This is a genomic window from Pseudomonas sp. PA1(2017) (assembly GCF_001945375.1).
Classification (GTDB): Bacteria; Pseudomonadota; Gammaproteobacteria; order Pseudomonadales; family Pseudomonadaceae; genus Aquipseudomonas.
Map to the genome: position 1 here is coordinate 1 of NZ_MSXU01000001.1, position 229,315 is coordinate 229,315.

At 64.1% G+C, this 229,315-nt stretch carries 201 protein-coding genes, 1 tRNA gene, 2 rRNA genes, 2 pseudogenes and 1 riboswitch (1 of these 207 cut by a window edge); of the genes and pseudogenes, 94 read left to right on the plus strand and 112 right to left on the minus strand.

From position 1 onward, the window contains the following. Positions 1–1,400 (plus strand): 23S ribosomal RNA (locus BVH01_RS00005); the annotation flags it as partial. Positions 1,401–1,537: 137 nt separating this feature from the next. Next, positions 1,538–1,653: ribosomal RNA gene (rrf, locus tag BVH01_RS00010) — 5S ribosomal RNA — on the plus strand. Positions 1,654–2,097: 444 nt separating this feature from the next. Here rrf and BVH01_RS00015 read toward each other — a convergent pair. The 9 genes from BVH01_RS00015 to BVH01_RS00055 all read right to left on the minus strand — a co-directional run bounded on the left by BVH01_RS00015 (position 2,098) and on the right by BVH01_RS00055 (position 11,272). Next, positions 2,098–2,883, minus strand: coding sequence for an HpcH/HpaI aldolase/citrate lyase family protein (locus BVH01_RS00015; protein ID WP_075928382.1), 786 nt, complete (start codon positions 2,881–2,883; stop codon positions 2,098–2,100). A 10-nt stretch (positions 2,884–2,893) separates the two neighbouring features. Next, positions 2,894–3,697, minus strand: a complete 804-nt coding sequence (locus BVH01_RS00020; protein ID WP_075928383.1) for a carbon-nitrogen hydrolase family protein — start codon at positions 3,695–3,697, stop codon at positions 2,894–2,896. 299 nt (positions 3,698–3,996) lie between these two features. Continuing rightward, positions 3,997–4,995: a TRAP transporter substrate-binding protein gene (locus tag BVH01_RS00025; protein WP_075928384.1), complete on the minus strand. Its 999-nt coding sequence runs from the start codon at positions 4,993–4,995 to the stop codon at positions 3,997–3,999. A gap of 25 nt (positions 4,996–5,020) precedes the next feature. Continuing rightward, positions 5,021–6,304 carry a TRAP transporter large permease subunit gene (locus tag BVH01_RS00030; protein ID WP_075928385.1) on the minus strand — a complete coding sequence of 428 codons (1,284 nt, stop codon included), beginning with the start codon at positions 6,302–6,304 and terminating at the stop codon, positions 5,021–5,023. After that, entirely contained in the window at positions 6,304–6,843 is a 540-nt protein-coding gene (locus BVH01_RS00035; protein ID WP_075928386.1) for a TRAP transporter small permease, read from the minus strand. Before BVH01_RS00035 ends, BVH01_RS00030 begins: the two co-directional genes overlap by 1 nt. A 472-nt stretch (positions 6,844–7,315) precedes the next feature. Next, positions 7,316–8,596: a TRAP transporter large permease gene (locus tag BVH01_RS00040; RefSeq protein WP_075928387.1), complete on the minus strand. Its 1,281-nt coding sequence runs from the start codon at positions 8,594–8,596 to the stop codon at positions 7,316–7,318. Between the two features lies 1 nt (position 8,597). Next, positions 8,598–9,203 (minus strand): TRAP transporter small permease subunit, encoded by a 606-nt coding sequence (locus BVH01_RS00045; protein WP_075928388.1) that lies wholly within the window; start codon positions 9,201–9,203, stop codon positions 8,598–8,600. Between the two features lie 229 nt (positions 9,204–9,432). After that, the gene (locus BVH01_RS00050) at positions 9,433–10,488 is read right to left on the minus strand and encodes a TRAP transporter substrate-binding protein (RefSeq protein WP_075928389.1); all 1,056 of its coding nucleotides are present in this window, start codon (positions 10,486–10,488) and stop codon (positions 9,433–9,435) included. A 112-nt stretch (positions 10,489–10,600) separates the two neighbouring features. After that, positions 10,601–11,272: an RraA family protein gene (locus tag BVH01_RS00055; protein WP_075928390.1), complete on the minus strand. Its 672-nt coding sequence runs from the start codon at positions 11,270–11,272 to the stop codon at positions 10,601–10,603. Between the two features lie 107 nt (positions 11,273–11,379). Between BVH01_RS00055 and BVH01_RS00060 the strand changes: the two genes are divergently transcribed. Then, positions 11,380–12,300, plus strand: a complete 921-nt coding sequence (locus BVH01_RS00060) for a LysR family transcriptional regulator (protein ID WP_075928391.1) — start codon at positions 11,380–11,382, stop codon at positions 12,298–12,300. Between the two features lie 20 nt (positions 12,301–12,320). On the opposite strand, the gene BVH01_RS00065 is transcribed toward BVH01_RS00060, so the two are convergent. Together BVH01_RS00065 and BVH01_RS00070 are read right to left on the minus strand one after the other, a co-directional pair. After that, the gene (locus BVH01_RS00065) at positions 12,321–13,151 is read right to left on the minus strand and encodes a DUF1206 domain-containing protein (protein ID WP_075928392.1); all 831 of its coding nucleotides are present in this window, start codon (positions 13,149–13,151) and stop codon (positions 12,321–12,323) included. Positions 13,152–13,357: 206 nt separating this feature from the next. Next, positions 13,358–13,434 (minus strand) — tRNA-Arg (locus BVH01_RS00070). A 348-nt stretch (positions 13,435–13,782) separates the two neighbouring features. Between BVH01_RS00070 and gabD the strand changes: the two genes are divergently transcribed. The 7 genes from gabD to BVH01_RS00105 all read left to right on the plus strand — a co-directional run bounded on the left by gabD (position 13,783) and on the right by BVH01_RS00105 (position 24,242). Further along, entirely contained in the window at positions 13,783–15,231 is a 1,449-nt protein-coding gene (gene gabD / locus BVH01_RS00075; RefSeq protein ID WP_027909036.1) for an NADP-dependent succinate-semialdehyde dehydrogenase, read from the plus strand. Between the two features lie 151 nt (positions 15,232–15,382). After that, the gene (gabT, locus tag BVH01_RS00080) at positions 15,383–16,663 is read left to right on the plus strand and encodes a 4-aminobutyrate--2-oxoglutarate transaminase (protein ID WP_075928393.1); all 1,281 of its coding nucleotides are present in this window, start codon (positions 15,383–15,385) and stop codon (positions 16,661–16,663) included. Positions 16,664–16,830: 167 nt separating this feature from the next. Next, positions 16,831–18,048, plus strand: a complete 1,218-nt coding sequence (locus BVH01_RS00085) for an HDOD domain-containing protein (RefSeq protein WP_075929096.1) — start codon at positions 16,831–16,833, stop codon at positions 18,046–18,048. Positions 18,049–18,250: 202 nt separating this feature from the next. Next, positions 18,251–19,327: an FAD-dependent oxidoreductase gene (locus tag BVH01_RS00090; RefSeq protein WP_075928394.1), complete on the plus strand. Its 1,077-nt coding sequence runs from the start codon at positions 18,251–18,253 to the stop codon at positions 19,325–19,327. Positions 19,328–19,523: 196 nt separating this feature from the next. After that, complete coding sequence (locus BVH01_RS00095) at positions 19,524–21,077, plus strand: methyl-accepting chemotaxis protein (RefSeq protein ID WP_075928395.1); 1,554 nt, start codon at positions 19,524–19,526, stop codon at positions 21,075–21,077. A gap of 363 nt (positions 21,078–21,440) precedes the next feature. Continuing rightward, the gene (locus BVH01_RS00100) at positions 21,441–22,808 is read left to right on the plus strand and encodes a glutamine synthetase family protein (RefSeq protein ID WP_075928396.1); all 1,368 of its coding nucleotides are present in this window, start codon (positions 21,441–21,443) and stop codon (positions 22,806–22,808) included. A gap of 120 nt (positions 22,809–22,928) precedes the next feature. Further along, a complete protein-coding gene (locus BVH01_RS00105; protein ID WP_075928397.1) occupies positions 22,929–24,242 on the plus strand; it encodes an FAD-binding oxidoreductase in 1,314 nt (437 codons plus the stop codon). A gap of 51 nt (positions 24,243–24,293) precedes the next feature. Here BVH01_RS00105 and BVH01_RS00110 read toward each other — a convergent pair whose 3' ends face one another. Next, on the minus strand, positions 24,294–25,670 hold the full coding sequence (locus BVH01_RS00110) for a uracil-xanthine permease family protein (protein ID WP_075928398.1): 1,377 nt from the start codon (positions 25,668–25,670) through the stop codon (positions 24,294–24,296). A 283-nt stretch (positions 25,671–25,953) separates the two neighbouring features. Between BVH01_RS00110 and tauA the strand changes: the two genes are divergently transcribed. The 3 genes from tauA (at position 25,954) to tauC (ending at position 28,597) form a co-directional block, all read left to right on the plus strand. Next, on the plus strand, positions 25,954–26,937 hold the full coding sequence (tauA, locus tag BVH01_RS00115; protein ID WP_075928399.1) for a taurine ABC transporter substrate-binding protein: 984 nt from the start codon (positions 25,954–25,956) through the stop codon (positions 26,935–26,937). 66 nt (positions 26,938–27,003) lie between these two features. Then, positions 27,004–27,792: a taurine ABC transporter ATP-binding protein gene (locus BVH01_RS00120; RefSeq protein WP_075928400.1), complete on the plus strand. Its 789-nt coding sequence runs from the start codon at positions 27,004–27,006 to the stop codon at positions 27,790–27,792. Continuing rightward, positions 27,782–28,597, plus strand: a complete 816-nt coding sequence (gene tauC / locus BVH01_RS00125; protein ID WP_075928401.1) for a taurine ABC transporter permease TauC — start codon at positions 27,782–27,784, stop codon at positions 28,595–28,597. Before BVH01_RS00120 ends, tauC begins: the two co-directional genes overlap by 11 nt. A 319-nt stretch (positions 28,598–28,916) precedes the next feature. Here the strand turns inward: tauC and BVH01_RS00130 are convergent, their stop codons facing one another. From BVH01_RS00130 to BVH01_RS00140, 3 genes are all read right to left on the minus strand, one after another. Next, entirely contained in the window at positions 28,917–31,322 is a 2,406-nt protein-coding gene (locus tag BVH01_RS00130; protein WP_075928402.1) for a TonB-dependent siderophore receptor, read from the minus strand. Positions 31,323–31,420: 98 nt separating this feature from the next. Then, on the minus strand, positions 31,421–32,371 hold the full coding sequence (locus BVH01_RS00135; protein ID WP_075928403.1) for a FecR domain-containing protein: 951 nt from the start codon (positions 32,369–32,371) through the stop codon (positions 31,421–31,423). Beyond that, complete coding sequence (locus tag BVH01_RS00140; RefSeq protein ID WP_075928404.1) at positions 32,368–32,871, minus strand: sigma-70 family RNA polymerase sigma factor; 504 nt, start codon at positions 32,869–32,871, stop codon at positions 32,368–32,370. The genes BVH01_RS00135 and BVH01_RS00140 overlap by 4 nt, the downstream gene beginning before the upstream one ends. 173 nt (positions 32,872–33,044) lie before the next feature. Between BVH01_RS00140 and BVH01_RS00145 the strand changes: the two genes are divergently transcribed. The 4 genes from BVH01_RS00145 to BVH01_RS00160 all read left to right on the plus strand — a co-directional run bounded on the left by BVH01_RS00145 (position 33,045) and on the right by BVH01_RS00160 (position 35,260). Next, entirely contained in the window at positions 33,045–33,260 is a 216-nt protein-coding gene (locus BVH01_RS00145; protein ID WP_075928405.1) for a dodecin, read from the plus strand. A 112-nt stretch (positions 33,261–33,372) separates the two neighbouring features. Then, on the plus strand, positions 33,373–33,594 hold the full coding sequence (locus BVH01_RS00150) for a DUF1161 domain-containing protein (RefSeq protein ID WP_075928406.1): 222 nt from the start codon (positions 33,373–33,375) through the stop codon (positions 33,592–33,594). 159 nt (positions 33,595–33,753) lie between these two features. Further along, positions 33,754–34,749: an LLM class flavin-dependent oxidoreductase gene (locus BVH01_RS00155; protein WP_075928407.1), complete on the plus strand. Its 996-nt coding sequence runs from the start codon at positions 33,754–33,756 to the stop codon at positions 34,747–34,749. Positions 34,750–34,834: 85 nt separating this feature from the next. Beyond that, complete coding sequence (locus tag BVH01_RS00160; RefSeq protein ID WP_075928408.1) at positions 34,835–35,260, plus strand: OsmC family protein; 426 nt, start codon at positions 34,835–34,837, stop codon at positions 35,258–35,260. 52 nt (positions 35,261–35,312) lie between these two features. Here the strand turns inward: BVH01_RS00160 and BVH01_RS00165 are convergent, their stop codons facing one another. Beyond that, a complete protein-coding gene (locus BVH01_RS00165; protein ID WP_075928409.1) occupies positions 35,313–35,732 on the minus strand; it encodes a hypothetical protein in 420 nt (139 codons plus the stop codon). A gap of 92 nt (positions 35,733–35,824) precedes the next feature. On the opposite strand from BVH01_RS00165, the gene BVH01_RS00170 reads away from it, so the two are divergent. Together BVH01_RS00170 and BVH01_RS00175 are read left to right on the plus strand one after the other, a co-directional pair. Beyond that, positions 35,825–36,913 carry an aminopeptidase gene (locus BVH01_RS00170; protein ID WP_139317755.1) on the plus strand — a complete coding sequence of 363 codons (1,089 nt, stop codon included), beginning with the start codon at positions 35,825–35,827 and terminating at the stop codon, positions 36,911–36,913. Between the two features lie 34 nt (positions 36,914–36,947). Beyond that, complete coding sequence (locus BVH01_RS00175; RefSeq protein ID WP_075928410.1) at positions 36,948–37,202, plus strand: DUF1161 domain-containing protein; 255 nt, start codon at positions 36,948–36,950, stop codon at positions 37,200–37,202. A gap of 20 nt (positions 37,203–37,222) precedes the next feature. Here BVH01_RS00175 and BVH01_RS00180 read toward each other — a convergent pair whose 3' ends face one another. From BVH01_RS00180 to tssA, 17 genes and pseudogenes are all read right to left on the minus strand, one after another. Further along, positions 37,223–37,870, minus strand: a complete 648-nt coding sequence (locus BVH01_RS00180; RefSeq protein WP_075928411.1) for an HAD family hydrolase — start codon at positions 37,868–37,870, stop codon at positions 37,223–37,225. Positions 37,871–37,933: 63 nt separating this feature from the next. After that, entirely contained in the window at positions 37,934–38,899 is a 966-nt protein-coding gene (locus tag BVH01_RS00185) for a hypothetical protein (RefSeq protein ID WP_075928412.1), read from the minus strand. A gap of 80 nt (positions 38,900–38,979) precedes the next feature. Beyond that, positions 38,980–39,528: a hypothetical protein gene (locus BVH01_RS00190; RefSeq protein WP_075928413.1), complete on the minus strand. Its 549-nt coding sequence runs from the start codon at positions 39,526–39,528 to the stop codon at positions 38,980–38,982. 231 nt (positions 39,529–39,759) lie between these two features. Next, entirely contained in the window at positions 39,760–40,173 is a 414-nt protein-coding gene (locus BVH01_RS00195) for a hypothetical protein (protein WP_075928414.1), read from the minus strand. Position 40,174: 1 nt separating this feature from the next. Continuing rightward, positions 40,175–41,977, minus strand: coding sequence for a DNA/RNA non-specific endonuclease (locus BVH01_RS00200; RefSeq protein WP_075928415.1), 1,803 nt, complete (start codon positions 41,975–41,977; stop codon positions 40,175–40,177). Further along, positions 41,967–43,079, minus strand: coding sequence for a DUF2169 domain-containing protein (locus BVH01_RS00205; RefSeq protein WP_075928416.1), 1,113 nt, complete (start codon positions 43,077–43,079; stop codon positions 41,967–41,969). The genes BVH01_RS00200 and BVH01_RS00205 overlap by 11 nt, the downstream gene beginning before the upstream one ends. A 21-nt stretch (positions 43,080–43,100) precedes the next feature. After that, complete coding sequence (locus BVH01_RS00210) at positions 43,101–43,562, minus strand: hypothetical protein (protein WP_075928417.1); 462 nt, start codon at positions 43,560–43,562, stop codon at positions 43,101–43,103. Positions 43,563–44,517: 955 nt separating this feature from the next. Further along, positions 44,518–46,374, minus strand: a pseudogene (locus BVH01_RS24890) (type VI secretion system Vgr family protein); the annotation flags it as partial. A gap of 25 nt (positions 46,375–46,399) precedes the next feature. After that, a complete protein-coding gene (tssH, locus tag BVH01_RS00220; protein WP_075928418.1) occupies positions 46,400–49,102 on the minus strand; it encodes a type VI secretion system ATPase TssH in 2,703 nt (900 codons plus the stop codon). Positions 49,103–49,113: 11 nt separating this feature from the next. Continuing rightward, entirely contained in the window at positions 49,114–50,145 is a 1,032-nt protein-coding gene (gene tssG / locus BVH01_RS00225) for a type VI secretion system baseplate subunit TssG (RefSeq protein WP_075928419.1), read from the minus strand. Then, positions 50,109–51,968 (minus strand): type VI secretion system baseplate subunit TssF, encoded by a 1,860-nt coding sequence (tssF, locus tag BVH01_RS00230; RefSeq protein WP_075928420.1) that lies wholly within the window; start codon positions 51,966–51,968, stop codon positions 50,109–50,111. The genes tssG and tssF overlap by 37 nt, the downstream gene beginning before the upstream one ends. Continuing rightward, positions 51,965–52,480, minus strand: coding sequence for a type VI secretion system baseplate subunit TssE (tssE, locus tag BVH01_RS00235; RefSeq protein ID WP_075928421.1), 516 nt, complete (start codon positions 52,478–52,480; stop codon positions 51,965–51,967). The genes tssF and tssE overlap by 4 nt, the downstream gene beginning before the upstream one ends. Beyond that, on the minus strand, positions 52,468–53,268 hold the full coding sequence (locus BVH01_RS00240; RefSeq protein WP_075928422.1) for a type VI secretion system accessory protein TagJ: 801 nt from the start codon (positions 53,266–53,268) through the stop codon (positions 52,468–52,470). The genes tssE and BVH01_RS00240 overlap by 13 nt, the downstream gene beginning before the upstream one ends. A 167-nt stretch (positions 53,269–53,435) precedes the next feature. After that, the gene (locus BVH01_RS00245; protein WP_075928423.1) at positions 53,436–53,924 is read right to left on the minus strand and encodes a type VI secretion system tube protein Hcp; all 489 of its coding nucleotides are present in this window, start codon (positions 53,922–53,924) and stop codon (positions 53,436–53,438) included. 73 nt (positions 53,925–53,997) lie between these two features. Further along, positions 53,998–55,491 carry a type VI secretion system contractile sheath large subunit gene (tssC, locus tag BVH01_RS00250; RefSeq protein WP_027904019.1) on the minus strand — a complete coding sequence of 498 codons (1,494 nt, stop codon included), beginning with the start codon at positions 55,489–55,491 and terminating at the stop codon, positions 53,998–54,000. A 12-nt stretch (positions 55,492–55,503) separates the two neighbouring features. Continuing rightward, a complete protein-coding gene (tssB, locus tag BVH01_RS00255) occupies positions 55,504–56,022 on the minus strand; it encodes a type VI secretion system contractile sheath small subunit (protein WP_013789379.1) in 519 nt (172 codons plus the stop codon). A gap of 247 nt (positions 56,023–56,269) precedes the next feature. Then, entirely contained in the window at positions 56,270–57,304 is a 1,035-nt protein-coding gene (gene tssA, locus BVH01_RS00260) for a type VI secretion system protein TssA (RefSeq protein WP_083659402.1), read from the minus strand. Positions 57,305–57,663: 359 nt separating this feature from the next. On the opposite strand from tssA, the gene tagH reads away from it, so the two are divergent. The 17 genes from tagH (at position 57,664) to BVH01_RS00345 (ending at position 80,819) form a co-directional block, all read left to right on the plus strand. After that, positions 57,664–59,214, plus strand: coding sequence for a type VI secretion system-associated FHA domain protein TagH (tagH, locus tag BVH01_RS00265; protein WP_075928424.1), 1,551 nt, complete (start codon positions 57,664–57,666; stop codon positions 59,212–59,214). 55 nt (positions 59,215–59,269) lie between these two features. Next, on the plus strand, positions 59,270–59,737 hold the full coding sequence (tssJ, locus tag BVH01_RS00270; protein WP_075928425.1) for a type VI secretion system lipoprotein TssJ: 468 nt from the start codon (positions 59,270–59,272) through the stop codon (positions 59,735–59,737). Positions 59,738–59,751: 14 nt separating this feature from the next. Next, a complete protein-coding gene (gene tssK, locus BVH01_RS00275) occupies positions 59,752–61,086 on the plus strand; it encodes a type VI secretion system baseplate subunit TssK (RefSeq protein ID WP_075928426.1) in 1,335 nt (444 codons plus the stop codon). Between the two features lie 6 nt (positions 61,087–61,092). After that, positions 61,093–62,439: a DotU family type VI secretion system protein gene (locus BVH01_RS00280; RefSeq protein ID WP_075928427.1), complete on the plus strand. Its 1,347-nt coding sequence runs from the start codon at positions 61,093–61,095 to the stop codon at positions 62,437–62,439. Continuing rightward, entirely contained in the window at positions 62,436–65,954 is a 3,519-nt protein-coding gene (gene tssM, locus BVH01_RS00285) for a type VI secretion system membrane subunit TssM (RefSeq protein WP_075928428.1), read from the plus strand. The genes BVH01_RS00280 and tssM overlap by 4 nt, the downstream gene beginning before the upstream one ends. Next, positions 65,951–66,610, plus strand: a complete 660-nt coding sequence (gene tagF / locus BVH01_RS00290) for a type VI secretion system-associated protein TagF (protein ID WP_075928429.1) — start codon at positions 65,951–65,953, stop codon at positions 66,608–66,610. Before tssM ends, tagF begins: the two co-directional genes overlap by 4 nt. Then, entirely contained in the window at positions 66,607–67,335 is a 729-nt protein-coding gene (locus tag BVH01_RS00295; protein WP_075928430.1) for a PP2C family serine/threonine-protein phosphatase, read from the plus strand. Before tagF ends, BVH01_RS00295 begins: the two co-directional genes overlap by 4 nt. Positions 67,336–67,418: 83 nt before the next feature. Next, positions 67,419–70,445 (plus strand): serine/threonine-protein kinase, encoded by a 3,027-nt coding sequence (locus BVH01_RS00300; protein ID WP_075928431.1) that lies wholly within the window; start codon positions 67,419–67,421, stop codon positions 70,443–70,445. Continuing rightward, entirely contained in the window at positions 70,445–71,161 is a 717-nt protein-coding gene (locus tag BVH01_RS00305; protein WP_075928432.1) for an ABC transporter ATP-binding protein, read from the plus strand. Before BVH01_RS00300 ends, BVH01_RS00305 begins: the two co-directional genes overlap by 1 nt. After that, on the plus strand, positions 71,161–72,357 hold the full coding sequence (locus BVH01_RS00310; RefSeq protein ID WP_075928433.1) for an FtsX-like permease family protein: 1,197 nt from the start codon (positions 71,161–71,163) through the stop codon (positions 72,355–72,357). The genes BVH01_RS00305 and BVH01_RS00310 overlap by 1 nt, the downstream gene beginning before the upstream one ends. Further along, entirely contained in the window at positions 72,350–74,050 is a 1,701-nt protein-coding gene (locus BVH01_RS00315; RefSeq protein WP_075928434.1) for an SUMF1/EgtB/PvdO family nonheme iron enzyme, read from the plus strand. Before BVH01_RS00310 ends, BVH01_RS00315 begins: the two co-directional genes overlap by 8 nt. Before the next feature lie 150 nt (positions 74,051–74,200). Next, entirely contained in the window at positions 74,201–75,079 is an 879-nt protein-coding gene (gene tagQ / locus BVH01_RS00320; RefSeq protein WP_075928435.1) for a type VI secretion system-associated lipoprotein TagQ, read from the plus strand. A gap of 337 nt (positions 75,080–75,416) precedes the next feature. Further along, positions 75,417–76,022, plus strand: coding sequence for a cytochrome c (locus BVH01_RS00325; RefSeq protein WP_075928436.1), 606 nt, complete (start codon positions 75,417–75,419; stop codon positions 76,020–76,022). A gap of 151 nt (positions 76,023–76,173) precedes the next feature. Beyond that, the gene (locus BVH01_RS00330) at positions 76,174–76,803 is read left to right on the plus strand and encodes a thiol:disulfide interchange protein DsbA/DsbL (protein ID WP_075928437.1); all 630 of its coding nucleotides are present in this window, start codon (positions 76,174–76,176) and stop codon (positions 76,801–76,803) included. Positions 76,804–76,825: 22 nt separating this feature from the next. Next, the gene (locus BVH01_RS00335; RefSeq protein WP_075928438.1) at positions 76,826–77,689 is read left to right on the plus strand and encodes an endonuclease/exonuclease/phosphatase family protein; all 864 of its coding nucleotides are present in this window, start codon (positions 76,826–76,828) and stop codon (positions 77,687–77,689) included. A 2-nt stretch (positions 77,690–77,691) separates the two neighbouring features. Beyond that, the gene (locus tag BVH01_RS00340; protein WP_075928439.1) at positions 77,692–79,761 is read left to right on the plus strand and encodes a GGDEF domain-containing protein; all 2,070 of its coding nucleotides are present in this window, start codon (positions 77,692–77,694) and stop codon (positions 79,759–79,761) included. A 161-nt stretch (positions 79,762–79,922) separates the two neighbouring features. Beyond that, positions 79,923–80,819 carry a M23 family metallopeptidase gene (locus BVH01_RS00345; protein ID WP_075928440.1) on the plus strand — a complete coding sequence of 299 codons (897 nt, stop codon included), beginning with the start codon at positions 79,923–79,925 and terminating at the stop codon, positions 80,817–80,819. An 18-nt stretch (positions 80,820–80,837) separates the two neighbouring features. On the opposite strand, the gene BVH01_RS00350 is transcribed toward BVH01_RS00345, so the two are convergent. From BVH01_RS00350 to BVH01_RS00380, 7 genes are all read right to left on the minus strand, one after another. Further along, positions 80,838–81,581, minus strand: a complete 744-nt coding sequence (locus BVH01_RS00350; RefSeq protein ID WP_075928441.1) for an endonuclease/exonuclease/phosphatase family protein — start codon at positions 81,579–81,581, stop codon at positions 80,838–80,840. A gap of 137 nt (positions 81,582–81,718) precedes the next feature. Next, a complete protein-coding gene (locus tag BVH01_RS00355; RefSeq protein ID WP_075928442.1) occupies positions 81,719–82,477 on the minus strand; it encodes a hypothetical protein in 759 nt (252 codons plus the stop codon). Between the two features lie 235 nt (positions 82,478–82,712). Continuing rightward, positions 82,713–84,053, minus strand: a complete 1,341-nt coding sequence (locus BVH01_RS00360; protein ID WP_075928443.1) for a hemolysin family protein — start codon at positions 84,051–84,053, stop codon at positions 82,713–82,715. A 69-nt stretch (positions 84,054–84,122) separates the two neighbouring features. Continuing rightward, on the minus strand, positions 84,123–85,430 hold the full coding sequence (phoR, locus tag BVH01_RS00365) for a phosphate regulon sensor histidine kinase PhoR (protein WP_075928444.1): 1,308 nt from the start codon (positions 85,428–85,430) through the stop codon (positions 84,123–84,125). A 52-nt stretch (positions 85,431–85,482) separates the two neighbouring features. Then, a complete protein-coding gene (gene phoB, locus BVH01_RS00370) occupies positions 85,483–86,172 on the minus strand; it encodes a phosphate regulon transcriptional regulator PhoB (RefSeq protein ID WP_070885833.1) in 690 nt (229 codons plus the stop codon). 101 nt (positions 86,173–86,273) lie between these two features. Then, positions 86,274–87,164, minus strand: coding sequence for a 4-hydroxybenzoate octaprenyltransferase (ubiA, locus tag BVH01_RS00375; RefSeq protein WP_075928445.1), 891 nt, complete (start codon positions 87,162–87,164; stop codon positions 86,274–86,276). A 55-nt stretch (positions 87,165–87,219) separates the two neighbouring features. After that, positions 87,220–87,762 (minus strand): chorismate lyase, encoded by a 543-nt coding sequence (locus BVH01_RS00380; RefSeq protein ID WP_075928446.1) that lies wholly within the window; start codon positions 87,760–87,762, stop codon positions 87,220–87,222. A gap of 143 nt (positions 87,763–87,905) precedes the next feature. On the opposite strand from BVH01_RS00380, the gene BVH01_RS00385 reads away from it, so the two are divergent. The 4 genes from BVH01_RS00385 (at position 87,906) to BVH01_RS00400 (ending at position 90,256) form a co-directional block, all read left to right on the plus strand. After that, positions 87,906–88,073, plus strand: coding sequence for a rubredoxin (locus BVH01_RS00385; protein ID WP_075928447.1), 168 nt, complete (start codon positions 87,906–87,908; stop codon positions 88,071–88,073). A 42-nt stretch (positions 88,074–88,115) separates the two neighbouring features. After that, a complete protein-coding gene (locus BVH01_RS00390) occupies positions 88,116–89,264 on the plus strand; it encodes an FAD-dependent oxidoreductase (RefSeq protein ID WP_075928448.1) in 1,149 nt (382 codons plus the stop codon). A 167-nt stretch (positions 89,265–89,431) separates the two neighbouring features. After that, positions 89,432–89,704 carry an HU family DNA-binding protein gene (locus BVH01_RS00395; protein ID WP_013789407.1) on the plus strand — a complete coding sequence of 91 codons (273 nt, stop codon included), beginning with the start codon at positions 89,432–89,434 and terminating at the stop codon, positions 89,702–89,704. 159 nt (positions 89,705–89,863) lie between these two features. Then, a complete protein-coding gene (locus tag BVH01_RS00400) occupies positions 89,864–90,256 on the plus strand; it encodes a helicase (RefSeq protein ID WP_075928449.1) in 393 nt (130 codons plus the stop codon). Between the two features lie 42 nt (positions 90,257–90,298). On the opposite strand, the gene BVH01_RS00405 is transcribed toward BVH01_RS00400, so the two are convergent. The 6 genes and pseudogenes from BVH01_RS00405 to exbB all read right to left on the minus strand — a co-directional run. Beyond that, complete coding sequence (locus BVH01_RS00405; protein WP_075928450.1) at positions 90,299–91,702, minus strand: aminoacyl-tRNA deacylase and HDOD domain-containing protein; 1,404 nt, start codon at positions 91,700–91,702, stop codon at positions 90,299–90,301. A 93-nt stretch (positions 91,703–91,795) separates the two neighbouring features. Then, positions 91,796–93,871, minus strand: a complete 2,076-nt coding sequence (recG, locus tag BVH01_RS00410) for an ATP-dependent DNA helicase RecG (RefSeq protein WP_075928451.1) — start codon at positions 93,869–93,871, stop codon at positions 91,796–91,798. An 8-nt stretch (positions 93,872–93,879) separates the two neighbouring features. Beyond that, positions 93,880–94,803: a hydrogen peroxide-inducible genes activator gene (locus BVH01_RS00415; protein WP_075928452.1), complete on the minus strand. Its 924-nt coding sequence runs from the start codon at positions 94,801–94,803 to the stop codon at positions 93,880–93,882. A 142-nt stretch (positions 94,804–94,945) separates the two neighbouring features. Further along, on the minus strand, positions 94,946–95,689 hold the full coding sequence (locus BVH01_RS00420; RefSeq protein WP_075928453.1) for an energy transducer TonB: 744 nt from the start codon (positions 95,687–95,689) through the stop codon (positions 94,946–94,948). After that, positions 95,686–96,114: a TonB system transport protein ExbD gene (exbD, locus tag BVH01_RS00425; protein ID WP_070885843.1), complete on the minus strand. Its 429-nt coding sequence runs from the start codon at positions 96,112–96,114 to the stop codon at positions 95,686–95,688. The genes BVH01_RS00420 and exbD overlap by 4 nt, the downstream gene beginning before the upstream one ends. A 4-nt stretch (positions 96,115–96,118) precedes the next feature. Next, a pseudogene (gene exbB / locus BVH01_RS00430) lies at positions 96,119–96,871 on the minus strand (tonB-system energizer ExbB); the annotation flags it as partial. 547 nt (positions 96,872–97,418) lie between these two features. Here exbB and BVH01_RS00435 point away from each other — a divergent pair. Next, entirely contained in the window at positions 97,419–98,276 is an 858-nt protein-coding gene (locus tag BVH01_RS00435) for an NAD-dependent epimerase/dehydratase family protein (protein WP_075928455.1), read from the plus strand. A gap of 40 nt (positions 98,277–98,316) precedes the next feature. Here the strand turns inward: BVH01_RS00435 and BVH01_RS00440 are convergent, their stop codons facing one another. The 5 genes from BVH01_RS00440 to BVH01_RS00460 all read right to left on the minus strand — a co-directional run bounded on the left by BVH01_RS00440 (position 98,317) and on the right by BVH01_RS00460 (position 103,278). Then, entirely contained in the window at positions 98,317–98,697 is a 381-nt protein-coding gene (locus tag BVH01_RS00440) for a RidA family protein (protein ID WP_013789416.1), read from the minus strand. Positions 98,698–99,074: 377 nt separating this feature from the next. Next, complete coding sequence (spoT, locus tag BVH01_RS00445; RefSeq protein ID WP_075928456.1) at positions 99,075–101,183, minus strand: bifunctional GTP diphosphokinase/guanosine-3',5'-bis pyrophosphate 3'-pyrophosphohydrolase; 2,109 nt, start codon at positions 101,181–101,183, stop codon at positions 99,075–99,077. 60 nt (positions 101,184–101,243) lie between these two features. After that, the gene (gene rpoZ / locus BVH01_RS00450; protein WP_013789418.1) at positions 101,244–101,507 is read right to left on the minus strand and encodes a DNA-directed RNA polymerase subunit omega; all 264 of its coding nucleotides are present in this window, start codon (positions 101,505–101,507) and stop codon (positions 101,244–101,246) included. Positions 101,508–101,684: 177 nt separating this feature from the next. Beyond that, complete coding sequence (gmk, locus tag BVH01_RS00455) at positions 101,685–102,305, minus strand: guanylate kinase (protein ID WP_075928457.1); 621 nt, start codon at positions 102,303–102,305, stop codon at positions 101,685–101,687. Between the two features lie 109 nt (positions 102,306–102,414). Continuing rightward, positions 102,415–103,278: a YicC/YloC family endoribonuclease gene (locus tag BVH01_RS00460; protein WP_075928458.1), complete on the minus strand. Its 864-nt coding sequence runs from the start codon at positions 103,276–103,278 to the stop codon at positions 102,415–102,417. 163 nt (positions 103,279–103,441) lie between these two features. On the opposite strand from BVH01_RS00460, the gene rph reads away from it, so the two are divergent. From rph to BVH01_RS00475, 3 genes are all read left to right on the plus strand, one after another. Continuing rightward, positions 103,442–104,164: a ribonuclease PH gene (rph, locus tag BVH01_RS00465; RefSeq protein ID WP_075928459.1), complete on the plus strand. Its 723-nt coding sequence runs from the start codon at positions 103,442–103,444 to the stop codon at positions 104,162–104,164. Between the two features lie 26 nt (positions 104,165–104,190). Continuing rightward, the gene (locus BVH01_RS00470; protein ID WP_075928460.1) at positions 104,191–104,565 is read left to right on the plus strand and encodes a DUF4870 domain-containing protein; all 375 of its coding nucleotides are present in this window, start codon (positions 104,191–104,193) and stop codon (positions 104,563–104,565) included. A gap of 132 nt (positions 104,566–104,697) precedes the next feature. Further along, positions 104,698–105,696 carry a hypothetical protein gene (locus BVH01_RS00475; RefSeq protein WP_075928461.1) on the plus strand — a complete coding sequence of 333 codons (999 nt, stop codon included), beginning with the start codon at positions 104,698–104,700 and terminating at the stop codon, positions 105,694–105,696. A 6-nt stretch (positions 105,697–105,702) separates the two neighbouring features. On the opposite strand, the gene BVH01_RS00480 is transcribed toward BVH01_RS00475, so the two are convergent. The 11 genes from BVH01_RS00480 to BVH01_RS00530 all read right to left on the minus strand — a co-directional run bounded on the left by BVH01_RS00480 (position 105,703) and on the right by BVH01_RS00530 (position 114,770). Continuing rightward, on the minus strand, positions 105,703–106,026 hold the full coding sequence (locus BVH01_RS00480) for a DUF3392 domain-containing protein (protein ID WP_070885853.1): 324 nt from the start codon (positions 106,024–106,026) through the stop codon (positions 105,703–105,705). Positions 106,027–106,104: 78 nt separating this feature from the next. After that, a complete protein-coding gene (gene hemW, locus BVH01_RS00485) occupies positions 106,105–107,259 on the minus strand; it encodes a radical SAM family heme chaperone HemW (RefSeq protein WP_139317756.1) in 1,155 nt (384 codons plus the stop codon). Positions 107,260–107,343: 84 nt separating this feature from the next. Next, complete coding sequence (rdgB, locus tag BVH01_RS00490; RefSeq protein ID WP_041705675.1) at positions 107,344–107,937, minus strand: RdgB/HAM1 family non-canonical purine NTP pyrophosphatase; 594 nt, start codon at positions 107,935–107,937, stop codon at positions 107,344–107,346. Then, positions 107,934–108,338 (minus strand): DUF4426 domain-containing protein, encoded by a 405-nt coding sequence (locus BVH01_RS00495; protein ID WP_075928462.1) that lies wholly within the window; start codon positions 108,336–108,338, stop codon positions 107,934–107,936. Before BVH01_RS00495 ends, rdgB begins: the two co-directional genes overlap by 4 nt. An 8-nt stretch (positions 108,339–108,346) precedes the next feature. After that, on the minus strand, positions 108,347–108,967 hold the full coding sequence (gene metW / locus BVH01_RS00500; RefSeq protein WP_075928463.1) for a methionine biosynthesis protein MetW: 621 nt from the start codon (positions 108,965–108,967) through the stop codon (positions 108,347–108,349). 2 nt (positions 108,968–108,969) lie between these two features. Then, positions 108,970–110,109, minus strand: a complete 1,140-nt coding sequence (locus tag BVH01_RS00505; protein ID WP_075928464.1) for a homoserine O-acetyltransferase — start codon at positions 110,107–110,109, stop codon at positions 108,970–108,972. Positions 110,110–110,232: 123 nt separating this feature from the next. Further along, positions 110,233–112,215: a dynamin-like GTPase family protein gene (locus BVH01_RS00510; protein WP_075928465.1), complete on the minus strand. Its 1,983-nt coding sequence runs from the start codon at positions 112,213–112,215 to the stop codon at positions 110,233–110,235. Positions 112,216–112,324: 109 nt separating this feature from the next. Beyond that, positions 112,325–112,621, minus strand: coding sequence for a DUF167 family protein (locus BVH01_RS00515; protein ID WP_075928466.1), 297 nt, complete (start codon positions 112,619–112,621; stop codon positions 112,325–112,327). Positions 112,622–112,625: 4 nt separating this feature from the next. Continuing rightward, the gene (locus BVH01_RS00520) at positions 112,626–113,216 is read right to left on the minus strand and encodes a YggT family protein (protein WP_075928467.1); all 591 of its coding nucleotides are present in this window, start codon (positions 113,214–113,216) and stop codon (positions 112,626–112,628) included. An 11-nt stretch (positions 113,217–113,227) separates the two neighbouring features. Continuing rightward, a complete protein-coding gene (proC, locus tag BVH01_RS00525) occupies positions 113,228–114,046 on the minus strand; it encodes a pyrroline-5-carboxylate reductase (RefSeq protein ID WP_075928468.1) in 819 nt (272 codons plus the stop codon). A 37-nt stretch (positions 114,047–114,083) separates the two neighbouring features. After that, positions 114,084–114,770 (minus strand): YggS family pyridoxal phosphate-dependent enzyme, encoded by a 687-nt coding sequence (locus BVH01_RS00530; RefSeq protein ID WP_075928469.1) that lies wholly within the window; start codon positions 114,768–114,770, stop codon positions 114,084–114,086. A gap of 136 nt (positions 114,771–114,906) precedes the next feature. Here BVH01_RS00530 and BVH01_RS00535 point away from each other — a divergent pair, with 136 nt between their 5' ends. Beyond that, complete coding sequence (locus BVH01_RS00535; RefSeq protein WP_013789435.1) at positions 114,907–115,941, plus strand: type IV pilus twitching motility protein PilT; 1,035 nt, start codon at positions 114,907–114,909, stop codon at positions 115,939–115,941. Between the two features lie 84 nt (positions 115,942–116,025). Further along, the gene (locus BVH01_RS00540; protein WP_075928470.1) at positions 116,026–117,171 is read left to right on the plus strand and encodes a PilT/PilU family type 4a pilus ATPase; all 1,146 of its coding nucleotides are present in this window, start codon (positions 116,026–116,028) and stop codon (positions 117,169–117,171) included. Between the two features lie 90 nt (positions 117,172–117,261). On the opposite strand, the gene BVH01_RS00545 is transcribed toward BVH01_RS00540, so the two are convergent. Then, on the minus strand, positions 117,262–118,119 hold the full coding sequence (locus BVH01_RS00545; protein ID WP_075928471.1) for a TIGR03915 family putative DNA repair protein: 858 nt from the start codon (positions 118,117–118,119) through the stop codon (positions 117,262–117,264). Then, complete coding sequence (locus tag BVH01_RS00550; protein WP_075928472.1) at positions 118,119–119,330, minus strand: putative DNA modification/repair radical SAM protein; 1,212 nt, start codon at positions 119,328–119,330, stop codon at positions 118,119–118,121. Before BVH01_RS00550 ends, BVH01_RS00545 begins: the two co-directional genes overlap by 1 nt. A 137-nt stretch (positions 119,331–119,467) precedes the next feature. On the opposite strand from BVH01_RS00550, the gene BVH01_RS00555 reads away from it, so the two are divergent. After that, the gene (locus BVH01_RS00555; protein ID WP_167363091.1) at positions 119,468–119,869 is read left to right on the plus strand and encodes a TM2 domain-containing protein; all 402 of its coding nucleotides are present in this window, start codon (positions 119,468–119,470) and stop codon (positions 119,867–119,869) included. A gap of 105 nt (positions 119,870–119,974) precedes the next feature. Here the strand turns inward: BVH01_RS00555 and BVH01_RS00560 are convergent, their stop codons facing one another. The 7 genes from BVH01_RS00560 to gshB all read right to left on the minus strand — a co-directional run bounded on the left by BVH01_RS00560 (position 119,975) and on the right by gshB (position 125,835). Next, positions 119,975–121,246 (minus strand): dihydroorotase, encoded by a 1,272-nt coding sequence (locus BVH01_RS00560; RefSeq protein WP_075928474.1) that lies wholly within the window; start codon positions 121,244–121,246, stop codon positions 119,975–119,977. Further along, positions 121,246–122,253 carry an aspartate carbamoyltransferase catalytic subunit gene (locus tag BVH01_RS00565; protein ID WP_075928475.1) on the minus strand — a complete coding sequence of 336 codons (1,008 nt, stop codon included), beginning with the start codon at positions 122,251–122,253 and terminating at the stop codon, positions 121,246–121,248. Before BVH01_RS00565 ends, BVH01_RS00560 begins: the two co-directional genes overlap by 1 nt. Beyond that, positions 122,250–122,771 carry a bifunctional pyr operon transcriptional regulator/uracil phosphoribosyltransferase PyrR gene (gene pyrR / locus BVH01_RS00570; RefSeq protein ID WP_075928476.1) on the minus strand — a complete coding sequence of 174 codons (522 nt, stop codon included), beginning with the start codon at positions 122,769–122,771 and terminating at the stop codon, positions 122,250–122,252. The genes BVH01_RS00565 and pyrR overlap by 4 nt, the downstream gene beginning before the upstream one ends. Before the next feature lie 21 nt (positions 122,772–122,792). Then, entirely contained in the window at positions 122,793–123,236 is a 444-nt protein-coding gene (ruvX, locus tag BVH01_RS00575) for a Holliday junction resolvase RuvX (protein WP_075928477.1), read from the minus strand. Next, positions 123,236–123,805: a YqgE/AlgH family protein gene (locus tag BVH01_RS00580; protein ID WP_075928478.1), complete on the minus strand. Its 570-nt coding sequence runs from the start codon at positions 123,803–123,805 to the stop codon at positions 123,236–123,238. Before BVH01_RS00580 ends, ruvX begins: the two co-directional genes overlap by 1 nt. A 69-nt stretch (positions 123,806–123,874) precedes the next feature. Then, a complete protein-coding gene (locus BVH01_RS00585) occupies positions 123,875–124,771 on the minus strand; it encodes an energy transducer TonB (RefSeq protein WP_075928479.1) in 897 nt (298 codons plus the stop codon). A 101-nt stretch (positions 124,772–124,872) separates the two neighbouring features. Then, complete coding sequence (gshB, locus tag BVH01_RS00590; protein WP_075928480.1) at positions 124,873–125,835, minus strand: glutathione synthase; 963 nt, start codon at positions 125,833–125,835, stop codon at positions 124,873–124,875. Between the two features lie 228 nt (positions 125,836–126,063). On the opposite strand from gshB, the gene pilG reads away from it, so the two are divergent. From pilG to BVH01_RS00635, 9 genes are all read left to right on the plus strand, one after another. Continuing rightward, positions 126,064–126,471: a twitching motility response regulator PilG gene (pilG, locus tag BVH01_RS00595; protein WP_070885873.1), complete on the plus strand. Its 408-nt coding sequence runs from the start codon at positions 126,064–126,066 to the stop codon at positions 126,469–126,471. A gap of 48 nt (positions 126,472–126,519) precedes the next feature. Continuing rightward, positions 126,520–126,885 (plus strand): twitching motility response regulator PilH, encoded by a 366-nt coding sequence (gene pilH / locus BVH01_RS00600; RefSeq protein WP_013789448.1) that lies wholly within the window; start codon positions 126,520–126,522, stop codon positions 126,883–126,885. A gap of 44 nt (positions 126,886–126,929) precedes the next feature. Continuing rightward, positions 126,930–127,469: a chemotaxis protein CheW gene (locus BVH01_RS00605; protein ID WP_013789449.1), complete on the plus strand. Its 540-nt coding sequence runs from the start codon at positions 126,930–126,932 to the stop codon at positions 127,467–127,469. An 82-nt stretch (positions 127,470–127,551) separates the two neighbouring features. Continuing rightward, positions 127,552–129,600: a methyl-accepting chemotaxis protein gene (locus BVH01_RS00610; protein WP_075928481.1), complete on the plus strand. Its 2,049-nt coding sequence runs from the start codon at positions 127,552–127,554 to the stop codon at positions 129,598–129,600. A gap of 68 nt (positions 129,601–129,668) precedes the next feature. Beyond that, positions 129,669–130,517, plus strand: a complete 849-nt coding sequence (locus BVH01_RS00615; protein WP_075929100.1) for a protein-glutamate O-methyltransferase — start codon at positions 129,669–129,671, stop codon at positions 130,515–130,517. A gap of 14 nt (positions 130,518–130,531) precedes the next feature. Beyond that, positions 130,532–138,028, plus strand: a complete 7,497-nt coding sequence (locus BVH01_RS00620; protein WP_075928482.1) for an Hpt domain-containing protein — start codon at positions 130,532–130,534, stop codon at positions 138,026–138,028. Continuing rightward, on the plus strand, positions 138,025–139,083 hold the full coding sequence (locus BVH01_RS00625; RefSeq protein ID WP_075929101.1) for a chemotaxis protein CheB: 1,059 nt from the start codon (positions 138,025–138,027) through the stop codon (positions 139,081–139,083). Before BVH01_RS00620 ends, BVH01_RS00625 begins: the two co-directional genes overlap by 4 nt. A gap of 12 nt (positions 139,084–139,095) precedes the next feature. Continuing rightward, on the plus strand, positions 139,096–139,566 hold the full coding sequence (locus tag BVH01_RS00630; RefSeq protein ID WP_075928483.1) for a chemotaxis protein CheW: 471 nt from the start codon (positions 139,096–139,098) through the stop codon (positions 139,564–139,566). A gap of 116 nt (positions 139,567–139,682) precedes the next feature. Next, a complete protein-coding gene (locus tag BVH01_RS00635) occupies positions 139,683–140,213 on the plus strand; it encodes a bacterioferritin (protein ID WP_075928484.1) in 531 nt (176 codons plus the stop codon). A 36-nt stretch (positions 140,214–140,249) separates the two neighbouring features. Here BVH01_RS00635 and BVH01_RS00640 read toward each other — a convergent pair whose 3' ends face one another. Further along, entirely contained in the window at positions 140,250–140,771 is a 522-nt protein-coding gene (locus tag BVH01_RS00640; RefSeq protein WP_075928485.1) for a cytochrome b, read from the minus strand. Between the two features lie 126 nt (positions 140,772–140,897). Further along, entirely contained in the window at positions 140,898–141,617 is a 720-nt protein-coding gene (locus BVH01_RS00645; RefSeq protein ID WP_075928486.1) for a 16S rRNA (uracil(1498)-N(3))-methyltransferase, read from the minus strand. 382 nt (positions 141,618–141,999) lie between these two features. Between BVH01_RS00645 and BVH01_RS00650 the strand changes: the two genes are divergently transcribed. After that, positions 142,000–143,310 (plus strand): OprD family porin, encoded by a 1,311-nt coding sequence (locus BVH01_RS00650; protein ID WP_075928487.1) that lies wholly within the window; start codon positions 142,000–142,002, stop codon positions 143,308–143,310. 45 nt (positions 143,311–143,355) lie between these two features. Here the strand turns inward: BVH01_RS00650 and BVH01_RS00655 are convergent, their stop codons facing one another. Next, positions 143,356–144,759, minus strand: a complete 1,404-nt coding sequence (locus BVH01_RS00655; RefSeq protein WP_075928488.1) for an adenosylmethionine--8-amino-7-oxononanoate transaminase — start codon at positions 144,757–144,759, stop codon at positions 143,356–143,358. Between the two features lie 442 nt (positions 144,760–145,201). On the opposite strand from BVH01_RS00655, the gene BVH01_RS00660 reads away from it, so the two are divergent. Continuing rightward, entirely contained in the window at positions 145,202–146,509 is a 1,308-nt protein-coding gene (locus BVH01_RS00660; protein WP_075928489.1) for a helix-turn-helix domain-containing protein, read from the plus strand. A 195-nt stretch (positions 146,510–146,704) separates the two neighbouring features. On the opposite strand, the gene BVH01_RS00665 is transcribed toward BVH01_RS00660, so the two are convergent. After that, positions 146,705–147,337: a nitroreductase family protein gene (locus tag BVH01_RS00665; RefSeq protein WP_075928490.1), complete on the minus strand. Its 633-nt coding sequence runs from the start codon at positions 147,335–147,337 to the stop codon at positions 146,705–146,707. 225 nt (positions 147,338–147,562) lie between these two features. Beyond that, positions 147,563–148,543 carry a sterol desaturase family protein gene (locus tag BVH01_RS00670; RefSeq protein ID WP_075928491.1) on the minus strand — a complete coding sequence of 327 codons (981 nt, stop codon included), beginning with the start codon at positions 148,541–148,543 and terminating at the stop codon, positions 147,563–147,565. Positions 148,544–149,102: 559 nt separating this feature from the next. Here BVH01_RS00670 and BVH01_RS00675 point away from each other — a divergent pair. Then, the gene (locus BVH01_RS00675; RefSeq protein ID WP_075928492.1) at positions 149,103–149,648 is read left to right on the plus strand and encodes a cytochrome b; all 546 of its coding nucleotides are present in this window, start codon (positions 149,103–149,105) and stop codon (positions 149,646–149,648) included. 62 nt (positions 149,649–149,710) lie between these two features. Further along, entirely contained in the window at positions 149,711–150,289 is a 579-nt protein-coding gene (locus BVH01_RS00680) for a YceI family protein (protein ID WP_075928493.1), read from the plus strand. 78 nt (positions 150,290–150,367) lie between these two features. Here the strand turns inward: BVH01_RS00680 and BVH01_RS00685 are convergent, their stop codons facing one another. The 5 genes from BVH01_RS00685 to ahcY form a co-directional block, all read right to left on the minus strand. Beyond that, positions 150,368–152,215 (minus strand): DEAD/DEAH box helicase, encoded by a 1,848-nt coding sequence (locus tag BVH01_RS00685; protein ID WP_075928494.1) that lies wholly within the window; start codon positions 152,213–152,215, stop codon positions 150,368–150,370. Between the two features lie 238 nt (positions 152,216–152,453). Further along, positions 152,454–153,200: a siderophore-interacting protein gene (locus BVH01_RS00690; RefSeq protein ID WP_075928495.1), complete on the minus strand. Its 747-nt coding sequence runs from the start codon at positions 153,198–153,200 to the stop codon at positions 152,454–152,456. Between the two features lie 70 nt (positions 153,201–153,270). Continuing rightward, on the minus strand, positions 153,271–154,644 hold the full coding sequence (gene ppnN / locus BVH01_RS00695) for a nucleotide 5'-monophosphate nucleosidase PpnN (protein ID WP_075928496.1): 1,374 nt from the start codon (positions 154,642–154,644) through the stop codon (positions 153,271–153,273). 249 nt (positions 154,645–154,893) lie between these two features. After that, complete coding sequence (metF, locus tag BVH01_RS00700; RefSeq protein ID WP_075928497.1) at positions 154,894–155,736, minus strand: methylenetetrahydrofolate reductase [NAD(P)H]; 843 nt, start codon at positions 155,734–155,736, stop codon at positions 154,894–154,896. A gap of 56 nt (positions 155,737–155,792) precedes the next feature. Next, entirely contained in the window at positions 155,793–157,187 is a 1,395-nt protein-coding gene (gene ahcY / locus BVH01_RS00705) for an adenosylhomocysteinase (protein ID WP_075928498.1), read from the minus strand. Positions 157,188–157,268: 81 nt separating this feature from the next. Continuing rightward, positions 157,269–157,421, minus strand: a riboswitch (S-adenosyl-L-homocysteine riboswitch). Positions 157,422–157,687: 266 nt separating this feature from the next. Here ahcY and BVH01_RS00710 point away from each other — a divergent pair. Next, a complete protein-coding gene (locus BVH01_RS00710; RefSeq protein ID WP_075928499.1) occupies positions 157,688–158,077 on the plus strand; it encodes an acyl-CoA thioesterase in 390 nt (129 codons plus the stop codon). An 82-nt stretch (positions 158,078–158,159) separates the two neighbouring features. Here BVH01_RS00710 and ligB read toward each other — a convergent pair whose 3' ends face one another. After that, a complete protein-coding gene (ligB, locus tag BVH01_RS00715; RefSeq protein WP_075928500.1) occupies positions 158,160–159,830 on the minus strand; it encodes an NAD-dependent DNA ligase LigB in 1,671 nt (556 codons plus the stop codon). 200 nt (positions 159,831–160,030) lie between these two features. Between ligB and BVH01_RS00720 the strand changes: the two genes are divergently transcribed. Beyond that, the gene (locus BVH01_RS00720) at positions 160,031–160,357 is read left to right on the plus strand and encodes a hypothetical protein (protein WP_075928501.1); all 327 of its coding nucleotides are present in this window, start codon (positions 160,031–160,033) and stop codon (positions 160,355–160,357) included. 110 nt (positions 160,358–160,467) lie between these two features. Here the strand turns inward: BVH01_RS00720 and metK are convergent, their stop codons facing one another. The 3 genes from metK to BVH01_RS00735 form a co-directional block, all read right to left on the minus strand. Then, on the minus strand, positions 160,468–161,658 hold the full coding sequence (gene metK / locus BVH01_RS00725; protein WP_075928502.1) for a methionine adenosyltransferase: 1,191 nt from the start codon (positions 161,656–161,658) through the stop codon (positions 160,468–160,470). Next, positions 161,655–162,683, minus strand: coding sequence for a metalloregulator ArsR/SmtB family transcription factor (locus tag BVH01_RS00730; RefSeq protein WP_075928503.1), 1,029 nt, complete (start codon positions 162,681–162,683; stop codon positions 161,655–161,657). The genes metK and BVH01_RS00730 overlap by 4 nt, the downstream gene beginning before the upstream one ends. Before the next feature lie 72 nt (positions 162,684–162,755). Continuing rightward, a complete protein-coding gene (locus tag BVH01_RS00735) occupies positions 162,756–163,631 on the minus strand; it encodes a LysR family transcriptional regulator (protein ID WP_075928504.1) in 876 nt (291 codons plus the stop codon). A 111-nt stretch (positions 163,632–163,742) separates the two neighbouring features. Here BVH01_RS00735 and BVH01_RS00740 point away from each other — a divergent pair, with 111 nt between their 5' ends. From BVH01_RS00740 to fba, 6 genes are all read left to right on the plus strand, one after another. Then, on the plus strand, positions 163,743–164,897 hold the full coding sequence (locus tag BVH01_RS00740) for a TDT family transporter (RefSeq protein WP_075928505.1): 1,155 nt from the start codon (positions 163,743–163,745) through the stop codon (positions 164,895–164,897). Positions 164,898–165,007: 110 nt separating this feature from the next. After that, positions 165,008–167,008: a transketolase gene (gene tkt / locus BVH01_RS00745; RefSeq protein ID WP_075928506.1), complete on the plus strand. Its 2,001-nt coding sequence runs from the start codon at positions 165,008–165,010 to the stop codon at positions 167,006–167,008. Between the two features lie 104 nt (positions 167,009–167,112). Further along, the gene (gene epd, locus BVH01_RS00750) at positions 167,113–168,177 is read left to right on the plus strand and encodes an erythrose-4-phosphate dehydrogenase (RefSeq protein WP_075928507.1); all 1,065 of its coding nucleotides are present in this window, start codon (positions 167,113–167,115) and stop codon (positions 168,175–168,177) included. A gap of 4 nt (positions 168,178–168,181) precedes the next feature. Continuing rightward, on the plus strand, positions 168,182–169,351 hold the full coding sequence (locus tag BVH01_RS00755) for a phosphoglycerate kinase (RefSeq protein ID WP_371915314.1): 1,170 nt from the start codon (positions 168,182–168,184) through the stop codon (positions 169,349–169,351). A 323-nt stretch (positions 169,352–169,674) separates the two neighbouring features. Further along, positions 169,675–170,004: an MliC family protein gene (locus tag BVH01_RS00765; protein ID WP_075928509.1), complete on the plus strand. Its 330-nt coding sequence runs from the start codon at positions 169,675–169,677 to the stop codon at positions 170,002–170,004. 101 nt (positions 170,005–170,105) lie between these two features. Continuing rightward, a complete protein-coding gene (gene fba, locus BVH01_RS00770; RefSeq protein ID WP_075928510.1) occupies positions 170,106–171,170 on the plus strand; it encodes a class II fructose-bisphosphate aldolase in 1,065 nt (354 codons plus the stop codon). Here fba and BVH01_RS00775 read toward each other — a convergent pair. Beyond that, complete coding sequence (locus tag BVH01_RS00775; RefSeq protein WP_075928511.1) at positions 171,163–171,390, minus strand: hypothetical protein; 228 nt, start codon at positions 171,388–171,390, stop codon at positions 171,163–171,165. The genes fba and BVH01_RS00775 overlap by 8 nt on opposite strands. Between BVH01_RS00775 and BVH01_RS00780 the strand changes: the two genes are divergently transcribed. The 3 genes from BVH01_RS00780 to BVH01_RS00790 are packed head-to-tail and all read left to right on the plus strand — an operon-like array spanning position 171,389 to position 173,501. Next, positions 171,389–171,832: a hypothetical protein gene (locus BVH01_RS00780; protein ID WP_075928512.1), complete on the plus strand. Its 444-nt coding sequence runs from the start codon at positions 171,389–171,391 to the stop codon at positions 171,830–171,832. The two genes, BVH01_RS00775 and BVH01_RS00780, sit on opposite strands and share 2 nt — an antisense overlap. Positions 171,833–171,858: 26 nt before the next feature. Further along, on the plus strand, positions 171,859–172,947 hold the full coding sequence (locus tag BVH01_RS00785; protein WP_139317763.1) for a PQQ-dependent sugar dehydrogenase: 1,089 nt from the start codon (positions 171,859–171,861) through the stop codon (positions 172,945–172,947). Between the two features lie 47 nt (positions 172,948–172,994). Beyond that, entirely contained in the window at positions 172,995–173,501 is a 507-nt protein-coding gene (locus tag BVH01_RS00790; protein WP_075929104.1) for a M48 family metallopeptidase, read from the plus strand. A 2-nt stretch (positions 173,502–173,503) separates the two neighbouring features. Here BVH01_RS00790 and BVH01_RS00795 read toward each other — a convergent pair whose 3' ends face one another. Beyond that, the gene (locus BVH01_RS00795; protein WP_075929105.1) at positions 173,504–173,986 is read right to left on the minus strand and encodes a GreA/GreB family elongation factor; all 483 of its coding nucleotides are present in this window, start codon (positions 173,984–173,986) and stop codon (positions 173,504–173,506) included. A 5-nt stretch (positions 173,987–173,991) separates the two neighbouring features. Next, positions 173,992–176,181 carry a YccS family putative transporter gene (gene yccS / locus BVH01_RS00800; protein ID WP_075928513.1) on the minus strand — a complete coding sequence of 730 codons (2,190 nt, stop codon included), beginning with the start codon at positions 176,179–176,181 and terminating at the stop codon, positions 173,992–173,994. Positions 176,182–176,417: 236 nt separating this feature from the next. Here yccS and BVH01_RS00805 point away from each other — a divergent pair, with 236 nt between their 5' ends. Then, complete coding sequence (locus tag BVH01_RS00805) at positions 176,418–177,095, plus strand: glutathione S-transferase N-terminal domain-containing protein (RefSeq protein ID WP_075928514.1); 678 nt, start codon at positions 176,418–176,420, stop codon at positions 177,093–177,095. A 24-nt stretch (positions 177,096–177,119) separates the two neighbouring features. Here BVH01_RS00805 and BVH01_RS00810 read toward each other — a convergent pair whose 3' ends face one another. Further along, positions 177,120–179,381 (minus strand): bifunctional diguanylate cyclase/phosphodiesterase, encoded by a 2,262-nt coding sequence (locus BVH01_RS00810; RefSeq protein ID WP_075928515.1) that lies wholly within the window; start codon positions 179,379–179,381, stop codon positions 177,120–177,122. Positions 179,382–179,544: 163 nt separating this feature from the next. On the opposite strand from BVH01_RS00810, the gene desA reads away from it, so the two are divergent. The 3 genes from desA (at position 179,545) to BVH01_RS00825 (ending at position 183,816) form a co-directional block, all read left to right on the plus strand. After that, entirely contained in the window at positions 179,545–180,729 is a 1,185-nt protein-coding gene (gene desA / locus BVH01_RS00815; protein ID WP_075928516.1) for a delta-9 fatty acid desaturase DesA, read from the plus strand. A gap of 291 nt (positions 180,730–181,020) precedes the next feature. Beyond that, on the plus strand, positions 181,021–181,986 hold the full coding sequence (locus tag BVH01_RS00820) for a sensor domain-containing diguanylate cyclase (RefSeq protein WP_075928517.1): 966 nt from the start codon (positions 181,021–181,023) through the stop codon (positions 181,984–181,986). Positions 181,987–182,409: 423 nt separating this feature from the next. After that, entirely contained in the window at positions 182,410–183,816 is a 1,407-nt protein-coding gene (locus tag BVH01_RS00825; protein WP_075928518.1) for an OprD family porin, read from the plus strand. 91 nt (positions 183,817–183,907) lie between these two features. On the opposite strand, the gene aguA is transcribed toward BVH01_RS00825, so the two are convergent. From aguA to BVH01_RS00840, 3 genes are all read right to left on the minus strand, one after another. Then, complete coding sequence (gene aguA / locus BVH01_RS00830) at positions 183,908–185,014, minus strand: agmatine deiminase (RefSeq protein ID WP_075928519.1); 1,107 nt, start codon at positions 185,012–185,014, stop codon at positions 183,908–183,910. Positions 185,015–185,350: 336 nt separating this feature from the next. Then, a complete protein-coding gene (locus tag BVH01_RS00835; protein WP_075928520.1) occupies positions 185,351–185,974 on the minus strand; it encodes a TetR/AcrR family transcriptional regulator in 624 nt (207 codons plus the stop codon). Positions 185,975–186,157: 183 nt separating this feature from the next. Then, complete coding sequence (locus BVH01_RS00840; protein ID WP_075928521.1) at positions 186,158–187,537, minus strand: glutamine synthetase family protein; 1,380 nt, start codon at positions 187,535–187,537, stop codon at positions 186,158–186,160. Between the two features lie 109 nt (positions 187,538–187,646). Here BVH01_RS00840 and BVH01_RS24190 point away from each other — a divergent pair, with 109 nt between their 5' ends. From BVH01_RS24190 to BVH01_RS00875, 8 genes are all read left to right on the plus strand, one after another. Continuing rightward, the gene (locus tag BVH01_RS24190) at positions 187,647–188,219 is read left to right on the plus strand and encodes a hypothetical protein (RefSeq protein WP_139317757.1); all 573 of its coding nucleotides are present in this window, start codon (positions 187,647–187,649) and stop codon (positions 188,217–188,219) included. A gap of 142 nt (positions 188,220–188,361) precedes the next feature. Continuing rightward, on the plus strand, positions 188,362–189,720 hold the full coding sequence (locus BVH01_RS00845) for a glutamine synthetase family protein (RefSeq protein WP_070885911.1): 1,359 nt from the start codon (positions 188,362–188,364) through the stop codon (positions 189,718–189,720). A 53-nt stretch (positions 189,721–189,773) separates the two neighbouring features. Further along, positions 189,774–191,141, plus strand: coding sequence for an aspartate aminotransferase family protein (locus BVH01_RS00850; RefSeq protein ID WP_075928522.1), 1,368 nt, complete (start codon positions 189,774–189,776; stop codon positions 191,139–191,141). Positions 191,142–191,308: 167 nt separating this feature from the next. Then, entirely contained in the window at positions 191,309–192,409 is a 1,101-nt protein-coding gene (locus tag BVH01_RS00855) for a polyamine ABC transporter substrate-binding protein (RefSeq protein WP_075928523.1), read from the plus strand. 152 nt (positions 192,410–192,561) lie between these two features. After that, positions 192,562–193,656: a polyamine ABC transporter substrate-binding protein gene (locus tag BVH01_RS00860; protein WP_075928524.1), complete on the plus strand. Its 1,095-nt coding sequence runs from the start codon at positions 192,562–192,564 to the stop codon at positions 193,654–193,656. Positions 193,657–193,711: 55 nt separating this feature from the next. Next, on the plus strand, positions 193,712–194,866 hold the full coding sequence (gene potA / locus BVH01_RS00865; protein ID WP_075928525.1) for a polyamine ABC transporter ATP-binding protein: 1,155 nt from the start codon (positions 193,712–193,714) through the stop codon (positions 194,864–194,866). Between the two features lie 23 nt (positions 194,867–194,889). Beyond that, positions 194,890–195,771 carry an ABC transporter permease subunit gene (locus tag BVH01_RS00870; protein WP_168172944.1) on the plus strand — a complete coding sequence of 294 codons (882 nt, stop codon included), beginning with the start codon at positions 194,890–194,892 and terminating at the stop codon, positions 195,769–195,771. Between the two features lie 82 nt (positions 195,772–195,853). Continuing rightward, entirely contained in the window at positions 195,854–196,729 is an 876-nt protein-coding gene (locus BVH01_RS00875) for an ABC transporter permease subunit (protein WP_075928527.1), read from the plus strand. A 475-nt stretch (positions 196,730–197,204) separates the two neighbouring features. Here BVH01_RS00875 and BVH01_RS00880 read toward each other — a convergent pair whose 3' ends face one another. From BVH01_RS00880 to BVH01_RS00890, 3 genes are all read right to left on the minus strand, one after another. After that, positions 197,205–199,178 carry a choline BCCT transporter BetT gene (locus BVH01_RS00880; protein WP_075928528.1) on the minus strand — a complete coding sequence of 658 codons (1,974 nt, stop codon included), beginning with the start codon at positions 199,176–199,178 and terminating at the stop codon, positions 197,205–197,207. A 220-nt stretch (positions 199,179–199,398) separates the two neighbouring features. Beyond that, positions 199,399–200,889: a YifB family Mg chelatase-like AAA ATPase gene (locus tag BVH01_RS00885; protein ID WP_075928529.1), complete on the minus strand. Its 1,491-nt coding sequence runs from the start codon at positions 200,887–200,889 to the stop codon at positions 199,399–199,401. A gap of 34 nt (positions 200,890–200,923) precedes the next feature. Next, entirely contained in the window at positions 200,924–201,196 is a 273-nt protein-coding gene (locus BVH01_RS00890; RefSeq protein ID WP_075928530.1) for an accessory factor UbiK family protein, read from the minus strand. Positions 201,197–201,586: 390 nt separating this feature from the next. On the opposite strand from BVH01_RS00890, the gene glnK reads away from it, so the two are divergent. The 5 genes from glnK (at position 201,587) to sutA (ending at position 205,610) form a co-directional block, all read left to right on the plus strand. After that, positions 201,587–201,925: a P-II family nitrogen regulator gene (glnK, locus tag BVH01_RS00895; RefSeq protein WP_003096476.1), complete on the plus strand. Its 339-nt coding sequence runs from the start codon at positions 201,587–201,589 to the stop codon at positions 201,923–201,925. 42 nt (positions 201,926–201,967) lie between these two features. Then, positions 201,968–203,284, plus strand: a complete 1,317-nt coding sequence (locus BVH01_RS00900; RefSeq protein ID WP_075928531.1) for an ammonium transporter — start codon at positions 201,968–201,970, stop codon at positions 203,282–203,284. A gap of 117 nt (positions 203,285–203,401) precedes the next feature. Further along, positions 203,402–204,655 carry an ammonium transporter gene (locus tag BVH01_RS00905; protein ID WP_075928532.1) on the plus strand — a complete coding sequence of 418 codons (1,254 nt, stop codon included), beginning with the start codon at positions 203,402–203,404 and terminating at the stop codon, positions 204,653–204,655. 132 nt (positions 204,656–204,787) lie between these two features. After that, positions 204,788–205,213 carry a secondary thiamine-phosphate synthase enzyme YjbQ gene (locus BVH01_RS00910; RefSeq protein WP_075928533.1) on the plus strand — a complete coding sequence of 142 codons (426 nt, stop codon included), beginning with the start codon at positions 204,788–204,790 and terminating at the stop codon, positions 205,211–205,213. Positions 205,214–205,289: 76 nt separating this feature from the next. Further along, a complete protein-coding gene (gene sutA, locus BVH01_RS00915; RefSeq protein WP_070885922.1) occupies positions 205,290–205,610 on the plus strand; it encodes a transcriptional regulator SutA in 321 nt (106 codons plus the stop codon). Positions 205,611–205,866: 256 nt separating this feature from the next. Here the strand turns inward: sutA and BVH01_RS00920 are convergent, their stop codons facing one another. From BVH01_RS00920 to BVH01_RS00945, 6 genes are read right to left on the minus strand one after another with little or no spacing between them, the layout of a single operon-like run. After that, on the minus strand, positions 205,867–206,571 hold the full coding sequence (locus BVH01_RS00920; protein WP_075928534.1) for an HAD family hydrolase: 705 nt from the start codon (positions 206,569–206,571) through the stop codon (positions 205,867–205,869). Next, positions 206,568–207,470, minus strand: a complete 903-nt coding sequence (gene xerC, locus BVH01_RS00925) for a tyrosine recombinase XerC (protein WP_075928535.1) — start codon at positions 207,468–207,470, stop codon at positions 206,568–206,570. The genes BVH01_RS00920 and xerC overlap by 4 nt, the downstream gene beginning before the upstream one ends. Positions 207,471–207,526: 56 nt before the next feature. Beyond that, complete coding sequence (locus BVH01_RS00930; protein ID WP_075928536.1) at positions 207,527–208,222, minus strand: DUF484 family protein; 696 nt, start codon at positions 208,220–208,222, stop codon at positions 207,527–207,529. Then, complete coding sequence (gene dapF, locus BVH01_RS00935; RefSeq protein WP_075928537.1) at positions 208,219–209,049, minus strand: diaminopimelate epimerase; 831 nt, start codon at positions 209,047–209,049, stop codon at positions 208,219–208,221. The genes BVH01_RS00930 and dapF overlap by 4 nt, the downstream gene beginning before the upstream one ends. A gap of 5 nt (positions 209,050–209,054) precedes the next feature. Next, positions 209,055–210,302, minus strand: coding sequence for a diaminopimelate decarboxylase (gene lysA / locus BVH01_RS00940; protein WP_075928538.1), 1,248 nt, complete (start codon positions 210,300–210,302; stop codon positions 209,055–209,057). A 9-nt stretch (positions 210,303–210,311) separates the two neighbouring features. Beyond that, complete coding sequence (locus BVH01_RS00945; RefSeq protein ID WP_075928539.1) at positions 210,312–210,437, minus strand: lipoprotein; 126 nt, start codon at positions 210,435–210,437, stop codon at positions 210,312–210,314. A gap of 181 nt (positions 210,438–210,618) precedes the next feature. Here BVH01_RS00945 and cyaY point away from each other — a divergent pair, with 181 nt between their 5' ends. From cyaY to rnk, 3 genes are all read left to right on the plus strand, one after another. After that, complete coding sequence (gene cyaY / locus BVH01_RS00950; RefSeq protein WP_027903921.1) at positions 210,619–210,951, plus strand: iron donor protein CyaY; 333 nt, start codon at positions 210,619–210,621, stop codon at positions 210,949–210,951. Further along, complete coding sequence (locus tag BVH01_RS00955; RefSeq protein WP_075928540.1) at positions 210,941–211,144, plus strand: DUF1289 domain-containing protein; 204 nt, start codon at positions 210,941–210,943, stop codon at positions 211,142–211,144. The genes cyaY and BVH01_RS00955 overlap by 11 nt, the downstream gene beginning before the upstream one ends. A gap of 130 nt (positions 211,145–211,274) precedes the next feature. Then, positions 211,275–211,682, plus strand: a complete 408-nt coding sequence (gene rnk, locus BVH01_RS00960) for a nucleoside diphosphate kinase regulator (protein WP_075928541.1) — start codon at positions 211,275–211,277, stop codon at positions 211,680–211,682. Between the two features lie 621 nt (positions 211,683–212,303). On the opposite strand, the gene BVH01_RS00965 is transcribed toward rnk, so the two are convergent. From BVH01_RS00965 to BVH01_RS01005, 9 genes are all read right to left on the minus strand, one after another. After that, positions 212,304–213,995 (minus strand): ABC transporter ATP-binding protein/permease, encoded by a 1,692-nt coding sequence (locus BVH01_RS00965; RefSeq protein WP_075928542.1) that lies wholly within the window; start codon positions 213,993–213,995, stop codon positions 212,304–212,306. Beyond that, positions 213,992–216,781 (minus strand): M16 family metallopeptidase, encoded by a 2,790-nt coding sequence (locus BVH01_RS00970; RefSeq protein WP_075928543.1) that lies wholly within the window; start codon positions 216,779–216,781, stop codon positions 213,992–213,994. The genes BVH01_RS00965 and BVH01_RS00970 overlap by 4 nt, the downstream gene beginning before the upstream one ends. A gap of 14 nt (positions 216,782–216,795) precedes the next feature. Next, a complete protein-coding gene (locus tag BVH01_RS00975; RefSeq protein WP_083659403.1) occupies positions 216,796–219,648 on the minus strand; it encodes a TonB-dependent receptor in 2,853 nt (950 codons plus the stop codon). A gap of 376 nt (positions 219,649–220,024) precedes the next feature. Next, positions 220,025–221,005 carry a FecR domain-containing protein gene (locus tag BVH01_RS00980; protein ID WP_075928544.1) on the minus strand — a complete coding sequence of 327 codons (981 nt, stop codon included), beginning with the start codon at positions 221,003–221,005 and terminating at the stop codon, positions 220,025–220,027. A 90-nt stretch (positions 221,006–221,095) separates the two neighbouring features. After that, positions 221,096–221,611: a sigma-70 family RNA polymerase sigma factor gene (locus tag BVH01_RS00985; protein ID WP_075929107.1), complete on the minus strand. Its 516-nt coding sequence runs from the start codon at positions 221,609–221,611 to the stop codon at positions 221,096–221,098. A 77-nt stretch (positions 221,612–221,688) separates the two neighbouring features. Beyond that, positions 221,689–224,538 (minus strand): class I adenylate cyclase, encoded by a 2,850-nt coding sequence (locus BVH01_RS00990; RefSeq protein WP_075928545.1) that lies wholly within the window; start codon positions 224,536–224,538, stop codon positions 221,689–221,691. A gap of 106 nt (positions 224,539–224,644) precedes the next feature. Then, on the minus strand, positions 224,645–224,890 hold the full coding sequence (locus tag BVH01_RS00995; protein WP_075928546.1) for a TIGR02647 family protein: 246 nt from the start codon (positions 224,888–224,890) through the stop codon (positions 224,645–224,647). Next, positions 224,880–225,734: an ABC transporter substrate-binding protein gene (locus tag BVH01_RS01000; protein ID WP_075928547.1), complete on the minus strand. Its 855-nt coding sequence runs from the start codon at positions 225,732–225,734 to the stop codon at positions 224,880–224,882. The genes BVH01_RS00995 and BVH01_RS01000 overlap by 11 nt, the downstream gene beginning before the upstream one ends. A 79-nt stretch (positions 225,735–225,813) precedes the next feature. Then, entirely contained in the window at positions 225,814–226,089 is a 276-nt protein-coding gene (locus BVH01_RS01005) for a hypothetical protein (RefSeq protein WP_075928548.1), read from the minus strand. Positions 226,090–226,250: 161 nt separating this feature from the next. On the opposite strand from BVH01_RS01005, the gene BVH01_RS01010 reads away from it, so the two are divergent. Together BVH01_RS01010 and BVH01_RS01015 are read left to right on the plus strand one after the other, a co-directional pair. Further along, entirely contained in the window at positions 226,251–227,024 is a 774-nt protein-coding gene (locus BVH01_RS01010; RefSeq protein WP_075928549.1) for an IclR family transcriptional regulator, read from the plus strand. 59 nt (positions 227,025–227,083) lie between these two features. After that, positions 227,084–227,707 carry a 2-dehydro-3-deoxy-6-phosphogalactonate aldolase gene (locus BVH01_RS01015; RefSeq protein WP_075928550.1) on the plus strand — a complete coding sequence of 208 codons (624 nt, stop codon included), beginning with the start codon at positions 227,084–227,086 and terminating at the stop codon, positions 227,705–227,707. A 27-nt stretch (positions 227,708–227,734) separates the two neighbouring features. Here BVH01_RS01015 and BVH01_RS01020 read toward each other — a convergent pair whose 3' ends face one another. Both BVH01_RS01020 and BVH01_RS01025 read right to left on the minus strand, forming a co-directional pair. Further along, positions 227,735–227,977 (minus strand): DUF4282 domain-containing protein, encoded by a 243-nt coding sequence (locus tag BVH01_RS01020; protein ID WP_075928551.1) that lies wholly within the window; start codon positions 227,975–227,977, stop codon positions 227,735–227,737. Positions 227,978–228,299: 322 nt separating this feature from the next. Further along, complete coding sequence (locus BVH01_RS01025) at positions 228,300–229,193, minus strand: LysR family transcriptional regulator (protein ID WP_075928552.1); 894 nt, start codon at positions 229,191–229,193, stop codon at positions 228,300–228,302. A gap of 115 nt (positions 229,194–229,308) precedes the next feature. On the opposite strand from BVH01_RS01025, the gene BVH01_RS01030 reads away from it, so the two are divergent. Then, positions 229,309–229,315: the 5' end (the start) of a D-amino acid dehydrogenase gene (locus BVH01_RS01030; protein WP_075928553.1), read on the plus strand. 1,241 nt of this gene lie beyond the right edge of the window; only the first 7 of its 1,248 coding nucleotides appear in the window; it begins with the start codon at positions 229,309–229,311; its stop codon lies off the right edge, out of view.

Consider the following 229,315-nt stretch of genomic DNA (forward strand, 5'->3'; position numbering starts at 1 on the left):
TCAAGGCCGAGAGCTGATGACGAGTTGTCCTTTAGGACGATGAAGTGGTTGATGCCATGCTTCCAGGAAAAGCTTCTAAGCTTCAGGTAATTAGGAACCGTACCCCAAACCGACACAGGTGGTTAGGTAGAGAATACCAAGGCGCTTGAGAGAACTCGGGTGAAGGAACTAGGCAAAATGGCACCGTAACTTCGGGAGAAGGTGCGCCGGTGAGTGTGAAGGGTTTACCCCGTAAGCACATGCCGGTCGAAGATACCAGGCCGCTGCGACTGTTTATTAAAAACACAGCACTCTGCAAACACGAAAGTGGACGTATAGGGTGTGACGCCTGCCCGGTGCCGGAAGGTTAATTGATGGGGTTAGCTAACGCGAAGCTCTTGATCGAAGCCCCGGTAAACGGCGGCCGTAACTATAACGGTCCTAAGGTAGCGAAATTCCTTGTCGGGTAAGTTCCGACCTGCACGAATGGCGTAACGATGGCGGCGCTGTCTCCACCCGAGACTCAGTGAAATTGAAATCGCTGTGAAGATGCAGTGTATCCGCGGCTAGACGGAAAGACCCCGTGAACCTTTACTATAGCTTTGCACTGGACTTTGAGCTTGCTTGTGTAGGATAGGTGGGAGGCTTTGAAGTGGGGACGCCAGTTCTCATGGAGCCATCCTTGAAATACCACCCTGGCAACCTTGAGGTTCTAACTCTGGTCCGTTATCCGGATCGAGGACAGTGTATGGTGGGTAGTTTGACTGGGGCGGTCTCCTCCTAAAGAGTAACGGAGGAGTACGAAGGTGCGCTCAGACCGGTCGGAAATCGGTCGTAGAGTATAAAGGCAAAAGCGCGCTTGACTGCGAGACAGACACGTCGAGCAGGTACGAAAGTAGGTCTTAGTGATCCGGTGGTTCTGTATGGAAGGGCCATCGCTCAACGGATAAAAGGTACTCCGGGGATAACAGGCTGATACCGCCCAAGAGTTCATATCGACGGCGGTGTTTGGCACCTCGATGTCGGCTCATCACATCCTGGGGCTGAAGCCGGTCCCAAGGGTATGGCTGTTCGCCATTTAAAGTGGTACGCGAGCTGGGTTTAGAACGTCGTGAGACAGTTCGGTCCCTATCTGCCGTGGACGTTTGAGATTTGAGAGGGGCTGCTCCTAGTACGAGAGGACCGGAGTGGACGAACCTCTGGTGTTCCGGTTGTCACGCCAGTGGCATTGCCGGGTAGCTATGTTCGGGAAAGATAACCGCTGAAAGCATCTAAGCGGGAAACTTGCCTCAAGATGAGATCTCACTGGAACCTTGAGTTCCCTAAAGGGCCGTCGAAGACTACGACGTTGATAGGCTGGGTGTGTAAGCGTTGTGAGGCGTTGAGCTAACCAGTACTAATTGCCCGTGAGGCTTGACCATATAACACCCAAACAATTTGGCTGTTAGACGGTTGAAGTCGACAGTAATGCCGAAGATTTGCGAGAACACGTAATACCAACCGACATCACATACCCAATTCGCTGCAGCGGCTAAACCCCGAAGCAGCAACCAGTTTGCTTGACGACCATAGAGCGTTGGAACCACCTGATCCCATCCCGAACTCAGTAGTGAAACGACGCATCGCCGATGGTAGTGTGGAGCTTCTCCATGTGAGAGTAGGTCATCGTCAAGCTTCTATAAGAAACCCCAGATCTCGACAGAGGTCTGGGGTTTCGTCTTTTGGGGCCAGGAAAATTCCAAAGGCCTAATACCCAGCAGCATCAGGCAGGCGGCCAGAAGGTAAGCTGACCTGGGGAGCGCTTCGCCCAACCGCAGGCTACGCGTCCGGGATTCTGGTGGGCTGCGAATCAGCGGTGGAAGGGTGAAGCGTCTTCCACCCTACGGTGCTTGGCGGGCTCTCGTAGCCTGGGTTAGCCGGAGGCGTAACCCAGGGAGCTGGTTGGGGGGCATAGCGCCGGCTAGTTATCTCCTGCCTATCCGCAGCACATACCGCGCCATAACGTGACAGCAAGACTCTCTAGCTCGGCTTTTTTCGGTAGCCAGCCCCTAAACATTCGTTCTTCAGAAACAACGAAGCCCGCATAGCGCAGGCTTCGTCGTTTACGTGGTTACCTGATTACTGCAACTGCTCTCTCACCGCAGCGATACTGCGCCCAGCCTGGTTGAGCCAGGACAGGTCGCTGCCCATCAGCAGCATGTCGCTGCCCATGTCGAGTAGACGCTTGGCGGTTTCGCCGTCGGCTGGGAAGCAGGGGACCATGACCTGGATGCCGCGGGCGTGGCATTTCTCGATCAGCAGTTCCAGGCGCTGCAACACCTCAGGGTTACCCAGGCGGTAATCGACTGGCAGCTGGCGTGACAACGAATAGTCGGCCGGGCCAAAGTGCACGGCGTCGATGCCCTCGACGTCGAGGATCGCATCGATGTCGTCGAAGAACTCGTAGCTCTCGGCCATCGGTACGATCACCGTGCGCTCGTTCTCCGCCTGTGTATAAGTGCCCCAGTCGAAATTCGGCCCGGCGTAGTTGGCGGAGCGGACCGAGCTGTCCCCTCCACGGCGACCCATGGGTGGGAATTTGCCGCTGCGGATGATGCTGCGCATCTGCTCGGCGTTGTGCACCTGCGGGATGATCACGCCGCTGGCACCCATTTCCAGGGCCTTGCGGATATCCCAGTCAAGGGTGCCGCGCACCCGCACCAGGCTATGGATATTCGAACATTTGGCCGCCAGGATCAGTTTCTCCATGTCACGATCGACGCCGAGCGAGGTGTGTTCGGCATCGATGAACACGAAGTCCAGGCCCCAGTTGCCGGCCACTTCGATGGGCATCGATGCGGTGCTGTAGATGTTCATGCCATAGGTGGTGCCGCGTGCCATCAGCTGTTTCAGTGTGCTGGTCATCGGGGCGCCCTCAGATACGGTAGGTGTCAGGCAGGCGATCCCGGAAGGGATGCACTTCGAAAACACCAGGCTCGCGGATCAGCGACTTGTTGCGGGCCTTCTCCACGTCGATCTCGACGGTGAACACGCCGTCCTCCGCGCCAGCACGCACCAGCGTCTTGCCGGACGGCTCGATGATGTGGCTCATGCCGATGAACTGCATCCCGCCGTCCATATCGTTACGGTTCGGCGCTACGAAGTAGACGATATTCTCGGCCGCTCGCACGGTGCTGAAGATGTCCGGCAGCATGCGTGCCTGTTCTGGCCATGCGGCCGGCAGTACGACGATGTCGGCGCCTTCCAGGGCCAAAGTGCGGACCACTTCCGGGAAGCGGATTTCGTAACAGATGGCCATGCCGATGCGCCCGATTTCGGTATCGAATACCGGTGGCGTCCACTCATCCGGGGTATCGGTGAAACGGTCGCCGATCATGAACGGTAGGTGACGCTTGCGGTGCAGGCCGACGATGCCTTCGGGGCCGATCAGTGCGGCGGTATTGAAGATGGCATCCGGCAGGCGCTCGTAGAAGCCGGCTATGATATAGATGCCGGTCTCTGCGCTTACCGCCAGCAACGGGGCCAGCGCCTCGATCTCGATGGCGCCACGCTCCAGGTCTTCACGGCTGTCGAAGGAGCCGCCAGTGAGCAGGCATTCTGGAAAAGCGATCAGGCGCGAGCCTTCTTGCGCCGTCTGACGCGAGAGCTCGGCGACCTTTTCGATGGTTTGAGTCGGGTTGCCGGGGACGGGATGAATCTGCGCGACCGAAATTTTCATGTGTTTCCTCTATAGGTGGCAGAGCGCGCCCAGGCAATCGGGCGCGCTTGTTCGTGCAGCGGTGCTGCGGTGATCAGGGGCTGTTCACGATCTTTGCGTGCATGACGTGGCAAGACACTCAAACCAACCTGTGGGAGCCCCGACCTCGGGGCGAAACGATCGCTGCCTGACTGCCTATCGGCGGTGCCTGAGCGAATCGCCGCGAGGTCGCGGCTCCCACAGTGGATTGGATAACAGCCGCCCCCGCCCCTTGGCTGCCAAAACCGACGAACCTGGGTTGGAAGATCGTGAGCAGGTACTCAGGGCTGGGTAACGTCCATGGCCTCGTAAACCTTCTTCACGAGTTGCGGATCGATCTTGGCGGCGTACTTGTCGACGACCGGGCGGATCTTTTCCTGGATGCGAGCGACTTCTTCATCAGGCAGCTCGTTGACCTGCATGCCGGAGGCCTCCAGCTCGGCGATGGCCTTGCTGTCAGCCTCGCGGGAGATCTGCCGCTGCTCGAGACGCACCTCCATGGCCACCTCGCTGATCAGCTTCTTTTCGTCGTCGTTGAGCTTGTCCCAGAAGCCTTTGCCGATCAGTACGATCTGCGGGTTGTAGTTGTGGTGGGTGAGGCTCAGGTACTTCTGCACCTCGTTGAATTTGGAGGCGAGGATCAGTGCTGCCGGATTCTCCTGGCCATCGACCGTGCCGGTCTCCAGCGCCGTGTGAACTTCGGTGAACGGCAGAGGGGTCGGGTTGGCACCGAGGGCCGACCACACGTCGAGGAACAGCGGCGATTGCTGGGCGCGGATCTTCAGGCCGGCGATGTCTTCCAGCTTGGCGACTGGGCGCTTGTTGTTGGTCAGGTTGCGTACGCCCAGCTCCCAGAACGCCAGGCCGACCAGATTCTGTTCGGGTAGCTGATCGGTGAGCATCTTGCCGACCTCGCCATCGAGCATGGCATCGACCTTGGCGGTGTCGGTGTACAGGAACGGGAAGTCGAGGATGCCGAAGTCGGTGACGTGGTTGAGCATCAGCCCGGCATTCCAGGTCATCATCTCGATCACCCCGCCCTGCAGCGACGACAGCACCTGCACATCGCCGCCCAATACGCCATTGGGAAAGGTGCGAACCTTGATCTTGCCACCGCTGCGCTCGCTGACTTTCTTGGCGAACAGCTCCATGCCGATGGCCGGCGGGGTACCCTTGGGGCTGGTGGCGGCGAATTTGATGGTGTGCGAGTTGTACTCGGCGGCGAAGCTCAGGCTGCTGGCCAGCAGCAACGCGGCGAGTGTGGTCAGTTTCATCTTCATGGTGAAATCCTTGTTGTGGTTGTTGTTATTTGGCGAACCATTCGGCCGGCACGGTGACCAGCTGCGGAAAGGCGACGAGCAGGAACAGCACGATGATTTCCGCGATCAGGAAAGGGAAAGTGCCCTTGAGCAGCGCCTCGTAACGCATTCGGCCGATACCGCAGACCACGTTGAGCACCGTGCCCACGGGCGGGGTGATCAGGCCGATGGAGCAATTGATCATGAACAGCACGCCGAAATAGATCGGGTCGATGTCCGCCGCCGTTACCACCGGCACCAGGATCGGCGCGAGCAGCAGTACGGTCGGGGTGAGGTCCATGACCATGGAGATCACCAGGATCAGCAGCATCAGTACCAGGATCAGCAACTTCGGGTTGTCCATCACCGGCTCGATCAAGTCGATGATCTGCCCAGGTATATCGGCGATGGTGATCATCCAAGCCGGGATCGAGGCGGCGGCGACCAGGAACATCACCGCCGCGGTGGTCTTGCCGGCGCGCAGCAGCAACGCGTTGAGATCCTTGAGGTTCAGCTCGCGGTACACCAGTGCCGACACCAGCAGCGCATAGACGCTGGCCACGGCGCCCGCTTCGGTCGGCGTGACCACCCCGAAGCGCAGGCCGACGACGATGATCACCGGTAGCATCAGCGCCCAGATGCTGTCGACGAACGCCTTGGCGCGCTCCTTGCCGGATGCCTTGGGGCTCAATTTCACGTCGGTGTCGCGGCGCGACACCAGCCACCAGGCCACGCACAGCGCCACGGCGATCATCAGCCCCGGGGCGATGCCGGCGAGGAACAGCTTGGTGATCGACAGGCCGGATGCTACGCCGAGCACCACGAAGCCGATGCTCGGCGGGATGATCGAGCCGAGCACCGAGACCGAGGCGATCAGGCCGCCAGAGCGGTTCTTGTTGTAGCCGGCGATGACCATCATCGGCAGCAGCAGCGCGGTCAGCGAGGCGGCGTCGGCCAGTGCCGAGCCGGACAGGCTGGACAGCAGCACGCCGGCGAAGATGGTCACGTAACCGAGGCCGCCACGCAGGTGGCCGACCATGGCGATGGCCAGGTTGATGATGCGCTTGGACAACCCGCCGCTGTTCATCACCTCACCGGCGATGATGAACAGCGGAATGGCCAGCAGGGGGAAGCTGCCGGCGGAGTTGATGATGTTCTGCGCGATGATCTGCCCATCGAACAGGCCCAGCAGCCACATCAGCGCCACACCGCAGAGGATCAGCGCATAGGCGATGGGGGCGCCGATGAGAATGGCGGCCATCAGCACGCCAACGAAGACGGTAAGGGCCATTACTTCAGTACCCCAGGTTGGGTGGTCGGCGCTACATGGCTGTCGGGCTCGGCAGTGCGCGGGATGTAGCTGCCCGCCGGCTTTCTCAGGTTGTCGATCATCTGCGCGGCGATCAGCGCGGCGCTGAGCACCGAGAACACCAGACCGGCGCCGTAGAACAACGCCATGGACACACCGGTCGAGGGTGCGCCGACGTGCAGGTTGATCAGCGTCTGCTTCCAGCTGCCCTGCAGGAACAGCCAGGTGACGTAGAGCATCAGCAGTTGGGTGAGCAGCAACAGGTATTTGCCGACCGCGGGCGATACGCGGCTGGTCACGATATCGACGCCGATATGGCCGTTCTCGTGGAGCATTAGCTGAGCCCCGGCGAACACCAGCCAGACGAAGGCCAACCGCGAGATCTCCTCACTGAAGAACAGCCCGGAGTTGAAGCCGTAGCGCAGTACCACATTGGAGAAGATCAACAGGGTTATGCAGACCAGGCTGGAAACGATCAGCACTTTCAGCGTGGCGAAGTAGATAGTCAGAATGCTTTTCATGGTGCGCTCTCCGGCGAATGGGCAGATGAGCGAAGTAGGAAAGTTGCCTTGTTTTCGGCGCGCGCGAAGGCGTCCGATACGGCAGCGCTGGCCGTGTCGTCGGGGGCGGGCATTGATCACCTTTTTATTATTGGTTGAATGTTTATATGCGGTAGTTGATTCTTTTCTGAATGCCGATAAGTGTCAACGCAACTGCCCGAAGAGTCGGATTCAATGTTTTTATTAGGCTGATAAAAATGGCAGTTGGCGGCGCACTCCGGCATATAACGGCGCACTCGGCAGCATGACGCGCATTTATTTATGGCAAGTAATCAGGCAGGCACGCGAATGCCGCCAGCATCGTGGGATGCTGGCGTATCGGGTGTGATGGAAAATGAGCGTCATAGACGTGCATGCAAATCCTTTTGCAGAAATAAGTAGAGTGGTTGATTATTTCCAGGCAGGTTTATAAATATTAAGTTTTACCAGGTGATCAGACGAGCTGTGGCAGCCACAGGGCCAGCTGCGGGAATACAATCAATAACGCGATAAGTAACAACAGTACGAAGCAGAAGGGTAATGCGCCGTAAATCACATCCATGAAATTGCCCTTGTTGCGAATACTCTGCACCACGAACAGGTTCATGCCGAACGGCGGTGTTATCTGCCCCATCTCGCAAAGCACGATCAGGATGACCCCGAACCACAGTGGGTCGAAACCCAGTGCCACGATTACCGGCACCACCAGCGGCGCGGTGGTGATCAGCATCGCCAAAGTGTCCATGAAGCAGCCAAGCACGATGTAGAACAGGATGATCGCCAGCAGCGTGGCCATCGGCGACATGTTCAGGTCGGTGACGAAGCTGACCAGCGTGGGCGTCAGGCCGATGGCCGATAGCACGAAGTTGAGGAAAAACGCCGACAGGGTGATGAAAATGATCATCCCGCTGGTGCGCATGGTCGATTCGAACGCCTGCCCCAGGTTCTGCCAGGTGAAGGTGCGGCGCCACAGGCCCAGGCCGAACGCCGCCAGCACACCGAGTGCCGCCGACTCGCTGGCGGTGGCGAAACCACTGTAGATGGCGCCGACCACCAGCACGAAGATCGCCAGTGGCGGTAGCAGGTCGGGAACGCTCGCCAGGCGTTCGGCCCAGGTGGCATGTTGCCGAGTGCCGCCGAGCTTCGGCCAGATCATGCAGGTGATCACGATCATCGCCACGAACATCAGGCACAGCAGCAGGCCGGGGATGGTCGCTGCCAGGTAGAGCTTGGGTACCGAGATGTTGGCGATCAGCGCGAACAGGATCATGTTGATCGACGGCGGAATCAGAATACCCAGGGTGCCGCCCGCCGCGATCGAACCGAGGAACAGCGGCGCCGGATAGCCCTTGCGTACCTGCTCCGGCAGGGCGATGGTCGAGATGGTCGCCGCCGTGGCCACGCTGGAGCCGCTGGTGGCGGAGAACAGCGCCGAGGCGCCGATATTGGAATTCATCAAGCCGCCCGGCAGCCACGACAGCCACTTGTCCGCCGCGCTGTACATGCGCCCGGCCACACCCGAGCAGACCAGCAGCTCGCCCATCAGCACATACAGCGGAATGGCCACCAGCAGGAACTCGGCGCCGGTGCTCCAGGCGATCTCGCCCATGGCATTACTCAGCGGCAACGTCGAGAACAGTTCGGCCAGCGACATGCCCAGAAGGCCCACGCTGACTGCCGCGGCCACGCTGAGGCCGAGCAGGCCCAGCAATACGATCAGGGTGAATGCCAGCATCTCAGCGACCCTCCCGGGTGGTTGCACCACGGCTGGAGCGGGACTCTTCCTCGATCTCCTCCTCGACCGAGTTGATGCCGATCAGCGCGTTGGCTGCGGCCCAGCGTTGCTGACGCAGCTGCATCAGGCTGTTGTAGCCCAGTACCAGAATGGTCGAGGCGAAGAACAGGTAGCCGGCGAACCACAGCGACTGGGGAATCCACTGCGGCACCTGCAACGGCGTGGTGGAAATCGAGCGATAGGCGATGGAATCCCACAGAACTCCGCCAACATGGAACAGCAACGTGCCGACGAACAGCGCCATGCCGGCCAGGGCCAGCAGATCGAGGCCGACTCTGGGCTTGAGCGACAGGCGCGAGTAGAGGATATCCACACGCAAGTGGGAGCGCCTGAGCAGCGCGATGGGAAAGGCCCAGGCGCTGACGATGGCCAGCACGTAACCGGCGATCTCGTCGGCGCCGCCCATGGAAAAGCCCAGCAGGCGGCGCAGCAGCAGATCGATGCTGATCATCAGGGCCGAGCCCATCAGCGCGATGCCGCCCATCCAGGCGCTGACCCGGGCGATGCGGTTGATGAGCCGGAGGCTCGGGGTTTCGTCAGGTTGCATGAGCAGGTTTCTCCGCGAACGGGTGGAGTTCAGCGCGGCAAGCGCCGCTTCGTGCGAGGCTTTCGCTATGCCCAGAACCTGCTCACGATCTAGCGAGCTAGAGCCATACAAGGCAAAAACAAGTGAGGAAGCGGTCGGAGTCGCGCTCGACTTTACGAGCTGTAAATGAGCATTCCGAGCTTGTTTTTAACGCAGTAGGGCCGACGCGCAGCAGATCGTGAACAGGTTCTCAGGGATCTTTCAGGGCTACGCCGACCGCCTTGCCCGCCGTTGCATTCCATTGCTGCACGCAGTCGGCGCCACAGCGCTTGCCCCAGTCATCGGCGATGCTCAGTACGACCTCCCGCAGCCTGGCGCGCTCGTCTTCGGTCGGCGCACTGGCCTGCATCCCGGCAGGGTGATGAATCTGGCAGTCGGCGGCGCCGGTGTTGCAGGCCAGCGCATAGCGGTTCTCGCGAGCGGTTTCCGTCCACAGGGCGTCCTCCAGCACGTGTGCCTGGGCCTGCAGCAGGCGCTGCATATCGGGAGAGAGCTGCTGCCAGCGTTGCAGGCCCATGGCGTAGAAGCCGATCGACCAGTCCACTGGCAGGTCGTAGACGTAGCCCGCCACGTCGTACCACTTGGCGGCATTGCCCGAACCCATGCCGGTTACCGCGCAGTCGATGACGCCGGTCTGCATGGCCGTGACCACCTCGGCGAAGGGCAGGGTGACCGGCGATGCGCCGAGCGCGCTGACCATGCCCGCCATGTTGCGACCGCGTACCCGCACCTTGCGGCCCTTCAGGTCGTCCAGGCCATTCACCGCATCACGGCAGAAGAACACCTGGGCGGTATAGGGCACGGTGGCCAGCAGCTTGACGCCGTGACGCTCGGCCATGCGTGCTTCGAGCACCGGTTTGTAGGCATCGGCGATCTGCCGTGACGTGGCGATGTCGGCAGCCATGCCGGGCAGGTCGATGCCCTCGAAGGCCGCATCGTCGCCGGCCACGAAGGCGAACACGCCCATGCCGATCTCGACGGCACCTGCGCGCAGTACACGCACCATCTCCGGCCCCTTGAGGCCACTTTCCGACAGCCCCATCAGGCGAGCGGTGACAGAGCCGCCCGAGTTGGCGGGCAGGGTTTCAGTCCAGAACGGGCGCTCGACGGCGCGAAAGGTGTAGTTGTGGCTGCCGCCACCGACCACGTTGAAATGGACGGACGACGCATCGTCCGCAAGTGCGCTGGCGCCAATCGCGCAGCCCAGCGCAGCCAGGATCACCCTGGGGAGCGAATACAGTTTCATGGTAGTCCTGTTGTTTTTCTGGGGGGAGCTACGGGGCAGAAACCTGATGAAACGTGCAGCTGGTCAGTATTGGAATTGTCATCGCGCCTGACCTTGCGCTGTGCGACCGAGGTCAGCGTGCCCGGTCGATGGCCGCGTCGATCAGCGGGCGTGAGCCCACCACGTCGGGAAACTTTTCGCCCTGGGCCAGACGCGCCAGGGTGTGCTTCTCGTTCTCCTGGAACTCGATGGCGCGGTGGGCCAATGCCAGTGCCTGGGCGGGCGGCAGGATGACGATGCCGTTCTCGTCGGCGATCACCGCATCACCGGGCCGCACGACGACCCCGCCGCACTGCACCGGGGTACAGAATTCGCCTTCCTCACCCTTTACCCGCGTGGTGATGGCGCTGGCGCCCCAGGACCACACCGGCACGCCGTGCTCGCGTAGCTCGCCCAGGTCGGTGACGTAGCCGTCGATGATGATCCCGGCTATGCCCGCCTGCTTGGCGGCATAGGCCATGGCACCACCCATGGCCGCGGTCACGCTTTCGCCGCAACGGTCGACCACCAGAAAGTCACCCGGCCTGGCGCAACCCATCGCGTAATGGAGGATGCCGCCATCGGCGCCAGGCATCTTAACCGTCACCGCAGTGCCCACGGTACGCACATTTTCGAAGTGCGCCCTGATTTGCGGGCTCAATATGCCGGTGGTGATGAAATGACCGATGGTGGCGGGCTCGGCGCGCAAAAGAACGGAAAGTTCTTCTGGATTAATCGCCTCGGGAAGTGCTTCGATAATATACATGCGCTGTTTAATTATTCGTTTTGGGCAAGAAGTGGGCCCGATCCTAACAAGCATGTTTTTGTGGCGATAATAAAAATCAGCGGACGTAAGAGGGGACGATTTTTATCATGCGAATTACCCTGATGCAGATCGAGGCCTTCTACTGGACTGCCCGACTGGGCGGCGTACATGCTGCATCTCGCCACCTTCACCTGACTCAGCCGGCCATTTCCTCACGCATCCGCGAGATGGAATCACTGCTCAGCGTCAAGCTGTTCGACCGCAGCAAGCAGCGCATGACCCTCACCGCCGATGGCCATATCGCCCTGCGCCACGCCGAACTGGCGCTCAACAACAGCGTGAAACTCGAGCAATTCGCCGCCAAGCAGAAGCAGCACCGCCGGCTGCGCCTCGGCGCCGACGAATGCTCGGCGATGGTCGGCCTGACCGCGGTGATCGCCGAGATCAAGGCGCACTTTCCCGAAATCACCCTGGAAATCACCATCGACGTCGGCGCGGTGCTCAACCGCAAGCTCAACGACCATGAGCTGGATCTGGCGCTGCTCACCAACCCGGCGACCCGCGAGGACGTCACCGACATCTTCATCGGCTGGATGACCTTCCAGTGGGTCGCCGCTCCGCAACTGGCCATCGACGCCGACCCCTTCCTGCCCGAGCACGCCGCCGGCCATCCCATCGTCAGCCACTCGGCGCCTTCGACGCTGTACTCGGTGGTCGAGAACTGGCTCAAGGGCGGCAACGCGCCGTCCGAAGCCTTCCACTCCAGCAACTCCCTGAGCTTCATGGCCAAGCTGGTTTCCGCCGGCCATGCCATCGGCATCCTGCCGGTACCGCTGATCCGTGAAATGCTCGCCCTCAACCTGCTGAAAACCCTGCCCTGCGATCCGCCCATCCCGCCGGCGCGCTTCTGCCTCTCCTACATGACGGAAATGCCAGACATGCAGATCGATGCGCTGGTGGCGATTACCCGGGAAACGCTGTTGCGGCAGAAGTTTCTGGTCGGGCCGGAGGTGTTGGAGGGCGATTGACGGAGATCTGAAGCCTGGGGTCAGTCGAAGACCGCCGCCGTGTCGATACGTCGCCAGATCGCTTCGGCAAAACTGTAGAGCGCGAAGGCGATCAGGCCCGCGCCAATCAACCCCAGCCAGAAGGCGCCGAAGGGCAAGGATTGCAAAGCGTGCAGCGCGTCCTCGAGGCCTGGTGGGGAGGTGGGTTCATAACGGGTACCGCCGCTGAACAGCATGCCGGCTACCACCAGAAAGGAAACGCCACGGGCGATGAGGCCAACCTTGGAGATGGGCGTTACCCAGCGCATGACGTCATCCGAGGCCGAGAAGTACTTTTCGAACTTGGCTTTCCAGCCCTTGATGATGTGCGCGATGCCGACGCCCAGAGGCACCAGCGCCACCAGATAAACCAGATAGTTCGAATACTTCCAGCCCAGCAGGCCGGAGAGAAAGTCTTCACCGCCCTTGCCACCCCCGGAAGACTCGCCGAGCGAACTGCCCAGCAGGCCCAGCGTGAACAGAGTCAGCAGGCTGTAACTGATGGCGCCACCGACGAGGCCTGCACGCGCGGCGAGCCCCTTGGCGTCGGTGCCGTGATCTTCCGGATCGGCGATCGCCTGGGTCAGCCGCCAGGCGGCGTAGGCGATTAGCCCGACCACCATGATCCACAGCAGCGTCTCGCCGAACGGTTGCCCCAGCAGTTGCGAGATGGCGCCCTTTGTGCCGACCGTCTCCCCGCTCCCTCTGGCGGCGAGCAGTGCGAAGGTACCGATGATCAGGTACACCACGCCGCGCGCCGCGTAGCCAGTCCGGGCGAGCCAGACGATGCCTCGCGAGAGTTCGCCTTTGGCGTGAATGGCCGGGTTGTACATGGTCAGCATCCTGAGTGGGTGAGCGTGGTCGCGATGCAGTTGACACCCTCTGATGGATTGCGGTTTCGATTGATTGGCCAGCGGTTTCGGAAGGGCGTGACAGCGGCGCCGAAAGACCTGCCTGACGCCAGAAACGACGAAGCCCGCACAGAGCGGGCTTCGTGTTGCGTTTCCTGGTCACCTGTCGGGTGAAGGAAACAGCGATCTGGCGCACTCGGCGGGATTCGAACCCACGACCCCTGCCTTCGGAGGGCAGTACTCTATCCAGCTGAGCTACGAGTGCGTTGCGGGGCGCAATCATACGCATGTCGTTGGCGTGCGTCCATGCTGGACGTAGGGCTCGTTCGGCGGGCCTGGGCGGCTGGTTTGGGCTATAAAGAAAGCCGGCCGGAATCCCCGCCCATCCGCGGGCTGTTAATTTTCTTGAACGGCCTATTGCCCTTTGATCGACCTGATCTTACGATCTGTTTGATATTTCAAACGATGGTGTCGGCCGGCTGAACTCGCGGCGGCGCACTCCGTTCGAATTTGCAGGCCGCAGCTAGCCTGTCGCTCCAACCCACGCCTGGGTTCGCTCCCAGCTTCTTTCGTCATCTCCTGGCGCCGTGGTGCCGGGATAGAGGAGATCGCCATGCAACTGAAAGACGCGCAACTGTTCCGCCAGCAGGCTTTCGTCAACGGCGCCTGGGCTGATGCCGACAGCGGCCAGACCATCAAGGTGACCAACCCGGCCACTGGCGAAGTGATCGGCAGCGTGCCGAAGATGGGCGCTGCTGAAACCCGCCGCGCCATCGAAGCTGCCGACAAGGCCCTGCCGGCCTGGCGTGCGCTGACCGCCAAGGAGCGCTCCGCCAAGCTGCGTCGCTGGTACGAGCTGATGCTGGAGAACCAGGAAGACCTGGCGCGCCTGATGACCATCGAGCAGGGCAAGCCACTGGCCGAGGCCAAGGGCGAAATCGCCTACGCGGCGTCCTTCATCGAGTGGTTCGCCGAAGAGGCCAAGCGCGTCTATGGCGACACCATCCCGGGTCACCAGGCCGACAAGCGCCTGATCGTCATCAAGCAGCCGATCGGCGTCACCGCGGCTATCACGCCGTGGAACTTCCCGGCGGCGATGATCACCCGCAAGGCCGGCCCGGCCCTGGCCGCCGGCTGCACCATGGTGCTCAAGCCGGCTTCGCAGACGCCTTACTCCGCTCTGGCCCTGGCCGAGCTGGCCACCCGTGCCGGCATCCCGGCTGGCGTGTTCAGCGTGGTGACCGGCAGCGCCGGTGAAGTGGGCGGCGAGCTGACCGGCAACCCGATCGTGCGCAAGCTGTCGTTCACCGGTTCCACCGAGATCGGTCGCCAGCTGATGGCCGAATGCGCTCAGGACATCAAGAAGGTGTCCCTGGAGCTGGGCGGCAACGCACCCTTCATCGTGTTCGACGACGCTGACCTGGACAAGGCCATCGAAGGCGCGATCATTTCCAAGTACCGCAACAACGGCCAGACCTGCGTGTGCGCCAACCGCATCTACGTGCAGGACGGCGTCTACGATGCCTTCGCCGAGAAGCTCAAGGTCGCGGTCGAGAAGCTGAAGATCGGTAACGGTCTGGAAGACGGCACCACCACCGGCCCGCTGATCGACGAGAAGGCGGTGGCCAAGGTCAAGGAGCACATCGAGGACGCCGTTTCCAAAGGCGCCAAGATCCTCTCCGGCGGCAAGACCCACGCCCTGGGCGGCACCTTCTTCGAGCCGACCATTCTGGCCGACGTGCCGAAGAACGCGCTGGTCTCCAAGGACGAAACCTTCGGCCCGCTGGCGCCGCTGTTCCGTTTCAAGGACGAAGCCGAAGTGATCGCCATGGCCAACGACACCGAGTTCGGCCTGGCCTCCTACTTCTACGCCCGTGACCTCTCCCGTGTGTTCCGTGTGGCCGAGGCGCTGGAATACGGTATGGTCGGCATCAACACCGGCCTGATTTCCAACGAAGTGGCGCCGTTCGGCGGCATCAAGGCTTCGGGCCTGGGCCGTGAAGGCTCCAAGTACGGCATCGAGGATTATTTGGAAATCAAGTACCTCTGCCTGAGCATTTAACACTGATCGAACTGCGTCGCTGCGGCGGCGCAACACAGGTTTCTCCCTGTATCCCGCAAGGCCCGGCAGTCGATCATCGCATGCTGTCGTGGCTGCAGCGGGATGCGTCATCCTTGAACCACACCGACGATGAGCGGTGAATGAGGAAGCCATGAGCAAGACCAACGAATCCCTGCTGCAACGCCGTCAGGCCGCCGTACCGCGCGGTGTCGGCCAGATCCACCCGATCGTCGCCGAGCGCGCCGAGAACGCCACCGTGTGGGACGTCGAAGGCCGCGAGTACATCGACTTCGCCGGCGGTATCGCCGTACTGAACACCGGTCACCTGCATCCGAAAGTGGTCGCCGCCGTTCAGGAACAACTGACCAAGCTGACCCACACCTGCTTCCAGGTGCTGGCGTACGAGCCCTACATCGAGCTGTGCGAAGAAATCGCCAAGCGCGTACCTGGCGACTTCGCCAAGAAGACCCTGCTGGTCACCTCCGGCTCCGAAGCCGTCGAGAACGCCGTGAAGATCGCCCGTGCCGCTACCGGCCGTGCTGGCGTGATCGCCTTCACGGGTGCCTACCACGGCCGTACCATGATGACCCTGTCGCTGACCGGCAAGGTCGTGCCGTACTCCGCCGGCATGGGCTTGATGCCTGCTGGCGTGTACCGCGCCGTTGCGCCGTGCGAACTGCATGGCGTGAGCGAAGATGAATCAATTGCCAGCATCGAGCGCATCTTCAAGAACGATGCCCAGCCCCAGGACATCGCCGCGATCATCATCGAGCCGGTACAGGGCGAAGGTGGTTTCTACGTCAACTCGCCAGCCTTCATGCAGCGCCTGCGCGCCCTGTGCGACCAGCACGGCATCCTGCTGATCGCTGACGAAGTGCAGACCGGCGCTGGCCGCACCGGCACCTTCTTCGCCACCGAGCAACTGGGCGTGGTGCCGGACCTGACCACTTTCGCCAAGTCGGTCGGCGGCGGCTTCCCGATCTCCGGCGTCAGCGGCAAGGCCGAGATCATGGACAAGATCGCCCCCGGCGGCCTGGGCGGCACCTATGCCGGCAGCCCGATCGCCTGCGCTGCGGCCCTGGCCGTACTCAAGGTGTTCGACGAAGAGAAGCTGCTGGATCGCTCTAACGCCGTAGGCGAGAAGCTCAAGGCTGGCCTGCGTGACATCGCCGACAAGCACAAGGTGATCGGCGACGTGCGCGGCCTGGGTTCGATGGTCGCCATCGAGCTGTTCGAAGGCGGCGACCACAGCAAGCCGGCTGCCGAACTGACTGGCAAGATCGTCGCCAAGGCGCGCGAGAAGGGCCTGATCCTGCTGTCGTGCGGCACCTACTACAACGTGGTGCGCTTCCTGATGCCGGTCACCATCCCGGACGCCCAGTTGGAAAAAGGCATCGCCATCGTGGCCGAGTGCTTCGACGAACTGGCGTAAGCCACGCCGTTGAAAAGGACCCGCTTCGGCGGGTCTTTTTTTGCCTGCCGTTTTGTCGCGGCATGTGGGGTGGTGGATAGCGACATCATTGATCCCGGTGCGCTTGGGCTGCCGCGGCCTTGTCTATACTCAGGCGCTGCCCTGTGTTGATGTTCCGAGGTTTTCTGATGGCTGAAGCGGTGCCCGCTCCAGAAGTGCTGATCGCCGATACCGACCCCTGGACGGCGGATCTGCTCGAACAACTGGTGCTCAACGTGCGGTGCGACGCCGTGGTGATTCGCGTCGCCGACGGCCAGGCGGCCATGGCGCGCTGCAAGCGACGCCTGCCTGAACTGGTGATCGCCGACAGCGAACTGCCGGGCGTAGATGGCCTTGAGCTGCTGCGCCAGCTACGTCGTCACCCGCGTACGCCGGCGCTGCCGTTCATCCTGATCAGCGGCCGCCTGGATGCCAACAGCGTGCGCGCCGCCAAGCCGCTGGCACCTACCGCCTACCTGGCCAAACCCTTCAATGCCGAGGCGCTGCGCAAGCGCTTGGCCAGCCTGCTGCTTGCCGACGGGGAAGAGTTGCTGTGCCCGATTCGCCCGCTGCTGGTGAACCGGCTGGAGGATTACCTGGATGCCATGCGCGAAGAAGGGCAGGGCGCGCCGCTGCTGGCCTCGGTGCGCGACTCGGTCAGCCAGTACCTGAACAGCAGCGAGCCGAGCCTGCGCGAGCTGGAGCAGGTGTTCGCCCGCGACCCGCAGATCACCGCCTGCCTGATTGCCGCGGCCAACAGCGCCGCCCACCACAACGGCTCGCCCTGTCAGACCCTGGCCCAGGCGCTGCCGCGTCTGGGCGTGGCGCGTACCCTGAACCTGGTGCTGGGGCTTTCCGTGCAGCGCAATGCGCGGCTCAGCGACCCGCGCCTGGCCGAGCGCGGCGTGCGTACCTGGGCTGCGGCCCAACGCAGCGCCGAGGTCGCCCATTGGTTAGCCAGCGAGCTGTCGCTGGATGCCGAGCTCTGCTACACCGCCGGCTTGCTGCATAACATCGGCGAACTGGCCTTGCTGCGCTGCATGCAGGACTGGCAGGACGCCGGCGGCAGCCTGAGCGATGCGCAGATTGACCAGGCCATTGGCCAGCGTGCTGCCGGCTTCGGTTCAGCCTTGCGCATCCGCTGGCGCCTGCCGTTCGGCTTGCGTGAGTTGGTGGCCGCCTATTACAGCCTGAACAGCGGCGTGTTTTCCCGTGAGGCGCTGGTGCTCAATCTGACCGGGCAGGTGCTGGCGCTCGAGCAGGCGCAACGGCCCAGCGAGCAGCTTCGCGATGCCCGCTGCGTGCGCTTGCTGCGCATCGATCCGGGTTTGTTGGAGCGTTTGCCGGCGCAGGCCTCGGCGGCCTGAAAAACGGGTATTAACCGCAGCAAAAATGTGTCGAAAACCCGCCGCAAGCGTCTCTTCACTTGCTCGAAGCGGCCTGCTGCCGCCATGCTCCGCCAACCCCTTCGGCGGTGGGATCATTGTGCGGCTATTTCGGTCAAAGCTCGCTGTGCATGCCCACAGGCGGCTGCAAATCGCTCCCAGATTCTCAAGGATATCGGTGTAGATGACTGACTACGATCTGTTGCTGGTAGGCGCAGGCCCTGCCCATCTCGGGGTTCTGCGACGCTGGGCGCTGATCGAGCGGCCAGCGGGTCGCATCGCCCTGGTGGCCAGTGCCGAGCACACCTGGCACGCCGGCATGTTGCCGGGGCTGGTCGGTGGCCGCTATTCGCCGCAGGATTGCCAGATCGGCCTGGGCGCGTTGTGCCAGGCCGCGCAGGTCGAGCTGATCGTCGCCCCCGTTGCCGCGCTGGACGCCGCGACTCGTCAACTGACGTTGGAAGACGGTCGCGTACTGCAGGGGCACTGGCTGTCGCTCAATGTGGGTGACCGGGTCGCCTGTCCACCACGCGAGGGCGAGGCAATGGACGTGCTGGCGGTGAAGCCCGTGGATCACTTCATCACCGGCTGGCAGGCCTGGCGGCGCGACCCGCAGCCGCTGGCGATTCTCGGCGGCGGCGTGGCGGGGGTGGAGATGGCCCTGGCGCTCGCCGACCAGGTGCCGCAGCTGGCGCTGTTCTGCGGTGAGCCGCTGTTGGCCGGCCACTGCGCCGGTTTGCGTATGCGCGCCTGGGGCCATCTGCGCATGCGCCGCGTGCAGGTGCGCGAGCATTGCCCAATCAGCCGCATCGACGGCAACTGCCTGATCAGCGGTGAGGCTTCCGTGTGGCATGGCGGCCGCCTGTTGCTGGCCAGTGGCGCTCAGGCGCTGCCTTGGATCGCGGCCAGCGGCCTGAGCTGCGATGGCGACGGTTTCGTGCACACCGCACTTACGCTGCAAAGTCATTCCCACCCGCAAGTGTTCGCGGTCGGCGATTGCGCCAACCTGCCCGGCGTGCGCAAGAGCGGTTTGTATTCGATGCGCCAGGTGCCGGTGCTCGCCGCCAACCTGGCGGCGGCCCTGCGCGGCGGCGCGCTGCGTGACTACAAGGCGCGTGGCCAACGCCCACTGCTATTGGCCAGCGGTGACGGCGGCGCGCTGCTGGGCTGGCAGCAGTGGAGCGCCGGCGGCCAACTGTACGGGCGCTGCAAGGACTACTTCGACCGCGCCTTCGTCAAGCGCCACCGCCTCGAACGCTGAGCGCGACCGTCGCTCTGCTACCAAAGTGCCATGGCGTAGCACCTCATGGGGTGATCAACTGACCGGATTGGTTTTCGGCCTACGGATTTGTCCCCTACGGCCGATGTACTGAACAGGGGCACCTTGCTGTGCTGCTAGAGCCTAGCGCTCGCATCACCTCACAATAAGAACGACGAGGTTCGCCATGGATGCTGGAATGACTCGTGATCGGCTCGCGCCGGCCTTGCACCTACTCGGCCTGCTGGCCCTGCTGGTGGTCTGGTACCAAGTGCAGCTGCCGGTTCATATCGCCGCCATCGCCCTGCTGGCGCTGGCCCTGTGGCCCTGGTTCGGCCCCTGGCGGCGACCGGCTGTAGTGGCCTCTACAGCCGCTCCTGCAACCTCGCTGGACGCGCTTAGCCAGAGCCTGTCGCAACATACCTGCCATAACGCGCTGTCCGCCGCCCAGGTGGCGTTCACTGTGCAGCAATTGTCCGGCAAGCTGCAGTCGCAGCTGGCGGCGGTCGAGCAGATCAGTGAAGGCGCTCGCGCCGTGACCCGCACCGAGCAGAGCAATGCCGAACGCGCCGGTCAGACCTTGGGTGCCGCGCAGACGGTGCGCGCCAGCAGCGCCACAGGTCAGAGCGAGTTGCAGCAAGCCATCGCGCGCATGCAGCAGCTCAGCACCCAGGCCGCCGCCAGCCGCGAATTGATCGATGGCCTCGGGGCGCGCACCGAGCAGATCGAGCAGGTCACCCAGGTAATCCAGTCCATCGCCAGCCAGACCAACCTGCTGGCGCTCAATGCCGCCATCGAGGCCGCGCGCGCCGGTGAGCAGGGGCGCGGCTTCGCGGTGGTCGCCGACGAGGTGCGCAGCCTGGCCGGGCGTACCGCCAGTGCTACCGGTGAGGTGGGGCAGATGGTCGCCGACATCCGTCAGCAGAGTGCGGCGGTGGTCAGCCATATCCAGCAGCAGGCCGAGGAGCTGGAAGCGGCCGCCCGGCAGATCGAGTTCACCGGCGAGCAATTGCGCGGCATCGCCGACCTGGCCGCCGATGTCGATGCTCAGGTCGAGCAGATCAGCGCCGGTACGGCGAGCAACCACGGGCATCTGGCCGAGCTGCTGGTGGCGGTCGAGCAACTGCGCGGCGACGTGCGCAGCAGCGAAGACCAGACCCGCCAGCTGGGCAAGGCCGCCGAGCAACTGGTCGGCCAGGCGGAAAGCGTCAGCGAGCAGTTGGCCAGCGTCGGGCTCGACGACTACCACCAGCGCATCTACGACCTCGCCCTGGAGGGCGCCGCCGCGATTGCCAGGCAGTTCGAGGCCGACATCCAGGCCGGGCGCATCAGCCTCGCGGACCTGTTCGACCGCCAGTACCAGCCGATCCTCGATACGTTCCCGGCCAAGTTCCGCACGCGCTTCGACAGCTACGCCGATGGTGTGCTGCCGGCCATCCAGGAACCGCTGCTCAAGCGCCACGAAGGCCTGGTGTTCGCCATCGCCACCACGCCGGAAGGCTACGTGCCGACCCACAACCAGGCCTTCAACCATCCGCCCACCGGCGATCGCGCCGTGGACACCGTGAAAAGCCGCAGCAAGCGACTGTTCAACGACCGCACCGGCATTCGTTGCGGCAGCCACCAACAGCGCGTGCTGCTGCAGACCTACATGCGCGACACCGGCGAACTGATGCACGACCTGTCGGTGCCGATCCATGTGCAGGGCAAGCATTGGGGCGGCTTGCGGCTGGGTTACAGGCCGGAGCCGTGAGCGCTATGTTTAGCCGCTGGCTACCTGAAGGTGCGCCAATAACGATTTAACCTGTCTGTCGCGGCGTGCGAGCCTCGCTGGCATGTCTATTCCGGTCTGCAGCCTTGCCCACGCTCTTGCCCTGCCAGCCTTGCGCTCGCGGGGGCGGGCGCCCGAACCCACGGCGCTGCCGCAGATCCTCGCCTTCTGGGCGCTCTGGCATTGCCGCCACGCCCGCCCGCCGGACGTTCTCTCCGCCCGCTGAATCCGATGGCTGCGCCATGTCCGCAGCCGCTGATACCCATTTGTCTGCCTGTGCGCCGGTTCGAACAGCGAGCCGGCCGTGCGGACATCGAGCGCCTGACTGGCGCAAGCGAGTGCGCGATGACGACTTTCGCAGTTGTGCAGGAAGCCCAGGATTTCCTGGCCGCTAACCCCGATATCGAATTGATCGAACTGTTCATCCTCGATGCCAATGGCGTGCCGCGCGGCAAGCTGTTGCACCGCGAGGAACTGCTGGCGCTGTACCAGAGCGGGCGGCCGCTGCCGAGCACCATGCTCGGTTTGTCCATCCAGGGCGAAGATGTCGAGGACACCGGCCTGGTCTGGGAGGTCGGCGACATCGACTGCCGTGCCTACCCATTGCCCTGCAGCCTGGTGCGCCTGCCCTGGCGGCAGATCCCCACCGCGGCCGTGCAGGTGTCGATGCACCCCAGCGAAGGCCTGCCGGCCACCCCGGCCGACCCGCGCCAGTTGCTGACCCGCGTGATCGAGCAGCTCGAAGCCGAGGGTTATCACCCGGTGATGGCCTGCGAGCTGGAGTTCTACCTGCTCGACCAGAAACGCGACGCCCAGGGGCGCCCGCAGCCGGCCCTGGACGCCGACGGTAGTCGTCCGCGGCAGACCCAGGTTTACGGCTTGCGCGAGCTGGAGCAGCTCGAGCCGTTTCTCAAGGATCTCTATGCGGCCTGCAAGGCCCAGGGCATCCCGGCACGCACGGCGATTTCCGAGTACGCCCCCGGCCAGGTGGAGATCACCCTGGAGCACGGCCCGGCACTCGCGGCCATGGACCAGGCGGTGCGCTACAAACGCCTGGTCAAGGGCGTGGCCCATGCCCACGGCATGCAGGCCTGCTTCATGGCCAAGCCGTTCGCCGAGATCGCCGGGACCGGCATGCACATGCATGTGAGCCTGGCCGACGGGCAGGGCGAGAATCTGTTTGCCAGCGAGGATCCGGCCGGCACGCCGCTGTTGCGTCAGGCGGTCGGCGGCATGCTCGCCAGCCTGCTCGACTCGCTGCTGCTGTTCTGCCCCAACGCCAATTCCTACCGACGCTTCCAGGCCAACAGCTATGCGCCGCTGGCGCCCACCTGGGGTGTGGATAACCGCACCGTCAGCCTGCGCGTGCCCGGTGGCCCGGCGGGTACCCGGCACATCGAGCACCGCATCTGCGGCGCCGATGCCAACCCCTATCTTGCCGCCGCAGCGATTCTGGCCGGGATTCACCGAGGCATCCGCGAAGCGCTGGATCCCGGGGCGCCGGTCGAGGGCAACGGCTACGCCCAGGCCACCGAGCGCCTGCCTACCCAGTGGTCGGCGGCGATCCAGGCGCTGGAGCACTCCGAGTGGGCCCGCGAGGCCTTTGGCGACGCGTTTCTCAAGGTGTACCTGGCGATCAAGCGCGCCGAATACCGGCAGTTCATGGGCGAGGTCGGTGAGCAGGATTGGCGCTGGTACCTGAGCAACGCTTAAGGGCCGCCATTCGAAAGGATCGCGGCTGAAGCCGCTCCTACAGGGGACGCATGTTCCGTGGGAGTGGCTTCAGCCGCGATGACCGATTTCATCGGTGTGAACGCACCTCAAGGACATGCAATGAACGCAAGCAATCAATCCGCCAAACCCGCTGCCGTACGCGCGCCGTCCTACTACTCGGCGTCGCTGAATTTCGAGAGCGACTACCCGACGCTGCAGGGCAGCGTGACCGTAGACGTGGCCATCATCGGCGGTGGCTTCACCGGCATCGCCACGGCGGTGGAGCTGGCCGAGCGCGGCCTCAAGGTCGCCGTGGTGGAAACCCACAAGGTCGGCTGGGGCGCCAGCGGGCGCAACGGCGGCCAGGTCACCGGCAGCCTGTCCGGCGACGAAGCCATGCGCAGGCAGATGCGCAACACCCTGGGCGAGGCCGTGGACGACTTCATCTGGCAGCTGCGCTGGCGCGGCCACGCGATCATCGAGCGCCGGGTGGCCAGGTATGGCATCGCCTGCGACCTCAAATACGGCCATCTGCATACCGCGATGAAAGCCAGCCATCTGGACGAGCTCAAGGCGACCTACGATGAGGCGTTGCGCCGCGGCATGGCGGACGATGTCAGCCTGCTCGACGCCCCCGGCGTACGGGCGCAACTGGGCAGCGACCTGTACTGCGGCGCGCTGAAGAACACCCGCAACATGCACCTGCACCCGCTCAACCTGTGCCTCGGCGAGGCCAGGGCTGCCGAAAGCCTGGGCGCGCTGATCTTCGAGCGTTCCGAGGTGCTGGAGATCATCCACGGCCCGCGTCCGGCGGTGGTCACCACGGGCGGGCGCATCGAGGCCAAGCAGGTGCTGCTGGCCGGCGACGTCTACCACAAGCTGGAGCGTCGCCAGCTCAAGGGCCTGATCTTTCCGGCCATGGGTGGCATCGTTACCACCGCGCCGCTAGGCGAACTGGCCCGCGAGATCAACCCGCAGGATCTGGCGGTGTACGACTGCCGCTTCGTGCTCGATTATTACCGCCTGACCAGCGATGGCCGCCTGCTGTTCGGCGGTGGCGCCAATTACTCGGGGCGTGATTCACGGGATATCGCCGGCGAGCTACGGCCGTGCATCGAGCGCACCTTCCCGCAGCTCAAGGGCGTGCCGATCGACTTCCAGTGGAGTTGCGCCATGGGCATCGTGATGAACCGCATCCCGCAGTTGGGCAAGCTGTCCGGCAACGTCTGGTATTGCCAGGGCTATTCCGGCCACGGCGTGGCGACCAGTCACATCATGGGCGAGATCATGGCCAAGGCGATCACCGGCGACCTGGAGCAGTTCGACACCTTCGCCGCCTGCAAGCACATCAAGGTGCCCCTGGGCGACCAGCTCGGCAACCCGATGCTGGCGGCGGGCATGTGGTACTACCAGATGCTGGAGAAGCTGCGCTGACGGCAGTTCGCCAGGGTTGCCTGCACCCTGGCGGTAACGGGCCACAGATTCTTAGTCGTGGCGTTCGGCCTTGGCCGCGCTCTCCGGCAGGAACCAGTTGAGCACCAGCGCGCAGATGCCGCCAGTGGCCACGCCGGACTCCAGCACGTTGCGCAGCGCTGCCGGCATGTGGGCGAGGAACTCCGGTACCTGGGAAACGCCAAGGCCGAGGGCCAGGGACACGGCGATGATCAGCAGCGCGCGGCGGTCCAGCTCGATGCCGGCGAGGATGTTGATGCCCGAGGCCGCCACGGCGCCGAACATGACCATCGCTGCACCGCCGAGCACCGGCTCGGGCACGGCCTGGATTACGCCGGCTACGGCCGGGAACAGGCCGAGAATCACCAGCACCATGGCGATCCACACGCCGATGTGGCGACTGGCGATGCCGGTCAGCTGAATCACCCCGTTGTTCTGGGCGAAGATCGAGCTGGGAAAGGTGTTGAACACGCCGGCCAGCAGCGAGTTGACGCCGTTGACCAGCACGCCGCCCTTGATGCGTTGCATCCACAGCGGGCCTTCCACCGGCTGGCGCGACACCTTGCTGGTAGCGGTGACATCGCCGATGGCTTCCAGGGACGTCACCAGGTAGATCACCAGCATCGGGATGAACAGGCTCCACGAAAAGCCCAGGCCGAAATGCAGCGGCGTCGGCACCTGGAACAGCTCGGCCTGGTGCATGCCGGTGAAGTCCAGGCGGCCCAGGTAGCCGGCCAGCGCGTAGCCGACCAGCAGGGCGATGACGATGGCGCAACTGCGCATCCACACCACCGGGATGCGGTTGAGCACCACGATCACCGCCAGCACCACGCCGGACAGCAGCAGGTTCTCGCCGTTGGCGAAGGTGCCATTGGCCATCGCGCCATAGCCGCCGCCCATGCTGATCAGGCCGACCTTGATCAGCGTCAGGCCGATCATCAGCACCACGATGCCGGTCACCAGCGGCGTAATGAGCTTCTTCACGAACGGCAAAATGCGAGAGATGCCGATCTCCACGAACGAGCCGGCGATCACCACGCCGAAGATCGCCGCCATCACGCCTTCCACCGGCGTGCCCTGCTTGACCATCAGCGCGCCGCCGGCGATCAGCGGGCCGACGAAGTTGAAGCTGGTGCCCTGCACCACCAGCAGGCCCGCGCCCAGCGGCCCGAAGCGGCGGCATTGCACGTAGGTGGCGATGCCGGAAATCACCAGGCTCATGGATACGATCAGGTTGGTGTCGCGGGCTGACACGCCTAGCGCCTGGCAGATCAACAGGCCCGGCGTGACGATCGGCACGATGATCGCCAGCAGGTGTTGCAGGGCGGCGAGGATGGCCACCAGCGGGCGCGGGCGGTCTTCGAGGCCGTAGATCAGTTCGCCGTTACGCGGGGAGTTACCTGGTTGCATGGTCGTGATCGCCTGGAAAAACGGCGGATTCTACTGCCTGGGCGGAGCAAGCCCAAGTGGCTGACGACCGGGTGATCGAGGTCCGGCTATCGGCGCCTTTTGCTGTGATCGGCGTTGTCTTGTGCAAGCGCTGGCGCTCTGGCTCGCGGCTGTGACAGGCGGCTCTAAGCTAATCATTAAATGTTATTGGAAGGATATTTTTTATAACCATAAATTTCTCGCAACAGCGCCACTGAGGCGCAGGCAGCCGGGACGGCTCGGTGCCCATTGCGAGGAGTTGCTCATGAAACATGCCTTAAAGACCCTGCTGCTCGCCGTCGTGGCTGCCACCAGCCTGCAGGCCCAGGCGGCCGATATCGTGATTGGCTACCAGACCGGCGTCGACCCGTCCAAGGTCGCCCAGGCCGACGGTGCCTACGAGAAAGCCATCGGCGAGAAGCTCGACTGGCGACGCTTCAATTCCGGCCCCGAAGTGGTGACCGCCCTGGCGTCCGGCGACGTGCAGATCGGCAACCTCGGCTCCAGCCCTCTGGCTGCGGCCACCTCGCGAAAATTGCCGCTGGTGACCTTCCTGGTCGCGGCGCAGATCAACGCCGCCGAGGCGCTGGTGGTACGCAACGGCAGCGGCATCGACACACCCGAGCAGCTGGTTGGCAAGACCATCGCCACGCCGTTCGTGTCCACCTCCCACTACAGTCTGCTCGGTGCCCTCAAGCACTGGAACATCGACCCGAGCAAGGTGAAGATCGTCAACCTCAACCCCGCCGAGATCAACGCGGCCTGGAAGCGCGGTGACATCGATGGCGCTTTCGTCTGGTCGCCGGCCCTGGGCGAGATCAAGCGCAGCGGCAAGGTACTGACCGATGCCGCCGAAGTCGGCAAGTGGGGCGCGCCCACCTTCGAGGTGTGGGTCGCTCGCAAGGATTTCGCCGAGAAGCACCCCGAGGTGCTCGCCGAGTTCGCCGGCGTGACATTGGACGCTTTTGCCGACTACCAGGCCAACGCCGCCAAGTGGACCGCCGACTCCGAGCAGGCCAAAAAGATCGCCAAGCTGATCGGCGCCAACGCCGCCGACATTCCCGAGTTGCTGGCCGGCTCGACCTACCCCAACGCGCAGCAGCAGGTGAGCGCCGAGCTGCTGGGCGGCGGCACCGCCAAGGCCACCGCACGCACGGCTGAATTCCTCAAGGAACAGAAGCGCATTCCCGCCGTCCTGCCGGACTACTCGCCCTACGTGAGTGCCGAGTACGTGCCCAAGGCGCAGTGAACCCGAATCACCTTCACGACAGGTTTGCCCCTCTTCGGAGGGGCTTTTTTAATTGAGGAGTCGACCATGAGCCGACTGAATGCCGAGCGGGTCAGCCTGAGTTTCGAGCGCCGCGGTGAGGCGCAGGTGATCCTGGATAACTTCGACCTGCAGATCGACAAGGGTGAGTCGGTGGTCGTGCTCGGCCCGTCGGGCTGCGGCAAGTCGAGCCTGCTCAACGTGCTGGCCGGTTTTCAGCCAGCGGGCAGCGGCCGTGTGCATATCGACGGTAAAACCCTGCAAGGCCCGGGCGGCGAGCGCGGCGTGGTCTTCCAGGACGACGCGCTGATGCCCTGGCTCGATGCCCTCGACAACGTCGCCCTGGGCCTGCGCCTGCGCGGCCTGAGCAAGGCCGAGCGCCATGCGCGGGCGCTGCAAGTGCTGGAGCTGGTCGGCCTGGCCAGCCATGCCCACCATCAGGTCGGCGAGCTGTCCGGCGGACAGCGTCAGCGCCTCGGCCTGGCCCGGGCGCTGGCGGTCGACCCGGATTTCCTGTTGCTCGACGAGCCCTTCGGCGCCCTGGATGCACTGACCCGTGAGCGCATGCAGGTGCTGCTGCTCGACGTCTGGAAGCGCACCGGCAAGGGCCTGTTCCTGATCACCCACAGCGTCGACGAGGCGCTGTTCCTGGCCACCGACCTGATCGTGCTGGATGGCCCGCCCGCTCGCGCGGTGCTGCGCCGGCAGTTGCCGTTCGCGCGCCGTTACACCGCCGGCGAGCCCGTACGTTCGATCAAGGGCGATCCCGCCTTCGCGCAGTTGCGCCAGGAGTTGCTCGACATTTTCCTGCAGGAGCCCGCCGACCATGCCTACTGAAGCGCTACGCAGCACTCTGAACGTCCGCCGTCGCCGCCTTGCCATCGGCCTCGACCGCCGCCGCGTGGCCGCCTTCGGCACCCTGGCCGCGCTGGCGAGCCTGTGGTGGCTGGCCACGCACCTGGGCTGGATCGACACCATCTTCTTGCCGGCGCCCGAGCAACTGCTGGTGGCGCTCAAGGGCTTGCTGCACGACGGCTACCTGGACGCCACCCTGTGGCAGCATCTGAGCACCAGCCTATGGCGCGTGCTGATGGCCCTGCTGGCGGCGGTGATCACCGCCGTGCCGCTGGGCATCGCCATGGGTCTGAACCCGACGCTCAACGCCGCGCTCGACCCGCTGGTGGAGTTCTACCGGCCCATTCCGCCTTTGGCCTACCTGCCGTTGATGGTGATCTGGTTCGGCATCGGCGAGTTGTCCAAGGTGCTGCTCATCTACCTGGCGTTGTTCGCGCCGCTGCTGATCGCCACCGTGGGCGGCGTGCGCCGCGTCGACAAAGCGCGCATCCAGGCGGTGCGTTGCCTGGGCGCCAGCCGTCTGCAGGTGGTGCGCCACGTGATTCTGCCCAGCGCGTTGCCGGACATTCTCACCGGTTTGCGCATCGCCCTTGGCGTCGGCTGGTCGACGCTGGTGGCTGCCGAGCTGATCGCTGCCAATCAGGGCCTGGGTTTCATGGTGCAGTCCGCTGCGCAGTTCCTCGCCACCGACGTGGTGGTGGTCGGCATCCTGCTGATCGCCGGTATCGCCCTGGCCATCGAGCTCGGGCTGCGTGTGCTGCAGAAGCGCTTCGCATCTTGGAACTGACTGCTGAGCGGGCCTGAATAGATAAAGACCTATGACCACCGTATTCGAACGCATCGGCCAGGCCCTTGGCCAACTGCTCGGCAGGCCTCGAGGCGCTGCCCGTACCGATTCGCGTGCACCCGGAGACCGGGCGCAAGGGCCTGTTCGTCAGTGAGGCGTTCACCACCTGTATCAACGAGCTGGGCCGCCGGGGCATTGTGCTGGCAACCACCGTTGCGTATAGCGCAGCGCATGACCATCCGCGGTGTCGCGATCGACAAGCACCTCGGACAGGCGTTTGTCGGTCGCAGATCTGCCGGGGCAGGGGCGCATGCGCGGGTCAGAAGTCGCCTCTTAGCGTGAGCATGTAACTGCGCGGTTCGCCGTAGGTGGTGCCACGCGTCCAGTAGCCGGTCGACGCGAAATACTTGCGGTCCAGCAGGTTCTGCACATCGATGCCCACCGTCCAGTGCGGGTCGAGCTGGTAGGCCGCACGGGCGTCGAAGATCGCTCGTCCGCTGTTGCTCACCCCGTTGTAGGCATCGTGGTAGCCATTCTGGGCCGACACGCCAGCGCCGACACTCGCGCGGCTCCAGGCACCGGGCAGCGTGTAGTTAGTGTTGAGACGCAGCATGTGCTTGGGGGTTTGCGCCGAGATCGGCCCGCCACTCGATTGGCGGGTGGTGTTGAAGGTGTAGCCGGCCGCCACCTGCAGGCCCGGCAGCAGTTCCCCGCTGGCCTCGGCCTCGAAACCCTTGCTGCGATTGATGCCGTCACCGTTGAGCCAGCAGCGGCCGGCCGGGTCACTTGGGCAGGCGCCGTCGTTTTGCATGTCGCGTACCGCCACGTCCTGCTGCTCGATGTAGAACAGCGCGAAGGACAGGTTCAGGCTTTTGTCGAACAGCTCGCCCTTGAGGCCGGTCTCGTAGTTGGAACCCACCGAAGGATCGAGCAGGCTACCGGATACCGTGCGGTAATCGGCCTGCGGCAGAAACACGTCAGCGTAGCTGGCGTAGACCGACCATTGCTCGTCCAGATCGTAGATCGCGCCCACGAATGGAGTGAATTCGTGTTTCTGCTCGTTGACCGACACGCTGTCGTCGTTCCACGCCTCGGTCTTGTACCAACTCAGGCGCGCGCCGAGCACGAAGCTCAGGTCCTGGGTAGCGCGCAGGCGCGTGTTCAGGTAGGTGCCGTACTGGGTTTCGAAGGTGTCGTTCCTGGCGTCCCAGCCCTGGCGCGCGAGTTCAGGCACGTTGTCGTGGCTGGGGGCGAAGACGTTGAGCGGTAAGGGGCTGTCCAGGCGTACCGTGGCGTCCTTGTCGTTCAGCTTGCGCCTTGACCAGTTGGCGCCCACCGTCAGGCTATGGGTCAGGCCGAAGGCCTCGAACTCGCCGTCCAGGTGGCCGTCGGCGGCGTTGGAGGTGGCGTCGAACTTGTGGTAACTGATGTCGTTGACCTGCGGGCCGCCTGCCACGGCGTACTGCAGGGAGTCCTCGGCGCTCCATTCGATGGCGCTGCGGTTGTAGCTGCTCTCGGTGTGCGACAGCGCCAGCTTGCCGGTCCAGCTGTCGTTGAAACGCTGGGTGATGTCGGCAAACACCTCATCGACGCGGGTCTGCATCTTGGTCCAGTCCTGCCCCAGGTAGGTCGAGCGTTTCAAGTGTGGATTGCTGCCATCCGGGTTGGTTGGCAGGCCCAGCACGCTGTAGCCATCGGTGCGCAGCGTCTGGCGGCGCAGCCCCAGGGCCAGCGTGGTGCTGTCGCTCAGGTCGCTTTCGACGATGCCGTACAGCAGCGGCCTTTTGGAGGTGGTGACGTCGGTGAAGTAGCCACGGTCTTCGTAGGCGGCGACCAGACGGCCGCGCAGGCTGCCCTGCGGATTGAGGCGGCCGCTGGCGTCCAGATCCAGGCGGTAGTTGTCCCAGGATCCGGCACGCGTCATGACGGTGAAGCGCGGGTCGGCGGTCGGTCGCTTGCGCACCAGGTTCACCGCGCCGCCGGGGTTGCCCGCGCCGACCAGCAGTCCGGAGGCGCCACGCAGGACTTCCACGCGGTCGAACAGGGCCATGTCAGGCACCATCAGGCCGGTGTAGCCATAGGCCAGGCCGGGTACACCGTCGACCATGTAGCTCTCATCGCTGAGGTCGAAGCCGCGGGAACTGAAATGGTGGTTGCCGTAGCCGCGATTGGCGCGGGTTATGCCAGGGGTCTGGGCCATCACCTGATCGAGGGTCACCAGGTTCTTGTCATCCATCAGCTTGCGGGTTACCACGGTGACCGACTGGGGCGTTTCACGCAGCGACCGCGCTGTCTTGCCGAGCGTGACCGCGCCGGAGGTGTAGGAACCCGAGCCTTCGGTGACCTCACTGAGCCCCATGCCGTTGATGTTGGTGGCGCCCAGTTCCAGTGCTCCCTGTGCCTGCACTGCCGGCACCACGCTGAACGCGCCACTGCTGGTGACTATTACCTGCAAGCCGCTGTCGCCCAGCGCACGTTGCAGGGCTTGCAGCGTGCTCATCGCGCCGACGATGGCCGGTGCCCGTTTGTTGGCCACCAGCGCAGGGTCGAGCGACATGACCTGGCCGCTCTGGCGGGCGATGGCATTGAGGGTGGTGCCCAGACCAGCAGCCGGCAGTTCGAAGTTCAGCAGTTGTTGCTGAAGGTTTGACTCGGCATGGGCGATTGCCATCGGCAGCCCTGAGGTCAGTGCGATAGCCAGGGCGAGAGGCCAGGGTTTGAACACGGGGATTCTCCTGAAAAGTGAGGTCGTCAGGAGAGAGGTGCAACGAGATATGAAAACCGGACACGGATGCGAAGGATATTCATTCGTTATCTGGCGGATTAACCGCGGGGGCCGATCAGGGTCAGCCAGGGGCCATAGCGCTCTATCCTTAGTGGCAGGGTTTCGGCCAGCGCTGCCAGTGTGCGGTCGCTGTCGTCCAACGGGAAAACACCCTGGACACGCAATTGCCGTACTTGCGGAGCGAGCCGTAGCAGGCCGCTGCGATAGGCGCGCAATGCGTCGATCACCGTCTCCAGCGGCTCGTCGAGCACACTCAGTTGTCCCTGCAGCCAATCGGCGCGATAACGCTGGTCGCCTGCCAGGCGCCTGATGCCTGTCGGTTGCAGCGCGGCGGCCTGGCCCTCCTGCAGGTCAAGATGGTGCCCCGTGGGTTGCGAGACACGCACCGAGTGCTGCAGAACTACCACGCGGCTCGACTCGGCTTGGCGTTCGACCATCAAGCGTGTGCCCAGCGCGCGCGCTTCGCCGTGGGAGGTACGAACCACGAACGGCCGCGCCGGGTCGGCGGCCACCTGAACCAGCAGCGCTCCCTGGCGCAAATGCAGCAGACGATGCTGCGCGCGCAGGTCGAGGTCGACTGCACTGTCGGCATTGAGGGTCAATTGGCTGCCGTCGCTCAGGGTCAGGGTACGTCGCTCGCCGCGGCCAGTGCGCAGATCGGCCAGCAGGACGCGACCGGGATCGCTGCGCGCCGCCAGCCACAGGCTGCCGCCAAGCAGGCCGAGGCCGACCAGCCCGCGCAACAGGTCACGACGGTTGGGTTCGCTATGCAGCAGGCTATCGCGCAGGTGGCCGGGCGCCTGGCGCACCCGTTCGTAATGACCGCCCAGGCCGCGTTGCAATTGAGCCCAGGCCTGCTGATGCGCCGTATCGCTGGCCAGCCAGGCCTCGAAACGCGCTTTTTGCCGAACGCTCGGGGTACCGGCGCGCAGCTGTACCATCCAGGCGATGGCCTCTTCTGCAGCGCGCCCGAGTGGAGCCTCGCTCATGGTTGCATGGCGCTCAGGTAGCACTGACGCAGCGCCTGGGTCATATAGCGGCTCACCGTACGTTCGGACACGGCCAGGCGTCGGGAAATCTCGACATAGCTGAGTTCGTCGAGCTGGCTATACAGGAAGGCTCTCTTGACCACCAGTGGCAGCCCATCGAGGGCCTGGTCGATGGCATCCAGAGCCTCGAGCAGCAGCAGGCGCTCTTCGGGTGAGGGCATCAGCGCCTCGGGCACTTGTGCCAGGCGCTCCAGGTACGCCAACTCCAGGCGTTTACGGCGGTGACGGTCAAAGATCAAGCGGCGCGCGATGGTCGACAGAAACGCGCGCGGCTGCTCGATGCTCGCCGGGTCGACGCGCGCGTTGAGCATCTGGCAAAAGGTCTCGGCGGCGGTGTCTTCGGCATCGGCCCGGTTGCGCAACTGGCGCTGGACGTATTGCACCAACCAGCGATGATGATCGCTGAAGAAAAAACCTAGCGCGTTGGAATGGCTGCGCACAGCGTGACGTTCCGTAAAGGGTGCTAATGTTTCTCATTCTAAAGTTCATTGGCAAATGCCGGCAATCGTCATCGGCATGGCGCACCACAAAAACCTGAACTTAGCAGCGCTCTCCAGTGACTGATTGATTAAGGGCGATCAGCCCACCTTAATTCACAGCCCTGGAGGCGGATATGTCGGATCATCACACTTACAAGAAGGTCGAGCTGGTTGGCTCGTCCACCTCGAGTATCGAAGATGCCATCAACAATGCCCTGGCCGAGGCCAGCAAGAGCATCCGGCATCTGGAGTGGTTCGAAATCACCGAAACCCGTGGTCACATCGCCGATGGCGCGGTGGCTCACTATCAGGTCACTCTGAAAGTCGGCTTCCGCGTCGCCAACAGCTGATCGCGGGCCTGGGCAGCCGCAGGTACTTGCCATAACGGCGATCTGCGGCTTTATTGAGTCGGGACAATTTTAGGCACCCGGCGTTGTTCACTGGTACGAGGGAGCGTTTGTGATGAAGAAAGTGTTGTTTGCAGCAGGCCTGATGGCACTCGCTGGTTCGGCTTTCGCGGCCAAGGACTGCGAAGAGCTCAAAGGCGAGATCGATGCGAAGATCCAGGCCAATGGTGTTGCGTCCTACACCCTGGAAATCGTCGACAAAGGCAGCGTGACCGATCGCCAGGTGGTCGGCACCTGCGGTGGCGACACCAAGGAAATCGTCTACCAGCGCAATTGATGACGATGGTTCGAAGCCGGCTCGCAGCCTCTGCGCAGCCGGCTTTTTACTGCCTGCGATTTGTCACGAGTTGGCCTGAGCCGGTTGGGAGGCGTAGGATAAGACCTACTGTTTTACTCGGGTAAGGCCTCGGCGTTATCCATCAGCAAGGGTTTTCTCATGTCCGCACTCGCGAAACTTCCTTTCTCCGTTCTCGACCTGGCGCCGATCCGCGACACCGGCAGCCCGCAGCAGGCGCTGCACAACTCGCTGGCGCTGGCCCGGCACGTCGAGTCGCTGGAATTCAACCGTTTCTGGGTCGCCGAACACCACAACATGGACGGCATCGCCAGTTCGGCCACCGCTGTTTTGCTTGGCTATCTGGCCGCCGGCACTTCGCGCATTCGCCTGGGCTCGGGCGGGGTGATGCTGCCCAACCACGCGCCGCTGGTGGTCGCCGAGCAGTTCGGCACCCTGGCGACCCTGTATCCGGGGCGCATCGAGCTGGGTCTGGGCCGCGCGCCAGGCGCCGACCAGTTCACCGCCCATGCGCTGCGCCGCGAGCGCTCCGGCAGCGCTGACGACTTCCCCCAGGATGTCGCCGAACTGCAGCGCTACCTTGGCCCGCGTACTCCGGATCAACGCGTCATCGCCGTGCCCGGCACCGGCACCAACGTACCGATCTGGCTGCTCGGCTCGAGCCTGTTCAGCGCCCAGTTGGCTGGTGAGCGCGGTTTGCCCTATGCCTTCGCCTCGCACTTCGCGCCGCGTTACGTGCACGAGGCGATCAGGGTCTACCGCAACGCCTTCAAACCGTCCGAGGTGCTCGACAAGCCTTACGTGATGCTCGGTGTACCACTGCTGGCCGCCGATACCGACGAGCAGGCGCAGTACCTGGCGACCTCCGCCTACCAGCGCATCCTCTCGCTGATCCGCGGCCAGAGTCTGGTGCAGCGCCCGCCGGTGGAGTCGATGGAAGGCCTGTGGCTGCCCCATGAGCGCGATGCCGTGGGCAGCTTCCTGGGCATGGCGGTGATCGGCGGGCCGCAGAAGATTCGCGCGCGGCTTGAGGTATTGCTCGAGCAGACCGAGGCCGACGAGCTGATCTTCACCTGCGACCACTACGACTTCGCTGACCGCCTGCACGCCTTCGATATCCTCGCCAGCCTGCGCTGAGCAGCCGGTCACCCGGCAAAAAACTCGAACTTGCCCGGCTGCTGTCTCTCTGAATTCTGTACCCCTTATCAACAGGAGCGTAAAGATGAAGAAGACAGCATCGGCCCACTGGCAGGGCGGCATCAAAGACGGCAAGGGCACCATTTCCACCCAGAGCGGTGTGCTTTCCGAACAGCCCTACGGCTTCAATACCCGCTTCGAAGACAAGCCCGGCACCAACCCCGAAGAGCTGATCGGCGCAGCCCATGCCGGCTGCTTTTCCATGGCACTGTCCAAGGAGTTGGGTGAGGCGGGCATGACTGCCGAGAGCATCGACACCAAGGCCGAAGTCACTCTGGACAAGCAGGACGGCGGCTTCGCCATCACTGCCGTGCATCTGTCGCTGAAGGCCAAGATTCCGGGCGCTGACCGCGCTGCCTTCGAGAAAGCAGTGGAAACCGCCAAGACCGGTTGCCCGGTATCCAAGGTGCTGAACGCCGAGATCACCCTGGAAGCCGTGCTGGAAGCCTGAACGGCTTCCGCCTGCCAGACCTGAGCCGCCTTGCGCGGCTCAGTCCTTCAGATCAAAAAGTGCCGCAGCGCAGATTCTTGCCCTGCGCCAACACGTTGCGGTCGGCATCGTAGAGCGCCGCCTGGGCACGCATTGCTGCCGAACGGGCCTCGACGCGATAGCGCTGACCAGCCTTGAAGTCGTCATAGCGAATGCGCACGTCACAAGTCAGCTCCTGTGGCTCGGAGATCATCGACGAGCCACCGCCGCCGGCGATCTCGAAGCGATAGCGCATGTCCAGCTCATGGGCGCCCGGTGTCACCTGGAAATAACGACCGTCATTGACCCGCTCGCGATCCAGGCGTTCGGCCATGAGCAGGTCGATGCCTTCGCCCTTGAGGTCGATCCAGGCCATGTTCGGGTCGGCGGCCGGCAGCGGCGACGCGCAGGCGCCCAGAAGCAGCAGGCTGGCAAGCAGGAGGGGCTGGCGCATCGAGGTATCTCCCATGGGCCGATTCGGTGGATGCAGCAGTATCGCGCAAAGCGGCCGCGACTTCGCGGTAGGATGAGGCGATCACCCTTCACATGACCACGGCCATGCTCGAGCAGTGCATCTCTTTTCTTGTCGACCTGTCGCGCCGCGCGACGGTTCCCCTGCTGGCCTTGGCGCTGACCGGCTGCAGCACGGTCGATTACTACGGGCAACTGGCCCGTGGGCAGTTGCAATTGCTGAGCGCGCGGCAGCCGGTGCAGGCGCTGATCGACGATCCGGCCACCGATGCGAAGCTGCGCGAGCGGCTGGCGCTTTCCCAGCAGGCGCGACGCTTCGCCAGCGAGAGGCTGGCGCTGCCGGACAACCGCAGCTATCGGCTGTACGCCGACCTGCAGCGGCCGTTCGTGGTGTGGAACCTGTTCGCCACCGAGGAGTTCTCGCTGCAACCGCAGCTGCACTGCTTTCCGATTGCCGGCTGCGTGGCCTATCGCGGCTTCTACCAGCAGAATCGGGCCCGTGGCGCGGCGGCCCTGCTCCAGGCCCAGGGGCTGGATACCTACCTGGGCGGCGTGGAAGCCTATTCGACCCTGGGCTGGTTCGATGACCCGATCCTCAACACCATGCTGCGCTGGAGCGACGAGCGCCTGGTCGCGGTGATCTTCCATGAGCTGGCGCACCAGCAGTATTACCTGGCCGGCGATACGGCATTCAACGAGTCCTACGCCACGTTCGTCGAGCAGGAGGGTTTGCGGCAATGGCGCGCGGCCCGCGGTCTGCCGGCCGCCAGAGAGCTCGGTGCGCAGCCGCGTGAACAATTCACCGCGTTGGTGCTGGCCAGTCGCGCTCGCCTGCAGACGCTCTACGCCAGTGGCCTGGATGCCGAGGCGATGCGTGCCGGCAAGCAGGCCGAATTCGCGCGCCTGCGCGCCGAGTATCGACAGTTGCGCGCGAGCCAGTGGCAGGGCGTGGGCTACTACGACAGCTGGATCAATGGCCCCTTGAACAATGCCAAGCTGCTGCCCTTCGGGCTCTATGACCAATGGGTGGCGGCATTCGCCAGGCTGTTTGCCGAGGTCGACGGCGACTGGCCGACGTTCTACCAGCGGGTCGCCGAATTGGGGGCTTTGCCGCAAACGCAACGGCTTATACAACTGCGAGCGCTGGACGCTGTCCCAGAGTAGGGTCAGAACCAACTAGACGCAGAGGAAGGTCGTGATGAGAGGATGGACGGCAGTGATGCTGGTGCTGGGCGTGATGAGCAGCAACGCCTGGGCGGCGCCCAAGTCGTGCGAAGAGCTCAAGCAGGAAATCGAAGTGAAGATCCAGGCGGCGGGCGTTTCCAGCTACACGTTGGAGATCGTGCCCAACGAAGAGGTCGAAGACGACGCCATGGTGATCGGCACCTGCGATGGCGGCAGCCGCAAGGTGATTTACCAGCGCAACGACCTGACCGGATCGCGAATGATGTAGCGGCTCGCGCCGCCGCCACTTCAGGCGCTGAACGCCTGGCGCAGCTGAGCCAGCGTCTGCACATGGTGAGCCGGGCGCTCGCCGCTCAGCTCCTCCAGGCTACCGAATCCGTAACCGACCGCCACCGCCTGCAAGCCATTGCTGTGGGCGCCGATCAGGTCATGCTTGCGATCGCCGATCATCAGCGTGTCGGCCGTATCGAGGCCTTCCTGTTCGAGCAGGTAGGCGATCAGCTCCACCTTGTTGGTGCGCGTGCCATCCAGTTCGCTGCCGTAGATGGCCTTGAAGTAACGGGCGAAATCGAAGTGCCGGGCGATCTCGCTGGCGAACACCGTCGGTTTGCTGGTCGCGATGTACAGGGTGCGGCCCTGCTCCTGCAGCAGTTGCAGCAACTCGATCACGCCGTCGAACAGCTGGTTCTCGTACAGCCCGACCTCGCGGAAACGATCGCGGTAGTGGTTCACCGCCTCCCAGGCGCGTGCCTCGCTCAGGCTGTAGGTATGCATGAAGCACTGCAGCAGCGGTGGGCCGATGAAGTGCTCCAGCGCGACCAGATCGGGCTCGTGGATATCCAGTTTCGACAGCGCATATTGCACCGAGCGGGTGATGCCTTCACGCGGGTCGGTGAGGGTGCCGTCGAGGTCGAAGAGAACGGTGCGCTGCTGCATGTGAGGGTATCCGCTGGCCTGAATCGGCGCGGATTGTCCCGCACCGTGGGTTGCCGCGGCAACTCAGGCGGCGAGCGGACGATAGATCCAGCGCAGGCTCAGGAGGGTCAGCGGCCAGAGCAGCGCCAGCAGCAGGACGCCGAACAGCACCATCAGCGCCAGCACCAGAAACTCCGAGCCGGCATACAGCGCCACCAGCAGTACGAAACCCAGCACGCCGGCCACCAGCAGCCAGATCGCCATGCACACCAGCACGCTCGCCAGCAGGCGGCCCACTGCCAGCTGCGGCAATTGCGCCGGCAGCGAGCGCTGCGCGGCGATCAGCGCCACCAGCCCGTACACCAGGCCGACGGCGGTGCTGAGCCCGAGCATCCACTCCATGCCGTAAGGGCTGATGGCCGTGGTGGGCAGCAGCGTCAGCAGCTTGGTGTAGAGCACGATGAACAACAGGCCGAAGGCCAGCGCGGTCTCGCCACGGCTCACCTGGGTCAGCCCGCTCTGGAACTGGCCCGTGCGGCGCATCAGGTGCAGGCTCAGCCACAGCGGCAGCAGGGTCGCCAGTATGAAGGACACCAGGTTCAGCGGCAGCATGAGCAAGGTGGGCGAGATGCCGCGGGCATTTTCATACAACCAGGGAGATACCTGCGCCCACAGCAGGTTGTAGAGCAGGCCGACCACGAAGATGGCCACCAGGTAGAGGCCGACGAACAGCGCGATGAGCCGCGTCGGGCGGCTCACATCAACCACATCGTGGCGCTGCAGGTAATAGCGGGCGAGGAGCAGCGCACTGCAGCCGTCGACCGCCAGGGCGCTGAGCCAATAGGCCGCCAGCTGCCACAGGTTGTTCAGATAGGCCTGGAAATACTCCGGCTCCAGCGTCAGCCACATGATCAGCCAGTGGATCATCAGGCTCGCCGTACAGCACGCCAGCGCCGTGAACAGCAGGCGCATGGGCAGGCGTGATGACCGTCGAGGCTCGATGCCATGGCCGGACTCGGCCTGGCCGATGACGGGGGAGGGGTTATCCATGGCGATTTCCTTTTGCGGCGACGCGGCGCCAGCAGGGTTGAGAGCAAATAGGTGGGCTTGAAGCAGGTTGTACGTGCGCCTCAGCGAGACGGCGGCGGCAGCCATTGCGAGCGACCGAAGCGGCCACGCAGCCAGGTGAGCGGCCACATGAGGGCCGACAGAATCAGCAGATACTCGACGAAGCGAAACGGCACCACTATCCAGCTGCTCAGCTCATCCACCTTGTGGCCGCTGGCATCGACGAAGCGGAAGTCGTAATTCACCCCGGTGCTGCCGCCGCCGTGGGTGACGATCTCCCGGGTCTCCAATTGCGCGCCAGCCGGGGCGAACAACCACTCCAGCGGTTTGTTGTAGACCGGGTTGCCGCGGGCATCGAGGAACATGCCGACATAGGCGGCGATCGCAATCAGCACCGCCGCCGCCACTGGCTTCGCCCAGGTGATGCGTGCCTTCCAGGCAATGGCAGCGAACCCCAGCAAGACCGCCGCGCTGGCCACCCCATCGATGAAAATCGCCCCGGTGAAGAACAGGTAGAAGGCGAAACCGATCAGGCAGAACCCACCGATCACGGCGGCGGCGATGGCGAAGATGGTGAGAACGGTCAGGAAACTGGAGCGTGGTTTTTTCATAGGGCGATTTTAGTGCAGGGCCGAATGGGGCAGTACAGTTGATAGCCGCCGCTTCGCATCCAGCCCTGCGTGTCTGCGTGGCGTCCAGGGCTGGCAACTGACCTACGCACTTCCAGCCCAAGGTCGGCAGTCGGGATATGTTTGAGTTGTAAGCATTTTCGGTAAGCAGACCATGTGGCGGCTGGCTGCGTGAGCTGTCGGGGCACGGGCAGAGGCCAGGACGCGGTGCCTTCAGTTAGGCTGCGGCGGAACGCGGTCCTGCAACTCCGGTCGAGGGTAGCTGCGAAACTCGTCCGCCCACTTATCGGTAGAAGGAATGATTTCAAAGGCTGGCAGTTCGTCGTAAATGAAATCGAAGCGGAAGTTACCATCAGGTGTGATTTTGAATGTTGCGGTGTACCAGGCATGGCCATTTTCATGCAGTGCGGCCATCTTGGGCCGTAGCTCGCGAAACGCGTCGCTGACCTCATCTTCCGCAACGAACGACACGGCACGTTCATCACTCAGTCGATAGGAGCCTTTTTCGGAAAAGAAACGGGTGATCGCCAGGAAGCAATAGCTAGCCTCCGTCCAACCCTCATCGGGCAGCGCCTCATATACACCTTGGGCTATTGTTTGCTGCAGCTGCTGTATCTCGGGCGTCATTTCAGTGACCTGTAGGATTGATGATGGTGTGTTTGGCCGTGTTGCCGCCAATCGTCTCGGTGATTCTGAACTCGCTGGCCCGCGCACTTCCATCGGTGTATATGGGCCTGATTTTAACATGTACGTCTTTTCCGGCCGCCAACTCGCTGGCCCATCGCTTCTCCATCTGTCCCCACTCACCGGCGTGGTAGTTATTGATGTCCTTGTGCATTGGCGTCAGGTTGCCTTTTCCACCGTGGCCGCCAAATTGTGAACCGATGAGGTGACCCCCCTGGTCGTCAGCCAGCCTTCCATCCTCCTTGCCAACGGTACGTTGAGCGTAGGGGTTGCGATCAGCTTTTTTCAGTGACAACTTGCCTTCGACAGAATTGATACGGCCTTCTGCGTCCGTAGTGTATTTGTAGCCATTGAGCTCATAACTGTCGTTGGCCTTCAGCCTGCGCTTCTTGACTTGAACGCCCTGTCGAGCGCTGTCCGAGGCTTTCCCCGCCTCCGATGTCGCCTCGGACGCGCGCGCGCTTTCACTGGTGGCTCCAGTGGCTTTACCTGCTTGCGCCGCACCCTCGGCTCCGCGAGCGGTGTCCGCCAAGGTATCTGCAGCCTCTATGCCACGCACTGCCTTGCTCGCCCTGCTGGCGCCCTTTACGACCACGCTGCCAGGTATGAACATCGACAGCACGGAGCCACCGGTTTGCGCATCGCTGGTCAGCTCGAACAGATCATCGGCATAGCCTGAACTCATCATCTGGCTCGCCTGCCGGGCGAGCTCATTGGCCTTGGCCAAATCACCGGCCTGGTGGGCAGCAACGGCTGCCTTTTCCATGGCGTTGGCGCGCACGGCGACGGGTGGGATGCCCGCCACCGATGTGTACTTGCTGGCCACCACGCCCAGGTTCCACAGGTCGGTGGGCAAGTTGCCAATGCCCTTCAGTACGCCGACGCCGGTATCCAGTGGATCATCTGCACTGGCTTCAGCGATTCGCTTGGTGCTGCTCCAGGCGCCGGAGCCGAAGTCCTTGGTCTTCTGCCACAACGAGCGCTCGTCGGCTTCTGCGTCGAGCAGCGCTTGCAGCTCCGGGTTGGCCTCTTTGTCGGGGGCTTGCGCCTGGGTGGCCGCGCTGCGCTGGGTCGTGACGACCTTGCCCAGTGCGCCGCCGATACCGGCACCATTGCAGTTGACCAGGCAGGTGCTGTCCTGGCGCACCAGGGGAATACCGTTGACCTTGACGTCGTTCTGGCCGCTGAGAAATCTGACGTAGCCGCCGCCCAGCGAGGTGCCGGCCACCACATGGGAGCCGGCATCGCCCTGAACGCCCTTGTGCAGGTCGCCGACGCGATAGACCGGCACGCCCTGGGCTTTGACGTCGGGCGAGGACTGGGTCTGGTTACCGATGGTGGCGAAGCTGTCGAAGGGCACCACGGCGTTGCCGACCTTGCAGAAGTCCGGTACCGAGCAGACCGCTTTCCACTCATGGCTGTCGTTGGCGGCGTGGCGGGCGTTGCCCACGAGGTCCTTGCCATCCTCCGTCGGCTTTGACTCCGCCAGTTCACCGTCTTTGAAGATGCCTTGGTCGTAGAGGTCTTTGACCTGTCTTGCGGTCTTGTCGAAGCTCTCCCGCTGCCCTGGAAAATACTCGCCGTTGCGGGCTGTGAAGGCTTCCCAAGGGTGGCCGCCACGGGCATACAGAGCATCCAGATTATTCAGGGCACTTGTAGCTTGGTCGGCACTGTCGATGCCGAAATTCTTACGAAACAGGTTGGCGTTGTGGTGAGGGCCCGCGACGATGTCGATATCAAGCGCCATGCACGTCCTCCTGTCTCAGGGGAGCGTCCAGCGTGCCAACCGCCAGCCGTCGCCATGGCTCGACGCGCTCGAAGGTGCCACGCCAGATCAGCGAGACCTGCCGGGCATCCAGGTCGATGGCGACGGTATCGAGCACCAGCGGCCCTTGCCGGCAAAGGCCGCTGGTAGTGGTCAGGGAGACCAGCGCCAGCACACCGGGTAGGCGGAAATGGGTCAGCCCCTCGGGCAGCAGGCCGAGCAGCGAGATGAATTCGTCGCCGGCCAGGTAGCCTGGCTGAACCAGGTCCGGCGGGGCGGCCTGGTAGAAGCGCTCGTCGAAATCATCGGGCAGCAGCGGGTAGCGCTCACGCTGCCAGTGCTCGTCGTAGGTGCCGGCGTATTGCAGGCGCTCCTGGCTCCAGCGGGCGAGGGGGGCGAGGCCTTGCGGCGGCAGAGTGTCATGGGGGCTAGCGACGGGCGCCTCGACATCCTCGATCTGCGGCGCCGGCAGTTCGCTTACTTCTTCGAGCCATTGGCGTAGCTGGGCCTGAGCCTCGGGTGACATCGCCTGAAGGTCGGCCTCGCTGGGCAGCCAGCCGCATCCAGCTGGATTCTGCGGGTTGTATACCCGCTCGATCTCGCCTTGCTCGCCCGTCCTTACGCTGTAGCAGCCGCCGAATGCGTAGCGGTAGTCGAGCGGCACCTGCGTGACGGATTCCGCGCCGCTCAGGCGCCATTGCTGCCCGTGGCGTTCGAAGCGCCGCGGGCCGTGCAACTGCAACAGCTTGCGCCGGTTGCCGACACGGATGCCGGCGAGCCAGCCCGGTTTGGCGACTCCGCCTTCACTGTGCGCCGTACCGGTGACGTAGATATCACTGGCCGGCTTGAGCAGCACCAGATCACCTTCGCGGCGCAGCACGCTCTGCAGAGGGTTGACCTCGGGATGACCGTCATACTCATCGGCATAGACGATGGCGGCCTGCTTCGCGGCGCGCTGCAAAGGTTTATAGCTGTCGTTCAAGTCGAAGGTGCCGCGCAGCACCAGCACGTCGTGGACGATGCCACCCGGCCCGGTTTTCTCGAACCAGGCGTGGGGAAAGCCGCTGCGGTTATCGATCTGCACGGTGCGCCCGTTCGCCCAGGGTCAGATTTCGTCGGGCAGCGCTGGCGCGGCCGTGACGAGCGACACGCTGTGCAGGCACTCGGGGTTGTTCTGCTTGAAGGCGAAGCGCAGTTGGCCCCAGGGCCGTGTGCTTTCCCAGACGCTGCTCTCGTGTAGCGAGCGACCACGCGGGGCCGAGACCAGCTGCAGCCCACCATATCGAGCCTGCAGCTCTTCGCGGCCGATGCAGGCACCGCTCAGAAACAGACCGACGGTCCCCTGTCCGCTCGCCTGCTCCTTGCTGAGCACCGTGAAACCGATCTGCGCGATGCGTACGTTGTCCAGCAAGGCCACATCGCCTCCAACCCAGCGAGCGCGATGTTCATCCTGCTTGTCCAGCTGCAAGGGACTACCGAGCGTCTGCTCGATCTTGGCCTTGGTCAGCGGTGCCTGTTGCGCCAATTGCTCGATGGCTTGCCAGAGCGTGAAAGAGGCTTGGTTCATCCGTTCGTTCTCGTTCGTTGTAGAGCAGGCTGTTGCGCTCGCCACCAGCAGATAGGCGAAGAGCCTGAAGAAAAGCCGTTTACTTGCCGACGTTGTCGTCATACCAGCTGCCGTAGTAATCGTTGTACGTGACGAACTGGCCGTCGACCTTGACCGATGACGTCTCGCCGCCCCACAAGCGACCCACCGCCGAGCGTGCAGCGTCGCTGTTGCCGTTGCCGAGCAGTTGGTCGTAGGCCGCGTTGTAGCCGGCATGGTTGGCCGCCGAACCATTGATGCCGATGTCGGGGCCGCCGCTGGCGACGATTTCGCGCTGGACCTTGATGTTGTTCAGCACGGCTGCGCCTTCGTCCTTCAGCGCGCCATTGACGTATGCCGCCTTAGAGGACAAATCTTCCACGTACGGATTGGTGGCATGCCCCACTTCGTGGGCCAGCAACTGCGTCACCGTGTCGGGAGAGCCGCGCATGTCGCCATCGATGACGATCTTGCTGATGTCACCCTCCTGGGTGACGAAGGTCCCTTCGCCGGCAGGGCCATATTCGATATCCCAGCCGTCTTCTTGCAGCGTGCGAAGATCCTTCTGCAGCGAGGGTGATTGCGCGGCGAGGCGATCCACCGCGTTGCCCAGCCCGGTGGTCACCGCAGTGGGCGTCTGAGCCGCGGGCGAGCTGCTTTTCAGCGAAAGGCTGCTCTGCGCGTCGGCCCCCGGGCGCTTGTCATTGCCTTGGGCCGTTGGGCCTGCTTGTGAGCCGAGCCCGCGCACCACCCCGGCGATGGCCGCGAGCGCGCCCACCTGGGCGCCAGGCTCCAGCTTGCCGCTGTGCGCGGGGGCAGGTTGTGCAGTGCCCGAGTTGAGCAGGATGTCCGAAGGCGCATCGGCGTGCAGGTACTCCTGCGCCTTGAAATGGATGTCCTTGGCGCTGAGGTAGATGGCGTCCGGCGTCAGCGTCAGTTGTGAGCTGCCGACCTTGAATTCGATCTTGTCGCCGGCCGAAACGGCCCAGGTCTTGCCGATGAAGTCGGTGCGGTTCATGCCCACGGCCGAGAACATGGCCATGCCGACGTTGCGGTTATAGCCCAGGCCGACGTTGGTCATCTTCGCCATGCCGATGCTTTCGACCTTGAAGCGACCGATGTTGACCGTCTTGTTGTGGCCAATGCTGTAACGCTCGTTGCGGGCGATCTTCTTGGTGCGATTGGCGCCCACGTCGACGGTCTCGTTACGGCCGATGGATTTGCTGCGGTCGCGGCCGACGGCGTGGGTTTCGTCCTGCTCGACGACGATGTCCTGATTGCGTTCGGCATGGATGTACAGCTGTTCTTCGCCCTTCTTGTCCTCCATGCGGATTTCATTGAACTGAGCAGGTGTGCCGCCCTTGCTCGAGCGGCTCTTGATGCCGCTCTGGGTGGCGTTGGCCGGAAGGTCGTAGGGCACCGTCTGTTCGGCGTTGTAGACGCGGCCAGTGATGATCGGCCGGTCGGGGTCGCCCTCCAGGAAGCTGACGATCACTTCCTGGCCGATGCGTGGAATCTGGATCGCGCCCCAGTTCTTGCCCGCCCAGTTCTGCGACACGCGAATCCAGCATGAGCTGTTCTCGTTGGATTGGTCGTGGCGGTCCCAGTAGAAGTGCACCTTCACGCGACCGTACTGGTCGGTCCAGATTTCCTCACCCTGGGGGCCGACCACCAATGCCGTTTGCGGGCCCTGCACGATGGGCTGCACGGTCAGCGGTAGCGGACGGAACACCTGGCTGGCATCGATACAGTCGAGGCGGCTGTCGAATTGCAGCGGTTCATCATGGGTGTTGTTCTCGAAGGCTTCCTGAACGATCTGGTAGTCGGCACTGACGGTCAGGTATTCGCGGTTCTGATCGGCGCGTGGGTAACCGGTCATGCTGAACAGGTGGCCGGAGCCGATGCCGCGGGCGTTGGTACGCAGCTGAATGCGCTCGTACTGCGTCTGGATGGCCTCGATACGGTTGCGGGCGTATTGCTCGCCGTCCTTGCTCTGCACGTATTCGCCGGGGTAGTCGAACAGCGGATGACCGGCGTTGCTGTGCGCCCGTGAGACGATCGAACGTACTTCCAGGCGGGCGCTGGGGCGCTGGAAGTCGTAGTCGTTGAGCTCCAGCGAACCGGGTTGTACCTCGTGATCGAGGTGCCAGTCGTAGATGTGATCGCGCTCGCGCATCTGATCTTCCAGGGGGAAGAAGGGAACGCTGGCGTAGCCCGGTGCTGCTCGATGCGCACCGTAGGCGTCGCACAGCACCAGCACATGGCGGGCCTGCTCGTGGCGGAAGTAGTAGTAGATCCCTTCCTGCTCGAGCAGCCGGCTGACGAAGTCCAGGCTGGTTTCCCGATACTGAACGCAGTAGTCCCACTCGCGGTAGGTGCGCGTCAGCGCGTCTTCGAAGTCGGAGAAGCCCAGGTCGCGAAACACCTGCTTGACGATGTCGGGCACCGTCTTGTTCTGGAAGATCCGGCAGTCGGAGGTTCTCGATAGCAGCCACAACCAGGGCTTGAGGGTGACCCGGTAGCTGGCGAATTGTCCGCTACCGGCCGCCTGGCTGCAGCGCGCGGCGATACCGTGAAAATAACGGTCGCTGCCGTCGGCCAGTTGCAGGGTCAGGCCCATCGGCTTACCGAGCAAGGCGTTGAGCGGTAGCGAGTGGTCCTCGGATATCAGCGCCAACTCGTAGGCGAATGGCCGGCTGAGCTCATCCCGGCCTTCCATGCGGCGCAGCACCAGCACGTCACCACCCAGCGGGCTGGTGACGACGGCCATGCGTGCATCCTGAGTAATTGCCATCAAGCGTCCTCTCGCGCGGCGGGCGTTATTGCACCTGTTCGAACTGGTAATGCAGATCCTGGTTCTGCACGCTCACCTGCACGCCGGCGAGCGGCTTGCCTTCGAGCAGGCGGCCGAGGAACTCGCGGCTCATGTCCGGGAGCATGCTGTTGGTGAGGATCGCGTCGATCTGCCGGCCGCCGCTCTCGTTCTCGGTGCAGCGCGACACCACCAGATCGACCACCGCATCGTCGTAACTGAACGGCACCTTGTGGGTGCTTTCGATGCGCTTCTTGATGCGCTCCAGCTGCAGGCGGGTGATGGCCTTGAGCATGTCGTCCGACAGCGGGTAGTAGGGGATGGTCACCAGGCGGCCGAGCAGGGCTGGCGGGAAGATCTTCAGCAGCGGCTCGCGCAGTGCCTTGGCGATGCCTTCGGGCTCGGGCATCAGTTCCGGGTCGCTGCACAGCCCGGCTATCATCTCGGTGCCGGCATTGGTGGTCAGCAGGATCAGGGTGTTCTTGAAGTCGATCTGGCGGCCTTCGCCGTCTTCCATCACGCCCTTGTCGAACACCTGGAAGAAAATCTCGTGGACGTCCGGGTGCGCCTTCTCGACCTCGTCGAGCAGTACCACGCTGTAGGGGCGTCGGCGCACCGCTTCGGTCAGTACGCCACCCTCGCCGTAGCCGATGTAGCCCGGTGGCGCGCCCTTGAGGGTGGACACCGTGTGGGCTTCCTGGAACTCGCTCATGTTGATGGTGATGACGTTCTGCTCACCGCCATACAGGGCTTCGGCCAGGGCCAGGGCGGTTTCGGTCTTGCCCACGCCGGAGGTGCCGGCGAGCATGAACACGCCGATCGGCTTGTTGGGGTTGTCGAGCCCGGCGCGGGAGGTCTGGATGCGCTTGGCGATCATCTCCAGGGCGTGGTCCTGGCCGATGATGCGTTTCTTCAGGTGCGCATCCAGCTTGAGAACGGTCTCGATCTCGTTGCGCGCCATGCGCCCGACCGGAATGCCGGTCCAGTCGGCGACCACCGAGGCCACGGCCTGGTAATCGACGGTCGGCAGGATCAGCGGGTCTTCGCCCTGCAGGGCGCTCAGGCGGCTCTGCAGGTCGGCGAGTTTACTGCGCAGGGTGGCGTGTTCCTCGTCGCTCAGACGGGCAGCGCCGGCCTCGCGGCTGGTCTCGTCCACCGGTTCGGCGGCCGCGCGCAGGCTGGCGCGGGTGGCCAGCAGTTCGTCGACCAGCGCCTTTTCCTCGCTCCAGCGCGCTTCCAGGCCGGCCAGGCGGCTGCGCTCTTCGGCCAGCGCGAACTCGCTGTCGCGGCGGCGGCTGCCGATGTTCACGCCGATGGCCTCTTCACGGCCGATGATCGCCAGCTCGGTTTCCAGCGCTTCGATGCGTCGACGGCTGTCGTCCACCTCGGCGGGCACCGCGTGCAGGCTGATGGCCACGCGGGCGCAGGCGGTATCGAGCAGGCTGACCGACTTGTCCGGCAACTGACGCGCCGGAATGTAGCGATGCGACAGCTTGACCGAGGCCTCCAGGGCTTCGTCGAGAATCTGCACCTGATGGTGCTTTTCCATGGTCGAGGCAACGCCGCGCATCATCAGGATGGCGCGATGCTCGGAAGGCTCGTCGACCTGCACCACCTGGAAGCGACGGGTCAGGGCCGGATCCTTCTCGATGTGTTTCTTGTACTCGGCCCAGGTAGTGGCTGCCACGGTACGCAGGGTGCCGCGGGCCAGGGCCGGCTTGAGCAGGTTGGCGGCGTCGCCGGTGCCGGCCGCGCCACCTGCGCCGACCAGGGTGTGGGCTTCGTCGATGAACAGGATGATCGGCTTGGGCGAGCTCTGCACGTCCTCGATGACCTGACGCAGGCGCTGTTCGAACTCGCCCTTCATGCTGGCGCCGGCCTGCAGCAGGCCGACGTCCAGGCTGCGCAGCTCGACGTCCTTGAGGCTCGGCGGCACGTCGCCGGCGACGATGCGCAGGGCGAAGCCTTCGACTACTGCAGTCTTGCCCACGCCGGCCTCACCGGTGAGGATCGGGTTGTTCTGCCGGCGACGCATGAGGATATCGACCAGTTGGCGGATCTCGTCGTCACGGCCGACGATGGGGTCGAGCTTGCCGCTGCGCGCCTGCTCGGTGAGGTCGACGGTGAAGCGCTTGAGCGCTTCCTGCTTGCCCATGGCGCTCGGCGCGATGGCGCCGCTGGCCTCGCCCGGCGCGGCGCCGGCCTGGAAGCCGTCAGTGGCGGTCAGGGCGTTCTCCGGCGAGGTGCCGACCACTTCGTCGAAGCGCTCGGTGAGGGTCTCGACCTTGAGTTTGTCGAACTCACGGGAGATGGCCAGCAGCGCGTTGCGCAGGCTTGGCGTCTTGAGGATGCCGACGATCAGGTAGCCGGTGCGCACCTGGCTTTCGCCGAACATCAGGCTACCGTACACCCAGCCGCGCTCGACCGCTTCCTCGACATGGGAAGACAGGTCGGTGATCGAAGTGGAACCACGCGGCAGCCGGTCCAGGGCCTCGGTGATGTCCTTGGCCAGGCGCGCCGGCTCGATGCTGAACTGGCGGATGATCTGGTGCAGATCGGAATCCTGCAACTGCAGGATCTGGTGCAGCCAGTGGCTCAGTTCGACATAGGGGTTGCCACGCAGCTTGCAGAACACGGTGGCGGCTTCGATGGCCTTGTAAGCGACGCTGTTGAGCTTGCCGAACAACGCGGCGCGACTGATTTCACTCATTTTCCTGTCCTCTAATTCGGGGTAGTGAGCGGCTGGGTGGCGACGTGATGCCTATCCAGCAGCAGATCCTTTGCATCCTCGCGCGGCTTGCCGAGCCAGGTATCGAAGCCGAGTCGGCAGCCGCCATCCAGTGACGCGGGCGGTACCTCCTCCTGTTTGAGCACCAGGTTGGTGTCCCAGTCCAGTTCCATGCCGACGTACTCGGCCACCCACGCCGCCAGCTCGGCGAGCAGCGGCTGGTCGGGCAGGAAACGGCGGTATTGCGCCAGGCTCAATGGGCCGATGCGCAGGCGGAATTTGTGTTGCCGGTCCCATACGTGGGTGCCCAGGCACAGGTCCATGCCCAGGGTGCAGGTGCTGGCACCCAGGCGGCTGTATTCCGGCAGCGGCAGCCACTGGCCGATGTATTCCTCGAGCGCCACCGGCACGCCGAAGTACTCGGCAACAATGGCCTGCAGCCCGTCGGGATAGCGGGTCTGGCTGGCCAGATGGCCGGTGAAGTAATAGCGCGCCGCGTCCGGGATCGGGCCCTGGCCGAGCAGGCTTTCCATGCCGCGGCCGGATAGCGCACCGAGGCGCGGCGACCAGTAGTCGTCAGCGGCGCGATCCTGGGCCACCGTTGGCCGGGCTTCGGCCCAGGCGCGGTAGAACAGGGTCAGCAGGCGGTGGTTGAAGACGTCGAGAAAGCGCTTGAAAGTGGCATCGCCATGGTGGCGCTGGCGCTCGCGGGCGTGCTCGGTGAGGTGGATCGGCAGCGGTCCGTTGGGCCCGGTCAGGCCGAAGAAGAACTGCTCGATACGCGGCGTGCCGGTGCTGTCGTGGATGACGCTGGCCAGGGTAGAAGGCGCGAAGCCGCAGTCCGGCTTCTGGCCGAGGCGCAGCGGGTCGTCGACCAGGCGCACGGAATGGCCAAGGCGCGGGCGCTCCGGGTACTCGCACTCGATGCGCCGCATGGCCTGGAAAAAATCGTAGTTCCAGGGCGTTTCGGCCATCGCCGCCAGGCTGTTCACAGCGTCGGCCGACATCCGGGCTTGGCCCTCCATCGCATCACTTCGCCACGTTCGGTGGTACGCAGCACCGTCTCGGTGAAGCTGTTGATCGACACGTAACGGGTCAGGAAGCGCTCCAGCACCGATCCGAGCAGGAACACGCCGGTACCGCGAAAGGCGTTCTCGTCGAATTCCAGGCCGATCTCCAGGCCGCGCCCGAAGACGATCGGCCCCGGCATCGGCAGGCGCCGCGTGCACGGCTGGGCGGTAACCTTGCGCAGGCCGTCGATCTGCAGTTGCAGCGCGTTGTCACCGACATCGCCGTACAGGCGCAGCAGTTCGCGCAGCGCCGCAGCGCCCTGGCCTTGCTCGCTGAGCGACAAATAGTTGAGCGACAGCTGGCTGATCAGGCGCCAGGCGCTGGCGTCGTGGGCGCGGCTGGCCCGTGGGCGGCTGGGCCCGGCCAGGCAGCGCACGGCGACCACCGGGGCGCTGTCTTCGAGGGTGAAATCGCTGCGCGTGCCGCCGATCGGCATCGACAGCGGCAGGTCGCGGTTGGTGCACAGCGTGCCGATGCCCAGCTGGCGCAGGTCATGGCGGTAGGGTGCCTGGTTGGCGTCGACCAGCGAGATGAAGGTCTCGCTGCCCACGTAGGTCGAGCGCGGGCCGTTGCGCCGTTGCTTGCTCGACAGCACGCGAGGCTCGCGGCGCAGGCTGTACCAGGCTTGTTCGCGACCATAACGCGACGGGTCGCGCACCGCGTAGAACGGTTGGAACGGCTGCTCGGGGCCGCTGCCATGGCCGCTGACCTCGGTGACCGAATGGATCTCGAAATCCTGCGGGCGGGTGCGGTCGGCGATGATCTGGTGCTCGTGCACGCGATCGCTCAGGTGAATACGGTCGGCACGGCGGGCGAACAGGTTGATCGCCGGGGTGCAGAACAGCCGGAACTGCTCGGCACCGATGCTGTTTTCCAGGCTGTTGTCGAGGCGGTTGAACAGCACCACGAGTTCCAGTTCCTGACTGGTGCTGCGCTGTACGGCGCGCTTGAGGCCCGTGAGCTCGACGAACAGGAAACGGTTGGGCAGGGCGAAGTATTCCTGCAGCAGGCGATAGCCCTGGAAGGCGCGGGGTACCACCGGCAGTGCGGCGTCCTGATCATCGAAGCCGCGCGGGCGCAGGCTGTCCGGCGTCAGGCGCTCGACCCAGGAACCGTCCACGGCCCGCACGAATAGGGCGCAGACGTTGCCCATCAATTGTTCGTAGAGGCGGAACGGTTGCTCATCGGCGCCGTGCAGATAGAACGTCAGCTCGTCGAGGTCCAGCGCATTGAACGGTAGCCCGGCGCCGGTACGCAGGCGCACTCGCACGGCGGCCTTGGCGCCCGGTTCGCTGGCCGCCAGGCGGCCGAGCTGGGTGCTCGGATTACCGAAATAGCTGGCCTGGGTGACCTCCAGTGGCCACAGGGTGACTGGCTGGCAGGTGCGATATTCGCAGGCGGTCTGCGCCTCGCTGCCCAGGGCGCCGCGCAGTGAAGCGCCGCGGTCGAGGGTGAAGCCGCTGCTCAGCGAGCCTTCATTGGGATCGGCGTACAACTGCACCACGGTCATCGACGGCGTCGGTGCCAGGTAGTGCGGATAGGCGATTTCCAGCAGGTTGTGGGTGAAGGTCGGGTATTCGGCGTCGAGTTTGAGCTGCACCCGCGCGGTCAGGTAGGCGAAACCTTCGAGCAGGCGCTCCACGTAGGGGTCGGCGCATTCGACGCCGGACAGGCTCAGGCGGCTGGCGATCTTCGGGAATTCACGGGCGAACTCCTCTGCGCTTTCGCGGATGTGCTGCAGCTCCTGGTTGTAGTAACCGAGCAGGCGCGGGTTCATCGGCGTCTCCGTGAGGCGTCGGCGGGCAGCACCTGGACGTGCCCGGTTTCCAGATCCAGTTCGGTGGTCAGCAGCAGGCGCAGCGGCATCGGGTGGGCCCAGAGATCACCCTCGATCTCGAAGCTCAGGGAGTTGTGGTTCATTTCCTCGGCCTCCTGGCGGGCGCGCACGCGCAGCGACGAACGCACGATGCGCGGCTCGAAGTCGGCGATGGCCTTGGTCAGCAGGCGCTCGACCGCGGGTATGTCGATGCTCGAGGCGCTATGCCCGGCCAGCGGCGGCAGGCCGAAGTTGACCACCGAACTGCCGGCCCGGGTCAGGGCCTCGTCGTCGCTGGTCAGCGGGGCGATGGTATTGAACAGCCAGGCCAGGTCGCGCAGCACCGAGGTGCGCAGCTGGTTGAGGGTCAGCACGCGCTTGTCGACGCTCTCCGCCGGGTTGCTCGGGTCGTCGTCGAGCAGGCGGTCGAGCAGGGCGGGCTGCAGGCGCTCCTGACGTTTCAGGTCGGCCATGCCGCAGCATTCCCGTGCTCGAAGCTCAGCGTGCGCAAATCGAACAGCGCCTGGTCGCCGCCATCGAAGGCCAGCAGGCGCTGGCCGAGCGGCACGCCGTCGTCCTGCCATTCGGTCTTGCGTGCCAGGCGCAGCGCGCCGTCGCTGCTGGTGTGGGTGCCGGGATAGCGGCTGGGGATCAGCGCCACGGTGCTGCCGCCATTGGTGAGGGTCAACTGGGCGGGCAGCCAGACCAGATCTCGCAAATCGCTTGGTGCTTCGACGCTGAGGTTGGCGATGTTTTCCATGGGCAGCCAGACATAGCGACCGTTGACGATCAGTTCCAGCACCGGGCCCAGGCGTGGGTCGGCGTCGGCCAGCCAGGTGAACGGGGTGTCATCGAGCGTGCCCGGCACCGCGGCAGCGGCTTCGAAGGCCTGGTCACGCAGGCTCTGGGCTGCTGCGGCGTTACCCTGGGCGTCCTGTTCGAGGGCGAGGATCAGCGGCGCGACCCATTCGGCGGGTTGGCCGAGCACCACGGGCGTGGTCTTGCCGGCGAACACCTGCTCGCGCAGGGCCTCGCAGTTCAGTGCCGTACTGTAGGTCTGCACCATCGGCAGGCAGGCAGCATCCAGCTCGCCAGCGACCTTCAGCTGATTCTGCGCACGGCTCCATTGGCCCATCACCGCCAGCAGCTGGAACAGGAACACGCGCAGTTCAGCCTTGGCGGGTTGCGCCCGAACCTGGTCCTGCAGCGCCTTCAGCGCTTCGTCGAGCTGTGCGTTGCGCAGGTATTGTTCGGCAGTCATCGTCGGTCCCTGTACTGGAGCGGTCACCGCATTCGTGCGGTGATCCTTCGACGCGCTGCGCCTGCGTTGGCAGTGAGCGGCGCGTCATCAAAAAATTCGTTCTGGTCAGAACCAGCGATGCCCGGCGCAGTGCCGGGCATCGCTGTGCACCCGAGATACGGGCGGTGTTACACCTTGACGTTCTGGCGGATGTTCCAGCCGTACTTGACTGGGCCGCCATCTTTGGCGCCGTCGGCTTTCTGCGGTTGGTAGTCGACCAGCACCTGAGCGAAGTTCAGAGTGACGTTCTCGGTCAGGCGATCTTCGCCACCGCTGCCGCCAGTGCTGATGGACGACACCAGCACTTCCTTCAGGGTGATGATCAGGTACTCGACCTGAGAGTCACCGCCGGCCTTGCGGACGGTCAGCTTGGCTTCCGGATAGTGCTTGCCGCTGGAGCAGGCCATCATCAGGTTGGGGCTGGATTTGTCGACGTACTTGGTCAGCGACAGATCCTGGATATTGACCTTGCCGGCACCGCCGCCACCGCCAACGTGCATGGAACCGGACTGGCTCATGCCCCAGCTCCAGGCCAGTACGTCGACTTCGTCGGCGTGGGCCTTGTCCTTGGACTCGCCCTTGACGTCGCCAATCTTGATGAACATATCAACAGCCATCATTCCTCCTTTCGTGGCTTTTGCCACTCTGTTTCAGCTACGCCCGCCGGTGCGGGCGCCACAGTGACGAGCCTCAGGCCCCCTTGGCCGAAGGCAGTTTGGATACCAGGCGCAGCGACACGGTCAGCCCTTCGAGCTGGTAGTGCGGGCGCAGATAGAACTTGGAGCTGTAGTAACCCGGGTTGCCCTCGATCTCCTCGACCACCACCTCGGCTTCGGCCAGCGGGTGCTGGGCCTTGGTGGTTTCGGTGGAGTGTGCCGGGTCGCCGTCGACGTAGTTGAGGATCCAGTCCTGCAACCAGCGCTGCATTTCGTCGCGCTCTTTGAACGAGCCGATCTTGTCGCGCACGATGCACTTCAGGTAGTGGGCGAAGCGGCAGGTGGCGAACAGGTACGGCAGGCGCGCGGCCAGGTTGGCGTTGGCGGTGGCGTCCGGATCGTCGTACTCGGCCGGCTTGTGCAGCGACTGGGCGCCGATGAAGGCGGCCAGGTCGGTATTCTTCTTGTGCAGCAGCGGCATGAAACCGTTCTTCGCCAGCTCGGCCTCGCGGCGGTCGGAGATAGCGATCTCTGTCGGACACTTCATGTCCACGCCACCGTCGTCGGTGGGGAAGGTGTGCGCCGGCAGGTTTGGCACTTCACCGCCCGACTCCACGCCGCGGATGCGCGAGCACCAGCCGTAGAGCTTGAAGGAACGGTTGATGTTGACCGCCATGGCGTACGCCGAGTTGGCCCAGGTGTACTTGCTGCTGTCGGCGCCGTCGGTTTCTTCCTCGAAGGCGAACTCTTCGACCGGGTCGGTCTTCGCGCCGTAGGGCTGGCGCGCCAGGAAGCGCGGCATGGTCAGGCCGATGTAGCGCGAGTCCTCGGAGTCACGCAGCGAGCGCCAACCGGCGTATTCGGGCGTGGTGAAGATCTTGGTCAGGTCGCGCGGGTTGGACAGCTCCTGCCACGAGCCCATGCCCATGACCGTCGGCGAGGCCGCGGAAATGAACGGCGAGTGCATGGCTGCGGAGATCTTGGCGATTTCGCCGAGCAGTTCGACGTCGGGCGGCGACTGGTCGAAGTAGTAGTCGCCCACCAGGCAGCCGTAGGGCTCGCCACCGAACTGACCGTACTCCTCTTCGTAGAGCTTCTTGAAGATCGGGCTCTGGTCCCAGGCGGTGCCCTTGAATTTCTTCAGAGTCTTGTGCAATTCGGGCTTGGAGATGTTGAGCACGCGGATCTTCAGCTGCTCGTCGGTCTCGGTGTTGTTGACCAGATAGTGCAGACCACGCCAGGCGCTTTCCAGCTGCTGGAAGTCGGGGTGGTGCATGATCAGGTTGACCTGGGCGGTGAGCTTGGCGTCGATCGCGGCGATGATCGATTCCACCGACTTGATGGCGTCATCGGAGATCAGGTCGGTCTTGCTCAGGGCATGTTCGGCCAGGGTGCGCACGGCGGTTTCCACCGCTTCACGGGCACGCTCGGTCTTGGGTTTGAATTCCTGCAACAGCAGCGAGGCGAATTCGCTGGTCTGTTCGGAGGTGGCGAGCGACTGCTCGGACGCCTGGGTCTGTTGGCTCATCGTGGCGTCCTCTTAGGCTTGCGGCTCGTTGTCTTGGGGCTTGGGCGCACTGGCCAGGGCCTGCAGCAGGGCCGGGTCCTTGATCGCCTTGATGATCAGCTCTTCGGCGCCGGTCTTGCCGTCCATGTAGGTCAGCAGGTTGGCGAGCTGAGTGCGCGCTTCGAGCAACTGGTTGAGCGAGTCGACCTTACGGGCGATGGCCGCCGGGCTGAAGTCGTCCATGCTCTCGAAAGTGATGTCCAGGCTCAGGTTGCCTTCGCCGGTCAGCGCGTTGGGCACGTGGAAGGCCGCGCGCGGCTTCATGGCCTTGAGGCGCGAGTCGAAGTTGTCGGCGTCGATTTCCAGGAACTTGCGGTCGGCGACTGCGGCCAATGGCTCTTCCGGCTTGCCGGCGAGGTCGGCCATCACGCCCATGACGAAGGGCAACTGCACCTTTTTCTCGGCGCCGTACAGCTCAACGTCGTACTCGATCTGCACCCGCGGGGCGCGGTTGCGCGCGATGAATTTCTGGCTGCTGGTGGTGTTACTCATGTTGCTCCTCCTGTGCATGGGCACTGGCTTCTGCGGCCAATGGCCGGTAGCTGTGTGCGTGGCGCTTCCCTGAAGATCCGCCGCACGTTATCAGGCTGTTGAAAAACTACCTACGTTGCCGCCGCGTCGTTGAAAACAGCCTCGGATGCGAGTCCGATCAAAATGCTCATGTACAACTCGTACACTCCGCTTTTTCGACTGTTTTCGCCTTGCGTGGGCTGCCTCGCCTACGTTTTTCAACGGCCTGTTAGTCGTATTCGGGGCCGCGCAGGTTTTCGAACTGCGACATACCGTCGGGAATCAGATTGCGCACGATTTCCGCGAAATCCGCGGTGACCAGCTTCTGCGCGCGCGTCAGTAAGACCGGGACCGGGCTGGAAGGTTCGTGCTGGGCGTAATATTCGAGCAGGCGGTCGAGGGTGCGCAGTACGTCGTCGCGGCTGGCGATCCGACCGGGTGCGGCAGGCGCCTGCCGCGCTGCTGGTGGCGCGTTGCTCGCGTCATCACCGGCGTCGCTGTAGGCGGGCGTTTCCTCGCTGTAGGACGCATCGTCGCCAGCGGGCGCCTGGTCGTTGAAGATCTGCCGGGCGTGGCGCAGCACCTGCTTGAGCGTTTCGAGGTTGGCGCTTTGCGCCGAGCCGACGCGCTCGCTGAGCAGGCCTTCGATATCGGCCAGGGCCGCGGCGGCCTCGTCGAGCGCTACGCGGGTGCTGTCGAGCAGCTCGGCGTCGGTGTCCAGAAAGGCGCCGCGCAGTTGTTCGGGCGACAGGGTTTCGCTGGCGAAACGCTGCAGGTCGGCGGCGTTCAGGGCCGCGCGGATGCTCACCGCACCGAACGCCCGCGAGCGGGTGATGCTGGCCTCGCGCAGCAGCACGATCACCGGCTCGGCGCTCAGGGCGTTGAGTGCGTTGATGCGGATGGTCGGGTCGTTGTCATCGTCGGCGTCGAGCTGCGGGTAGACGCCTTCCCAGTACTGGGTCAGCAGCTCGCGTACCAGGGTCAGGCCCTGGGCCAGGCCATTCAGGCCGTCGAGGGCGATGGCGCTCTGCAGGTACAGGCTGGCCAGGCGCAGGTCCTTGCTGCGGGCGAACAGGTCACCGGCGCGCTCGCGTACCTGGCGCCAGTCCGGCGGCTCGGCAGCGATGACCGACTGACCCATCTGGCGCTCCGGCTGGCCTTGGGCCAGGCGCTCGAGCTCGAGAAAGTCGGCGTCGTACTCGAGGTCTTCCCCGTGCGGGGTCTCGTCGGATACCGGGTTGATCAGGTACGACACATCCACCACGTCAAGTGCTCTCCATGTCAGGCCCAGTGGTCGAATGAGCGCTCGCCGCCTAACAGCCTGGCGACCCGTGCTCATGACGAAAAGCGGCTAAATGCCACTATTCAGGCGGGGTTCGGTGCAGATCGGCGCCATTCTCCGAGCGCTCTTTGAGCATTGTCAAGCGAGGGCAAGGCGGTAGAAACTGTTGCGATGCACAGTATTTCGGTCTTCTGTGCGGTGACTCACAACCGCTTCGAATTTATTCCCGTCCGACCATTGAACCGTCGTCGTTAAGGGAAAAAAATAGAGCGCTTCGACTATTGACGATTGCCCTCGTCGATGGCGCTTTCGTTTTTCCGGCCGCACTGCAAGGAGTCGCAATGCCGTTGCGCTTGTTCATCACCACGTACCACAAGCTGACCCCCGGGCAACGGGCGGAGGTCGAGCTCGATCGCGGTGAATTGAAGATCGGGCGCAGCGCCGGCAACGACTGGGTGCTGCCCGACCCCGAACGCCTGGTTTCCAGTCAGCACTGCGTCATCCAGTACCGTGACGGTACCTACTACATCACCGATACCAGCACCAACGGCGTGATCCTGCAAAACGCCGGCACGCGTCTGCGCCGCGGCAGCAGCGAGCCGCTGCAGGACGGCGAGGTGCTGAAGATCGGCGAATACGAAATTCGCGTGCAGATCAGCGGGATCAGTGTCGCACCTGCCGCGCCACCGGCATCGGGCATGGCCGACGACCCGTTCAACAGTTTCGAGGCACTGCTCAGTCGCAGTGCCCAGCCGCTGGAAATGCCGCCGGTCAATCCTGCGCCGGCTGCCCCGGCGCCGCGTCGCGATTCGCCTTTCGACACCAAACCGGATCTGTTCGATTTTCTCAGCCCGCCGCCGGCCGTGGCGCCGTCGGTGTCCGATCATGTGCCGGCCCAGCAGCATGACTTCCGTCCGCCGCGCCCGACGCAGCCGGCGCCTGCCGTGGTGCCGGAAGCAGCGCCGGCCTCGGTGATCCCGGCAGACTGGGATCCGTTCGCCGACTTGCAGGCTGCCGCGCAGCCGCAGCCGCAGCCGATTGCCGATCCCTTCGCCGCACCGCCAACGGTGGATGCACTGCAGATTCCTGATCCGTTCGCCGAGCCGCCGAAAGCGCAGGCGCCGCAGGTTCCGGACCCTTTCGCCGAGCTGGCGCCGCTGCCCGCGGTGGAAATCCCGGCGTTCACCGTGGAAGAGTCGCCGGTGCAGCCGGTGCCACCGCCGCCCGTGGTCGAACCGGTGGCGACGCCCCAGCCGGCACCAGCACCAGCACCAGCTCCGGTGACGCAGAGCACGGCTGGCGATGACGAGTTGCTGGAAGCCTTTTTGCGCGGCGCCGGCCTGCAGCACCTGCGCCTGGACCGTGCGGCGGCCGCGGCGCAGATGGAGGCCATCGGCCGCAGCTACCGGTTGATGGTCGAGGGACTGATCGACGTGTTGCGCGCCCGTGCCAGCCTCAAGGGCGAGTTCCGCATGGCGCAAACCATGATCCAGCCGGTGCAGAACAACCCGCTGAAATTCGCGCCCAACGTCGACGAAGCGCTGCTCATGTTGCTGCGTCACGACAACCAGGCGTTCATGGCGCCGGACCAGGCGGTGGGCGAGAGTTTCGACGACCTGCGCGCCCACCAGCTGGCGCTGATGGCGGGCGTGCAGGCCGCCATCAAATATTTGCTCGCGCGCTTTGAACCGCGTGAGCTGGAAGGGCGTCTGAACAAGCCGAGCGGGCTCTCGGCACTGCTGCCCAATGGCCGTCGGGCGCACTACTGGGAACTGTTCACCGAGCTCTACGCGACCATCTCCCAGGAGGCCGAGGACGGTTTCCAGGAGTTGTTCGGCCGTGAATTCAGCCGCGCCTACGAAGAACACATTGCGAGATTGAGAGGCCGTTGAGGCCCTGTGGCCCGCCGCGTCGTGGCGGGCCTGCGGTAACCATCGAGGAAGCGTTATGCCAAGGATTTTGCCACTGCTGGTTTTCGTGTTGCTCGGCGCCTGCGCGTCGGGGCCGAAGGAGCCGGTGCCCACCACCGTCGAGTTGCAGCTACAGGCCAGCCGCGATCTCAACCCGGCGCTCGACAGCGCGGCTTCGCCGGTCTGGGTGCAGATCTACCAGCTGCGCAATGCCTCGACCTTTTCCCGTGCCGACTTCTTCTCGCTGGTCGATCGCGCCGACGCCACCCTGGCGAGCGAGCTGATCGAAACCGAGCGTTTCGTTGTGCGCCCCGGCGAAACCCAGCGCAAGTCATTGACCCTCGACGACGCCACCCGCCACCTCGGCGTGGTGGTGGCCTACCGCGCCCTCGACCGTTCGATCTGGCGCCAGGTCATCGAAATTCCTGCCCATCAGGCCAGCGCGCTGCGCCTGCAGCTGGACGCCTATGCCATCAGCGCCGCGCCGCTGACCCCTCTTGAGTGACTGGAGACCCGTTCATGTCCTGGAACAATCGTGTGGTTTGGTCGGAGGGAATGTTCCTGCGACCGCAGCACTTCCAGCAGCAGGATCGCTACATCGAAACCCTGGTCGAAAGCCGCAATCATGCCGTGCAGCCCGGCGCCTGGGGCTTCTCCCAACTGCTGATCGACAGCGCCCTGCTGGCCCAGGGCAAGCTGGCCATCCTCTCTGCGCGTGGCCTGCTGCCGGACGGCACGCCGTTCAACATTCCCGAGAACGACGCCGCGCCGGCGCCGCTGAACATCGATGAAAACCTGCGTGACGGCATCGTCTACCTGGCCCTGCCGCTGCGCCGTGCCGGCCTGCGCGACACCGTTGAGACTGGCGAGCCGCTAGGCTCGGCGCGCTACCTGAGCAGCGTGCACGAAGTGCGTGACGACAATTCCTCGCTGGAAAGCCGCGCGCCGGTGGCCATCGGTTCCCTGGCGCTGCGCCTGATCACCGAGCGTGACGGCCTCGACGAGCATGCCGCGGTGGGCGTGGTACGGGTGGTGGAGAAGCGCGAGGATCGCAGCCTGCTGCTCGACGACAGCTACATCCCACCGCTGCTCGACGTCAGCGCCTCACGGCCGCTGTCCGGCTTTCGCAACGAACTGCTCGGCCTGCTGCACCAGCGCGGTGAAGCCCTGGCCGGGCGGGTGGTCGCCTCCGGCGCCGGCGGCGCCTCGGAAATCGCCGATTTCCTGCTGCTGCAACTGGTCAATCGCGCCCAGCCGCTGGTCGCCCACCTGGCGCGCATCGCCCCGTTGCACCCGGAAGTGCTGTACCGCGAACTGGTAGCGCTGGCCGGTGAGTTCTCGACCTTCACCGCCGCCGAACGCCGGCCGGGCGAGTACCCGGTGTACGAACACGACGACCTGACCAGCACCTTCGCACCGGTGATGCTGGCGCTGCGTCAGGCGCTGTCGATGGTCATCGACAGCCGTGCGATCCCGATTCCGATCATCGAGAAATCCTACGGCGTGCACGTGGCGATGCTCGCCGACAAGTCGTTGCTCGACTCGGCCAGTTTCATCCTCGTGGTACGCGCCGACGTGCCGGGCGAGAGCCTGCGCGGGCATTTCCCCCAGCAGGCCAAGATCGGCTCGGTGGAGCACATCCGCGACCTGGTCAACCTGCAGCTGCCGGGTATCGGCCTGCTGCCGCTGCCGGTGGCGCCGCGCCAACTGCCGTACCACGCCGGTTCCAACTACTTCGAACTGGACCGGGGCAGCGATCACTGGAAACAGCTGATCCACTCCGGCGGTTTCGCTTTTCATATCGCAGGCCAGTTCCCGGGCCTGAACCTGGCCTTCTGGGCCATCCGAGGCTGACGCGCGATGACCATCGACGATCCATTTGGCGCCTTGCCCGGCCAGCCCGGCAAGGGCAGCGACCCGGCTAACGACCGTACCATGATCATGCCGCGCCCCGGTGGCCGCGCTGCCGAGCCGGCGCGCCCCGCGCCTGCCGGCTCGCCGCCGCCACAGGTGCCCAGCGCGCCGCCGCTGGCCGCCCGTGGCCTGGGCCTGAACCCTATCGAGGCCGCCGCAGGCCCCATGTTGGCGCTGCTGACGCGGCTGCGCAGCACCATTTCCCATCCCGCGCCGGCCAGCCTGCGCGCCCAGCTACTCGGCTACCTGCGCCAGTTCGAGGACAAGGCCCGCGCCGCCGGCGTGGCCCAGGACGAAGTGATGCTGGCGCGTTACGTGCTGTGTACCGCGCTGGACGAAGCGGTGATGAGCACGCCCTGGGGCAGCGGCAGCGAATGGAGCAAGCAGAGCCTGCTGATCACCCTGCACAACGAGGCGTGGGGCGGCGAGAAAGTGTTCCAGCTGCTCGACCACTGCCTGCAGAACCCCCGCCAGCGCCTCAACCTGCTGGAGCTCCTGTACCTGTGCATCAGCCTCGGCATGGAAGGCCGCTATCGGGTCATGCAGGACGGCCGCAGCCAGCTCGACGCCTTGCGCGAGCGGGTGGCCGCGACCATTCGCAGTACCCGTGGTGAGATCGAGCGCGAGCTGTCGCCGCACTGGCGCGGCCTGGTGGTCGCCCGTGATCGTCTGCGCCAGTTCCTGCCGCCCTGGGTGGCGGTGGCCATCGGCCTGGCGATCCTGCTGGTGCTGCTGTTCGGCCTGCGCATGAAGCTGGCCGCCGAGGCCGAGCCGGTGTTCCGCAACCTGCATGCCCTGGGCGACGTACCGGTGCAGACCATCGACCGCCCGGCCCAGCAGCCGCGCATCGTCGAGCGGCCACGCCTGGCCGGCTTCCTGGCCGAGGAGATTCGTGCCCAGAAGGTGGCGGTGGAAGATGCCGTCGACCGCTCGGTGGTGACCATCCGCGGCGACCAGCTGTTCGCCTCCGGCAGTGCGACGATCGCCGATGACTTCCAGCCGCTGCTGCTGCGCATTGCCGAGGCGATCCGCAAGGTCAACGGCCAGGTGCTGGTCACCGGCCACAGCGACAACCGGCCCATTGCCACGCTGCGTTACCCGTCCAACTGGAAGCTCTCCCAGGACCGCGCCCAGCAGGTGATGGACGTGCTGGCAGCCAAGACCGGCCAGCCCGCACGCTTCCGTGCCGAGGGGCGCAGCGATACCGAGGCGGTGGCATCCAACGACACGGCAGAAGGCCGTGCGCGTAACCGCCGCGTGGAAATCACAGTTTTTGCGGAGGGCGTCGAGTGAAGGCGTTTTTCGGTTTCATGGCCCGTTGGGTCATGCCGGTGCTGGGTCTGATCGCGCTGGCACTGGTGATCTGGTTCATCGGCCCGCTGATCGCCATTGGCGGTTTCGAGCCACTGGCGAGCAGCACCGCGCGCTGGACGCTGATCATCCTGCTGTTCGCCGCCTGGGCGGCCTGGCGGGTGATGCGCATCATCCAGGCACGGCGCAATGCCGCTCGTGTCATGCAGGGGCTCGTCGAAGTGGCGCCTGACCCCACCAGCGTGGCCACCGCCGAGGAGCTGGCCACCCTGCGCGAGCGCATGGACGAGGCCCTGGGCCTGCTCAAACGCGCCAAGCTGGGCGGCGGCGAGCGGCGCAATCTCTACGAACTGCCGTGGTACGTGATCATCGGCCCGCCCGGTTCCGGCAAGACCACCGCCCTGGCCAATTCCGGGCTGCGTTTCCCGCTTGCCGAGCAGATGGGCGCCGGTGCCGTGCGCGGCGTGGGCGGAACCCGCAATTGCGATTGGTGGTTCGCCGACGAGGCCGTGCTGCTCGATACTGCCGGGCGCTATACCACCCAGGACAGCCACGCCGCGGTCGACAAAGCCGCCTGGCTGGGCTTTCTCGACCTGCTGAAGAAGCAGCGTTCGCGCCGCCCTATCGATGGCGCTTTCGTGGCCATCAGCCTGTCCGACCTGCTGCTCGGCAGCGAAAGCGAGCGCGCGGCCCACGCGGTGGCCATCCGTTCCCGGGTTCAGGAACTGTATACCCAGCTCGGCGTACGTTTCCCGGTCTATGTGATGCTCACCAAGCTGGACCTGGTGCCTGGCTTCATGGAGTTCTTCGAGGGCCTGAGCAAGGAAGAGCGCGCCCAGGTCTGGGGCATGACCTTCACCCTGGACGACGGCAAGAGTGCCGAAGGCCCGCTGCAGGTATTCCGCAGCGAGTTCGATGCGCTGGAGACGCGCCTCAACGAGCGGCTGGTCGAGCGCCTGCAGCAGGAGCGCGACCCGGCGCGGCGCGACCTGATCTACGGTTTCCCGCAGCAGTTCGCGGCGCTGCGCGAAGCGCTGGCCGGCTTCCTCGATGGCGTGTTCAAACCCAACCCATACGAGGAGCGGGTGCTGCTGCGCGGTGTGTACCTGACCAGCGGCACCCAGGAAGGCAGCCCCATCGACCGGCTGATCGGCGCCATGGCCCAGAGCATGAGCCTGGATCGTCAGCACCTGGCGCGCCAGACTGGCACCGGGCGCAGCTATTTCATCGAACGCCTGCTGCGTGACGTGGTGTTCGGCGAGCGTGGCCTGGTCGGCGCCAACCCCAAGGTCGAGCGGCAGAAGCGCTGGCTGGCCCGCGGGGTGATCGCCGCGACCGTGGTGCTGGTGCTCGGCACCGCCGCCGTCTGGTTCGCCAGCTTCCGCGCCAACCAGGCCTACATCGCCGCCGTGGATGCCCGCGTGCAGCCGCTGCGGGGCGAGCTGCAGGCGCTCAGCCCGGCGCAGCGCGAGGTGCTGGCGGTGCAGCCGCTGCTCAATGCCATCCGCAACGTCAGTGGCGATGCGCCGAGTTGGGCCGAGGGCTTCGGCCTGTACCAGGGCGACATGCTCGACAGCGAGGCCTCCAGCGTCTACCGCAAGCTGCTCATCGCGGTCATGGCGCCGCGGGTGCTGGCGCGCCTGGAAGAGCAACTGCGCGGCGGCGGCAATTCGGACTTCCTCTACGAAGGGCTCAAGGCCTACCTGATGCTCGGTGAAGCCGAACGCTACGACGCCGACTTCATCAAGGCCTGGATCGCCTTGGACTGGGACCGCAGCCTGCCGCGCGACCTGCTGCCCGAGCAGCGTGAAGCGCTCAACGCGCACCTGGCGGCGCTGTATGACCGCCAGCCGCCGGTGGTGCGCCTCGACGAGCACCTGATCGAGGACGTGCGCCGCCAACTGCAGCGCCTGTCCGTCGCCCAGCGCGCCTACGACCGGGTCAAACGCCAGAAGCTGCCCGACGGCATCCCCGACTTTCGCATCAGCGAAGCGGCCGGGCGTGACGCCGCGCTGGTCTTCACCCGCAAGAGCGGCAAGCCGCTGAACGAGCCGCTCAGCGGCTTCTACACCCAGCGCGGTTACCGCGAAGCCTTCCTGGTCGGCAGCGTCAGCCAGGCCGGTACGCTGGCCGAGGAGCAGTGGGTGCTCGGCCGCAGCCTGGACGATGGCCAGAACGCCGCCGCCCTTGCCCTGGAAGTGCGCCGCCTCTATGTGCAGGACTACATGCGCCAGTGGGATGCGCTGCTCGCCGACCTCGACTTCGTGCCGGTGACCAGCGTCGCTCAGGCCGCCGACGTGCTGCGCGTGCTGTCCGGCCCGACTTCGCCGCTCAAGAAGCTGCTGCAGGCAGTGGCCAAGGAAACCGACCTGCAGAAGGAAGAGCGCCTGGTCGCCGAGAAACTCAAGGAGCGCGGCGGCGATACCGTCGACCGCCTCAAGCAGCAGCTTGGCTCGCTGGTCGGGCAGTCGGAAGAGGGCGCGGCCCAGGTGCTGGCCACCGAGATGGACCCGATCACCGCGCACTTCGCCGAGCTCAACGGCCTGGTCGAGGATGCCGACGGCCAGCCGCCGGCCATCGATGCGCTGCTGCAGGACCTCAACGCGCTGTACGTGCAGGTCAGCGCCATGAGTGGTGCCAGTGGCGATGCGCTGCTGGGCGAGTCGCGCAACCAGACCACCGCGGCCGCCGACCAGGTACGCCTGAGCGCCGAGCGTCAGCCGCCGGTGGTGCAGGGCTTCCTGAAGTCGGTCGTGGGCTCCACCACCGGCACCATGATGGGTGGTATCCGCAACCAGCTGAATGCTGCCTGGATGAGCGAAGTGGTCAGCGTCTACCGCCAGTCTCTGGCTGGGCGTTATCCGCTGGATCGCAGCAGCAGCCGTGACGCGACCCTGGACGACTTCGGTCACTTCTTCGGCCAGGGCGGGGTGCTCGACAGCTATTTCCGTCGCTACCTGCAACCCTATGTCGATACCTCCGCCAGCACCTGGCGCTGGCAGCCCGGCGCCGCGCAGAAGCTCGGCATCGGCAGTGGTGTACTGCAGACCTTTCAGCGCGCAGCGAGCATCCGCGAAGCGTTCTTCCGCTCCGGGGGTACCCAGCCGATGGTACGTTTCGAACTGCGCCCGGTGGCCATGGATTCCGCCATCGAGCAGTTCCAACTCGACCTCGACGGCCAGCAGTTCAGCTACGACCATGGCCCGGCACGCCCGGTGGCCATGCAGTGGCCGAGCGCCAACGGCACTGGCGTGGTGCGCCTGAACATCTCGCCGGCCTCGGTCACCGGTCGCTCGGGCATTACCCTGGAAGGGCCGTGGGCGTGGTTCCGCCTGCTCGACCAGTCGGACCTGGCCCAGGGTAATTCGCCGGATCGCTTCACCCTGCGCATGCGGGTGGACAACGCCAGCATTTCCAGCGAGCTGCGCGCCAGCAGCGCGTTCAATCCATTCCGCCGCCAGGTGGTCAGCGGTTTCAGCCTGCCGGAGCGTTTGTGAGTACACCAGGTTTCTACGGCAAGTTGGCCGTACGGGGAGATTTCATTCATCGCGGCCTGAGCCCGGCGTTCATCGAGGCCTGGGATGCCTGGCTGGCAGCGGGGCTGGCAGCCAGCCGGGAGACCCTCGGCGAAGCCTGGCTGGACGCCTACCTGGTCAGTCCGTTGTGGCGCTTCGCCGTGGCGCCCGGCTTGCTCGGCCCGGACGCGGTATGCGGGGTGATGATGCCCAGCGTCGATCGGGTCGGTCGCTATTTTCCGCTGACCATTGCCCTGCCGCTGCCGGCCGATGCCGATATCGGCCAACTGGTCAGCAGCCGTGACGACTGGTTCGAGCGCGCCGAAGGCCTCTTGCTGTCGACCCTCGACGAGGGCGCCGATGCCGAGGCGTTCGAGCGCAGCGTCGAAGCCCTCGGCAGCCCGCTGCCGGCAACCAGCAGCGAACAGCGCCGGGATGCCAGCGGCGCGACGATCTGGCCGGTGGATACCCCCCAGGAGCGCGGCCTGGCCCTGATGCAGCAGGCCTGGAACGGCGCCAGCCTGTGGTGGGGCCATGGCTCCGAGCGCGTGGCTCCGGGGCTGGTGCGCTTCACCGGGTTGCCGCCGGCCCAGGCGTTCTGCCGCCTGCTCAGCGAGTCTGCGGGAGGTCAGCCATGAGTCCGTCGAACGTGACGCGCTACCACTCGGCCAGCCATAGCCATGTCGGCATGGTGCGCAAGATCAACGAGGACGCCTGCCTGGATGCCCCAGACAACGGCCTGTGGGCCGTCGCCGACGGCATGGGCGGGCATGCCAGCGGCGACTTCGTCAGCAGCCTGATCATCGATAGCCTGCGCGCCCTGCCGCCCAGCGCGGTACTCGACACCTACCGCGGGGCGATCATCGACACTCTCGATCACGTCAACGGGCAGGTGCGTGTCGAGGCCGCGAAACGGGGTGGCGCGACCATGGGCAGCACCGTGGTGGTGCTCGCCGCCCGGGGTGCCGAAGCGCTCTGCCTGTGGGCCGGCGACAGCCGCCTGTACCGGCTGCGCAATGGCGACCTGCAGCCGATCAGCCGCGACCACAGCTACGTGCAGGAACTGGTCGACAGCGGCCTGCTCGACGACGAAGCCGCGCGCAGCCACCCCATGGGCAACATCGTCACCCGCGCCCTCGGCGTGCAGGACGAGCTGGAGCTGGAAACCGCGACGCTGGAGGTGCGCCCCGGCGACACCTTCCTGCTGTGCAGCGACGGCCTGAACAAGACGGTCGAGGATCATGAACTGCGTGAGGTGCTCGGCCACGAAGACCCCTACCAGGTGGTGCGCAGCCTGGTGCACCTTGGCTTGACCCGGGGCGCGCCGGATAATATTACCGCCGTGGTGATCAAGGCCGCGTAGGCCGTCACGGCGCCTGCTCCACTCACCATCCAGACATCCGCCGCACCCGGGGCTCCCGGGGTGGCCTCGGAAGACCAGACAGCATGGACATGCAAATACCGGGTTACGACATCGAACGCGAGCTGGGCGATGGCGCGATGGCCGTGGTCTACCTGGCGACCCAGCGCTCCCTCGACCGCAAGGTAGCGCTCAAGGTGATGGCCGCCTCGCTGGCCGCCGACCCGACCTTCTGCGAACGCTTCCTGCGCGAGGGCAGGACCCTGGCGCGGCTGTCGCACCCCAATACCGTGACCATCCACGACATCGGCAATGTCGGCAGCCTCTACTACATGGCCATGGAATACCTGCCCAACGGCACGCTCAAGGAGCGTATCGCCGCGGGGCTGAGCATCGACCAGGGGCTGGTGTGGATCCGCCAGATCGCCTCGGCCCTGGGCTATGCCCACGCCCAGGGCATGGTGCACCGCGACGTCAAACCGGCCAACATCCTGTTCCGCGCCGACGGCACCGCGGTGCTCAGCGACTTCGGCATCGCCAAGGCGCTGGACGATCGCACCCAGTTCACCCAGGCCGGCTTCGCCGTCGGCACACCGAGCTACATGAGCCCGGAGCAGGCCCGTGGCCTGGATATCGACGGCCGCGCCGATCTCTACGCCCTGGGCGTGGTGCTCTATGAAATTCTCACCGGCAAGCTGCCCTATACCGGCAGCGATTCGCTGTCCACGGCGCTGGCGCACCTGACCGAGCCGCTGCCGGCGCTGCCCATGGTGCATGGCCGCTACCAGCCGATTCTCGAGCGTCTGCTGGCCAAGGATCCCAGCGCGCGTTTCGCCGACGCCGCCGAGCTGATCGCCGCGCTGGATCGCCTCGAGTCGCCCGCCGACGATGCCACGCTGTTCCAGCCGCTGGTGCTGCCAGGGGCCGAAAAAACCAGCGACATCAGCCCACCGCCGTTGGCGCCGGTGACGGTGGACATCCCCACCCACGCACCTGCCGCCGAGCCCACCGCAGCGCCGCGCCCGCAGCCGTCGCCGCTGGCCTCTTCGGTGCGCCAGGGCAATGCCGGCGCCAGCAGGAAGCCGCTGATCCTCGGCGCTTCCCTGGCAGGTGTGCTGTTGCTGGCCGGTTGCGGCTACTGGCTGTTCGGCTCGGATGCAGCGGGGCCCGCGGCGCCGCCGGTGGCCGGCCAGCCGGCCCAGAGCCAGTCACAGCCCCAGGCCCAGCCGGGCGGCGAGGCCGGGCCGATCTCGGCGCTGGCCGACAGCGACGGCGGTGATCGCCCGCTGCTGATGCCCGGCAAGAAGACCCTGTTCCAGCGCGTGCTGACCAAGCCGGGCGCCAAGCTCGCCGATGCGGCTGGCGGCAGCGGTGGCAAGGACATGCCGGCGTTCTCGGTGTTCTACGTCTACGCCCGCCAGGACATCGACGGCCAGCCCTGGCTGCAGATCGGCGCGTCCACCGATGGCCGCCGTGAAGGTTGGCTGCCGGCCAATGCGGTCAGCGACTGGAAGCAGAGCCTGGTGCTCAAGTTCACCGAACGCTCCGGCCGTTCGCCGGTGATGTTCGTGCGCGATGCCTCGGCCCTGGAGCAACTGCTGGCCGAGCCGGCGCGGGCTCGAGAAGCGCTGCGCGAGGCGCTCAAGGGCACCGGCCACAACGTGGTGGCGGTCGAGCCGGGCGGCAGCGCCGTGCCGCAGGATCAGTTCTACCTGTTGCCGATCTTCGACTCCGAGGAAACCTTCGACGCCAATGGCCAGCCGCTGCAACTGCTCAACGTCGCTTCCATCGACCCGGGCAGTGCTCCGCCAGTTGGGGCCGACAGCACGCCAGCGGCGATGCCGGAAGGCTTCAGGACGGCCATCGTGCTGGTGGTCGACACCTCGGTGTCGATGCAGCCCTACATCGACCGCGTGCGCGACGTGGTGCACGAACTGCAGGGGCAGATCGCCAAGCGCGGCGACCTGGACAGCGTCAGCTTCGGCATGGTCGGCTTCCGCAGCAACACCAGCAAGACGCCGGGCCTGGAGTACACCGCCAAGACCCTGGTCAGCCTGGAGCAGGGCCGCGACCCCGAGCGCTTCCTGCAACTGGCGCAGCAGATCAAGGCCACCGACGTGTCCAGCCACGACTTCAACGAAGACGCCTTCGCCGGCGTCATGCAGGCGGTCGACGGCATGGACTGGAATGGCTACGGCGGCCGTCTGATTCTGCTGGTCAGCGATGCCGGCGCGCTGCGCAAGAGCGACCCGCTGGGCCTGACCCAGATGAACGAGGCCGAAGTGCGCGAAGCCGCCCTGCGCAAGCAGATCAAGATCTACGCCCTACACCTGAAAACTCCGGCCGGTAAGCGCAACCATGGCTTCGCCGAGCAGCAGTACCGCAGCCTGACCGCCGACCCCAACCCGCGCATCGGCGACCTGTACGTGCCGGTGGCTGGCGGTGACGTCAACGCCTTCGGGCAGAGCGTCGCGCAGATCGGCACGAGCTTCGCCGACCTGGTGCATCAGGTGCGAACCGACAGCAGCCTGCCCGAGCCCAAGGGCGGCGCGAGCATCGCCGACAAATCGGCGGCGGTCGGTTACGCCATGCATATGGATTTCCTCGGCCACCAGAGCCAGGCCCGCGCGCCGCAGGTGGTCACTGCCTGGACCAGCGACCGCGACATTACCGATCCGGCCCTGCCGGCCTTCCAGGTTTGCGTGCTGCTCACCAAGCTGCAGCTCAACGATCTGCAGCAGTCGCTACGCATGGTGGTCGACGCGGCGCGGCGCACGCAGAGTTCGCCCAAGGACTTCTTCCAGGAAATCGCCAGCGCCAGCGCGCACATGAGCCGCGACCCCTCGGCGCTGGTCAAGGGCGGCAACCTGGCGCAGAGCGGCGTGCTCGGCGAATACCTGGACGGCCTGCCATACCGCAGCAAGGTGCTGAACATGAGCCAGGACCTGTGGCTGTCGCTCAGCGTCGCCGAGCAGGAAGATTTCATCGACGAGCTGGACTCCAAGATCCGCCTCTACGAAACCTTCCACAACGACACGGCCAACTGGGTTCGCTTCGGCGATGCCGCACCTGGCGACGCGCTGTACCGCGTGCCCTTGTCGACGCTGCCCTGATGCTCAGCCTCGAGGCGATCAGCAAGACCCGCGGTGCCGACGGGCAGCGCTATCGCCTGGAAATCCCGGCGCTGCAGTTGCGCGCCGGACGACGCATCGCCTTGATCGGCACCAGTGGCAGTGGCAAGAGCACGTTACTCGACCTGCTGGCCCTGGTGCTTTCGCCTGACCCGGGCGGCGCCCAGTGCTGGAACGATGGCGCGCAGTCGCTCGATCTCGCCGAACTGTGGCGCCAGGGCCAGCATGACCAGTTGGCCGCACTGCGCGCCCGGGCCTTTGGCTATGTGCTGCAGACCGGCGGGTTGCTGGGCTTTCTCAGCGTGCGCGGCAATATCCAGCTGCCCCGCGAGCTGCTCGGCCTGCCGCTGGGCGACGCCGTCGAGCAACTGGCCGAGCAATTGGGCATCGCCGATTTGCTCGAACGCCAGCCGGGGCGCCTGTCGGTCGGCCAACGCCAGCGCGTGAGCATCGCCCGTGCATTGGCCCACCAGCCGGCCATCGTGCTCGCCGACGAGCCGACCGCATCGCTCGATCCATTGAACGCCGAGCGGGTCATGCAACTGCTGGTCGAGCAGGCCGCTGCCCGGGACCTGTGCCTGGTGATTTCCACCCATGACCAGGCACTGGCCGCGCGTTACGGCCTGACGCCGATGCAACTGCAGGTCGAGCCCCAGGGCGACGGGCTGGTGGTCGCGCGCCTGGCGGAGTGCGGCTGATGCGTCTGGCGCTTTTCACCCGCCTGGCCTGGCAGGATTATCGCTGCGACGCGCGGCTGTCCTGGTGCGCGATCCTCGCCCTGGCGGCGGTCATCGCGCCGCTGCTGGTGCTGTTCGGGCTCAAGTTCGGTCTGGTCACCACTCTGACCGAGCGCCTGGAACGCGACCCGACGGTGCGCGAAATCATCCCCCTTGGCGGAGCCCGCTATAGCCTGCAGAGCATCGAGGCACTGGCCTCGCGCGAGGATGTCGGTTTCGTGATCCCGCGTACCCGGCAGATCGCCGCGACCGCTGACCTGAAGGGCCCGGCGCAGATGCTCAGCGTGGAAATGCTGCCAACCGCCGAGGGCGACCCCTTGCTCGATGGCCTGCCGGACCCTGCCGATGGGCACGCCGTGCTGCTCAGCCAGAGTGCTGCGGAGAAGCTCGGGGTCACGGCCGGTGATGTGCTGCAGGCCGGCTTCGGGCGGCGTGTGAGCGGCCAGTCGCAATATGCCCAGGTCAGCTTACGGGTGCAGGCCGTGCTGCCGGTGACGGCCTTTTCCCGGGATGCTCTCTTTGCGTCGCTGAGTTTGTTGGAGGCCGCCGAGGACTACCGCGACGGTTTTGCAGTGCCGGCCTTTGGCTGGTCGGGCGCACAGCCGGACGCGCAGCGTGAGCGGATCTACCCGAGCTTGCGCCTGTACGCGCGGGATCTGGATGGCGTGGAAAGCCTGCGCCAGTACTTCCAGCAGTCGCACCAGGCGGTGGCCACCCAGGCCGAGGCGGTCGCCCAGGTGCGGGCGCTGAGCCGCAACCTGGCGTGGGTGTTCTGGTCGGTGGCCTGCCTGTCCCTGGCGGGCGCCTTCGCCGCGTTGGCCGCCGGCACCCTGGGTGCGGTGGCGCGCAAACGGCACGAACTCGCGGTGCTGCGCCTGCTGGGGTTCCCGGCCGCGGCGCTGGTCGCGTTCGTGGTGCTGCAGGCGCTGTATACCGGGCTCGCCAGCCTGGCGCTCTCGGGGCTGCTGTACGGGCTGGCCGCCAGCGGCCTGAACCTGTTGTTCCAGTCGGCGCCGGGCGAATATGCTTGCCGACTGCTGCTCTCCCACTATCTGCTGGCAGCGTCGGCCACCTTGCTGTGCTGCGTGCTCGCGGCTGCCGCCGGTGGCTGGCGGGCGGCTCACCTGGAAGCCTCGGAAGGATTGCGTCATGTATAAGGTGCTCAGCGCCACCCTGGTTCTCTCATGCCTGGCCGGTGCTGCCTGGGCCGAGCCCGATGCCGATCCGCTCTACAACCCCAAGCCGCTCAAGGGCGACGTCAGCCTGCCGCTGCCCTGTGATGGGGAGATGGTGTTCCGCCACGTCTACGTGCTGGCCAAGGGCTCGCTGGACGACCACGAGGTCACCCTCGGTTACCCCTTCAGCGAGGGCGAGCCGGGTTATCAACAGTCCTTCATTTCCGGTTACCGTCGGGACTACATCAACGGCCAGTTCACCCTGGGCGACCTGTCCAGGGATTGGCAGGCCAAGGTGCGCGGCGAACTGCCCAAGGCCGACGGGGTGACGCCGCTCAAACCGATGCTTTACTTCATCGGCAAGTATGAGGTGACCCAGCGCCAGTACGATCTGGTGATGGCTCAGGCGCCGTCCCTGGCCGGCGAGGGTGAACCGCCGGCCTGTGAGGCGGCAGCCGGCATGGCGGCGCGGCTGCCCAAGGTCAACCTGTCGCGCTTCGATGCCGAGCGTTTCGCTGCGGTGTACAGCGCCTGGCTGCTGAAAAACCACCGCGATCTGCTGCCGGTCAGCGGACGCAGTGCCAACCGTGAGGACGGCGGCCAGGCCTTCGTGCGCCTGCCCACCGAAGTGGAATGGGAGTATGCGGCGCGTGGCGGCCATGCGGTGAGCCGCCAGCAACTCGAAGCGCGGCTGTTCCCGCGCCCCGTGGAAGGCAGCGAGAGCGACGGCCCGCTGGGCGACTGGGCGGTGTTCAACCAGGTAGCCGGTGGCACCGGTCAGAACGCGCGCCTGCTGCCCATCGGCCTGAAGAAGCCCAACCCGGTCGGCCTGTTCGATGTGATCGGCAACGCCGCGGAGATGGTTCAGGAGTCCTTCCAGCTGGTGCATGCCGGGCGCCGTCAGGGCACCTATGGCGGCTTCGTGGTCAAGGGCGGCAATTACCTGGAAGGCGAGATGACCCTGTTCACCGGCATGCGCCGCGAGTACCCGCTGTTCGGCGCCGATGGCACCGAGCAGCGCAACGAAACCACCGGTTTCCGGGTGGCCATCGGTGCGCTTTCCGCCCCTCGTTCTCGATACAAGGAACTGTTTGCGCAATGGAAGGACGAAGGACGGGTCAGCACGCTTACCGACGAGATCGATGAAGACCAGGACGCCACCAAACTGCTCGATGGGCTGATCGCCAACAGCGACGATCCGCAACTGCGCGATCGCCTGGCGATCGTCAACGAGGAGCTCAAGCGCAGCGTCTCGTTGATCGCCAAGCAGCGTGAGGATGCGGCCGGCAACCTGATCCAGTCGGCGGCCCTGGTGGCCGAAACGATCAACAACTACAACATTCGCCTGACCAATCTTCGCAAGAGCCGTGACGAGGCTCGCAGCGCCAAGGACGAAGCCTCGGCGAAACTGTTCGAAGCGGCCATGGCCAATGGGCAGAGCGCCCTGGACGGCGCGCTGGCGATCTACATCGACAACCTGGCCAACGGTACGCGCTACAGCAATGCCGTGATCCAGGCGCAGTTCCAGCGCACCAAGGAAGAGCTGGCGCGCAAACCGGTTCTGGGCAAGAGCTTGGTAACCCGAGCTACGCTGTTCGTGCGGCACGTGGGTGAATACCGCAAGAACCGCAAGGCCGATGCGGATGTGATTCTCAAGCAATTGCTGGCACCCTGATCGGGTCGCCCAGCCGTTACGGATTCAGGCACTGGCGAGCGGCCGGTGCCGATGTGGCAACTCCACGGCTGTCGCCGTGAAAACGCAGGCGGTGTCACCCGGCCCCGCCTGAATGGAATAAACGCTCACTCAAGTACGAGATCGACGACGATGCATACTTTCAACAAGGCCCCCGCTTTTTCCTCGATACGCACTGCGCTGATTTCTGCCGTTACCTGCACCAGCGTGCTGCTGGTCGGTTGCGCCGGTTCGCCAAGTTCCCAGGTCGCCTCGACCACCAAGGCCGAATACTTCCCGCAGTGCTACGAGCCGGTCACCCAGCTGCGCAGCTCCGACGAAGCGATGAGCCGCAGCGTCGCCATCGGCGCCGTTACCGGCGGCCTGATGGGCGCCCTCGGTGGTGCCCTGGTCGATGACGAGAAGCGTGGCCGCAATGCCGCCATCGGTGCTGCCGGTGGCGCCCTGGCCGGTGGCGCCCTGGCGTACTACAACCAGCGCCAGCAGCAGATCAGCGACGACAATGCGCGCCTGGCCTCCTACGCCACCGACATCAACACCAACAACCAGAACATCGACCGCAACATCCGTTACGCCACGGCCGCTCAGAGCTGCTACCAGCAGGCGTTCACCCAGCTGCGCGCCGACCGCAAGGCCAACAAGATCAGCGACGCCGATGGCCGCAAGCGCCTGGCCGAGATCGTCAGCGGCCTGAACGAGACCAATGCCCTGCTCGCCAAGGTCGACGGTCGCACTGGCGAGAACGTCAACACCTATACCCAGGCCTACGAGAAAGACCTGCAGACCGTGGGCGTCGAGCGCAAGGAAGTGACCAAGGTGGCCACCGCCAAGCAGCCGAAGCCGACCGCCAAGGTCACCAAGGAAGTGATCACCACCGAGCAATCGCTGCAGAAGGCCCAGGCCAAGCAGAAGGAAAGCCAGCAGGTGGCAAGCCGTGGCCGCACGCTGATCAGCGACGTGTGCAACAACCCGGACATGGGCGACTGGGCACCGGCCAGCTGCAAGGCCTGATCCTCGCTCCAGCAAAAAAGACCGCGCCTGGCGCGGTTTTTTTATGCCTGCCATTCCTGGCATCTACCGGGCGAGCCAGGCGGTAATCTGCACGGGTGATTGATGCCGGTCATTATCGGGCCCGCCGCGCTGAGCAATCATGGCGGGTGCCGAGTGGGTAACCAGGCTGTTAGGGTGCAGGGCAGGGGGGGCGTGCCGAGTGGCGCGTCATCCCCAGGCCATGCCGCCCCAAGGTTCGTGCAGAAACGCGCGGCTTGAGTATTTCCGCACCGCCGCCTGATGCGGTGGGTGGAACGCCCCGGTTCATAACACTTCTCTTAGCCGTTTGGATGAGCTGATGAACAATACAATAGTGAGTCTGCTGCTGGCGCTGGGCTTGGCCGGGGCTGCTCAGGCGGCGGGTGATCCGGCCGCGGGGCAGGCCAAGGCGGTGGTTTGCGGGGCCTGTCACGGGGTCGATGGCAACAGTGCGCTTGCCAACTTTCCCAAGCTGGCCGGCCAGGGTGAGCGCTACCTGCTCAAGCAGATGCAGGACATCAAGTCCGGCGCCCGACCGGTGGTGGAAATGACCGGCATGCTCGAGCCGCTGAGCGAGCAGGAAATGGCCGACGTCGCGGCCTATTTCGCCAGCCAGAAGATGAGCGTTGGCGCGGCCGATGCGGCGCTGGTCGAGCGCGGCCAGGCGCTGTTTCGCGGCGGCAAGCTGGCCGAGGGCATGCCGGCCTGCACCGGCTGTCACTCGCCCGACGGCGCGGGCATCGCCACGGCGGGTTATCCACACCTGGGCGGCCAGCACGCCGCTTACATCGCCAAGCAGTTGACTGCTTTCCGTGAAGGCGAGCGCAGCAACGACGGCGACGCGATGATCATGCGCGATATCGCCGCCAAGCTCAGCAACAAGGATATCGAGGCGGTGTCTAGCTACGTTCAGGGGCTGCACTGAGGCGTTGATCGGCATTTGCCGAGCGGTGAAAAAAAGGGTGGCGGTGGCCACCCTTTTTCGTTGGCGAGCCCGCTACAATGTCAGGAACCTGCCGGGTGGCGACCAGTCGAACCAGAGCTGTCCGCAGCACCTTCATCGTTAGGAGTCATGCATGCGTAATCTGATCTTCTCCGCGGTTCTGGCCACTGCCAGCCTGTTCGGCGTTACCGCCCACGCCGCCGATATCCAAGCCGGCGAACAGTACGTCGAGCTGAGCAACCCGGTACCGATTTCCAAGCCCGGCAAGATCGAAGTCGTCGAGCTGTTCTGGTACGGCTGCCCGCACTGCTACCAGTTCGAGCCGACCCTCAACCCGTGGGTCGAGAAGCTGCCGTCCGACGTCAACTTCGTGCGCATTCCCGCCCTGTTCGGCGGCCTGTGGAACGCCCACGGCCAGATGTTCATCACCCTGGAAAGCATGAAGGTCGAGCACAAGGTGCACGACGCCGTGTTCCGCGCCATTCACAAGGAAGGTCGCAAGCTGGCCACTCCTGAAGAAATGGCCGATTTCCTGGTCACCCAGGGCATCGACCGTGACGCCTTCCTCAAGGCCTACAACTCCTTTGGCGTGAAGAGCCAGATGGAAAAGGCCAAGAAACTGGCCATGGCCTACCAGATCAACGGCGTGCCGGTGATGATCGTCAACGGCAAGTACCGTTTCGACATCTCCAGCTCGGGTGGCCCGGAGCAGACCCTGCAGGTTGCCGATCACCTGATCGCCAAAGAGCGCGCCGCCAAGTAATCGATCTATCGGAGCGCCTGCCATGCTGCGTCGCCGCTCGATGCCCCGTCAGGCTGGCCTGTGTGACCCACAGGTCAACCCCGACTGCACCCCGGACAGCGAGTGGCCGCAGGACGGGCGCTTGCGCCTGCTCAGCTTCAACATCCAGGTCGGTATCAGTACCGAGCGCTACCACCATTACCTGACCCGCGGCTGGCAGCACCTGCTGCCGCATCAGGGCCGCGCCGGCAATCTGCAGCGCATCGGCGACCTGCTTGGCGACTACGACATCGTCGCCCTGCAGGAAGCCGACGGCGGCAGCGTGCGTTCCGGATTCATCAATCAGGTCGAGCACCTGGCGCGCATGGGTGCCTTTCCCTACTGGTACCAGCAGCTCAATCGCAACCTGGGGCGTTTCGCCCAGCACAGCAACGGGTTGCTCAGCCGTCTGCGACCGACCCTGCTGGAAGATCACCCGCTGCCCGGCCCGGCCGGTCGTGGGGCGATCCTGCTGCGCATCGGCGAGGGCGATGACGCCATCGCCGTGGTAATGATGCACCTGGCACTGGGCGCCCGTACCCGTACCCGGCAGCTGGCCTATATCCGTGAGCTGATCGGCGGGTATCGCCACCAGATTCTCATGGGCGACATGAACACCCACGCCATCGACCTGCTGGAGCATTCGCCGCTGCGCGATCTCGGCTTGCTCGCCCCCCAGGTCGAGGCGACCTTTCCGAGCTGGCGCCCGCAGCGCTGCCTCGACCATATTCTGCTCAGCCCGGGCCTGGAACTCGAGCGCTTCCAGGTGCTGGCCCAGCCGATCTCCGACCACCTGCCAGTGGCCGTGGAGATTCGCCTGCCCAATACCCTCACGCCACCGTTGACGCCCCGTGTACAGGAGCCCTGAGCATGGCCGACGACGCCAAACGCTGGCGCGAGAAGTACCTTGCCAATATCGAGCAGCAGGAAAAACTCGAGCGGCGCTGGGACATGCGCATCGACCTGCTGCGCCGTGGCCTGGTGCGCAGCAGCCTGGCCGCCGAAGGCTCCGACAAGTCGGTTGACCAGTGCATGCAGGATCTTCGCGAGATCCTGCGCCGTGACGATATGGACGCCGGCCTCAGTGCCCTGATTCCACGGTTGGAAAAGACCGTTCTGGATTCCGAGCAACGCCGCCAGCAGCGCATCGAGCAGGTCGCCAGTGGCATGGCGAGCCTGGTGGCGCAGCTGTTGAAGACGGATTTACCAGGTGATGTGCGCAAGTCGCTCAAGCGCTTTGCCAAGCAGGTCGAGCAACGTGCCCGGCAGTCGCGGGAAATGCCGGCGCTGCTGGCCGAACTCGGCCAGCTGCAGCAGCAGGCCTTGCAGGCGCTGGGCGGCGAGCAGGTCGAGCGGCTCGGTTTTATCGAGCGGTTGTTCGGCAGCCGAGACAGCGCCGGCCCGGCGGCTGGCAGCGAGTCCGAGACCCCCGCTACGCCAGTGGCAGCGGATGAGCAGGTTGCACCTGCCTCCAGCGAAGCCGCGTCCGTCGAGCCGCCGGTGGCCGAACGGGTGGTGGCTGAACAGCAACCGCAAGCCGTAACGCAGGTGGAGGCGGCGCCTGCCGTTATTGCCGAGGCGGCGCCGCTGTCGTCTACAGCGTTTTCACCACAACCTGTCGTCGCACCAGCACCAGCACCAGCACCAGCACCAGCACCAGCGCCTGTGGTTGCCAGTGCGCCTGCTGTCGTCAGCCGCGTGATGTTGGACAGCCTGCCGCTGTCGTCGGCCCTGTTGATGCCATCTCCCGCGGCCAAAGCCTCTACCGAGCCTGTCGCCGTGCCCGCCACAGTGGCTGAGCCGATTCAGGAAGCTGAGCCCGAGGTGGCCGCCTGCGATGAGGCGATGGCGCAGGCCGATCCCGAATACGCCCTGCCGCCGGCGCCCGAACCGGGCTACAGCGCCATCGCCAGCCACGTGGAAGGCAGCCTGCTGAAGCTGCTGGAAGAGCTGCCGCTGCCCGAGCGCCATCAAGGCCAGGCCGACGCGCTGCGCCAGCGCATCACCGCCGGGCTGAACATGTACGAGCTGGTGCCGGTACTCGACGACCTGGCAGTGCTGATGCTGGCGATCGCCGACGTGGGCCAGCGCGAGTTCGAGGGTTATCTCAAGCAGCTCAACGAACGTCTCGCCGCCTTCCAGGGCAGCCTGCAGGACGTGCACACCGACTACGCCGATTCCGCCGAGGCGGCGCGCAGCCTGGACAGCGAGCTGCGCCAGCAGGTCGACGGCCTGCACAGCAGCGTGCAGGCGGCTACCGACCTCGACAACCTCAAGGAGCTGGTGGAGAACCGCCTCAGCGGTCTGCTCGGCACCATGAGCCAGTACCAGCAGCAGCGCGATGCCCGCGAGTTGCAGGTTGGCGAGCGCCTGCAGATCCTGGTCGACCGGGTGGCCAGCATGGAGCTGGAGGCCAAAGGCTTTCGTGATCATCTCGAGGAGCAACGCCAGAAGGCGCTACTCGACCCGCTCACCGGGCTGCCCAACCGGGCGGCCTGGACCGAGCGCCTGGATCTGGAGCTGGCGCGCCTGCAGCGCTACGGCGGCGATTTGCTGCTGGCGGTGCTGGATATCGATCACTTCAAGCGCATCAATGACGACTACGGTCACCTGGCTGGCGACAAGGTGTTGAAGATCATCGCTGGTGAATTGCTCAAGCGGCTGCGCAAGACCGATTTCATCGCGCGCTTCGGCGGCGAGGAGTTCGTGTTGCTGATCCCGTCGACGCCCCTGGACGGTGGGCTGAAGTTGCTCGACACCTTGCGTTCGGCGATCGAGAACTGCCCGTTTCACTTCAAGGGCGAACGCGTGACCATCACCCTGTCCGGCGGCATCAGCTCGTTCAGCAGCGCCGAGCATAGCGAGCAGGTGTTCGAGCGCGCCGACCAGGCCCTGTATCGCGCCAAACGCGGCGGGCGCAACCGTATCGAGGTGGGCTGAGTCCTGCCGAATTCTGGCTGCGCCGCCATTCATCCCTTCTGTGCGCCAGGCACGCCCGGCCTGTGCCGGTTGTCGCAAAGCGCAGCGCCGGCAGTCGCCTGGCCATCACGGCGCTGCTAGTCTTGCACCTGCCGAACACTTGATAACCAGATCGACTTCTTATGCTAGGGCGCCTCTCGCTGCTGTTGGGACTCGCTGCGTTCGCCTGCCAGGCGAGTGCGCTGACCGTCTACAAGTACACCGATGCCAATGGCGTGGTCACCTACAGTGACCAGGCGGCACCCGGTGCGAAGGTGTTCGTGTTCAGCGACCGCATGGTCGAGAAGCTCGACAACCAGGTGAAGCTGGAGACCCGCAAACATGCTGCCGGCGAAACCCTGCTGGTGCGCAACGATCTGTATGCGCCGGTGCAGGTGGAACTCAAGCTGGAGCAGTTGAGCAACGTCAGTGGCGCGCCGGGCAAACCGATCAACTGGGTGCTGCCGCCGCGCAGCGAGATCCGCCTGGCCACCCTGGCGCCGCTGGATCCTGCCAAGCCGCTGCGCTACACGCCGAAGCTCAATTACGCCCTGGGCGACCCGCGGCTGTTGCCGATCAAGCAGGCTTACCCACTGCCGTGGCGCGGTGGGCCGTTTCGCCTGACTCAGGGCACCAACGGCCAGTACAGCCACTTCACGCCCAAGGGCCGTTACGCCCTGGACATCGCCATGCCCGAAGGCACCCCTATCGTCGCGGCGCGCGCCGGGATGGTGGTCAAGACCGAGAACGCCCAGAGCGGGCGTGGCACCAACCCGTCCGGCAACTTCGTGCGCATTCTGCATGACGACGGCACCATGGGCGTTTACCTGCACCTGATGCAGGGTTCGGTCAACGTGCGCGAGGGGCAGCGCGTTGCGGTCGGTGCGCCGATCGGTCGCTCCGGCAATACCGGCAACAGTACCGGCCCGCACCTGCACTTCGTGGTGCAGCGCAACGTGGGCATGGCGCTGGAGTCGATCCCCTTCGAGTTCGCCCAGCCGGTGGACAGCCTGCCCAATTTCGCCGTGGGCGGCGACTGAAGCCATCAGCTCCTGCGGTCAGGCCTTGCCTAGGCGACAACTCAATGCACAGTGGTCGGACACGCCGCTGGTCATCCTGGCGTCTTCCAGGTGATAGCCCGGCGTATGGAACAGCCCATCGACCATGAACGGAATCTCGCCGGCACGGTGCAGCGAGCCGTCGATGCTGCTGGTGTAGTGCGCCGGCACCCCGTCGATGAAGTGCTCGGCGATCAAGTCGAAGGTGGCGCGCCCGCGCGGTGCGTTGAAGTCGCCGGTCAGCAACAGGCCGCCGGCGCCATGGGCTTGCGCCTCGGCCAGCATGATCAGTTTGCCGGCGCTTTCGCGCTGATACGGCGTGGAGCTGCCGAACGGGGTGACGTTGAGGTGGGTGGTCGCGACGCGAAAGCCGCGAGCCGTGGCGCTGAGCATGACTTCGGCGATGCTCCGCGGATCGGCCACACGCCGGCCCTCGGTGGTGAAGAACGTCATCTCCTGAATGTGCTCCGGGTTGCCCGAGTAGTACTCGGCCGTTACATCGAGCAGCGCCTCGCCATGGGCCAGCATGCCGATGCCCACCACATTGGCCGGGCCTTCATCGGGGTAGCGCGCCATTGGTGCAAAGACCATGGGCCCGCCCATCAGGGCTTCGAAGAATGGAATGTCGCGCTCGCACACTTCCTGCAGGCAGAGCAGGTCCGGGCGTTCGCGCACGATGAAAGCTTCGACGCGCGCCAGGTGGCGGGAGCGTTCGATATTGATGGAGGCGATATTGAGCGACATGGAATCGGAAGGCGTGAAGAAAGGAGGCGTTGCAGCAGCGGCCAAGTATACCTGACGCCCGTGGTCAGCATGCGCGGTACGCCAGCCACGACGCAAATCGCCCGGGCAAGCCGGGCGATTCGTTCACAGCGGCGTGATCAGAACGCCAGGCCGACCTTCAGGCCAACCTGCTCCTGCTTGAGCTTGCTGTTTTCCGCCAGCACGGTGTCGCTGTCGAGTTTGTAGTTGGTGCGGGTGTAGTACAGGCTGGTGCTGATCGGCAGGTTGTTGATGCCCTTGTTCCACAGCACTGTCAGTTCGGCGTACGGGTTGGCCTTGTCCTTCAGATCGACGGTGTCGCTGCCTTCGCCGCTGACTTTCAGCTTGGCTTCGGCGTCGAGCGAGTAGCGCGCACCGGCTTCCAGGCGCACGGTGTAATCCGGGGTCAGGTAGTTGTAGCCGATGCCCGCCTTGGCGAACGGGGATTTGCTGGTCAGCTTGACGTCGTTGCCGAATGGCGCGACATCGTCCTGCTCGATACGACCCCAGTCATAGCCACCACCCACGATGAAGTCGACGTAGTTGTTGGTGCTCAGCGCAGCGCGCAGGCCCAGGTCCAGGTCGGCGCGGGCCGCCTTGTATTCGTCGTCGTCCTTCTTGCGGTACTGGCCTTCGATACCGGCCTGGTAGATGAAGCCTTCATGGCCGGTCAGCTTGTTGCCGAAGTTGTAGAACAGGCCGCCCTGGTTCAGGCGTTCCTTGTCGCTCTCGCCAAAGGCGCTCAATTTGTACTGGTTGTGCGAGCCGATCACACCGATGGTCGAAATCGGGTCCGTGATCGAGTCGGCGTAGGCATGGGAAGCGCCAGCGAGGCACAGGGCGAGGGCAGTTTTCGAAGTGATTCCATTGAGTTGCATGGCTGAATCCTTGGCAGTCTGTTCATGTGATGGCGTGCACCGATCCAATCGATGCTCGCGGTGGACTGCCCACCTGCCATGGGTATTCGAGGAAGCCGACGAACGGTCGTAAGTACTTGTCTTGAAAGGCAGGGTCGGCGCTGCTCACCTGCCATATATGACCGATCGGTCAGGTCGCCGCGGCGGCGATGAACAGCGCCTGGCGGATCGATACGCAGCCCCCGGTTCACCGGTATCAGTCGAGCTTGATGACCTTGGCCAGGAGGATTTTCGGGCCTTTCATCTTCTTGACTATCAGTCGCAGGCCGGCGACTTCCAACGATTCCTCTTCCTCGGGCACGCGCTTGAGGGTCTCGTAGATCAGACCGGCAAGGGTCTCGGCCTCGATATGGTCGAGGTCGATGCCCAGCAGCCGCTCGAGCTTGAACAGTGGTGTGTCGCCGCGCACCAGCAGCTTGCCGGGCTGGTAGGCGAGGATGCCGCGTTCGGTCTTGCGATGCTCGTCCTGGATATCGCCGACCAGGGCCTCGAGCACGTCTTCCATGGTCAGGTAGCCAATCACCTTGCCATCGGCTTCCTCGACCAGTGCGAAGTGAGCGCTGCCCTTGCGGAACTGCTCCAGCAGATCGGACAACGGCAGGTTGCGGCTGACCTTCTCGATCGGGCGCATCAGCTCGGCCAGGCGCAGGGTCGATGGCAGCATTTCCAGGAGCGACAGGTGCAGCAGCAGGTCCTTGATGTGCAGCACGCCGACGAACTCGCCCGCGGCTTCGTCGTAGATCGGGAAGCGGCTGTACTTGTGGCGTCGGAACAGGCTGAACACCTCGTCGAGCGTGGCATTGAGTTCCAGATAGACGAGGTCTTCGCGGGAGTTGGCCCAGTCGACCACTTCCAGCTCGCCCAACTCCACGGCAGAGGCGAGCACGCGCATGTCCTGATCGCTCGGGTCGCTGGCGCGACTGGAGTGCAGGATCAGCTTGAGTTCGTCGCGGCTGTAATGGTGCTCGTGATGCCCGGCCGGCTGATCCTGGCCGGCGATGCGCAGGATGGCGTTGGCGCTGGCGTTGAGCAGGAAGATCGCCGGGTACATGGCCCAGTAGAACAGATACAGCGGCGCAGCCGTCCACAGCGACAATAGTTCCGGCTTGCGGATCGCCCAGGATTTCGGAGCCAGCTCGCCGATCACGATGTGCAGGTAGGAAATGATGAAGAACGCGGTGAAGAAGGCGATCCCGTGGATCAGCTTCTGCGATTCGATGCCGATCGAGGTCAGCAATGGTTCGAGCAAGTGCGCGAAGGCCGGTTCACCCACCCAGCCCAGGCCCAGGGAGGCCAGGGTAATGCCCAGTTGGCAGGCAGAGAGATAAGCGTCGAGCTGATTGTGCACGGTGCGCAGGATATGCCCGCGCCAGCCGTTCTTCTTGGCCAGGGCCTCGACCTTGGTGGCTCGCAGCTTGACCATGGCGAACTCGGCGGCCACGAAGAAGCCGTTGAGCAGCACCAGGAACAGGGCGAACAGCACCAGGCCCATGTCAGCGAAATAACTGGAGAAGGAGACGCTCGTAGAGGGATCCATAAGGGGTTCGTGTGACCGGATGTTGCTAAAGGGTGGGGCCTGGGCGAGCGCTTTGCAATAGGGCCCTATTCAGCGGCTCGGCGGGGCGATCTGCGCCGGCTGGAAATTACAGGTGAACAGGCTGCCCTTGCCGACCACGCTGGTGATTTCCAGCCCACCGCGGTGGCGCAGCAGCACGTGCTTGACGATGGCCAGGCCGAGGCCAGTGCCGCCGGTATGGCTGGCGCGACTGGAGTCGACCCGGTAGAAGCGCTCGGTCAGGCGTGGCAGGTGCTTGGCCTCGATACCGGGGCCGGTGTCCTGTACCGACAGGTGCGCGCCCTGGTCGTCCTGCCACCAACGAATGCGGATCTCGCCCTCTGCCTGGGTGTACTTCACGGCGTTGAACACCAGGTTGGAAAACGCGCTGCGCAACTCCGACTCACTGCCCTTGAGCTTGAGGCCTGCGTCGGCCTCGAGGCTGATCCGATGATTGCGCTCAGCGGATAGCGAGAGCGCATCGTTGCGAATGGTCTGTAGCAGCCCGTCGACCGCCACCGGGTGGTTGTCGGAGGGGTAGTCGGTGGCTTCCAGCTTGGCCAGGAGCAACAAGTCGTTGAGCAGGCCCTGCATACGTGCGCCTTGCTGCTGCATTTGCTGCAGGGCACGGCGCCAGCGTGGGTTGATGTCGTCGACGTTGTCGTGGAGGGTTTCAAGGTAGCCGGAAATCACCGTCAGCGGTGTGCGCAGTTCGTGGGACACGTTGGCGACGAAATCCTTGCGCATCTGCTCCAACTGGTGAAGACGCGTGACGTCGCGCACCAGCATCAGATGTTCCTCGTTGCCGTAGCGGGTGACGTTGAGTTGTAGCTGCTTGCGTGGGTTGACCGGCGAAGGCAGCTCGAGGGGCTCGAGGAAATTGCCGCGTTCGAAGTAGTCCTTGAAGCGTGGGTCGCGCACCAGGTTGGTGATCGACTGGCCGCTGTCCTGGGGCGTTTTCAGGCCCAAGAGGGTTTCCGAGGCCTTGTTCCACCATTCCAGATTGCCGTGGCTGTCGAGCATGATCACCGCATCGCGCAATGCTGCGGTGGATTCCTGCACGCGGTCGATCACTGCCTGGAGGCGCCCGCGGGCCCGCTGGTTACGGCGCTGCAGGTGGTAGATGCTGTCGAATACCTCGCCCCACAGGCCATAGCCGTCGGGCGGTGGTTCGTCGGGTTGGTGATCCTTGAGCCAGGTGTGCAGTCGCAGCAGCTGGCTGAGGTTCCATAGCAGGTGAGCGGCCAGGCCGATGGCGATGGCCCAGGCATATTCGCCGGTGATCACCCCGGCAGCCAGGCAGGCTGCGATCAGCAGCACCAAGCGGCGGGTTATGGCGCCACGCCAGTTGCTCGTCACGTTTCGCTCATCCGCCAGCCGATCCCTGTGATGGTGAGTTGCAGGCTATCGTTCAGCCCTTGGTGGAGAAACGATACCCGGTGCCGCGTACCGTCTGCACCAGATTTTCATAGGCCTCGCCCAGCGCCTTGCGCAGGCGGCGGATATGTACGTCGACGGTGCGTTCCTCGACATAGACGTTGCCGCCCCACACCTGATCGAGCAACTGCCCGCGGGTATAGGCGCGCTCCTGGTGCGTCATGAAGAACTGCAGCAGGCGGTATTCGGTCGGGCCCATCTCGGCCGGTTTGCCGTCGATGGTCACGCGGTGGCTGATCGGGTCGAGCAGCAGGCCGCCCACTTCGATCGGCCCTTCGCTGTCGCTGGGGCCGGCGCGGCGCAGCACGGCCTTGAGGCGGGCAACCAACTCGCGCGGCGAAAAGGGCTTGGTGATGTAGTCGTCGGCGCCGACTTCCAGGCCCTGGATCTTGTTGTCCTCTTCACCCTTGGCGGTGAGCATGATGATCGGGATGTCGCCGGTCAGCTCATCGCGCTTCAGGCGCCGGGCCAGCTCGATGCCCGATGTGCCTGGCAGCATCCAGTCGAGCAGGATCAGGTCGGGTTTGCGGTCGACGATGATCGCGTGTGCCTGCCCGGTGTTTTCCGCTTCCAGGCACTCGTACCCGGCCATTTCCAGCGCTACCACGATCATTTCGCGGATTGGCGCTTCGTCATCGACGATCAGGATGTTCTTGCCAACCATGGGTTGAGCCTCGGTTCATTCAACTGTCATGCGGCGCATTAGATAACGGAATTATTGCAGCGATATGACAGCTGTGCGGCAAGCGTTCGTGCTGGCGCTGCTCAGCGCAAGCCATAGTCGAGCACGATGCCCAGGAAGATCGCCAGCCCGGCCCAGTGGTTATGCAGGAAGGCCCGGAAGCAGACCATCGGTTCGCGCTGGCGGGTCATGTAGAACTCCCAGGCGAAGCAGCCGGCGGCTACCAGCAGGCCGAGATGGAAGTACAGGCCCAGTTCGAAGCGCCCCCCGGCCAGCAGCAGGCACAGAAGGGTCAGGCCCTGCAGGCCGAAGATGATCACCCGGTCTGCATCACCGAACAGGATCGCCGTGGATTTCACGCCGATCTTCAGGTCGTCCTCGCGGTCGGCCATGGCGTAGTAGGTGTCGTAGGCCACGGTCCAGATCACGTTGGCGAGCAGCAGCAACCAGGCCGCCGCCGGCAGCTCGCCAGTCTCGGCGGTGAAGGCCATCGGCATGCCCCAGGAGAACGCAGTGCCGAGCACCACTTGGGGATAATAGGTGTAGCGCTTCATGAATGGGTACAACGCCGCCACGCCCAAGGCACCGAACGACAGCCAGACGGTGGTGGCGTTGGTCAGCAGTACCAAGGCGAAGCTGAGGGCCACCAGCACGGCGAAGAGGATCAGCGCCTCGCGCGCGGTGACCTTGCCGCTGGCCAGCGGACGCGCCTTTGTGCGGCTGACGTGGCCGTCGAAGTTGCGGTCGGCGTAATCGTTGATCACGCAGCCGGCGGCGCGCATCAGCACCACGCCGGTCACGAAGATTACCAGGTTCTTGAGGCTCGGCATGCCTTCGGCGGCGATCCACAGCGCCCATAGCGTCGGCCACAGCAGCAGGTAGATGCCGATGGGTTTGTCCATGCGCATCAGCTGCAAGAAGTCCCAGATACGTGGGTGCAGGTGATTGAGCGATTGCAGCAGACGAATGTACATCGAGCGGTTCTCCTGGCGCGGTGCACGGATTATACGGCGCCGCGCCGCTGCGGGGTCAGCGGCTCGCTGCGGGCCAGAAGGCCGGCAGGAAAACTTCGGCGACCAGCACGGCCAGCTGTTCGCGACGAAAGCACGAGCGCCGCGCCCACAATCCATCCTGTAAGGCTTCTGCCGGTAGCCAAGCGCCTGGGTAGCGGCAGACTTGCAGTTCGCCGCGAGTAAAGGCCTGGTCGCTGAACAGCAGCTCGCCCAACGAGCGGCTGCCCAGTTGCTGAAGATCCAGGCCCGAGCCTTCCAGCGCCTGCCGGGCAGCCACGCTGCGGGCGAACACCCAGGGTTGGCCATTGCCGCGCAGGTAGACTTCGCGCACCCAGCCGGTACTGCCCAGCGATACGTCCAGGGCCGCGCATTCGTCATCACGCAGGGCCAGCCAGCCCTCGCGCAGCGGCGTCACACCGAAACCGTTCGCGGACAGTTCGGTCAGCCGCCGGGTCAGCGAGCGCTCGTCGAACAGCCAGTCGCAGACGCTGGCCGAGGGCGGGGCCGATAGCTGATCGCGGGTGAGCCAGGTGGGTGTGTGCAGGGCGGAAGGGGGCACGGTGCAGGTTCGCGGTGGGGCGGAGCGCAGAGTCTACCATGGGCGTTGCGGGCCCTCGGGCATTCGTCGCGGCCGCTTGGCGATCGCGCGGCATTGCGGTAGCGTGCCCGCGCAATGACCGTGAGTAGCGCCGGAGAGCCTGTATGAAGAAGTGGCAATGTGTGGTTTGTGGACTGATCTATGACGAACGCGAAGGCTGGCCGGATGACGGCATCGCCCCCGGCACCCGCTGGGAAGACGTGCCCGAAGACTGGCTATGCCCCGATTGCGGCGTGGGCAAGATGGACTTCGAGATGATCGAAATCAACTGAGTGGGCAGCCCCGCCCATCAACCGTCGTAATAGGAGCAAGCAATGAGTGATCCCGTCGTCATCATCGGCACCGGTCTGGCCGGCTACAACCTGGCCCGCGAATTTCGCAAGCTGGACAGCGAAACGCCATTGCTGCTGATTACCGCCGACGATGGGCGCTCGTATTCCAAGCCGATGCTGTCCACCGGCTTCGGTAAGAACAAGGATGCCGATGGCCTGTGCATGGCCGAGCCGGGCGCCATGGCCGAGCAACTCGCGGCCCAGGTGTGGACGCACACCCGGGTCACCGGCATCGATCCCGGCCACCGCCGCCTGTGGATCGGCGAGGAAGCCGTGGCCTATCGCGACCTGGTGCTGGCCTGGGGCGCCGAGGTGCTCAGCGTGCCTGTCGAGGGTGATGCCGCTGATCAGTTGTTCACAGTCAACGATCTGCAGGGCTATGGGCGGTTTCGCCAGGCCGTCGAGGGCAAGCGCAAGGTGCTGATCCTGGGCGCCGGGCTGATCGGCTGCGAGTTCGCCAACGATCTGTCGTTGGGCGGCTATGAAGTCGACCTGGTAGCGCCCTGCGAGCAGCTGATGCCCGCCCTGTTGCCGGTCGAGGCCGCTGCCGCGGTGCAGGGCAGCCTCGAAGCGCTGGGTGTGCGCGTTCACCTCGGCCCAGTGGTCAGTCGCCTGCAGCACGCGGCCAGTGGGCTCGAAGCGCACTTATCCGATGGCCGCACGATTGCCTGCGATGCGGTGATTTCGGCCGTCGGCCTGCGCCCCCGCACCGAACTGGCGGCCGCAGCTGGCCTGGCGGTGAACCGGGGCATCGTGGTCGACCGTTTGCTGCGCACCTCCCACGAACATATCTACGCTCTGGGCGATTGCGCCGAGGTCGATGGCCTCAACCTGCTCTACGTGATGCCGCTGATGGCCGGCGCCCGGGCGCTGGCCAAGACCCTGGCCGGCACGCCGAGCGAGGTAAGCTATGGCGCCATGCCAGTCACCGTGAAGACCCCGGCCTGCCCGCTGGTGGTCTCGCCGCCGCCGCGGGGCACGCAGGGGCACTGGACGGTCGAAGGCAGCGCAACCGATATCCGCGCCCTGTGTCACGATGCTAACGGCGGCCTGTTGGGCTACGCGCTCACCGGCTCGGCGGTGCAGGAGCGCCTGGCGCTCAACCGCGAGCTGCCGGCTCTGCTGGCGTAGCGATCTGCCGTCCATTCGACAAAATGGCGGATTTAGCCTGGTGCAGGGCTGGCGGAGCCCCCCAGAGCATGCCATTCTCCCCAGGCCTGGCCGCAGCGTAGAGCTGTCGGCGCGCATTGGCGCCAGGGCGCGGAACACAACAACAACAAACCGTAAATGAGGCAATCATGCGTAAACCGGAACTCGCCGCCGCAATCGCGGAAAAAGCTGATCTGACCAAGGATCAGGCCAATCGTGTACTCAACGCCGTTCTCGAAGAAATCACCGGGGCACTGAACCGCAAGGACAGCGTCACCTTGGTCGGCTTCGGAACCTTCGTGCAGCGCCACCGCGGCGCCCGTACCGGCAAGAACCCGCAAACCGGTCAGCCGGTGAAGATCAAGGCCAGCAACACCGTTGCCTTCAAACCGGGCAAGGCCCTCAAGGACTCGATCAACTGAGTCCGCAGGCCTGCTGAGGTTTCGCCCGGGGTTGCGCCGCGGCGTTGAAACCTCAGCAGACCTTCACCATCCGCCAGCACGTCCACCGCACCCGGCTGTCAGGCTTCGGGTAGGTCGCTACAATGCGTGGCTCTTTCATTCGCGCTAACGGGCCATGCCATGAAATTTCGTTTTCTTCTGTGGATGCTGGGTCGTCTGATGGCCAAGGCCAGCCGTGACAATCCCGCGTTTCGCCAGCAGCTGGAAGGTCGCGATCTGGTATTCCAGCTGCACACCCTGGACGGCAAGGTCGCCCGTCATTTCATCGTCGAGAATCAGCGCATCACCAGCAAGCGTGGCCTCGCCAGTGCGCCGGCCTTCGCCATCGGTTTCAAGGATGGTGCCTACGGCTACGCCACGTTGACCGCCCAGAACAAGCAACTGGCGTTCATGCAGGGCATTCAGAACAAGGACATTCAGATTCAGGGCAACCCGGCCCTGGTGATCTGGTTCCAGGGCCTGACCAAATACCTGCGGCCTAGGAAGCGCACGGCCGACAAGAAAGCGGCCTGAGGCGATTGCCGCGGCCCGCTGATAGCGGGCTGCGGTGGCGGGTCAGTGCGGTGAGCCGAACTGCGTGGCGAGGTCGCGCAGGGCGACTTCGGCGGCCAGCACCTTGTTCAGCGCTTCCTCGGCCTTGTCGCGGGTGATACCCAGGTTGTCCAGCAGGCTTGCCGGGATCTCGCGCTCCGGGCCGTTGCCGATGCCACGGTTGTGCAGCAGGCTGACCGCCAGGTAAACCAGGTTCGGGTAGGTGGCATGGTTGCCGGCGTAGCTGGGGTCATGCTGGAAACGCAGGGCAACCGCCAATTCCTCGGGCATGTCCCAGTAGCGCATCAGCCAGGAGCCGATCTGCTCGCGGCTGATGCCCAGCAGGTGCTGCTCGATGTAGCTGTGCGGCAGGTGCGGGTTGACCTCCAGGTGCCGGCAGATCAGCGAGAAGTGCGGCGGGAACACGTGCGCCAGCACCAGGTTGCCGAAGTTGTGCAGCAGGCCGGCCAGGTAGGTCAGGCCGGCTTCCGGGCGCTGTGCGCGGGGCATGGCGCGGGTCAGGCCTTCGATCACGGCGGCGGTGTAGATCGCCTGCTGCCAGTACGGCGTGGCCTGTTGTGGCTGATCTTTAGGCAGGCTGAGAGTCTTGCCCAGGGCCAGGCCGAGGGCCAGGTTGACCACCAGGTCGAAGCCCAGCACGCGCACGATGGCGTCCTCGACCGATCGGATCTTGCCGGGCGCCGCGTAATACGGCGAGGCCGCCCAACTGACCACCTGAGCGGCCAGTGCCGGATCGGTTTCCACGACGCCGGTGATGTCGTCGACCGTGGCATTGGGGTCGACCCGCAGCTTGATGATCTTCTGCGCCGTTTCGGCCAGCGGTGGAATTTCGATGGTTTCCTCCAGGCGCTGCTGGATGCGGCGTGCGGTGAACGCCTGCACCGCCTGGCTGATCTCCTGACGGTCGTCTTCGGGGCGACTGAAGTTGGGGCGCACCTTGCTCGCCGGCTCGCCGAAGCGCGCGGCGCTGGCTTTGCCCAGCAGGCCCTTGAAGGCCTCGGTGCCGATTTCCAGCAGCACGCCTTGCTGGCCGGACTGGATGTACAGGGTCGGCACGTCGAGCAGGCGCTCGTCATAAAGGCAGGGCGAGCTGGTCAGCGCCGGAATGCCCGGCAGCAGCGCCAGGTCATGCTTGCCGAGCATGCGGTTGAGGCGCTCGGGCTTGACGGCCGTCAGCTTGCGTCCGGTCAGTTCGGCAAGGCGGTTGAGGTCGAGCAATTGATTCTGCGGGAACAGCACCAGCAGAGCGCCCACGGCGTCTTCCAGCAGCACGGTCTGCACGCGTTGCGCAGCCGGGATGCCGGGTTGATCGTGGCGGGCCTGATAAGTCACACCGAGTTTCTCCAGCAGCTGACGGATTACGTGAGGCGGTTGGGGGGAGGTGTCGGCGATGGCGAGTTCAGTCATGACGTATTCCGTCTTCAAAGGGAACGCAACGTCCCAAGTATAACCAGCAAGCTGACGACGTAACCGCTCGAGGCGACCATCGTCCCGTCTCGCTCACACTTGCCCATATTGTTGCCCGTGGCGCAGCCAGCGCTCCAGCAGCGGGCTGACATGCTGCGGCCATTGCTCCTGCAGCGCCTGGGCGGCATCGCGTACCGCCGGCAGCAGGTCGGCGTCACGCATCAGATCGGCTACCTTGAACTGCAACAGGCCGGTTTGTCGAGTGCCGAGCATTTCTCCGGGGCCGCGCAACTCCAGATCCTTCTCCGCGATGATGAAGCCGTCACAGGTTTCGCGCATGATGCCTAGCCGCTCGCGGCCGATCTGCGACAGTGGCGGGTGGTAGAGCAACACGCAATGGCTTGCCGCGCTGCCTCGCCCGACCCGGCCACGCAACTGGTGCAGCTGGGCCAGGCCGAGGCGTTCGGGGTTCTCGATGATCATCAGGCTGGCGTTGGGTACGTCGACGCCCACTTCGATCACCGTGGTGGCCACCAGCAGTTGCAGGTGCCCCTGCTTGAACTGATCCATCACCGCCGCTTTCTCGGCCGGCTTCATGCGCCCGTGGATCAGCCCGACCTGCTGGCCGACCAGTGCGGCGGCCAGATCCTCGTAGGTGGTTTGCGCCGCCTGGCAGGTCAGCTCTTCGGATTCCTCGATCAGCGTGCAGACCCAATAGGCCTGGCGGCCTTCGTTGCACGCCGAGCGCACCCGCTCGACCACCTCGAAGCGGCGGCTGTCGGCGACCAATACGGTGTTCACCGGGGTACGACCGGGCGGCAGTTCGTCGAGGATCGAGGTGTCCAGGTCGGCATAGGCGCTCATCGCCAGGGTGCGCGGGATCGGCGTCGCGGTCATGATCAGCTGATGCGGGCTGAGCCGGCCGCCCACGCCCTTCTGGCGCAGGGCCAGGCGCTGCTGCACGCCGAAGCGGTGTTGTTCGTCGATGATCGCCAGGGCCAGGTTGCGAAAGCGCACTTCATCCTGGAACAGCGCGTGAGTGCCGACCACCATGGGCGCGCCGGCGGCGATCTGCTCCAGCGCGGCGGCGCGCGCCTTGCCCTTGAGCTTGCCGGCCAGCCAGGCGGTTTCCAGGCCCAGGGGCTGCAGCCAGCGGGTGAAGTTGATGTAGTGCTGCTCGGCGAGGATCTCGGTGGGCGCCATCAGCGCCACCTGGTAGCCGGCCTCGATGGCCTGCAGCGCCGCGAAGGCGGCCACCACTGTCTTGCCAGCGCCGACATCGCCCTGCACGAGGCGCAGCATCGGCTCGTGCTGGCTGAGGTCGTAGGCGATTTCCGCACCCACGCGCTGTTGCGCGCCGGTGGGCTTGAACCCGAGGTTGTCGAGAAAGCGCTGTGGCAGGCGCTTGGCGACCGGCAGCGAGGGTGCTTGCTGGGCGCGCGCGCTTTCGCGCAGGCGCTGCATCGACAACTGATGGGTGAGCAGCTCCTCGAAGGCCAGCCGATGCTGGGCCCAGTGACGGCCCTCGGCGAGTTCTTCGAGGTCGGCGTCCGGTGGCGGGCGATGCAGGTAGCGAATCGCCTGATCCAGCGGCGCCAATTCGTACTCCCTGGCCAACTCCCGTGGCAGCCAGTCCGGCAGGCTGTGCGGGCCGAGGCGCGCCAGCGCCTGTTCGCTGAGCTGGCGCAAACGCTGCTGGGTCAGGCCTTCGGTGGTCGGGTAGATCGGCGTCAGGGTCTGTTCCACGGCTGGCGGTTCGTCACCGGTCAGCGCGCGGTACTCGGGATGGTAGATTTCCAGGCCGGATGAGCCGGGGCGGATTTCTCCGTAGCAGCGCACTTGGGTACCCCGCTTGAGGCCTTCCTTCTGGGCATTGCTGAAATGGTAGAAACGCAGGCTCAGCGTGCCGCTGCCATCGTTCAGGCGTACCAGCAGGCTGCGGCGTTTGCCCATGACCACGTCAGCCCCTGACACGGTGCCTTCGACCACCGCATCCTGGCCGGGGCGCAGGGCGCCGATGGGCACGATGCGGGTGCGGTCCTGGTAGCGCAGCGGCAGGTGGAAGAGGATGTCCTGCAGGGTTTCCAGGCCGACCTTGGCGAGCTTTTCCGCCAGGGCTGCCCCAACGCCCTTGAGATCGGTAACGGAAACCGTCGACAGCTCGCTCATCGCGGTCCTCAGGCGTTACGTGGCAGTGGCTTGGCGACCGAGCACAGGCGGATGGAGTCGGCCAGCACTTCGATGGCCTTGGGGCGCGGGAAGCTGGCACGCCAGGCGATGGCCACGGTGCGGAAGGGGGCTGGCGGGCTGAGCGGGCGAACTTCTATCACGCCGGGTGCGTAATGGTGGCTGTCGACGGCCGAGAACGGCAGGATCGATACGCCGAGGCCCGAGGCGACCATGTGGCGAATGGTTTCCAGCGAACTGGATTCCACCGTGGTGTGCTTGGCGTGTTCCTCGCCCTTGCGCAGCGTCGGGCAGGCTTCCAGTACCTGGTCACGGAAACAGTGGCCTTCGCCGAGCAGCAGCAGGCTCTTGTCGTTGAGCAGCTTGGTGTCGATGGTCTGCATGGCCGTCCACGGATGATCCGCCGGCAACAGCGCGTAGAAGGGTTCGTCGTACAGCGGCAGGGTCAGCACGTCGGCTTCCTGGAACGGCAGGGCGACGATGATCGCGTCCAGTTCGCCGGTGCGCAGCTTGTCGCGCAGCACGTGGGTGAAGTTTTCCTCGATGTACAGCGGCATCTGGGTGGCCACGCGGTGCAACTGCGGGATCAGATGAGGAAACAGGTACGGACCGACGGTATAGATGGCGCCAATCTTCAGCGGCGCGGCCAGCTGGTTCTTGCCGGCCTGGGCCAGCTCGCGGATGCCCTGGGCCTGTTCCAGCACCTTCTGCGCCTGGGTGACGATGCCCTCGCCGACGGGAGTCAGGCGCACGGCGCTCTTGCTGCGCTCGAAGATCAATACGCCGAGTTCGTCCTCGAGTTTCTTCACGCCCACCGACAGCGTGGGTTGGCTGACGTGACAACGCTCCGCCGCGCGGCCGAAGTGCTGTTCCTGGGCGAGCGTCACGATATAGCGCAGTTCGGTGAGGGTCATAGTCTTAATCCATTGAGATGGCGCCAAGCATAGCCGCTGTCTTCAATGGAACCAACCATTCAGGGTGCTCAAGAGATGTCCGCCGCACGCGGCTTGTAAAAGCGCTGCCCCGGCGGGTGCCGGGGCAGAGGCAGGGCTGGGGTCAGCGGCCGCGGCCGCGCTCCAGCGAATAGACGAACGGGGCGACGATTTCGATGCTGCCGTTCTTCAGCACTTCCGCGGGCGGCTTGGGCAGCGGCTGCGCGCGACGAATCATCTGCAGGGTGGCCCGATCCAGTGATGCACTGCTGGACTTGCCCACCAGCGTGTACGACAGCACCTTGCCGTCGGCATCGACCACGAAACGCAGGCGATTGACCCCCTCGAGGCCGCGACGACGCGCGTCTTCGGGGTAGCGCTTGTACTTGGCCAGGTGGGCCAGCAGTTCGCTCTGCCAGGTTCTTTCCGCCTTGCTTGGCGAACTGACCGGTGCCTGCTGCGGTGCGGCCGGTTTGGCTTCTGCTGGGGCTGGCGGTGCTGGCGGCGCCTCTTCTGGCGGCTGCTCCTGAGGCTCCGGTGGCTTGGGTTCGGGCGGCTTGGGTTTCGGCGGCTTTGGCTTGGGCTTCGGCTTGGGCGGTGTGACCGCCAGCGTGGGCTTCGGCGCTTCGGCGATTTTCGGCTGCGGCTCGGGCTCCTCCGGAACCACTTCCGGTGGCGGCGGCGGTGCAGGCTTGGGCGCAGCTGGCGGCAAGGGCTCCAGCTCGACGATCATCGCCGCTGGTGGCGGTAGCTCGATGGGCGTTGCCTGGGGCTGCCAGTACATGGCCCAGAGGAACAGGCCAACGTGCAGCCCAACCACGATGACCAGGCTGGCGCCCCAGGAAAACGTGCGGCTGGATTTCTTCATTGCGCGCCGACCGTCTCCAGGCCAACCAGGCCGATCTTCAGGTAACCAGTGCCGCGCAGGGTGTCCATGACTTCCATCAGGTCGCCGTATTCGACGCCCTTGTCACCGCGCACGAAAATGGTCTTTTCCTTGTCGTTCTGGGTCAGCTTGTCCAGGGCGGCGCCGAGCATGGCAGGCTGCACCTCGTCGTTGTCGAGGAACAGCTTCTTGTCTTCCTTGATGCTCAAGTAGATCGGCTTCTCCGGCCGCGGCGCCGGCTTGGCGCTGGAGGCGGGCAGGTCGATCTTGACGTCGACGGTGGCCAGTGGCGCGGCGACCATGAAGATGATCAGCAGCACCAGCATCACGTCGATGAAGGGCGTGACGTTGATCTCGTGGTTTTCCTGGAGATCGTCGCCGCCGTTTTCGTTGAGATGAAGCCCCATGGTCTTAACCCACCTTGACCACGTGAGGCTGCTGGGCGCGATCATGGCCCGGCAGCATGTCCAGGTCACGGCTCACCAGCAGCAGCACCTGGGCCGAGGCGTCGGCGACCTGGGCCTTGTAGGCACTGATCGAGCGCGAGAAGGCGTTGTAGATGATCACAGCCGGAATCGCCGCGACCAGGCCCAGTGCGGTGGCCAGCAGGGCTTCGGCGATGCCGGGGGCGACCACCGCAAGGTTGGTGGTCTGGGTTTTGGCGATGCCGATGAAGCTGTTCATGATGCCCCAAACGGTACCGAACAGGCCCACGAAGGGCGCGGTGGAACCGATGGTGGCGAGCACGCCGGTGCCCTTGCTCATGTCACGACCGCAAGCGCCGACCAGGCGCTCGAGGCGGAAGCTGACGCGCTCCTTGATGCCTTCCTTCTCGCGGCTGGTGGCCGAGAGTTTCAGCTCTTCGCGAGCGTCCTCGATGAGGATTTCACTGAAGCTGTGCTTGGCGCGGGCTTGATCACTGGCCTGGGCCAGGTTGCGCGCGCCCTTGAGCTCGACGATCTCGCGGCGCAGGCGGCGGCGTGCAGTCACCAGCTCGATGGTCTTGGCGATCCAGATGGTCCAGGTGAGGATCGAGGCCAGCACCAGGCCGATCATCACGCTTTTCACGACCACGTCGGCGCCCTGGTACATGCCCCACGGCGACAGGTCGTGGAAGGCTTGCTCGGCTTCGACGGCGGCGTCGTTGTCAGCGGCGAGTTTCTCGAGAGAGCTGCTGAATTCGCGAAGCTTGTCGATGGTTTCCTGAGACGCGCCCTTTTCCAGAAGGAATTGGTCGCGAGTCTGATTCACTTGCTCAGGTGTGGCATCGGGGCCGAGCGCATCGATTCTGGCCTGCATTTCTTCCACAAGGCCTGGGTCGACTGCTGGTATGGCCGGCGGCGCATCGGATTGTGCGGACGGTTGCTGGGCGCTGGTGCCGGCAGCGGTTTGAGCGCTGGACGCAGGTTGTGCCGGCGCCGACTGATCAGCAAAGCCCGCGATTGGGGCCAGTATCAGGCTGAGCAGAAGGGCAAGAGAGGCGCCGAGGCGTTGCGGCCGTGCGGCGACGTTGGTTGGCTTGGCGCTATGGGCGATAGAGTTCATGCTTGCCGGACCTAAATGTGAGGGCGGTGACCTGCGCTGCCATGAGCGGCGCGGAAAAAAAGGCTAAACATTATTGCAAGTAATTCTTGTTCATGAAAGCGTTAGTGTAACTTTATTACGTTTGTGAGTGCTTTTTTGAGTACTTGCCAGGCTGAGAGAGGATCGGATGAGCAAAGTTGCGAGGGTGCTGATCGCCGGTTGCGGTGATGTGGGTGGTCGGCTGGCCGTGCGCCTGCATGGCGCGGGCTGGGAGGTCTATGGCATGCGCCGCAGCGTGTCCGAATTGCCCGAAGGCATCGTGCCGGTAGCCGGTGATCTGCACCGCGCCGATTGCCCCGACCAGTGGCCACGCGCAGAGCTGGACTATCTGGTGTACAGCGCCGCCGCCACCCAGCATGACGAAGCGGGCTATCGCCAGGCTTACGTCGATGGGCTGCGCCACGTGCTGGGCTGGTTGCAGGCCCGCGGACAGCTTCCCAAGCGGCTGCTGTTCGTCTCCAGCAGTGGGGTCTACGGTCAGGCCGGGGGGGAGTGGGTCGACGAGACGTCGGCAGCCGAGGCGCAGGGCTATTCGGGGCGGATCATGCGCGAGGCCGAGCAGGTGGCCTGGAGCAGCGGTGTACCCGCTACCGTGGTACGCCTGACGGGTATCTACGGGCCGGGTCGTGAATGGCTGCTCAAGCAGGTGCGCTTGGGCTATCGGGTGTCGGTCGAGCCGCCACTGTTCGGCAATCGCATTCATGCTGATGACGCCGCCGGTCTGCTGGCCTTTCTGCTGCAGGCGGATCTGGCGGGCAAAGCGCTGGACGATTGCTACATCGGCGTGGACGACGAGTCGGCGCCGCTGCATGAGGTGGTCGGCTGGCTACGTGAACAGCTCGGGGTCGAACACTGGGCCGAGGATTGGGCAGTGCGCCGCTCCGGCAGCAAGCGCTGCAGCAACGCACGGGCCCGGGCGCTGGGCTGGGTGCCGCAATACCCCAGCTATCGCGAGGGCTATGCCGCCGTATTGCGGGAGCGCTGAAGGGAGCGCCCGGAGCCGGCGCTCCGGGCTTGCGGCAAGGTCAGTCGATGACCAGAATGCCGTCCATTTCCACCTGGGCGCCTTTTGGCAGGGCGGCCACGCCAATGGCGGCGCGCGCCGGATAGGGCTGCTGGAAGTAGCGGCCCATCACTTCGTTGACGGTGGCGAAGTGGGAGAGGTCGGTGAGGAAGATGTTCAGCTTGACCACGTCCTTGAACGAACCGCCGGCGGCCTCGATCACCGACTTGAGGTTCTCGAAGACCTGCACGGTCTGCGCTTCGAAGCCTTCCACCAGTTCCATGGTCTTGGGATCCAGCGGGATCTGCCCGGACAGGTAGACGGTGTTGCCGGCCTTGATGGCCTGGGAATAGGTGCCGATGGCGGCTGGGGCCTTGTCGCTGTTGATGACGCTCTTGCTCATGGAGAACTCCTTGATAGGGCAGCCTCAGGCTGCAAGACGAACGCAGGCAGGCTACAGGCTGGCGTTCGCCGCCTCAAGCCAAGACCCGCGTCGTTGCGCCTTTTGGATAGGCGATGACGCTTCCAGGTAGTCATAAGAACCTGTTCATGATCTTTCAGACCAGATCGTCGATTTTGGCAGCTAAGCGGCGGGGCGGCCGGGCGCTTCCATAGGATGGATCGGTGATTGCCTGTGGGAGCGGGCGGGGACGCCCAGTTCATGCCCGCGATTTCTCGCGCGCATGGCGCGCTCCCACAGTAGATCGGCGAACGGCAGCTTCTGCCTTGTAGTTGCCGCTTTATGCGCATAAAGATCGTTGAGGTGAGTTATGCGGCGCGTCAGGCTTTCATGCGGGTGATGCGCATGACGCCGGGCAGGGTACGCAGCTTCTTGATCACCCGTGCCAGGTGCACGCGGTCATGTACGCTGACCACCAGTTGGACGACGCTGACGCGGCCGTCGCGCTCGTCCATGCTGATCTTCTCGATGTTGCCATCGGCGGCATTGACGCTGCCGGCCAGCAGCGCGATGAGGCCGCGCTGGTGCTCCAGTTCGACGCGCAGTTCGACGTTGAATTCGCCCGTGACATCCTTGGCCCAGGCCAGCTGGATGCATTTCTCCGGGTTGTGGCGTACTTCGCTGATGTTCCGGCAGGTGTCCATGTGCACCACCATGCCCTTGCCCGCCGAAAGGTGGCCGACGATCGGGTCGCCCGGGATCGGCGTGCAGCACTTGGCGTAGCTGAGCACCAGGCCCTCGGTGCCGCGAATCGCCAGGGGGCCTTCGGCGTTGGGCAGTTCCTCACCGTCACTGGCCAGCAGGCGGCGCGCCACCACGTAAGCCATGCGGTTGCCCAGGCCGATGTCTTCGAGCAGGTCGTCGAAGGTTTCCAGGCGGTATTCGTTGAGCACGGCCAACTGGCGTTCGGCGGGTACTTTGTCGAGATGGCTCTCGAAACTCGCCAGTACCTTGTTGAGCAGGCGCTCGCCGAGGTTCACCGATTCCGAGCGGCGCTGCAGCTTGAGTGCGTGGCGGATATGGGTGCGCGCCTTGCCGGTGACCACGAAGTTCAGCCAGGCCGGGTTGGGGCGAGCGCCCGGCGCGCTGACGATCTCCACCGTGGAACCGCTTTCCAGGGCCTGGGACAGCGGCGCCAGGCGGCGGTTGATGCGGCAGGCAATGCAGGTATTGCCGACGTCGGTGTGCACTGCGTAGGCGAAGTCCACGGCCGTGGAGCCTTTTGGCAGCTCCATGATGCGACCTTTGGGCGTGAACACGTAGACCTCGTCCGGGAACAGGTCGATCTTCACGCTCTCGATGAATTCCAGCGAGTTGCCGGCGCGCTGCTGCAACTCCAGCACGCCCTTGACCCACTGGCGGGCGCGGGCGTGGTTGCCCTTGGGCAGCTCGTCCTCGCTGGACTTGTACAGCCAGTGTGCGGCGATGCCGTTGTTGGCCATCTCTTCCATTTCGCGGGTGCGGATCTGGATCTCGATGGGCACGCCATGCATGCCGAACAACGTGGTGTGCAGCGACTGGTAGCCGTTGGCCTTGGGAATCGCTATGTAGTCCTTGAAGCGCCCCGGCAGCGGCTTGTACAGGTTGTGCACGGCGCCGAGCACGCGGTAGCAGGTGTCGACCTTGTCGACCACGATGCGAAAGGCATAGACGTCCATGATCTCGTTGAACGACTTACGCTTGCCGCGCATCTTCTGGTAGATGCTGTACAGGTGCTTCTCGCGGCCTACCACTTCGCCGCTCAGGCCTTCGCGTTCGAGGCAGTGCAGCAGCGATTCCTCGATGCGCGTGACGATTTCCTTGCGGTTGCCACGGGCGCGGCGCACTGCGGCGCGGATGCGCTCGGAACGCATCGGGTGCATGGCCTTGAAGCCCAGGTCTTCGAATTCCACGCGCATGCTGTGCATGCCCAGCCGGTTGGCGATGGGCGCGTAGATCTCCAGGGTTTCCTTGGCGATGCGCCGACGTTTCTCGCCGGACAGCACTTCCAGAGTGCGCATGTTGTGCAGGCGGTCGGCCAGCTTGACCAGGATCACGCGGATGTCGCGCGCCATGGCCATGGCCATCTTCTGGAAGTTCTCGGCCTGCGCCTCGGCCTTGGTCTCGAAGTTCATCTGGGTCAGCTTGCTGACCCCATCCACCAGCTCTGCCACGGACTCGCCGAACTGCGCGTGCAGGGCTTCCTTGGCGATGCCGGTGTCTTCGATCACGTCGTGCAGCATGGCGGCCATCAGGCTCTGATGATCCATGTGCATGTCGGCGAGGATGCTGGCCACGGCCAGCGGATGGGTCACGTAGGCCTCACCGCTGCGGCGGCGTTGCCCGTCGTGCGCCTGTTCGGCGTAGAAGTAGGCGCGACGAACGAGGTTGACCTGTTCGTCGCCCAGGTAGCCCGAAAGCCTGTCGGCGAGGGCGTCTATGCTCGGCATGGGAGGCTCCCCTGCCGTGCATTGTGCACCTGCGACGTACGCTTTCGACCCGGCATAGGCTTACAGAGGCTCGTTCGCCTCTTCCTCGAAGGCTGCGAACAGCGGTTCTTCTTCGATGATGTCTTCCTGGGCGACGATCTCGGCGTCTACCAGGCCGCTGGCGATTTCACGCAGGGCGACCACGGTTGGCTTGTCGTTTTCCCACGCCACTTTCGGCTCTTTGCCGCCGGTTGCGATTTGACGAGCGCGCTTGGTGGCGAGCATGACCAGCTCGAAGCGGTTATCGACGTTGTCCAGGCAGTCTTCAACGGTAACGCGGGCCATGGTGTTCCTCGTAGCGAATGCAAATTTAGCTGGGCCCGAATGGGCGAGCGGACTGAATAGTCTAGAAAAACGCCAGCATTAAGGGAAGCGAAACTCGCCGAGAGGCACGAGTTCGCGACGCAGAAAGGGGTTTTCGCGGCCTGAAAGGGCGGTTTTGCGCCGCCCATCGGCTTCGCGTCAGGCCAGCAGCTCGCTCAGCAGCCCGGCGTGGCGCTGTTGTTGTGCAGACTGCAGCAGCTGGTTGGCGCGGAAAACGGCTTTCAGATCGCTGAGCGCGTGGCTGAAATCATCGTTGATCACCAGGTAGTCGTATTCGACGTAATGGCTCATCTCGCTGACCGCTTCGCGCATGCGTTGCTCGATTACTTCGCCGCTGTCCTGGCCGCGGCCGGTCAGGCGATGACGCAGCGCTTCGAGGGTTGGCGGCAGGATGAAGATCGACTTGGCCTGGGGCATCAGGCGACGCACCTGCTGCGCGCCCTGCCAGTCGATCTCCAGAATCAGGTCGATGCCTTCGGCGAGGGTCTTTTCCAGCGCGCGCTGCGACGTGCCGTAGTAATTGCCGAATACCTGGGCATGCTCCAGGAATTCGCTACGCTCGAGCATGGCGGTGAACTGCGTGTGATCCACGAAGTGATAATGCACGCCGTCCTGCTCGCCCGGGCGCATGCCGCGGGTGGTGTGCGATACGGACACGCGAATCAGCGGTTCGCTGTCGATCAGCGCTTTCACCAGGCTGCTCTTGCCGGCGCCCGATGGGGCGGAAATGATGTACAGCGTGCCGCTGGTGGTGCTCATGGATCTGTCCTGAAACGTTGGAGTCGGGAAGGCGCGTGGTCGGGGCCGGGCGCCGCTGTCTGGCTGTGTGCTGCGCCGCAATGGCAGCGCGGCTGTTTTCAACAGCTTGCTATTCGATGTTCTGAACCTGCTCGCGCATCTGCTCGATCAGCACCTTGAGGTTGACCGCCGCCTGGGTGCTGCGCGGGTCGAACGCCTTGGAGCCGAGGGTGTTGGCTTCGCGGTTGAGTTCCTGCATCAGGAAGTCCAGGCGGCGCCCGGCCGCGCCGCCGGCCTTGAGTACGCGGCGCACTTCGGTAACGTGAGTGCTCAGGCGATCCAGCTCCTCGGCGACGTCGCTCTTCTGGGCGAGCATCACCAGCTCCTGCTCCAGGCGCTGCGGGTCGAGTTCGGCCTGCATTTCGCGGCAGCGCTCGATGATCTTCTGGCGCTGGGCCTCGAGCATCTGCGGCACCAGCTCGCGCAGGGCGGCGACTTCCTCGAGCATGCTGTCGAGGCGCTCGCTGAGCAGCTTGGCCAGCTCGGCGCCTTCGCGGCCGCGGCCATTCTTCAGTTCGTCGAGGGCATTGCCGAACAGCTCCAGCGCAGCTTTGTTCAGCGCTTGAGGGTCGCTGCTATCGGCAACCAGTACGCCGGGCCAGCCGAGCACTTCCAGAGGGTTCAGCGGCGCGGGTTGCTTGATCAGCGCGGCGACGCTCTCGGCGGCGGCGATCAGCTGGGTAGCCTTGTCGCGGTCGACCTGCAGCGGTTTGCCGGCACTGTCTTCGGTAAAGCGCAGGGTGCATTCCACCTTGCCGCGCGACAAACCCTGACGCAGCGCTTCGCGCACCGCGCCTTCGAGATCGCGGAAGGCTTCCGGCAGGCGCAGGTGGGGTTCGAGGTAGCGGTGGTTGACCGAGCGCAGCTCCCAGCTCAGGGTGCCATTGGCACCTGCCTGCTCGGTGCGGGCGAAGGCCGTCATGCTGTGGATCATGCTGCTTACCTCGGCTTGCTGTAGGGCAAAGGCGGCGATTGTAGCGCACCGCGTCGTTGGCTCCCAAACCCCGTGCGGCGCCATCGGGCGGTCGCGGTCGCGGCGCGGTGGCAAGAGCCCCTATAATGCGCGGCAGATTCTACTTGAGAGCAGGTATTTGTTGATGAAACGTCCCAGTGGCCGCGCCGCCGATCAGTTGCGCTCGATCCGCATCACCCGCAACTACACCAAGCACGCCGAGGGTTCGGTACTGGTCGAGTTCGGCGACACCAAGGTGATCTGCACCGTCAGCGTCGAGCAGGGCGTACCGCGCTTTCTGAAGGGCCAAGGCCAGGGCTGGGTAACTGCCGAGTACGGCATGCTGCCGCGTGCCACCGGCGACCGTAATCAGCGTGAGGCCAGCAAGGGCAAGCAGGGCGGTCGCACCCTGGAAATCCAGCGTCTGATCGGCCGCTCGCTGCGCGCCGCACTGGACATGAGCAAGCTAGGCGAGAACACCCTGTACGTCGACTGCGACGTGATCCAGGCCGACGGCGGCACTCGCACCGCGTCGATCACCGGCGCCATGGTGGCTCTGGTCGATGCCCTGAAAGTGATGAAGAAGCGTGGCGGCCTGAAAGGCGGCGACCCGCTCAAACAGATGATCGCCGCCGTTTCCGTCGGCATCTATCAGGGTGAGCCGGTGCTGGACTTGGATTACCTGGAAGACTCTGCCGCCGAGACCGACCTCAACGTGGTGATGACCAGCGCCGGTGGTTTCATCGAGGTGCAGGGCACCGCCGAAGGCGCGCCGTTCCAGCCTGCCGAGCTGAATGCCATGCTGGCCCTGGCGCAGCAGGGCATGGGCGAGTTGTTCGCCCTGCAGCAGGCTGCGCTGGCCGAGTGATGTTTCGCTGACCGAGGAGAGCCGTGATGGATGAGCATAACGCCGTAACGCCTGCTGACGAGCCCGATCGGGATGCACGGCAGTGGGCGATGATCTGCCACTTCGCGGCCGCCCTCGGCTTCGTGTTCCCCTTTGGCAACCTGATCGGCCCGCTGGTGGTCTGGCAGGTGAAAAAGGATTCGCATGCCTTCATCGATGAGCAGGGCAAGGAAGCGCTCAACTTCCAGCTGACGGTAGCCATCGCCGGCATCTTCTGCCTGCTGCTGATGCTGGTACTCATCGGCTTCCTGCTGATGGGCCTGCTGTGCATCGGCACCGTGGTGCTGACCATCATCGGCGGAATCAAGGCAGGCGAGGGCAAGCACTACCGCTATCCGTTCTGCCTCAGGCTGGTGAAATGATCCTCGCCTGATCGAAGAGAAAGCCAGCAGATTGCTGGCTTTTTTATTGAAGTGTAACCAAGTGTTGATTCGCTTTAGGGTGACTTCTAAGCTCTGCCACGAAATCGGCTCACAGCGCTTACAAGGACACCCATGATCCCCATCAATCCACTGGCCATGATGCTCGGATCATTGTTCCTGCTGGTGTCGCTGGTTTGCGTCGCTGCGCTGCTGGCGTTGCTGGTCGCTTGCCTGAATGCCCGTTCGCGACGCTTCATTCGGGCGCATCCCTGGTGGTTTGCGTTGCTTGCCGTGTTTCTGGCCGCTGGCAGCCTGCCCACCGTCGAATTTCTGCGTTGGCAGGCCAGGCACTGGTTCGAGCAACGCGCGCTGAGCCCTCGGCTGGACAGCGAGCAAGCATTAGGTGAGTTGCTGCTGCCCGCTGGCACGCGGGTGTGGCTGGAACGCCTGGAGCCTGGCAAGAATCTCAGTGGCGAGCCCTTGCCCCACGGCTTGCAAAGCCTGCAGCGCGCCGAATTCGACGGGCAGCCGGCGGTGATAAGGGGCGCCGCCGTGCGGCGTCTGGATTTGGGCGACACGTTTGCCGAGGTCAGCCTGGTCGACGATGCGCAATTGGCCGGCTGGCAGTGCTCGGCACAGGCCCCAGTGACCTTCCGCTACGCCGCCGGCGCGCGTTTTGCGCCCGAGCAATGGCAACTGGAAAGTTGCACGCTGGCCGCCGGCAGCCAGGTGGCCGGCATCACCTGGCCGGGGCCGATGACCGTGCACGCGGTGCCAGAGGGCCGCTGGCAACTGGAAACCACCGACACGCCGGTGCGCTTCCAGGGGCTGAAGCTGCGGCTATGGAACCTGTGGCTCGATGGGCCTTACGGCGCGCTGCTGGATTGGCAGGCCGAGTTGACCGAACCGCTCGAGTTCGGCCCCATGCAGTATCCGGCGGCCACCCGGGTACGGGCCTTTCACGGCAACCTGCTGTTCAGCCCGCTGGTCGAAGCGCCTGGCGTCGAGCGCCTGAGTGGCAAGCCGATCGAGCCCGACCTGTCGGTCGAGCAGGATGCTGCCGGTGAGGTGCTGGGCACTCATCGCAATGGCGACGTTGGCGTGGTCGACTGGTTCAAGGTCGTGCCCTGAACCGGTTCAGCTGCGGTCGGCCAGCACACCGATCAGGAACATCACCACCAGCAGCACCGGCGCCAGGGTGTAGTTGTTGAAGTGGCCCAGCAGCTGGGTGAGCAGCGGCGTCAGGTAGACCAGCGCCAGGCCGTAGCCGACCACGCAGACCGCGACGAATATCAAGGTGCGCAGCACGAAATTGAGGCTGCCGATGCGTCCCTGTATCCAGGCATTGATCGCCGGGCCGAACAGCACCAGCAGGGTGGCCATGAGCCCCAGGGATATCTCGCTGAGGTGGCCGCGGCTCCAGCGTGACACGGTGGCGATCAAGTCCAGCACATAATCCATGGTTGTTCCTCAGACGTGACGATTGAATCCTGCTGCCTCGGATCATCCGGCGCGCCGTTGGTTCGCCGGGCGCGGCGATCAGGGCAGGAAGTACTGCAGCAGATCATTGAGAAACAACTGGCCTTCGCGGGTGGCTACCAGGCGCGTCGGTTCCGCTTGCAGCAGGCCGCGGCGCTGGGCCTGTTCGCGGGCCTTGGCCAGTTGCTCCACGGGCAGGCCCGTGCGTTGGCTGAACAGCTCGGCGCTGCAGCCATCGCTCAGGCGCAGCACGTTCATCAGGAACTCGAACGGCAATTCCTCGGCGGTGAGCAACCTTTCACCGGCGCTGTAGCGCTTGGCAGGGTCGAGATAATCCTTGGGCAGGCGGGTTTTCCAGGTGCGGCTGATCCGGCCATCCAGCGTACTCAGCTTGCCGTGGGCGCCGGCACCGATGCCGAGGAAATCACCGAAGGTCCAGTAATTCAGGTTGTGCCGCGCCATGCGCTCGGGTTGCGCGTAGGCCGATACTTCGTACTGGGCGTAACCGTGCTCGGCGAGCAGCGCCTGGCCAGCCTCCTGGATGTCCCATAGGGTGTCGTCCTCGGGCAGCACCGGCGGCTGGTTCCAGAACACCGTGTTCGGCTCCACCGTCAGCTGGTACCAGGACAGGTGGGTCGGCGCCTGGGCAATGGCGATGCGCAGGTCGCCCAGGGCGTCATCGAGGGACTGATCCGGCAGGCCATGCATCAGGTCCAGGTTGAAATTGTCGAAGCCGGCGGCGCGGGCCATGTCGGCGGCGCGCACGGCTTCATCACCGTCATGGATGCGCCCCAGGGCCTTGAGTTTTTCCGCCTGGAAGCTCTGCACGCCGATCGACAGGCGATTGATGCCCAGGCGCCGGTAGGCGGCGAATTTCTCCTGCTCGAAGGTGCCCGGGTTGGCTTCCAGGGTGATCTCGATATCGCCGGCGAACGGAATGCGCCGCTCCACGCCTTCGAGCAGGCGGCCCAGGGCCCTGGCGGAAAACAGGCTGGGCGTGCCGCCGCCGAAGAAGATCGAGGTCAGCGGGCGGCCGTGGGCCTGGGCCAGGTCAGCGTCGAGGTCGGCGAGCAACGCGTCGACGTAGGCCTCTTCCGGCAGGTTGGGGCCGGCGGCGTGGGAGTTGAAATCGCAGTAGGGGCACTTGCGCACGCACCAGGGAATATGGACGTACAGGGCCAGGGGCGGCAGTTGGAACACGGGCTTCTGGATCACGGCAGGGTGGTTGCGGGGCGCTATCGTGGCACGAGTTGGGCAAACTGCCAAAACGCGTGGATGAAGCGCCCCATTCGAAAGCGCTTACAAACCCAGGCGCTGCTTGAGCAGCTTCATGGCAATGGCGCGGTGGCTGAGCTGATTCTTGTCGGCCGCAGGCAGCTCTGCGCTGGAGCACTGGCGCTCCTCGACCCAGAACAGCGGGTCGTAGCCGAAGCCGTGCTCGCCGCGTGCCTCATGCAGGATGCGGCCATGCCACAGGCCCTCGCAGAGAATCGGCAGCGGGTCGTCGGCGTGTCGCACCAGAGCCAGGCAGCAGACGAACTGGGCGCCGCGCTCGGCGTCCGGCACTTCCTTGAGGGCCGCCAGCAGCTTGGCGTTGTTGGCGGCATCGCCCTGGCCATCGGCGTAGCGAGCCGAGTAGATGCCCGGCGCACCGCCGAGAAAATCCACCGCCAGGCCGGAGTCGTCGGCCAGCGCCGGCAGGCCGGACAGGCGCGAGGCGTTGCGCGCCTTGAGGATGGCGTTCTCGACGAACGACAGACCGGTTTCCTCTGGCTCCACCTGGCTGAACTCACCGACCGAGCGCAGGCGCACGCGGTCGCCGAGCATGGCTTGCAGTTCCTTGAGTTTGCCGGCGTTGTGGCTGGCGAGGACGAGTTCTGGAAAAGGCATCATGGCTCCGGAAAGAGTTCCTGGTTGAAGTCCAGGCGCTGGCCGTTCACCTGCAGGTTGAACAGCAGCACCTCACGGGATTCGATGGGAAACTGCGCCAGGTAGGAAACGAATTCGCCCTCGCGCTGTTCGACGAAGGTCAGCGCCTGGCCATGGCCCAGCACGTTCTTCACCTCGCCGCTGATCTCTGCTGCCGTCGGCTTGCCGCCGCGCAGCACGCTGATGTTCAACACCCCCAGCTTGGCGCTGCGCACCAGGCCGCTGGCCTGGGCGATCTGCGGTTGCAGGTAGCTGGCGTTGAAGGCGCTGTAATGCACCTGCAGGTCGCCAAGGCGCTGCATGCGGTTGTCGGCCAGTGCCGGCAGGCCCAGGCACAGGACGACCAACATGGCGAGCAGGCGCATGGGGCGGCCTAGTTGGCGATGCGCACGTCGTGCGCATTGTGGCCGCTGATGCGGTAGATGCCGATCTCGCCCAGCAGGTTCGGCCAGGCGCGGCTGGCCCAGCCATGCCGGTGCTCGCGGTCCACGGCCAGGCGGTCGAGCACCCGGGCGCTCTGCTGGTGGCACAGGCGCTCGAAGTCCTCGAAGGTGCAGAAGTGGATGTTCGGCGTGTTGTACCAGGTGTACGGGAGGAAGTCGGACACCGGCATGCGGCCCTTGCTAGCCAGGTACCAGCGGCAGCGCCAGTGACCGAAGTTGGGAAAGGTGATGATGCAGGTCTTGCCGACGCGCAGCATCTCGGCCAGCACCTTGTCGGGAAAGTGCAGCGCCTGCAGCGACTGGGTCATGACCACCACGTCGAAGCTGTCGCTTGCGAAGTTGCCCAGGCCTTCGTCGAGGTTCTGTTCGATGACGTTGACGCCCTTGCCGATGCACTGGGCGATCTTGTCCGGGTCGATCTCAAGGCCATAGCCGCTGACCTGCTTGTTGGCGCCCAGCCAGGCCAGCAGTTCGCCGTCGCCACAGCCCAGGTCGAGGACGCGGCTGCCGGCGGGAATCCATTCCTGGATGATCTCTAGGTCGGCTCGCATGCTTACACCTCGATCCGTTTCATGTAGCTGGCAAAACCCTGCAGGTAGCGGGGGATCGGTATCAGGAAGGCGTCGTGGCCTTGCGGCGCGTCGATTTCCAGATAGCAGACGTTCTTGCGGGCGGCGAGCAGGGCGTCGACGATTTCCCGCGAGCGGGCTGGCGAGAAGCGCCAGTCGGTGGTGAACGACATCACGCAGAAGTCCGCCTTGGCCTTGGCCAGGGTCTTGGCCAGGTCGCCGTCATGCTCGGCGGCCGGGTCGAAATAGTCCAGCGCCTTGGTCATCAGCAGGTAGGTGTTGGCATCGAAGCGCCCGGAGAACTCTTCGCCCTGATAGCGCAGGTAGCTTTCGACCTGAAACTCCACGCTGTGGAAGTCGTAGTTGAGCTTTTCGTTCTTCAGGCCGCGACCGAATTTCTCGCCCATGGCGTCATCGGACAGGTAGGTGATGTGCCCGACCATGCGTGCCAGCATCAGGCCGCGCTTGGGGATCACGCCCTGGTCCTGGAAGTGCCCGCCATGGAACTCCGGGTCGGTGAGAATCGCCTGGCGCGCCACTTCGTTGAAGGCGATGTTCTGCGCCGAGAGCTTCGGTGCCGAGGCGATGGCCAGGCAGTGGCGCACGCGCTCCGGGTAGCTGATGGTCCACTGCATGGCCTGCATGCCGCCCAGGCTGCCGCCAACCACCGCGGCCCACTGCTCGATGCCCAGCAGGTCGGCCAGGCGTGCCTGGCTGTTGACCCAGTCCTCCACGGTCATCACCGGGAAGTCGGCACCGAACGGCTTGCCGGTGGCCGGGTTGATGTCGGACGGGCCGGTAGAGCCGTTGCAGCCGCCCAGGTTGTTGAGGCTGACGACGAAGAAGCGGTTGGTGTCCAGCGGCTTGCCTGGGCCGATGCAACTGTCCCACCAGCCCGGCTTGCGGTCATCGGCACTGTGGTAACCGGCGGCGTGGTGATGGCCGGACAGCGCGTGGCAGATCAGCACCGCGTTGCTGGCGTTGGCGTTGAGCTCGCCGTAGGTTTCGTAGATCAGCTGGTAGTCGGCCAGGCTGCGGCCGCAGGCCAGCGCCAGTGGCTCGGAAAACCTGGCGATCTGCGGCGTCACCAGGCCAACGGAGTCTTGAGGAAAAACAGTCGACATCGACTCTGCTCGGCTAAGGAAGGTACGGGAAAGTGCAGCAGTCTAAAGAGCGCGCCTGTCAGCGGCAAGGAAACTGCTGGCCGCGCTGGCCGAGCCAGCTAACGCGGCGTATCCAACCGCCGGCTACTCGAGATTGCCGGCCGGGCGCGGCATGCCTTTGAGGGTGACCACCTTGGCCTGCCGCTGGATGGGTGCCGGGCGGCGCATCACGCGCAGCATGTCGCCGGCCTGTGCCAGCTGCTGCTTGAGCTCCTCCGCATACTGGGCCAGCTGCTGGTGGCGCTGGCGACCGTGCTGGGTGTCCTGGGCCAGGGCCTTGAGACGCAGCATGTGGCCTTCCAGCAACTGCTTGTGCTCCAGGGTGTGCTGCATCAGCGGCATCAGTGCCTCGTCGGCCCAGCGCTCGGCATCGCGGCGCAAGCGGCGGTGCAGGCCGATGACTTCCTGTACCAGGGTGGCGAAGAAGCGTCGGCCGAGACTGCGCTGCTCGGTCAGCAGGGTCTTGAGGCGCAGGCGGAAACGGTCGCCCTTCTTCTGCAGATGGCGTAGTTCGCGCACGTAGTCCGCCAATTCGAAGCGCGGCGCATCGACCGCCTGCAGCGGGTTCTCCTCGTTGTGCCGGCGGTAGATGGCCTCGACCATGCGGTTGGCCATGTCGGCATCGTGGGACAGGCTGTGCAGGTCGTCCTCGACCGCGGTGAAAAAACCGAGGATCGCCTGGTTGATGCCCAGGGTCGTCCAGGCACCATTGAGCTGGCGGCGCAGCTGGGCGAGGTGCGCTTCGAGCTTTTCCGCCTGGGCCGAGGTCTTCAGGCGCTCGCCTTGATTGCGCAGCAGGCGCTGGTTGGTGCGCAGCGCCACCAGGCGCTTGTGGTGCAGGGTGTGATCGTCCTTGGTACGGCTGGTCAGCTCCATGAGCATCTGGCCGTTGTCCTGGCGGCGCTCGTCGAGCAGTTCCAGCTGTTCGTTGACCTTGGCCAGGCGCAGGCCGAGCACGTGCTGGCTGTTGTTGAGCATGGCCAGCACCTGGCGCACCACGCGCTCTTCGAGCAGCCGTTCCTTTTGCGCCACGATGCGCTCGCAGAGCAGCGTCTCGAGTTCGGCCATCTGGCTGCGCGCCAGCAATGCCGGGTCCTGACGCACCTTGGCGAGCAGTGCCTGCTTGGCCGACAGCGGCAGGATGTCCCGGCCGGCGATGCCCAGGTGGCGGGCGGCCTGCATGCGCACCCGCTCGATGGCATTGGCCACGAAGGTGTCGCCGGCCAGGTCGTCCCACAGCACGTCGATCTTGTTCAGCACCGCGTACAGGCAGCCTTGGCGCTCCTCGTCGAGGGGCTGTACGTGCTGCTGCCAGATATCCAGGTCGCTGGCCGTCACACCCGTGTCGGCAGACAGCAGGAAGATCACCGCCTGTGCGCTGGGTAGCATCGACAGGGTCAGCTCCGGCTCGCAGCCCAGGGCGTTGAGGCCGGGTGTGTCGAGAATGCGCAGGCCCTGGCGCAGCAGCGGGTGGTCGAAGTTGACGATGGCGTGGCGCCAGGCCGGTACCAGCACCTGGCCGGCTTGCTCGGTGCTTTCCAGGTTGTCCGGGTGAAAACCCAGGGCGATGGCCTTCTCCACCGGCATGGCCTTGTTGGCAGCGACCTGGGCGAAGGCTTTGGCCATGCTGTCCGGGTCATTGGTGTCGAGGGCGACGTTCACCCAGTGGCGGGGCGTGCGCTTGAACTGCGCCACGCTGGCCTCGGCAATACGTGTCTCGATGGGTAGCAGGCGGATATAGGGCTGCGCGGCGCCCGGATCGAAAAGAATCTCGGTCGGGCACATGGTGGTGCGTCCGGCTTGAGACGGCAGCAGGCGCTGGCCGTATTCGGAGAAGAACAGGCTGTTGATCAGCTCGGTCTTGCCGCGGGAGAACTCGCCGACGAAGGCCAGGGTGATGTGGTCGGTGCGCAGCAGGCGCAGCGCCCGCTCCAGGCGTGCCTCGACGCCTTCGCTGCTCAGCCGGTTATGAGCCAGCCAGCTACGGTAGCGGGTGATCTCGCGGACCAGTTCGCGCTTCCAGGCGACATATGCATCGACCTGCTCACTGAGACGTTCCATGCTCATCGGTGGGTTCCCTGACAAGGCATCGGCTTCGATGCGGGCTGCCGAGCATTATGCGAGGGGCGCAGGCGGCGTCAATGGCGAGTGGGGCGCATTGGCACCTGATGGTCGTTCAGGACGGGCGAGCGGTCAGGCCGAGTTCGCCGGGCAATTTGCTGGGCGCCTGAATGCGCACCCGCTTCTGGCGGCTCTGCTGGCCGCTTTCCAGGCTGACCTGGCTCTTGGCGACACCGAAGGCTGCGGCCAGAAAAGCCAGCAGGTGGGCATTGGCCTTGCCGTCCACTGGCGGGGCGGTAAGGCGGATCTTCAGGCGTTCGCCATGCAGCCCGGCGAATGCATCGGCACTCGCCTTGGGCTGCAGGTGGCAGTCGAGGATCAGCGCATTGCCGTCCCAGCGAAAGAACGCCAAGGGTTCAGATCGCCAGGCTCAGGCCGCTGAACATACCGGTGCTGACCGCCAGGTTACGGATTACCAGCATGTCGATCAGGTTGAGGATCAGGAACGCCACGATGGGCGACAGGTCCAGGCCGCCCAGGTTGGGCAGGATGCGGCGGATCGGCATCAGCAGCGGCTCGCAGATCTGGTTGACCAGCAGGGCGGCCGGGTTGTGCGTGCCCTGGGCGACCCAGGAGAGGATCACGCTGATGATCAGGGCGAAGAAGAACACCTTGAGCAGCAGGGCGGTCACGCCGATGATCGACCACACCAGCACCAGCAGCGGGTCGCTGATGCCGACACCCATGAGCATCAGGGTCAGGGCCATCAGCACGAACTGGACGATCAGCGCCAGCACCAGCGAAGCCAGGTCGAGGCCGCCGAGGCTGGGAATGATACGGCGCAGCGGCTTGAGAATCGGGTGGGTGGCGCGCACGATGAACTGGCTGAGCGGGTTGTAGAAGTCCGCGCGGACCAGTTGCAGGATGAAGCGCAGCAGCACGATCAGCAGGTAGAAGCTGCCGATGGTCTGCAGGACGTAAACGGCTGCGGTGTTCAGACCGATCATTGATTGTCTCCTTATTGACCCAGTTGTTCGGCCAGCTCGGCCGAGCGCCGATCGGCGGCCTTGACGGCCTGCTCGACCAGGGCTTCGAAGCCGCCAGCCTGGAATGTCTTGATCGCCGCCTCGGTGGTGCCGGCTGGCGAGGTGACGCGGCGACGCAGCTCGGCGGCGTCGACGTCGCTGTTCAATGCCATCTGTGCGGCGCCCAGGGCGGTCTGCAGGGTCAGCTTGGCGGCAACATCGCGGGGCAGGCCGAGCTTCTCACCGCTGGCGGTCATCGCCTCGATCAGCAGGAAGAAATACGCCGGGCCGCTGCCGGACACGGCGGTCACGGCGTCGATCAGCTTTTCCTCTTCCAGCCACACCGCCATGCCGACGGCGCTGAGCAGTTGCTCGGCCTGCTGGCGCTGCGCGGCGCTGACCTGCGCATTGGCGTACAGGCCGCTGGCGCCCAGGCGCAGCAGCGATGGAGTATTGGGCATGCAGCGGACGATGGCCCGCGCGCCCAGCCAGTTTTCCAGGCTGGCGCTGGTGATGCCGGCAGCGATGGAGACGATCAACTGGCCGTCCTGCACATGGGGCGCCAGGTCGAGGCATACGTCCTTCATGACCTGGGGCTTGACCGCCAGGACGATCACGTCGGCGTCACGGCAGGCCTCGGCATTGCTGGCCACCACGTCGATGCCGTGTTCGGCGGCGATCTTCTCGCGCTGTTCGGCGCCACGGTCGCTGGCGCGGATGGCGCTGGCCGGCAGGCCCTGGGCGAGCAGCCCGCCGATCAGGCTGGCAGCCATGTTGCCGGCGCCAATGAAGGCGATACGGGGAGTGGTCATGGGGAGGTTCCTATCTGAAGAGTCGAGATCGGGTAATTCAAACCTTGCCGTAATCGCGTTCGCCGAACAGTGCCGTGCCGATACGCACCCAGCTCGCGCCCTCGGCGATGGCCGCTTCGAGGTCGTGGCTCATGCCCATGGACAGGGTGTCGAGATCGAGGTTCAGCGCGTCCCGCAGTGCGCGCAGGCGGGCGAACGCCGCACGTTGCTCGGCCACGTCATCGGTGGGCGCGGGGATTGTCATCAATCCGCGCAAACGCAGGTTGGGCAGTTGTGTAACCGCCTGTGCCAAGGCCGCGAGTTCCTCGGGCACGCAGCCGGACTTGCTCGCTTCGCCGCTGACGTTGACCTGCAGGCAGATGTTCAGGGGCGGTAGCTCGGCGGGGCGCTGGGCGCTCAGGCGTTCGGCGACTTTCAGGCGATCCACCGAGTGCACCCAGGCGAAATGCTCGGCGATGGGGCGGGTCTTGTTGGACTGGATGGGGCCGATGAAATGCCAGGTCAGCGGCAGGTCGCCGAGCAGCGCCTGTTTGTCGAGCGCCTCCTGCAGGTAGTTCTCACCGAAATCCCGCAGGCCGGCCGCGTGGGCTTCACGAATCGCGTCGGCGGGCTTGGTCTTGCTCACCGCCAGCAGCCCGACAGAGGAAAAATCTCGCTGCGAGGCTTGCGCCGCCTCACGGATCCGCACACCGACCTTTGCAATATTCTCTGCTATCGTGGACATTACCTGCGCCTGCCGCCTGAGCGTTTCTGCGGGCCCCACGGTGTTCTGCCAAGGGCGTGCTCGCGCAGCCGCCTGGTGATCCCCCAAGGCCCCAATCCTTAAGTTACGCGGCATTCTACCGTTATTAGGGAGTCCCATGGATATCACCGAGCTGCTTGCCTTCAGCGCCAAGCAAGGCGCGTCGGACCTGCACCTTTCCGCAGGCTTGCCGCCGATGATCCGGGTCGACGGCGATGTGCGCCGGATCAACCTGCCTGCCCTGGATCACAAGCAGGTGCACGCGCTGATCTACGACATCATGAACGACAAGCAGCGCAAGGACTTCGAAGAATTCCTGGAAACCGACTTTTCGTTCGAAGTGCCCGGTGTGGCGCGCTTCCGGGTCAACGCCTTCAACCAGAACCGCGGCAGCGGCGCGGTATTCCGGACCATTCCGTCGAAAGTGCTGAGCATGGAAGACTTGGGGATGGGCGAGATATTCAAGAAGGTCTCCGACGTGCCGCGCGGGCTGGTGCTGGTCACCGGGCCGACCGGTTCGGGCAAGTCGACCACCCTGGCGGCGATGCTCGACTACATCAACAGCAACAAGTACCACCACATCCTCACCGTCGAAGACCCCATCGAATTCGTCCACGAATCGAAGAAGTGTCTGGTCAACCAGCGTGAGGTGCACCGCGACACCCACGGCTTCTCCGAAGCCCTGCGCTCGGCACTGCGTGAAGACCCGGACATCATTCTGGTCGGCGAGATGCGCGATCTGGAGACCATCCGCCTGGCGCTGACCGCCGCAGAAACCGGTCACCTGGTGTTCGGCACCCTGCACACCACCTCCGCCGCCAAGACCATCGACCGGGTGGTCGACGTGTTCCCGGCCGAGGAAAAGTCCATGGTTCGTTCCATGCTGTCCGAGTCCCTGCAGGCGGTGATTTCCCAGACCCTGCTGAAGAAGATCGGCGGCGGTCGGGTAGCGGCCCACGAAATCATGATCGGCACCCCGGCGATCCGAAACCTGATCCGCGAAGACAAGGTGGCGCAGATGTATTCGGCCATCCAGACCGGTGGTGCACTGGGTATGGAAACCCTCGACTCCTGCCTGAAACGGCTGGTTTCCAAAGGCCTGGTCAGCCGTGAAAGTGCCCGTGAAAAGGCCAAGACCCCAGAGAATTTCTGACCTTTTCACGATTCCGAGCCCAGGCCGGCGGAAGCAGCTCCGCCGGCAATTGAACATCGCGCCAGCGCATTTAGGTAAGCACCCATGGAATTCGAGAAACTGTTGCGCCTGATGGTCGAGAAGGGCGGCTCCGATCTGTTCATCACCGCTGGCGTGCCGCCGTCGATGAAGGTCAACGGCAAGATCATGCCGGTGACCAAGACCCCGCTGTCGCCGGAAATGACCCGTGAAACCGTGCACGCGGTGATGAACGAGCAGCAGCGCCGCGACTTCGCGGAGAACCACGAATGCAACTTCGCGATCAGCGCCCGAGGCATCGGCCGCTTCCGGGTCAGCGCCTTCTACCAGCGCAACCTGGCCGGCATGGTGCTGCGCCGCATCGAGACCAACATCCCGACGCTGGACGACCTCAAACTGCCGGAAATCCTCAAGAAGCTGGCGCTGACCAAGCGCGGCCTGGTCTTGTTCGTCGGCGCCACCGGTACCGGCAAGTCCACATCGCTGGCGGCGATGATCGGCTACCGCAACAAGAACAGCAGCGGCCACATCATCTCCATCGAAGATCCGATCGAGTACATCCACCAGCACCAGAACTGCATCGTTACCCAGCGCGAAGTGGGCATCGACACTGATTCTTTCGAGGTCGCGCTGAAGAACACCCTGCGCCAGGCGCCGGACGTGATCCTCATCGGTGAGGTGCGTACCCGCGAGACCATGGACCACGCCGTGGCCTTCGCCGAAACCGGGCACCTGTGCCTGGCCACCCTGCACGCCAACAACGCCAACCAGGCGCTGGACCGGATCATCAACTTCTTCCCGGCGGACCGGCAGAACCAAGTGTGGATGGACCTGTCGCTGAACCTCAAGGCCATCGTCGCCCAGCAACTGATCCCCACGCCCGATGGCAAGGGCCGCCGCGCGGTGATCGAGGTGCTGATCAACACCCCGCTGGCTGCCGATCTGATCCGCAAGGGCGAGGTGCACGAGCTCAAGGGCCTGATGAAGCGCTCTACCGAGCACGGTATGCAGACCTTCGATCAGGCACTCTACAACCTCTACAGCCAGGGTGAGATCACCTACGAAGATGCCCTGCTGTACGCCGACTCGGCCAACGACCTGCGCCTGATGATCAAGCTCGGCTCGGAAACCGACGGCGAGCATCTGACCAGCATGTCCCAGGGGCTGGCCCTGGAAATCACCGACGAAGATCAGGGGCGGCGGTTTCGTTAAGCCTTGGTTGTTTAGGTCATATAGAAACGAAACCCGCTTCGGCGGGTTTTTTATTGCCCTTGCCGGGCGGCTTGGCAAACAAGCGCCGAATTACTGCCGTATCGGCAAGACCTTCTCGGCATCGGCATGGATGCGCTTTCCGGGCTGGTTGGCTACGGCTTGGGCCTGGCCATCGGCCTGGGCGCCCGCGCGGGCCTGGCTCATCAGGCGGGGAATCAGCGGACCTTCCGGCAGGTTGCGCCAGAAGCGCACCGGCATGTTGGTTTCCAGCACGCTGCGATTGAGGCGTGCCGGGTTGAAGGTACTGCCGTAGTAGGCCAGCCACATCGCTTCGTTGCGGTCATCGGTGCCCTGGGCCAGGCGTTGCCAGTCGGGAGGGCAGGGGCTGGCGTGATGCAGCTTTTCACCATCCCAGAACACTCCGTCGTCCGGTGTGGCGATCAGCCAGGTCTGCCGGCCAAGGCGATCGGCGAAATGGCCCGAGGCGCTGGCGAGAATGTCGTGGGCCGGCTCGTGCCAGGCCACCAGCTGCGGCCCGCCAGCGCTCGCGTCCCGCGGTTTGAAGCGCAGAAAGGCGTGCAGGTGATGCGCTTCACGACGAACCGCCTTGAGGCGCGTATGCAGTTCGCTGCCATCGATATCGCCGGCCAGCATGGCGGCATGGTCGCCGTTCGCGACGCGCCAGAGGATGCGGTACAGCAATGCCCAGCGTTGAGCGCAGCGAAAGCGAGCAGCGCATTCCAGTTGTTCGATCAGGGCGCGCGGAACCCGCACAGGTCGGTCGGCAGCCGCGGCGGGCTGAGGTGCTTCCAACGCGGCGAATAGATCCTGGTTTTCCTGGCTGTCCTGTACCCAGCTCAGTTGATGCGGCGCCATGCCTCGGCGCAGTTGCGCTCGGGCAGCATCCCGCCAGCCGGCGAAGCTGCCGTCGAAGTGCACCGCGTGCATCACCAGAGCCCCATCTGTTGCGGCGCTTCGCTCAATTGCTGGCGCAGCACCAGGGATTCGCGGGTCGCCTGAGCCGGGCGGTAATCCTGGGTGACGATGAACGGTTTGGCTTTTTCCAGCACGCAGCGCAGGCGGCCGACGTCCGCAAAACGGATGCGCTTCTGGCGGCGCAGGGCGACCAAGCGCTGGGCGCTGAGCACGCCGATGCCGGGGATGCGGGCGATCAGGGTCACGTCCGCGCGGTTGAGGTCGACGGGAAAGTGCTGGCGATTGTTCAGTGCCCAGGCCAGTTTGGGGTCGATATCCAGCGCCAGGTTGCCGGGGCCGTCGAGCAACTCGGTGGCCTTGAAGCCGTAGCCGCGCATCAGGAAGTCCGCCTGATACAATCGGTGCTCGCGCAGCAGCGGCGGTGCCTCGAAGGGGACGCTCTTGGGGCTTTGCGGAATCGGGCTGAAGGCCGAGTAATAGACGCGCTTGAGGCGGAAGTCGCCATATAGCGACTGAGCGGTGTGCAGGATGGTGCTGTCGTCGGTAGCATCCGCGCCGACGATCATCTGCGTGCTTTGCCCGGCAGGCGCAAAGGCGGGCGCGCGCTTTTCGCTGTCGGCCTCCTCGACGCCATTGCGAATGGTGCCCATGGCCTGCTTGATCGGCGCCACGCTCTTTTCCGGCGCCAGGCGGATCAGGCTGCTTTCGGTGGGCAGTTCGATGTTCACGCTGAGGCGGTCGGCGTAGCGACCGGCTTCGGCGATCAGCTCCGGTGACGCGTCGGGAATGGTCTTGAGGTGGATGTAGCCACGAAACTCGTGCTCCTCACGCAGCAGCTTGGCGACCCGGTTGAGTTGCTCCATGGTGTAGTCCGCGGAACGGATGATGCCGGAACTGAGAAACAGCCCGCTGATGCAGTTGCGGCGATAGAAATCCAGGGTAAGTGTGACCACTTCCTCGGGCGTGAAGCGCGCACGCGGCACGTCACTGGAGCGCCGGTTGACGCAGTATTGGCAGTCGTACAGGCAGAAGTTGGTCAGCAGGACTTTCAGCAGCGCCACGCAGCGGCCATCGGGGGTGAAGCTGTGGCAGATGCCCATGCCGTCGGTGGCGCCCATGCCGCTCTGGCCTTTCGAGCTGCGTTTGGGTGCGCCGCTGCTGGCGCAGGAAACATCGTATTTTGCGGCGTCGGCGAGTACCGTAAGCTTTTCGATCAATTCCATGGGTACGATTCGATAGCTGTATTTATGTACAGTATTCGGTAAGCCTGCGGTTCCCGCAAGGTCGTCTCGTCGGTGAAAGGCGAAACCTGCGGCGCCGCCATGGATCGAAGCGAATCAACCTGTCCTTTCTGGAGAATCTGATGCAGCGTCCTGATACCCACAGCAAGATCATCGGCTACCTGCTGTGGATCTTCGGTTTCCTCGGTGCGCACCGCTTCTATTACGGCAAGCCGGTGACTGGCACCATCTGGTTTTTCACCCTGGGCCTGCTGTTCATCGGCTGGATCATCGACCTGTTCCTGATCCCGGCGATGGATCGCGAGGCGGACCTGCGCTTCACGGCCGGCCGGCTCGATTACAACGTCGCCTGGATCCTGCTGACGTTCCTGGGCATTTTCGGCGTGCACCGCATGTACCAGGGCAAGTGGATCACCGGGATCCTTTACCTGCTGACCGGCGGGCTGTTTCTGGTCGGCGTGCTGTACGACCTGTGGACGCTGAACAATCAGGTGTCGATCGAGAATGCGCGCAATGGATAAGGTGAAGGAAGGCATCGCTGCCGGCCCTTGTGGGGCGACAGGGATGCCTGGTTGATGCGGATTATTTCGCGGGCATGGCCCGCTCCCACATGAGCCGGTGGTAGATCAGCTTTGGAAGCTGATATGCCCATCCACCAGGGTGTAGCGCACCTGGCCGGGCAGGCAGTGACCCAGGAACGGGCTGTTGCGGCCCTTGGAATACCAGCTTTCGCCGGCTACGGTGGAGGCTTGTGGGTCGAACAGCAGGATATCCGCCGCATCGCCCTGCTTGAGTTGCCCGACCGGCAGGCTTAGCGCCTGGGCCGGGCCGCTGCTCAGGCGGGCGAGCAAGGTGGGCAGATCCAGCAAACCGTCCTGCACCAGAGTCATGGCCAGCGGCAGCAGCAACTGCACGCCGCTGATGCCGGGCTCGGTCTCGCCGAACGGCGCCAGCTTGGCATCGAGCTCGTGGGGCTGGTGATGGCTGGAGATGGCGCTGATCACACCGCTCTTCACCGCCTCACGCAGGCCATCGCGGTCGGCGCGGGTGCGCAGCGGCGGTTGCACGTGATAGAGGCTGGAGAAGTCGATCAGCGCCTCGTCGGTGAGAATCAGTTGGTACAGCGCTACATCGGCAGTGACCGGCAGGCCGCGAGCCTGGGCAGCGGCGATCAGCTGGGCGCCGCGGGCACTGGTCAGCTGGCTGAAGTGCGCCCGCACGCCGCTCTGCTCGACCAAAAGCAGGTCGCGCGCCAGGGCCACGGTCTCGGCGGTTTCCGGAATCCCCGACAGGCCGAGGAAGCTGGCGGTGGCGCCTTCATGGGCCAGGCCGCCTTCGGCGAGGTCATGATCCTGGGAGTGGAAGATCACCGTGAGGTCGAAGGTGGCTGCATATTCCAGGGCGCGGCGCAGGGTGCGCGCGTTGCGGAAATTGTTCAGGCCATTGCCGAACGCCACGCAGCCGGCATCGCGCAGGGCGACCAGCTCGGCGAGCTGCTCGCCATCGAGCCCCTTGCTCAGGGCGCCGATGGGAAACACCTTGGCGTGGCCGGCTTCGCGGGCGCGGTCGAGGATCAGTTCGGCCACCGCCGAAGTGTCCAGCACCGGCTTGGTGATCGGCGGGCAGCACAGGCTGGTGACGCCGCCAGCGGCAGCGGCCAGGGTTTCACTGGCGATGCTGCCCTTGCGGCTGTAGCCAGGCTCGCGCAGGGCGACGGACAGGTCGACCAGGCCGGGTGCCGCGACCAGGCCGCTGGCGTCCAGCGTCTGGTCGGCTTCGAAGCCGGCCGGCGCCTGGCCGATGGCGCTCAGCTTGCCGCCTTCTATATACAGGTCGGCGACCTGATCGAAGCCGCTGCTCGGGTCGATAACGCGGGCGCCGAGGATACGGGTACGCATCAGTTTTGCTCCTCAGCGTTGAGTTGGCGTTGGGCGTTCTGGCCGCTCATGGCCATGGACAGCACGGCCATTCGGATGGCGATGCCGTAGGTGACCTGGTTGAGGATCACCGACTGCGGGCCGTCGGCTACCGCCGACTCGATTTCCACGCCGCGGTTGATCGGCCCCGGGTGCATGACCAGCGCATCGGGCTTGGCCAGCTTGAGGCGCTGCTCGGTCAGGCCGAACAGGCGGTAGAACTCGCCCTCGCTGGGCAGCAGGCCGCCGGTCATGCGCTCGCGCTGCAGGCGCAGCATGATCACCACGTCGACATCCTTGAGGCCTTCATTGGCATCGCTGAACACGCGCACGCCGTAGCTTTCTTCCAGGCCGATGGGCAGCAGGGTCTTCGGTGCGATCACGCGGATGTCGGGGCAGCCGAGGGTCTTGAGCGCCAGCATGTTGGAGCGCGCCACCCGCGAATGCAGGATGTCGCCGACGATGGCCACCGAGAGGTTCTCGAAGCTGCCCTTGTGGCGACGGATGGTCAGCATGTCGAGCATGCCCTGGGTCGGGTGCGCGTGGCGGCCGTCGCCACCGTTGATGATCGCCAGGTTCGGGCACACGTGCTCGGCGATGAAGTGGGCGGCGCCGGAGCCGGCATGGCGCACCACGAAGATGTCGGCGGCCATGGCTTCGAGGTTGCGCAGGGTGTCGAACAGCGTCTCTCCCTTGCTGGTCGAGCTGGTCGACACGTTAAGGCTGATCACGTCGGCGGACAGGCGCTGAGCGGCCAGCTCGAAGGTGGTCCGGGTGCGCGTGGAGTTCTCGAAGAACACGTTGCACACCGTCTTGCCGCGCAGCAGCGGGACCTTCTTCACGGCGCGGGCGCCGACCTCGAGGAAGGAGTCGGCGGTGTCGAGGATTTCCGTCAGCAACTCGCGGGGCAGGCCGTCGAGGGACAGGAAATGGCGCAACTGGCCTTGGTCGTTCAGTTGCAGGGGGCGCTTGGCATCGAGTGCGGTCATTGCGGACGGCCTTGGTCGGAAAGCGTCTGGAGTTCGAGGGTGAAGGGCGCGGGGCCGGACAATTTTACCCGCTGATCGGCCGCCAGCGACAGCGTCGCGCCGACCACGTCGGGGCGGATCGGCAGTTCGCGGGCGTCCAGGTCGAGCAAGCTGACCAGAGTCACGCTGGCCGGGCGACCGTAGTCGAACAGCTCGTTCAGCGCGGCGCGGATGGTGCGCCCGCTCATCAGCACGTCGTCGATCAGGACCAGGTGCTGGCCTTCGATCTCGAACGGCAGTTCGGACGGCTGCACCTGTGGGTGCAGGCCGTTCTGGGTGAAGTCGTCGCGGTAGAAGGATACGTCGAGCACGCCCAATGGCTCGTCGCGGCCCAATTGCTCGAGCAGCGCCTGGGCCACCCACACGCCGCCGGTGCGGATGCCGATGAAGCGCGGCGTGCCGATCTGCCGCCGGCTCAGGTGGTTGCTCAGCGAGGTCGCCATCTGCGGCAGCAGTTCGGCGGGGTTGGGTAGGCTCATCTAAAGCTCCTTGTGGCCGGGTCAGCCCAGGCAGTTTTCTTCCAGCCAGCCCTGCAGCAACAGAGCGGCGGCCAGGGCGTCGACCGGGCGCTGGCGATAGCCGCCGGTCTGGCCCTGCTGCAGGCGCTCGCCCTTGGCGGCGTAGGTGGTCAGGCGTTCGTCGTGGGTGAATACCGGCAGGTTGAAACGACCGTTGAGGCGACGGGCGAACTTCTCGGCCCGTTCGCTCATGTCGCTCGGCGTGCCATCCATGTTCAACGGCAGGCCGACGACGATGGCATTGGGTTGCCATTCCTTGATCAGCGCTTCGACCTTCTGCCAGTCCGGCACGCCGTTCTGCGCCTTGAGGATGCACAGCTCGCGGGCCGAGCCGGTGATCGGCTGGCCGACGGCGACGCCGATCTGCTTGGTGCCGTAGTCGAAGCCGAGCAACAGGCGCAGCGATTGTTTGTCGATTTCGGCCATCAGGCGTGGCCCGCCTGGGCGGTGAGCAGGTTGAGGTCGATGCCGAGCAGCGCGGCGGCGGCGCCGAGGCGTTGGTCGTAGGGCGTTTCGAACAGAATCGCCTGGTTCGCCGGGCAGGTCAGCCAGGCGTTATCGGCCAGCTCGGCCTCCAACTGACCGGCGCCCCAGCCGGCGTAGCCGAGGGCGATCAGGTGATTGGCCGGGCCGCTACCTTCGGCGATGGCGAACAGCACGTCCTGGGAGGTGGACAGGCCGAGCTCACCGAGGTCGACCGTCGCCTGGAACTGCGCGCCCTTGGGGTGCAGTACGAAGCCGCGGTCGGTCTGCACCGGGCCGCCGCTGAAGATCGGCAGGCTCTGGCACAGCACCGAGGGTGTACTTTCCGGGCGCAGCTGTTCGAGCACGTCGGCCAGGTTCAGGCCATTGGGGCGGTTGATTACCAGGCCCATGGCGCCCTGGTCGTTGTGATCGATGAGGTAGATCACGGTGTGCGCGAAATTCGGATCGTCCATGTGCGGCATGGCGATCAGGAAGTGGTGCTTGAGAATGCTCGGGCTGGCGTCTTTCATGGCCGCTAGTTTGAAGCTGCGCGGCGCAAGCTACAAGCCGCACGTTCGGGCAAAAACGCCGCGTCGCCGTCAGTTGCTCGACAGGCGATCGCCGCGCTCGAAGCGCCAGGTGCGGATGATCTCCAGGCGATCGATGTCGGCCAGATCGCCGGTGAACGGCGCGTAGGGCGCGGCCAGGCGCACGATGCGCATGGCGGCCTGATCGAGCACCTGCTCGCCGGACGATTCCAGCACCATCACTTCGTACAGGCTGCCGTCACGGTTGATCGACACCAGCAGGCGCAGGCTGCCGTGGATCTGCCGGCGCCGAGCGTCGTCCGGGTAGTTGAGGTTGCCGATGCGCTCGACCTTCTTGCGCCATTCGTCCTTGTACCAGGCGCCCTTGTCGCGCATGGTCGAGGCGGCGTTGAGGCGGTGGATCTTCGGGCGCTTGGCGTATTGCTGCACCTGGTCGGACAGCTCGGCTTCCAGGCTGGCGATCTCGGCGGACAGTTGCGCACTGTCGAAGGACGGCGCCTCCGGGCTCGGCGGCGTCGGCTTGGTTTCCTCGCGCTTGGCCGGCGCCTTCTGCTGTTGCGGGGCGCGGGTGGTCACCGCGGCTTTCGGCGCTTCGGGCTTCACGGCGGGCGGCGGCGGTGCGGCGGCGGGCGTCACCTTGCGCACTTCGGTGTCCTGGAAGGGCGCCTGTTCGGTGGTGGTCGGCGCCGCCTTCTTGTCCAGGGTGCCGCTGCCTTGCTGATTGTCCTGGGCGAGGAAGTCCGCCTCCTTGGGCTTTTCATCGCTCTTGAACGTGGACAGGGTGATCTCCAGGGTCTTGCTGATCTGCCCAGGCTCGGCAAAGGTGAAGCCCACGCCGAGAATCAGCGCGGCGTGCAGCACCGCGGCCAGAAACAGGGTGAAGCCCAGCCGATCCGCCGGGCGAACGCCGGAGGAGGTGAGGTCGGGTGGGCTGGCTGTTGCGTTCATCACGGTCTGTCGTCGGGGCTGTCAACGTTTCGGCGCGGTCGTGCTGAAACGTCAGCAGACCCTGGGTTGCCGCGCAGTCTGCCGAGGCGATGTGCAAAAGTCTATGAAGCACTCCGCGCATTGAGCTTTTCGGCAATCTTGTCCATCAGCTGTTCGCCGATGCGCGTATCGAAGGCCGCATCGATCTCGCGAATGCAGGTCGGGCTGGTGACGTTGATCTCGGTGAGGCGGTCGCCGATCACGTCCAGGCCGACGAACAGCAGGCCGCGCTCGCGCAGGCTCGGGCCGACGGCGGCAGCGATTTCGCGGTCGCGCTCGGTGAGCGGGCGGGCTTCGCCACGGCCGCCGGCCGCCAGGTTGCCGCGGGTCTCGCCGCTGGCCGGAATGCGCGCCAGGCAGTAAGGAACCGGTTCACCGTCTATCATCAGAATACGCTTGTCGCCGTCGACGATGGCGGGCAGGTAACGCTGCGCCATGATCTGCTGGCTGCCATGGGCGGTTAAGGCTTCGAGAATCACCGACAGGTTCGGATCGCCCTCGCGGTGACGAAAGATCATCGATCCGCCCATTCCATCGAGGGGTTTGAGAATGATGTCACGGTGCTGTCGTGCGAAATCACGCAGAATGTCGGGTCTGCGGCTGACGATGGTCTCCGGCGTGAACTGCGCAAAGCGTGTGGCGAAGAACTTCTCATTGCAGTCGCGCAGGCTCTGTGGTCGGTTGACCACCAGCGTGCCGGCTTCCTCGGCCTGTTCGAGCAGGTAGGTGGAATAGACGAATTCGTTATCGAAGGGCGGGTCCTTGCGCATCAGGATCACGTCGAGCTCGGCCAGGGGCATGTCCTGCTCGTCGCCGAATTCGAACCAGTGCTGGGGGTCGGCGAATACCTTGAGCGGGCGAGTGCGGCCGCGGGCGATACCAGCGGCCTGGTAGAGATCCTTCTGTTCCATATAGAAGAGGCTCCAGCCGCGCGCCTGGGCAGCCAGAAGCATGGCCAGCGAGCTGTCCTTCTTGTAGGCGATCTGTGCGATGGGATCCATGACGATGCCGAGCCGAACGCTCATTGAGGTATCTCCGTAGAGGGCGGTGCGAAGCAGCCGCGAAGGTAGCAGGGATGGGCGCCAAGGGTGGCGCTGACGGGGCTGGTGGTCAAGGGCGACCAGGCCGATGGCTTGCATGTGGAGAGTGTGCTAAAAAGGCCCAGCGATGGGCCGGGCCCATTGGTTTCAGGGCCTCCGGCGCACTGGATATGGCGTAATACAACGACTCACCGAAGTGGTGGCAGGGCAGACATGGAACAGCATTCGGAAGGCTTGAGGGTGATGGTGATCGACGACTCGAAGACGATTCGTCGTACAGCGGAAACCCTGCTGAAAAAGGTGGGCTGTGACGTGATCACCGCTGTGGATGGTTTCGATGCCCTGGCGAAGATCGCCGACACCCATCCGAACATCATCTTCGTCGACATCATGATGCCGCGCCTCGACGGTTATCAGACCTGCGCGTTGATCAAGAACAACAGTGCCTTCAAGTCCACGCCCGTTATCATGCTGTCGTCCAAGGACGGCCTGTTCGACAAGGCCAAGGGGCGCATCGTCGGTTCTGATCAATACCTGACCAAGCCATTCAGCAAGGAAGAGCTGCTCGGCGCGATCAAGACCCACGTGCCGGAGTTCTCTCCGGTCGAACAGGCGTCCTGACGTCCGGCTGTCGCTACAACCGCCTCTCTTCATGTATTGGGAAACATCATGGCTCGAATTCTGATTGTTGATGACTCGCCGACCGAAATGTACAAGCTGACCGCCATGTTGGAAAAGCACGGCCATCAGGTACTCAAGGCCGAAAACGGCGCCGACGGCGTCGCCCTGGCACGCCAGGAAAAACCCGATGTGGTGCTGATGGACATCGTCATGCCCGGGCTCAATGGCTTCCAGGCTACCCGGCAGCTGACCAAGGATGCCGAAACCAGCCACATCCCGGTGATCATCGTCACCACCAAGGATCAGGAAACCGACAAGGTCTGGGGCAAGCGCCAGGGCGCCAAGGACTATCTGACCAAGCCGGTCGACGAAGCTACGCTGCTGAAAACACTGAACGCGGTGCTCGCTGGCTGAGGCCGCGCAGCGCGACACGACAAAAGAAGAAGGTCACGACAGGCATGTCAGAGACACGCACCCCCTTTCAGATCCTTCTCGGCATCGAGCAGCGCTGCCGCGCGTTGGCAGCGGGCTTGCCGTCGCAGCAGGTGGCGGTGCAGACCTGGAGTGGCATTGGCTTTCGCATGGGCGAGCGGTTTTTCGTCGCACCGATGGGTGAGGTCGGTGAAGTGCTGCACGAGCCACGGCATACCTTGCTGCCCGGCGTGAAAAGCTGGGTCAAGGGTGTGGCCAACGTGCGTGGACGATTGCTGCCGGTGATGGACCTGTGCGGCTTCTTCGGCGGCGAGCTGTCGCCCCTGCGCAAGCAGCGGCGGGTGCTGGTGGTCGATCATCACGACATCTTCGCTGGCCTGACGGTCGACGAGGTGTTCGGCATGCAGCATTTTGCGGTGGATACCTTTTCCGAGCAGTTGCCGGCGCTCGAGGCTTCCATCGCGCCATTCATTCACGGTGTGTTCCAGCGTGAACAGCCCTGGTTGGTGTTCAGCCCTCATGCGCTGGCCCAGGCTCCAGAGTTTGTCGACGTGGCATACAGATAGCTTTTCGGTGGGGGCGGCGCAGCCAGCCTTCTGACGTTAGATGGAATTCGAAGTGCGGTAGGGTCCAGGCGGGGGCCAGATAATGAAAAAAGTAATCTCCAACAATGTGCTGGCGGGGACACGGGTCGGCGCACTCGTGGCGGGGCTGTTCGTCGTCCTGATCGTTTCGATCGTGATGCTGTTCGCCAACTTCGCGTACATGAATACGCAGAGTAACTACGACACCGAGTACCTCAGCAACGCCGGTGAACTGCGCGTGCTGTCCCAGCGTATCGCCAAGGATGCCACCGAATCCGCTGCGGGTAAGGCTGAAGCCTTCGCCCTGCTGCGCGATGCCCGCAACGATTTCCAGACCCGTTGGGCCTACCTGACCGACGGTAACGCACAGACCGGCCTGCCTGCCGCACCGGCATCGGTGCAGGCGCAGATGGCTGCCGTGCAGCAGGACTGGGATGCCCTGCGCCAGAACGCCGACGCCATTCTGGCCAGCGAACAGACCGTTCTGTCGTTGCACCAGGTTGCTGCCACCCTGGCCGAAACCATTCCGCAACTGCAGGTCGAGTACGAGGAAGTGGTCGACATCCTGCTCGAGAGCGGTGCGCCGGCGGCCCAGGTATCGGTCGCCCAGCGTCAGTCGCTGCTCGCCGAACGTATTCTCGGTTCGGTGAACAAGGTACTGGCCGGTGACCAGGACTCGGTGCAGGCAGCCGACATGTTCGGTCGCGACGCCAGCCTGTTCGGTCGCGTGCTCAGCGCGATGCAGGAAGGCAACGCGGCCATGGAAATCACCAAGGTCAGCGACCAGGAAGCCCTGGAGCGCCTCGGCGAGATTTCCGAGCTGTTCGAATTCGTATCCGGTTCCGTGGACGAGATTCTCGAAACCTCGCCGGAGCTGTTCCAGGTTCGTGAGTCGGCCAACACCATCTTCACCGTTTCGCAGACCCTGCTCGACAAGGCCTCGACCCTGTCCGAGGGCTTCGAAGGGCTGGCCTCGGGCCGCTCGTTGAACACCATCGCTGGTTACGTGCTGGGCGCCCTGGCGCTGGGTTCGATTCTGATCATCGGCCTGGTGATGGTGCAGGAGACCAACCGTCGACTGGCCGAAACCGCCGAGAAGAACGAACGTAACCAGACCGCGATTCTGCGTCTGCTCGATGAGATCGCCGACCTCGCCGACGGTGACCTGACGGTGGCCGCGACGGTAACCGAAGACTTCACCGGTGCGATCGCCGACTCCATCAACTACTCGATCGACCAGCTGCGTGAACTCGTCGCGACGATCAACATGACCGCCGTGCAGGTGGCGGGCGCCGCCCAGGAAACCCAGGCTACCGCCATGCACCTGGCCGAGGCATCCGAGCATCAGGCCCAGGAAATCGCCGGGGCTTCGGCGGCGATCAACGAAATGGCCGTGTCGATCGACCAGGTATCGGCGAACGCCTCGGAATCCTCCGCGGTAGCGGAACGGTCCGTAGCCATCGCCAACAAGGGCAACGAAGTCGTACACAACACCATCACCGGCATGGACAACATCCGTGAGCAGATCCAGGACACCTCGAAGCGAATCAAGCGCCTCGGTGAGTCGTCCCAGGAGATCGGTGACATCGTAAGCCTCATCAACGACATCGCCGACCAGACCAACATCCTCGCACTGAACGCCGCGATCCAGGCCTCCATGGCCGGTGACGCAGGCCGAGGCTTCGCCGTGGTAGCGGACGAGGTACAACGCCTCGCCGAACGTTCCTCCGGGGCGACCAAGCAGATCGAGGCGCTGGTAAAGACCATTCAGACCGACACAAACGAAGCCGTTATCTCCATGGAACAGACCACCTCCGAGGTGGTACGCGGTGCACGCCTGGCGCAGGACGCCGGTGTGGCCCTGGAAGAGATCGAGAAGGTATCCAAGACCCTCGCCGCACTCATCCAGAACATTTCCAACGCGGCACGTCAGCAGGCATCGTCTGCCGGCCACATCTCCAACACCATGAACGTGATTCAGGAGATCACCTCGCAGACCTCGTCCGGTACCACCGCCACCGCCAAGAGCATTGGTAACCTGGCCAAGATGGCCAGTGAAATGCGCAACTCGGTGTCCGGTTTCAACCTGCCGAACGACGGCGAGCAGGCGTGATCGCCTGCCGTCTGGCGCATTGATCGATGCTCCAGGCGGCAGCCGCGTGCTCGAGCGAGGGCCTCAACATGCAGTCAGGCGTCTGGGCCTTGCAACCGCTGGCGGACATGTCCGCCACGGAATTCCGCGACTGGCAACAGTTGCTGGAATCGCGCCTGGGCATGGTGGTCAACGAACAGCGCCGGGTGTTCCTGCAGACCAACCTGAGCACGCGCATGCGCGAGCTGGGCATCACCGACTACGCCAGCTATTACCGGCAGGTCACCGATGGCCCGCGCGGTGCCGTGGAATGGGCGAACCTGCTGGATCGGCTGACCGTTCAGGAAACCCGCTTCTACCGGCATCCGGCGTCGTTCGAGGTGTATCAGGCCTACGTTGCCCAGCGCGGCGAGCAGGGCCTGGAGAAGCCCCTGGCGATCTGGAGCGTGGGTTGCTCCAGCGGTGAGGAGCCCTATTCGCTGGCCATTGGTGCCAGCGAGGTGCTGGGCGCGCAGGGGCGCTTCGGTGTCACCGGCACCGACATCAGCCGCAGCGCCCTGGCCAAGGCCCGGGACGGCCTGTACGACGGACGCAGGCTGCAGACGATGGATGAAGCGCTGCGCGCGCGCTATTTCGCGGCGCAGGGCGACGGACGCTTCAAGGTTTTGCCGGAACTGGCCGCACGGGTGTGTTGCGCCAGGCTCAACGTGCTGGAATTGGACAAGGCGCCAATGACCGGCATGGACGTTATTTTTTGTCAGAACTTGCTGATCTATTTTCGCCGCTGGCGACGCCGCGAGATCCTCAACCGCCTGGCCGAGTGCCTGGCGCCGGGTGGCTTGCTGGTGATCGGGGTGGGCGAGGTGGTCGGCTGGCAGCACCCGGACATGCTTCCGGTGGCCGACGAGCGAGTGCTGGCGTATACCCGCAAGGGCTAAGAGACGGAGTGTGTATGGGTGATCGGCACGACTATGTCGCCCTGGAGTGGGTCAAGGGCGAAATCGCGGAAACCCTGAAGCAGGCGCGACAGGCACTGGAGGCGTTCGTCGAGAATCCGCAGGATTCAACGCGCATGCGTTTCTGCCAGACCTACGTGCATCAGGTTCACGGCACTCTGCAGATGGTCGAGTTCTTCGGCGCGGCCTTGCTCGCCGAGGAAATGGAGCACCTGTCCCAGGCGCTCATCGACGGTCGCGTGGCCAACCAGGGCGAAGCGCTGGAAGTGCTGATGCAGGCCATCCTGCAGCTGCCGGTGTACCTGGACCGCATCCAGACCGCACGCCGTGACCTGCCCATGGTGGTGCTGCCGCTGCTCAACGACCTGCGCGCCGCGCGGGGCGAGAAGCTGCTGTCGGAAACCAGCCTGTTCTCGCCTGACCTGTCCGCCCGTGCCGCGGCGCTGTCGCCCGAGTCGCTGACCCAGCTGCGCACCGCCGAACTGCCGGCCCTGCTGCGCAAACTGCGGCAGATGCTGCAAGTAGCACTGGTCGGCGTCATTCGCCAGCAGGACATGGACACCAACCTCGGCTACATGGCGCGGGTGTTCGCACGTCTGGAAATCCTCTGCAAGCACTCGCCCCTCGAGTCGCTGTGGCAGATCGCTTCCGGCGTCGTCGAAGGCCTGTCCAACGGCAGCATCGCCAACGGCACCTCGGTGCGCACGCTGCTGCGCCAGGTCGACAAGGAGCTCAAGCGCCTGACCGAGCAGGGCGCCGACGGCATCAACCAGAGCGCCCCGGACGAACTCACCAAGAACCTGCTGTTCTACGTCGCCAAGGCCTCGCCGCAGTCGCCGCGCAATCAGGTGCTGCGCGAGCGCTACAACCTCGATGAGGCGCTACCCGACGATGGCGTGGTCGATGAAGAGCGGGCCCGTCTGGCCGGTCCCGACCGCGATGCCATGCGCTCGGTGGTGGGCGCACTCTGTGAGGAACTGGTGCGCGTCAAGGACAGCCTCGACCTGTTCGTGCGCAGCGACCGTGCCCAGGTCGGCGAGCTGCAGGCCCTGCTGGTACCGCTCAAGCAGATCGCCGACACCCTGGCCGTGCTCGGCTTCGCCCAGCCGCGCAAGGTGATCGTCGACCAGCTCGACGTGGTACGCGCGCTGACCGAAGGCGCCCAGTCGCCGAGCGACGCCGTGCTGATGGACGTGGCCGGCGCACTGCTCTACGTCGAAGCGACCCTGACCGGCATGGTCGGCCAGAACGACGGCAACAAACGCGAAGAAAGCCACCTGCCCACCACCGACGTCGGGCAGATCCACCAACTGGTGATCAAGGAAGCGCGCAATGGCCTGGAGCAGGCCAAGGACGCGATCATCGAGTTCATCGCCTCGCAGTGGAATCACGAGCATCTGGCCCGCGTGCCGGAGCTGCTGACCCAGGTGCGTGGCGGTCTGGCGATGATTCCGCTGGAGCGCGCCGCGGCGTTGCTCAATGCCTGCAATCGCTATATCCAGGAACAGCTGCTGGCCCGCAAGGCGGTGCCGAACTGGCAGAACCTCGACACCCTGGCCGATGCCATCACCAGCGTCGAGTACTACCTGGAGCGTCTGTCCGAAGATCACGCCACCCAGGGCGACCTGATTCTCGACGTCGCCGAGGAAAGCCTCGGGGCGCTGGGTTACCCGCTGCAGGAAAAACCGTCGATCCTCGACGCACCCGCCGAAGACGAGCCGGCCCCGCTAGATGATCCGCTGCACGATATCGACGTATTGGCGGCGCCGGCTGCCGACGCCGTTCAGCCGGATGCGCCCCTGGAGCCAGCCACTGACGAGCTGCCCGTGTTGGACCAACCTGCTTACGCAGAACCTGAACCGGCTACCTCAGGCAACGGCAACGAAGTCGCCGACCTGCAGTGGGCGCCGGACGACCAGCCGCACACTCACACCACGCAGCCCGACGACCTGCCCGAGCTGCCCAGCGAAGTGATCGAGCCCGGTGAACAGGCTTCCGAGACCCTGGTCGAGGCCCATGGGGCGCAGACACTCGACAACGGGTCGTTGGCCGATGAGCAACCTCAGGCGCTGACGCCCGAGCAAGCCAATGAAGCGGCTGATCCCTACGCGGTCGACCTCGGCGAACTGGGCGACGACCCGTACGCCGATGCCAAGGCGGCGGTCGCCGATGATGCCTGGTCGCTGGACGACAGCGAGCTGCTGGACGAGCGCGCCGGCTCCGAGCCACAGGATGATGCCTTCCTGCTGTCCGCCGAGCCACTGGAGCTGGGCGAGCCGGTGATTCTGCCGGTTACCGAACAACCCGCTTCCGTCGCCGATGACGAGTGGTCCTTTGACCTCGATGATCAGCCTGCCGCCGCGCCCGAGCCGCATGGCCGAGCCGAGGACGAGCTATGGTCGCTCGACGAGCTGCAAAGCGATCTCGAACCTGTCGATGCCGAGCCGACCGTCGCCGAGTTGCCGGCTCTGGATCTGCCGAACCAGGGTTTCGAAGAGCAGCCGCTGGAACTGGAATCCCTGGATCTGGATGCGAGCGACGAGCCGCAGTGGAACGAAGTCGACCTCGACGACCTGCAACTGCCGGAAGTCGAGCTGCCCGGCCTGCCCGAGGCGCCCGCCGTCGAAGGATCGGTAGCTGAAAAACCGCTGTCCATGGCTGACGTGATGGCTGCGCCGGTGCAGGCGATCAACCCGCCTGCGGCGGACGTGCCGCCCAGCCTGTTGCCGCCGCCTGCCGATGAAGAACCCATCGATGAGGAGCTGCGCGAGGTCTTTATCGAGGAAGCCGGCGAGGTGCTGGAAACCATCGCCGAGTTCCTGCCGCGCTGGTGCGCCGATACCGACGACCGCGAGGCGCTGACCGAAATCCGCCGCGCCTTCCATACTCTCAAGGGCAGTGGCCGCATGGTGCGCGCGCTGGTCATCGGTGAGCTGGCTTGGTCGATCGAAAACCTGCTCAACCGCGTGCTCGACCGCAGCATTCAGCCTGGCGACGAGGTCAAGCAGGTGATCAATCAGGTCGTGGCGCTGACGCCCGAGCTGGTCGAAGAATTCGCCGCCCAGGCCCAGCGCCAGCGTGATGACGTCGACCGCCTGGCGGCCGATGCCCATGCACTGGCCAAGGGGCTGAGCCTCCCAAAGCATGACGCCCCGGCTGCCGCGGTAGCCGAGCCCGCGGGCGAGATCGAGGCTGCCGCACCGGTCAATCAGGAACCTGCGAGTGAAGAGCCCGCGGGGCTCGATCCGCAGTTGCTGGAAATCTTCCGCAACGAGGCGGAAACCCACCTCGACACTCTGGCCGCCTTTCTCGACGACTGCGCCCGTGAAATGCCGCAGCCGGTGACCGATGACCTGCAGCGTGCCCTGCATACGCTCAAGGGCAGCGCCTACATGGCCGGCATTCTGCCGATGGCCGAAGTGGCCGCGCCGTTGGAAAAGATGGTCAAGGAATTCAAGGTCAATCTGGTGCCGCTGGACCTGACTGAAGCCGAGGTGCTGGTCGAGGCCCAGGCCTTGTTCCGTCAGGGCCTGGCTCAGCTGGAAAGCGATCCGCTGCGACCGATTCCGGGCACCGAAGCCTTCCTTGAACGTGTGCAGCAGCTGCACCAGCAACGCCTCGAACATGCCCAGAGCCTGCGCCAGGATGAGCACGGCGAGAGTCGCGATCCGCAGCTGATCAGCATCTTCCTGGCCGAGGGCATGGACATCCTGCTCGATGCCGAAGACCTGCTGCGCCGCTGGCGCACGCAGCCGTCCGAACGCCAGGAACTGAACACCCTGCTGGAAGAGCTGACCACCCTCGGCCGCGGCGCGGAAATGGCCGAGCTGCCGCAGATCGACGAGCTGTGCGAAGCGCTGCTGGACGTCTACGGCGCCGTGGAAGACGGCAGCCTGGCGGTCAGCGAACGGTTCTTCGATGAGGCCGAGCAGGCCCACGAAGCGCTGGTCAGCATGATGGATCAGGTCGCCGCCGGCCTCGAGGTCAGCGCCTGCCCCGAGCGGGTGGCCGCCTTGCGCGCGCTGTTCGACGAAGCGCTCGATCCTGCCAAGCTGGCCCTGCTGTCTGGCGACGTGCCGGGCTTGCAGGTGGTCGAGCTGGAAGAGGCGACCCGCGCGCTGCAAGCGGCGGATGAGGTCGAAGAGCCGCTCGATGCTGCCGAGTCTGACGACAACGAGCTGGAGTCGATCTTCCTCGAAGAGGCGGTGGACATCCTCGACAGCGCCGCCGGCAATCTGCAGCGCTGGCTGGCCGAGCCGGATAACCGCACGCTGCTGTCGTCGTTGCAACGCGACATGCACACCCTCAAAGGTGGCGCCAACATGGCCGGCGTGACGCCGATCAGCGAGCTGGCCCACGAGCTGGAAGCCCTCTACGAGGGGCTGGTGGATCGCCGCTACGGTGTTTCCCCCTTCGCTACCGACAGCCTGCAGCAGGGCCATGCGCTGCTCGGCGGCATGCTCACCAACCTGCAGGCGCGCCAGCCGGCGCAACCTGCCGATGAACTGGTCGAGGCCATTCGCCAATTCCGCCAGCGCGGTGGCCAGGACGAGCAACACATCGAGCCCGAGGCGCCGGTCGCCCCTGAGCCGGTCGAACACCTGGATGCCTGGCCCGAGCCCGAGCCGGAAGCCGCGGCCAACGAGCCAGCTGTAGCGCCCGTCGAGCCGCCCATGCTGCGCGACGAGCCGGCGCAGGCCGTGGTGCACAGCGACCGCGATCCCGAACTGGTCGAGATCTTTCTCGAGGAAGGCTTCGACATCATCGACAGCGCCGGTGCGGCCCTGACGCACTGGATGGATGACGTCGACAACAGCCTCGATCTGGAATCCCTGCAGCGTGATCTGCACACCCTCAAGGGTGGTGCGCGGATGGCTGAGATCCGTGAGATTGGCGATCTGGCCCACGAGCTGGAGTTCCTCTATGAGGACCTCGGCAACGGTCGCCTGCGCCCCAGCCCGATGTTGTTCGAGCTGCTGCACGCCTGCCACGACCGCCTCGCCGAGATGCTCGACGCCGTGCGCTCACAGCGCCAGGTGCCCAATGGCGACGAGCTGGTCGAGACCATCCGCCGCCTGCGCGCCAACCCGGACGAGCAGCTCAGCATGCCGCGCGCCGTGCCATTGAGCGCCGCGCCGCAGGAAGCCTTCGATGCCGACAGCGACGAAATTCTCGATATCTTCCTCGAAGAAGCCGACGACCTGCTCGAAGCCATGGAAGCCGGCATCGGCCGCTGGGAAGAGCGCCGTGACGATGCCAGCTGTATCGACGACCTGCTGCGTATCCTGCATACCCTCAAGGGCGGTGCTCGCCTGGCTGGGCAGAAGCAGCTGGGCGACCAGAGTCATGATCTGGAGCAGCACCTGACCGAAGCCCAGACGCAAGGTGCGCCCTGGCCCGACAGCCTGTTCCTGGACGTGCAGTCCGGCTTCGAGGGACTACAGAAGAGCCTCGATGAACTGCGCCTGCGTTTGCAGCAGCAACCACAGGACGAGCGCCCGGCAGCCGAGCCGGAGCAGCCGGTGGCGCGTGCGGCGACTTCCATCGTCGCCGCCAGCGAGCGGCCGGTGGTCGCCGCGCAGAACCGCGTACTGCCGTTCGTGCAGCGCGCCGAAGTGGCTGCCGAGGAGGCCGCCGCACGGCGTGCCCCGCAGGAACTGGTCAAGGTGCCCGCCGATCTGCTCGAAGGCCTGGTCAACCTGGCCGGTGAGACGTCGATCTTCCGGGGCCGTGTAGAGCAGCAGGTCAGCGACTTCGGCTTCACCCTGAGCGAGATGGAAGCCACCATCGACCGCGTTCGCGATCAGCTGCGCCGCCTGGACACCGAAACCCAGGCGCAGATCCTCAGCCGCTACCAGGCCGAGGCCGAGCGCGCCGGGTACGAAGAGTTCGACCCGCTGGAAATGGACCGCCATTCCCAGTTGCAGCAGCTGTCGCGAGCCCTGTTCGAGTCGGCCTCCGACTTGCTGGACCTCAAGGAAACCCTGGCTTCGCGTAACCGCGATGCGGAAACCCTGTTGCTGCAACAGGCGCGGGTCAACACCGAGCTTCAGGAAGGCCTGATGCGCACGCGCATGGTGCCGTTCGACCGCCTGGTACCGCGTCTGCGCCGTATCGTGCGCCAGGTGGCCAGCGAGCTCGGCAAGCAGGTCGAGTTCACCGTCGGCAACGCCGATGGCGAGATGGACCGCACGGTACTCGAGCGCATCGTTGCGCCCCTGGAGCACATGCTGCGCAATGCCGTCGACCACGGTATCGAAGGCGCTGCGGTGCGCGCCAACGCGGGCAAGCCGGAACAGGGCAGCATTCGCCTGGAGTTGGGCCGTGAAGGCGGAGACATCGTGCTGACGCTCAGCGACGACGGTGCCGGCATCAACCTCGATGCGGTGCGCCGCAAGGCCATCGAGCGCGGGCTGATGGACGCTGGCTCCGACCTCAGTGAGCACGAGATCCTGCAGTTCATTCTCGAGGCCGGCTTCTCCACCGCCGAGAAGGTCACGCAGATTTCCGGGCGTGGCGTCGGTATGGACGTGGTCAACGCCGAGGTCAAGCAGCTCGGTGGCTCGATGAGCATCGACTCGGTAATCGGTGAAGGCACCACCTTCCGCATCCGTCTGCCGTTCACCGTATCGGTCAACCGTGCGTTGATGGTGCTGTCCGGCGAAGACCTGTACGCCATTCCGCTCAACACCATCGAAGGTATCGTGCGCGTTTCGCCGTACGAGCTGGAAAGCTACTACGGCCCCGATGCGCCGCGTTTCGAATACGCCGGCCAAGCCTACGAGCTGCGTTACCTGGGCGACCTGCTCAACAACGGCCAGCATCCCAAGCTGGTCGGCCAGAGCCTTCCGCTGCCGGTGATCCTGGTGCGCTCCAGCGAACACGCCGTGGCCGTGCAGGTGGATTCGCTGGCCGGTTCGCGGGAGATTGTGGTGAAGAGCCTCGGCCCGCAATTCGCCACGGTGCCGGGTATTTCCGGCGCGACCATCCTCGGTGACGGTCGCGTGGTGGTGATTCTCGACCTGCTCGCGACCATCCGCGAGTTGCACGCGCACCTGCAGTATCAGGTTCGGCCGCGTCTGTCGGCCGACGCTGGCAGCGTGCCTGAAGTCGAGGTCGAACGCCCGACCCTGGTCATGGTGGTGGACGACTCGGTCACCGTGCGCAAGGTCACCAGCCGCCTGCTGGAGCGCAACGGCATGAACGTGCTGACCGCCAAGGACGGTGTCGACGCCATCGCCCAGCTGCAGGAGCATCGCCCCGACATCATGCTGCTGGACATCGAAATGCCGCGCATGGACGGCTTCGAGGTCGCCAACCTGATTCGCCACGACGAAGGCCTCAAGGACCTGCCGATCATCATGATCACCTCGCGTACCGGTGAGAAACACCGGGAGCGGGCGATGAGCATCGGCGTCAACGAGTACCTCGGCAAGCCCTACCAGGAGTCGCTGTTGCTCGGCTCCATCGAGAAGTGGACCAAGCGCTCATGAGCCAATCCAGCGCAGCACGCATCGCCGTGATCGCCGACACCTCGCTGCAGCGCCACGTGCTGCAGCAGGCCCTGAGCAGCAACGGTTATCAGGTTGTGCTCAACAGCGATCCGGGGCGCCTCGATGACGCGGCGTTGCAGGCCTGTGAAGCGGATCTGTGGCTGGTCGACCTGGTGCAGTCCGATGACCTGCCGCTGATCGATACCCTGATGGCCGATGCCGAGGTGCCGGTGCTGTTCGGCGAGGGGCATGCGCCGCAGCGCAGCTCGGAAAACTACCCGCGTTGGGAGCGCCGGCTGGTCGGCAAGCTGAAGAAACTGGTCGGCGATCCCGCCCTGGCCACCGTAGGCGGCGGCCTGGACGGCGTACTGGCCGAGGCCCAGCGGCCGGGCCGTATCGAACTGCCGGCGGCGCTGGCCAACACGCCGCTGCAGGCGGGGGAGCCTGCTCGCCAAGTCTGGCTGCTGGCGGCATCGCTGGGTGGGCCGGCGGCGGTCAAGGCGTTTCTCGATGCACTGCCTGGCGGCCTGCCGGTGGCATTCCTGTATGCCCAGCATATCGATCCCAGCTTCGAGACCACCTTGCCCCAGGCCGTCGGCCGCCACAGTCAGTGGCGCGTCGGCACCGTTCGTGACGGCGATGCCTTGCGCTGCGGCGAAGTGGTGGTGGTGCCGATCAGCAACGAGCTGACCTTTGCCGATGACGGCATCATGCGCGTCGCCAACCGGCCCTGGCCGGAGCCCTACAGCCCATCGATCGACCAGATGATGCTCAACCTGGCCCAGCGCTACGCCGCCGACAGCGGCGTGATCGCCTTCAGCGGCATGGGCAGCGATGGCAGCGCCGCAGCCGCCTACGTGAAGCGCCAGGGCGGACTGATCTGGACGCAGCGCGCCGAGAGCTGCGCCTGCTCGAGCATGCCCGACAGCCTGCGCGAAGGCGGCTACAGCAGCTTCACCGCCGATCCGCGGGAGCTGGCAGCAGCGCTCGTCGAGCACCTTGCCGAGCAGTGCGCCGGTAATCGGCACTCTTCTCCAACCACCTTCGCTGTCTGACAGGATGTTTTCATGAGCCAAGCCGTTGCTACCCAGAACAGCGTCAGCAGCCTGACCGGTCTGGTCGTGCCGCTGGCCGATCGCACGCTGCTGCTGCCCAACGTGGCGGTGGCCGAGCTGATTCCCTACCGCGCGCCACCGGCCCTGGCCGGCATGCCGGACTGGTTTCTCGGCCAGGTAGCCTGGCGCGACCTGAGCCTGCCGTTGCTCAGCTTCGAGGCCGCCAGCGGTGGCACTGCTGTGGCGGGCGACGGTGCCCGCATCGCGATTCTCAATGCCCTGGGCGGCCGCGCCAACGTCAAGTTCATCGCTCTGCTGGTTCAGGGAATTCCCCGTTCCCTGCGGGTGACCGAGGATCTGCCTCGGGCGGACGTGGCCCTCGCGGCGCTGGAGCTGGCAGCCGTGAAGGTGGACGCCGCCGTATTGCGCATTCCCGACCTGGAAGGGCTCGAGCAACTGCTCGCTGACGCCGAGCTGATCTGAGCACTGCTGTAGCATTTTGAAACAGGTCAAACTTTTCTCTCTCGCAACGACTCACAACCGAGTGCCGCCGGCCGCCAGAGCAGGCGCACTCAACCGTAAGCCGATGGAGAAAAGTCATGAGCGCCACCCCTCTCACCGATATCAGTATCCTGCGCCAGCGCGCGCGTCAGCACCTTGAGTCCGGCGCGATCACCGAGGGTTATTCGGCCGATCGCGAAACGGTCCTGCGCCTGCTCAACGAGTCGCTGGCCACCGAGCTGGTCTGCTACCTGCGCTACAAGCGCCACTACCACATGGCCACCGGCCTCAAGGCCAGCGTCGCCGCTGCTGAATTTCTCGAGCATGCGCAGCAGGAGCTGGAGCATTCCGACAAACTGGCCGAGCGCATCACCCAGCTCGGTGGTGAGCCGGACTTCAATCCGGCCACGCTGACCGCCCGCTCTCACGCCGAGTACGTTGCCGGCAGTTCGCTCAAGGATATGGTGACCGAGAACCTAGTGGCTGAGCGCATCGCCATCGACAGCTATCGCGAGATCATTGCCTTCCTCGGCAATGACGATCCCACCACGCGGCGCATCTTCGAAGACATCCTCGCCCAGGAAGAAGAGCACGCCGACGATATGGCCGATATCCTCGACGACCTCTGAGGCGTCCGCCGGGGCGCGTATTCAACGCTCCGGCGATCAGCGGCGCGGCAGCATCGCTCGCAGCACGCCGTCGCGTAGCCCGTAGTGGTGCCAGAGCGCCACACAGGCGTGGCCCAGAATCAACGCGAACAGCAGGTACTTGGCCGTCAGATGAAACTGGCGGGCCAGGGCGCGGGTTGCATCGGAAACCGGCAACGGATCGATGGTCACCAACCAGAACATTTCCACTGGCCGCTTGCCGAACAGCAGGCCGCTCAGGGGCATCGCCAGCAACAGCGCATAAAGGACGCCATGGCCCAGCTTCGCTGCGGTGCGCTGCCAGCGTGCGTGGTCGGCCAACAACCGTGGTGTGCCTTGCCGAGCACGCACCAGCAGGCGCAGAACGGTCAGCAGTAGAATGGTCAGACCCAGGGATTTGTGCAGGGTGAACACCCCGCCAGTGCCGCCGAGCAGATCGGCAACCAGATCCTGGGCATAAGGCAGCGACAGGGTGCAGATGACCAGCAGAGCGCTGAGCCAGTGCAGCGTGATCTGGGTGCCTGAATAGCGGTCATTCATGGTGGGCTCTCATCATGCCCGGTGCGCACGGGCCGTCTGCTGATGATAGCCAATTGGCCTCAGGTTTCTTGCGGCTTTGCGCGATGCGCTGTCTCCACGCCGACAGAGTGGACTTTGAACAGGCTCTTAGAAATCGCCCCACAAGTACTGAGCTAGCGCCAAGCCCGCCACCGGCGCGGTTTCGGTGCGCAGTACGCGCGGCCCCAGGCGCGCTGCGTGGAAGCCGGTGCCTTTTGCCTGCTCGACTTCGGCATCGGTCAGGCCGCCCTCGGGGCCGATCAGAAAGGCCAGTGACGCGGGTTTGGCATGGCTGCTCAGCGGTTCGGCAACAGGGTGCAGCACCAGCTTGAGATCCGCCTGGGTTTGCTGCAGCCAGTCGTTGAGAACGATGGGTGGATGAATCAGCGGAATCACCGAACGCCCGCATTGCTCGCAGGCGCTGATCGCCACCTGGCGCCAGTGGGCCATGCGCTTGTCGGTGCGCTCATCCTTCAGGCGTACTTCACAGCGCGTGCTGATGATCGGGCTGATCACCTGGGCGCCCAGCTCGGTGGCCTTCTGGATCGCCCAGTCCATGCGCTCGCCGCGGGACAGGCCCTGGCCCAGGTGGATGTGCAGGGGCGACTCCGCCTGCCCGGCGAACTGCTCGCGCAGCTCGACGCGCACCGTCTTCTTGCCCACCTCGACCAGCTCGCCGAGAAACTCCTGACCGCTGCCATCGAACAGCTGCACCGCGTCGCCCGCTGCATGCCGCAGCACCCGGCCGATGTAGTGGGCCTGGGCTTCGGGCAGCTCGTGTTGGCCGAGGGAAAGGGGGGCGTCGATGAAGAAGCGGGAAAGGCGCATGGTCGGTGGCGGATATGGGCTGAGGGTGGGCAAGCATAACCGGATGGTGGTTTTTCTGCAGGCCGTCGATGACCGCAGCGTTGCTGCAGGCCGCGCAGTGATTGGCGTGAGTCGCTCGCAATTGGTGAACGGCAACGCCGCTCGCTGCCTCGAGGGTTGCGACGATGCGTCCATTGGCCATAGGGTAAAAAAGAGCGGCCTTGCTCCCGGGCCGCATTCCCGGGGCGCTTCAACACGGCAGGGCTGACCAAGGGGTGGGTGGCTCACGCGAACGCACGTCAGGCAGGGGAAACCTGTTGCCATGCTGCGGCGTGGGCGCTGCAGCCCATCCTGTTTCAAGGGCGGACTATCCGCCGCTACATTCCACGCATAGGGAATAATAATGATCGTGCAACGTACCGGATTATCGTTGATGGCACTGAGTGCCAGTCTTCTGGCCATTTCCACCGCTCAGGCGAACCAGGCCGAGTCCAAGGGGTTTATCGAAGACAGCACGCTGAATCTGCTGACCCGCAACGTTTACTGGCATATGGATCGCCATGCGAGCGGAGCCCAGGACAATCGCGAATGGGGCCAGGGTTTTCACCTCGAATACAGCTCGGGCTATACCCAGGGCGTCGTCGGTTTTGGCGTCGATCTCAATGCCTACATGGGCATCAAGCTGGACAGCGGGCGAGGGCGGTCAGGCTCCGGTTTGCTGCCGGTGGACTCGTCCACCAACCAGGCCGACGACGAGTTCGGCACCCTCGGTGGCGCCGTGAAAATGCGCATTTCCAATTCGGAACTCAAGTATGGCCAGCTGCGGCCCTACAACCCGGTGATCGCGGTCGCCGACGCCCGCCTGGTGCCTGCCACCGCGACCGGTTTCCAGCTGACCAGCGCCGAGATCGATGACTTGATCATCGACGCAGGCCATTTCACTTCGTCAAAGGATTTCAACCAGGCCGGTAGCCGCGATGGCTTTTACAGCACCTACGCGCCGGGGGCCGAAGGCGGCAGTGTCGATTATGTCGGGGCCAATTGGGTCGCCAGCGATGCCTTGAGTTTCAGTGCCTACGCCTCGCGCTATGAAGACCTGTGGCGTCAGTACTACGGCAACGCCATCTACAACCTGGCAATCGATGAGCAGCAGGCGCTGAACTTCGATTTCAACATCTATCGGACGCTGGATGAGGGCAAGTCGGTTGCCGGTGACATCGACGTCACCGCCTGGTCGCTGGCGACCGCCTATTCCGTTGGGGCTCATACCTTCACCGTTGCCCACCAAAGGGTGAATGGCGATCAGCCGTTCGACTACCTGACGCTCGGCGGCGGCGGTGCGCAAGACTCCATCTACCTGGCCAACTCCTCGCAACTGGTGGATTTCAATGGGCCGGGCGAGCGCTCCTGGCGCGCCACTTACGCCATGGACCTGGCCAGTTACGGGGTGCCGGGGCTATCGTTCTACGTCTCGTACATCCGCGGCGACAACGTCGATGGCAGCAAGATGGACGCATCCAGCCCCTACGCCTATTACGCCGACAACGAGAAGCACTGGGAGCGTGATGTGAACGTGCAGTACGTGGTGCAGAGTGGCGCGGCCAAGGACCTCAAGTTCCGCCTGCGTCAGGCCACGCACCGTATCTCCGGAACCTCGGATGTGGATTCCGACCAGGTGCGCTTCATCGTCGAGTATCCGCTGAGCGTACTCTGAGCAAGGCATGACGGCAGGTTGGGGTGTGCCCACCTGACGGCGTGATCAGCCCGGATCGCGAAAGCCCGGGTAGCGGGTGTCGCCAACCGGTACGCTGACCGAAGTGCGGGTGGCCAGGTCGATGCCCTCGCTGGCAACGATGGCGAGGAAATCGATCTGCTCTTCGCTGATCACGTAGGGCGGCAGGAAATACACCACACTGCCCAAAGGCCGCAGCAAGGCGCCGCGGGTCAGGGCGTGCTGGTACACCTGCAGGCCGCGGCGTTCCTGCCAGGGATAGGCGACCTTGCCGGCTTTGTCCTGCACCATCTCGATGGCCAGGGCCATGCCGGTCTGGCGCACTTCGGCCACGTGGGGGTGATCGACCAGGTGTGCGGTCGCGCTGGCCATGCGCGCGGCGAGTCGCTTGTTGGCCTCGATCACGCCGTCCTCCTCGAAAATATCCAGGGTCGCCAGGGCCGCGGCACAGGCCAGCGGGTTGCCGGTGTAGGTGTGCGAATGAAGGAAGGCGCGCAAGGTGGCGTATTCATCGTAGAACGCAGCGTAGACCTCATCGGTGGTCAGCACCGCGGCCATCGGCAGATAGCCGCCGGTGAGCGCCTTGGACAGCACCAGAAAGTCCGGGGTGATGCCGGCCTGCTCGCAGGCGAACATCGTGCCGGTGCGGCCGAAACCGACGGCGATCTCGTCATGGATCAGGTGCACGCCGTAGCGGTCGCAAGCCTCGCGCAGCAGTTTCAGGTAGATCGGGTGGTACATGCGCATGCCGCCGGCGCCCTGGATCAAGGGCTCGACGATCACCGCCGCCACTTCGTGATGGTGCTCGGCCAGGGTCTGCTCCATGGCGGCGAACAGGGTCCGCGAGTGCTCTTCCCAGCTCACGCCCTCCGGGCGCAGGTAGCAATCCGGGCTCGGCACCTTGAGGGTGTCGAGCAACAGCGCCTTGTAGGTGTCGGTGAACAGCGCCACGTCGCCCACCGACATCGCCGCCACGGTTTCGCCGTGGTAGCTGTTGGTCAGGGTCACGAAGCGTTTCTTGACAGGCTGGCCGCTGTTGAGCCAGTAGTGAAAACTCATCTTCAAGGCCACTTCGATGCCCGAGGAGCCGTTGTCGGCGTAGAACACCCGGCTTAGCCCCGGCGGCGTGATTTTCACCAGGCGCTCGGACAGTTCCACCACCGGCTGATGGCTGAAGCCAGCCAGCATCACGTGTTCGAGCTGATCGACCTGCTCTTTGATGCGCTCGCCGATCCGCGGGTTGGCGTGGCCGAACACGTTGACCCACCAGGAGCTGACGGCATCCAGATAGCGCTTGCCTTCGAAGTCTTCCAGCCAAACGCCTTCGCCGCGGCGGATCGGAATCAGCGGCAGGCGCTCGTGGTCCTTCATCTGTGTACAGGGGTGCCAGAGGACGTCCAGGTCACGCTGCATCCAGTGTTGGTTACTCATCGAGTCGCTCTCCCAATTGTCAGCTGGCAAGCCTATCAGATGGTTTAGCCTCATCGTGGTGCGTGTACGGCATCTTGCACAGCGGCAAGCAAGCAGTGACAAGGGCTTGGGCGTATTGTGGGGCTGTTGCCGAAGTTCCCTTAGGATCGCCGCGAGTGCCTTCGGTGTTGGCCGCGTGAGGATGAACGCGCAGCCAAACTGATTGGACGGATGGTGATTCCAGCACCGGTCAAGTCGTTTTCCAAGTCGCGCGGCCAAGTGCCGATTTGGGATACGGAGATGTACGACCTGCCGCCTATGCTAACGGCGAACCCGTCGAATCTGAATCGAGGCAAGTGACGCGCTTGCCAACGCCAGGCACGGCTCCCAGCGACGTTCGCGTCGAGTGGCGGGCAATTCGCCGTATCTTCAATGCCATCAAGAGCAGCAAAGGGGGCGCGAAATGGCTGAATTGCAGGAAGTGTGCGAGGAGAGTCGGCTCGCTGCCCACGGGCAGAGAATCTTGCTAAGTGGAGTGCTCGGCAAATCGCGACGGATGATCCGTCTTTTCGAGTTTCTCCTCGAGCGGTCAATGACGGCGAGCACCACCAAAGAGATCGAGATTGCCCAGGTCGTGTTTGGCCGTAGCACCGACGCGGATCTTGCAGTTGATGCGACGGTACGGGTACACATTCATCGGCTGCGCAAGAAGCTGGAAGCTGCCCCGGCCGATGAGCGCGGTGAGCGGCTCATGCTGCCGCGTGGCGAATACCGGCTGGCCGTCGTCGCTCCCGACGAGCAGGATCAATACCGTGAGCACGACCCGCAACGCCGCGTCGATTGGCGTTACGTTGCCGGCGCAGCGTTCTTGCTCACCATCAATGCTGTCTGTTGGTTCGGGTTGGCGAGCAAGCCTGCCGGTGACCCTCGTATCGAAAGCGTTCTCTGGAGTGGTCTGGCAGAGAGCTCGGCACCGGTATTGATCGTTTCGGGTGATTTTTATGTGTTCGGCGAGCAAGGAGCTGATGGCTCGGTGCAGCGCATGATCGCTGACGCCAGCATCGCCTCCAGCGAAGCGCTCAGCCAGTTCAAGCAGAGCGCGCCCGATGCGAGTCAAGGCTATGTGGACATGAATGCCTACCACTTGCCGAGCGGGCTGGCGCCGGCCCTGGTTTCCGTGGCGCCCGTCGTGGCCGCGATGAGGCCTGGCGACGCTAATGCGGTCAAGGACGTGACGACATCACGCTTCACCAACGAGATGCTGAGTAATCACGACATCGTTTATGTCGGTTTGCTCGACACCCTTGGAGATCTACAGGAGCCATTCTTCGATATTTGCGGCTTTTACTTTTCGGCGAGCGGCGACACGCTTCTGGACAAGGCGAGCGGGGATCGCTTCCAAGCCGATTGGGACGAGCCTTCCACGCAAGGGATCATGCGCCGTGATTATGCCTACCTTGCGCGCTTTCCAGGACCGGCAGGCAACCATGTCGTGGTGGTGGCGGGAGTCATGGATCCTGCACTCATCGAGGCGGGACACATCGCCTCGGACAAGGCCGAACTCGGTCGCTTGAAAGCCCGCCTGGGTGATAGTGAGGCCTTCGAGGCGCTTTACGAGGTGCGCACATTTGGCCCATCGAATGTCTCGGGGAAATTGCTGATCGCCCGCCCGCTCGATGTCGAGCAGATGTGGCGTGCCAAAGGCGCAAGGTCTTCCGAGGTCGATAGCTTGTCAGGCTCCGGCAGGGCCGATGACGCAGTTGCGCAGTAACTGGCCGACCTTGCCTGCCGCAACGCATGCCCGCGCTCAGGGCTCCGCTGTCGCCTCTGAGCCAGCGAACATTTGCGGCGTCTCGGGCAGGAAGGCCTGCATGAACTTTCGCAAAGTCGCTTGCCGACTACCCGGTTCATGCAGGGCCCTGCAATTCATGCGGCTCAATTACGGACCATTGTGAGGGAGTGATCCCTACACGATCTCTTCGAACAAGTGCTGCTTGGCGCGTCGAACCTTTTCGAGTTTCACCAACCAGTCGCTATCGATGTCCCGATAACCCAGGGTCAACAGAACGGAGCTTCTCAACCCTTGTTCGGGAAGGTTCAGAAGCGCATCGATCGCCTTGTTGTCGAAGCCTTCCATGGGCGTGGCATCCACATGAATGTCAGCCGCCGCCAGCAGCGCAAATCCCAACGCGATGTAGCACTGCTTTGAGGCGTGAAAATACTGCTGCTCTTCACTCATGGCGCCGAACGAATCGAGCAACGAGAGTCGGTAGTCGTCGGTAACGCTTGCCGGCAGATTGCGTATGCCGTTGCTGTACTCGAAAAAGTCGTTGACGCGTTCCGGGGTGTATTCGTCCCAGGCAGCAAAAACCAACAGGTGGGACGATTGGGTAATTTGTTGCTGATTGGCACAGATAGGTAACAGCCGCGCCTTCAACTCGTCGTTACTAATGACCAGTACTTTGAAAGGCTGCAGGCCAGAGCTACTGGGTGCCATGCGTATGGCTTCAAGGATCGAACCGATCTTTTGTGGCTCTACCTTTTCGCCGTTGTAGCTCTTTGTTGCATAGCGCCAATGAAGTTGGTCTTTCAATGCCATGTTGATTTTCCTCGATTGGAATTCATCCTGCGGGAAGTTGGGCGCGCCTCGAGTTGATAGCCGTCGAGGTGCTCGATGACGTCCCTGGTGGCCCGGCGGATTCATGCTGTTGGCTCCATTCACTGTGCTGAAAACAGGCTCGCAGAACCTGTAGCGCGGCGCTCTTGGCCTGTTTTCAGTATCGAAACGGAGCATCTTTCTGCGTTATGGGGCCGACCGGTTCTCTTACGGATTAGGGCTCTTGCCTTCTCTCAGGTGCCGCCAGAGTGTGACGAAAGGATCGAAATAGAACCTTTTCAAGGTCTTGTGTGGATTGTTCGGCCCGTACTCTTCGTCGTTGCAGCCCCAACGCCAGGTCTCGCCTTTTTGCGGCAGGTAAAGAGTTCCGAACATCCAATCCCAGAGCGTCAGGATCACTGCGTTGTTCTTGTCCCAGTGGTGCGGCTCCATACTGTGATGAAGGTTATGCATCACCGGCGCCAGGATGATCCTGTTCAACCATCCGTAGGAGATCGGCATATGAACGTGGGAGAACACATCGATAACGAAGAAGGCGATATAGGCCGTTGTGGTAACGGCAGCCACCATGCCTGGATGAACCTGGCTGCCGGTCGCGTACAGCACCACGCCGGTGAAGGCGCCGCCGACAACGGCCGGGATGATATTCAGGCCGAAAAACTCGATTGGGTGCTGCCGGAACAGCGTCCAGGGCGTGAGTGTCTCGGCGGTATGGTGAGGCTTGTGCAGATGCCATAGATGGGCATTGGTGTGACACCAGCGATGTACCCAATAGCCCACGAAGTCGACACTCATGAAATACACCAGAAACTGGACGGCAACGAGCAGCCAGGTGGAGGTGATCAAAGGATTTCGGGCGCCGAACTCGGTGTTGAAATAAGCGCCTACGTTGTCAGCGATAGCGATGCCGTTGATGGCAATCACCCCTACGAGCGGAAATCCGAGCAATAACAGAATAATGCCGTTCCATATGTCCACGCGCGATGAAGCGTGGTCGTATTGCTCTTTGGGGAATGCCGCGTTGGTCAGGGCGCGAATGGTCAGGGGACCCTGCCACTTTTGCGAGAGAATGAACATTACCGCAATGACGGTAACGAAAAGGGGAAGTCCCAAGGCCCACAAGCTCACTATTTCGAGCGTCGGCTCGTAGAAGGCGACAATGGATTCCCAGATGCTTTGCATCGTCATAGTTAGTACCTCGCCATTTCTTGTCTTGTTATTGTTTTTGAGGCCATGGAGTGGCCTCGCTATCTTTTCTCTCCTTGCAGGCCCGATCAGACGGCTCGTTGCAACGGGCGATATCGATGCTGCGACGGGCGACCACCGCGGACAAGTTGGATAACGGTTAATTAACGGTACGTAACCTGTTTTCTCCAGCTCGGTGTTTTGGAGAAAAATAAATGTAACCAATGGGATAGCGTCAGGATGGAAGCGAAGCTTCAGCGGCTTTTGTAGCCAGACGGTTTCCCCGCAGGTCGATTTGTAGGCAGCGTTTCAATGCGATAATTGATCCAAACCGACTGAAACCTCAGGCTGAGGTTTCGACACTGCTCACCGCTGATCCGCTGAAAGCGACCGTTCAGTTACGGTGCACGGAACGGCCCGTATATGTCAGGGACTAAGCTCGTTGGTCTTTGATGATTGCGTCCAGCTATCGCCTTTATCGATATTTCATAGCAACAATTTCTGCTATTACTCGATAGGTTTGTTGCTAATCTCTGCCCAACTCAACTTTTGGAAGCAGGCCATGCAGTGGCGTAATTCTACGTTCCGTTACGGTCTCATCAGCGTTTCCCTGCATTGGCTGGTGGCCGTTGCGGTATTCGGGTTGTTCGCCCTCGGTTTCTGGATGGTCGGGCTGAGCTACTACAGCAGCTGGTACCAGACGGCGCCGAACATCCACAAGAGCATCGGCATTCTGCTGTTCATGGTCATGCTGGCGCGCCTGGCGTGGCGCCTGGCCAGCCCGCCGCCGCCGGCGTTGCCCGAGCATGGTCGGCTGACGCGAGTGGCCAGCAAGCTGGGGCATGGCTTCCTGTACCTGGGGCTGTTCGTGCTGATGACTTCCGGCTACCTGATCTCCACTGCCGATGGCCGGGGCATCAGCGTATTCGGGTGGTTCGAGGTGCCGGCGAGCGTGACCAGCATTCCCAATCAGGGTGATGTCGCCGGCTTGATTCATGAATACCTGGCCTGGGCTATCGTGATCTTTGCGGTCCTGCATGGCCTGGCTGCGTTGAAGCATCATTTCATCGACCGTGATCGCACCTTGCTGCGCATCTTCGGGCGCTGATCTTCCTGCGGTTTCGGCGTTGCTCCGCAGCGCCGCCTATTTTCATCTCACAAGGAGTTCCCATGTTGAAGAAGACTTTCGCTGCACTGGCGCTGGGTACCGCTCTGCTGGGCGCTGGCCAGGCAATGGCTGCCGACTACGCCATCGACAAGCAAGGCCAGCACGCCTTCGTCAATTTCAAGATCAGCCACCTGGGCTATAGCTGGCTGTACGGCACCTTCAAGGATTTCGACGGCTCCTTCAGCTTCGACGAGAAGAACCCCGAGGCCAGCAAGGTCAACGTGACCCTGAAGACCGAAAGCGTCGACACCAACCATGCCGAGCGCGACAAGCACATCCGTAGCGCCGATTTCCTCAACGTCAGCAAGAACCCGACCGCGACCTTCAAGTCCACGTCGGTCAAGTCGACCGGCCAGGGCGCTGCCGACATCACCGGCGACCTGACCCTCAACGGCGTGACCAAACCGGTGGTGATCGCCGCCAAGTTCATCGGTCAGGGCGACGACCCATGGGGCGGCTACCGCGCCGGCTTCGAGGGCAGCACCAAGCTGAAGCTGAAGGACTTCAATATCGAGAAGGATCTGGGCCCGGCTTCGCAGGAAGTCGAGCTGATCATTTCCGTGGAAGGCGTGCGCAAGTAAGCCTTACGTCACACACGAAAACGCCGGCTCAGAGCCGGCGTTTTCGTTTCTGGGCCCAGGCCGAGCCTGGGGCAGCCCTCACTCGCTATCGCGATTGCGAGTCAGCAGGGCAGGTTTTTCACCACGCGGGCGGCTGCTCGGCAACTGATCGAGCTGTTCGGCGGTCGGCAGACGGTCGCTGCGCGAAGCCTTGTGCATGATGATCGGCTGCTTCTCGGGGGCGTCGCGACGCGGGCCTTCACGACGTGGCAGCTCGTCGCGGTTCAGCGACGTGACGACGTTGTCGCGCGCGCCACGGCTGCGGTTGTCGCCGCCACGGCCACGACCGCCACCTTGACCCTGGCCCTGACGTTTGCCGCCGTTGGCGCTGCCGCCACCGCCGGTGCGTGGGCCCTTGCCCTGACCGCGCGGTGCCTGACCGGCGCCGCCAGCATTCTGACCGCCGCCCTGGCGACGTCCACGGCCTTGGGGCTTGTTCTGGGTCGGTACGTAGTCGACGCGGTTGCCGAAATTGTCGATATCGTCATCGCGGAATTCATCCGGCGCGCGATCCGGTGGCAGGGCGGGAGCGCCAGCAGCCGGTGCTGGGCGCGCCTGGCTGCGTGGCTGCTGGCCGCGAGCAGGCTTGGCTTTGGCCTGGGGCTGGCTCTTCGCCTTGCCGCCATCCTTGCCCTTGTCGCGACGGCCGCCATTCTGGCGCTCGCCTTCGGCCTTGGCACCGCGCGGTTGGCGCGGCTTCTGTGGCTCGCGTACTTCCGGGCGCTCGGCCTCGACCTTGCTGGCATCGAAGCCCATCAGATCGCCGTCCGGGATCTTCTGCTTGGTCATGCGCTCGATGCTCTTGAGCAGCTTCTCCTCGTCCGGGGCGACCAAGGAGATGGCTTCGCCGCTACGGCCGGCACGACCGGTACGGCCGATGCGGTGCACGTAGTCTTCTTCGACGTTGGGCAGCTCGAAGTTGACCACGTGGGGCAGCTGGTCGATGTCCAGGCCGCGGGCGGCGATGTCGGTGGCGACCAGGATACGCACCTTGTTGGCCTTGAAGTCGGCCAGGGCCTTGGTCCGGGCATTCTGGCTCTTGTTGCCGTGAATCGCAGCAGCGGTAAGGCCTTGCTTTTCCAGGTACTCGGCCAGGCGGTTGGCGCCATGCTTGGTCCGGGTGAACACCAGCACCTGTTCCCAGGCGCCAGCGGTGACCAGGTGAGCGAGCAGGGCGCGCTTGTGGCTGGCCTGCAGGCGGAACACGCGCTGTTCGATGCGCTCGACCGTGGTGTTCGGCGGCGTTACTTCGATGCGCTCGGGATCGTGCAGCAGCTTGCTGGCGAGGTCGGTGATGTCCTTGGAGAAGGTCGCCGAGAACAGCAGGTTCTGACGCTTGGCCGGCAGGCGGGCGAGGACTTTCTTCACATCGTGGATGAAGCCCATGTCGAGCATGCGGTCGGCTTCGTCCAGCACGAGGATTTCCACGTGGGACAGATCGACGCTGCCTTGCCCGGCCAGGTCGAGCAGGCGGCCCGGGCAGGCGACCAGGACGTCGACGCCCTTGGCCAGGGCCTGCACCTGCGGGTTCATGCCAACGCCGCCGAAAATGCAGGCGCTGACGAATTTCAGATCGCGGGCATACAGCTTGAAGCTGTCATGCACCTGGGCAGCCAATTCGCGGGTGGGTGTGAGCACCAGCACGCGGGGCTGTTTCGGGCCGTGGCGCTGTTCGCGATCCGGGTGGCCGTTGGGGAACAGCCGCTCGAGGATCGGCAGGGCGAAGCCGCCTGTCTTACCTGTACCCGTCTGGGCCGCCACCATCAGGTCGCGACCTTGCAACGCGGCGGGGATGGCCCGCTGTTGCACCGGAGTGGGCTGGGTGTAGCCGGCGGCTTCGACCGCGCGGACCAAAGCCTCGGAGAGACCGAGGGAGGCAAAGGACATGTGCAATCCTGTCTGGTGAGGGCGTGGCCCTATAGGTGTAGTGCCTGGCTTGAATCGCACGTGGGGCGTGCAATCCCGTCCGGTACTGCTGGCCACTGGGGGCAGCATCCGGGCGCAAGCCTGGCGGGAAGGCCCGAGTGTAACAGGATTGGCGGCGTTGGGCACAACTTGCCGCCAATCGGTGTCGCGCTATGCCTTGTCACCCGGGGGTTACAACGATTGGCCGGTGGCCTGGCGATCACTCGCCCTGCGCCTCGGCGTCCTCGCGTTTTACGGTTTTGTGCTGATCTTCGCTGCTGCCCAGCTTCCAGTAACTGGAGATGTACAAGTCCTTGCGGTCGACCTGGCGCTCCTCGCGAAAATGCTGGCGCAACGCGCGCATGCCGCTGAACTCACAGGCCGCCCAGATGCTCGGGCGCCCCGGCAGCCATTCCAGCTGACGCACATGATCGACCAGCAATTGGCTGTTTTCGCCGGGATGCGGGTTGACCAGCCAGTGCAGCGCGACGCCGGCGGGGTGGCGCAGCGGCTGGATATCCTCGGCATCGAGCACTTCGATGACGGCGTGGCCACGGGCATCGGCGGGCAGCTGTTCGAGGTTCACGCTGATCGCCGGCAGGGCGGTCATGTCGCCGATCACCAGAAACCAGTCGGCGCTGTTGTCGACCAGTTTCTTCGGCCCCGGCCCGCCGACGAGGATGCTGTCGCCGGGCCTGGCGGCCGTGGCCCACTGCGAGGCCGGGCCGGCATCCTCGTGCAGCACGAAGTCGACGTCGAACTGGTCGGCACGCTGCTGGCGGACGGTGTAGGTGCGTACCAGGTTCTTGTCGCTGCCGGGGGCGGTGAACATCAGTTTGATGTAGGCGCTTTCCTGATCCGCTGGAAAGCTGTCGATCTCGCCGCCGCCCAAGGTCACGCGCAGCATGTGCGGGGTGACCGAGGTGGACGCGATGACCTGAAGAGTACGGGGTGCCGGGCGTGCCATCGGATACTCCTGTCCAGAGGCCGGTTGAGGCTGAGGCGGCAAGGGGCGCAGGCCCCTCGCGCGCAACGGTTTAGCTGACCACGCGATAGCAGGGCACGTAAGCCGAGCCGCCGGGCAGCTTCATGCGGTGCTGCTCGACGAACGCCTGCAGCAGGCGATCTAGCGGCTGCATGATGCTCTTGTCGCCGCGCAGCTCGTAAGGGCCGTGCTCCTCGATCAGCTGAATGCCGTGAGCCTTGACGTTGCCGGCTACGATGCCTGAGAAGGCGCGGCGCAGGTTGGCGGCCAGTTCGTGAGTCGGCTGCTCGCGGGTCAGGTTGAGGCTGGCCATGGCTTCGTGGGTCGGTTCGAACGGGTGCTGGAAGCTCTCGTCGATCTTGAGCAGCCAGTTGAAGTGGAAAGCGTCGTTGCGCTCGCGGCGGAACTGCTTGACGGCCTTGATGCCGGCCGCCATGTGGCGCGCCACGGCAGCCGGGTCGTTGGGGATCAGCACGTAGCGGTTCTGCGCTTCGCGGCCCAGGGTAGCGCCGATGAAGTCGTGCAGCTGCTGCAGATAGGGCTCGGCGCTCTTCGGGCCGGTGAGCACCAGCGGGAAAGGCAGCTCGGCGTTGTCCGGGTGCATGAGGATGCCCAGCAGGTACAGGAATTCCTCCGCCGTACCGGCGCCGCCCGGGAAGATGATGATGCCGTGGCCGAGGCGCACGAAGGCTTCCAGGCGCTTTTCGATGTCCGGCAGGATCACCAGCTCGTTGACGATCGGGTTCGGCGCCTCGGCAGCGATGATGCCCGGCTCGGTCAGGCCCAGGTAGCGGGCGCCGACGATGCGCTGCTTGGCATGGGAGATGGTGGCGCCCTTCATCGGCCCTTTCATCACGCCCGGGCCGCAGCCGGTGCACACGTCCAGGGCGCGCAAGCCAAGTTCGTGGCCGACCTTCTTGGTGTACTTGTATTCCTCGGTGCTGATCGAGTGACCGCCCCAGCACACCACCATCTTCGGCTCGGCACCGGCGCGCAGGGTGCGGGCGTTGCGCAGCAGATGGAATACGTAGTCGGTGAGGCCGCTGGAGCTGTCCACGTCGACCCGCTTGTTCTCCAGTTCACTCTGGGTGTAGACGATGTCGCGCAGGGCACTGAACAGCATCTCACGGGTGCTGGCGATCATCTCGCCATCGACGAAGGCGTCGGCCGGGGCGTTGATCAGCTCCAGGCGGATGCCGCGGTCCTGCTGGTGGATCTTCACTTCGAAGTCCGGATAGGCCTCGAGGATGGTCTTGGCGTTGTCGCTGTGCGAACCGGTGTTGAGGATCGCCAGGGCGCACTGGCGAAACAGCGCATAGACGCTGCCCGAGCCGGTCTCGCGCAGTTGCTGGACTTCGCGCTGGGAGAGGGTTTCCAGGCTGCCTTTCGGCGACACCGAGGCGTTGATTTTCTGGCGAGTGAGCATGCAGGCATCCCGTGGTAGCGCGACAACTCGAGCCGATCCTGGCTGATCGCGCATTGGTGAATTCGTCCCGGCAGTCATGCCCCCTGTTGGGGCATCCGGGCGCCTGTACTGTCGACCAGCAGAGGGCTTCGGGTCAACGGGTACGCGGCTGACAGGTCCGTCCAACTGGCTGGTGCAGTGGATTTGGTCGCCTGTTAGGAAAGAAAAAGGCCGCGAAAGTTCGGTCTTTCGCGGTCTCCGAGGCCGGTATCAGCCCTGCAGGTTCTTCCACACCGCCAGGCTGGGAGCGGCCTGGTTGAGGGTGTAGAAGTGCAGGCCGGGTGCACCACCTTCGATCAGGCGTTCGCACAGGCCGGTGATCATCTCTTCGCCGAAGCGCTGGATGCTCTGGGCGTCGTCGCCGTAGGCTTCCAGTTGCTTGCGCACCCAGCGTGGCAGCTCGGCGCCGCAGGCGTCGGAGAAGCGCGCCAGCTTGCTGTAGTTGGTGATTGGCATGATGCCCGGGATCACCGGGATATCGACGCCCAGCTTGCGTACACGCTCGACGAAGTAGAAGTAGCAATCGGCGTTGAAGAAGTACTGGGTGATCGCGCTGTCGGCGCCGGCCTTGGCCTTGCGCACGAAGTTGGCGATATCGTCCTCGAAATTGCGGGCCTGGGGATGCATCTCCGGGTATGCCGCTACTTCGATATGGAAGTGATCACCGGTTTCCGTGCGAATCAGCTCGACCAGGTCATTGGCGTGGCGCAGCTCGCCGCTGGACATGCCCATGCCTGACGGCAGGTCACCGCGCAGGGCAACGATGCGGTTGATGCCCTTGCTCTTGTACAGGTTGAGCAGTTCGATCAGTTCGGCCTTGCTGTCGCCAACGCACGACAGGTGCGGTGCGGTCGGCACCTTCACTTCGCTGTCGAGTTGCAGCACGGTATTGAGGGTACGGTCGCGGGTGGAGCCACCGGCGCCGTAGGTGCACGAGAAAAAGTCCGGGTTGTAGCCGGCCAGCTCTCGCGCGGTATTCAGCAGTTTTTCGTGTCCGGCATCGGTCTTCGTCGGGAAGAACTCGAAGCTGACGTTGGGGCGTTTCTGAGACATGACGATTCCTTCGGGCTGCGCGGCGCGGACCTCGGGCCCGCGCCGCGTACCGCCTATCAGTAGCGGTAGCTGTCCGGTTTGAACGGGCCGGAGGCGGCGACGCCGATGTAGTCGGCCTGCTGCTGGGTCAGCTGGGTTACGACGCCACCGAAGCCCTTGACCATCTCCAGGGCGACTTCCTCATCCAGCTTCTTGGGCAGCACTTCGACGGTCAGGCGCTCGGCTTTCTTCTCGGCGCAAAGGTCGGCAAACTTCTGCTCGAACAGGAAGATCTGCGCCAGTACCTGGTTGGCGAACGAGCCGTCCATGATGCGGCTCGGGTGGCCGGTGGCGTTGCCCAGGTTGACCAGGCGGCCTTCGGCCAGCAGGATCAGGTAGTCGTCGTTGGCGGCGTCGAAGCTGCCGGCGCCGGTGCGGTGGATCTTGTGCACCTGCGGCTTGACCTCTTCCCATGCCCAGTTCTTGCGCATGAAAGCGGTGTCGATCTCATTGTCGAAGTGACCAATGTTGCAAACCACGGCGCGCTTCTTCAGGGCCTTGAGCATGCCGGCGTCGCAGACGTTGGCGTTGCCGGTAGTGGTGACGATCAGGTCGATCTTGCCCAGCAGCGCCTTGTCGATGCAGGCGTCGGTGCCGTCGTTACGGCCGTCGATGTACGGCGAAACCAGCTCAAAGCCGTCCATGCAGGCCTGCATGGCGCAGATCGGGTCGATTTCGGAAACCTTGACGATCATACCTTCCTGGCGCAGCGAAGCGGCCGAGCCCTTGCCCACGTCGCCGTAGCCGATGACCAGTGCCTGCTTGCCCGACAGCAGGTGATCGGTGCCGCGCTTGATGGCGTCGTTGAGGCTGTGGCGGCAGCCGTACTTGTTGTCGTTCTTGCTCTTGGTGACCGCGTCGTTGACGTTGATCGCCGGGACCTTCAGGGTGCCGGCCTTGAGCATGTCGAGCAAACGGTGCACACCGGTGGTGGTTTCTTCGGTCACGCCGTGGATGCGCTCGAGCATCTGCGGGTACTTCTTGTGCAGGATCTCGGTCAGGTCACCGCCGTCGTCCAGCACCATGTTGGCATCCCACGGCTGGCCGTCCTTGAGGATGGTCTGCTCGATGCACCACTCGTACTCGGCCTCGGTCTCGCCCTTCCAGGCGAACACCGGGATGCCGGCGGCGGCGATGGCGGCAGCGGCCTGATCCTGGGTGGAGAAGATGTTGCAGGATGACCAGCGCACTTCGGCGCCCAGGGCGGTCAGCGTCTCGATCAGCACGCCGGTCTGGATGGTCATGTGGATGCAGCCGAGGATCTTCGCGCCCTTGAGCGGTTGGCTGGCGGCGTACTTGCGACGCAGGCCCATCAGTGCCGGCATCTCGGATTCGGCGATGATCAGCTCGCGGCGGCCCCAGTCGGCCAGGGAAATGTCGGCGACCTTGTAGTCGTTGAAAGCAGCGCTCATGCAGTAACTCTCCGTTAGGTTGTCTGCTGTCGACAGGTGCAACCTTGCCAGCGTCGGATGACGCGCAGGTGTCACACGATTGTCGACTGGGCGCCGTTGATGCGTTTGCTAAACGCCCTATCCGAGCCTGACAGCCTGAAAGGTTGATTCGAATCTGCCCCTAAGCATTGTGGGAATGCAGGGCTTGGGGATTCGAAACAAATCTTTCAGGTTGCTGCAGCGCCCCTCGGACAGGTGGCGGGAACGCCCGGTGGCGGGCGCGTATAACTGGGCGATTATAGCCGCGCCGGCGCGCGAGCCCAAGGCTTTCCATCGCAGCGATCAGCGTTTCTCGGTGGAGGCCGACAGGCGTAACGCGCGTTCGCCGAATGGCTCGCCGCCAGCCTTGCTGAACCCGGCCCGATAGCCTGTGTCGATAACCATTATCGATAACGCGGCAATGATCCGCTCGCCAATCTTTGCGATCATCACTGCCAATGGAACGACGGACAGGAGGGTGCATGAACTTTCATACGCGCAAGTGGGTAAAGCCAGAAGACCTCAACCCCAACGGCACGCTGTTCGGCGGCAGCCTGCTCAAGTGGATCGACGAGGAGGCGGCGATCTACGCCATCATTCAGCTGGGCAGCCAACGGGTGGTGACCAAGCTGATTTCCGAGATCAACTTCGTGTCCTCGGCGCGGCAGAGCGACATCATCGAGCTGGGCATCACCGCCACCGATTTCGGCCGCACCTCGATCACCATGCGCTGCGAAGTGCGCAACAAGATCACCCGCAAGAGCATTCTGACCATCGACAAGATGGTCTTCGTGAACCTTGGCGAGGATGGCCAGCCAGCGCCCCATGGCAAGACCGAGATCACTTACATCAAGGATCAATTGAAGGATTGAGCCCGTGCGCAGCCGCTGATCGGCGCCACATGGCAAGGCCATGGGCACTGCTGGCGGTGTCAGTCAGCCAGCGCTTTGGCCGCTACTGAAAGCCCGCCACGCCCGCTTTGCCCAACTGCTCGGCCAGCGCGACGATGTCGTTATGCTGGAAGAACGCCTGCAACTGGGCCGCGCGAGTCGGGCCGATGCCGGGTAATGCCTGCCAGTCTGCAAGGGTGCGCTGGTGCAGTTGCACCCAGCTTTGCGCCGCCAGGTTGTCTGGATTCATCGGCGCACCCAGCGCCCGCAACCAATCGTGAAACGCACGCTGCCGGGCCTCGGCGAAGCGCTTGCTGAGCAGTGTGGCGCCTCGCGGGCCGATGCCCGGTACCGCCAGCAACTGCTCTTCGCCAAGCTGCAACCAGTCGAGCAACCCGTCGATGTGCTGCGCCTCGAGCAGTTTCTGCCAGGTTCCTGCGCCGATGCCATGCAGGTTCAACGCTTGCTTGCCGCTGAGCCAGGTGAGGCGGGCATGGAACTGGCTGGTGCACGCGGGCGCGGCGCGCAAACAGCTCAGGGCGTGGTAGTCATCACTATTGGGGATTTCCAGCGGCGGGCGTACGGCGCTTTGCAGCACCACGCTTTCCAGCTTGGGAATGGTCTGCCCGGCCAGGCGGATGGCGACCTGATCTCCGGGGCGAATGTCCAGTTGCCGCCAGCGTTCCATTGAACCCGCGCTTACCACCCGGATGGTGCGGTCGTCGAGCTTCACCGGCTGCAGGCGCAGCAACGGGGTGATGCGTCCGGTACGGCCAATGCTGAATTCGACCGCCTCGACCAGCGCGAGCGTTTCACTGGCCGGATATTTCCAAGCTGCCGCCCAGTGCGGTGGTTCGGCGCGCCAGCGGTCGCTGCTGGGGCGCTGGCCCTGGCGCAGCACCACGCCGTCGGTGGCGAAGGGCAGGGGGTTGCGGTACCACTGCTCTCGCCAGCGCTGTACATCGGTTGGTTTGGCAACTGGCTGGCTGTAAGTCCGGCTGTCCTGGAAGCCCATGCGCGCCAGGCGATCGAGGCGCTGCTGGGTGTCGGCCGGCCCATTGGGCCAGTCCCAGACGAACAGGCCGATGCTGGCCGCCTGCTCCTCTTGCAACTCCTGGCGGGCCATGAAGCCCGCCACGGTGCTACGTGCCGCGGCCCCACCCTCGCTGGCCTGCACATGGCCCGGTCGCTGCAGATACAGCTCGCCTTGCAAAATCAGCGTGCCGCCGTCGTTCAACTGCTTGGGGATGGCAGCGATGCGTGTCGCCTGTGGTGTCCAGTCCTGACCGCTGTTGCCGTCGCCGCGGCTGATCACCTGTTTCAGGTCTCCGTCTTCGTAGTGCAGGGTTACCGCCACGCCGTCGACCTTGGGTTGGATCCACAGGTCGTCGCGGTTCGCCATCCACTGCGCGACGCCGCGCTCATCCGCCAGCTTGCGCAGCCCGGTCTGCGCCACGGGGTGCTGGACGTCACCTTGCGTACCGCTCAGAGGGTCGCTGCGGGTGACTTCGTTGCTGCAGCGTTGCCAATGTTCGAGGCGGGCGCGGGCCTGGTCATAGAGTTCGTCGCTGATCAGTGAGCGACCCTGGCGATGGTAGGCATCGTCCCAGTGGGCGACCTGGGCCGCGAGCTCGGCGACTTGTCGTGCATGTGTCGCCGTCTGCGCGGGGCAGTCATCGGCGTGGACGGTTGCACACAGGAGAACGGAGAAGGCAATCGCGATCCAGGCTCTCATGGGCGGAACCTCCTGCTCGGGAAATTGAGTGTTCCAGGCTAGCTGCCAGTTGGGAAAGTGGGCGCTGGCCGACATTTTGGAGTGATGGCTATTTGTTGCCACGAATGTCCGGTGCTAGAGTCCGCACCCCCGCACACCAAAAGGATTTGCCCGGCGGCGGGGTGTATTGCCGGGCCTCATCTCTGGAGGTCTAGAGTCTCATGCGTCTATCCATCGTGTTGTGTTCCGCGGCCCTGGCCGTCGCTAGCTCGTTCGCCCACGCGGCTGAGAACACCCAGCTCAAGTGCCAGCAGAAGATGGCAGCAAACGCTGACAAGATCGCCCAGGTCAAGCAACTGGCCGGGCTGCTCGGCAACAAGCAGGCTGACGACGCCATCGCCCAGGTCGAAGGTGGTTGTGACCAGCTCGGTGCCAATGCCGAAGGTGCTGCGGCTCCGGTCGCGCAAAATCAGGGCGACGGCAAGGCCGAAAACATCGCCGCTGCTGCCGAAACCCTGAAAAGCCTGGGTTCGCTGTTCGGCAAGTGATCTGCCGGCTCATACAGTGCACATGAAAAAGCCTCCGTGGGCATCGCGCCCACGGAGGCTTTTTCGTATCGGCTCACGGGTCGCCGCAGGCACGGCGACCCGCCAAGGGCTTACAGGCCGGCAGCGGCGCGCAGGTCTGCGGCCTTGTCGGTTCTCTCCCAGGTGAAGCTGGTGAAGCTGTCGTCGCCGACGGTCAGTTGCTGCGGCTCGCGGCCGAAGTGGCCGTAGGCGGCAGTCGGCTGGTACATCGGGTGCAGCAGGTCGAGCATCTTGGTGATGGCGTACGGACGCAGGTCGAAGACGTCGCGCACCAGCTTGATGATGGTCTCTTCCGCTACCTTGTTGGTGCCGAAGGTGTTGATCGAGATGGAGGTCGGCTGGGCCACGCCGATGGCGTAGGAGACCTGGATCTCGCAGCGCTCGGCCAGGCCGGCAGCGACGATGTTCTTGGCGACGTAGCGGCCGGCGTAGGCTGCCGAGCGGTCGACCTTGGACGGATCCTTGCCGGAGAATGCACCGCCGCCATGGCGGGCCATGCCGCCGTAGCTGTCGACGATGATCTTGCGGCCGGTCAGGCCACAGTCGCCCACCGGGCCGCCGATCACGAAATTGCCGGTCGGGTTGATGTGGAACTGGGTGTCCTTGTGCAGCAGTTCGGCCGGCAGGGTGTGCTTGATCACCAGCTCCATAACCGCTTCACGCAGGTCGCTGAGGCTGACGTCCGGGTTGTGCTGGGTGGACAGCACCACGGCGTCGATGCCGACTACCTTGCCGTTCTCGTAGCGGCAGGTGACCTGGGATTTGGCGTCCGGTCGCAGCCACGGCAGCAGGCCGGACTTACGGGCTTCGGCCTGGCGCTCGACCAGGGCGTGGGAGAAGCGGATCGGCGCCGGCATCAGCACGTCGGTTTCGTTGCTGGCGTAGCCGAACATCAGGCCCTGGTCGCCGGCGCCTTGGTCTTCCGGCTTGGCGCGGTCGACGCCCTGATTGATGTCCGGGGACTGCTTGCCGATGATGTTCATCACGCCACAGGTGGCACCGTCGAAGCCGACGTCCGAGCTGGTGTAGCCGATGTTGCAGATCACGTCACGGACGATTTGCTCGAGGTCGACCCAGGCGCTGGTGGTCACTTCACCGGCGATGATCGCTACGCCGGTCTTGACCAGGGTTTCCACGGCCACGCGGGCGTGCTTGTCCTGGGTGATGATGGCGTCGAGCACGGCATCGGAAATCTGGTCGGCGATCTTGTCCGGGTGCCCTTCGGACACGGACTCGGAGGTAAACAGGGAGTATTCGCTCATCTATCGATTGTCCTGGCGAGTGAGGGCCTCTCGGCCGCGTGCGTGAGTGGAAGGGTGCGCTGGAAATGCCGCACCTGAATTTGAAAACCATTGCGCAGGCCGACATACAGGCTTTCACCTGGTGTCAGGCCGGCGGCGATTGCCCAGTGGGCGAGATCGTCCTGCTCGAAGCCTAGCCAGAGATCGCCGCAGGTGTCGCGAGCCCAGCTCTGGTCGTGGCTGCACAGTTCAGTGATCAGCAGGCTGCCACCAGGGTTCACCTGTTCGGCCAGTTTGCACAGGGCTTGGGCCGGCGCGGCGAAATGATGCAATACCATGTTCAGCACCACGCAATCGGCGCCGGGGTAGGCATCCTGCAGGGCATCGGCCAGGTGCAACTGCACGTTGTTCAGGCCCTCCTGCTGGCAGCGCTGGCGGGCGAGTTCGAGCATCGCCTCGCTGTTGTCCAGGGCGGTCACGCGGGTGAAGCGGCGCGCCAGTTCCGGCAGGAAGCCGCCATCGCCCGGGCCGACTTCCAGCGCGCTGGCATGGGCCGGCAAGTCCAGCGAGTCGAGCAGCGCCACGACGCTGTCGCGGTACTGCGGCAGGCCGGCGATCAGATCCTGCTGAGCCTGGAAGCGCTCGGCGCTGCGGGCGAAGAAATCGCGGCTGGCAGCGGCCCGCTGCTGGTGCACCTGGGCCACGCGCTGGCGCACTTCGGCGGGCAGTTCGAGGTTGTCGACTTCCTGCAGCAGCGCCGCATGCAGGGCGCCGCCGGGGCTTTCGACATGGGCCAGGGCGCGCCGGTAGAAAATCGCGTTGCCTTCCCGGCGCGTCGCCACCAGGCCGGCCTGGGCCAGCACCTTGAGGTGATGGCTCATGCCCGACTGGCCGATGGCGAAAATCTGCGCCAGCTCTAGCACGCCGAATGAGTCGTTGCTCAGCGCACGCAGTACGTTCAGGCGCAACCCGTCGCCCGCGGCCTTGCACAGGGCGGACAGCAGGTCGGTGGGCTCGAAATCGAGCGAGGGCGCGCGTATGGTCATGGCGCGCAGTCTAGTCGGTCATTTTTCAGCCAGCAACCGCAATATCAAAAAGTTTTGATATTGCTGGGTCGATTAGTCAGCGGCGAGCGCCAGGAAGGCCGCCGGTGCCGGGCTCAGGCTGTTGCCCAGGCGCCAGACGGCGTGCAGTTCCCGTTCGATCTGCAGGTCATGCACCGGCACGCTCGACAGCTCGCCATTGGCCAATTCGCGGTCGACCGCCTGTCGCGACAGCCAGGCGATACCCTGGCCGTCGGCAAGCAGCCGCTTGAGCGCCTCGGTGCTGCCCGCGGCCACGCTCGCGCGGGCTTCGAGGCCGTGATCGCGGTAAGCCTGTTCGACGCTGGCGCGGGTGCCGGAGCCCGGCTCACGCAAGTACAGCGGGTAGGGCTGCAACTGCCCGGCGGTCAACGGGGCGCTGCCGGCCAGCGGGTGATGGGGTGCCACCACTGGCAGCAAGGCATCTCGCGCGAGCAGGCGGTGACCGTAGTTGGCACGTTGAAAATGCCCCTCGACGAAACCCAGGGCGATGCGGCCTTCGTCCAGTTGGCGAGTCACTTCCCGGGTGTTGCTAACTTCCAGGTTGACCAGGATGGAAGGGCGCTGGGCGCGGAAGGCCGTGATCAACGGCGGTAGCAGATATGCCCCGAGCGTAGCGCTGGCGCCCAGATGCAGCTCGCCCAGTTCGAGGTGGGCGAAGTCGCGCAGGTCGCGCTCGGCGGCGAGTTCCAGGCTGAAGATGCGCTGGGCGTAATCGAGCAGGCGCTGGCCACCTTCGGTCAACGTCACGCCGCGTGGCTTGCGGTCGAACAGCGGCAATTCCAGGCTGTTCTCCAACTCGCGAATCTCGCGCGTGACCGCTGGCTGGCTGATGTGCAGGCGCTCGGCGCCCGCGCTGATGCTACCTGCCTGTGCGACGGCATGAAAAATCTTGAGGTGGTGAAGATTCATTGCTTAAGCATGCATTGTTGGTATGGAAAGGATACTGATTATGTATTTTTCATATGGCAAGGCGGTTTTTACCCTGGCATCTGTCACTCATGCCACGGGACGACCCGACTCATGCCTCGACCTTTCACGCGCTTGCCCGAACCGCTCGCCTTCATACGTCACTTCACGCCCAACTGGTTCGCCGTGACCATGGGGACCGGCGTGTTGGCGCTGGTCATCGCCCATCTTCCTCGCTCCCTTGCCGGCGCCAGTGCCCTGGCCGAAGCGCTTTGGTGGCTCGGCATCGCACTGTTCGCCATCTTCACGCTGCTGTTCGGGCTGCGTCTGGCGCTTTATCGCGATACGGTCTGGCCGATGCTGCTGCACCCGGTGCAGTCGATGTTCCTGGGAGCGATTCCCATGGGTCTGGCAGTGCTCATCAACGGATTGCTGCTATTTGGCGAGCCGCGCTGGGGCGACGCGGTCTATGTGCTGGCGCATGTCTTGTGGTGGATCGACGCGGCGCTGGCGCTGCTGGTCGCCTGGCTGGTGCCCTGCCTGATGTTCACCCGGCAGCAGCACGCGCTGGAAAAGCTTACGGCAATCTGGCTGCTGCCCATCGTCGCCCCGGAGGTTGCTGCCAGTACGGCCGGCACGCTGGCTCCGCACCTGGCCGCCGAGGCTGGGCGCGCCATGCTGGTAGCCGGTTTCGTGCTGTGGGGTATGTCGCTGTTCCTGGCCTGTTCGCTGATCGCCCTGGTCATGCTGCGCCTGGCGCTGCACAAGCTTCCCGGCACCGATTTCGCCGCTACCAGCTGGCTGCCGCTCGGGCCGCTGGCCACGGGTTGCCTGGGCTTGCTGAATCTGGGGCGGGCGGCGCCCGAGGTGTTCGACGGCACGGCGCTGGCGGGGGTTGCCAGGCTGGCCCATGAACTGGGGCTGCTCGGCGGCCTGGCCCTGTGGGGCGCCGGGCTGTGGTGGCTGCTGGTCGCGGCGGTTTTCACCCGCCTTTACATGCGTGATGCGGTGCCCTTCAATCTTGGCTGGTGGGGGTTCACCTTTCCGCTGGGCGTCTTCACGTTGGCAACCTTCGAGCTGCATAGCCTGACGCAAATGGGATTTTTCGCTGGCCTTGGTGCCTTGCTGGCGCTGTTGCTGGCAGCGGTCTGGGGGCTGGTGTTCAGCCGTACCCTGGCCGGTATCTGGCATGGCGACCTGTTCAGGGCGCCATGTCTGGCTGGCCCGGAGACCCCGGCGGTGAGCGTTCTGAGCGCTCGCGCCGGCTGATTTGCCGACAACGGACCATCTGTCATTGCTCCGCGGGGCCTGGCTGGGCGAAAATGGGCGCCTTTTTTCGTCCAAGCTGCTTCGGCAGCCACCCCGCAGGAGATTCAGCGATGCCCAGCCGTCGTGAGCGTGCCAATGCCATTCGTGCCCTGAGCATGGATGCCGTGCAAAAAGCCAACAGCGGCCACCCCGGTGCCCCCATGGGGATGGCGGATATCGCCGAAGTGCTGTGGCGTGACTACCTGAAGCACAACCCGGCCAACCCGAATTTCGCCGACCGTGACCGCTTCGTGCTGTCCAACGGCCACGGCTCGATGCTGATCTACTCGCTGCTGCACCTGACCGGCTACGACTTGTCCATCGACGACCTGAAGAACTTCCGCCAGCTGCACAGCAAGACCCCGGGCCACCCGGAATACGGCTATGCACCAGGCGTCGAGACCACCACTGGCCCGCTCGGCCAGGGTATCGCCAACGCCGTGGGCTTCGCCCTGGCGGAAAAGATCATGGCAGCGCAGTTCAACCGCGAAGGCCACAACATCGTCGATCACCACACCTACGCGTTCCTCGGTGACGGCTGCATGATGGAAGGCATCAGCCATGAAGTCTGCTCCCTGGCCGGCACCCTGGGCCTGGGCAAACTGATTGCCTTCTACGACGACAACGGCATCTCCATCGACGGCGAAGTGCACGGCTGGTTCACCGACGACACGCCGGCGCGCTTCGAAGCCTACGGCTGGCAGGTGATCCGCAACGTCGACGGCCACGATGCCGAAGAAATCAAGATGGCCATCGACACCGCACGCAAGTCCAGTGATCGTCCGACGCTGATCTGCTGCAAGACCATCATCGGTTTTGGCTCGCCGAACAAGCAGGGCAAGGAAGAGTCCCACGGCGCCGCCCTGGGCCACGATGAGATCGCCCTGACCCGCGCCGCCCTGAACTGGAACCACGCACCGTTCGAAGTTCCGGCCGACATCTACGCCGAGTGGGATGCCAAGGAAGCCGGCCTGGCTGCCGAAGCCGAGTGGGACCAGCGCTTCGCTGCCTACTCCGCCGCCCATCCGGAACTGGCCAACGAATTCGTGCGCCGCATGGCCGGCGAGCTACCGGCCGACTTCTCCGAAAAGGCCAGCGAGTTCATCCGCGCGGTGGCCGAGAAGGGCGAAACCATCGCCAGCCGCAAGGCCAGCCAGAACTGCCTGAACGCCTTCGGCCCGCTGCTGCCGGAGCTGCTCGGCGGTTCGGCGGACCTCGCCGGTTCCAACCTGACCCTGTGGAAGGGCTGCAAGCCGGTAGTCGCCGAAGATGCATCGGGCAACTACATGTACTACGGCGTGCGCGAGTTCGGCATGAGCGCGATCATGAACGGCGTCGCCCTGCACGGCGGCCTGATCCCTTACGGCGCGACCTTCCTGATGTTCATGGAATACGCCCGCAACGCGGTGCGCATGTCGGCGCTGATGAAGCTGCGCGTGCTCTACGTGTTCACCCACGACTCCATCGGTCTCGGTGAAGACGGCCCGACCCACCAGCCGGTCGAGCAACTGACCAGCTTGCGCACCACGCCGAACCTGGACACCTGGCGCCCGGCGGATACCGTCGAAGCTGCGGTGGCCTGGAAGCACTCGGTCGAGCGCAAGGATGGCCCGAGCGCGCTGATCTTCTCCCGTCAGAACCTGCCGCATAACCTGCGCGACCACGAAACCGAAGCGGCCATCAGCCGTGGCGGCTACGTGCTGAAAGACTGCGCCGGCGAGCCGGAGCTGATCCTGATCGCCACCGGCTCGGAAGTCGGCCTGGCCATCCAGGCCGCCGACAAGCTGAGCGAGCAGGGCCGCAAGGTCCGCGTGGTGTCGATGCCGTCGACCAACGTCTTCGACCAGCAGGACGCTGCCTACAAGCAGTCGGTGCTGCCGCTGCAGGTCACCGCGCGGATCGCCATCGAAGCTGCCCATGCGGACTTCTGGTACAAGTACGTCGGCCTCGAGGGCCGCGTGATCGGCATGGAAACCTACGGTGAGTCGGCGCCCGCCGGCCAGCTGTTCGAGCACTTCGGGTTCACCGTCGAGAACATCATCGGCACCGCCGAAGAGCTGCTCGACGCCTGAGTCAGAGACGCCGCAGGGTGGATGAGGGTTTGCCCGTCCACCCTGCTGCACCCGGTGGCTCGAACCACGTGGTCCACCTTACGGTTGTTCATCCGAGATAGCCGATGTCCCATCGCTCCTACCGCGTTGCCCTGAACGGCTATGGCCGCATCGGTCGTTGCGTTTTGCGTGCGCTGCATGAGCGGGCAGGCGAGGCTCGGCTGGAAATCGTCGCGCTCAATGACCTGGCCGACCAGGCCAGCATCGAATACTTGACCCGTTTCGACTCCACCCACGGGCGTTTTCCCGGCGAGGTCAAGGTCGCCGGTGACCATCTGCACATCAATGGCAAGCCGCTCAAGGTGCTGCGCCAGCGCGAGCCCGAGGGTGTCGACTGGCGTGCGCTGGATATCGACCTGTTGCTCGAATGCTCCGGCCAATACACCACGCGCGAGCAGGCCGAGCGCTTCGTGCGTGCAGGCGCGCCGCGGGTGCTGCTGTCGCAGCCGATGGCCAGCGAGAGCGATGTCGACGCCACGGTGGTGTACGGCGTCAATCAGCAGTGCCTGACGGGCAGCGAGCGCCTGGTTTCCAACGCATCCTGCACCACCAACTGCGGCGTGCCGCTGCTCAAGCTGCTCGACGAGGCGGTGGGGCTGCAATACATCTCTATCACCACCATCCACTCGGCGATGAACGATCAGCCGGTGATAGATGCCTATCACGACGAAGACCTGCGCCGTACGCGCTCGGCCTTCCAGTCGGTGATTCCGGTGTCCACGGGCCTGGCGCGCGGCATCGAACGGCTGCTCCCGGAACTTGCCGGGCGAATCCAGGCCAAAGCCATTCGGGTGCCGACGGTCAACGTGTCCTGCCTGGATATCACCTTGCAGACCGCCCGCGACACCAGTGCCGAGGAGATCAACCGGATCCTGCGCCAGGCTGCCGAACAGGGGCCGCTGCAGGGCCTGCTGGCGTACACCGAATTGCCGCACGCCAGTTGCGACTTCAACCATGATCCCCATTCGGCCATCGTCGACGGTAGTCAGACACGGGTTTCCGGGCCTCGCCTAGTCAACCTGCTGGCCTGGTTCGACAACGAATGGGGCTTCGCCAATCGTATGCTCGACATGGCCGTGCATTATCTCGATGCCGCCGCTCACTTATCACCAGCCCCTGTTAAGGACTGATTCAATGACCCTGAACATCGCGAAAATGGCCGACCTTGATCTGCAAGGTAAGCGCGTGCTGATCCGTGAAGACCTCAACGTGCCGGTCAAGGACGGCGTTGTGAAGAGTGATGCGCGCATTCTTGCCGCGCTGCCGACCATCAAGCTGGCCCTGGAAAAAGGCGCTGCGGTGATGGTCTGCTCGCACCTGGGTCGTCCGACCGAAGGCGAATTCAGCGAAGAGAACAGCCTGGCGCCGGTAGCCGCCTACCTGAGCAAGGCTCTGGGCCGCGAGGTACCACTGGTCAAGGATTACCTGAACGGTGTCGAACTGAAGGCCGGTGAGCTGGTGCTGTTCGAGAACGTGCGTTTCAACAAGGGCGAGAAGAAGAACGCCGACGAGCTGGCCCAGCAATACGCCGCCCTGTGCGACGTGTTCGTGATGGACGCCTTCGGTACCGCTCACCGCGCCGAAGGTTCGACCCACGGCGTGGCCAAGTTCGCCAAGGTCGCCGCGGCCGGCCCGCTGCTGGCCGCCGAACTGGACGCGCTGGGCAAGGCCCTGGGCGCGCCGGCCAAGCCGATGGCGGCAATCGTCGCCGGCTCCAAGGTGTCGACCAAGCTGGACGTGTTGAACAGCCTGAGCGGCATCTGCGACCAGCTGATCGTCGGTGGCGGAATCGCCAACACCTTCCTGGCCGCGGCCGGTTTTCCGGTCGGCAAGTCGCTGTACGAGGCTGATCTGGTCGACACTGCCAAGGCCATCGCCGCCAAGGTCAACGTGCCGCTGCCGGTCGACGTAGTGGTCGCCAAGGAGTTCTCCGAGTCTGCCGCCGCGACCGTCAAGGCGGTCGCCGATGTGGCCGACGACGACATGATTCTCGACATCGGCCCGCAAACCGCCAAGCAGTTCGCCGAACTGTTGAAAGCGTCGAAGACCATCCTGTGGAACGGCCCGGTCGGCGTGTTCGAGTTCGATCAGTTCGGTGAAGGCACCAAGGCCCTGGCTCTGGCCATCGCCGAAAGCCCGGCGTTCTCCATCGCTGGCGGCGGCGACACCCTGGCAGCCATCGACAAGTACGACGTTGCCTCGCGCATTTCCTACATCTCCACCGGCGGCGGCGCCTTCCTCGAGTTCGTCGAGGGCAAGGTGCTGCCGGCAGTGGAAATCCTTCAGAAGCGTGCAGCCGAATAATCGACGGCAGGCTGTTGGGGTCGGTACGGGCCGTTTTGGTACAGACCCTAAACCTTGGCGGGCCCCGGTGGTCATTAACCTTGTATGGAAATCAGCCAGCAAGGAGTGACCCCTATGCGTAACGCGGCCGTGGTACTGATGGTATGTGTGGTTCTGGGCGGATGTGCAGGTGGCGGATCGCCTCGCGATGATGCTTGCCGTGTCTTGAGCCCGGCGGAAATCGATCTGCCGACCACGCGCGAAGATCAGCGCATCGAAGGGCAGAGCACAGGTGACTCGACGCCGCCTATAGGCGAGCAGAACTGCTAAGCAAGGAGACTGCGATGAACCGTTTCAAATACGCTGCTGCATTGCTTGGGCTGGCCATGCTGGCCGGTTGTGCCGGCAAGGACTACGCCGATAGCCAGCAATGGAATCGCTGGGTCTGTGATAGCCAGGCCGAGGTGTTCTGGCGTTATGCCGACCCGGCTCACGAACAGGTTGATCTGCGCATGGGCGGCAGCGATGTCGTTCACCGCCTGAGCCTGGAGCCTTCCGGTTCCGGTGAGCTGTACAGCGACGGTACGCTGTCCTTCCATGCCAAGGGCGAGGAAGGCCTGGTCTACCGCACCGCCAATGACGATTTGCTCGGGCGCGGCTGCAAAGCGCCCTGAATGACCTGCGAGCGGGCTGCCCCGCTCGCGCAAACTTGAATAGCGCCTGCCACTGCGGCAGGCTTGCACGATCAACGAGCCCTATCGGGAGATAGCAAAACATGGCACTTATCAGCATGCGCCAGATGCTCGACCACGCCGCCGAATTCGGCTACGGCGTGCCGGCCTTCAACGTCAACAACCTCGAGCAGATGCGCGCCATCATGGAAGCTGCCGACAAGACCGATTCGCCGGTCATCGTCCAGGCCTCCGCAGGTGCCCGCAAGTACGCCGGCGCGCCGTTCCTGCGCCACCTGATCCTCGCCGCGATCGAAGAATTCCCGCACATCCCGGTGTGCATGCACCAGGACCACGGCACCAGCCCTGACGTGTGCCAGCGCTCCATCCAGCTGGGTTTCAGCTCGGTGATGATGGACGGCTCGCTCAAGGAAGACGGCAAGACTCCCGCCGATTACGACTACAACGTGCGCGTCACTCAGCAGACCGTTGCCTTCGCTCACGCCTGCGGCGTTTCGGTCGAAGGTGAGCTGGGCTGCCTGGGTAGCCTGGAAACCGGCATGGCCGGTGAAGAGGACGGCGTCGGCGCCGAGGGCGTACTCGATCACAGCCAGCTGCTGACCGACCCGGAAGAAGCCGCAGCTTTCGTCAAGGCCACTCAGGTCGACGCCCTGGCCATCGCCATCGGCACCAGCCACGGCGCCTACAAGTTCACCAAGCCGCCAACCGGCGATGTGCTGTCCATCGAGCGCATCAAGGAAATCCACAAGCGCATCCCCAACACTCACCTGGTGATGCACGGCTCCAGCTCGGTGCCGCAGGATTGGCTGGCGATCATCAATAAGTACGGTGGCGACATCAAGGAAACCTACGGCGTGCCGGTCGAGGAAATCGTCGAAGGCATCAAGTACGGCGTGCGCAAGGTCAATATCGACACCGACCTGCGTCTGGCCTCCACTGGTGCGATCCGTCGCTTCATGGCGCAGAATCCGGCCGAGTTCGACCCGCGCAAATACTTCGCCAAAACCGTGGAAGCCATGCGTGACGTCTGCATCGCTCGCTACGAAGCCTTCGGCACCGCCGGTAATGCGTCCAAGATCAAAGCGATCTCCCTGGAAGGCATGTTCCAGCGTTACGCCAAGGGTGAGCTGACCGCCAAGGTCAACTGATCCCCGCATCTGGCGATTGCCCCGAAAGCCGCCTGCCCGTCGTAATGGGCAGGCGGCTTTCGTGCATTTGGCCGGGGCGATTTTGCAGCGGTGTTTTTGCCATGAGTATGCCGTCACGGATGATCATCACTTCACGAAAAACCATGTAAAACTCCTGATCCGCGACCTCGCAAGCGCTGCGCCATACTGGCGCCTTGTGTTTCAGGATGTTGGCTCCCATGCCTCAAAATTCTCGCCCATGGCTGCCATTCGGCTTGGCCGTGCTGGTTGCCACCGTGCTCGGCAGCATTGTCCAGACCCAGTTCAACCTCGCCGCCCTGCAACAGCTCGGTGCCGATATTCCTCCAGGCATTCGCTTGAAAACCACGGCCCATGATCTGCTGGGGTTCAGCCCCACGCTCGCGGCCCTGGTGGTCGCAGCCTTCCTCGTTGCCTTGCCGCTGACTGCATGGCTGGCGCCCGCTCAGGGCGCGTTGCGCTGGCTGGCCTTTCTGCTCGCTGGTGCCCTGGCCATGCTGCTGGCACTGATCTTCACTAATGCGGTGGCGCCGATGCCGACCTTGATCGGCGCCAATCGCACCCTTGCCGGGACGCTGGCGCTGATGCTCTGCGGCAGTCTGGGCAGCCTGGTGTTCGCACGTTTCAGCGGCGGCGCCCGATGATGGTCACTTCCAAAATCAAGGGTGTGATGGTGAAAGCTGTCTTGCTGATCGTGGGAATCTGCGCGAGTGCGCTGGCCCACGCCGATTACCGTATCGAAACCGTTACTGGCGGGCTGGCACATCCCTGGTCCCTGGCATTTTTGCCGGATGGGCGCATGCTGGTGACCGAGCGTACCGGGCAACTGCGCCTGATCGATGCTCAGGGTCAGCTTCAGGCCGAGCCGGTCAGTGGGTTGCCGACACCCTTCGTGGCCACTCAGGCGGGATTGATGGAGGTGGCGCTGGACCCGCATTTTGCCAGCGATCCGTGGATTTATCTCAGCTACGCCCATGGCGAGCTCGATGCCAACAATACGCGGCTGGCTCGCGCTCGCCTGGTCGACGACGAGCTGCGCGATTTCCAGGTGCTGTTCACCGCCCTGCCGGCCAAGGCGGGCGCCTCGCACTATGGCGGTCGGATCGTCTTCCTTCCGGACGACACCCTGCTACTGACCCTGGGCGATGGCTTCGACCAGCGTGAGCAGGCGCAGAACCCGGCCAACCATCTGGGTAAGACGGTGCGTTTGAACCGCGACGGCAGCGTTCCGCGAGACAACCCGCTGCGTGGTCAGCCAGGCGCTGCCGAGGAAATCTACAGCCTGGGGCACCGCAACATCCAGGGCGCCGTCTACGATCGCCAGCACGAGCGCCTGTACATCCACGAGCACGGCCCCAAAGGGGGGGACGAGCTGAACCTGCTGCAGCCCGGTGGCAACTACGGCTGGCCGCTGGCTTCCTTTGGCATCGATTACACCGGCGCGATGGTCACGCCGTTCACCGAGCTGCCGGGTTACCTGCCACCGGAGCTGCACTGGACGCCGTCGGTCGCGCCCTCCGGATTGGCGCTCTATACCGGTGACCGCTTCCCGCACTGGAAGGGCGATCTGTTCGTTTCCACGCTGGCCGAAAAGAGCGTGCGCCGGGTGCGGCTCGACGGGGGGCGCTTGGCGGGCGAGGACATCCTATTCGAGGAGCTCGAGGAGCGCATACGTGGCGTCTACGACGGTCCGGACGGTGCCCTCTACCTGCTGACCGACAGCGCCGATGGCCGCCTGTTGCGCGTGGTACCGCTGTAATCGGGTGGGGCATAATGGGCTGCCTCAGCCACCTCTGCCATGCCGCCATGACGCCGCTCAAGTACCTCCAGGGTTACCCCGCCTCGCTACAGGAGCAGGTTCGCCAGATGATCGCGGGTGAGCGCCTGGGCGATTACCTGGCGCAGCGTTATCAGGGCCGCCACGCGATCCAGAGTGACAAGGCTCTGTATGCCTATGTGATGGCGCTCAAACAGGAGCACCTGAAGAATGCGCCGGCCATCGACAAGGTGCTGTTCGACAATCGCCTCGACCTGACCCACCGTGCTCTCGGCTTGCATACCACCATCTCCCGAGTGCAGGGCGGCAAGCTCAAGGCCAAGAAGGAGATTCGCGTCGCTTCGCTGTTTCGCGAAGCGGCGCCGCAGTTCCTGCAGATGATCGTGGTGCACGAGCTGGCGCACCTGAAGGAAAGCGATCACAACAAGGCGTTCTACAAGCTCTGCGAATACATGCTGCCGGACTACCAGCAGCTGGAGTTCGACCTGCGCCTGTACCTGACCTGGCGTGACCTGCAGGCCGGTGCGCTGGCCTGAGCTCAGTAGGCTTCGATGATCTCGTGGTGCTGCGAGCGGCCGGCAACGGTCAGCTCGACCTCGTCACCGACACGCCGCCCGAGCAGGCGCTGGCCTAGCGGTGCATCGGGGCTCAGCACGAGAATCGTGCGCTGCTCGACCTGCACCTTGATTGCCGCTCCCTCCGGGCCGAGAAACAGCCATTGCCGCTGGTCGTTCTCGTCGGCCAGCAGCACCAGGCTGGTCAGTCGAATACCTTGGGCATCGTCATAGGCGCGCACCTGCAACTGGCGCCAGACGCGCAGGCGCAGGCCGATCTCTTCCACGCGTCGAGCCTGCCCGGCTGCCAGATAGGCAGCCTCCAGCCCAAGGGTGTCGTATTTGTTCTCGGCAACATTCTCTTCGTGAGTGGCCGTTTCATGGGCGACCCGCGCCGCCTGTTCGGCGGCCTGTAGCTCCACGCCGAGGCGCTCGATGACCTGCTGCAAGATGGCGTGCTTGTCCATGGCCATCAGACTCCGCTAACCGGCTTTTCGCGGTTCTTGAGCAGGTGCGCTGCCAGCGTGCGCAGCGGGCCGAGCTGTCGGGCGATCAGCGAGAGCTGGGTTTGCACCAGGCGCTGGGCGTCGTCCAGATCATCGGGCATCTGCTCCAGGCAACTGGCGAGATGCTCTTCATGATCGCTCTGGATCACGACGGGTGTCTGTTCGCTGAGGCCGCGGGCAATCTCGTCGAGGCTGTCGGCCAAGCGCAGGGCACTGGCCGGCAGCTCGTTCTGCTCGTCGGCCAGCAGGGCTTCGCCGCGATGTGCGCCCAGGCCCGACAGGTAGCTGAGCAAGGTGTGGGAGAGCACCAGGAAGCGGAAGCCGATATCCGCCTCCTTACGAAAATGCCCAGGCTCCATCAACATATTGCCCAGGGTGGTCGACAGCGCCGCGTCGGCGTTGTGGGCGTTGCGCCGTGCCAGGCGATAGGCGAGGTCGTCGCGCTTACCTTCGGCGTACTGACGCATGATCTGCCGCAAGTAGGTGCTGTTGCAGCTCAGGGTGTTGGCCACCACGCGATTGAGCCTGCGGCCCTGCCAGTCCGGCAGGATCAGGAACACCGCCACGCCGGCGATCAGGCTGCCGAGCAGGGTATCGAACAGGCGCGGCAGGATCAGCCCGTAGCCGTCGCCCACCTGGTTGAAGCAGAACAGCACCAGCAGGGTGATCGCTGCCGTGGCCACGGTGTAGCGGCTGGAGCGGGTGGCGAAGAACACCACGCCGGCAGCGACGGCGAAGAAGGCCTGGATCAGCTGCGCCGGGAACAGGTCGATCAGCGCCCAGCCCAGCAGCAGGCCCAGCACGGTGCCGACGATGCGCTGCACCAGCTTCATGCGCGTGGCGCCATAGTTGGGTTGGCAGACGAACAGGGTGGTCAGCAGGATCCAGTAGCCCTGGGTCGGGTGAATCCAGTGCAGCACGCCGTAACCGGCAGCCAGGGCGATGGACAGGCGCAGGGCATGGCGGAACAGCAGCGACGTGGGGGTGAGCTGCAGACGGATGCGCTCCGACACATCGCGCAGCGACTGCGGCTCGCGGTCGAGCAGCGAGCTGTCCTGCTCCTCGGCCAGGGCATCGGGGTTGCTGGCACTGCTGAGCAGGCGGTCTAGCGTACCAAGATTGCCGGCCAGGGCGCCGAGCGAGCGCAGCAGGTGTTTCCAGGCCGGGTTGCTCTGGATGCGCAGGTGTTCCAGAGATGCCTGCAGGTCGGCCTGGGCCTGGCTGTAATGCTCGCCATACTCGAACGGCTGGCGCAGCTCGATGGCCTGGGCCAGGGCATGGCAGGCCTTGCCGTGCAGGCGCAGCAGGCGCTGGCAGCGGAACATCACGTCGCTATGGAAAAAGGCTTCGGCCAGGGCGTTGTAAGGGTAGTGCGAGGAGCTGGCGCGCTCGTGGATATCCTGGGCGAGAAAATACAGTTTCAGGTAGCGGCTGACCTTTGGGCCGGGACGCCCATTGCCGACCCGGTGCAGAATGATTTCCTTGGTCGCGTTGAGCGCTGCCACCACCCTGCCATTCTGCTTGGCCAGATCCAGCCGCCGTGCTTCCACGTCCAGCTGGCGCAGCGGCTCGAATAGCGCGGCCTTGAGCTTGAGGTACAGGCCCAGCTCACGAAACAGTCGGGCCAGGCTCTGTTGCACCGGTTGGTGGGCGAACAAGGCATGCCAGAGCACCGACAGCACACCGTACCAGGCGGCGCCCGCCACCAGTAGCAGCGGCTCCAGCCACAGCCCGGCTACGCCGCCGCGCTGTTCCACGCCGATCATGCTGTACACCGCCAGAATCAGCGTGGCCGAACCGAGCGTGGCGAAGCGTTCGCCCAGGGCGCCGAGCATGGTCAGGGCAAAGGCCGACAGCGCCAGGGCACTGACGAACAGCCAGGGATAGGGGAACAGGAACTCGACCGTATACGCCGCGGCACTGAAGCACCCCAGGGTGACCAGCAACGCGGTGAGCCGGCCCTGCCAACTGTCATCGGTTTCCGCCAGGGCGCTGGCGATCACGCCGAGAAACAGTGGAATCAGGCTGTGCATCCAGCTCTGATGCCAGCACAGCGCCAGACTGCCGCCCAGGGCAATGAACACCCGAAGGCTGTAGCTGAACTTGTCCAATGCCCAGAGGCGACGCAGCGAGTGGCGCAAAGAGGGGGACGGCATCCGGATCGCGACCTTTAGGGAAAATGACTGACACGCTGCTCAACGCGGCGTTTCGATTGTGCCTTGCCTGCATCGTTCAGTGCGAGAGGCCGATTGCGCATTCGAAGCGCATGCTGGACGCCGCCCTCGTCCGATGGGTCACCGCGGCTGAACTCTGCGCGCGGGGCCTTGCTCCAAGATTCATGCACCGCCCGCCGGCGCAGGCAGGCCCCGCCATCACTCGACAGGAGCGCCCCATGATCGATCTCCATTACTGGACGACCCCCAACGGCCACAAGATCAGCATCTTTCTCGAGGAAAGTGGGCTGGATTACGACGTGCACCCGGTCAATATCGGCGAGGGCCAGCAATTCGAGCCGGCTTTTCTGAAGATATCGCCGAACAACCGGATTCCGGCCATCGTCGACAACAATCCCAGTGACGGCGGCGAGCCGATCTCGGTGTTCGAGTCCGGCGCGATTCTTGAGTACCTGGCCGACAAGATCGGGCGTTTCATGCCGCTGCAGCCGCGCTTGCGCGTGCAGGTTCAACAATGGCTGCACTGGCAGATGGGCGGGCTGGGGCCAATGGCCGGGCAGAACCACCACTTCGTGCGCTTCGCGCCGGAGCAGATTCCCTACGCCATCGACCGCTACGTGAAGGAGACGGCGCGCCTGTATGGCGTACTGGATCGTCAGCTCGAGGGGCGTGAGTACGTGGCCGGTGACTATTCGATCGCCGACATGGCCATTTACCCCTGGGCCAAGGGCTGGGAGTTGCAGCGCCAGCGTCTCGAGGACTTCCCCAACATGGCCGCCTGGCTGGCACGCATGGGCAAACGACCAGCGGTGCAGCGTGCTTATCAGGTTGCCGAAGCCGTCGGTCAGCGCCCCGAGGAAGTCCTGACCAGCGAGGCGCGCAAGGCGCTGTTTTGATGCGGGCAACTGGCGTGGCATTGGTCACGCCAGTTGCAGATCCTGCGCTGCAACCGGGCGGCCGATGAAGTAGCCCTGAACGTAGTCGCAGCCCAGCTGGCGCAAGTGCTCCAGTTGCTCGGCACGCTCTACGCCCTCGGCCAGCACCTTCATCTCCATGCTATGCGCAAGGGCAATGACCGCGCGGGTGATCGCCAGGTCGTCCTTGTCATGGGGCAGGCCGGCTACGAAGCTCTGATCGAGCTTGAGTTTATGCACCGGCAGGCGTTTCAAGCGCGCCAGTGAGCTGTAGCCGGTGCCGAAGTCGTCGATCGCCAGGCGCACACCCAGCCCGCGCAGGCGTTCGAGCAGGGCCCGGGCCTGATCCGGGTCGTCCATCACTGCGCTTTCCGTCACTTCCAGTTCCAGGCAGCCCGCCGGCAGGCCGGTACTGGCTAGTACTTGAGCAACGCGCTGATCGAGCTCACCGCGGCTGAACAGCCGGCTGGAAATATTCACGGCGACGAACTGCAGATGACGCCCGGCGCTACGCCAGGCGACCATATGCCGGCATGCCTGCTCGAGCACCCAGGCGTCGATGGCGCTGATCATGCCGCTGTCTTCGGCGATCGGGATGAACTCGCCGGGCGGCACCAGCCCGCGCTGCGGGTGCTGCCAGCGCACCAGTGCTTCGACCCCTATCAGTCGGTTATCGGTCAGGCTGTGCAGCGGCTGGTAATGCACGCGCAGTTCGTCGTTGTCGATGGCATGGCGCATACCGGCTACCAGCTCCACGCGCTGGCGGGCGTACTCGGTCTGTTCCTGATCGTAGAAGGCGAAGCCCTCGCGGCCACTGCTTTTGGCCTTGAACAATGCCGAGTCGGCGTTGCGCAGCACTTCATCGGCGGTCTTCGCGTCGTCGGGGTACAGGCAGATGCCGACGCTGGCCGAGATGAACAGCTCCTGGCCATCGAGCAGAAACGGCGCGTTCAGGCAGTCGATCAGCGACTGCGCCAGGTGCGCAGCCTGTTCGGCCTGGGTGCAGTCTTCACTGAGCACGGCGAATTCGTCACCGCCGAGGCGGGCCAGGGTACTGCCGCTGCCGAGCCTGCTGGCCAGCCGCTCGCCGGTGGCCTTGAGCAACAGGTCGCCGACGTTGTGGCCGAGGCTTTCGTTGATGTGCTTGAAATGATCCAGATCCACGACCAGTACCGCGCCGCGATCATCTTCGCGCTGAGCGCGTTGCAGGGCATGCTCGACACGCTCGCTGAACAGCAGGCGGTTGGGCAGGTTGCTCAGCGGATCGTAGTGAGCGAGGTGGTCGAGTTCCTGCTGCGAATGCCTGAGCACGCTGATGTCGGAAAACACCGCCACGTAGTGGCTGAGCAGGCCGTGGTCGCCACGGATGGCACGGATGCATTGCCACTGCGGATAAATTTCGCCGTCCTTGCGGCGGTTCCATACCTCGCCGCTCCACGTGCCTTGCGTTTGCAGCGTGTGCCAGAGATGCTGGTAGAACGCGGCATCGTGGCGGCCGGACTTGAGCAGAGTTGGGTGCCTGCCGAGGATTTCCGCTTCGCTGTAGCCGGTGATTCGGCTGAACGCCGGGTTGATGTGCACGATGGTCTGCTGCGCATCGGTGACCAGCACGCCTTCCTGGGTCGACTCGAATACCGCTGCTGCCTGGCGCAGGCTTTCGGCATCGGCGCGGCGCTGGGTGATGTCCTTTACGGTGCCGATGAAACGCTCCGGGCGACCCTGGGCATCGAGTTGCAAGCGCCCGCGGGACAATACCCAGCGGTAGCTGCCGTCGCGGTGGCGCAGGCGATAGCTGTTTTCATAGGCGGTGTCTTCGCTCGCCTGCATCAGTTCATAGAGGGCTCGCTGATAAGCCGGGCGATCTTCGGGATGCAGCAATTGCAGCCAGTGGTCGCGATCATCGCTCAGCTCGCCATCCTTCATGCCCAGTAGCGCGTGGTAACCCGGTGAGTAATACACGCTCTGGCGGCGCAGGTCCCAGTCCCAGAGGCCGTCTTCGGTGGCCGACAAGGCCAGGCTGAGGCGTTCTTCGCTGGCGCGCAGTGCCGTGCCGATCCGTGCCTGGCGGCCCAGGTGGCGGCTTATCGTCAGGTACAGCAGGGCGCTGGTCAGCAACACGAATACCAGGCCTTTCCAGACCTGAGCCTGCTCCGTCTGTCGGGCCGTAAGTTCGAGTGATGCCAGTAGCATGTCGCTGAACACGATCCACAGGCCCGCGGCTATCAGGTAGTTCAAAGTCAGGCGTAATGCGCCTTGCCGAGTGCTCATGGGCAGATAAGGGCTTCCCTTTCACTGGTAAAGTTCATCGCTGGGGTCAACCTTGTAACATCCTTAGTCAAAAGACCAAGTGGTTTTCCAGCAGACGATGTTGATAATGGAGGCGCGGCACTTTGTCCGCATCGCTTTTTCTCTGCAAGAGGTACCCCTGCCCATGTGGTACAACGGTTTTCTCGACTTGCCGGTCTGGCAGCTCATCGTCGTCACCCTGCTGCTGACCCACGTCACCATCGTCGCTGTGACGGTCTACCTGCACCGTTATTCGGCCCATCGCTCCCTGGAGCTGAACCCTGCACTCAAGCACTTCTTCCGTTTCTGGCTGTGGATGACCACAGGCATGAACACCCGCGAGTGGACGGCCATCCACCGCAAGCACCACGCCAAATGCGAAACCGCCGATGATCCCCACAGCCCAGTGGTCAAGGGGCTTGGCACGGTGATGCGCAAAGGCGCCGAATTGTATGCCGAAGAGGCGAAGAACGAAGACACCCTGCGCATCTACGGCAAGAACTGCCCGGATGACTGGATCGAACGTAACGTCTACTCGCGCTTCCCGATTGGCGGTGTGTCGCTGATGCTGATCATCGACGTACTGCTCTTCGGCGCGCTTGGCCTGACCGTGTGGGCCGTGCAGATGATCTGGATTCCCTTCTGGGCGGCCGGCGTCATCAATGGCCTGGGTCATGCCGTCGGTTACCGCAATTTCGAGTGCCGCGACGCGGCTACCAATCTGGTGCCCTGGGGCATCATCGTTGGCGGCGAGGAGCTGCATAACAACCATCACACCTATCCCAACTCTGCCAAGCTGTCGGTCAAACGCTGGGAGTTCGACATGGGCTGGGCGTGGATAAAACTGTTCAGCTTCCTGGGGCTCGCCAAGGTTCAGCGCGTTGCGCCGATCGCCCATCGAGTGCCGGGCAAGGGGATTCTGGACATGGACACCGCCATGGCCATCCTCAACAACCGCTTCCAGATCATGGCTCAGTACCGCAAGCTGGTGATCGGCCCGCTGGTCAAGCAGGAGCTGGCCAAGGCCGACGAGTCCGTTCGGCATCAGTTCCGCCGCGCCAAGCGACTGCTCTCTCGCGAGCCGAGCCTGCTGCATGACAAGCAGCAGGTGCATATCGATGCCATGCTGGCGCATAGCCAGGCGCTCAAGGTGATTTACGAGAAGCGCCTGGCTCTTCAACAAATCTGGGCGCGAACCAGTGCCAATGGTCATGACATGCTCGAGGCCATCAAGCACTGGGTTCACGACGCCGAGGCGAGTGGCATTCAGTCCCTGCGCGACTTCGCCGAGCAGTTGAAGACATACTCTCTGCGGCCTGTCGCCGCGTGACGTAGCGCACAAAGCTGGGCGGTCGGTGAACCGCCCAGTGCAGCCATGGTCATAGCTCTGACCTGGTTGCCACATAAAAGCCCGCCATTCGGCGTAATGCTGTTCACTTAGGCTGCAGAGCGAGATGATTCATCGCTTGTATTGGCCTTGAAACCCAGGAAAAACGTCGCTTCCACATTTCGAAAAAGCGGCGTTTTTTCTTAAGTGAACAGCATTACGCCATTCGGCGGGCTTTTTCGATCCTCATTGGCAACCCACCCTAATCAAAAGGCCAATGTTCTGGATCGGTATATGGATGAACTTGCTGCTATCGACCTGGAAGAGCTGACCCTGGCTTTGCTGCACAGCCGTGCCGAGGGCACCCGGCTGCGCGAGCGCGAGCAACTGTTCAGTACCCTGTTGGGGAGCGTGAACGCCGTCCTTTGGGCGTTCGATTGGGAGGCTCAGCAAATCATCTACGTCAGCCCGGCCTACGAGCTGGTTTTCGGCCGCTCGGCCGGCTTGCTGTTGGCCGACTACGGCGAATGGCGCAACAGCATTTATCCGGATGATCTGGAATACGCCGCCGAAAGCATGGCCAAGGTGTTGGATACCGGCGCCGTGGAAGCCCGCGAGTATCGGATCATCCGCGCCGATGGCGAGATTCGCTGGCTTAGCGACAAATGCTTCATCGGTCGGCAGAGCGAGACCCAGGCTTCTCCAGTCATCTTTGGTATCGCCGAAGACATCACCGAGAAGAAGCAACTCGAGGGCGAGCTGCATCGTCTGGCCACTACCGACGTGCTGACGCAGAGCAGCAACCGGCGGCACTTCTTCGAATGTGCGCAAAGTGAATTCGAGCTGGCGCGTACCCATGGGCAGCCGCTGGCTTTTCTGCTCCTTGACCTGGATGACTTCAAGCACATCAATGACACCTACGGTCATCAGGTTGGCGACCAGGTGCTGCAGCAGCTGGCCAACTGCGCGAGCTCCGTCCTGCGTCGGGGCGATCTGTTCGGGCGAATCGGTGGTGAAGAGTTCGCGGCCTTGTTTCCCGGTTGTGAGCCGGAACTGGCCGCGCAGATCGCCCAGCGCCTGCAACGAGAGATTCAGCGCTTGTCGTTCAGCCATGAGGGCACGACTTTCGGCATCACTGTCAGTCAGGGGCTGACTTCCCTGCGCAGCGGTGACCCTGGACTCGATGTGCTGTATGCACGTGCCGACGCCGCCATGTACCAGGCCAAGCGCCAGGGAAAGAACCAGATCGTCACCAGCTGATCTGGCGGAAAATCGCCTTATTCCCTCTAAAGTTCGGCGGAAAATCGCTCATTTTTCTCGATGAGCGACCTCCACCTTCTGTCATTTTGCCAGTAACATGTTGAATTGTTGACTGTTATGCGACTTTGGTCGTCCATGGCACATTACCTGCTGTGCTAAATTCATAGCAATGGCCCTCCAAGGCCAAAAATAATAATGCCGAGAATCAGACGATGCCCTTTGCCTGTCGCCACTGCAGCCAGACCAACCTGTTTCATCTTTACCCCTAAGTTTTCGTATCGCCGTCCCCGTAGCTGTGGCGCCCTCCGGCTGCCTGCTACCTGACGGTCTTACCCGAATTCGGCTGGCTGCGCGCCTAGAAGGCGGCACCTTCCAGACCGATGTGCAACGCCAATAAAAGAACAGAACACTGGAGAGATCACGATGAAAAAAGCTTCCCTGGCGCTGGCCGTAGCCGCCGGCACTCTGGGTCTGACCCTGGGCAACGTTGCCAACGCTGCCTTTATCGAAGACAGCACGGCCAAGCTGGATCTGCGTAACTACTATTTCAATAACGATGTTCGCGAAAGCCAAGACCGCACTGTTAATAACGGTGCGTATGCCAACCAAGTTGAGGAGTGGGGCCAGGCGTTTCAGCTAAACCTGCAGTCAGGCTTCACCGAAGGCACTATTGGTGTTGGTGTTGACGCTATTGGTCTGCTGGGCGTGCGTCTGGATGGTGGTGGTCGTGCTGGTAAAACTGGTCAAGATCGTAACCCTAGCGCTCTTTTCCCGCTGGAAAGCGATGGTAGTGCTCGTGACGAGTTCAGCAGCCTGGGCCTGACCGGCAAGATCCGTTTCTCCAAGACCGTCGCGCACGTTGGTACTCTGCAGCCGAAACTGCCGGTCGTGACCTTCAACGACGGTCGTCTGATTCCGCAAACCTTTGAAGGTGCGCAGATCACTTCCAATGAAATCGACAACCTCACTCTGATTGTGGGTCAGTTGGAGCACGCTAAAGGCCGTACTTCCAGCAACGCTGAGTCGCTGTCTGTCGCTGGTGCGACTCGTCCCGCAGGCACTCCGACTGGTACTGCTGCGGCCGACTCCAACAAGTTTTATTACGGCGGTGCTGACTGGAAGATCAATAAGGATCTGCTGGCTCAGTACTATTACGGCAATCTGGATGACTTCTACAAGCAGCACTTCCTGGGTCTGACCCACACTCTGGCGCTGGGTGCCGGTACGCTGAAGTCTGACCTGCGTTACTTCGACACCAGCTCGGATGGTAAGAACGGCAACGTCGCCGGCCGTGCTGATGGTTACGTCGGCTCTGGTTACTACGGTCGCAACCTTGCTGGTACTGGTATCACTACCGGTGAAATCGACAACCGCACCTGGAGCGCTTTCTTCACCTACAGCCTGGAAGGCCATGCGCTGAGCGCCGGTTACCAGCAGGTCTCCGGTGACAGTAACTTCATCCAGTTGAACCAAGGTTCTATCCCTGGCCAAGGCGGTGCGACCACCTATCTGATTACCGACCGTCAGATCAGCAACTTCGGCCGTGCTGGCGAGCGTACCTGGATCACCCAATACGGCTACGACTTCGGCAAGATCGGTGTTCCCGGTCTGACCGCCAACGTGCTGTACATGAAAGGCGACAACATCAAGTCGGCTACTGGCGATCTGAAAGAGTGGGAACGCGACCTGACCATCAGCTATGTGGTGCAGGAGGGCGCTGCCAAAGGCCTGGGCTTCGCCTGGCGTAATGCTTCGCTGCGTTCCGAAGTCGCGAATGCTGACACCGACCAGAACCGCCTGATCGTCAGCTACAGCATCCCGCTGCTCTAAGCTGTGTTGACGGGCCGCGCCGCGTAGCGGCCCATTCAAACGCAAAAGCCCGGACTGGTTCCGGGCTTTTGCGTTTATGCATGGCGGGATATCAGCGGGCGGTAACGGCCGGCTGTTGCTGGGTGATGCAGTGGATATTGCCGCCGCCCAGAAGAATTTCCCGGCCCGGTACCATCACCACACGGTGTTCGGGGAACAAGTGCTCGAGAATGGCCTTGGCTTCCTGGTCCTTGGGGTCGTTGAAGCTGGGCGCGACGATGCCGCCGTTGACGATCAGGAAATTCACGTAGGAGCCGGCCAGGCGCACCTCCGGGCTGCGCTCCTGGCTGCCGAGTACGCGGTCGACGCCGGCGCATTCTTCTTCGGTGGCGTACAGCGGGCCCGGAATCGGCATCTTGTGCACGACCAGCTTGCGGCCCTTGGCGTCACGGGTGCTTTCCAGTACGGCCATGGCTTCCTGGCAGCGGTTGTAGTTGGGGTTTTGCGGATCGTCGGTCCAGGCCAGCAGCACTTCGCCCGGGCGCACGTAGCAACAGAAGTTGTCGACGTGCCCGTCGGTCTCGTCGTTGTAGAGCCCGTGGGGCAGCCAGATCACGGTGTCGATGGCCAGGTGATCGGCCAGCACCGCTTCGATCTGTTCGCGGTTCAGGTGCGGGTTGCGGTTGTGGTTGAGCAGGCACTCTTCCGTGGTGATCAGGGTGCCTTCGCCGTCGACGTGAATCGAACCACCCTCGAGCACGAAGCCTTCGGTGCGATAACGGTCGCAGCTTTCGATGTTGAGGATCTTGCTGGCGACCTGATCGTCGCGCAGCCATGGGAAATACAGGCCGCCTTCGAAACCGCCCCAGGCGTTGAAGCCCCAGTCCACACCACGCAGCTCGCCCTGTGCGTTGGTCACGAAGGTCGGGCCGGTATCGCGTACCCAGGCATCGTCAGTGGTCATTTCGACGACCCGGATGCGTTCGTGCTGCAGGTGCGCGCAGGCGTTCTCGTACTGCGCGGCGGAGGCGCACACGGTCACGGCTTCGAATTCGGCGATCGCCCTGGCGACGGCAGTGAATGCGTGCTGGGCGGGCTTGCCGCCCAGGCGCCAGTTGTCCGGCCGCTCCGGCCACACCATCCAGGTCTGGCTATGGGGTTCCCATTCTGCCGGCATGCGGAAGCCGTCGGCGCGAGGTGTGGAAGTCAGCGTGGTCATGGGAGTGCTCCATTACTGAAGTCGTTCGAGGATTCAGGAGGCGATTGAGCCATCCGGGGGGATTCAATGGGTCACGGAAATCTGGGCGCCGCTCACAGAGCTTCCCACATGCGTGGTTCACTTCCGATCGTTGCTAAGGTGAATGAGCAATACGAAAAATGACCTTTCAAGTTGATCTTATAGTCGATAAATATCGGCTATAGAAGTCTATTTTCAGCGCCTTTCGGATTTATTCAAATGAATTAGCGGATAGGTATTTGTATTCATTGGGGTTGCCCCATTCGTAGGCCGCCGCTCGGCTTGCCCCTGTCGACGCACGGCCAAGCCGGCCATCCTTCAGTCGTTTGCACGTTTGCGAAGGAAGGGTGGCAAATACAGCCCCAGGTAGGCTTCGAATACCCGCAAGCCTTCTTCGGCGAAACGTGGCGTGATTTCGCCGTGCTGGTGAATCGAGCGTGCATAGACGCGGTCACCCAATTCCATGGCCAGGGCGAATACATCGATATCGTCCGGTAAGGCGGGCAGTTCGAAGTACTGATCGAACAGCGCTCGGGTCTGTTGGCTGAGCTCGATATCGTGCTGACGGTCGGCCTGGGTCACTTCGCTCAGGCCGTGCTGGACCAGAATCAACTGCCGGGCCGCGGCATCGCCCGCATAGATGCTCAGCATACGCTGTTCGATGATGCGTGAGAGGTCGCGCCAGCAATGCAGCGGGCCAGCGTCGATGGGTGCCAGCAGGCAAGCGCGGAAGGCGCGGTGCACGTCAGCAGTCAGCGCCTGGAGCAGGGCGGGAACGCTGGGAAAGAAGTGGTAGATCGACGACGGCGCGATGCCGGCTCGTTCGGCCACGGTGTAGATCGACAGCCCCGCCACGCCCTGTTCGGCCAACAGCGTACGGGCCGCGACCAGAATCTGTTCGATGCGTGACTGGCTGCTGGCGCGGGGCTTGCGCGCACTCACTGCATTGTCCTCTGCTGAATGCGGGCTCTTGGATGGGCTGGCAAAACCGCTGGGCAGTGAATCAACGTATTCGTCCTGATTGGCGATGGCGGCGCTATACCGTGATGTCGGCGCGCTGCTCGTTGCCAAATCATAACGCCGAACGCGCCTGTGAAAACGCCGGCTTTCGCCGGCGTTTCTCGTTCACACGGTGTGCAGGTACCAGTTGTACTCGAGATCGGAGATGGTCGTCTCGAACTCCTGCAGCTCGGCTTCCTTGCAGGCCACGAAGATATCGATGTAATCCGGGCTGATGTACTTGTTGAGTACCTCGCTGTCGTCCAGCTCGCGCAGGGCATCGCGCAGGTTGTTCGGCAGGCTCTGCTCCAGTTGCTCGTAAGAGTTGCCCTCGATGGGCTCGCCCGGATCCAGCTCGTTGGTCAGGCCGTGGTGAATACCGGCCAGGATGGCTGCCATCATCAGGTAAGGGTTGGCATCGGCGCCGGCGACGCGGTGCTCGATGCGAATCGCATCGCTGCTGCCGGTCGGTACGCGAACGGCCACGGTACGGTTGTCCAGGCCCCAGCTCGGCGCGTTCGGCACGTAGAACTGCGCACCGAAGCGGCGATAGGAGTTGACGTTCGGGCACAGGAACGCCATCGACGCCGGCATGGTGTCGAGGATCCCGGCGATGGCATGGCGCAGCGGTGCGTGCTGCTCGGGGTCTTCGGTGGCGAAGATGTTCTGGCCGGTTTTCTTGTCGAGCAGCGATATGTGCACGTGCAGGCCGTTGCCCGCCTGGCCCGGATAGGGTTTGGCCATGAAGGTGGAGTCCATCTCATGGTCGTAGGCGATGTTCTTGATCAGGCGCTTGAGCAGCAACGCATGATCGCAGGCCTTGAGCGCGTCCTTGGTGTGGTGCAGGTTGACCTCGAACTGCGCCGGTGCGCTTTCCTTGACGATGGCGTCGGCGGGCAGCGCTTGTTCCTTGGCAGCTTCGAGCATGTCCTGCAGGCAGTCTACATACTCGTCGAGGTCGTCAATCAGGTAGACCTGGGTGGAGTGCGGACGCTTGCCGGAAATCGGCGAGCGCGGCGGTTGCGGGCGGCCATTCACGTTCTCCTGATCGATCAGGTAGAACTCCAGTTCGAAGGCCGCGCAGATGGTCAGGCCAAGTTCGTCGAACTTCTGTACCACCTGACGCAATACCTCACGGGGATCGGCAAAGAAGGGGCTGCCGTCTAGTTCGTGCATGGTCATCAGCAATTGCGCGGTCGGGCGCTTCTGCCAGGGTTCCTTGCACAGGGTATCGGGGATGGGGAAGCAGATACGGTCGGCGTCGCCGATGTCCAGGCCAAGGCCGGTGCTTTCGACGGTGGCGCCATTGATGTCCAGGGCGAACAGCGAAGCAGGCAGGTTGATGCCCTTTTCATACACCTTGTGGAGGCTGGCGCGTTCGATGCGCTTGCCGCGCACGACGCCATTCATATCTGCAATCAGAAGGTCGACGAACTGAACCTCAGGATGTTCCTTGAGGAACGCGTTCGCTTCATTGAGCTGAACGGCACGCGGGGGTACCGACATGATGCAACACCTATGTTGTTAAAAATATCAATCAATTGCTCACACACCGGGAGTCAATCCCAAACGCCAGGCACTGTCAAGGTAACGAGATGCTGCCCCAATCCGGAGCATGATGGCCATTTTTAGGGCGTTTCAGGGCGTTTCCGTGGAAAAAAACTGCACCGTTTTAGGCATCGATCCCAGGCTTTTGGAAGCCGATATGAACGGGTTGTATAAAAAAATGAACAAGGCTAAGCTCGGCGAAAGCCCAAATAATCCAACAATACGGGTGTTTCATGAGCTGCATGTCGCTGTCCGGCGTCATTGCCAGTCCCACATGGTTCGCGGCATTGCCGGCTATGGCCGAAGCCGACAGAGCCTTGCGCGTAACGCTCGTACAGCGCTTTGCGCGGCATTTGCTTATAGAGATGCCATCGCGTCGAATCGCTCGAAAATCTGCACACTCCGTCAGCTTCCCTCTGTTCCTCCTGTCTATGCTTTTCTGTCGACCCGCGCAGCTTCACGCGCCCATGCGATGTGCTTTTGCGTGGCTGATCGATCGTGCTCGGCAATGTCTGACGGGGACGGCGCGCGCTTTGCAATGGCATCTGGCGCTGTCGAGTGCAACAAAGGTCGGTTACAGTCGTGGGCGATGCGGTGGCACGCCGCTGTGGGTATGCAGGGCTCCGGCTTGCGCGCCTGAAGGAGCTTTCGGGCGGTTGCCCGCGACGACGTGAACATCCTGGATTATCCCGTGCGCTGGTGCTGGGCGGCCAAGCCCGCCGCCAGGTTCGGGGCATGTCGAGCCGGCCGAGGATGCCGGTTTCAAAAAACCTGAGGTCTCTATGAGCACCAAATTGGACCAGCTTTCCAGCTGGTTGAAAGAACGCAAGATCACCGAAGTCGAATGTCTGGTCAGCGACCTGACGGGGATTGCCCGGGGCAAGATCTCGCCGACCAACAAATTCCTCGACGAAAAAGGCATGCGCCTGCCCGAGAGCGTACTGCTGCAGACCGTCACCGGCGATTACGTCGAAGACGATGTGTACTACGACCTGCTCGATCCGGCCGATATCGACATGTTCTGCCGGCCGGACGAGAACGCCGTGTTCATCGTGCCTTGGGCCATCGAGCCCACCGCTCAGGTGATTCACGACACCTACGACAAGCAGGGCAACCCCATCGAGCTGTCGCCGCGCAACATCCTCAAGAAAGTGCTGCGCCTCTACACCGACAAGGGCTGGCAGCCGATCGTGGCGCCGGAGATGGAGTTCTACCTGACCAAGCGCAACAGCGACCCGGACTTCCCGCTGGTGGCGCCGATGGGCCGTTCCGGCCGCCCGGAAACCGGCCGGCAGAGCTTCTCGATCGACGCAGCCAACGAATTCGACCCGCTGTTCGAAGACATGTACGACTGGTGCGAGCTGCAGGGGCTGGATCTGGACACCCTGATCCACGAAGAGGGCCCGGCGCAGATGGAGATCAACTTCCGTCACGGCGAGGCCCTGCACCTGGCCGATCAGATCCTGGTGTTCAAGCGCACCATGCGCGAAGCGGCGCTCAAGCACGACGTGGCCGCGACCTTCATGGCCAAGCCGATCACCGATGAGCCAGGCAGCGCCATGCACCTGCACCAGAGCATCATCGACCTGAAGACCGGCAAGAACATCTTCTCCAACGAAGACGGTTCGATGAGCCAACTGTTCATGCACCACATCGGCGGCCTGCAGAAATACATTCCCGAAGTGCTGCCGCTGTTCGCCCCCAACGTCAACTCGTTCCGCCGCTTCCTGCCCGATACCTCGGCGCCGGTGAACGTCGAATGGGGCGAGGAGAATCGCACCGTCGGCCTGCGCGTGCCGGATGCCACGCCGCAGAATCGCCGGGTGGAAAACCGCTTGGCCGGCGCCGATGCCAACCCTTATCTGGCCCTGGCAGCCAGCCTGCTATGCGGCTACATCGGCATGGTCGAAGGCATCGAGCCCAGCGCACCGGTGGTCGGGCGTGGCTACGAGCGCCGTAACCTGCGCCTGCCGCTGACCCTGGAAGCGGCGCTGGAACGCATGGAAACCTGCCAGGTCGTGGAGCAGTACCTTGGCCACAAGTTCGTCAGTGGCTATGTGGCGGTCAAGCGTGCCGAGCACGAGAACTTCAAGCGCGTGATCAGTTCCTGGGAGCGCGAGTTCCTGCTGCTCTCGGTCTGATCCAGCCGGGGCTGGCGCGCGATCCGCACGGCCCCATTCATAAAGAGGTGAACATGACGGCAAACAATGCGAAAACCCAGCAGTGGCAGGCCATGAGCCGCGACCATCACCTGGCGCCTTTCAGTGACTTCAAGCAACTGGCCGAGAAAGGCCCGCGCATCATCACCCGCGGTGAGGGCGTGCACCTGTGGGACAGTGAAGGCAACAAGATCCTCGATGGCATGGCCGGGCTGTGGTGCCTGGCCGTTGGCTACGGCCGCGAAGAGCTGGTGGAGGCGGCCAGCAGGCAGATGCGCGAGCTACCGTTCTACAACACGTTCTTCCAGACCGCCCACCCGCCGGTGCTGGAACTGGCCAAGGCGCTCGCCGACGTGACCCCTGCCGGCATGAACCATGTGTTCTTCACCGGTTCGGGCTCGGAAGGCAATGACACCATGCTGCGCATGGTTCGCCATTACTGGGCGCTCAAGGGCAAACCAAACAAGAAGGTGGTGATCGCTCGCGAGAACGGCTACCACGGCTCCACCGTCGCGGGCGCCAGCCTGGGCGGCATGAAGGGCATGCATGAGCAGGGCGACCTGCCGATTCCAGGTATCGTGCACATCGCCCAGCCATACTGGTTCGGCGAGGGTGGTGACATGACGCCGGAAGCTTTCGGTATCTGGGCTGCAGACGAGCTGGAGAAGAAGATTCTCGAGGTCGGCGAAGATAACGTCGCCGCCTTCCTGGCCGAGCCGATCCAGGGCGCCGGTGGGGTGATCATTCCGCCGGACAGCTATTGGCCGCGCGTGCGCGAGATTCTCGCCAAGTACGACATCCTCTTCGTCGCCGACGAGGTGATCTGTGGTTTCGGCCGTACCGGCCAATGGTTCGGCAGCGACTACTACGGCAACACGCCGGACATGATGACCATCGCCAAGGGCCTGACGTCTGGCTACGTGCCGATGGGCGGCCTGGTGGTGCGCGACGAGATCGTCAAGGTGCTCAACGAAGGCGGCGATTTCAACCACGGCTTCACCTATTCCGGGCATCCGGTAGCGGCGGCGGTGGCGCTGGAAAACATCCGAATTCTGCGCGAAGAAAAGATCGTCGAGCAGGTCAGAGAAGAAACGGCACCGTATTTGCAGAAACGACTGCGTGAACTGGCCGATCACCCATTGGTCGGCGAAGTGCGCGGTGTGGGCATGCTGGGCGCCATCGAACTGGTGAAGGATAAACAGACCCGCACGCGTTATCCGAGCGACAAGGCGGTGGGTATGATCTGCCGCGGTCACTGTTTCGAAAACGGACTGATCATGCGCGCCGTGGGCGACACCATGATCATTTCGCCGCCGTTGGTGATCAGCAAGAGCGAAATCGACGAGCTGGTGGAAAAGGCCCGCAAATGCCTGGATCTCACCGCCCGTGCTTTACTGGCCTGACGGCTGCTGCAGCGCTTTCGCACGCAACGACGGTCGGGTGTAATCAATTGCCTGTCAGGGCTTGAGCGATGGGGCTGTTGTCGCCAGACTTGCCGGCCAAAAAAATGGGTCCCTCCGCGTAGAACGGCGGCCCGGTTAATCGACATCATATGAGGGAGCTGAACCGCATGATCAAGACTTTCGGCAAGACTCTGCTGGCGGTGACGCTGGCCGGCGCCGTGGCCGGTATGGCGCAGGCAGATGGCAAGGTATTGAACGTCTACAACTGGTCGGACTATATCGCCCCGGACACCATCGAGAAGTTCACCAAGGAGACCGGCATCAAGGTCACCTACGACGTCTTCGACTCCAACGAAACCCTGGAAGCCAAGCTGTTCGCCGGCAAGTCGGGTTACGACATCGTGGTACCGTCCAACAGCTTCCTGGCCAAGCAGATCAAGGCCAAGGTCTACCAGCCGCTGGACAAGTCCAAGTTGCCGAACTGGGAAAACCTGGACAAGAACCTGCTGAAAACCGTCGAGGTCAGCGATCCGGGTAACCTGTATTCCTTCCCGTACATGTGGGGCACGGTCGGCATCGGCTTCAACCCGGAAAAGGTCAAGGCCGCGCTGGGCGAAAACGCTCCTGTGGATTCCTGGGATCTGCTGTTCAAACCCGAGAACATCGAGAAGCTGAAGGCCTGCGGCGTGTCGTTCCTCGATTCGCCAACCGAGATCCTGCCGATCGCCATGCAGTATCTGGGCTATGAGCCGACCAGCACCGATCCGAAGCAGCTCAAGGAAGCCGAAGCGCTGTTCATGAAGATCCGCCCGTCGGTCACCTATTTCCACTCCTCCAAGTACATCTCCGACCTGGCCAACGGCAACCTCTGCGTGGCCGTGGGTTACTCGGGTGATATCTACCAGGCCAAGTCGCGCGCTGAAGAGGCCGGTGGCAAGGTCAAGGTTTCCTACAACATTCCGAAGCAGGGCGCTGGTGCCTTCTTCGACATGGTCGCCATCCCGGCCGATGCGGAAAACGTCGAGTCGGCCCATGCCTTCCTGAATTTCCTGCTGAAGCCGGAAATCATGGCCGAAATCACCAACGAAGTGCACTTCCCGAACGGCAACGCGAAAGCCACGCCGCTGGTGGATGAGGCCATTCGTAACGACCCGGGCGTGTATCCGACCCAGGAAACCATGGGCAAGCTGTACGCCTTCCCGGATCTGCCGCCGGCCGCCCAGCGCGCCATGACCCGTAGCTGGACGAAGATCAAGTCTGGTCGCTGATCGCCTGCGGACCGCGGTGCCTTGGCACTGCGGTTTGCGTTTATGGGCAGAGGGTGGATCGCCACCCGTCGAGTGCCGTGGCGTTGCCATGGCGCTCTCCTGAATCGCGATACGTCACCAGTCGGTGATGAGCCACAAGAAGAGGACGACCTGTGCATTTTCCCCTGGGCAAGATCCTGACAACGACCGCGCTTTCGGTTGGCTTGGCAACCCTGGCACATGCGGACGGTACCGTGCATATCTACAACTGGAGCGACTACATCGGCGAGGACACCCTGGCCGAATTCCAGAAGGCCACGGGCATCAAACCGGTCTACGACGTCTTCGACTCCAACGAAACCCTGGAAGGCAAACTGCTCGCCGGCCGTAGCGGCTACGACGTGGTGGTGCCGTCCAATCATTTTCTCGGCAAGCAGATCAAGGCGGGCGCGTTCCAGAAGCTCGACCGTAGCAAGCTGCCGAATTGGAACAACCTCGATCCGGCGCTGCTCAAGCAGCTGGAAACCAACGACCCGGGTAACCAGTACGCCGTGCCTTATCTGTGGGGCACCAACGGCATTGGCTACAACGTCGCCAAGGTCAAGGAAGTGCTGGGCGTCGACAAGATCGACTCCTGGGCCGTGCTGTTCGAGCCGCAGAACATGAAGAAACTCGCCAGCTGCGGCGTGTCGTTCATGGATTCGGCCGACGAGATGATCCCCTCGGTGCTCAACTACCTGGGCCTGGATCCGAACAGCCAGAACGCCGATGACTACGCCAAGGCCGAAGCCAAGCTGATGGAAGTGCGCCCCTACGTGAGCTACTTCCACTCCTCGAAATACATCTCCGACCTCGCCAACGGCAACATCTGCGTGGCGTTCGGCTACTCGGGCGATGTCTTGCAGGCATCGGACCGTGCCGCGGAAGCCGGAAAGGGCGTCGAAATCGCCTATGCGATTCCCAAGGAAGGCGCCAACCTGTGGTTTGACATGCTCGCCATTCCCAAGGATGCCAGCAATGTCGAGCAGGCCCATGCCTTCATCAACTACCTCCTCGATCCCAAGGTGATCGCCGGGGTCAGTGACTATGTCGGCTATGCCAACCCCAACGTCAAGGCGGGGGAGCTGATGGACCAGGACATTCGCCAGGACGAGTCGGTGTACCCACCGCAGGCCGTGCTGGACAAGTTGTACGTGATGGCCGAACTGCCGCCCAAGGCGCAGCGCCTGATGACGCGAAGCTGGACCAAGATAAAGTCCGGTAGGTGAAATCGTTTAGCGCCCGGCCCTCGCCGGGCGCCCTTTATACTGCGGGAGTTTGGTAATGGCAGTTGCTTCCAGTGCCTATAAGAAGGTCATCGAGGGCAGCCAGCAACCCAAAGAGGTGCTGGTCAAAATCGAGCGCGTGACCAAGAAATTCGACGAAACCGTCGCCGTCGACGATGTCTCGCTGACCATCAACAAGGGTGAAATCTTCGCCCTGCTCGGTGGTTCCGGCTCGGGCAAATCAACCCTGCTGCGCATGCTCGCCGGCTTCGAGCGGCCCACCGAGGGACGCATCTTCCTCGACGGCCAGGACATCACCGAACTGCCGCCCTACGATCGACCGATCAATATGATGTTCCAGTCCTACGCGCTGTTTCCGCACATGAGCGTGGCTGACAACATCGCCTTCGGCCTCAAGCAGGACAGAATGTCCAAGGCCGAGATCGACGAGCGCGTGGCCGAGATGCTCAAGCTGGTGCACATGACCCAGTACGCTAAGCGCAAGCCGCACCAGCTCTCCGGCGGTCAGCGCCAGCGCGTGGCCCTGGCCCGCTCGCTTGCCAAGCGCCCCAAGCTGCTGCTGCTCGACGAGCCCATGGGCGCACTGGACAAGAAACTGCGCTCGCAGATGCAGCTCGAACTGGTGGAAATCATCGAGCGCGTCGGCGTGACCTGCGTGATGGTCACCCATGACCAGGAAGAGGCCATGACCATGGCCCAGCGCATCGCCATCATGCACCTGGGCTGGATCGCCCAGATCGGCAGCCCGATCGACGTCTACGAGACGCCGGCCAGCCGCCTGGTCTGCGAATTCATCGGCAACGTCAACCTGTTCGACGGGCAGATCGTCCACGATGACACCGACCACGCGGTGATCGACTGCCCGCAGTTGGACAAGCCGATCTACATCGGTCATGGCATCAGTACCCGCGCCCAGGAAACCCAGGTCACCTATGCCCTGCGCCCGGAAAAGCTGCTGATGGCCACCCAGCTGCCCGCCGATCACGAGCACCCGGACTACAACTGGAGCCACGGCACCGTTCACGACATCGCCTACCTGGGCGGCCATTCGGTCTACTACGTCAAGCTGACCTCCGGGCAGATCGTGCAATGCTTCATCGCCAACGCCGAGCGCCGCGGCAAGCGACCGACCTGGGATGACCCGGTGGTGGTGTTCTGGGAAGACGACAGTGGCGTGGTATTGCAATCATGAAGATGAGCAGCCTGACCAAGCGTATGCCTAACGGCCGACACCTGGTGATCGGCATTCCGTTCATCTGGCTGTTCCTGTTCTTCCTGCTGCCGTTCATCATCGTGCTGAAGATCAGCTTCGCCGAAGCCGATGTGGCGATCCCTCCCTACACGGAAATCTACACCTGGGTCGACAACACCCTGCAGGTGGTGCTGAACCTGGGCAACTACATCTTCCTCACCGAGGATGAGCTGTACCTGGCCGCCTACCTGGGCTCGCTGAAGATCGCCTTCATCAGCACCCTGGCCTGCCTGGTCATCGGCTATCCGATGGCCTATGCCATTGCCCGGGCCAAGAAGGAAACCCAGACCGTTCTGCTGCTGCTGGTGATGATGCCGACCTGGACCGCGATCCTGATCCGCGTCTACGCGTGGATGGGCATCCTCAGCAACAACGGCCTGCTCAACGGCTTTCTGCAGACCATCGGCCTGATCGACGCACCGCTGCAGATCCTCAATACCAATACCGCGGTGTACATCGGCATCGTCTACTCGTACCTGCCGTTCATGATCCTGCCGCTGTTCGCCAACCTGGTGAAGCACGACCAGAGCCTGCTCGAAGCGGCCTCGGACCTTGGTTCGAGCAACTTCAACAGCTTCTGGAAGATCACTGTACCGCTGTCCAAGAACGGCATCATCGCCGGCTGCATGCTGGTGTTCATCCCGGTGGTTGGCGAATTCGTGATCCCCGAACTGCTCGGCGGGCCGGAAACCCTGATGATCGGCAAGGTGCTGTGGCAGGAATTCTTCAACAACCGCGACTGGCCGGTGGCCTCGGCGCTGGCGGTGGTGATGCTGGCGATCCTGCTGATCCCGATCATTCTGTTCAATCGCAACCAGGCTAAGGAATTGGAGGGTCGTGTATGACGCGATACAGCGCACAGCAACGATCATTCTGTTCAACCGGCTCTTCACCCACAATCCGGGCTAAGGAATTGGAGGGACGGGTATGAAGAACTTCCGTTTCTCCTCGCTGATGCTGTGGGTCGGCCTGTTGTTCATCTACCTGCCGATGGTCATCCTGGTGATCTACTCGTTCAACGAGTCGCGCCTGGTAACGGTGTGGGGCGGCTGGTCGACCAAGTGGTACTGGAGCCTGCTCGACGACCGCCAGTTGATGGGCGCCGTATGGCGCTCTCTGGAGATTGCCCTCTATACGGCGGTTGCCGCGGTGGCGCTGGGTACGCTGGCAGCCTTCGTGCTGACCCGCATCAGCCGTTTCAAGGGCCGCACCCTATTCGGCGGCCTGGTCACCGCGCCGCTGGTGATGCCGGAAGTGATCACCGGTCTGTCGCTGCTGCTGCTGTTCGTGGCCATGGCGCAACTGATCGGCTGGCCGGCAGAGCGTGGCATGATGACCATCTGGATTGCCCACACGACGTTCTGCTCGGCCTATGTGGCGGTGGTGGTATCGGCCCGTCTGCGCGAGCTGGACCTGTCCATCGAAGAAGCGGCCATGGATCTCGGTGCGCGGCCGTGGAAAGTGTTCTTTCTGATCACAATTCCGATGATCGCGCCCTCGCTGATGGCTGGCGGCATGATGTCCTTCGCCTTGTCGCTCGATGACCTGGTACTGGCCAGCTTCGTGTCCGGCCCTGGCGCCACCACGCTGCCGATGGAAGTGTTCTCCAAGGTACGCCTGGGCGTGACGCCGGCCATCAACGCCATTGCCAGCCTGATCCTGCTGGCCGTGTCGCTGGCTACGTTCCTGGTGTGGTTCTTCACCCACCGCGCCGAGGAGCGCCGTCGCAAGGCGATCCAGCAGGTCATGGAAGAAAGCCAGAACGCTATTGGCGCTCGTCCTGAGGCCAAGCCGGCTCACTAAGGCATGTGAGCTGGAAGACGATGCCCGCCCGCTGCGCAAGCAGGGCGGGCATTTTCATTTCCGGCAATGGCATGCCGATGCCTGCATCATCCGTCAGAGTCTATTCACGAGCGTTTTGGGCAACATTAGAGAGACTGCTGCAAGGCAGAAGCGGACATTGATGCAGTACTTGTGGGAGCGGGCGGGGACGCCCAGTCCATGCCCGCAATTTTTCGCGCGCATGGCGAGCTTCCACAGTGGATCAGCGAACGGCTGCTGCCTTTTGCAGGCAAAGCGCTGAAAGACGAGCCGAAAGGTCGTGGACAGGCTCTTGGAGAGGCTGGCGACTTCGCACCCGGGGCGGTCAGCGCTCGCTACGCATTCATCATGCTGCGCCCGGCCACCCGTCAGCGCTGGTTGCCCAGCAGAGGCAAGGAAGGCAGATATAAAAACGCCCGGGCTATCACGGCCCGGGCGTTTTCGTTGCTGCGGAAGTTTAACGCGTCAGATGCAGGAAGTGCATGTGGCGCTCGTACTGGTCGAGGATGTCGCCGATCACTTCTTCACGGTTCCAGCCCATCACGTCGTAATCCTGGCCGCCCTCGTTGAGGTGAACCTCGGCGCGGAAGTACTTGCGCTCCTCGCTGGAGTCGTCGCGGGTGTCACGCAAGGCGAAACTCGGCTGGATCAGGGCGCGGGGGCGTACCTGATACTGGAAGTCCGCTTCGGCACCATGGCTGACCGACAGGGTGACACGGCCATCTTCGCCGCTTTCGACTTGTGCTTCACGCCCCTGCTTGCGCATTTCCTCGGCCACCTGCTGGCAGGCGGGCAGCACCGTCTCGGCGATGAAGCGATTCACGTGAGAGCGGCGCGGCAGCATCACCATGCTGCGCAGGCGACGTTGCCAGCCGCCAGGGGTCGATGCACCGCGGGGGCTTAAAGCGACCTGGTCGCGCAGGTTACGTTTGGCTGCATCGATCTGCAGGGCACGCAGCAGGCCCCACATCGAGGCCATCAGGGCGATCACGAAGGGCAGGGCGCTGGCGATGGTCGCCGTCTGCAGCGCCTTGAGGCCATCGGCGAGCAGCAGCGAAGCCGCCACCACCGCCATCAACGCGGCCCAGAAGATGCGCTGCCACACCGGTGTCTGGTCCTGGCCGCCGGAGGCGAGCATGTCCACCACCATGGCGCCGGAGTCCGCCGAGGTGACAAAGAACACCACGATCATCAGCACCGCGATCTGCGACAGGATCATCGACAGCGGGAAATGCTCGAGAAAGGCGAACAGGGCCAGGGAGCTGTCCTGATTGACGGCTTCAGCGAGGTCGGTAATCCCGTCGACCAGGATCATGTGAATCGCGGTATCGCCGAACACGGTCATCCACAGCAGCGTGAAGCCGGCCGGTACCACCAGCACACCGCTGATGAACTGGCGGATGGTGCGGCCGCGGGAGATGCGTGCGATGAACAGGCCGACGAAGGGCGACCAGGACAGCCACCAGCCCCAGTAGAACAGGGTCCAACCGCCGATCCAGTCGGTCGGCTCGTAGGCGTAGAGGTTGAAAGTCTTGCTGACGATCTCCGACAGGTAGCCGCCGGTGTTCTGCACGAAGGTCTGCATGATGAACACGGTGGGGCCGAGTACCAGCACGATCAGCAGCAGCCCTACGGCCAGCAGCATGTTGAGCTCGGACAGGCGGCGGATGCCCTTGTCCAGGCCGCTGACCACGGAAATGGTCGCCAGCAGCATGGTGAAGATCAACAGGCCGATCTGCACCGTGGTGGTGGTCGGCAGGCCGTAGAGATGATTGAGCCCGGTGTTGATCTGCAGCACGCCGTAGCCCAGCGAAGTGGCCACGCCGAGCACGGTACCGATGACCGCGAAGATATCCACCGCATGGCCGATGGGGCCGTAAATGCGGTCGCCGATCAAGGGATACAGCGCCGAGCGCAGGGTCAGCGGCAGGTTATGCCGGAAGGCGAAGTAGGCCAGGATCAGCGCGACGATGGCGTAGATCGCCCAGGCGTGCAGGCCCCAGTGGAAGAACGTCAGCTTCATCGCTTCCTTCGCCGCGGTGACCGTCTGCGGGTCGCCCACTGGCGGGTCGATGAAGTGCATCACCGGCTCGGCCACGCCAAAGAACATCAGGCCGATGCCCATGCCGGCGCAGAACAGCATGGAGAACCAAGTGGTGTTGTTGTATTCGGGCTCGCTGTGGTCGGGGCCGAGCTTGATGTCGCCGAAACGGCTCATGGCCAGGAACACCACGAACAGCAAGATTAGCGCGACGGAAAGGATATAGACCCAACTGGCATTCTCGATGATCCAGGCCTGGGTGGCGCCGAACACGCTCTGGGCGTTGTCCTTGAAGGCCGTGCTGTAGATCACCAGGCAGGCGATCAGAAAGGTCGAGCCGAAGAACACCGGCGGGTTGAGGGTGGAGCGGGAAGACAAGTTTGCCCCCATTGAGCTAGCTCTCCTTGGTCAGAGTCAGTCCACTACGTGCATATTCCCGGAGCAGCGTAGGCCGTATCGGGAAGATGGCAGGATGGAAATGCGACTCGGTTTTTCGGATGGCCGCCAAAAGCGGAAGGCCCGCGATTGTAGCATCACCGGTAATCGGATTAGTGGCCACGCCTGCTATCGATAAGCCACTAGCCGTTTCGTTCAGCTTATTTGCGCAGGCTCACAGGCTGGTGCGGTACTGCAGCGCCTCGGCCAGATGCTGGCGACTGATGCGCTCCTCGGCCTGCAGGTCGGCCAGGGTTCTCGCCACTTTCAGCACGCGATGGGCAGAGCGCAGCGACAGCGTAAGGCGCTCGCAGGCGTGCTCCAGCCACTGGCGGTCTTCATCAGCCAGATGGCAATGAGTGCGCAGCCCAGGCAGGTCGAGAAAGGCGTTGGCGGTGCCCTGTCGCTGCAGTTGGATATCCCGTGCTGCCGCAACGCGGCCGGCAGCCGCCTCGCTGGTTTCGCCGTTATCTGCCGGGGCATCGAGCTGGGTGCTCTCGCGGGCCACGGTAATGTGCAGGTCGATGCGGTCGAGCAATGGTCCGGAGAGCTTGCCGCGGTAACGCTGGATCTGCTCCGGGCTGCAGCGACAACGCCCGCTGGGATCGCCGAGAAAACCGCAGGGGCAGGGGTTCATGGCCGCCACCAGTTGGAAGCGGGCAGGGAAGCTGACCTTGTCGCGGGCGCGGGCAATCACGATATGGCCGCTTTCCAGGGGCTCGCGAAGCACTTCCAGCACGCGGCGATCGAACTCGGGCAACTCGTCCAGAAACAGCACGCCATGATGGGCCAGAGTAATTTCTCCTGGCTGCGGGCGACTGCCGCCCCCCACTAGCGCCGGGCCGGATGCACTGTGGTGCGGGTGCCTGAAGGGGCGCTGCGGCCAATTATTTAACGGAGTGTGGCTCGCCACCGAGCGAATCGCGGCGACCTGCAGGGCTTCTTCCTCGGTCAGCGGCGGCAGCAGGCCGGGCAGGCGGCTCGCCAGCAGGGTCTTGCCAGTACCGGGCGGCCCGCTCAACAACAGGTTATGGCCGCCTGCGGCAGCAACCAGCAGGGCACGCTTGGCGGCGATCTGCCCCTGCACTTCGGCGAGGTCCGGATAGGGCTGGGTGTGACGCAGCAGGCCTTGGGCCTGGTAGGGCGCCAGCGGCGTCTGGCCGTTCAGGTGCGCCACCAGCTCCAGCAGATGATCGACCGCCAGCACGGTGAGGCCGGTAGCCAGGCTGGCTTCCTCGGCGTTTTCCTTTGGCACCACCAGAGTGCGCCCGGCCTGCCGGGCCGCCAGTGCTGCAGGCAGCACGCCCTGTACCGGGCGGATTGCACCGGACAAGGCGAGCTCGCCAAGGCATTCGAGGCTGGTAAGGGATTCGCCGGGTAGTTGGCCGCTGGCGGCAAGAATGCCCAGGGCAATGGCCAGATCGAAGCGGCCACCATCCTTGGGCAGGTCCGCTGGCGCGAGATTCAAGGTGATACGGCGGGGTGGGAAATCCAGCGCGCAATTGAGAATGGCGCTGCGTACGCGATCCTTGGATTCCTTGACCGCGGTTTCCGGCAGCCCGACCAGGGCCAGAGAAGGCAGACCGTTGGCCAGGTGGGCTTCGACGGTGACGCTGGGAGCATCGACGCCGACCTGAGCGCGACTATGGACTATGGCCAGCGACATCGATTCACTCCCTGATCACGCCCGGCCCGTCAGGCTACTCGACCGGCGCCTGTTGCGTCGTTGCGGTGCGCGTTTCGAGTTCGGCGACCTTGGCTTCCAGGGCTTCGAGTCGCGCGCGGGTGCGGGCCAGTACGACCATCTGGCTGTCGAATTCCTCGCGGCTGACCAGATCCAGTTTGCTGAAGCTGCTCTGCAATAGTGCCTTGAGCTGGCTTTCGATTTCACTGCGGGGCAGCGGGTTGTCGCCGCTGAGCAGGCGACTGGCCTGGCTGCTGAGGGCATCGAGCAACGCTTTGGGTGGCAGCATGGGAACCTTCCAGAATGAACTGGCGGCAGTGTAGCACGGTGATTTTTGGCAGCCGGCAAGCTGTTTGCGCACTAATTGTGTGCATGGCGCGGTGCGGTTTGGCGCTCTTCTGGTGCGACCACCTTGGTGTGACGCCCATCACTGTCGCCCACAGGCCCGTAAGTTCCTGAAAAGCGGCGTTTTGCCGGTATTGGCAAGATTTCTGCTTAGACGCTCATGACCCATGCACCGATGCGGTTCGGTTGTCACGAACGGGCGGGAAGGGTTCGCCGCGAGCAGTTGGTCAGCCCGTCTTGGCAACCGATGCATACAAAAGCCAGACACTGAGCTTAGACTTGAGCCGGGGTAACAATTCCTGGGGCAAGTCCACCTTACACGGGAGAGAGTTTCATGAAACTAGTCACTGCCATCATCAAGCCGTTCAAGCTGGACGACGTCCGCGAATCGCTGTCGGAAATCGGTGTGCAAGGCATCACCGTCACCGAAGTGAAAGGCTTCGGCCGCCAGAAGGGCCACACCGAGCTGTACCGCGGCGCTGAATATGTCGTCGATTTCCTGCCCAAGGTGAAGATCGACGTCGCCATTGCCGACGATCAGCTGGACCGCGTCATCGAGGCCATCACCAAGGCCGCCAACACCGGCAAGATCGGTGACGGCAAGATTTTCGTCGTAAACCTGGAACAGGCGATCCGCATCCGTACCGGCGAAACCGATACCGACGCGATCTAAAGCTCCGCCCCCACCCCCCAAAATCGTCCCAGGAGTTAAATCATGACTCTGCGAAAAATCGCAGGGCTTGGAGCCCTTTCGTCCCTGTTTTTCCCAGGCCTGGTCATGGCTCAGGAGAAAACGCTTAATTCCGGTGACACGGCCTGGATGCTGACCGCCACCGCCCTGGTGCTGTTCATGACCATTCCGGGCCTGGCGCTGTTCTACGCCGGCATGGTGCGTTCCAAGAACGTGCTGTCGGTCATGATGCAGTGCTTCGCCATCACCGCGCTGATGAGCCTGCTGTGGTTCGCCTACGGCTACAGCCTGGCGTTCGATACCACCGGGATGGAAGCCGGTGTCACCAACTTCAGCTCCTTCGTCGGCGGCCTGGGCAACATGTTCCTCGGCAACCTGACCAAGGAATCGCTGACCTCGGCATTCCCGGAAAGCGTATTCATCACCTTCCAGATGACCTTCGCCATCATCACCCCGGCGCTGATCGTCGGTGCCTTCGCCGAGCGCATGAAGTTCTCCGCGATGCTGGTGTTCATGACCGTTTGGTTCACCCTGGTCTACGCGCCGATCGCGCACATGGTCTGGGGCGGCGACGGTGCGCTGATGTGGGACTGGGGCGTGCTCGACTTCGCTGGCGGCACCGTGGTGCACATCAACGCCGGTATCGCCGGCCTGGTAGCGTGCATCGTGCTCGGCAAGCGCAAGGGCTTCCCGAGCGTGGCCATGGCGCCGCACAACCTGGGTTACACCCTGATCGGTGCAGCGATGCTGTGGGTCGGCTGGTTCGGCTTCAACGCCGGCTCCGCTGCCGCCGCTGACCAGACCGCTGGCATGGCCATGCTGGTCACCCAGATCGCCACTGCCGCCGCGGCGCTGGCCTGGATGTTCGCCGAGTGGGTCGCTCACGGCAAACCCAGTGCACTGGGCATTGCCTCGGGTGTGGTCGCCGGCCTGGTCGCCATCACCCCGGCTGCCGGCACCGTCGGCCCGATGGGCGCGATGATCATCGGCCTGGCTTCCGGCGTGATCTGCTTCTTCTGCGCCACCAGCCTCAAGCGCAAGCTGGGCTACGACGACTCGCTGGACGTGTTCGGCGTGCACGGCGTGGGTGGCATCGTCGGCGCGCTGCTGACCGGTGTGTTCGCAGCACCAGCCCTGGGTGGCTTCGGTGAGGTCGAGAACATCGGCCTGCAACTGTGGATCCAGTTCAAGGGCGTAGCCGTCACTGTGATTTACACCGCCATCGTCACCTTCGTGATCCTCAAGGTCATCGATGCCGTGATGGGCCTGCGTGTCACCGAAGAAGAAGAGTCGGTCGGCCTCGACCTGGCTCAGCACAACGAGCGCGGTTACATCCTGTAAGTACCAGCGGCCCGCTTTCTGTGGCGGGCCGACAGCACACGGAGTGCGCCCGGAGCCAACCCGGGCGCCTCGACCGCACAGCGCACGCCCGTGCGCAACGGCCAGAGGTGAATAAAAATGGACAACACAGCACTGACTGCTCTGCAGTACGGTTTCGATACCTTCTACTTCCTGATCTGTGGCGCTCTCGTCATGTGGATGGCCGCCGGCTTCGCCATGCTCGAAGCAGGCCTGGTGCGAGCCAAGAACACCACCGAGATTCTCGCCAAGAACGTGGCGCTGTTCGCCATCGCCTGCATCATGTATCTGCTGATCGGCTACTACATCATGTATTCCAGCCCCGAGGGCGGCATTGTGCCGAGCTTCGGTTTTCTGATCGGTGACGAAAACACCGTCGAGTCGGTACTGGCTGGTGGCGAAGATGCCCCGTACTACGCAGCCCGCTCGGACTTCTTCTTCCAGATCGTGTTCGCCGCCACCTGCATGTCGATCGTCTCCGGCGCGGTGGCCGAGCGCATGAAGCTCTGGTCGTTCATCGCCTTCGCGGTGGTGATGACCGCGGTCATCTACCCGATCCAGGGCTTCTGGAAATGGGGCGGTGGCTTCCTCGACGCCGCCGGTTTCCTCGATTTCGCCGGCTCCAGCGTGGTGCACATGGCTGGCGCCGCGGCTGCTCTGGCCGGGGTGATCCTGCTCGGTGCGCGCAAGGGCAAGTACGGCGCCAATGGCCAGGTAAACGCCATTCCGGGTGCCAATCTGCCGCTGGCGACCCTGGGCATGTTCATCTTGTGGATGGGCTGGTTCGGCTTCAACGGTGGCTCGCAGCTGAAGATGAGCACCATCGAAGACGCCAACGCCGTGGCCCAGGTGTTCGTCAATACCAACATGGCCGCAGCCGGTGGCCTGATCGCCGCGCTGATCGTCGCACGCATCCTGTTCGGCAAGGCGGACCTGACCATGGCCATCAACGGTGCGCTCGCCGGCCTGGTGTCGATCACCGCCGAGCCGCTGACCCCGACCGCGCTGCAGGCCACCCTGATCGGCGGCGTGGGTGGCGTGCTGGTGGTGTTCGCCATCCTCGGTTTCGACAAGATCAAGATCGATGACCCGGTCGGTGCCATCTCCGTGCATGGTGCGGCGGGTATCTGGGGCACCCTGGCGGTCTGCCTGACCAACCCCGAATCCAGCCTGGGCGCTCAGCTGCTGGGTATCGCCTGCATCTTCGCCTGGGTGTTCATCGCCAGCCTGATCGTCTGGAGCATCATCAAGGCAGTCGTCGGCCTGCGGGTTTCCGAGGAAGAAGAGTACGACGGCGTCGACCTGGTCGAGTGCGGGATGGAAGCCTATCCCGAGTTCACCGGCAAGAAATGATGGGGGAGGCGCAGGGCGCCGACCATCATCAGTAAAAATGATGGTCAATACCGGCAAAAGGGCGCTCAGGCGCCCTTTGCTTTTTTTTCCGGCACGCTAGAATGCGCGCGTTGAAAAACGAGGGCGACGAGCATGTGGCAGCAACGGCTGATCACCCTGCGGCCAAGGGCACGAGGCTTCCACCTGGTGACCGATGAACTGCTGGATGCATTACCGGAACTGGCGAGCTACAGGGTGGGTCTGTTACACCTGTGGCTGCAACACACGTCGGCGTCGTTAACCGTCAACGAGAATGCCGACCCGGCAGTGCGTCGTGACTTCGAGCGTTTCTTTGGCCGCCTCGTGCCCCAGGATGCGACAGGTTACGAGCACTGTGACGAAGGCCCGGACGATCTGCCAGCGCATTTCAAGTCGAGCCTGCTCGGCGTTCAGTTGCAGCTGCCAGTGAGTAACGGACGCTTGGCGCTGGGCACCTGGCAAGGGATTTACCTGGGCGAACACCGCGAACACGGTGGCGCCCGCCGTGTGCTGGCAACCTTGCAAGGTACGGCAAATTGAATTTTTTCCAGGCGTTCGGCAACGTCGTACGACTGGGCTATAACTAACCTGCTTTTCGCAAGTCATGAGGCTGAACATGAGCGACGAAGAACTGGAACAAGACGAACTGGAAGGCGCAGACGAGGACGACGGCGAGGAGCTGGCGGCTGCTGATGGGGATGTCGCCGATGACGACAGCGAGTCCGATAGTGCAGCGCCCGCCAAGGGCAAAGCCAAGAAGGCCGTTGAAGTCGAGGAGCTGCCGAGCGTAGAAGCCAAGCAGAAGGAACGCGATGCGCTGGCGCGCGCCATGGAAGAGTTCTTGTCCCGTGGTGGCAAGGTTCAGGAAGTGGAGCCCAACGTCGTTTCCGACCCGCCCAAGAAGCCTGACAGCAAGTACGGCAGTCGCCCCATCTGACGCGAACGCTGGATTTGAATGCAAAAGCCCGCCTCTATCAGGCGGGCTTTTGCGTTTGTGGCGGCTGTCATATTTAGCGAAAACACGAGCTGATCGAGCAGACGATGTGGGAGCGGCTTCAGTCGCGAGGCTTTCGGTCTCTTCAACAGAAGCCGCTCTCACGAATTTGTCTCCCGTCACAGCACCTTTACGCAGGCTCTACGACCCGGTGCACATCAGTGCCGAAATCAGTCGATTGTGCTTTGTCCAACTCTTCTCAAGTCATCGAGGCCCAGCGCTGCAGCAGCGCCGGCAGCTCACCCAGGCTACGGATCTGCGCGTCGGCTTCTTTCTCACCGGCCCAGGCCTTGCCCTCGGGGTTGAACCAAACCGCACGCCACCCAGCCGCCTGCGCCCCGGCGATATCGTCGCCGGGGTGGTCGCCGATATGCACCGCCTGCTCGGCCTGCATGCCGGAGCGGGCAAGGGCCTCCTCGAACGGCCTGCGATCGGGTTTGCCGACGCCCAGTTCTTCGGCGCAGAGGATGAAACTGAAGTAGTCCGCCAGGCCCAGGCGACGCACGTCGGCATTGCCGTTGGTGATCACGCCCAGGCTGTATTGATTGGCCAGCAGCTCCAGGGTGGTGACGGTGTCGCTGAAGAAGGTGATGGCGTGGCGCGCTTCGAGCATCGCCTGGAAGGCGGCCTCGGCCAACTGCGCGGCTTCCTCGGGGGCATGGCCGACGCCCTCCAGTGCATGGCGCAGGGTGCGTCGGCGCAGCTCGCTGAGGCGGTATTTCAGGTTGGGTTCGACCTCCAGCAGACGACCGCGAACCTGGCCCAGGTGATCCACCGGCTGGCTCGCCAGACGCGGTGCATGGACGCTGATCCAGTCACGCATGGCGGCTTCGGCACCGAGAATCACCGGGCGGTTGTCCCACAGCGTATCGTCGAGGTCGAAGGTGATCAGGCGAATGCTCATGAATCCTGTTCCTTGCGGCGCTTGGCCCGTGGGTGAGCACTGTCGTAGACCTTGCTCAGGTGCTGGAAGTCCAGATGGGTATAGACCTGCGTGGTGGCGATATCGGCGTGGCCAAGCAGCTCCTGCACCGCGCGCAGATCCTGGGACGATTCGAGCATATGGCTGGCGAACGAGTGGCGCAGCATGTGCGGATGAATGTGCTGGCCGAGTTCGCTGACGCCCGCCTGGCGCACCCGCAACTGCACGGCGCGGGCGCCGATGCGCCGGCCCTGGCGGCTGATGAATACCGCGCCATCGGCCGGGTTGGCCAGTGCCCGCAGCGGCAGCCATTGCTGCAGGGCTTCACGGGCCTTGCTGCCCACTGGCAGCTCGCGCACCTTGCTGCCCTTGCCGGTGACGCGCACCAGACCGGCGGGTAGATCGAGCCAGTCGAGGTTCAGCGCCACCAGCTCCGACAGGCGCAAACCAGACGAATAGAACAGCTCGAGCATGGCGTGATCGCGGCGGGCGATGAAGTCGTCTTCCTGGGCGCCGTCGAGCAACTGGGTGGCGCGGTCCACGTCCAGCACCCGGGGCAGCTTGCGTTCGCCCTTGGGCGGGGTCAGGCCGGTTGCCGGGTCGTGGCGGCAATGGCCTTCGCGAATCAGATAGCGGTATAGGCCGCGGGTCGCCGAGAGCAGGCGCGCCAGGCTGCGCGCTGACTGGCCGTCTTTGTGCAGGCGCGCGACCTGACGGCGCAGACGGGCAATGTCGAGCGCCGCCCAGTCGGCCAGGCCTTCGCGCTCGCAATAGGTGAGCAGCTTGGTGAGGTCGCGGCGATAGCCATCCAGGGTATGGGCCGACACCTGCCGTTCGCTGCGCAGGTGTTCGAGGTAGGCATCCAGGTGGGCGGCAAGCATCAATGGGCGGCTCCGTGACGAGAGGGCGCAATGCCTGCGCCCTTGTGGACGGCGCGTTACCTGACCGAGCGCAGCGGCGCGGAGAAACGTGGCAGCACGCGCGACAGCACTTCGGCGATGTAACCGAGGAACAGCGTGCCCAGCGAGCTCTTGTAGTGCTGCGCATCGGCACTGCCGATCGCCAGCACGCCGTGCAGCCCTTGATGGGACAGGCCCACCACCGCTGCGGAGCCAACGTCGGCACCGGCTTCGCCGAACAGGAAATTCAGCTCGTGCTCGCGCAGCACGCCGCAGATTGTCTTGCCGCCGGCCAGCAGACCGCCGATGGCCTGGTGCGCCTCGGCGCTGCTGACGCTACGGCCGACCGGCAGCGGCGTATCGCTGAACAGGATCAGGCCCACGAACGGCACCTGGAATTCACGGCGCAGGCTGTCTTCCACGCAGCTGACCACTTCCTCGAGGCTGCTGGCGTCCATCAGGTCTAGCACCAGGCGGCGGGTCTTGTCGAACAGCCGGTCATTGTCGCGGGCCACGTCCATCAGGTGCGACAGGCGCTGGCGCATTTCGATGTTGCGCTCGCGCAGCAGTTTGACCTGACGCTCGACCAGCGACACGGTATCGCCACGCTGGTGCGGAATGCGCAGCTCGGGAATCAGCTCGTCGTGGTCGATGAAGAACTCGGGGTGCAGGCGCAGGTAGGCGGCGACCGTTTCCGAGTCCAGGGGCTTGGGCGAATCCTGCTGGTCAGTCATAGGCGAACCTGTCCTTCGTACACGCGCACGGCGGGGCCGGTCATCATAACGGGCTGGCCGGGGCCTGCCCACTCGATGTGCAGCTTGCCGCCAGGCAGCTCCAGCTGTACGGGCGAGTCCATCCAGCCCTGGCGGATCGCCGCGACGGCGGCGGCGCAGGCGCCGGTGCCGCAGGCCTGGGTTTCCCCAGCGCCGCGTTCCCAGACGCGCAGGCGGCCACGCTGACGGTCGATCACCTGCAGGAAGCCGACGTTGACCCGCTGCGGAAAGCGCGGATGGTGTTCCAGCTTCGCGCCCAGTTCGTGCACCGGCGCGCCGTCGACATCATCGACACGCAGCACCGCATGGGGGTTGCCCATGGATACCGCGGCCAGCTCATGGCTCCTGCCATCCACCTCGACGGCATAGCTAAGCGCTTCGGCATCGGCCTGGAAGGGGATCTGCTCGGGTGCCAGGCGTGGTGCGCCCATGTCCACGGTGATCAAGCCATCGGCACGCACGTTGAGCTCGATGATGCCGCCCTTGGTTTCCACGCGGATGTTCTTCTTCACCGTCAGGCGCTTGTCCAGCACGAAGCGGGCGAAGCAGCGCGCGCCATTGCCGCACTGTTCCACTTCGCTGCCGTCGGCGTTGAAGATGCGGTAGCGAAAATCCACGTCCGGGTGCTGTGGCGGCTCGACCAGCAACAGCTGATCGAAGCCGATGCCGGTGTGCCGGTCGCCCCACTGCTTGGCGTGCTTGGGCTGGATGTGGGCATGCTGGCTGACCAGGTCGAGGACCATGAAGTCGTTGCCCAGGCCATGCATCTTGGTAAAGCGCAATAACATGGGCATCACTCCGGCAGGCGGCTTTCGCCCGCGAAGAGCTCGTCCAGGGTTTCGCGGCGACGCACTTCGTAAGCCTGCTCGCCGTCCACCATCACCTCGGCGGCACGGCCGCGGGTGTTGTAGTTGGAGCTCATCACGAAGCCGTAGGCACCGGCCGAACGAACCGCCAGCAGGTCGCCTTCTTCGAGCATCAGCTGACGATCCTTGGCCAGGAAGTCGCCGGTCTCGCAGATCGGCCCGACCAGGTCGTAATGGCGCGCTTCGCCATCACGGGGCTGCACCGCCGAGACTTCCATCCAGGCCTGGTAGAGGGCCGGGCGGATCAGGTCGTTCATCGCCGCATCGACGATGGCGAAGTCCTTGTGTTCGGTGTGCTTGAGGTATTCCACCTGGGTCAGCAGCACGCCGCCATTGGCGACGATGAAACGGCCCGGCTCGAACACCAGGGCCAGGTCACGGCCTGCCAGGCGCTGGCGTACGGCAGCGATGTAGTCGCCGACCTGCGGCGGTTGCTCGTCGCGGTATTGCACACCCAGGCCGCCGCCCAGGTCCAGGTGCTTGATGACGATGCCGCGCGCGGCCAGTTTGTCGACCAGCAGCAGCAGGCGATCCAGAGCATCGAGGAAGGGTTCGAGGGTGGTCAGCTGCGAGCCGATGTGGCAGTCGACGCCGATCACTTCGATGTTCGGCAGCTCGGCGGCGCGGGCGTAGACCGCCTCGGCCTGCTCGATGTCGATACCGAACTTGTTTTCCTTGAGACCGGTGGAGATGTACGGGTGGGTGCCGGCGTCCACGTCCGGGTTGACGCGCAGCGAGACGGGCGCCTTGACGTCCATCTCGGCGGCGACCTTCTGCAGACGCTCCAGCTCGACGCTGGACTCGACGTTGAAGCAGTGCACGCCGACTTCCAGGGCGCGGCGCATGTCGTCGCGGCTCTTGCCGACACCGGAGAAGACGATGCGGCTCGGCTCGCCACCTGCCGCCAGCACGCGCTCCAGCTCACCGCTGGAAACGATGTCGAAGCCGGCGCCGAGGCGCGCCAGCACGTTCAGCACGCCGATGTTGGAGTTGGCCTTGACCGCGAAGCACACCAGATTCGGCATGCCGGCCAGCGCATCGGCGTAGGCGCGGTACTGTGCCTCGATATGAGCGCGCGAGTAGACGTAGGTGGGCGTGCCGAAGCGCTGGGCAATGGCGGACAACGCCACACCTTCCGCGAACAGCGAACCGTCGCGGTATTCGAAGGTGTTCATGGGCGGCCCTTATCTGTCTTGCGAGGCGGAGGACTGGTTATCATCCGGCAGGTACAGCGGGCCTTTCTGGCCGCAGCCGCCGAGCAGGGTGGTAACGGCGACGAGCGCGATGAGGGCAGTGAGCAGCCGCTTCATGGTCAAATCCTTGTAATAAAGCATAATTGCCCCCGAGTATACCGACCCCCCGGCATGTTGCCTATGCGCCGGGGTTCCCGTCCGGCGGGCCTTTGCCCTGGCCTGCCGGCATGTGCGGGCAACGACGCGCCCATGCTTTGCGTCGGTCCGATGCAGCAGAATTTTTCATGAGGTAAGTGCAATGAGTTTGAGCGAAGCCCGTTTCCACGACCTGGTCGATGCGGTGCAGCAGGCGCTGGAAGACATCTTCGACGACAGCGACCTGGACATCGATCTGGAGAACTCCGCGGGCGTGCTGACGGTGCGTTTCGACAATGGCTCGCAACTGATCTTCAGCCGCCAGCCGGCGCTGCGTCAGCTGTGGCTGGCGGCCCGCTCCGGTGGTTTCCACTTCGATTACGACGAGGACAACCAGCGCTGGATCTGCGACAGCAGCGATGAGTTGCTGAGCGAAATGCTCGAGCGCATCGTCGCCGAACAGGCCGGCGCCGAACTCGAGTTCGATGAAATCTGAAGATAGCGATGAGCCGGCGTCGGGCGCCGTTGCGGTGGCCTCGCCCTGCCGCCGGCGCTGTTGTCTGAACGAGGCCGAGCGCTGCCTTGGCTGCGGGCGGCTGCTGGCGGAAATCCTCGAATGGGGCAACGCCAGCGACGAGCGCCGCCGTGCCATCCGCGCCCTCGCCGAGCAGCGTCTGAACCTCGACTGACCCGGCTCTTGTTTATTTGGGTGGCTGTGTTACGGTCGGCCTAGCTTCTGCAAAACAGTTTCTGCAAAACCCCGTCGTCTCGATGGGGTTTTGCTTTTTTGGCGTCCAGCAAAGGAGATATGCCCGCACCATGGCCAGCACACCGTCCATCACCATTACCCGTCTCGATCTGCAGCGCCTCGAGCAGCTACTCGATGACCTCGATGATTTTGGCCCTACCGCCGAGGCCCTGCAGGCCGAGCTGGATCGCGCCGAAGTGGTCGGTCATGACCAGATTCCGGCCGGCGTGGTGACCATGAATTCGCGCGTGCATTGCCGCGAGGAAGGAAGTGGCAAGGACTACCACCTGACCCTGGTCTATCCCCAGGATGCTGGCGGCGAGGGCAAGGTATCGATCCTCGCCCCGGTGGGCGCAGCCCTGTTGGGCCTGAGCGTCGGCCAGCACATCGACTGGCCGGCTCCAGGCGGCAAGGAACTCAAGCTGACCCTGCTGGCAGTCGAATACCAGCCCGAAGCCGCTGGCGAGTACGCTCGCTGAAGCTGCGCGACTCGGCGCCGGTCCCGCTGCCGAGTCGCTTCTCCGTTGACCGGGTCTCGCACGGCGAGGCCGGCAATCCGCAGTGCCGACGCGCAGCAGACTTTGAACAGGTTCTTAGCGCCTGTTCAAAGTCTTATCTGCGCATGAAGCGGCAACTACAAGGCAGGAGTAGACATTCAGCGATGGCGTAGGAGCGGCTTTAGCCGCGAGCTCTTTACGCCCGACATGCGATGCGTGAACTATGGTTTTCCATCGTTATCGCGTTGCTCATACGTTCGGTTCCGCTCTGACGAGCGGGTTTCTTTTGGCATTGCCCCAAAAGAAACCAAAAGGTCTAGCCCCGACATACGGCCCCAGTTTCGCTGGGATTCCCTCGCTCCATCATCGCTCCGAGGGCACGCCGCAAAGGGCCATCCCTGGCCCATCGCGGCTCTCGCGGCATCCATGCCGCTCAACCCTCTCCACAACGATTCCGCTCGGCCTCCTGAAGGGGCGATTGGTGTCGCCTGCTAATTTTGTCGCATGAGGAGCACCAAAAAAGCAAAGCGGCGGAACGGCCGCTCCCTCCACTTATAGTCGCCAAAGTCGCCGAACCTGAGCTTAAAGATTATAAACAGGCTCTTAGGCCGTGGTCGCGTCCCGCACCAATGGCTTGCATGCGGCCCCACACTCCTGCAAATCGATACTGCGCTCGTACAGGCGTTGCACCGCCGGTTGATGGCTGACGCCGATCAGCGTGCAGCCTGGCAGGCGCTCGCGTAGTCGCATGAGGAGCCCGCAGGCGGCCTGCTCGTCGAGCTGGTTGGTGGCCTCGTCGAGGTACAGGGTATCGGGCCGGTAGAGCAGCGCGCGGGCCACGGCCAGGCGCTGCTGTTCGCCGCCGGAAAGCTCACGCCCCCACTCGGCGTCCCGTTCCAGTTCGCTGGCCAGATGGCCGAGGCCGACATCCTGCAGGGCGCCAATCAATTCCAGGGTGTTCGGCACCTGCGCCGCGGGGTAGGCCAGTGCTTCATCCAGTCGGCCGCTGGCCAGGTAGGGCTTTTGCGGCAGCAGCAGGCTGCGCCCGCCGGGCAGTTGCCAACTGCCACGGTGGTGCGGCCAGAGGCCCATCAGGGTACGCAGCAGGGTGGTCTTGCCCAGGCCGCTGGCGCCGGCCAGGCGCAGCCATTCGCCGGGGCGCGCCTGCAGTGCCAGGCCGCACAGCAGCGGCTCGCCGTTGGGCCGCAGCACGTCCAGCCCGCAGGTGCTGAGGGTTTCACCGTGGTGAAGGTCGATCGGCTGCAGGCGCTCCATGGCCTGCTGGAACTGGCCGAGGCGCTGCACCGTGGCACTCCATTCAGCCAGGTCGCGGTAGGAGAAGATGAACCAGCTCAGCGAGCCCTGGACGGCGGTGAAAGCGCTGCGAATCTGCATCAGCCCGCCGAGGGTGATGGTTTTGGCGAGAAACAGCGGCAGGGCGATAAACACCGGCACGATATTGCTGATACGGCTGTAACCCGCGGTGAAGATCCCCAGCTTCAGTTCCCGGCGCATCAGCCCGCGCCAATTGTCGGCGATGGCCGCAAAGCGCAGCCCCAGACTTTTCCGCTCGGCGCCTTCGCCGGCATACAAAGCAATTTGCTCGGCATGTTCGCGCTTGCGCATCAGGTCGGTACGAAAGGCCGCCTCGCTGCGCTGGCGTTCGTAGTTCAGGCCGTGCAGCGGATGTCCCAGCCAGTGGGTGAGCAGGGTGCCGACGGCGGTGTAGAGCAGCGCGGCCCAAACCAGATAACCGTCGATGGTCAGCGCATGACCGGCGATGGTGAAGGTCTGGGTACCGGACAATTGCCAGAGAATGCTGACGAAGGCACCGATCTGCAGGCTGTTGATAAACAGCGAGACGACGATGCCCACGGTCTTCTCGGTCAACAGGTAGGCGTCCTCGGCGATTCGTTGATCCGGGTGGTCAGGCTCGCCGCCAAGGCCCAGGCGATAGTAGCGGCGCTCGCCCAGCCAGCGTTCCAGTAGATGGTCGTTGAGGTGCTGGCGCCAGTGCAGCACCAACGCCTTGTTGAACCAGTCCTTGGCGACGATGGCGCCGATCAGCACGCCGATGGCAACTGCATACTGGCCCATGAGGCCAAGCAGGGCGCTACCGTCGAAGGTTGCCAGGGTGTCGTAAAAGACTTTGCTCCATTCGTTGATGTACACGTTGACCTGCACCAGGCCGGCGCCCATAGCCAATGCCAGCGCCAGTAGCGCCCAGCCCGACCAGCCGGCGCGGCTGCACCAGAACGGCCTGGCCAGCTTGAAGAACAGTCGCAAGGTATTCACGAGCCGGCGCCCTCGGCGGGTAGTACCTGCATGCGTACTTCGTTGTCCGGCGGGAAGATCTGCCGGGCCAGGCGCTTCATCGCCGCTGTTTCCAGCGCTGCGGGTAACTGCTCCTGTTCGCTGAGGTAACGCGGGTCGCCCCAGGCTCGCTCACTGAGCACCAGCCGATGCAGTTGGGTGGCCGGGTCTTCCCGACGCTGGTTTTCCTTGCGGGCCAGCTCCTGGCGCAGGGCCATCACGCGCTGTTCGGTGACCGCCTCCGGCAGCGCGGCCAGGGTTTCCCGAGCCAGTTGCCAGAGCTCCTCGGCCCGTTGCGGGGCACTGCTGAAATGCAGCTCGCTGTCGATGCGCTGATGCTCCGGGCTCAGTTCGCTGTCGAAACGCAGGCGGTAGATGCCGGTGGCATCGCCACGCAAGCGTTGCTTGAGTTCGGCGTTGGCGATTTCACGCAGGGCGGCAATGCGCGCGGCATCGGCCGGGTTCCAGGTGTGGGGCTTGTAGCTGCTGGCATACAGGCCGGCGCGTGGCTCCAGGGCGATGGCCAGCGAGGTCTGGCGCCGACCGGGCAGGCGCGCCAGTGGCGTGGCGTTCAAGGGTTCGCCCCGCGGGATGGCGGCCAGGTAGCGGCTGACCAGTGCCTGTAGCTCGGCCTCGGGCAGGTCGGCCATCAGGTAATAGGTTACCGGGGCGGCGGCCTGGCGCTGCCAGTCGGCCTCCAGCTGGCTGCGGCGCAACGCGCTCAGCGCCTCGGCAGTGGGTGCCTGCCAGTCGTCCTGGCCCTGCTTCAAGCGTCGCCAGGTAGCGTCCTGCTCGCTGCGCACATTGTCGCGCTGGCGCTGCAACTGATCGCGCAATTGCTCGACGCTGTCGCGATAGGCCTGCTCGTCCAGGGTGGTGCGCATCTGCCGCGTCTGGTAGAGGGCCAGCAGGCTTGCCAGTTGCGGTGGTGCAGCGCTGCCCTGGGCTTGCAGGCGGCTGGCCTGCTGGTCGAAGGACAGTTGCACGCCTTCGCGCTTCGTCCAGGCGCTCAGCTGTTCATCGCTCCAGCCGCTCGGTGCGGTCTGCAGGGCCAACTGGCTGGCGATCTGGGCGCGCCAGGGCAACCCGCCCCGGTAACCAAAGCCGGCATTGGAATCGACACGCAACTGTACCTTGCCGTCGGCGCCGGGGCGGCGCAGCCATACCAGGCGGTCGCCGTTGCTCAGTTGCCAGTGCTCGACCTTTTCTGCAGTGAAGCTGCGCCGCTCGACAATGCGGCCCGCGGGCAAGGCGCTGCTCAGTGTGGGGGCCACGACCTCCGCCTGGGCAGCGGGTGGCAGCGGTGCGGCCAGCCCGGTATCGGCCAGGATCTGCCATTGCTGTAGCACGCTGGCGGCCGTGGGCAGTTCCAGTTCCATGCCACCCGGCGCGCTGAGCTGCAGCACCCGATCCGGGCTAGCCAGCCAGCTGCGGATGCGCTGCTGCAGGTCGTCTGCGTCGATGGTGTCCAGGTTGCTTAGAGTGATGCGGGCGATGGCTGCGGGTTCCTGCAGCACCCGCTCGGCAAGGGTCGCGTCATTGAGCTGGCGCACCCAGCCATCGAAGTCACGTGGTGCCGGATCGCTCAGCATGCGTTCGGCGATGCGCCGGATATCGTCCTTCACGGCCTGCACGTCGTCCTCGTGCAGCGGATGGCGGTCGATCCGCTGCAGCTCGCGCAGCAACGTCTGCAGCGACTGCTCGTGGTGCTGCCCCTTGACCGCGGCGGCCACGGCCAGCACGCCGCTGCGCCGGCCGATCTGGGTCTTCACGGCGGTAAGGCTGCCAGTCTGGGTTTCATCCAATGGCTGGCGGCGCAACTGACGCGACAGCACGCTGAGGGCCAAGCGGTCGATCAGCCGGTCTCGGCTGGCGGCGCGGGTCTGTTCGCGACTGTCGAGCTGGCTGAAGCGAAACAGCAGGGCAACCTGGTTGCTGCCGCTCTGGCTGTCCTGTACGCGAAACACCTTCAGCCTGTCGTCCAGTGGCAGCTCCAGGTGCTCGCGACTCGGCACGTCGCCGCGTTGGGGCTTGGCGAACGCCTGCTCGATCTGCGCGATCAGCTGCTGCGGCTCGAAGTCGCCAACGACGTTCAGCACCATGTTGTTAGGCAGGTACCAGCGCTGCTGAAAGGCCTGCAGCGCCTCCAGTTGCGCCTGCTCGATGGCCTTGCGGTTGCCGATGGTGCGGTGCGCGGGGTAACGCGAGCCGGTGCGCTGGGCAGCGGTGCGCTTGGCGTTCATGCGCTGGGCCACACCCAGGCCGCCGCGCCATTCCTCAATGACGATGGGACGCTCGCGTTGCAGGTCCTCCGCGGTGAAGTCGGCGGCGAAGGCCATGTTGGCCAGGGTCTGTAGCGCCAGCTCGCTGCTCTCGACTCCATTGGGCGGGCTGAGCAGGTATTGGGTGCGGTCGTAGCTGGTCACTGCATTGAAATGCCGGCCCTGCTGCCAGCCGGATTTTTGCAGGCGCTGGCGCACATCGAGCGGTTCAACGCCGTGGCTGTAGAAGGCCAGGTGCTCGAGCAGATGGGCGACGCCAACCTGATCGTCGGCCTCGTCCACCGAGCCGGCGTGCACCGTCAGGCGCATATCCAGCCGGCCTTTTTGCTCATCGACGGGGATCAGGTTGTAGCGCAGGCCATTGGGCAGCTCGCCACGAATGACCATTGGGTGCCACTGCAGCGGCGTATCGCCGTCGGGCAGGGACGCACAGGCACCGAGCAGCAGCGCTGCCAGTGCCGTGAAGAGCGATTTCACGGGATGCATGGGCGCGTGCCTTCTTAGAATTGGTAGCCGACTTCGAGCCAGTATTGGCGGCCCATTTCGTACTTGTAGCCAGAGCTGCTGTAAATTTCGGCTACTTCATCCAGGACGTTCTTCACATCCACGGCAATGAAGGCTGACTGGTCGCGCACCACCGGAATGTCCCATTTGGCGCGTAGGTCCCAGGTGAATGCCGCGTTGACCTCGCCGAAGTTGTAATTGTCGTAGGTGGTTCCCCCAACCTCGATGGTCCCGTCTGCCACGATCTGCTCATACCCGGCTCGGTAGCGCAGGAAGTTGCTTAGCGTCATGTTCACCTGCGGTACGTGGGTGATGGTGGTAACCCGCGCCGTCCAAGGGCGGTTGAAGTTGGCTGCCGGCAATTGGCTGTAGCGCATGAGCTGACCGTCGTACATCACCAGTTCGTCGTTCAGTTCATCGCGTGAGAACGAAACGTCGTAATTGGAGTTGAACGTGCTTTGGGTGCGTGTCCAGTCGGCAGCGAACTGTACGTTGGAGCGAGTGCCGAGCAGGCGAAACTCCGCGTCCGGCGTGATCGTCAGCGAAACCGCATCGGTCTCGCTGCTACCAGCGTTGGTGTACACGGTGTAGGTGCTGCTTTCATTGACGCCATCACCGCTTGGCAGGCCGAGGTTAACCCCCTGGGTCCTGACCACCAGATCGCGGCCTTCACGGCGCACGTACTTGAGTGCGAAGGTGGTATCTAGCCAGCGTTGGGCGATACCGACCATCCATTCGTCGTTGTAGGGGATATCGATCTTGCGGAACGAGCTGCTATCGGCAACCCCTCTGGTGATCGCACCGAACTCGCTGACAGCATTACCTGTCGCGACCGGCCGTGACTGACGATATTCCAGGGATTCACGGCCATCTGCCAGGCGATACTTGAACATGGTTCTCCCGTAGTAGCGGTTGAAGCCTGTCGTCAGTACCGTGCTTGAGTCGCCGAACAGGTCGTAGTCGGCGGAGAACCGCGGAGCGATGGTCTTCTGTTCCATGTAGTCATCGCCATCGAGGCGAATGCCAGGGCGCAACTGCAGGCGCCCCCACTGCATACGATCCTGCAGGAACAGGGCGTAGCGTTTCTCGTCCATGGATATTTCCCCGGCGTTATAGTGCGTCAGGCTACGGAAATACTGGCGGGTAAGAACGCCCGATACGTTGGTGCCGATGGAGCAATACTCGCTATCGAGTTCTCCGTTCGAGAAGTTGCAGCTGTTGGTGCCGGCTGGCGCTGTGCTCAAGGCGGCGGCGGTCGTTGCGCTTTCGGGGCGCTTGTAATTGGCTTGTTGATAGGCCAGTTCCAGGCCGGCCTGGAAATTGTGCTCGACCCCCAGCGCCTGGATCGGCTCCCAATCGGTTTTGAAGGTGTAGGTCATGCTTTTCTGGCGTTGTTCGATATCGCCGAAGCTGCCCTCGCGGCTCAGGCTCGTGTTGCTGAGCGGGTTACCCCAGTTCTTCTCGCTCGACCATCGCCATTGCTTGCTGACGTTGCTGTCGCTGTCTCGCGAGCTTTGCAGATCGGTGTATGCAAGGTTGTGGGTGTAGGTCGCGTTATTGCCGAACCAGGTGGCTTTGACGGATGCCTGTTGGCCACCTTGAAGCAGGACAAAGTCGGAGTTCTTGGCGTTTTCGCGGAAGTACTCGCTTTCCTGAGGGGCGTGGGTGAGCGATACGTCGAGTTGCAGGCGGTCATTGACCTGCCAGTAGGTCTTGAGAAGGAAGTTGTCGATTTGCCGCGTCTGGTCTTTCTTGCTGGTATCGCCTGCGCTGTTGAAATCATTGCTGTAGGCATTCAGCGGGATAGTGGAGTGCTTGCGCGAGAAATTGAAAAGAGCCCCGAAATTTTCGGTGAGATGACCTTCCAATGTTCCCCTGAGGGTCCATTTGTCGAACTCGGGCTGTTCCTGAGCCGTGGTGGAGTTTTCGAATCCCTCACGGTCTTCGTCATTGATGTGATAGTTGGCCCAGGCCGAACGGCTCATGCTGGCTGACAGCTTGCCGTGCAGCTCCTGTGTCGGGCGCCGGGTGATCGCGTTGATGACGCCGCCATTGAAGCCGCCATATTCGGCCGGTACGTTGCTGTCGTAGACCCTCACTTCTTCGAGCAGGTCGGCATCCAGCGCAATTCCATGGCTGCGGCTGGGGGTGCCCCTGGCATCGGCGATGGTGTTCCAGTCGTGACGGCCCGGATCGATGTCATTGTTGATCCCCACGCCGTCGATCATGAAGCTGTTCTGATAGAACTCGGCGCCGTTGATGCTGATATCGGCAGGGTCGATTTCGCCGGGTGTGCTCGAGCTTTGCTGAGTGTTGCTGAATTGCACGCTGGGGTGCATCTGCAACAGTGTGGTGATATCGCCGTTGGCGCCGGGAAAGGCTTCGATGGCCCGTCGATCCACCACCGTTTCGCCCATGAAGCTCTGGCTGGCTGCAGCGAGCACGACAGTATTACCCAGCTCCATCACATCCTGCTGGCTGGCCACCTGAAAGAACGTCAGCAGTTCCTGCTGATAGTCCCAACCGATGTCGCTGCCTTCCAGCAAGCGCGACAGCGCCTGTTCACTGCTCATCTGTCCTTTGATCGCCTTGCTGCGCAGGTGGCCGACCAACTGCTGGTCGGCGCTGACTTGCAGGCCGCTCTGCTGGGCGAAGGCGATCAGGGCGTCGGCCAGGGGCTGGGCGGGAACGTCGAAGGTATGCTGTTGCTGCAATAACGCGCTGGAGGCGTCTTGCGCCATGGCCGTGCTGACGCCGATTGGCAGCGCGCTGCACAGGCCGAGCAGGCCCAGGCTGATGGCTTTGCCCAGTGTCCTGGCGTGTATGGCGGGATGCGACTGCTTGTTCATACCTTCCCCGAACGGGCCAGAGGCCCAGCTAAAAGCTAATACGAATCCGTATCGATTCGTGTTCGAGGCAATGACGTACCGGTGCTGAAAATTTTCAGAGAAATTCGAATTATTTTTTCGAGATCAGAAAAAGCCGCTCGAAAGCGGCTCAGGGCTAGGGTCATTTCCCGCGCAACCTAGGCGGCCCCACCCGAAGGGCCGGGCCGGTTTTTGCGCGATGCGGCGTTACTCGATGGCTCATTTGGCCTGCCAAACCGCGCATCTGTGTGACCCACATGGATGTGGGAAATGCCGCAAGCGCGCCGGGAGCGGGCGCGGCCCTTGCCTCGCGCAAAAACTGGCTCCGGCGCGGCCGTGCGTGAAACGGGAACAGACCCTAGCGGTCGACGACTCGCAGCCAGGCCGTCCAGGTGCTGACTCGCCCCTGGTAGGGCTGGATGACGGCGCGCAGGGCGGCATCCGGATTGCGCAGATCGTAGACGCCGGTGACGCGCCTGTCGCCCAGCTCAGCGTCGCGCAGCGCCAGCTTGCCAGGCAGGTAAGGGCGCAACTCGTCGAGCACCTCGGCGATGCGGGCGTCGCGCACCACCAGTCGGCCTTGCTGCCAGGCGGCTATCTGGCTGACCGGGAGCGTATCGCGCACTACCTTGCCGCTGCCGCGCCACCGCAGTCGGTCGCCTGCATGCAGTGCTTCGGCCAAGGTCTCGCTGCCCTCGGCCACACGCACTGAGCCGTGCTGCACGGCGACGGCCAACTGGCTGGGCCGCATGGCCACGTTGAACGCGGTGCCGGTGACGGTGATCTGCAGGCCGTCCGCGTCGACCGTGAAGGGGCGGCTCTTGTCCGGGGTTACCTCGAAGAACGCCTGGCCGCTGAGCAGGCGCACCTCGCGGCGGTTGCCGTCGAACGCCACGGCGATCGCCGAACGGCTGTCGAGCCGTACGCGGCTGCCATCGTCCAGTTCGATGCTGCGCTGCTGGCCAAGGCCGGTGCGGTAATCGCTCTGGTAGCGCAGGTAGGCGTCGGGGGTCATCAGGATCAGCAAACAGGCGGCCAGCGAGCCCGCCAACAGGGCTGGCCAGCGACGTCGGCGTGGGCGATGCGGGCGCACAGCGGGAGCCGCTGCTGCCGCGAGCTCGGCGGCCGTTGCGCGGGGGCGTTCGATGGCCGGCGCGCTTGTCGCTGCCTGGGCCATGCCGGTCAGCTGCCAGACCCGCTGGGCCTTGCGGTAGGCCTCCACATGGCGGCTGTCGATGGCCAGCCAGGCGGCCAGCTCGGTACGCAGCGCGGCATCCTCGGGGCTCTGCTGGATGCGTAGCAGCCAGTCCAGTGCGGTGTGGGTGAGGTTGCCGGTCATGGTCGTTTCGGATCGTCCTGAAAGGTGGGCAAGGGTCGCACACACGTGCCCCTACGAGCAAAGGACGGTTCAGCCGCGCAGATTTTCAGATCAGCCATTGGCCTGCTCCAGGCGGTCGGCGCAATGACACAACGCCTGGTGCACCAACTGGTGGGCCAGGCCGACGGAAATGTTCAGGGTGGCGGCGATGTGCTGCAGGGTGTGGCCTTCCAGCCGATGCATCTCGAAAGCGCGCTGCACCCGGGGCGCCAGCTCTGCCAGAGCGGCGTTGACGATACGCAGTTCGGCGCTGGTGCTGGCTTGCTGCTCGGGCCCTGGCTTGTCGTCGGAGAGCGTCTCGAGCAAGTCATCGCCATCGGGTTGGCGTCGCTCGGTGGCGTCGCGGCGGCTCAGGTCGAATGCCAGGTTACGGACGATCCGGTAGAGATAGCCGACTGGCTGCTCGATCACGGCGTCGACGCTGTCGCGGCTGCTGAAGCGCAGCCAGGCTTCCTGCACGACGTCTTCAGCCTGGGCGCGGCAACTGAGCAGCGAGGCAGCGTAGTCCACCAGGGCGAGCCGATGAACGAGGTACAGGTCGAGTTTGGGATTGGGTGTCGAAGGCACGATTGGCACTGCCGCAAGCCGTGCACAGCGGACGTGCTACAGCGAGCGGGCATGGTAGCTCATTATGAGAATTGTTATCAATAAGGTCTGGGTGCGCTCAATGCGCCGTTTAGCGCTTCCTCGAGGCTGGCCTTGTAGCGCAGGTAATGAACCACCGACGGCTGCCGGTCGCCGAGTAGCGCGGAAAGGTCGAGGTCGGTGATATAGCACGGATACGGTTGCTGCTCGCTGCGCTGGGCGAGGATGTGCCGGGCCACGTTGGCGAACAGCTGCTCGCCGTGTTCGAGTTCGGAAAACTCCCGATGGTTGCAGAACAGGCTGATGTAGGCACGCGGGCCGTTGCCCGGCTCGACGATGGCCTGAACGTCATAGAACGGCAGGCTGGCTTCGCTCAGCGGCGCCGGCCTTGGCTCCAGGCGCTGCGCACGCAGCGGGGCGGCCGGCAGCAGTTGGTTGTAGAGGATTTCCAGCGGTTGTTGTGGGGCTTCGAGGGCCTGGGCGGCGTCGCGCCGGTACAGCAGCGATTGCAGGAAGCGGTGCAGCGGCGTGAGCAGGCTGGTTTCGTTATGAAATGGCGCCTGGCTGCGCCACAGCGCGCCGCATTCGTCGAGCACGCTGATCTGTGCCAGGCCTTCCGTTTCGTGCAGGCGGTAGAACACTTGGATGCACGCCGGGCGTCCGGCTTCGAGAATCAGCGCCAGGTCGTCGCCTTCCAGCGCGTTGCGGTCCAGGCGCAGCGGGCTGTACTCGGCGCGATCCTGGGCGAGGTGTTCGAGCAGCGCGGGCAGATCCTCCAGCGTGCTATGCCGGACGTTGCCGGGTGACAGGTCGAGCAGGTGGTAGCGGCGGGCGATCTGCAGCAGGTAGCGCGGCCGCTCGCCGCCGTCGAGGCAGTCGATCAGCTCGTCCAGAAGGCCCTCGATGCGCTCGACGATGGTCGCGGCGCGGTTGCGGCAATAGCAGAACACGCGCAGCCCCGCTCGCTCACCGCGAGCGGGGCGTGCATTGAGCACGTCGCTCAGGCAGTCGAGCAGGGCGGTGGCGCCTTCGTAACGTTCGACCAGCAGCTCGTTCCAGCTGTTGAGGGTGATGCGATCCAGGGTCAGCACCAGGTTGTCGCGCACGCCCGAATAGCCCAGCGGATCGGTGCGCTCGCTGGTCATGTGCACGTTCATCTGGCTGTGCTGCTTGAGCGGGTCGATGCCGACGTTGACCAGCAGCAATTCCTCGACAGGCCTGCGCGGTCGCGCCAGGGCCGCCTCGCTCACACTCGTCAGCGGCATCGGCAGGGCCTGGGCCAGGCAGCCGAGCAACTGGCTGAGTTCGAACTCGGTGAGATCGCTGTCGCCCGGGTGCAGCGACAGGTGCGTACCGCTGTCGATCACGCCATTGCGATGGCTCCAGGCGAGCAGTTCGACCAGGCCACGGGCCTGGCGCAATGGCGCGAAATCGTGCCACTCCTGGGCGCCCAGGCTGCCGTTGTAAAGCGCCCAGCGCTCGCCCTTGGGGGTGGGGTTATGCACCAGGGTCAGGGTATCTTCACCCAGGTCCGGGGCGATGCCCGGGTTGATGAACTCCACCTTGCCCGCCCGGCGTTCGAAGGCGGCGTAAAGGCGCCGGCCCAGCACGGCCAGGTCGCGGCTGTCGGCCGCCACGCCATCGGGGCGATTGCGCGCGAACATCGACAGGAAGCGATAGCTGTAGTTGAGTTCGTTGACCAGCGCCTGGCGTTCGGCGACGACCTGGCGGACCTTCCACTGGCTGCGGCTGTCGAGCAGGATCAGTTGGCGCTCGCCCCAGCCCCACTCGCCACTAAGCCGCTCGAGCAGCAGGCGCTGCCAGCTCTTTTCGCGGTGGCGCGGCGGCTTGCTGATCTTCTTGTTGACCTTCAGGTACAGGCAGCGCCTGACCAGTTCCAGGCGCTCGGTTTCGCCGCGCGCCTGCAGGTATTCCTCCAGGCGGCGGTAGATCAGCACGTAGGGATCCAGCTCGTCGAGGTCGAGCAGGCCGTCGTAGACCGACTGTTTGAAGCGTAGCGACAGGCAGCGCACCCGGGGATGCTCGCTGGCGTACACCTCGGTGAGCAGTAACTTGAGCGCCGATTTGTAGGGCGACTCGATGCCCTTGAACAGCTGCCACATGCCGGCGCCGAGAAACTCACCGGCCGGCACGTGGGCCAGGTGGCCGAGGTCGAGCACGTCCTCGGCGCGGATGAAGCGCTTGCTCAGCAAGGCTTCGGTCACATGGGCGTAGCGATGCTCGTCGTTGGCCGGCACCAGCCACCACAGCGGCATGCGTCCGCCCAGCCAGATCGCCGTGCGGTAGAACTCGTCGAGGAGCAGGAAATGCTGGGTGGTGCCGCAGTCGTCCGAGGTCAGTCGTGCCTCACGGGCGCCGCTGCGAAAGCGCTCGGGGTCGATCAAAAAGAAGTGCGCCTCGGTGCCCTGGCTGGCCGCCCAGCTCTGCAACAGGTCGCATTTGCGTTGCAGCGCTTCGCGGGCGCCCGCGTCGAGATCGCCGGCGTGGCAGACCCACAGGTCCATGTCGCTCTGCTCGGCCTGGGCCACGGTGCCCAGGCTGCCCATCAGGAACAGGCCATGGATGGGTGTCGGCGCCGGGGCGCGCGCCGGTTTGTAGGCGAAGGAGCGAGTCAGGCGCTGGGCTTCGGCCAGCAACTCGGGCGAGGGTTCGAAGCCGGCCAGCCCGGCCGGCGTCTGCGTCGAAACATAGCCGGGCAGCAACGGATGATTGACGTGAAACAGCAGCGGCAACAGCGTCAGCACCCGTTGCTGGCGGGTCGACAGGGCCTGCATGGCGCGCTGCTGGCGGCCGTGGTTGATGCGCATGAAGCGCGCGCGCAGCTGCGTCAGCACCTTGCGGTCGATGCCGTCATCGATATCGGGTCGCAGGGGAAGGTGGCGCGTCATGCTCGGGCTCGGCCGGGTGATGAGCAAGCCTACAGGCGCGCGGTGTCTGCTCGCAATGGCCGTTGGAAGAGGACCTGCCGCGTCGTGCGGCAGGCGTGGTCAGCGGTCAGAGCGCTTTGGCGGTGGTGAGGATGGTTCGCAGGCTTTGCGCGTGTTCGGCTGCTTCGTGGCCCAGTCGGGTGAGATAGCCGCCGTCGGGAAGGGTGATCAGACCTTTTTCGTGCAGGCGCCCGGCAGCGGCGACCGCAGAGGATGCGGCATCGTGGTGAATCTTCAGGCCCTCCTGGCCGTTATCCAGATTGAACAGCAAAAGAATTTCCAGTTCGGCGACCAGATCGGCGTTAAAGACCATGGTGACTCCTGCCTGTTGTTGTCGTGCACGGCGTTGGCCGTGGGTCGCGGGGCTGGCCCGCAGGCGAAGTGTAGTCAAGCTGGCGACAGTTCGCCGAAGCGTGCTGCCAGCGCTCGAGAATCTTCTGGTAGCGACCATCCTTGCGCAGGCTGCGCATGCCCTGTTCGAAGCGCTTCAGCAGGTCGGCGGCCGCGGGGTCGCGCCGCGAGAAGCTCAGGTAGAGCGTCGGGCTGTGGAGGGTCTCCAGCGCCACGAACTGTCCTTCCAGTTGCGGGTTCTCGCGAAACAGTGCCTGGGCGGTGCCGCGGTAGGCGGCCACGAAGTCCACCCGGCCATGCTGCAGCATGAGAAAACCGCTGAGGTCGCGCCGCACCGGAATGCGGATCACTTGATGGTCGTTGTCCAGGCGGGCGCCGTATTCGTAGCCGATGGTCACGGCCACCTTGCGGCCAGCAAGATTCTGCGGCTTGCCGTCGAGCGGCGCCGCGTCGCGACGGGCCCAGAGCAGGATGTCGTCACTAAACAGCGGTTCCTTGGGGATCAGGTAGTCGGCGCTGATTCGCTGATCCGGAGCGGTGTTGAAACAGGCTGCCAGCAAGCCTTCCTGAGCCATCTGCATGCAGCGCGAATACGGGTAGGGCACCAGCTCCACAGGCGTGTCACTGGCCGCGAAGGCCGCCTTGACTATATCCACCGACATGCCCTGAATCCTGCCGTCACGGTAGGCAGTGTACGGATACCAGTCGTCCTCGGCACCAATGCGCAGCACGTGCTCGGCCCGCGCGACGGCGCTGAGGGTGAGCAGCAGGAGCAGGCACAGGCTGAGAGATGTGGAAGGGCGCATCCAAGCTGATCCACAGGGGCTTCGGGCAACCATAGTAGCGCCCTGGGCGGGAAAGAAGGCGGTTGGCTGTCGCGGCGCCTCAGGCTTCGTCGGGCAAGGTCGGCAGGGCGCGCAGCAGGCGCTCGTAGTTCTCGGCATCGAAGGGGCGGTCGTCACGCAGCATGGCGTCCACTTCGTGGGCCAGCACCATGGCCATCATCTGTACGCTTTCCTCACGTTCGTGGCCGGTCAGGGTCAGCTTGTTCAGCACCGCCTGTGCGAAGGCCGGTTCGCCGGATTCCAGCTGATTCTCGATGGCCTGAACCAGGGTGTTCTCGGTGAAGGTGTCGTCGTCGTGCTCGTCGGCGCTGCTCATGGGGCGATCCAGGTATCGGGAGAAAGCGCCAGTGTAGACAGGCTGGTCGGTTGCTGACCACGACAATCGTTTTGCTCCAGCTACTCCTGAAATATGGGAGCATGTTCCTCATATTGAGAATTAGCAGTGGCGCGGCTACAGTCGGCTGTCTGGAGAATCGCATGTCCGACCATTACGACAAAAAGGCGCCGGCAGGCGCCCAGGCGCTGTTCCGCGGTCTCGCTGTCATCGACGCCGTCGCCCAGGGTGCCAGCAGCCTGGCCGACATCGGCTCGACCATCGGCTGTACGCGCAGCACCACTCACCGCCTGATCGCCGCCCTGGTGCAGGCCGGTTACCTGCGCGCCCTGGGCGGCAGCAGCGGCGGCTACCAGCTCGGTTCCCGGCTCATCGAACTGGGCTACAAGGCACGCGGGCAAATGCCGCTGGCCAAGCGCGCGCAGCCACATCTCGAGCGACTGGCGCGCCATACCCAGGACACCGTGCACCTGGGCGTGCGTGAAGGCGCCGAGGTGCTGTACATCGACAAGCTACCGGGTAGCCGCGGCCTGGAAATGCGCTCGCGTATTGGCCTGCGCATGCCGCTGGCGCTGACCGGCATCGGCAAGTCGCTGATGCTCGACCTGCCGGAAAGCGAGTGGCTGGCGCTCTATCGGCAGCGGTGTGAGCCCGACGATGGGCTGCCCTGGGAAACTTTCCGCGAGCAGATGCGTGACTATGCCCGTGGCGGGTGCAGTTTCGATCTCGAGGAGAACGAGCTGGGAATTCGCTGCCTCGCTGCGCCCATTCGCGAAGCCGATGGGCAGATCGTTGCCGCCCTGAGCGTTGCCAGTGCCGTGCCCTACATGCCAGAGGTTCGGTTACAGGCTTTGCGTCCCGAGGTGGTCGCCTGCGCGCAGGCCATTTCGGCCGAGCTGGGTTGGCGATCGTCATGAACAACGCGTCTGGCGATCATCGTCGCTCTGGCGCCATCACGCCCCGAGGAGGGCCTGCAATGTCCGATTCGTACCTGCAGCAACTACCGCTGATCGCCATCCTGCGCGGGGTGACGCCCCAGGAAATCGTCCCCGTGGGGCTGGCGCTCCATGAAGCCGGCTTCCGGGTGATCGAGATCCCGCTGAACTCGCCCGACCCGCTGCACAGCATCGGCCTGCTGGCCGCTGAACTGGGCGATCGCGCGCTGATCGGTGCCGGTACCGTGCTCAGCACCGAGCAGGTCGCTGCGGTGGCGCAGGCGGGCGGGCGGCTGGTGGTGTCGCCCAACTGCAACGCGCGGGTGATCCAGGCGAGCCGGAGCGCCGGGCTGTTCTGTGCGCCGGGCGTGGCCACGCCAAGTGAGGGGTTCGCCGCGCTGGAGGCGGGCGCCGATGTGCTCAAGTTGTTCCCGGCCGAGCAGTTCAGCCCGCAGATCGTCAAGGCATGGCGCGCGGTGTTCGCCAAGGACGTCGCGTTGTTGCCGGTGGGCGGTATCACGCCGGCGAACATGGCCGCCTACGTGCAAGCGGGCGCCAGCGGCTTCGGGCTGGGCTCGGCGCTGTACAAACCGGGCATGGGCGTTGGCGAGGTAGCTGACAATGCCGCCGCATTCGTCGCAGCCTGGCAGGCGATCCAGCACTGAGCCGAGTCACCTGCCTTTTGCCTGGGGTCAGGAACGGTTGGCGATCTTCTGCAGGTTCTCGTGGATCTTGAACAGCACGATCATCAGTTCGCAGCCGATCCGCGCGCCAATCACACCGCCGATCAGGGTGCCCAGGCCGCCGAGGAAGCTGCCGTAAGCGCCGAACATCATCGTCAGGCTGCTCACTGCCACGCTGAGCAGCATCAGCCAGTAGACGAACGTGATGATTTTCGGGGTAAGCATCGCATCGAAGAAGAACAGATTCTTCATGGGGTTAACTCCAGTCCATGGGTTGGCAAATGCCCGGTCGCTTGCGCCGCCTGCGACGTCAGGCGGGCGCAGGGTAGCAGTCGTCACGGGCGGCGGCCAGTTGTCCGAAATGATCCTGGCAGGAGGTGACGAGAACTGTCCGCTCGTCAGCGCGTAGGAGTCGATTCCGAGTAGTGTTTTGCTCAGATGAAAATTTTCTCGGGCGACGTGCAGCGCGCATGGGTCGCTCCCAGCCTGCATACAGCATGGCAGCCGTTCCCGATGCGGTGTCGGCGTGGCGGGTGAAAATGAGCCGTGCTGCGCACCTGGTTTCCAGCAAGCCTTACCGCATCAAGTTCGCTGCTTCGTTGCCCAACTCTTCCAGTAACCCTTCCAGCACGTCGCTGCTGCCTTGGTCCGGACGCGTCAACGCGCACAAATTGACCGGCAGTATTGGCCGCAAGGCGCGCACCTGAATCAGCGGGCCTGGGCCATAGGCGGTCAGCGGATCGACCACTGCCAGCCCCATTCCTTCAGCAACCAGCGAGCGTGCCAGCAACCAGGTCTGCACGCGCGCGATCACCTGGGGTGGTTTTGGCGTCTCACTCAGGTGGTGATCGAGCAAGCTGCCCAGTGCGTCACGGGTATCCAGTGCCAGCAACGGCTCGCCGCCCAGTTTCTGGATGTCCAGCGCCTCGTTCAGTTCGTGTGTCGGCCAATGCTCAGGCGGCGCGATCACCACCATATGTCCCTTTGCCAGGGGGCGCATGCTCAGGCCGGCGTGTTTGGGGTCCTGCAGTGTCAACGCGAGGTCGCTCTCGTGCAGCAGCAGGTTTTCCACAAGCTTGGGGGTGTGGTGAGTCGCCAATTCATAAGGCACGCCAGGAAAGCGCTTCATCCAGCGAGGGATAACCTTCGGTAATAGTGATTGGGCCAGGCTTGGCGTGGCCACAATCCGCAAGCTGCGCGCGTTGTGCTGGCGCAGCCCGCCGGCCAAGCGTCGGGCACGTTGCAGCTCTTCGAATACCCGCGCCGTAGAGGGTTCGAGAATGCGCGCTTCCGGGGTCGGCAGCAATTGGCCACGTACCCGTTTGAACAAGGCAAAACCCAACTGAGCTTCAGCGTGTTGTAGCGCCTTACTCGCTGCTGGCTGCGAGACATTGAGCAGGCTGGCGGCGCCAGTCACCGATCCAGTCTGCAGGATCGCCTGGAAGATTTCGATATGGCGCAGGCGCATGGCACATCCTTCAGCTGCATAACCAAAGGCAATACCCTAGCGTCATCTATTCATTGGTTCCAGCCAGCCAGGCGTCATTACAGTCCGGGCATGTTTCATCGTTCGAGGCTGTGATATGTCCA

Coding starts and splice junctions, on each gene's coding strand:
- BVH01_RS00385 (WP_075928447.1), top strand. CDS start 87,906: ATGAAGAAGTGGCAATGTGTGGTTTGTGGACTGATCTATGACGAACGC.
- BVH01_RS00195 (WP_075928414.1), bottom strand. CDS start 40,173: ATGACGCCCGAGATACAGCAGCTGCAGCAAACAATAGCCCAAGGTGTA.
- desA (WP_075928516.1), top strand. CDS start 179,545: ATGTGGTACAACGGTTTTCTCGACTTGCCGGTCTGGCAGCTCATCGTC.
- BVH01_RS00305 (WP_075928432.1), top strand. CDS start 70,445: ATGCTCAGCCTCGAGGCGATCAGCAAGACCCGCGGTGCCGACGGGCAG.
- BVH01_RS00635 (WP_075928484.1), top strand. CDS start 139,683: ATGAGCGCCACCCCTCTCACCGATATCAGTATCCTGCGCCAGCGCGCG.
- BVH01_RS00440 (WP_013789416.1), bottom strand. CDS start 98,697: ATGAGCAAGAGCGTCATCAACAGCGACAAGGCCCCAGCCGCCATCGGC.
- epd (WP_075928507.1), top strand. CDS start 167,113: ATGTCCCATCGCTCCTACCGCGTTGCCCTGAACGGCTATGGCCGCATC.
- BVH01_RS00845 (WP_070885911.1), top strand. CDS start 188,362: ATGAGCACCAAATTGGACCAGCTTTCCAGCTGGTTGAAAGAACGCAAG.
- BVH01_RS00505 (WP_075928464.1), bottom strand. CDS start 110,109: ATGTCGACTGTTTTTCCTCAAGACTCCGTTGGCCTGGTGACGCCGCAG.
- BVH01_RS00645 (WP_075928486.1), bottom strand. CDS start 141,617: ATGCGCCTTTCCCGCTTCTTCATCGACGCCCCCCTTTCCCTCGGCCAA.
- BVH01_RS00710 (WP_075928499.1), top strand. CDS start 157,688: ATGAACTTTCATACGCGCAAGTGGGTAAAGCCAGAAGACCTCAACCCC.
- glnK (WP_003096476.1), top strand. CDS start 201,587: ATGAAACTAGTCACTGCCATCATCAAGCCGTTCAAGCTGGACGACGTC.
- BVH01_RS00060 (WP_075928391.1), top strand. CDS start 11,380: ATGCGAATTACCCTGATGCAGATCGAGGCCTTCTACTGGACTGCCCGA.
- BVH01_RS00150 (WP_075928406.1), top strand. CDS start 33,373: ATGAAGAAAGTGTTGTTTGCAGCAGGCCTGATGGCACTCGCTGGTTCG.
- BVH01_RS00605 (WP_013789449.1), top strand. CDS start 126,930: ATGTCAGAGACACGCACCCCCTTTCAGATCCTTCTCGGCATCGAGCAG.
- BVH01_RS00310 (WP_075928433.1), top strand. CDS start 71,161: ATGCGTCTGGCGCTTTTCACCCGCCTGGCCTGGCAGGATTATCGCTGC.
- BVH01_RS00775 (WP_075928511.1), bottom strand. CDS start 171,390: ATGGGAGCCAACATCCTGAAACACAAGGCGCCAGTATGGCGCAGCGCT.
- BVH01_RS00930 (WP_075928536.1), bottom strand. CDS start 208,222: ATGACTGACCAGCAGGATTCGCCCAAGCCCCTGGACTCGGAAACGGTC.
- BVH01_RS00025 (WP_075928384.1), bottom strand. CDS start 4,995: ATGAAGATGAAACTGACCACACTCGCCGCGTTGCTGCTGGCCAGCAGC.
- BVH01_RS00315 (WP_075928434.1), top strand. CDS start 72,350: ATGTATAAGGTGCTCAGCGCCACCCTGGTTCTCTCATGCCTGGCCGGT.
- BVH01_RS00470 (WP_075928460.1), top strand. CDS start 104,191: ATGGATGAGCATAACGCCGTAACGCCTGCTGACGAGCCCGATCGGGAT.
- BVH01_RS00355 (WP_075928442.1), bottom strand. CDS start 82,477: ATGCAACTCAATGGAATCACTTCGAAAACTGCCCTCGCCCTGTGCCTC.
- BVH01_RS00530 (WP_075928469.1), bottom strand. CDS start 114,770: ATGTCCACGATAGCAGAGAATATTGCAAAGGTCGGTGTGCGGATCCGT.
- BVH01_RS00210 (WP_075928417.1), bottom strand. CDS start 43,562: ATGAACCAAGCCTCTTTCACGCTCTGGCAAGCCATCGAGCAATTGGCG.
- gabT (WP_075928393.1), top strand. CDS start 15,383: ATGAGCAAGACCAACGAATCCCTGCTGCAACGCCGTCAGGCCGCCGTA.
- exbD (WP_070885843.1), bottom strand. CDS start 96,114: ATGGGGCTTCATCTCAACGAAAACGGCGGCGACGATCTCCAGGAAAAC.
- BVH01_RS00880 (WP_075928528.1), bottom strand. CDS start 199,178: ATGGGGGCAAACTTGTCTTCCCGCTCCACCCTCAACCCGCCGGTGTTC.
- fba (WP_075928510.1), top strand. CDS start 170,106: ATGGCACTTATCAGCATGCGCCAGATGCTCGACCACGCCGCCGAATTC.
- BVH01_RS00350 (WP_075928441.1), bottom strand. CDS start 81,581: ATGTCGCTCAATATCGCCTCCATCAATATCGAACGCTCCCGCCACCTG.
- rnk (WP_075928541.1), top strand. CDS start 211,275: ATGGCCAGCACACCGTCCATCACCATTACCCGTCTCGATCTGCAGCGC.
- tssE (WP_075928421.1), bottom strand. CDS start 52,480: ATGGCCGACCTGAAACGTCAGGAGCGCCTGCAGCCCGCCCTGCTCGAC.
- BVH01_RS00890 (WP_075928530.1), bottom strand. CDS start 201,196: ATGCTGCCACCCAAAGCGTTGCTCGATGCCCTCAGCAGCCAGGCCAGT.
- BVH01_RS00160 (WP_075928408.1), top strand. CDS start 34,835: ATGAAGAAGACAGCATCGGCCCACTGGCAGGGCGGCATCAAAGACGGC.
- ubiA (WP_075928445.1), bottom strand. CDS start 87,164: ATGTACATTCGTCTGCTGCAATCGCTCAATCACCTGCACCCACGTATC.
- BVH01_RS24190 (WP_139317757.1), top strand. CDS start 187,647: ATGATGGCCATTTTTAGGGCGTTTCAGGGCGTTTCCGTGGAAAAAAAC.
- BVH01_RS00970 (WP_075928543.1), bottom strand. CDS start 216,781: ATGCATCCCGTGAAATCGCTCTTCACGGCACTGGCAGCGCTGCTGCTC.
- BVH01_RS00730 (WP_075928503.1), bottom strand. CDS start 162,683: ATGACCATACGCGCGCCCTCGCTCGATTTCGAGCCCACCGACCTGCTG.
- BVH01_RS00945 (WP_075928539.1), bottom strand. CDS start 210,437: ATGAAGCGGCTGCTCACTGCCCTCATCGCGCTCGTCGCCGTTACCACC.
- rpoZ (WP_013789418.1), bottom strand. CDS start 101,507: ATGGCCCGCGTTACCGTTGAAGACTGCCTGGACAACGTCGATAACCGC.
- xerC (WP_075928535.1), bottom strand. CDS start 207,470: ATGCTTGCCGCCCACCTGGATGCCTACCTCGAACACCTGCGCAGCGAA.
- BVH01_RS00755 (WP_371915314.1), top strand. CDS start 168,182: ATGACCCTGAACATCGCGAAAATGGCCGACCTTGATCTGCAAGGTAAG.
- BVH01_RS00295 (WP_075928430.1), top strand. CDS start 66,607: ATGAGTCCGTCGAACGTGACGCGCTACCACTCGGCCAGCCATAGCCAT.
- BVH01_RS00665 (WP_075928490.1), bottom strand. CDS start 147,337: ATGGCATTGAAAGACCAACTTCATTGGCGCTATGCAACAAAGAGCTAC.
- BVH01_RS00910 (WP_075928533.1), top strand. CDS start 204,788: ATGTGGCAGCAACGGCTGATCACCCTGCGGCCAAGGGCACGAGGCTTC.
- BVH01_RS00675 (WP_075928492.1), top strand. CDS start 149,103: ATGCAGTGGCGTAATTCTACGTTCCGTTACGGTCTCATCAGCGTTTCC.
- tssH (WP_075928418.1), bottom strand. CDS start 49,102: ATGAGTGAAATCAGTCGCGCCGCGTTGTTCGGCAAGCTCAACAGCGTC.
- lysA (WP_075928538.1), bottom strand. CDS start 210,302: ATGAACACCTTCGAATACCGCGACGGTTCGCTGTTCGCGGAAGGTGTG.
- BVH01_RS00810 (WP_075928515.1), bottom strand. CDS start 179,381: ATGAGCACTCGGCAAGGCGCATTACGCCTGACTTTGAACTACCTGATA.
- BVH01_RS00780 (WP_075928512.1), top strand. CDS start 171,389: ATGCCTCAAAATTCTCGCCCATGGCTGCCATTCGGCTTGGCCGTGCTG.
- pilH (WP_013789448.1), top strand. CDS start 126,520: ATGGCTCGAATTCTGATTGTTGATGACTCGCCGACCGAAATGTACAAG.
- BVH01_RS00040 (WP_075928387.1), bottom strand. CDS start 8,596: ATGCTGGCATTCACCCTGATCGTATTGCTGGGCCTGCTCGGCCTCAGC.
- BVH01_RS00650 (WP_075928487.1), top strand. CDS start 142,000: ATGATCGTGCAACGTACCGGATTATCGTTGATGGCACTGAGTGCCAGT.
- spoT (WP_075928456.1), bottom strand. CDS start 101,183: ATGCCGAGCATAGACGCCCTCGCCGACAGGCTTTCGGGCTACCTGGGC.
- BVH01_RS00405 (WP_075928450.1), bottom strand. CDS start 91,702: ATGACTGAACTCGCCATCGCCGACACCTCCCCCCAACCGCCTCACGTA.
- aguA (WP_075928519.1), bottom strand. CDS start 185,014: ATGACCACGCTGACTTCCACACCTCGCGCCGACGGCTTCCGCATGCCG.
- BVH01_RS00545 (WP_075928471.1), bottom strand. CDS start 118,119: ATGCACGCGGTGCACTTCGACGGCAGCTTCGCCGGCTGGCGGGATGCT.
- pilG (WP_070885873.1), top strand. CDS start 126,064: ATGGAACAGCATTCGGAAGGCTTGAGGGTGATGGTGATCGACGACTCG.
- BVH01_RS00035 (WP_075928386.1), bottom strand. CDS start 6,843: ATGAAAAGCATTCTGACTATCTACTTCGCCACGCTGAAAGTGCTGATC.
- BVH01_RS00615 (WP_075929100.1), top strand. CDS start 129,669: ATGCAGTCAGGCGTCTGGGCCTTGCAACCGCTGGCGGACATGTCCGCC.
- tauC (WP_075928401.1), top strand. CDS start 27,782: ATGCCTACTGAAGCGCTACGCAGCACTCTGAACGTCCGCCGTCGCCGC.
- BVH01_RS00790 (WP_075929104.1), top strand. CDS start 172,995: ATGACGCCGCTCAAGTACCTCCAGGGTTACCCCGCCTCGCTACAGGAG.
- BVH01_RS01015 (WP_075928550.1), top strand. CDS start 227,084: ATGTCCGATTCGTACCTGCAGCAACTACCGCTGATCGCCATCCTGCGC.
- BVH01_RS00630 (WP_075928483.1), top strand. CDS start 139,096: ATGAGCCAAGCCGTTGCTACCCAGAACAGCGTCAGCAGCCTGACCGGT.
- BVH01_RS00335 (WP_075928438.1), top strand. CDS start 76,826: ATGCTGCGTCGCCGCTCGATGCCCCGTCAGGCTGGCCTGTGTGACCCA.
- BVH01_RS00460 (WP_075928458.1), bottom strand. CDS start 103,278: ATGATCCACAGCATGACGGCCTTCGCCCGCACCGAGCAGGCAGGTGCC.
- BVH01_RS00095 (WP_075928395.1), top strand. CDS start 19,524: ATGACTCGTGATCGGCTCGCGCCGGCCTTGCACCTACTCGGCCTGCTG.
- BVH01_RS00085 (WP_075929096.1), top strand. CDS start 16,831: ATGGCTGAAGCGGTGCCCGCTCCAGAAGTGCTGATCGCCGATACCGAC.
- cyaY (WP_027903921.1), top strand. CDS start 210,619: ATGAGTTTGAGCGAAGCCCGTTTCCACGACCTGGTCGATGCGGTGCAG.
- BVH01_RS00510 (WP_075928465.1), bottom strand. CDS start 112,215: ATGAGCATGGAACGTCTCAGTGAGCAGGTCGATGCATATGTCGCCTGG.
- tauA (WP_075928399.1), top strand. CDS start 25,954: ATGAAACATGCCTTAAAGACCCTGCTGCTCGCCGTCGTGGCTGCCACC.
- BVH01_RS00740 (WP_075928505.1), top strand. CDS start 163,743: ATGCCTCGACCTTTCACGCGCTTGCCCGAACCGCTCGCCTTCATACGT.
- BVH01_RS00390 (WP_075928448.1), top strand. CDS start 88,116: ATGAGTGATCCCGTCGTCATCATCGGCACCGGTCTGGCCGGCTACAAC.
- gabD (WP_027909036.1), top strand. CDS start 13,783: ATGCAACTGAAAGACGCGCAACTGTTCCGCCAGCAGGCTTTCGTCAAC.
- BVH01_RS00580 (WP_075928478.1), bottom strand. CDS start 123,805: ATGAAAGACGCCAGCCCGAGCATTCTCAAGCACCACTTCCTGATCGCC.
- potA (WP_075928525.1), top strand. CDS start 193,712: ATGGCAGTTGCTTCCAGTGCCTATAAGAAGGTCATCGAGGGCAGCCAG.
- tkt (WP_075928506.1), top strand. CDS start 165,008: ATGCCCAGCCGTCGTGAGCGTGCCAATGCCATTCGTGCCCTGAGCATG.
- BVH01_RS00990 (WP_075928545.1), bottom strand. CDS start 224,538: ATGACGCGCCACCTTCCCCTGCGACCCGATATCGATGACGGCATCGAC.
- BVH01_RS00190 (WP_075928413.1), bottom strand. CDS start 39,528: ATGAAAAAACCACGCTCCAGTTTCCTGACCGTTCTCACCATCTTCGCC.
- tagH (WP_075928424.1), top strand. CDS start 57,664: ATGCCGTTGCGCTTGTTCATCACCACGTACCACAAGCTGACCCCCGGG.
- BVH01_RS00720 (WP_075928501.1), top strand. CDS start 160,031: ATGCGTCTATCCATCGTGTTGTGTTCCGCGGCCCTGGCCGTCGCTAGC.
- BVH01_RS00885 (WP_075928529.1), bottom strand. CDS start 200,889: ATGTCGCTGGCCATAGTCCATAGTCGCGCTCAGGTCGGCGTCGATGCT.
- rph (WP_075928459.1), top strand. CDS start 103,442: ATGAAACGTCCCAGTGGCCGCGCCGCCGATCAGTTGCGCTCGATCCGC.
- BVH01_RS00785 (WP_139317763.1), top strand. CDS start 171,859: ATGGTGAAAGCTGTCTTGCTGATCGTGGGAATCTGCGCGAGTGCGCTG.
- BVH01_RS00400 (WP_075928449.1), top strand. CDS start 89,864: ATGAAATTTCGTTTTCTTCTGTGGATGCTGGGTCGTCTGATGGCCAAG.
- BVH01_RS00820 (WP_075928517.1), top strand. CDS start 181,021: ATGGATGAACTTGCTGCTATCGACCTGGAAGAGCTGACCCTGGCTTTG.
- sutA (WP_070885922.1), top strand. CDS start 205,290: ATGAGCGACGAAGAACTGGAACAAGACGAACTGGAAGGCGCAGACGAG.
- BVH01_RS00020 (WP_075928383.1), bottom strand. CDS start 3,697: ATGAAAATTTCGGTCGCGCAGATTCATCCCGTCCCCGGCAACCCGACT.
- BVH01_RS00955 (WP_075928540.1), top strand. CDS start 210,941: ATGAAATCTGAAGATAGCGATGAGCCGGCGTCGGGCGCCGTTGCGGTG.
- ahcY (WP_075928498.1), bottom strand. CDS start 157,187: ATGAGCGCTGCTTTCAACGACTACAAGGTCGCCGACATTTCCCTGGCC.
- ppnN (WP_075928496.1), bottom strand. CDS start 154,644: ATGCTCACTCGCCAGAAAATCAACGCCTCGGTGTCGCCGAAAGGCAGC.
- BVH01_RS00980 (WP_075928544.1), bottom strand. CDS start 221,005: ATGACCGGCAACCTCACCCACACCGCACTGGACTGGCTGCTACGCATC.
- tagQ (WP_075928435.1), top strand. CDS start 74,201: ATGCATACTTTCAACAAGGCCCCCGCTTTTTCCTCGATACGCACTGCG.
- BVH01_RS00280 (WP_075928427.1), top strand. CDS start 61,093: ATGACCATCGACGATCCATTTGGCGCCTTGCCCGGCCAGCCCGGCAAG.
- gmk (WP_075928457.1), bottom strand. CDS start 102,305: ATGAGCACCACCAGCGGCACGCTGTACATCATTTCCGCCCCATCGGGC.
- BVH01_RS00855 (WP_075928523.1), top strand. CDS start 191,309: ATGATCAAGACTTTCGGCAAGACTCTGCTGGCGGTGACGCTGGCCGGC.
- BVH01_RS00145 (WP_075928405.1), top strand. CDS start 33,045: ATGTCGGATCATCACACTTACAAGAAGGTCGAGCTGGTTGGCTCGTCC.
- BVH01_RS01005 (WP_075928548.1), bottom strand. CDS start 226,089: ATGAGCAGCGCCGACGAGCACGACGACGACACCTTCACCGAGAACACC.
- ligB (WP_075928500.1), bottom strand. CDS start 159,830: ATGAGAGCCTGGATCGCGATTGCCTTCTCCGTTCTCCTGTGTGCAACC.
- proC (WP_075928468.1), bottom strand. CDS start 114,046: ATGACCACTCCCCGTATCGCCTTCATTGGCGCCGGCAACATGGCTGCC.
- BVH01_RS00105 (WP_075928397.1), top strand. CDS start 22,929: ATGAACGCAAGCAATCAATCCGCCAAACCCGCTGCCGTACGCGCGCCG.
- ruvX (WP_075928477.1), bottom strand. CDS start 123,236: ATGGCCGAAATCGACAAACAATCGCTGCGCCTGTTGCTCGGCTTCGAC.
- BVH01_RS00905 (WP_075928532.1), top strand. CDS start 203,402: ATGGACAACACAGCACTGACTGCTCTGCAGTACGGTTTCGATACCTTC.
- BVH01_RS00560 (WP_075928474.1), bottom strand. CDS start 121,246: ATGCGTACCCGTATCCTCGGCGCCCGCGTTATCGACCCGAGCAGCGGC.
- metF (WP_075928497.1), bottom strand. CDS start 155,736: ATGTCTCAGAAACGCCCCAACGTCAGCTTCGAGTTCTTCCCGACGAAG.
- BVH01_RS00055 (WP_075928390.1), bottom strand. CDS start 11,272: ATGTATATTATCGAAGCACTTCCCGAGGCGATTAATCCAGAAGAACTT.
- BVH01_RS00345 (WP_075928440.1), top strand. CDS start 79,923: ATGCTAGGGCGCCTCTCGCTGCTGTTGGGACTCGCTGCGTTCGCCTGC.
- BVH01_RS00825 (WP_075928518.1), top strand. CDS start 182,410: ATGAAAAAAGCTTCCCTGGCGCTGGCCGTAGCCGCCGGCACTCTGGGT.
- BVH01_RS00100 (WP_075928396.1), top strand. CDS start 21,441: ATGACGACTTTCGCAGTTGTGCAGGAAGCCCAGGATTTCCTGGCCGCT.
- BVH01_RS00330 (WP_075928437.1), top strand. CDS start 76,174: ATGCGTAATCTGATCTTCTCCGCGGTTCTGGCCACTGCCAGCCTGTTC.
- BVH01_RS01000 (WP_075928547.1), bottom strand. CDS start 225,734: ATGCGCCCTTCCACATCTCTCAGCCTGTGCCTGCTCCTGCTGCTCACC.
- BVH01_RS00585 (WP_075928479.1), bottom strand. CDS start 124,771: ATGAACGCAACAGCCAGCCCACCCGACCTCACCTCCTCCGGCGTTCGC.
- BVH01_RS00480 (WP_070885853.1), bottom strand. CDS start 106,026: ATGGATTATGTGCTGGACTTGATCGCCACCGTGTCACGCTGGAGCCGC.
- BVH01_RS00420 (WP_075928453.1), bottom strand. CDS start 95,689: ATGAAGAAATCCAGCCGCACGTTTTCCTGGGGCGCCAGCCTGGTCATC.
- BVH01_RS00805 (WP_075928514.1), top strand. CDS start 176,418: ATGATCGATCTCCATTACTGGACGACCCCCAACGGCCACAAGATCAGC.
- BVH01_RS00995 (WP_075928546.1), bottom strand. CDS start 224,890: ATGGTCTTTAACGCCGATCTGGTCGCCGAACTGGAAATTCTTTTGCTG.
- BVH01_RS00625 (WP_075929101.1), top strand. CDS start 138,025: ATGAGCCAATCCAGCGCAGCACGCATCGCCGTGATCGCCGACACCTCG.
- dapF (WP_075928537.1), bottom strand. CDS start 209,049: ATGTTATTGCGCTTTACCAAGATGCATGGCCTGGGCAACGACTTCATG.
- BVH01_RS01010 (WP_075928549.1), top strand. CDS start 226,251: ATGTCCGACCATTACGACAAAAAGGCGCCGGCAGGCGCCCAGGCGCTG.
- BVH01_RS00110 (WP_075928398.1), bottom strand. CDS start 25,670: ATGCAACCAGGTAACTCCCCGCGTAACGGCGAACTGATCTACGGCCTC.
- yccS (WP_075928513.1), bottom strand. CDS start 176,181: ATGCCGTCCCCCTCTTTGCGCCACTCGCTGCGTCGCCTCTGGGCATTG.
- BVH01_RS00520 (WP_075928467.1), bottom strand. CDS start 113,216: ATGATCGGTCTGAACACCGCAGCCGTTTACGTCCTGCAGACCATCGGC.
- BVH01_RS01025 (WP_075928552.1), bottom strand. CDS start 229,193: ATGCGCCTGCGCCATATCGAAATCTTCCAGGCGATCCTGCAGACTGGA.
- BVH01_RS00065 (WP_075928392.1), bottom strand. CDS start 13,151: ATGTACAACCCGGCCATTCACGCCAAAGGCGAACTCTCGCGAGGCATC.
- BVH01_RS00180 (WP_075928411.1), bottom strand. CDS start 37,870: ATGCAGCAGCGCACCGTTCTCTTCGACCTCGACGGCACCCTCACCGAC.
- BVH01_RS00850 (WP_075928522.1), top strand. CDS start 189,774: ATGACGGCAAACAATGCGAAAACCCAGCAGTGGCAGGCCATGAGCCGC.
- BVH01_RS00550 (WP_075928472.1), bottom strand. CDS start 119,330: ATGGAATTGATCGAAAAGCTTACGGTACTCGCCGACGCCGCAAAATAC.
- phoB (WP_070885833.1), bottom strand. CDS start 86,172: ATGGTTGGCAAGAACATCCTGATCGTCGATGACGAAGCGCCAATCCGC.
- BVH01_RS00735 (WP_075928504.1), bottom strand. CDS start 163,631: ATGAATCTTCACCACCTCAAGATTTTTCATGCCGTCGCACAGGCAGGT.
- BVH01_RS00685 (WP_075928494.1), bottom strand. CDS start 152,215: ATGTCCTTTGCCTCCCTCGGTCTCTCCGAGGCTTTGGTCCGCGCGGTC.
- BVH01_RS00920 (WP_075928534.1), bottom strand. CDS start 206,571: ATGAGCATTCGCCTGATCACCTTCGACCTCGACGATACGCTGTGGGAC.
- BVH01_RS00030 (WP_075928385.1), bottom strand. CDS start 6,304: ATGGCCCTTACCGTCTTCGTTGGCGTGCTGATGGCCGCCATTCTCATC.
- tssJ (WP_075928425.1), top strand. CDS start 59,270: ATGCCAAGGATTTTGCCACTGCTGGTTTTCGTGTTGCTCGGCGCCTGC.
- BVH01_RS00475 (WP_075928461.1), top strand. CDS start 104,698: ATGATCCCCATCAATCCACTGGCCATGATGCTCGGATCATTGTTCCTG.
- BVH01_RS00170 (WP_139317755.1), top strand. CDS start 35,825: ATGACCACGGCCATGCTCGAGCAGTGCATCTCTTTTCTTGTCGACCTG.
- tssB (WP_013789379.1), bottom strand. CDS start 56,022: ATGAGTAACACCACCAGCAGCCAGAAATTCATCGCGCGCAACCGCGCC.
- BVH01_RS00870 (WP_168172944.1), top strand. CDS start 194,890: ATGCCTAACGGCCGACACCTGGTGATCGGCATTCCGTTCATCTGGCTG.
- BVH01_RS00200 (WP_075928415.1), bottom strand. CDS start 41,977: ATGGCGCTTGATATCGACATCGTCGCGGGCCCTCACCACAACGCCAAC.
- pyrR (WP_075928476.1), bottom strand. CDS start 122,771: ATGAGCCTACCCAACCCCGCCGAACTGCTGCCGCAGATGGCGACCTCG.
- rdgB (WP_041705675.1), bottom strand. CDS start 107,937: ATGATGCCTTTTCCAGAACTCGTCCTCGCCAGCCACAACGCCGGCAAA.
- tssF (WP_075928420.1), bottom strand. CDS start 51,968: ATGAACCCGCGCCTGCTCGGTTACTACAACCAGGAGCTGCAGCACATC.
- BVH01_RS00690 (WP_075928495.1), bottom strand. CDS start 153,200: ATGGCACGCCCGGCACCCCGTACTCTTCAGGTCATCGCGTCCACCTCG.
- BVH01_RS00840 (WP_075928521.1), bottom strand. CDS start 187,537: ATGTCGGTACCCCCGCGTGCCGTTCAGCTCAATGAAGCGAACGCGTTC.
- BVH01_RS00155 (WP_075928407.1), top strand. CDS start 33,754: ATGTCCGCACTCGCGAAACTTCCTTTCTCCGTTCTCGACCTGGCGCCG.
- BVH01_RS00540 (WP_075928470.1), top strand. CDS start 116,026: ATGGAATTCGAGAAACTGTTGCGCCTGATGGTCGAGAAGGGCGGCTCC.
- BVH01_RS00090 (WP_075928394.1), top strand. CDS start 18,251: ATGACTGACTACGATCTGTTGCTGGTAGGCGCAGGCCCTGCCCATCTC.
- BVH01_RS00120 (WP_075928400.1), top strand. CDS start 27,004: ATGAGCCGACTGAATGCCGAGCGGGTCAGCCTGAGTTTCGAGCGCCGC.
- BVH01_RS00435 (WP_075928455.1), top strand. CDS start 97,419: ATGAGCAAAGTTGCGAGGGTGCTGATCGCCGGTTGCGGTGATGTGGGT.
- gshB (WP_075928480.1), bottom strand. CDS start 125,835: ATGAGCGTTCGGCTCGGCATCGTCATGGATCCCATCGCACAGATCGCC.
- BVH01_RS00795 (WP_075929105.1), bottom strand. CDS start 173,986: ATGGACAAGCACGCCATCTTGCAGCAGGTCATCGAGCGCCTCGGCGTG.
- BVH01_RS01020 (WP_075928551.1), bottom strand. CDS start 227,977: ATGAAGAATCTGTTCTTCTTCGATGCGATGCTTACCCCGAAAATCATC.
- BVH01_RS00240 (WP_075928422.1), bottom strand. CDS start 53,268: ATGACTGCCGAACAATACCTGCGCAACGCACAGCTCGACGAAGCGCTG.
- BVH01_RS00655 (WP_075928488.1), bottom strand. CDS start 144,759: ATGAGTAACCAACACTGGATGCAGCGTGACCTGGACGTCCTCTGGCAC.
- BVH01_RS00765 (WP_075928509.1), top strand. CDS start 169,675: ATGAACCGTTTCAAATACGCTGCTGCATTGCTTGGGCTGGCCATGCTG.
- BVH01_RS00670 (WP_075928491.1), bottom strand. CDS start 148,543: ATGACGATGCAAAGCATCTGGGAATCCATTGTCGCCTTCTACGAGCCG.
- BVH01_RS00245 (WP_075928423.1), bottom strand. CDS start 53,924: ATGGCTGTTGATATGTTCATCAAGATTGGCGACGTCAAGGGCGAGTCC.
- BVH01_RS00415 (WP_075928452.1), bottom strand. CDS start 94,803: ATGACCCTCACCGAACTGCGCTATATCGTGACGCTCGCCCAGGAACAG.
- metK (WP_075928502.1), bottom strand. CDS start 161,658: ATGAGCGAATACTCCCTGTTTACCTCCGAGTCCGTGTCCGAAGGGCAC.
- tssG (WP_075928419.1), bottom strand. CDS start 50,145: ATGGAGGGCCAAGCCCGGATGTCGGCCGACGCTGTGAACAGCCTGGCG.
- BVH01_RS00015 (WP_075928382.1), bottom strand. CDS start 2,883: ATGACCAGCACACTGAAACAGCTGATGGCACGCGGCACCACCTATGGC.
- BVH01_RS00680 (WP_075928493.1), top strand. CDS start 149,711: ATGTTGAAGAAGACTTTCGCTGCACTGGCGCTGGGTACCGCTCTGCTG.
- BVH01_RS00050 (WP_075928389.1), bottom strand. CDS start 10,488: ATGAAACTGTATTCGCTCCCCAGGGTGATCCTGGCTGCGCTGGGCTGC.
- BVH01_RS00395 (WP_013789407.1), top strand. CDS start 89,432: ATGCGTAAACCGGAACTCGCCGCCGCAATCGCGGAAAAAGCTGATCTG.
- recG (WP_075928451.1), bottom strand. CDS start 93,871: ATGAGCGAGCTGTCGACGGTTTCCGTTACCGATCTCAAGGGCGTTGGG.
- BVH01_RS00875 (WP_075928527.1), top strand. CDS start 195,854: ATGAAGAACTTCCGTTTCTCCTCGCTGATGCTGTGGGTCGGCCTGTTG.
- BVH01_RS00325 (WP_075928436.1), top strand. CDS start 75,417: ATGAACAATACAATAGTGAGTCTGCTGCTGGCGCTGGGCTTGGCCGGG.
- BVH01_RS00610 (WP_075928481.1), top strand. CDS start 127,552: ATGAAAAAAGTAATCTCCAACAATGTGCTGGCGGGGACACGGGTCGGC.
- BVH01_RS00565 (WP_075928475.1), bottom strand. CDS start 122,253: ATGACCGCACTCGATGCCAAGCGCCCCCTGCAACTGAACGACCAAGGC.
- tssK (WP_075928426.1), top strand. CDS start 59,752: ATGTCCTGGAACAATCGTGTGGTTTGGTCGGAGGGAATGTTCCTGCGA.
- BVH01_RS00660 (WP_075928489.1), top strand. CDS start 145,202: ATGGCTGAATTGCAGGAAGTGTGCGAGGAGAGTCGGCTCGCTGCCCAC.
- BVH01_RS00045 (WP_075928388.1), bottom strand. CDS start 9,203: ATGCAACCTGACGAAACCCCGAGCCTCCGGCTCATCAACCGCATCGCC.
- BVH01_RS00640 (WP_075928485.1), bottom strand. CDS start 140,771: ATGAATGACCGCTATTCAGGCACCCAGATCACGCTGCACTGGCTCAGC.
- BVH01_RS00165 (WP_075928409.1), bottom strand. CDS start 35,732: ATGCGCCAGCCCCTCCTGCTTGCCAGCCTGCTGCTTCTGGGCGCCTGC.
- BVH01_RS00340 (WP_075928439.1), top strand. CDS start 77,692: ATGGCCGACGACGCCAAACGCTGGCGCGAGAAGTACCTTGCCAATATC.
- BVH01_RS00175 (WP_075928410.1), top strand. CDS start 36,948: ATGAGAGGATGGACGGCAGTGATGCTGGTGCTGGGCGTGATGAGCAGC.
- metW (WP_075928463.1), bottom strand. CDS start 108,967: ATGCGAGCCGACCTAGAGATCATCCAGGAATGGATTCCCGCCGGCAGC.
- BVH01_RS00135 (WP_075928403.1), bottom strand. CDS start 32,371: ATGAGCGAGGCTCCACTCGGGCGCGCTGCAGAAGAGGCCATCGCCTGG.
- BVH01_RS00535 (WP_013789435.1), top strand. CDS start 114,907: ATGGATATCACCGAGCTGCTTGCCTTCAGCGCCAAGCAAGGCGCGTCG.
- BVH01_RS00620 (WP_075928482.1), top strand. CDS start 130,532: ATGGGTGATCGGCACGACTATGTCGCCCTGGAGTGGGTCAAGGGCGAA.
- BVH01_RS00900 (WP_075928531.1), top strand. CDS start 201,968: ATGACTCTGCGAAAAATCGCAGGGCTTGGAGCCCTTTCGTCCCTGTTT.
- tssC (WP_027904019.1), bottom strand. CDS start 55,491: ATGAGCCAACAGACCCAGGCGTCCGAGCAGTCGCTCGCCACCTCCGAA.
- BVH01_RS00975 (WP_083659403.1), bottom strand. CDS start 219,648: ATGAACAAGCAGTCGCATCCCGCCATACACGCCAGGACACTGGGCAAA.
- BVH01_RS00495 (WP_075928462.1), bottom strand. CDS start 108,338: ATGCGCCTGCTCGCCATGTTGGTCGTCCTGTGCCTGGGCCTGCCGGCA.
- BVH01_RS00360 (WP_075928443.1), bottom strand. CDS start 84,053: ATGGATCCCTCTACGAGCGTCTCCTTCTCCAGTTATTTCGCTGACATG.
- BVH01_RS00185 (WP_075928412.1), bottom strand. CDS start 38,899: ATGGATAACCCCTCCCCCGTCATCGGCCAGGCCGAGTCCGGCCATGGC.
- BVH01_RS00300 (WP_075928431.1), top strand. CDS start 67,419: ATGGACATGCAAATACCGGGTTACGACATCGAACGCGAGCTGGGCGAT.